Raw genomic sequence first — 230,686 nt, forward strand, 5'->3', positions numbered from 1 at the left:
CAGGAATGCAGTCGGTGGGAGCGCTGGCGGCGTTTTTCCCGGCGTTGCAATCCGGTACGGTGAGCGCGGAACAGTGGTTTGGCGTGCTGTGGGTAGTCGCGGGCATTGTGTGTTACGGCATTGCAATGCTGGTGTGGATTTATGTGCTTGGGCATTTTGAACTGAGCGTGGCGTACCCTTTACTGAGTGTGGGGTATATTTTGGTGTATTTAGGCGCGGTGCTGTGGCCCCGGATTGGCGAATCGTTCACGCTGGAAAAAACGGTGGGAATTGTGCTGATCATGCTGGGCGTGGCGCTGGTGGCAACTCCGACGAAGGCAAATAATCATGAATAACGAACGACCTTACCTTTCTATCATTATCCCGGCGTACAACGAGCAAAGCCGGATTGCCGATTCGTTGTACAAGGTGAAAGACTACCTGTCGCAACAGTCGTACCGCAGCGAAATCATTGTGGTGGACGATGGCAGCCGCGATTTGACGACCGAAGTGGTGAAGTTCATCGACATTTACGGCAAGGAAACCAAGGAGCAGGAGGAAGGCCAGTTGATGGAAAACATCAAAAACGTCGGCAAAGGCTTTTCGATTGCACGCGGCATGATCAAAGCATCCGGCGACATCGTGCTGTTTAGCGATGCGGATCTTTCCACGCCGATTGAGGAAGTCGAGAAGCTGTTGCCGTATTTTGAGCAAGGCTTCGATGTGGTGATCGGTTCACGCAAATTGGCGGATTCCGAGGTGGAAAAAAAGCCTTGGTATCGCGATGCGATGAGTTTGATCTTTAATATGGCAGTACGCACATTGTCAGTGCCGGGGATTAAAGATACCCAATGCGGGTTTAAGGCGTATCGGCGTGAAGCAGCGCAGCGGATTGCGTTATTGCAGCGTATTTACGGGTTTGGGTTTGACGTGGAGCATTTGTACATTGCCCGCAAGCAAGGCTTCAAAATCAAAGAAGTGGCAGTGAAGTGGGAACACATGGACGGCTCTAAAGTTGACCCGATTAAGGACTCGCTACGCATGTTTACGGATTTATTAAAGATTCGCTGGTTGCATCGGGCGATGTAATGAAGCTATCCGCAACGTAGCGCGAGAGCTGATAATAGGATAGGGATGCCATGCACCCCTATCGTTTTACAACAGCGTGAAACTGATGACTGCTAACTTAATGTGGAATCCAGCGGAACAAAAATTCCTTTTTCACCATGACCCACACCACCGCCAGCAAACCAATATGCAGCGCGGTATTGATCCAGAAATCCTTATACCCCGGCAATGGCGTATTCATAATCGCCAGCAGCAGGAACACGTGAATGAAAAACACATACAAGGATGCCTGTCCCAACGGAATAAAAAACCATCCCAAAGCACGGTTCAGCGGCTGCCAGCACAGCGTCAGCAGCGCGTAAATGCTGATAAACAGCACCACCACATTCAACAAACGCCCAATACCGATCTTACTTTTGGAAAAATACTCATTATTGAGATAATGGAAGGTTTCCGCCGGAATCATATTCAAGGTAATCCACTGCGGGATGTGCGGCAATGGATGGTTCCAAGTCAAAAACATGAACCCTAAGGACAACAATACACTCGCCACTATTAGCCACTTGCCCCACACGGTGCGGAAAAACGCTACCACCTCTTGCTTGTAATAGCCCACCACGATGCCGTGCACGTAAATCAACTGCCAAGCCATGATCGGAAACGCATATTCAAACTGTGCCCCGGTGGGGCGTAACGACTGAAACGGCGCACCATAATGGATGGCATACACCACCCAACTAATCCCCAACAGCAGCCAGACCCGTTGTTTGCTCAACATGAAAAACACCAGTGGCGTGATCAAGATGAACATCACCACATACATACCAATCACCTGAAACTGGTGCGGGCCAATTTGCAGCAGCAACGCTTTACTGATCAGTGTAGACAGGCTGCCATCCAGTGGTGGATAAAGTTGGTAGGTTTGATTATTGGGCGCATCGAAAAAAGTGGTAATGACAGTGCTATCGATCCACGGCACATAACGGATTGCCGCCACCAACAAAATCATCACCACACTGATGCGGTACAAATCCACCGAACGCTGAATCAGCCCCGGCATGGTCGCGGGCAGACCATCGCGCTTGACCTTCTTACCGTACACCATCCCGACCACTACCCCAGACAGGATGACGAAAATCTCAGCGGTTGACACGATACCAATGCGCTCCCAACCGACGAACATCAGCAGGGAAAAGAAATCAAAATGGGTGGCAAATAAGAGCGGGATAACAAAGCCACGCATATAATCAAAGCGTAAGTCACGGGTTGCACCCGTTTCGGGGTATGCCCAACTCGCCGGAATCCAATCAGAAAAAGTGCGCGAAGCACGGAGGGTGTCTGTCGTCATGTGTTACCGCCATTTATCGGTTTTTATATTGCGTTTATCCATGCTATGACTGAAGGCAATCGTGTGGCAAGCACTAGCCGCCATACGGTAAGCGGAGGATTGAGAAGTGCTATCGGTGGGTGTAGGCTACCCCATTAGATTGGAATCGGCGGGTGAACGTTGATAGAAAAGCAAACCATCTCCAACATTTTTCTATTGCCAGTGCTTGGCTTGATTGCAGGCGTTGGTAGCGGTTTTTTGCTGTTGCATGATGGCACATTGCCCGTCTGGGTAACGATAGTACTGGCAATCTTGCTGGCGCTGGTCGCTTGGTGGCAAACCGGCTGCATCAACACACACCTCGTAGGAGCCAGCCCTGCTGGCGATTCCCTCGTAACAACGACCACCACAGCCGCTAGGGAATCGCCTGCAAGGCAGGCTCCTACGCGGACACGGTGTTGGAAATATTGGTTGGTGCGGTTGGGGGTGTTTTTATTGGCGGTGATGGTGGGAATTACCGGGCAAGTGGCGTGGTGGTGGGCGCAGGATGATCAACCTTGGTGGCGGTTGGGGTTTGTGCCGTTGCCGACGATGGTGGAAATCCCGGCGGGTGAGTTTCAGATGGGCAGCGAAAACGGAGACAGTGATGAAAAACCTATCCATACCGTGACAATTAAGCAGCCGTTCCGCATGAGTCAGCATGAAATTACTTTTGCCGAATACGATTATTACGTTTGGCTGATGAAACAGAATGAGGTTGAATTCTCCGACGATAAGGTTGAATTCCCCGACGATGAAAAGTGGGGACGTGATACCCGTCCGGTGATCAATGTGTCATGGGATGATGCACAAGGTTATGTGAATTGGCTATCGAAGGAAACCGGGGAAAGCTGCCGTTTACCAACGGAAGCGGAATGGGAATATGCCGCACGGGCGGGGACGACTACAGACTATTTTTGGGGGGATGATGTTGGCAAAAACAACGCCAATTGCGCTGATTGTGGTAGTGAGTGGGATCGCAAACAGACTGCTCCAGTAGGGAGTTTCAAACCCAATCAATGGGGCTTACAGGATATGCACGGCAATGTGTGGGAATGGACGCAAGACTGTTGGCATGACAATTACACTGATGCCCCCAAGGATAGCACGGCATGGGAAAGTAACGGCGACTGTGGTCGGCGTGTGGTTCGCGGGGGGGCGTGGTATTACTATTCAAGCGACCTGTACTCTTCCGGGCGTTTCGACCTTGAACGAGATTACCGTGACAGCATCATAGGTTTTCGTGTTGTTTGCGGTCTCCCATTACCTGTCCGCTGAACCACGGATGCGGGAATCGCGAGCATGGCTCGCTCCTACGATTGTGTTAAGAATGCATCCCCGTAGGAGCCTGCCACGCAGGCGATTTCTTCCCGCCGATGCCTTCCCGCGACGCATCCTCCCCATCCATCACAAATGACCGCCACCACTCACCCGAAAAATCTTGCTCCGCCTTGCTACCCTTCCTATTCTCACGTTTCAAATCCTTCATAAAAATACTGTCATGCTAGAAGCCAGATACCATCAAGGTAACGCCCTGCGCAAAGGGCGTATCTCCATTCCCCAGCAAGTCTATTCGATTACGATTGTGACCCGTGAACGTGTCCCTGTGTTTGCGGAATGGCACGCCGCCCGTAGTCTGATTCAGGTATTGCGTGAACATGACATCAATGGGGATACGCAAACTTTATGTTTTGTAGTGATGCCGGATCATCTGCACTGGCTGATGCAGCTTGGCAACCGCAAAACCTTGTCGGCTACGGTACAAAGCGTGAAATCCCTCACCAGCAAATGTTGTGGCTGGTCGATTTGGCAACGCGGGTTTCATGATCGGGCAATTCGGCAAGGGGAAGACATAACTACGGTGGCGCGTTATATCATCAATAATCCGGTGCGGGCGGGATTGGTGGAGAGTGTGCGGGAATATTCGCATTGGGATGCGGTCTGGGTGAAGGGGGATAAATCGTGATGGTGGCGGATGGGATTGTTGGCGGGGATAATTTAGGATAATCGCCAGCGAGGAAAAGAGAGGGTGTCGAGGGAAGAAATCGTGGGAAGGCATCGCCTGCATGGCAGGCTCCTACGGGGATGCATTCTTAACACAATCGTAGGAGCGAGCCATGCTCGCGATTCCCCCTTTTCAGCGCACAGGTAATGGGAGACCGCAAACAACACGAAAACCGAGAACGTCGTAACGGTAGTCGCGCGCGTTGTCGTAACGGTAGGACGAGCGCAGGAGGTTAGGACTGAGGTTCCACGAACCCCCGCGAACCACACGCCGACCACAGTCGGCATTACTTTCCCATGCCGTGCCATCAGCAGGTGCATCAGCGTAATTGTCATGCCAACAGTCCTGCGTCCATTCCCACACATTGCCGTGCATATCCTGCAAGCCCCATTGGTTAGGCTTAAAACTCACCACCGGGGCAGTCTGTTTATTATCCCACTCACTGCCACAACCATCACAATTGGCGTTGTTCTTGCCAATGTCATCACCCCAGAAATAATCCGTCGTCGTTCCCGCTCGTGCCGCATATTCCCATTCCGCTTCGGTCGGCAAACGGCAACTCAAGCCCTGCCCGTTGCTCTCAGACAACCATTTCACATAGCCTTGCGCATCATCCCACGACACATTGATCACCGGGCGGGTATCACGCCCCCATCCCTGATCATCCGGCTTTTCCTTGCCTTTTACGGCTGCCACATAAGCATCGTATTGGGCAAACGTGACCTCGGTGGCGCTCATCCAGAAGTCATAACCGATATTGACCGTGTGAACTGGTTTTTCGTCATCAGCACCTGTAGCACTGCCCATCTGAAAACTGCCTTGCAGAACCGGCATCAGTTTCATACCCTGCGGCAATTCAAGGCTTTTCATGGCTGCGGCAAAGCCCATCAGGCGGGGTTCGCCTTTGATTTTAGCCTTGGCTTGCAAGCTATTAGGATCAAGCACCCCCGGCTTCGCCAACTTTTCCAATAATTCTTCCGGGCTCATGGCAAAGCGAGCAATGTGATCACCGTATTTCGGCGGCTGATGGTCATTTGGCATTACATACAACCATTGCACACCGGGCAGCTTACCCCAGCCCTGCATCATTTCAGCCTGATGTTTACGCCAGTCCTCGCCCAGCAGCACCTGATCAGCCGTGCCATTATCCAGCAGCTTCGCCGCCAAACGCCGCGCATCCGCATCCGTCGCCGGATACCCAATCACCGCCACCGACAGCACAGGCCAACCCGCCACCGTAGGGCGTTCCGGCTTGCCATTTTCACCCGCCAACCACAACTCCACCCCATCCGCTGTCCCCCCCTTTGCAAAAGGGGGGTTAGGGGGGATTTCCCGCGCCAAGCGAGTCTCTTGCTGCCACTTTACCCAGACAATTTCATCATCGTGGGTTTCCTGCGGCACAATCCACCCGCCTTTGGTAGTCCCCAGCAACAAATCATCACCCACCCACTGCTGGATTTTTTAGGACGGTTCGGCTGAATTCCATTGCGGTTTCACCTGCACAGCCACCGGCATCAACGCCCACACACTCCCCACGAATCCCGCCAAGGTCAGACCCGCCAGCACCCCCATCAAGATTCCAGTCGCCTTATCCAACCGCAACGGCAGATTCTGCGCCTTGCCCCCAAACCCCGCCGCCAACAACTGCTTACGGGTTGTTGCTGCCAAATCCCCCCAACGCAACGGCAAACGTATCCATTTATCCTTGACCGTTGACAATTCCGGCCAATCCAAACACCCATACGCCCCCAGCTTACGCTCCACTTCCTTACGCAAATCCGCATGGCTATGCAGGTCATAAAGCTGTTCGGCGGAAACCCTCACCCCAACCCCTCTCCCAGAGGTAGAGGGGCTTAAGAAAGAAACCACAGCATTATATTTTTCTTGCTCCCCCTCTACCTCTGGGAGAGGGGGCTGGGGGGTGAGGGTCTCCCACAACCCCAACAACGCCACATCCAACGCCAACAACCGCTGCCTTCTCGATTCCTTCCAGGGTCTTTCCGGTGTTTCCCGCGCCCCCAACTCCCGATCCATTTCCGCATAACGCCGCGACCAGAACGCCAATGCCCGTGCCACATCCGCATTTCCCGCCCGTGCCAATTGCGCCAATTCCTGCAACAAGCCGCGCCGCTCCTGGGTAAAGTCAAACCCCGTGCCACTTTCCCGCGCATAACGTTTCAAACTGTGGTATTGCCAGGCACAATCCAACCGCAACGCTTCATGCAAAGCACGAATTTCAGCCTCCATCAACGGGCGTTCCGGCAAAGCGCAAGCCAATGCCCAACGGTGCAATTCATCCAGCGGGCAGACATTCCCCGCCGTCTCACGCTGCCCACCCTGACGCGCCAACCAGCCGGACACCTCCTGCGGTAACAGACATTCCAGCGCATACGGCTTGAACTGGCGGCACAATTCCCCCGGCTGCGGGCTGCAATCCACCATGCACAAATTCGCCCAATGCCCCAACAAGTGCAAAGTAGCGTGCTTTTCATCGGCGTGCGCTGCTTCCATCTGCGCAAGGCTGGTTTGGTCACACAGCACCACCACCAGCGGCTGGTTTTCCGGGTATTCGTGCCGGGTTGACCACAGCACTTCCGCCTGCGGGCTAAGCACCCGTGCGGGCAAACCGTGGAAATAGCCACGCTGCACAAAAATATTCACTGCCTGCAACGTGCCAGAGATTTCATCCGCCAGCCGCGATAAGTCAGGGTTAGTGCTGCTTTGATCCTGCCACAACCACACCTCACGTTCACGGCTGGCAGTACGGAAATGGATGCTGGGCAAGCCACTACGCGCGGTTTCTGCCACGCTGCGCTCGATGTCGAGGCGGTTGAGTGGTTGCTCACTCAGGTAATGGCTGATCCCCCACCCCATCTCGCGGCGTGCTTCACTGCCAAGCAAGTGGTAATCCGGCAATCCTTGTAACGGTGGCAGGTGAAACTTCCCTCGGTGGCGGATAAGCGGCGGTTGCGGCTGACGCACACGGGTACGCAACAACGCCTGATGCAGCAGCCACACCAAGCCGAGTCCTGCACCGAGCAGCAATGCCAGTGGCGGCAACATCCGCTCAAATGGGGAAATGGATTCCACCTTGGTGATCGTCGGACTCCACAGTTCAATGCTATCGACCAGCTTCAGATCACTGTCGGGCTTTTTCTCCGCTTTGGGAATATCAGCAAAGGGTTGCACTGCTGCCGATCTGGACTGGCTGATAACGGGCGGGGTTTTCTTACCTTCTGCATAAACCCACCATAGCAAGAGCAGAACGATGATTGCCAAGATGCCCAAACCGATTGCCAGCACATTCAAGGGTTTACGGGGTTTCTTGGGGGCTGGGGTGTTAGAAGAATCGCCAGCGGGGCTGGCTCCTACCGGGGAATCGGTCTTTGTAGGAGCCAGCCCCGCTGGCGATTCCCCCACCATTACCTCCCCGTCAAACGGAACCAAGGTTTCAAACAACCGCTCAATGCTACGCCGCTGACTATCATCTTTCGCCAACACCGTTTGCAGCAAACCCAGCAATGCCTCTCGTGACAAATTGGGCGCACGGCTAAACACCGCTTGCAGACGCTGTAATTCCGCCGCACCCACCGCGATGCCACGCAAGCGCATATGTTCCAGCAGAATGTCGAGACTGGGGGAATGCTGCATTAGCCTAGATGCCCATAATCCGTATGATCTTTAATCAAGCACATCAACGCAGGCAAGTCCTTCAATGCCACACTATCCGCCAACGCTGCCTTGCTTACACCTTGCGCCGATAGCACACTCAACCACAGCAACAGTTCCGCCGCCCCCGGTTTTTTACTCAAACGTGGGATGTCGCGAATTTCATTGAAACGCTTCAAGGCAGCTTCACGGGTATCAGGATGCAAGTGCGGAAACTGGCTTTGCCATGCAGTCATGATCTCCAACAACAAATCTTTGTCCAGCGCAATGTGATGCACCATACAACGCCGCAAAAACGCATCCGGCAAACGCCGCTCCCCGTTACTGGTAATAATGATAATCGGCGGCGCACCCTTGCGACTGACATACTCACCCTTGTGGAACGGGTGCTCAAAGCGGCTCTGATCGAGTTCCTGCAACAAATCATTCGGAAAATCACGCGGTGCTTTGTCAATCTCATCAATCAGCAATACACATTCCGTCGTGCTGTCATACGCCTGCCACAACGCCCCCGGTTTCAAATACCGCTGCTGCGAACGCGGATCTATTTTTTCCGGTTCTCCCCCTGACAAGGGGGAGTTAGAGGGGGTTTCCCCCCCATGCCGCGCCACATACGCATCCCGCAAATACGCCACCGCATCAAAGTCATAACGCATATCCGCCGCCTGACTGTTGGAATGCACCTGATACGCAAACAGCGGAATCTTGAAAAACCGCTTAATAAACCACGCCACCTGTGTCTTGCCCGTCCCCGGTTCGCCAGTCAATAACAACGGCACTCGCGCCGCCAACGCCGCATTAATGGCAGTTAGCAACGCCGCCGAAGGTCGGAAACGTTCCGCCGACTTATCCAAATCGCGTTCATTGGCAATTGTTGCCGTCGCCGCCAACGCCTGCATTTTTCCCGGTAAATGTTCCGCATCGTGGCGTTGCCAGTCGCTGGGTTTATTGATGATGTGGAAAGCGTCATTCATGGCTTGAGGTATTCCTGATAATCGCGTTGATACTGTTTCCAGATCAGGTTAACGGTGGTTTCAAACAACCCGCCGGTTTGTTCAGCAACCCATTCGGCGAATACCCAAGGGTCGATCTTATGGGCTGGTAGCTTAAGTTCGTTGTACCAGTAACGTTGATTGGATTCGAGGAAATCGTTGATTTCATCGGCTTCCAGTTTGCTAAGCGCATCTTTGAGGATAATCGGCACCATCGGGCAGGCTGTAAACGTGCGCAGGTTACGTAACTCTTTGTTGACACTGGTCTGTACCGATTGGGCATGGCGTTCATCGTGGACTTCCAAGCAAAAGGCATTGATCAGGATGGCTTTTTCCAACTTAACTTGGGTCAAATACTCACGCATGGAAGTTCCCCATGTATCCAGCCAACCAGAGACTGCTGCTTCCTGACCTTCCTCAACCCGGAACAGCCAATTCAGGGCGATACAGCATTCTTGATGGCTCAGCCCGCGCCGTTTCAATTCCCTGTTGAAAATGACCTCCGGGTATTCACTGCCATGCAAAATGCCTTCACTGATCGCCACTTCCAGCACATCGAGTGCATCTTCATCCGCAGCAATGGTGATGTGGAAATAATACTGCACGACCGTCAGGCTATTTTTCGGGTCATCGTATTGCAAACGCTGCCTGATTTGTTCGGGTACATCGTGCGGGCAGGCTTTGGCATCACCCGTCACCGCATAAGTAGTCAACGGAATATGCTGGCTCGAATGCCGTTGGATACTGCCCGCCATTTGGTCTTTCAAGGCTACGCGCCCCAGCATGACTTTCAGCAGCGCGGCGCGAAACTGACGCGCCCGTTTTTGCTGACTTCCAGCAACCTGCAATTGCGGAGTTTTGCCGTTCATCCACACAAAGCTTTGCATTCTTTGGCGGGGATGCAATGCCTGTTGCGCAATCAAACCACTCAAATCACCGTTATTGGCTGTCCGTTCCATGACTTCGGACAGGTTTTTTTCCAGATCAGCCCAATTGCTGTCCTTTCTGCTGAAAGTGCATTGAATCCACACCAAGCGGGATTCCTGCACCAACAGATGCGGATAGTGTTCCAACCCTTTGCCCTGACCAATCACGTTGATAATCACCACAGGCTGTATCCCGGCATCTGCAATCCACTCACCCAGCGTTTGCAGGGAAAGCGACGCTTCACCATCTGACCCACTATCGAGTTGTAATTGTTCACCCTCAAAACGGGCGTAGATATAAAGCAAATCAGGTTGATGCAAACGCAGTTCGCGGCGTAGTGATTGCGGCGTTTTAATGCGCGGAATCAGCCCCTGAATATCCAGATAGGCTTCCAGATAATTTTCCACCAAGGAACAGTGCTTATCCACCACAATGCCCTGCTGGTTGGCAGGAATCACCAATAGCGGGGTATGCGGGGCAAGGGTGCTAAAACCGGGTAAACGGCTACGCCCTGCCCCGGTTTCCACCACCCACCCAGAATCCAGCAACGGTTTACCCGTTTGCGGATGCGGTAAGCGATGCCAAGGCAACATGGCAAGCTCAGGGGCATCGGTCAAAATGCGTACCCGACCTTTGATACCGTCTATTGCTTGCTCACCCAACAACCAAATTGCCAGTGGTAGCAACTGTTCCGGCGTCGCGTCGATACCCGGCAGCTCAGCACAAGACAACGTGCGAAGGTTGCGTCCATCATCCTCCGCTTGCAACTCATTACCCTTCCGCGTCAACACCCACGACAACCAAACATCATACCCCTCACGCTGCTCCCCCGTAGGAGCCTGCCTTGCAGGCGATTCCTTCCCCATTTCAATAAAATCAGCAGAATCGCCAGCAGAGCTGGCTCCTACGGGGGAAAGATTGCCGAGGGCATCGGTGATAATGGCATCCATCTGCTCGACATCATCGTAAACATATTCGCGGTAGTTGAAAGTGCGGATAGCTTCTGGCAATTCGATCCGCCCAGAACGCGCCCCCGGATAGACAGGCAAGATAGGGAAACGCTTATCATCGTTTTTATCCCCCAGATGGCGATCAAGTGCTATGCCAATTTCGTACTCCACATAGGCGCGTATTGGCTCACGCGGCATGAACAATAGGAAGGCACAAGTATCAGCATGGTTGATGTATTTGGCAAACTGGTTGGTATACTGAACACCGTGCTCAAGATTAGTTTTGTCTAACCACACTTGCAGGTTATGGGCTTGAGCCAATGGACGCTTTACCAATGCATCCGCAAAACGCAGCAACTCCGGCTTATCGGTGCTGTTGTGGCTTAGAAAAATGTAACGAGGTTTGGTCATGTCAGAATCCGGGACGAGGGGCAACCCCAAAAGATACTGACAGTATTTTTAGCATATAAAAGCCAATAAATAGAGCTTTTATTTCGTAAGAGTTCATCCCCCACGAATTGCTATTTATCAGAAGGTTGACTAGGCTCTCTGCAAACCATCAGTACAGGCATTCTCCATGACTGAAGCGCAAACCTTTCAGCTCCACACCACCTACCAGCCCGCGGGCGACCAACCCGAAGCGATTCGCTCGCTGGTCAACGGCTTAAACGATGGCTTGCTGCACCAAACCCTGCTGGGGGTAACAGGTTCCGGCAAAACCTTCACAATGGCGAATATCATCCAACAAACCCAGCGCCCCGCGATTATTCTGGTACACAATAAAACGCTGGCAGCCCAGCTTTACGGCGAAATGAAAGAGTTCTTCCCGAATAATGCGGTGGAATACTTCGTCTCCTACTTCGATTATTACCAGCCGGAAGCCTATGTGCCGTCCAAAGACGTGTACATCGAAAAAGATTCCGCCATTAATGATCACATCGAGCAAATGCGCCTTTCCGCCACCCGCAACCTGTTCGAGCGCAAAGATGTCATTATTATCGCCACGGTTTCATCCATTTACGGCTTAGGCGACCCCGAATCGTATTTGAAAATGTTGCTGATTCTGGTGCGCGGTGACCGCATTGACCAACGCACTATCTTGCGTCGCCTTGCGGAAATGCAATACAGCCGCAACGACCTAGACCTGCAACGCGGCACGTTTCGGGTACGCGGCGAAGTCATCGACATTCACCCTGCCGAATCTGACAAAGAAGCCATCCGCATCGAACTCTTCGACGACGAAATCGAAAATCTCAGCTATTTCGACCCACTGACGGGCGAAGTGCTGCGCCGCGTGCCACGCCTCACGGTTTACCCGAAAACGCACTATGTCACTCCGCGTGAAGTGCTATTAGCCGCCATCGACTACATCAAAGCCGAACTCAAAGAACGCCTAAAAGTATTACGTGAAAATGACCGCTTAGTGGAAGCGCAACGCCTCGAACAACGCACCCAGTACGACATCGAAATGATCGTCGAAACCGGCTACTGTTCCGGCATCGAAAACTATTCGCGCTACCTCTCGAAACGCCCTGCGGGTGAACCACCACCGTGCTTATTCGATTACCTGCCGCGCAATGCCATCGTGTTCATCGACGAAGCCCACGTCACCATCCCGCAATTCGGCGGCATGTACAAAGGTGATTATTCGCGCAAAAGCACACTGGTCGATTACGGCTTTCGCCTGCCCTCCGCGCTCGACAATCGCCCGCTGCGCTTTGACGAATTCGAGAAACTGATTCCGCAAGCCATCCACGTTTCCGCCACCCCCGGCACGTATGAGCTGGAACATTCCGACAATATCGCCGAACAAGTGGTACGCCCCACCGGACTGGTCGATCCCGAAGTCGAAGTTCGTCCCATCATTTCACAAGTCGATAACGTCATGTCCGAAATCAGCGAACGCGCCCGCCGCAACGAGCGCGTGCTGGTCACAACCCTGACCAAACGCATGGCGGAAGACCTCACCGATTACCTGATGGAACACGGCATCAAAGTACGCTACCTGCACTCTGACATTGACACCGTGGAGCGCGTCGAAATCATCCGCGACTTACGTAAAGGCGAGTTTGATGCACTGGTGGGAATTAACTTGCTGCGGGAAGGCTTGGATATACCGGAAGTATCACTGGTAGCGATTCTGGATGCGGATAAGGAAGGTTTCCTGCGCTCCGAACGCTCCCTCATCCAAACCATCGGACGCGCCGCCCGCAATTCCGAAGGCAAAGCGATTCTGTACGCCGACAAAATCACCGAGTCGATGCGCAAAGCGATGAGTGAGACCAGCCGCCGCCGCACTAAACAGCTTGCCCACAATGAAACGCAAGGCATTACCCCACAAACCATCCGCAAGCGCATTGCCGATGTGATGGAAGGCGCTTACGCCAATGCCACCAAGGGCAAAGGCAAAACACGCGGCGAAAAGAAAGTCGCCGAAGACGCGGCAGAATACCGCAGCTTAACACCCGATCAAGCCATCAAGCAGATAAAAAAGCTGGAAGAAAAGATGTTCCAGCACGCCAAAAATCTGGAGTTTGAACAAGCCGCATCAGTCCGGGATCAGGTTGCCCACATCCGGGCGCGAGTGTTCGGGCTAGAGTAGGTCGGACTTTAGTCCGACAATCAGCGTGAATGCTGGCTATTACGGAAATGTCGGGCTGAAGCCAGACCTACGCTTTTTGCTCGAATTCAGTCTTCAGCGTGGTGTAATGCTGTGCAAACATCACTTCCAACTCATCAATCACCACCGTCGCTGATTTGCCATGAATCACGTGCGCGGTCATCAGGCTGGACGTTTCATTCAATAAACGTTCACGTGGAACCATTGGATAGGTAGCCGTCAGGCGTTTAATCGCTTTGACTACGCTTTCCTGCTCTGGGCGCTCAATGCTTTCTGGTGAAGGGAATTCGGTCATGGGCTCAAGGTCAGGCGTAGGCGAGCCTGCGAGAAATTCGGCAAACCGCAGCAGGGTTGCCTGATCGTTTGAACTCATGTTGCGGTATAGCTTGCGAAGACGCTTTTCTTCGGCAGAGCCGGTTGATTGTGGCATACCGGGTAACATGGGGTTTCCTGTGTGATGCAAATAATCCGGGGTACAGCACGATACGCTGTACCCAACACGGACTTACTTCTGCTTTTTGAGGTTTTCGCAATAACTGCGGGCAAACTCCAACAGCTCTTCCATCGCACGGACTTTGAACTTCTGGCGCTGGCGCACGAAAGAAAAGTCGCGGGTCAATGGCGGGTCAAGCGGGATAGCAACCAACGAACCCAGACGCAATTCTTTGCCAATACTGGCGCTGGAAACAATGGAAACGCCCATACCGGCTTCCACAGCACCTTTCACGGCTTCTGGGCTACCCAGTTCCAAGCAAGCGTTCATCGCGTGCTTGTCCATGCCTAATGCATACAGATAGTCGAGTACCACTTCACGTGTACCGGAGCCTTCTTCACGGCAGATGAAGGGGTATTCCAACACGTCTTTCAGCTTCACCGCCGTTTTGCTCGCCAGTGCGTGTGTCGGCGGAACGATCAGCACCAAATCATCCTGACGGCAGACTTCCACCAGCAAGTTTTTGTTGTTGACCACGCCTTCGACAACGCCAAGATCAATCACGTTGTTTTCCACCATTGACACAATGCCTTCGGTGTTGGATACACGTAAACGCAATCTGACATCGGGGTTCTTGGAATTGAACTCGCCCAGCAATGAAGGCAGCATGTATTCGGAAATGGTCGTGCTCGCACCAATGGTCAACGAACCACTGATGTCATTCGTCATTTCACGAATAGCATTTTCCATTTCGCTGTATTGTTCGAAAATACGCTCGGAATACTCGAACGTGATCTTCCCGGCTTCTGTGAGGGAGACGCGGTTGTGCGTCCGGTCAAACAGACGGGTATCAAACTGATCTTCCAACTGACGGATCTGGAATGTGACCGCCGGTTGCGTCATGTGCAGCACTTCTGCTGCCTTGGTGAAGCTCAACAAGCGAGCCACCGCATGAAAGACCTGTAATCTTCTATCAGCCATATGATTACCTATTCTCCTATTACCAGTCCTAGCAAACCCCACAGGGAATCCATCCTTGCCATCCCTGTTCCGGTTATTCATTCCCGGATATTTACTACTGATCAATGTTTAAAAAAACCTATCGAAAATCCCAACCGTTATCACCAGAGGAATTTGTTATAGATAGCATAGAACAATTTTCGCATTATGGTTAATGATATGTTCAGCTTTATGAATAAAATGATATACCGGTGATAAGTAGCGATAAACGGCGCAGCCCTTTACCCTACTACGCTACACATTTTTCTCTTTTCCCTCTTCCACTGCTTTTGCGGGTGACTCTGGTTGCTTGCTCGGAATACGCGGGTCATCATCATCCATCAAAATGCGATGTGCAGGTCCTTCCAAGTCATCGTACTGCCCGCTTTTGACGGTGTAAATAAAGGCTATCACCACGACAATCATCACGCCGAGTGCTATCGGAATCAGCAAGTACAAGGCATCCATCGCGTTACATCCCAACCAAACCTGACATTATAGACTAGAATCACTCATTTTTCAGACGCAATGAATTAAGCACCACCACCAAAGAACTGGCGGACATGCCAATCGCTGCCATCCAAGGCGCGATCATGCCTGTCGCCGCCAACGGGATAGCCAACAGATTATAGGCAATCGTCCATAAAAAGTTCTGTTTAATAATGGTTTGCATCCGCCGCGAAGTACGCACCGCCAAGGGTAACTGCCGTAAATTTTCAGACAATAACACCATATCCGCACTGGCTTGCGCTAATTGTGAGCCGCTACCCATCGCAATCGACACTGGCGCACCCGCCAGCACCGGCGCATCATTCACCCCATCACCGACCATTGCCACTACCGCACCCTGAGCTTGCAGATGATGCATGTACGCCAACTTGTCAGCGGGCAATTGACCACCGTGCGCATGGGCAATACCCAATTGCTGCGCAACGGCTGCGACAACACTAGGGGAATCACCGCTGAGCAAGGTCACTGTGACCCCTTGAGCTTGCAGCTCTTCCACCATTTGTGCAGCTTCAGCACGTAACTGATCCGCGAGACTAAACACGGCTAACCAGCCATCCGTTGAACCCAGGAAAACTTGTGAGCGGTCGCCAGCGGCTGACACCTTGTCAGGTAATGGGCATCCGGTTAATTCTGCCACGAATGTGTGCGTACCAAGTCGGTAATGCTTACCCGCATACACACCTTTCACACCCCGCCCGGATTCTGCCATCAGGTCGCTAACAGTTGCCGGGGTGTCACTGAGACGTACAATCGCGTGGGCAACCGGGTGTTCCGACGCCATTTCCAGCCCTGCGGCGATTTGCTGGCAAACCTGTACAGGTTCAGCGCCCAAGGTTTGCACGTCAACCACTTCCAAATGACCGTGCGAGAGCGTGCCAGTTTTATCGAAAATAATGTGATTGACTCGTGCCAAGGTTTCCAACGCATGACCACGGGTCGTCAGCACACCTTTAGAGGTGAGCAAACCGGTAGCGGCTGTCAAGGCGGTGGGGGTCGCCAGAGAAAACGCGCACGGGCAGGTAATAACCAATACCGACAGTGCAATCCAGAACGCTTCCGAAGGTTGGTGTTGATACCACCAGGCAAACACTGCCGCTGCCGTCAGTAAAATCAACGGCACAAAGCGCGAAGCCACTTTTTCTGCCAAACGCGCCAATTCCGGCTTTTCGGCTTGCGCCCGTTCCAGCAAACGGATAATGGCAGCCAACACCGTACTATCGCCAACTTTGTCGACGCGCATTGTCAACGGGCTTTCCATATTGACCGTACCACCAACCAAGGCATCGCCCGGTTGTTTGTGGCAAGGCAGACTTTCGCCAGTCAATAGCGCCTCATTGGTGCTGCTTGTGCCATCGGTGACGACACCATCAGCCGGTACTACTTCGCCCGGCTTGATTAACACATGATCACCCAACTCAAGTTGACTGACCGGAATCACCTCCTGCGCACCATCGCGCAAGCGTGTCGCCGTCGCAGGCATTAAACGCACCAACTCCTCCGCCACCTGACCGGACTTATGCCGCGCCGCCATTTCCAAATAGCGCCCTGTCAGTAGGAAAAAGGTGAACATCGTGACTGAATCAAAATAGACTTCGCCGCCACCGGTGAACGTTGCCCAAACACTGGCAGTAAACGCAATCCCGATTCCCAATGATACCGGCACATCCATGCCAAAGCGCCCGCGCCGCAAATCCCGCCATGCCGAAGTGAAAAACACTCTTGCGGAATAAAACACCACGGGTATGGTCATCACCAGACTAATCCAGCGCAAAAAATCGCGCATTCCGGTATCCATATCCGACACCGCGCCGATGTACATGGCGATTGCAATCATCATCACTTGCATCATGCCCAAACCCGCGATGGCAATACGGCGCAATGCAGCGGATTTTTCCTTTTTTTGCAAAGACTCAAGTCGACGCGGGTCAAAGGGGTGGGCGTGATAGCCAATTTCGGAAATAGCCTGCAACACCTGGCTTAAATGCAGGCGTTCGTTATCCCATTTCAAGGTAGCGCGGTGGGTAGAATAGTTAATACGGAAATCCAGCACCCCGTCGAGTTGCCTGACGTGATGCTCATTGAGCCAAACGCACGCAGCACACACAATGCCTTCCAGAATCAGCGACGCTTCCCGGATATTTGCGCCGGTTTCGCGCACAAACGATTTCTGCAAATCCGGTGAATCGTAAACCTGTAATTGCCGCAATGCCTCTGGCACTAAATCATCGGGCTTATCGCTGATTTTGGTACGGAAACGGTAATAATCGGTGAGGTTATTATCGACAATTGCCGTCGCCACCGCGTGACAGCCCGTACAACACATTTCACGCGATTCTTCATCAATATCAACGCTATAATGCGTACCAGGCGGAATGGGCTGACCGCAATGAAAGCAATCGCTGGAAGCTAGGTGTAAAGAAGTGTCACTCATGATGGCTTAAGGTTTCTCTCCGACCCAGGTTTCGCCTTTCACTTCGTGGACTTCATCACCACGCTTAACCGTCATCACCATATCCCATGCCCCCGGTGCAGGCAAAGCAATAGGTTGACCATAGAAACCGGGGGCAGCTTCCGGCAACTCCAAAGTGACATCCATTGCTTTATTGGAAGGGCGTAAAAAAGAAACCTTCACATTCCCGCTCATGACGGCTTGACCCGCTTTATCGGTCACGTGGATACGGAACATGCTCGCCTTATTCGGTTGTGGCTTTTCCAGCCAACCATCGGCAACTTGCCAACCACGTTCCTGCTGGGTTTTCAACTGACCAATGTAGTTATTATACAGGTCATATTTTTTCTGGTAGTCATTGGAAACAGTACCGGGGAAAGCAGAGGTGACATTTTGTGCGCTTTCACGGCGTGGTTCTGGCAAGAAATTGCGGATAAAATCAGCACTCGCACCACTGTTTGCCAAAGTAATAATCGTGGAGTCCACAATCACGAGTATCATGAAAAAGCCGATAATAATCCCCGGTCCCCAATGCAACCTACCGCCATCGGTATCTGAGCCAGGTCGGTTGCCGACAATAATCCCCGGCAACACCGCTGCCATCGTGAAAAAGGCAAAGTGGATGGCGAATACATCCAGACCTCCCCAATACAACACTGCCAACGGCACATAAATCGCCAACACGACCAAAAATGTCAGCAATGACGCCAACTTACCGGGGCGTTTCAGGACTTTGTAAAACAAGACAAACAGGGCAAGCGAAACCAGTACGCCCACCCCTAATGTAAATGCTATATTTTGATTTTCCATGCAGCCTTACGGAGTCATAAAGTGTGAAGGAACGATAACAGGCTCTACCACTTTACCTTCCAACGGCGTAAGCCTGAACTGGAAGTCATGGTTTTTGCCTGCCTCACCGGGCTGCATAGTATAGCGGACTTTTGCCAAGACGCGCAGTGTTGAATCCGGTTTCACGCTCAAATCATTGATCTGCAAATCCATTTCAGCATTAGGCAAACCCTCGATTACTAGGGTATAACGCGCCGCCTCCATAGTTTTGTTATTGATTTTGACTTCGTAGCTGTTTTGAATACGCCCATCAGAAAGTGTAACGTACAAGGGGCTGCGAATCTGCACGGCAGTCACTTCCAGTTGCTTGCTGCTAGCAATGCTCCACACCAGATAAATCGTTGCAAACAAGGTAGCCAAGCCATAACCCACGGTGCGCAACTTGAGAATTTTGGTCTTCTTGCCTTCCAACGCATGTTCAGAGGTATAACGGATCAAACCGCGTTTCCAGCCTTGTTTATCCATAATGCCATCGCAGGCATCAATACACAGCGCACAGTGAATGCAGCTAATTTGCAAACCGTCGCGAATGTCGATTCCTGTTGGGCAAACTTGCACACACAAGCCACAATCCACGCAATCGCCGTGACCTTTTTCTTGACGGAAAGCTTGATCACGCAACTCTTTCACCGGCTTGACACGCCCGGTAGTGCCTTCACCGCGATTCATGTCATACGACACGATCATGGTATCCTGGTCAAACATAACGCTTTGGAAACGAGAGTAAGGGCACATGTGCAAACACACGTATTCCTTCGCCCAACCGGCTGTCAAATAGGTCGTGAGCGTTAAAATAATGACCGTGCCGTACAATGCGGTGGGAGCTGTTCCGGTGAAGAATCCGGCAGTCAATTCAAACGCATCCCCCCAGTACAGCCCAAAACTCAAGCCTGTCCACATCGCCAATAGCAACCACAAAGCATGGGTCAAACCCACTTTGCGAATCTTTTCGGTATTCCACGGCTGTTTATCCAAACGCAAGCGGGCGACACGATCGCCTTGCACCCAACGCTCAATCCAACGGAATGCATCCGTCCACAAAGTCTGGAAACAGAAATACCCGCAGAATACCCGCCCAAACAGCGTGGTCACAAAGAACAACAATACCGCCGCAAGGAATAGCAACGCCGTCAGCCAGAAAATATCCTGCGCGTGCATCACCAAGTCGAACATGTAGTAACGTCGCCCCGGAATATCAAACAAGATCGCCTGATCCGGCCCCACGGCACGTTCCCAGCGAATCCAAGGCAATAAAAAAAACACCGCATAGCCCAGCAACAAAATGCCGGTTTTAATGTTGCGAAAACGACCTTCTACCGAGCGAGGCTGGAGAGAGGCTTTGGGCTGGATGGCTTGTTCAATACTCATGTTGCAATATCCAATCGTTGGCTTTGCCAGACGGGGTGAAAAGCCTGCATCATACCCGACCCTGCGCGGTTTACATTGCGCAGAATCAAGTTGGTGCAGTATTTTCCTGATATATCACAGATACTCAGTGTTACCCATGTACCCACGTAAAGCAGTAGGAATACGGATGCGCCCGTCTGCTTCCTGATAATTTTCCAGCACCGCAACCAAAGTACGTCCCACCGCCAAACCAGAGCCGTTCAACGTATGTAGCAACTCCGGCTTGCCGGTTTCCGGGTTACGGTAACGCGCCATCATACGGCGTGCCTGAAAATCACCAAACGTAGAACACGATGAAATCTCGCGGTATTTTTGCTGCCCCGGCAACCAGACTTCCAAATCGTAGGTTTTCATCGAGGAAAAGCCGGTATCGCCTGCACACAATACAATCACCCGGTAAGGCAGACCCAACTTTTGCAGAATCGCTTCAGCATTACCCGTCAGACTTTCCAGCGCTTGCATGGAATCTTCCGGGCGCACCAACTGCACCATTTCCACTTTTTCAAACTGATGCTGGCGAATCAAGCCACGGGTATCTTTGCCATAAGAACCCGCTTCGGAACGGAAACACGGCGTATGGCAAGCGTATTTCACCGGCAAGTCAGCGGCATCAATAATGGTATCCCGCGCCAGATTCGTGACCGGGACTTCAGCGGTCGGGATTAGGTAATAACCTTGCTCACCGTCCAACTTAAACAAATCTTCGGCAAATTTCGGCAACTGCCCGGTGCCACGCAAACTGTCGGCATTCACCATGTACGGCACATACGCTTCGGTGTAACCGTGTTCCTGCGTGTGCGTATCGAGCATGAACTGGATCAGCGCCCGGTGCAGCCGTGCCATTGCGCCGCGCATTACTACGAAGCGAGAGCCGGTAAGCTTTGCGCCCGCATCAAAATCCATCCACCCATTCGGCAAACCGAGGTCAACGTGATCTTTCGGTTCAAAATCGAATGCGGGCGGCTCACCCCAGCGGCGAATTTCGACGTTGGCATTTTCATCTTTGCCGTCGGGTACAGAAACATCCAGCACATTGGGAATGCCCATCACAATGGCATCAAGCTCGGCTTGCAAACTGGCGAGTTGCTGCTCTTTTTCTTTGAGCGTATCGCCCATATCCGCGACTTCGGCGAGTAAGGGCTGAATGTCTGCACCCTTCGCTTTGGCTTGCCCAATGGCTTTGGAACGTGAGTTACGTTCATTTTGTAAGGTTTGGGTTTCTACCTGTAAAGTTTTACGCCGCTCTTCAACAGCGCGGATGGTATCCACATCCAGCTTAAAACTGCGTCGTGCCAATTGGGTGGCGACCTCATCCAGATCGGCTCTTAAACGTTTTGGGTCTAACATAACTCTTGTTCCATGCGTGTATTGCAGAAATGATAGGCACAAAAAAGCCCGCTATGTAGCGGGCTTTTTACTTTGTCGGCCATCACCGTACAAAAATATGGCGGAGAGCGAGGGATTCGAACCCCCGGAGGTTTAACCCTCAACGGTTTTCAAGACCGCCGCCTTCGACCACTCGACCAGCTCTCCGAAGGATGCACATAGTACGCAAAACGCTCTGCCATTTCCAGTGTTTTTTCAAACAAAGGTTAGGTTTTCTGTCTGTCAGCCGTGGGGTGGCTATGCTAGAATCCGTCCTTTATGACTGCCCTAACCGAGACAGGCTTAATGGATTCAAGCAAACCCTCCCTAACCTACCGTGACGCTGGCGTTGATATTGACGCAGGCAACACTCTGGTAGAACGCATCAAACCCCACGCCCAACGCACCAAACGCCCTGAAATGTTAGGCGGGTTGGGTGGCTTCGGCGCACTCATGTCGATTCCTTCGCATTATAAACACCCCGTGCTGGTATCCGGTACGGATGGCGTAGGCACCAAACTTCGCCTTGCTATCGACACTGGCATCTACGACACCATCGGCATTGATCTGGTCGCAATGTGCGTCAATGACATTATTGTCAGCGGCGCTGAACCATTATTTTTCCTCGACTACTTTGCTACCGGCAAACTTGACGTGGATATTGCCGAAAAGGTCATCGCCGGTATCGCCGAAGGCTGTTCCCAAGCCGGTGCTGCACTCGCTGGCGGCGAAACGGCAGAAATGCCCGGCATGTACCACGGTGACGATTTCGATCTCGCTGGTTTCTGCGTCGGCGTGGTGGAACGTGACAATATTCTCGACAATTCGCGCGTACACAGGAATGACGTGCTAATTGGGCTGGCTTCCAGTGGCCCGCATTCCAACGGCTATTCCCTGATCCGCAAAATTCTTGAAGTCAGTGGCGCATCGCTGGATGAACCGTTCGGTGACAGCACCTTAGGGCGGACGTTACTGGAACCCACCAAGATTTACGTCAAAGCGATTCTCGGTTTAATGCGCCGTTATAATTTGCACGCGGTCGCACACATCACCGGCGGTGGTTTAACCGAAAATTTACCGCGTGTATTGCCTGCCCGCACCAAAGCCAAAATCAGCCTGAGTAGCTGGCAACGCCCAGAAATCTTCAATTGGTTGCAGGAAAAAGGCGGCGTGGCGGATGATGAAATGCTGCGCACTTTCAACTGCGGCATCGGTATGATTCTGGTCGTTCCCGCCGACAAATCCGAAGAAATCATTAGCACTTGCCGCTTGGAAAACATCAAAGCTTGGCAAATTGGCACGATGGATACGTCTGACACTGATACCCCATTCGTCCAATATGTCGCTTAACAAGCAGACAGCACTGCCCACACTGGTAGTGCTGATTTCAGGCAGCGGCAGCAACTTGCAAGCCATTATCAACGCGATTAAAGCTGGTCGCCTGAATGCACGTATTGCGGCGGTGATCAGCAATCGCGCCGACGTATTGGGCTTGCAACGCGCTACCGATGCTGGAATTCCGACCGTCACGCTGGATCACACCAGGTTTGACAGCCGCGCTGCGTTCGACCAAGCCTTGCAAGCGCAGATTGACGGTTTCGAGCCGGATTTGGTGGTGTTGGCGGGGTTTATGCGCATCCTCACGCCCGACTTTGTGCGCCATTACGCGGGGCGAATGCTCAATATCCACCCTTCCCTATTGCCACTGTATAAAGGTATTCATACCCATCGGCGCGTATTGGAAGATGGCGGGCATGAACACGGCGTCAGCGTGCATTTCGTGACCCCAGAATTGGATGGTGGCCCGGTAATTATTCAAGCCAAAGTGCCAGTCTTACCCAGCGATACAGAACAGAGTCTGGCGCAACGGATACAAGAGCAGGAACACATCATTTACCCACGCGCTATCCAATGGTTTGTGGAAGGCAGATTAACCTTAGAAGGTAATCAAGCAATGCTGGACGGGAAAGCCTTAACCCGCCCCGCCCAGCACCTCAACTAATCAACCGAAATGGCACACGTAGTGCAAATCTTCCAACGTCTCAATGTCGAAGGAAGAATTTGCACCCACCTCAAACGATTGCCCGCCAGCATAATCAACCCAAGCATCGCTGCCCGCCAAGCGCACACGGCAGCGACCTTGCAGCAATTCCATAATCTCCGGCGCACCCGTATTAAACGTTAGGGTAGACGGTAAAATCACCCCCACGCTCTTGCGCGTACCATCCGCCAGCGTCACGGTGTGGCTGACGCACTTACCATCAAAATACACATTTGCCGTTTTAGTAACGCTGACATTCTCAAACTGACTCATACACTTCCTTTAAAGTTGACCCCCTCTCCCCTTGAGGGAGAGGGGCTAGGGGTGAGGGGTTATTGACCTGCAATGGTCATTTTATCAATCAAAATCGATCCGGTACGGATACTACCACGCTCATCCACATCATCCCCAATCGCGACGATGCCTTTGAACATATCCTTCAAGTTTCCGGCAATCGTCACCTCTTCCACCGGATGCACAATCATGCCGTTCTCGACCCAGTAACCCACTGCACCCCGCGAATAGTCGCCGGTAATGCCATTGACACCGTTACCGATCAATTCCGTTACCATCAAGCCGGTTCCCATTTGCGCCAATAAGTCAGGGAAACTGATACCGGTATCCGCCAGCAATAAATTGGTCACACCACTCGCACTGCCCGTGCTGGACATTCCCAACTTGCGAGCGCTGTAACTGCCGAGGAAATAGCCTTGGATAATGCCATCTTTGACAATATCCCGCGCTTGCGTTGCCACGCCTTCGGCATCATAGGAACGGCTACCCAAGGCTTGACGAATCAACGGGTCTTCACGCAACTGCACGAAATCAGGAAACGCTTGCTGCCCAATCGAATTCAGCAAAAAGCTGGCTTTGCGGTATTGCGCCCCCCCCATGATGGCTGACACCAATTGGCCAACCAAACCCCGCGCCATTTGCGGCACAAATAATACCGGCGCTTCGCGGGTAGACAAGGAACGCGCATTCAACCGCCGCACCGTGCGCTGCGCCGCTTCCGCCCCCACGCTATCTGCCGATTCCAGCAACCCAGGTACACGCGATACGCTGTACCAATAATCACGCTGCATGGACTCGCCATCTTGCGCCACCACCGAGCAGCTCAAGGAATGGCGCGTACTGTGACTAACCCCCATGAAACCGTGCGAATTCGCGTACAAGCTCATGCCCGCGTAGCTATCCACGCCCGCGCCTTCGCTATTGGTAATGCGGGCATCATGCTCACGTGCCACCGCTTCGGTTTGCAGCGCCATGTCAATGGCCATGTCCGCATTCAATTCCCACGGGTGGTACAAATCCAGCTTCGGAAATTCGGTCGCCATGCGTTCCGCATCCGCCAAACCGTTGAAATCGTCTTCCGAGGTATAACGCGCAATCCGGCACGCCGCCTCCAAGGTATCCGCCAAGGCTTGCGGCGAAAAATCACCCGTCGAGGCATAGCCTTTACGATGCCCGAAAAAAACGGTCAGGTTAATACCCTGATCACGGTGGTATTGCAGCTTATCCACCTGCCCCATGCGCACTTCGACCGAAAGCCCCATGCTTTTGTCAATGTCGAGTTCAGCCGCCGTTGCGCCTTTGGCTTTGGCTGCCGTCAGCACATGCTCCGCCATCGCTTGAAATTCAGTCGCAATGTCAAAACGGTTGTAGAGTTCAATCATGGTTATTGTCCTTATGCTGTCGCTGTGCCGCCAACGGTCAAACCGTCAACCCGAAGTGTTGGTTGCCCCACGCCTACCGGTACGCTTTGCCCATCTTTACCGCACACGCCGATGCCGGTATCCAATTGCAAATCATTGCCGACCATGCTGACACGGGTTAAAACATCCGGGCCATTGCCGATTAGCGTGGCATTTTTCAAGGGCTTACCGATTTTGCCGTTTTCAATTTGATACGCTTCCGAGGCAGAAAACACGAATTTGCCCGACGTAATGTCAACTTGCCCGCCAGAGAAATTCACCGCGTAAATGCCTTTCTCCACCGACGCAATGATTTCTGCCGGATCATAGTCACCCGCTCGCATGTACGTATTGGTCATGCGCGGCATCGGCAAATTGGCGTAAGACTGACGCCGACCATTGCCAGTGGATTGTGTACCCATCAATGCCGCATTCTGACGGTCGAACAAATAACCTTTGAGAATGCCGTCTTCGATCAGCGTGGTGCATTGCGTTTGCGTGCCTTCATCATCCACGCTTAACGAACCACGGCGTTGTTCCAGCGTGCCGTCATCCACCACGGTAATGCCTTTGGCAGCCACCTGTTCACCAATCCGCCCTGCAAACGCCGATGTGCCTTTGCGGTTAAAATCGCCTTCCAAACCGTGCCCAATCGCTTCGTGCAACAAGACACCCGGCCAACCATTGCCCAATACCACGGTCATATTGCCCGCTGGCGCGGCTTCCGCATCCAGATTAATCAAAGCTTTGCGCACCGCTTCTTCGGCGTATTCTTGTGCCTTATTGCCAGTCACGAAGAAATCGAGGCTGAAACGCCCGCCACCGCCTGCCGTCGCACTCTCGGTTTGCCCGTTACGTTCCACAATGACCGACACATTAGTGCGCACCAGCGGGCGAATATCAGCCGTCATGCGTCCGGTTTCATCCACCACCAAAATGATTTCATGCACCGCTACCATATTCGCCATGACTTGGCGCACGTAAGGGCTGGTTGCCCGCGCAATGCTGTCAATTTGGCGTAAGAAGCTGATTTTATCGTCTTCCGACAATGAGTTCAGCGGGTCATCCATCCCGTAAAGCGGGCGCTGTGGGGTACGTACTGTCCACGCATTCACCGCACCCGATTGCCCTGCGCGGCTGATCGCACGGGCAGCTTTGGCGGATTCCAGCAACGCAGGCAACGTGATTTCGCCGCTGTATGCAAAGCCGGTTTGCTCACCGCATACCGAGCGCACGCCTACGCCTTGCTCAATGCTGTAACTGCCGCTTTTGATAATGCCTTCTTCCAATCCCCAGGATTCATAGCGGGCAGACTGAAAATACAAATCTGCCAGCGTGGTATCTTTAGTTAAAAGCTGGCTGAAAACTTGTTCCAGATGCGCCTCACTCAAACCCATCGGGGCAAAAAATGCCTCTTGGGCAAAATCGTATGCCTGTTTCATGCTATTCCTTGATTAATATTTTGTGTTGGGCAACGGTGGGAAAGCACCGGAAAAGTCTTACGGGTTTGTTGCAATGCATCCAAATCAATGTCAGCCAAAACCACACCTGCGCCTTTTTCACGCACATCGCGTATCCGCCCCCAATAGTCCACAATCATGCTGTGACCGTAGGTCGTGCGTCCGCTGACGTGATAACCGCCTTGTCCGGGGGCAACCACGTAGCACAGGTTTTCAATCGCCCGCGCCCGCAATAACACCTCCCAATGCGCCTTTCCCGTCAACTCGGTAAATGCAGCAGGAACGACTAAAATTTGCGCCCCTTGCTCGGATAAGCGCCGGTACAACTCAGGAAAGCGCAAGTCATAACACACCGACATCCCAACCTTGCCAAACGGCGTGTCCACCACGACAGGCGCTTTGCCCGGCACGGTCGTATCGCTTTCGGTATACACTTCCTGATTTTCACTGAGCATGACATCAAAGAGGTGAATTTTGTCGTAACGCGCCACCACATTACCTTTGGCATCGTACATCAGCGAGGCAGCATAAGAACGCGCCGGATCGTCAGAACGGATCGGAATCGTACCTGCCACAATCCACACGCCGTACTTGCGAGCTTGCTGACTGATAAAGGCCTGAATCGGCCCCTCACCGAAGGTTTCTGCTACTTTCACTTTGTCGGTATCGTGCGCACCCATCATGGCAAAGGTTTCAGGAAGCACCACCATACCTGCGCCGCGTGCTGCTGCTTCCTTAATCAATCGCCCGGCTTCCATCAGATTCGCCTGAACCTGTGAGCCTGCTGCCATTTGTAGTGCTGCGATTAACGCCATGCTGATTTCCCCTTACTGTATGCGTGGTCTCATTGTCGGTTCAATGCGTCAAAACATCAACAGTCGTCTTTTTTAATGGTGGTTTTAATTCGACAATTTCCGGTGTTTCCCATGAGCCAGTCACGCGGTAACGTAATCCACCCCCGGTTTGCACTTGATGGGCAGCAGGTTTTTCCGTCAATGAATTCAACAGTAACATCGCCGCACCACCGCCGATACCGCCCACCGCTGCACCCACCACCGGCAAGGTTGAACGCAGGTTTGGCACGACGGTCACGGTATGATCCAAGGTTTCACGGCTAAGGTCGAGGCTGCCTTCAATGCCCGCCACCATTGCCGCCGCTTCGATGAGAGTATCGTGGGTTTTCAAAACGCCATGCTCCAAACGGAAACTGCCAGTGATCGCATCAAACGCCACGCCTTTCACCGTCATGTCACGAAAATCCAAGGCAAGCCGGTTCGGCAAGCGTTGCGCATCCAGCAAACCCAATAAACGCCCTAAACCGGGGTCAACATCCGTCAAACTGCCTTTGCCAAGCTTGGCTTGAAGCGTACCATTCAAATTCGCCAAGGCAACGCTAAACGGTGCGCCTTGCCAATGTAATTGCGCATTGGCGGTTAACTCCCCACCTTGCAAGGCGGCTGCCTTACCCGGCTTTACCAGCAGCTTGCCCGGTTCAGTTACCGTTGCCTTGGCAGTAAGTTCGGTGTGGGATGAACCATCCGCTGCCGTATACCAGCGCCCTTTAGACGCGGATAACACCATCAGGGGCTGACGAATTTCCAACTGCTCAATCAATAAATCATCGCGGGATTTATTCAAGCTGAGGCTAAGCGACTGAAGCGGGAACTCGCCCTTGCGGCAATCCGTGCAAGTGAAACGCATGGAGGGGAAATTTACCGGCGATAAGCCCTTACCCGTTGCCGCTGTGCCCGTCGATAGCTGTTCGCCAAGCTGATCAAGATCAAGGTGTTGCGCATCAATATTCACCCGCCCACTTGCCGGTGCTTTGACGGGTAAGTGTATATTGGCTTGCAAGTGATCTGCCTGTACATGCGCTTTGAGAATGTCGCCACCACGGACACTCAATGCTGCCTTACCAAACGATTGTTTGCCCAGCGTCAGCTTGCCAATCTCCAGATCGGCGTGCAACGCCGCATTAGGCATATCCGAGGGTGTCGACCCTGCGCCGCTAAGTTTCCCCAGCGCTTGCCATTCCAGCAAGTCGAATTCCGCCAATTCCCCGCCTAATTGGATGCCACTGGCAGGTAAATTAACCGGCTTGCCGCCCACACCAATACCAATGGCGGGCGCTTGCTCACCCTTATGCGGCAAACGTGCTTGTACCTGCAAGTGCTGACCTAACCCCACCAATGCTTGCCAGGGCTGCGCCGAATCAAACGGCAATTCAACCTCCACCTGTAACTCACGCGCCTCCGCTGCCGCCTTGCCAAACGGTGGCGGCAACGCAATTCCCACGCCCTGCAATTGGCTACGCGCCAACACTTTCAAACTTGTCGGTGCCTGACCTGTAGCGGCATTCGCATTAAAGGCAGGCAATTCCAGCCGGGTATTCACTAGCGCTGTGCCGCTCAGGTATTGCCGCAAGCTGGCAAGGCTTTCCGGTAAAAATACGGCGGGTTGCTGCTGTTGCTGCAAGTCAATGCTGATAATGCCCTTAGCTTTATCGGTACGTGCGGATAGTTTGAGAGGCTGTTGTCGGTATTGCCCGCTTGCCCCACTGACATCCACACCATGCTGATCAAAATGTACCTGCCCCTGCAATTCGGTAAAATCTTGGTCATACGCTGGAATCGCGAAACGGTTGCCCTGCAAACTCACCACGCCATCCACTGCCACACCTTGCTGTTCCAGCGTGGCATGTCGCAACGGCACATCCAGCTTCAGATGCAACGCCGACCCGCCAGAAAATCTAGCCACTGGCATGAAATCCCGCAAACTGCGCCCAATCGGTGCGTCACGCAAATAATTCATGTGCGCTTGCAAATCCCCTTGCGTGTTCAAATCGAGTAACAAGTGCGTATCGTAACCGTGCATACCGGGAATCGCCACCGTGCCGCCAGTCACTGCCAAATCCATGATCCGAGCGCTGTGCACGGTGGCATTCATATCCGCATTGTGAAAATGCAGCTCACCGTTCACCTCATGGGCGGCAGGCCATTCAGGTAGATATGCCAACACCCCGTTCTCAATATCGAAACGAATGTCGAATACACCTGGCTTGTGTGTAAACGGAAAATCTGCCGGGTTGCCGCGCAATACAAATTCACCCTTGGGCACGTAACCTTTCACAATCGCCGTTTTTAACCATTTTTCGGTGTTATCGGGAATAATGGCTGGGATGTAATCACGCACATTATCCACAGTACGGCGCGTGGCAAACGTCATATTGAGGTCAATAGTGGGGGGCTGTTGCGTCGGTAACGCCAGTGTTCCTGTGCCTTGCAGAGTAAGGTCAGGGTTTTCCGCTGTTAGATGACTGAGTTGCCAATGCCAACCATCGGCTTTGACTTGCCAATTCAAATCCGCAGCTAAGCTATCCACCCGCAAGGTTTTTTCAAACCACTGTGGGTAACTTAAGGGGCTATCGTTGAGCTTAACCTTGACGCTACCGCCTTCATTAGCCGCCGTAAACGAGGCATTGACACCTTGCAGCGCGGGGATCTGGGCATTACCTGTCCAGCCCAAATGCTGAATTTCACCCGTGCCACTGATGTGCAAAGGCTTGCCTGCCGCTGCTTTAATAGTGGCATCCAGCTTCAAACCACCCGCATTCACCCCGTAGTGTTTCAGCAAGGGTGACGGCAATGCCGCAAGATTAAAAATCTGGGTACGGGTGTGTAGCGTCCCGTCCCATTGCGTATTCCCCTCAGCATTAGTCACTTGATGCAATACTGCGTCCACACCCAAAGTTTCCCCAATCGCTGGGGGAAATAAGGCATCCGCTTGCAACGTGATTTCATTCGGCAAAATCTCGCCCATGAATTGCAAATCACTCAAGGTTAACGCACGGCGATTGGTAACATCCATCCAATGCACAAAGCCGCTATTGATACTGATGCGAATCGGCGACTGACGCTCAATATTCAGCGCGGTGTTTTTTTGCCCCGGCAATGGAAAGCGCAAACCTTGTACTTCTGGCAGCGCATTGGCTTCTTGGCGCAGGATAAACTCCACCCCTTCCAACACAATATCCGCTGGTTGCAAACGCAAGGTGCGCAAGCTTTCGCGCCAGTCTACCGAGAGGCTCAGTTGGCGGATTTGAATGGGAGATTGCCCGGAAGTATCGTCAGTGAGTTGCAAATTATCCAACACCCAGCGCAATTCCTCGCTGTCGTGGTCGACACGAATTTGCCCGATGCTGATCGAATTGCCGACAAAGCGCGATAATTCTTGTTCCAGTATGCCTTTATAGTCATCGACCATCGGCAACCACAGATGCGCCAGCCCCACCAACGCAACCAGAACAATAGCCCAATGAAACAAAAAAGTGAGTAGCAGGTAGGTGAGGCGTAATACAAAACCGCCCTGCCTCCTAGAGAAGTACAACGTCGAAATGCTCCTGCGTGTAAAGTGCTTCTACCTGTAAACGAATCGGAATCCCCACGAATTGCTGCAATTCCGCCAAACTGTCGGATTCTTCATCAAGCAGTAAATCTACCACTTCCTGTGAAGCCAACACCAGCAATTCACGTGCATCAAATTGGCGCACTGCCCGCAAAATTTCACGGAATATTTCGTAACACACCGTTTCCGCGCTTTTGATAAAACCATTGCCATTACAACATGGACAAGGCTGGCACAGCACATGTTCCAAACTTTCGCGGGTACGTTTGCGGGTCATTTCCACCAAGCCCAGCGGGGAAACATCGCACACATAGGTTTTGGCGTAATCGCGTTCCAGCGACTTCTCCAATAACTTCAATACCTGCTGGCGGTGGTCATGTTGCAGCATGTCGATGAAGTCGATAATGATAATGCCGCCCAGATTGCGCAGGCGTAGCTGGCGAGCAATGGTTTGCGCCGCTTCCAGATTGGTGCGGAAAATGGTTTCTTCCAGATTGCGGCTCCCGACAAATCCGCCGGTATTCACATCAATCGTGGTCATTGCTTCGGTTTGATCAATAATCAAGTAACCACCAGACTTGAGCGGCACTTTGCGTTGCAAGGCTTTCTGGATTTCTTCTTCCACACCGTGCAAATCAAAAATTGGGCGTTCGCCGGGGTAATGATCAATCACACCAGCTAAATCGGGGATGTATTTCTGGCTGAATTCAATGACCTTAGTGGCAGTTTCGCGGGAATCAATCTGCACTTTGCAGATTTTCTCCCCTACCATATCGCGCAAGACCCGCAACACCAAGGGTAAGTCAGAATACACCAAGGTTGGGGCTGGCGACTCGACTGACGATTTAGCAATACTGTCCCAGAGTTTGCACAGAAACTTCATATCACGGCGCAAATCATCTTCGTTGATACCTTCCGCAGCGGTACGCACGATATAACCGTGCTCACTGCCAAATTCAGCACGTAATTGCTCGATCGTTGCACGCAGGCGTTCACGTTCTGCACCTTCTTCAATTTTGCCGGAAACTCCCACGTTATTGTTATCCGGCATTAGCACCAAAAAGCGCGAGGGAATGGTGACGTGCGTGGTCAAACGCGCACCTTTGCTGCCTAACGGGTCTTTGATGACTTGCACCAACAGCTTTTTGCCTTCATAGAGCAATTCGCTGATTTGTAACGTCGGGCGCGGAATGGTACTACCCTGAAATTCTTCCAGCGAAGGATGCGTAAGGTCAGAAGCGTGTAAAAATGCCGATTTTTCCAAACCAATGTCGATAAAAGCCGCTTCCATCCCCGGTAGTACGCGGCTAACTTTGCCCTTGTAAATATTGCCGACAATGCCTTTGCGGGAGGTGCGTTCAATCAGCACTTCTTGCAAAGAGCCATTTTCGAGTAAGGCAACCCGTGATTCTTGCGGGGTAACATTGATTAACAATTCTGCGCTCATGAGCCTGCCTGTGGTGGTGATAGTTTTTTATAAGGTATTAATGCCTGCCGTTGCCAGCAGTTGCGCCGTTTCAAACAGCGGCAAACCCATGACCCCAGAGTAAGAGCCTTCAAGCTTTTCGATAAAAACTGCGCCAAGTCCTTGAATCGCATACGCACCAGCTTTGTCATGTGGCTCACCACTCACCCAGTATGCCAGAATTTCGGAATCAGTGATGGTACGGAACTTAACCACACTGCGGCTTAACCTCACCTGTGTGCCTGTTGCAGTGGTTAAAGCCACTGCGGTGAGAATTTCGTGCGCCTGACCCGACATTTGCCGCAGCATTTGTTGCGCGTGAGGGAAATCGCGGGGCTTTACCAACAATTCACCGTTGAGAATGCCTAGCGTGTCCGAACCCAAAACAGGTAGGAGCTTGCCATGCAAGCGATTTTCCACAGTATCGCCAGCAAGGCTGGCTCCTACAGCATTCCAAACGGTTTCTGCCTTGAGGATAGCCAAACGTTCCACCAACGCTTCGGGTGATTCCCCCAACAATGGCGTTTCATCCACATCAGCCGTTTGCACCACAAAATGCATACCAATTTGTGCCAGCAATTCGCGGCGACGGGGTGAAGCTGACGCGAGAATAAACTGTGGTGAGTGCATTTAATCCCCGCGATGGTAAGGGTGGTTAGTCAAAATACTCCAGGCACGAAACAGTTGTTCCGCCACCACAATCCGCACGAGCGGATGGGGGAACGTTAACGGCGACAGCGACCAACTTTGCTCCGCGCGTTGCAAGCACGCTGGCGACAAACCCTCAGGGCCGCCAACCAGTAAGCTGACATCGCGACCCGACATCATCCAGCTATCGAGTTGCTGGGCAAGCTGTTCGGTTGACCAAGGCTTGCCTTTTACATCGAGCGTAATCACGAGATTGCCGTCAGGAATCGCTGCCAGCAACTTTTCACCTTCACTCTGTCGAATGCGATTCAAATCGCTGTTTTTAGTGCGTTTCTCGGCAGCAATCTCGCGAATCAACAACTGACATTGCGGCGGCATTCGCCCCGCGTATTCTTCCGTGCCGGTGTTGACCCACCCCGGCATTTTCGTGCCGATGGCTAATAAGTGAATACGCACTTAGTCCGGCGCACCCAGCATACCGGGACGGGATTGCGGCAAACCTTCGCCGACTTCCCAGAGCTTTTCCAGATTGTAGTAGTCGCGGGTGCTGGCGAGCATGACGTGTAGGATAATGTCATTTAGGTCAAGCAATACCCAGTCGGATTGAGCGTCGCCTTCGATGCCCAGTGGTTGTACGCCTGCTTCTTTTACTGCCAGTTCAACCGCATCCGCTAGGGATTTAACGTGCCGGTTGGAGTTGCCTGTCACGATTACCATCATATCGGTGATGGACGATTTGCCACGAACATCAATCGTCTTGATGTCTTGACCTTTCATATCGTCCAGTGTGGTCACTACTAATTGCTTAAGTGTTTCGAGTTCCATTAATTATTCACAGTAAAGTTGATGTCGTTGAATATAGTCCAGAACGCTGTCTGGTAGTAAATATCGGGGGCTTTTACCCTGTTTCAATAGCATACGCAGATGGGTGGCAGAAATATCGAGAGCGGTAACGCTTAAGAGGTAAATCCTGCCTGCGGGTGTGGCGCGTAAATCATCGGGGTTTGTGCTGAGGAAAGGTTCATACCAACCGTTAGGGGGCAGACTATACCTTGGACGGTGCACCACGACCAGATGCGCGAGTGCTAAAATTTCATCCCAACGGTGCCAACGCTCAAAATGCAGGAAGGCATCGAAGCCCAGCGTGAACAGCAGCGGGCGTTCGTTACCGACTTCTGCACGGAAGGTTTGCAGCGTGTCGAAGCTGTAGGAATGCCCGTCACGGCGCAACTCACGGTCATCGGCTTGTAAACGCGGTTCGCTGGCAATCGCGGCTTGCAGCATTGCCAGCCGTTGCTCTGGCCTGGCAATGGGTTGCGGGCGGTGCGGCGGCTGCTTGCCCGGAATTAAGCGCATGTCGCTAATGCCGAAGTGTTCCGCAACTTCAAGCGCGGTGCGTAAATGCGCGTGGTGGATGGGGTCGAAGGTGCCGCCGAGGATGCCGATCATTTATACATACCCAAACGGAATATTGATTAACTTCTCGTCGATCAAACCGAGACGATCGTTGTTACTGATCACAATGCCGTAAGGACATTGGTATTCCTCCATGAAATTGCGGATACCTGTCAAATCACGCAAAGTCACGGTCTGTTTGTATTTGATTTCAATGGGTAACAACCCGAACTCACCTTCCAACACCAAATCGACCTCTGCACCAGCGGCGGTGCGGTAATGGTAATAATCGAAAATTACCCCTTGGGCATTGAGTCCTCTGATCACATTTTCGATCACCATCACCTCCCACGAATGCCCCATGTGCGGATGCGCCAACAAATCCGGCTGCGTATACAAATGCAAAAAATGGTGCAACAAACCCGAATCCCGCAAATAACCCTTGGGATGTTTGACAATGCGCTTGGCAGCATTCTTTTCATAGGGCGGAATATGCCGCCAGATGAATGTGCCGTGGGCAATCCTAAAATAGTCGCGCACGGTAGGCGCTGATAGACCCAACGTCCGCGCTACATCCGAGTAATTAATGATTGTCCCCGATAATTGCGCCAGCATTTGCAGGAATAGCTGGTATTTTTCGCGCTGCAAATTGGGGAACAGGCGCAAAATATCGCGTTCGAGGTAAGTTTTCACATAGTTTTGCATCCACAGCTTGTGAAAACGAGGATTATTTTTCAGCCATACTTCGGGATAACCGCCGCGTAACCAGTAATCATGATGCTGCTGCAAATCGGTCGCACTGGGTATCAAGCTCGCAAAATCGGTCAACAAACGCCGTGATTGTATCAGCTCATACAAGCCTGATAGCGGCTGGGCGAAAGCTTCGCTCATGCTGAAGGGGGCAACCTCCACCAGTGCGACACGCCCCGCCAGACTTTCAGAGATGGCTTGCATGAGGTTGGGTGAACTCGAACCTGTGATTAGGAAACGTCCGTTGGTGTTACGATCAGCATCAATCGCCACGCGTAAGGCGGGGAAGGCGGCGGGTAATAATTGTGCTTCATCCAAAGCAACTTGTTTGGGGTGCAGGCGGAAAAATAGATCGGGGTCACGCGCCACCACATCGTAATCACTGCCCATTTCTAGATCATAGCGTTGCCATTGTTGAGGTAAGTCACGCAGCGTGGTGGTTTTACCTGATTGACGCACACCGGTTAGTGCCACGCATGGAAACAGGGTGAGTAGCTCTTCGATAAAGGGAGTGAAGTGTCGTTTCATACCTTGTAATTTAAAAGACTGGATTTCAAATTACAAGGTATGAAATGGCTTATGTAACGAATTGATCTTGTTCACGGTTGCAAAAGGGTGCTAGGCTGAACTCTATTGTTCCTACAAAGAAGGAGAACATTATGCAAGTCGTTAATATTCGTCAACTAAAAACCAATCCTTCAGTGGCTTTGCGGGAAGCCAAGAACGGTCTAGTCATGGTCACAAACCGCGATAAGCCGGATGCTTTACTGGTCAGCATGGAACAGCTTGCGGGTATTCCCAACCTTGATCAGGTTAAGTTGGTGCTAGGTGTAGCATTGTTCCGCGATAAACTCCTGTCTGTCTCGGCAGCAGCAAAAGTAGCGGGTAAGTCACTAGCCGAAATGCTGACATTGCTCTCCAAAATGGGCATACCTGTTGTGGATTATTCGGCAGAAGAAGCTGAGGCCGAAGCTGTTATGGTTGAAACGCTCGTGCGGGAACATCAAGCAAAAACGGCACGGCAGGCTGCATGAAGGCTGTTGTTGTCATTGCTGACGCAGGCCCGTTGATCGCACTGGCGCGGATTGGGCATCTTCACCTGTTGCGTGAAATCTTTAGCGACGTGCTGATCACCGCAACCGTCCAGCAAGAGGTTTTGTTGGGCGGGGATTTTGCGGATTCGGCACTGATTGATCGTGCCCTTCATGAAGGATGGCTACAGGTCAGGGCTTCACCCAGTATGATGGCGAGTATCGAGCTGGAATGGCTTGATCCGGGGGAAAGAAGTTCCATTCTGTTAGCCTTGGATTTCCAGCACAATGGACAAACACCCCGTTTGGTCATGGATGAAGCAAAAGGTCGGGCGGCTGCCAGAAGCCTGTCACTGGAACTCATTGGTAGTGCAGGCATTATTGCAACCGCAACGCGCTTGGGAATGATCCCACAAGCACGTCCCTTATTGGAATCCCTACGCGCATCGGGTTATTACTTATCCCAAACTGTGATGGATGTGGCGTTAAAAGCGGCAGGCGAAAGTTGAGGATTGGGTAGCCTTAAACTTGCTCATGGCTTTCTGTAACTTCGCGTTTGGCGGCGCATCATCATCGAGAATCAGCGCAAACCGCTCCCAATCTCTCTGAGATAACAGGATTTGCTCCTGCTTTTTCAATGAGAGTACCAACATAATAGACTCCTCCTGTACTTACCTTGTGAGCGCAGCTTGACATATTGCACACGCATTGCCTAGCGCACGCTTGCTTAAGTCACATGAAAAAATCCTGCCGTTCATCTGAAAAATATTGCACACATAATGAACAAATGGCTTGCAGATGCTAGATGCTAGATGCTAGATGCTAGAATATTAAAAATATTGATCTTTAAATTAATCAATATAAATTCAGGGCAAAAAAATCAATGGGGAATTCATTATGCCATTACCACTTCTTCTATGGGGAGCTGCCGCTGCACTAGCTGCAACCGGTGTTGTAAAAGGTGCTGGCGCAATCAGCACATTCAATGAAGCAAAAGACATTGGTGAATCAGCAGATAGACGCTACAAACGAGCAGAACGAAAACTCGATGATTGTCGAGATGAAACGAATGACATGCTACAGGATCTTGGCAAACTCAAAGTAAGCATTTTCAATAATCAAATTAATCACTTGATTAAAGCTATCAGAAAATCAAAGTGTGCCAAATCCAAATTAGAAAGATTTGATGTTTCTATCAGCACTGAAGAATTAGCAGATATGGAACGCCTAGTTTTAAAATCGTTGGAAATCACTCGTGGTCTTGGCACAGGTGCAACGACGGGCGCGTTAGCGGCATGGGGAGCTTATGGCAGCGTAGGCATGTTAGCTACTGCTTCTACAGGTACAGCTATTTCAACTCTCAGCGGTGCAGCAGCTACTAATGCAACATTAGCATGGCTAGGTGGTGGCGCACTCAGTGCTGGTGGTTTTGGCATGGCAGGAGGAACACTCGCTCTCGGTGGTATCGTGCTGGGTCCAGCGTTGGCTGTCGGTGGTTTCATGTTAGCCAGCAAAGCCGAAGAAGCTTTAACACAAGCCCATAAACATAGCGCAAAAGTAGATATTGCCATTGCCAAACTTGAAGAAAGTCAAATAGTACTCACTGCGTTACAAAATAACGTGCTAGAACTCGATGATGCATTAACACAAATGGCAGAGCGCTTTGATAGAATCAAAGTAGATGATGATCGAAATCCACATGCTTTTGATCAAATGATGATTGTAGGTAAAGGTTTGAAACACTTACTTGATACAGCCATCATGGATCAAGATGGTGGAGCAGTAAAAAACATTAGCTCAAAAATTTCAGGCTATTTGGAAGTCTAACAAACAGGACATCATTATGACTATTAAAAAATTGCTTGGAAACATGCCGAAAATGCCAGTGCCTACGCCTGATCCCAACATGGCATTCAATACTCTGGTCAGTGCATGGAAAGAATGCTCCATTGTTACTGAGCAAGAAAAAACCAAGCGAGAAAATATTCGTAGTTACCGCGATGTAAATATCAAAGCCATTGAAGAAAACTCGGCTATTTTGAAACTTTACTTAGAAAAGACTTTTGCTGAACGCTCTACAGTTATTCACGGCATGTTTGACCGTTTAGATGCTGGTATTGCTTCCGGCAATCTTGATGTTATATCAGCAACCATTGCCGCCATTGTGGATGTTACTAAACAATCACCATTGGCAGCAGCACGCGAATTGATCGGCAACTATCGTGACCCTAATGTGGCAATGATTGAAATATGATTGAGACGTTTCCTTGCAATCAATGCGGCGCATGTTGCAAGTCCATTCGCCTATCAACACTGACGGATTGGCTGGATAGAGGTGATGGAGTGTGCAGGCATTTTGACGATGAACAAAATACCTGCACTATCTATGAGAGCCGTCCTGATGTGTGCAATGTCCGTATGATGTATGAACAACACTATCAGCGTAACCTTGATTGGTCTACATTCATCACCATCAATCAACAAGCCTGTGAAACATTACAACTTAATTCTAAAGGAAAAACGACATGAATCTTGTTAATGCAGACATTATCCAAATACCCACCAGCACATCCAATAAAGAGAGCAATATTGAGACTATAAAGCTTTCTTTAGACATTCTTGAGATAGCAGAATATCTACTGGCAGATAACGATCTGAATAAGAAAATTTCTTTTCAACTCAGAAAAATCAACTACTCTGATCTTTTCAATGCATTGATCAGCATGTCAACAAATGAAATAACAGAAGCAATAGAATCAGTAGAAAGACATTCTTCATTACTTCAAAAAAATAAATTCCTAGAATGCAAAAAGCGCATTTCAGACATCAACAATGAAATAGATACAGATGACGAAAACAAAGCGCAAGCAGCATTCATAATCACAGCCGGAGCTTTTAGCACCGTAGAAGAATATGCCAAAACCGGAGAAATAAAATATAGTTTTAAAAGAGAAATAAAGAACATAATAAGCGAAATATCCGGTAAAAATATTATTGCACTCCCATTATTTTTAACTGCATCTTTACCCAAAGATGAGAAAATAATGGCGTATGATGCTATATATTGGCTTGGAGAGGAAAATAATGACGATGATAAAGTTAGAATGCTATCCTACTTCCATGCCAATAAAGAAAATCAGTTTAATTAATCCTTCACATAAACGCCTTCATCACTAGCAACGAAGGCGTTTATCCACTCACACCCTCACATGCCCATCCCCCAACACCACATACTTCTTCGACGTTAAGCCTTCAGTAGCGAATCTCCAGAAAAATATGGCAAAATACACGCCTTAATACAAAGCCAACGAGCCACCACCCCATGCCAGCCAAAGACCTTTACCACGATGCTGTCAAACAAGCACCCATCAAAGACGGTTGGACAGTGACAAATGACCCGCTACACCTACGCTACGGTAGCTTTGATTTTCAAGAGGTTATCACCCAATGGCTGAAGTAAACGACGACAAAACAACCATTAAGCAATTACTGGAACACTTCGCCAGCATCCCCGCCGCCACGGGCGATGTGGAACTGGAAACCATTTTTGATGACACCCAAAACCGCTACCAAGTCATTGCGCAAGGTTGGCAGGGCAAACGCCGAATGCACGGCTGCTTAGTACACATCGACCTAAAAGGCAGCAAAGTATGGTTACAGCACGACAGCACCGACGCAGAAATTGCCGAAGAATTGGTTGAACGCGGCATTCCCAAAGAAAGGATTGTATTGGGATTTCTACCAGAATCCGTGCGCCCCCACACGGGCTACGCCGTCAACTAAGGAACGTGCACGAAACAATTTCCCTGATTCCCCTACGATTTGCCCTTCGACTACGCTCAGGGCGCGGACGGCGGCACAACCAAACCACTGGCTGAGCGTAGTCGAAGCCAGCATACCCGCTCACGCCCGAATATGCCCATCCCCCAACACCACATACTTCTGCGACGTCAACCCTTCCAACCCTACTGGCCCCCGCGCATGAATCTTATCGGTGCTAATCCCGATCTCCGCCCCCAGCCCATATTCAAAGCCATCGGCAAAGCGCGTTGACGCATTCACCATCACCGAACTCGAATCCACTTGCCGCAAGAACGCACGCGCCCGCGTGTAATTCTCAGTAATAATCGCATCGGTATGTTGCGACCCATAAGTATTAATATGCGTAATCGCCTCCGCCATATCCGCCACCACTTTAATGGACAAAATCGGTGCTAAGTATTCCGTCCCCCAATCCTCTTCCGTCGCCGTCACACACGCAGGCAATAGCGCACAGGTTTGCTCACAACCGCGCAATTCCACGCCCTTCGCCGCGTATTCTTCCGCCAAGATCGGCAACACTTGCGCCGCCACACCTTCCGCTACCAGCAAGGTTTCCATCGCATTGCACACGCCGTAACGGTGCGTCTTCGCATTCACTGCCACCTTCACCGCTTTCTCAAGATCGGCTTGATCATCAATGTACACATGACAAATCCCATCCAAGTGCTTGATAACCGGAATGCGCGATTCGGCACTCACCCGCTCGATCAAACCCTTACCACCACGCGGCACAATCACATCGACGTATTGCGCCATGCGCAGCAATTCGCCCACCGCCGCTCGATCCGTAGTTTCCACCACTTGCACACACGCCGCTGGCAAACCCACCGCTTCCAAGCCTGCCCGCACACACGCTGCAATCGCCTGATTGGAATGAATCGCCTCCGACCCACCGCGCAAAATCGTGGCATTGCCGGACTTCAGGCACAATGCTGCCGCATCCACGGTCACATTCGGGCGCGATTCGTAAATAATGCCCACCACACCCAAGGGTGCACGCATTTTGCCGACCTGAATCCCCGACGGGCGGTAGCTTAGATCGGTAATCGTACCAATCGGGTCAGCCAAGGTTGCCACTTGGCGCACACCTTCCGCCATACCCGCAATCGTTTTGTCGGTCAGCGTCAAGCGATCCAGCATCGCTGCATCCAAGCCTTTGTCGCGCCCTGCCGCCAAATCTTTGGCATTTTCAGCTTTCAGCCAATCCGCACGTTCCAACATCACTTCTGCAATACGCAGCAATGCATTGTTTTTAATGCTAGTCTCAGTGTTCGCAAGGATCTGAGCAGCCAGCTTTGCTTGCTGACCAACGCCCTGCATGTAGGTGGTAATCGTCGTGTTAGTATCCAAATCCAAGTCCTCACGGTATGCAATGTGTCGATATTATCACGAAAATAGCGCTACGATCTTTCTGACAATTATCATAGGCAGCCGCTTTGCTGTAGGTTATAACTCGCTAATATGGCAAAATGCGCCGCTCAGTTATTCACTGGAAACCATTCCCAAAGCCTGAATTTATGACAGATTACTTACTTATTATTGTTGGTACGGTGTGGGTCAATAACTTTGTCCTGTCACATTTTTTGGGCTTATGCCCGTTCATGGGCGTTTCCAGAAAGCTGGAAACGGCGATGGGCATGGGTTTGGCAACTACGTTTGTGCTGACGCTCTCGTCGATTGCCAGTTATCTGGTGAACAATTACCTGCTCGAACCGTTTCACTTGGAATATTTGCGCACCATCAGCTTTATTTTGGTGATTGCCGCGATTGTGGGCTTTACCGAAATGGTCATTCGCAAAAGCAGCCCAGTGTTGTACAACGTATTGGGTATCTATTTACCGTTGATTACCACCAATTGCGCCGTGCTGGGGGTGGCATTATTGAATGTGCAGGAAACCCACGATTTCATTGAATCCGCGCTGTACGGCATGGGTGCGGCACTCGGTTTTACCTTAGTCTTAGTGCTGTTTGCGGGTATTCGTGAACGCCTTGCTGTTGCGGATGTGCCGGAAACCTTCCAAGGCAACGCGATTGGTTTGATTACGGCTGGGCTAATGGCGCTGGCATTCATGGGCTTTTCTGGGTTGGTGAAACACTGATGTTGGCAGCCATTCTTATCATTAGCGGGCTGGCAGCCGTTTTCGGTTTGCTGCTGGGTTACGCCGCGATTCGTTACAAAGTCGAAGGCGACCCGATTGCGGACAAAGTGGATGCGATCCTGCCGCAAACCCAATGCGGGCAATGCGGTTTCCCCGGTTGCCGCCCTTACGCCGAAGCCATCGCCAAAGGTGAAGCCGACATCAACCATTGCCCGCCCGGTGGCGAAGCGACGATTAAAGCCCTCGCCGAATTGCTGGGTGTGGAAGCCAAACCGCTCAACGATGAAAACGGCGAACATTCCAGCGTGCCATTGGTCGCCGTCATCGACGAAAACACCTGCATCGGCTGCACCTTGTGCATTCAAGCCTGCCCGGTGGATGCAATTGTCGGCGCAGCAAAACACATGCACACCATTATTGAAAGCGAATGCACCGGCTGCAAACTGTGCCTGCCGCCCTGCCCTGTCGATTGCATCGCGATGGTTCCCCTCAAGGTCGAGCCTGCCACCTGGAAATGGCCGTATCCGGTTTACACGCTGACCCAACAATCTTCGCCTTCCAATGATGCCAACGCGCAAGCGCCAAAGGTGGCTTCATGATACAAATCTTACACAAACTCTGGCGCAATCACGGCGGGCTGCATCTGGACTACCACAAGGAAGATTCCAACGCTGCCCCCACTAAGCACCTGCCTATGGCTGAGGAATTAATCATTCCCCTCCAGCAACACAGTGGTTACAAACCCACGCTCACAGTCAACGCGGGTGATTACGTTTACAAAGGGCAAGAACTTGCCTCGCACACCGGCTTTATGAAAGTACCGGTACACGCCAGCACTTCCGGCACGATTACCGCGATTGAAGAACGCCCGATTGCCCACCCTTCCGGTTTGAGTGATGTGTGCATCATCCTCAAACCCGACGGCAAAGACGACTGGGGCAATGCCCGAATGCCCACCTACCCCGACCCCAGCCAAGTGGATGGTGAAGTCTTACGCCAACGCATTTGTGCAGCGGGTATTGTTGGCATGGGCGGCGCGGTATTCCCCGCTGCCATCAAACTCAATGTGCATGACAATATTCCCATCGAAGCTCTGGTGATCAACGGCGCAGAATGCGAACCGTACATTACCTGCGACGACCGGCTGATGCGCGAAAAACCCGTAGAAATCTTGCGCGGTGTGCAAATCATGATGCACATTATCGCCACCCAACGCTGCTTGATCGGAATTGAAGACAATAAACCGGAAGCGATTGCTGCCATGCAAGCCGCACGTGAGGAACTCGGTGATCAACGCATTGCGATTATCCCCATCCCCACGCTTTACCCCAGCGGCAGCGAAAAGCAGCTCATTAAAATTCTCACCGGCAAAGAAGTCCCCAGCGGCGGCAGACCGGCAACGATTGGGATTGTTTGCCACAACCCCGCCACTGCCCGTGCCATTTACCGTGCCGTGGTCTTGGGTGAACCGCTGATTGATCGCTACCTCACCATCACCGGCAAAGGTGTGGCACAACCTTGCAATGTGGAAGTCCCGCTAGGCACACCGATTCAACACCTGATTGCGCACAGCGGTGGTTACACCCAGAAGAAACCCCTCCCCAGCCCTCCCCTTATCAGGGAAGGGAGTCAAGAGGGATCTTATTCCTCCCCTGATAAGGGGAGGCTAGGAGGGGTTTCTTTAATCATGGGCGGCCCGATGATGGGCGTTTCCTTGCACACTGACCAAATCCCCGTCGTTAAAGCCACCAACTGCATTTTAGTCAGCGATATTCCTGAGAGCGAACAACAACCTGCCCTGCCCTGTATCCGCTGCGGACGCTGCGCCGAAGCCTGCCCCGTCACCTTGCTACCGCAACAGCTTTACTGGCACAGCCGCGCCCGTGACTTCGACAAAGCCGAGCAATACCATTTGTTTGATTGCATCGAATGTGGCTGCTGTTCCTACGTCTGCCCCAGCCACATCCGTTTGGTGGATTATTACCGCTTTGCCAAAGCCGAAATTCGCACCCAACGCGAAGCCAAAACCAAGGCAAACATTGCCCGCGAACGCCACGATTTCCATCAGGAACGCCTCGAACGCGCTAAACGTGAAAAAGCCGAAAAGCTGGCAAAGCACAAAGAACAAGCGCAAACCACGACCGATGACGGCAAAAAAGCCGCTATCCAAGCCGCACTGGAACGCGCTAAAGCCAAAAAAGCGGAAGCCGCCCAAACCACCACTGGGGAAACCACGGAATGATTTTCAGCAAACGCACGTCCCCTTACGTGAGCGGCAAACAAGATGTCAGCAGCATAATGCGCCAAGTGCTGTATGCCCTGATTCCCGGCACAGCCGTACTGATCTGGTATTTTGGTTGGGGGATACTCAGTAATTTGGTGCTGGCCATTGTCTTCGCGGAATTGCTGGAATGGGGCATGTTGAAATTGCGCCAACGTCCGATACGCCCGTTTCTGAGCGATTACAGTGCAGTGGTCACGGCGTGGTTGTTAGCGGTGGCAATGCCTGCGTTTTCGCCTTGGTGGTTGATTGTAATTGCGATGATTTTTGCGATTGTGATTGCTAAGCATTTGTATGGTGGCTTGGGGTACAACCCGTTTAACCCCGCGATGATTGGTTATGCTGCCGTGTTGGTGTCTTATCCGGTGCAAATGACGATTTGGCCTGCGCCTGTGGATTTCAGCTTTGCGCAGATTAGCTTGGGGCAAACCTTGCAACACGTGTTTGCCGGTAGCACCCAAGGCTGGGATGCGCTGAGTGCGGCTACTCCACTCGATGCGGTCAAAGTCAGCCTGAGTTTGAATAAACTTTTAAGCGAAATTTACGCCACGGGGCAATTTGGTCTATTGGCGGGGCAAGCGACGTGGGGGTGGGTCAATCTGGCATGGCTCCTCGGCGGCTTGTGGTTGCTGTGGCAACGCATTATCGGCTGGCAAATTCCGGTCGCATTGCTGGGAACCTTAGCGGTAATGGCGAGTGTGTTCTGGCTGATTGACCCGCAAGCGTATGCATCGCCGCTGTTTCATTTGTTTAGCGGAGCAGCGATGTTGGGGGCATTTTTCATTGCTACTGACCCCGTATCCGCCAGCACTACGCCCACCGGTAAACTGTTTTACGCTGGGGGAATTGGGCTATTTACCTACATTATTCGCACCTGGGGCGGATACCCCGATGCGATTGCGTTTTCCGTCATCATTATGAATATGGCAGTGCCATTGCTGGATTACTACACCCAACCGCGTGTGTATGGCACTAAACAGGGGCAACGGGGATGAGCGATAGTTTACTGAAAGAAATCCTGAAACCGGGGGCATTCCTAGCCGGGTTTGCCTTGCTGGGGACAGTAGCATTGGCCTTCGTCTACGGTTTAACCCTACCACAAGTCGAAGCCAACGAACGCGCTTCCACCCTGCAACAACTCAATGTGCTGGTGCATAGCCAAACCTATGACAACGATTTACTGGCAAGCAAACAAATACTGCCCGCTGCGGACTTCGGTAGCGCTGAAGATGTAACCGTGTACCGTGCCAGCAAACAAGGCTTGCCCGTTGCGGCGTTATTCATCGTCAGTGCGCCGGATGGCTACAGCGGAAAAATTCGTCTGGCGGTGGGTATCCATGCCGATCAAACGCTGGCAGGCGTGCGTGTCTTGGCTCACAAAGAAACCCCCGGCTTGGGCGACAAAATCGAAGCCGACCGCCACGACTGGATTTTAGGTTTTGCCGGAAAATCCTTACAAAACCCCACCAACACTGGCTGGGCAGTGCGCAAAGACGGCGGCGAATTTGACCAATTTACCGGCGCAACCATCACACCCCGTGCGGTCATTAACGCCACTAAGCGCACCCTGGATTGGTCAGCACAGCATTTTACCAGCCTGTTCACCCCCACAACGCCTGCTAAAGGAACACCGCCATGAATGCAACTTACCGTGAACTGACTGTCGCAGGCTTGTGGAAAAACAACCCCGGCTTGGTGCAATTACTGGGCTTATGCCCGCTGATGGCCGTCACTACCAACGTGGTCAACGGCTTGGGGCTTGGGTTGGCAACCTTGCTGGCATTGGTGGCATCGAATCTGGCAATTTCCTTGGTACGTGATTTCATCCGCGAAGAAATCCGTATCCCCGCGTTCGTCTTAATCATTGCAGGCAATGTCACCCTGATTGAAATGCTGATCCGGGCGTATTTCCACGACCTGTACAATATCCTCGGCATTTTCATTCCGTTAATTGTCACCAACTGCATCGTGATTGGGCGCTCGGAAGCTTATGCCTCTAAAAATCCCCCACTACACGCAGGCTACGACAGCCTGATGATGGGCATTGGTTTCATGCTAGTCCTGATGGTATTGGGTGGAATGCGTGAACTGGTCGGCAATGGAACATTATTTGCGCAAGCACACCTCATGTTTGGCGAAGCCGCACGCGGTTTAACCCTGACACTGGGTGACGATTTCAAAGGTTTATTACTGGCAGCCCTGCCCCCCGGCGCATTTATTGGTTTGGGTTTTTTAGTAGCGCTGAAAAATTACATCGACAAACGCATGGCACAAACGGCTAAAGCGGCTAAAGCGGCTAAAACCATTCCGGTTAATAATATCGGTGAAACGGCGTGAATAAAACCAAGCGGGAAGAAATCTTCCGTCGCCTGCGCGAGGCGAATCCAAACCCGACGACCGAATTGGTTTATAACAGCACCTTTGAATTGCTGATTGCGGTGATTCTTTCCGCACAAGCCACCGATAAAGGGGTGAATAAAGCCACTGCGCATTTATTCCCCGCCGCCAATACCCCAGAAGCCATTGTTGCGCTCGGCGTAGACGGTTTAAAGGATTACATTAAAACCATTGGCTTATTTAATAGCAAAGCCACCAATATTATTGAAACCTGCCGAATTCTTGTCGAAAAACACGCTTCAACCGTGCCGCAAGATCGCGCGGCTTTGGAAGCATTACCCGGTGTTGGGCGTAAAACCGCGAATGTGGTGTTGAATACCGCGTTTCATCAACCGACTATGGCAGTGGATACGCATATTTTCCGCGTCGCCAACCGCACCGGTATTGCCCCCGGTAAAAACGTGCTGGCCGTTGAAAAAGGCCTGCTCAAACACATTCCTAAAGACTATTTGCTGGATGCGCACCACTGGCTAATTCTGCACGGGCGCTATACCTGTGTAGCACGTACCCCTAAATGCGGGCAATGCCTGATTGCTGACTTGTGTGATTTCAAGGAGAAAACCGTCTAATGTTTGGCAATGACCGCGATGCCATGCGCCGCTATTACGCGCAATGCTGGCAGAAATTTCAACAACAACAGCCGCTGGATGCGTTAGAAACCCAAATAGCCAGCGTGATTGCGGAACACCCCGAATACCATCACGTCCTCGCCGCGCCCGATAGCGCGATACAACGCGACTACCTGCCCGACAATGGCGAAACCAACCCATTTTTGCACATGGGCTTACACCTTGGGATTCGCGAACAGGTTGCTACTGACCGCCCGACTGGAATTCGCGAACTTTACCGGCAATTGGTGATCAAATACGGCAATAACGAGGCGGAACACCGCATGATGGATTGTTTGGCAGAAAGCATCTGGCTGGCACAACGTCACCAAACCATCCCGGATGAAGTCGCCTATCTTGAGTGCTTAAAGAAACAATGAGGTAAAACACATGAAATCGGGCTTTTACGCGGGCATCTTACTGCTCCCGTTGGTATTGGGCGGCTGTTCCATTATGCCATCCAGCAACACTTACACCACGGCACAAGCGGGGACGTTGCAAGAGGTTAAATTTGGCACAGTCATCGGTTTGCGCAATGTCATGATCCGCGAAGACAATGCCGAAACCGGCAAGGTAGCCGGTGGAGTGATTGGTGGGGTCGCAGGCAATGACTTGGGGCAAGGCAAAGGTCAAATCATTGGCAGCGTAGCAGGCGCAGTGATTGGCGGGACGGTGGGCATTGCGCTCGACCGCAGCATTCAATCCAAACCGGGTATTGAAATTACCGTGCGCTTAGAAGATAACCGCACCGTAGCGATTGCACAATTAGCGGATGAACCTTTTTCAATCGGCGAATCGGTTAAATTATTAACCAGTCAAGACGGTAAAGCCAGAGTAACGCATTAAACGAAAGTGGGCGTATTAAGATTCTCGATACGCCCACTTAAAATGCCTGTTGCATGGTTATTCTCAGTCCATTGCCACGATAACATTACTGCTCCTGACATTACTCAAGTCGAAAACACGTGACCGAGTAACATTCGCTCCATTAAGTGCCACATCAGCACGGTAAAACCCAGGTTCCAATTCAATATTGGCGGAATGGAGATTCACTGATTGATTATAGATCGCCTGACCATTCTCCAGACGATAAACTGTCCAAGTCACGGGTTGCATCGCTGGCCCATTATTCAACGTAGCCATTAACAACACTTTAGATTTAGGCGCATCAGCACCTGCTGCTGCCTGTATTGGAGCGCTATTAACCTGCATCGCCATTAATGATAAAAAAACAAGCGATACCACCGATAATCCTTTACGAACTTTCATAGTTGCCATTTTATACACCTGCTTACTCTATTTATGATTAGATAATTTTTAATAAAGAACTCGCATTAAGATTAGTTTACTGAGAAAAAAACACAATTCGATTTTTTTTCTGACTTAAATAAAAAAATTGTTGGAACTTTCTTTCCTTTCCATAACACCGTGCAGAAACCCGCCTGTTTGTGCTATCCTGACGCCCCGTAATATCCCCTGTACCGGAGAGTTTGCTGATGCACCCAATGCTCAGAAAAGCAATAGAAGCCGCACGCGAAGCTGGCGAAGGCATTCGCCACTACGCCAACAAAGTGCATAAGCTGGATGTCGAAAACAAAGCACACAATGATTTTGTCAGCGAGGTTGACCGCCAAGCCGAGCAAGGCATCGTGCGTTTGCTGCAACGTGCCTACCCTGACCACGCTTTTTTCGGCGAAGAGAGCGGCAAACAAGGCGTTGACAGCGATTATGAATGGATCATTGACCCATTGGATGGCACTACTAACTTCCTTTACGGCATTCCGCACTACTCGGTTTCCATCGCGATGAAACACAAAGGGCGTTTAATGGTCGGCGTGGTGTATGACCCCTTGCGTGATGAAACCTTTGCCGCTGCCCGTGGCGAGGGCGCTACGTTGAACGGACGGCGTATCCGCGTGTCTGAACGCAGCACCATGCAAAATGCTTTACTTGGCACGGGTGTCCCCTTCCGTGCCAATCAGAATCTCGATTTATACCTGCAAACCATGAAAGCCTTGTTACCGGATACCGCTGGCGTCCGCCGCCCCGGTTCAGCGGCGCTGGATCTGGCCTATGTTGCCAGTGGTCGCTTTGATGGTTTCTGGGAATTCGGTCTGAATGAATGGGACATCGCGGCAGGTGTACTGCTGGTGCAAGAAGCCGGTGGTCTGATTGGTGACATGAAAGGTGACAACACTTTCCTGAAAACCGGCGATGTAGTCGCTGCTAACCCAAAAGTCTTCAAGGAAATGATCAAACGCCTACATCCGGTCATGGCGAGATGAACTAAAATCAGGGGATGAAACAAACTAACTTCATCCCCTCTGCTTACTGCCTGCTCTTGCTAACGTTGCTATCGTTGAATGGTTGCGAAAAACGTGAGCCAGCCCTGCCACCACCTGCTCCCCCCGTCGAATCAATGGCAGAACCCGTCATTATCCCCGACGCTGACAAACTGCAACCCGATGATTCCACCACCCTTGTGACACCGGAGCCGGAAACCATGCCTACGCCTCCCGAAAAACCCAATACCCTGAAAATCCCTAACCTTGCCCAGCAAACCCTGCCGAGCAGTGACTTTTCGCTGCGTTTCCGCGCAACCGGTGAAAGCTTCTACACCGAAATCACCCTGGCAAACGGCATCCTCAGCTACACCTATTTTGAAGATACTGATGGACGTTGCGCCCAATGGGTAAAAAGCACCCCTTGCTGGCAAGAAGAGGATCTCAAAACCATCAGCCTCGCCTTGCGCCCCGAAGATCTCGACAATCTGTATGCCGTGATCAAAGAGAGTGGCGCATTCACCCTCAAACGCGATACTTTTGGTGGTGCAAAAGCGGGGCAACGCCATTACCGCCAAACCCTTGACATCATGCTCGACGGCAAGGAAAAGCAACTGGTCTACCAAAGTTTTCCGGGATCTAGCCCCAAACCCGAAGCGTTTGCCCGCTTAGAAACGGTCTTGCTCGAATATGCCCGCGACTTACCGCACTAAACCTCACCGACCGGAACCCTTTTATGCTTGATGGGATGGATTATTTATTGGCGGCACTCGCTGCATTGGCAGCCGGGGCGATTAATGCGTTGGCAGGTGGTGGCACGTTGATCACCTTTCCCACCTTGATTGCGTTGGGTATTCCGCCAATAGTGGCGAATATCACCAGCACCGTCGCGCTTTGCCCCGGCTATTTCGGCGCAACCTTGGCACAGCTCAAGGACATCCGCACGCAAACGCAACGCTTGTGGCTGGTATTACCGGCAGCGGTGTTGGGCGGTGTGTTGGGTGGCGTTTTATTGCTGAATACTGAGGAAAAGGTGTTTCAGGCGCTGGTGCCATTCCTGATTTTGCTGGCATCGCTGTTGCTGGCCATCCAAACACCGTTGCGGGCTTGGCTCACCCGCCGCTTGCAGACCCATAGCGCCCAAGGCATTCCGCAAACCTGGGCAATTCCGTTGATTCTGTTAGCCGCAATATACGGCGGTTATTTCGGGGCGGGCTTGAGTGTGATTGTGCTGGCAGCTTTAGCGCTGATTCTGGACGATTCTCTAACCCGCCTGAATGCACTCAAACAAGCGGTGGCGTTTGGGGTCAATATTGCCGCCGCCGTCTTCTTCCTGTTTTCCGGCAAAGTGATCTGGATATTGGCACTGGTCATGGCCTGCGGCGCACTGCTCGGCGGGGTGCTAGGCGGCAAACTCGCCAGTAGCATCAACCCCAATGCCTTGCGCTGGTTAGTCGTCAGCATCGGGGTGATGATTGCGGTGATTTACTGGATTAAATGATCCAGCGCTTCAATCAAAGCAAGCGTTGGCTTGTGGAAGAATACGCCGGAGCCTGCCTGTTCCGGCATCATGCCACGCAAAAACAAATACAACGCCCCACCAACGTGCTGTTGCCAGTCATACCCCGGCAACCGCTGTTGCAAATAGCGGTGTAACGCCAAACAGTAGATGAGGTATTGCAGGTAATAATGGTGTTCCGCCATCGCTTCTTGCATCACCTCAAAACGGTAATCGGCGGGCATTGCGCCCAGATCATTCGACTTGTAATCCACCACAAAATACTGCCCATCGGCGGCAAATACCAAGTCGATATAGCCTTTCATATAACCGGTTAAGTCATTGAATTTCAGCTTGTCGATAGCGGCGTGAATGGCTTCCCATTCGGCGGGCAGGTGTTGATGCAACGCCATTTGCAGCGGTTTTAGACGCAAGCGTTCTACCGGAAAATAAAATTCGAGTTCATCAAGGCGTTGCGCTTTGGGCAAATCGCATAGACGCAGATTAACGGCTGGCAACGGTGTATTCAGGGTATTTTCCAGCAGTTGCACACCGGCGGGTAGCCAGCGTTCGGGCAAGCCGTGGCGCTTCAACGCGGGTAACAATACACTATCCTGCTGGGTAGCAAGCGCTTGGGTGAAATCGAGCTCTTCCAGCATTTTGTGCAAGCAGCTTCCGGCTTTTGCGCCACGTGGGAATGCCTCGCTTCGACTTCGCTCAGCGACCGGAACAACAACCAGCGTGTCGTAGTCCGGGCGTTCATCATCCTTGCCAGATGTCAAACCGCTGAAACTGCCGACTTTGGGAACCGGCACGTAACGTGGTTGGTAGCGGCGAATGCTGGGTTGCCATTCCCCGCTGTCGGCTTGATAACACACCCGCGTTTCCTCAACGGACAAGACCTCATGGCTGATGCCACCTGTGGATTGTTCCACCAACTGATTCAATTGCGTGTGCATCAAACGTTGGCGTTCGTCGGGTTGCATCCCGTCTTTGCGCAATTTGCCGAGAATTGCCTTGCCCTGCGGTAACTTGCCGAATAACAGCCAACCGAGTGCCGAATAATAGTCGAATTGGTTAATGCGCCCGCTGACCAGCGCAATGGTGCAATGGTATTTGGCGCGGGTGAGCGCGACGTACAGTAAACGCAAACTTTCGGCTTGTTCGGCTTCGCGGAAACACTTAAGCGCTGCGTCACTGGCAAAGGCTTCGGCTTGCAGGCGCGAAATGCCCGCGTCGGTGTCACGATCATACCAACTGAACCATGTGCTGGCTTTCGCGTCACGTTCCGCCCACAAATACGGGCAATACACAATGCCGTACTCCAACCCCTTGCTTTTGTGGATGGTGGTAATTTGCACCAAGTTTTCGTCGCTTTCCAAACGGAGTTCATGCGCTTCGTCTTGTTCACCCGCTTCGGCTTTTTGTTGTAACCAACGAATCAGCGCGTGCATCCCATGCCCTTGCAAACGGCTTTCGGTGTGGATGAGTTCCGCCAAATGCAACAAATTGGTGAGGCGACGTTCGCCATCTGCCAAAGCTAATAAGTGCGCATAGCGTTGGCGTTGCAACATCCACTGACGAAACATCGGCATGAAACCTTGCGAATGCCAAGTTTTATGCCAACGGTGGAAGGCTTCGAGTTCGGCTTCCAATAGCGTCGGATTCTCATCCAGCGCGAATAAATCTTCAGCGGTGAAACCGAACAGTTCGGTCACGAGGGCTTGTTTGAGAGCGGCTTCATTGCCCGGTTCGGCAATTGCTCGTAATACGGCTCGGAAATCGCTGGCTTCGCGGGTGCAGAAAATGCTGTCGCGTGATTTTTGTACGCTGGCAATCCCGCGTGCCAATAAAGCACGTTTGATTTGTTCACCCTGTTGGTTTTCGCGCACGAGTACCGCAATGTCGCGGCTTTCTACGGGGCGTTCACCGATTCGAGCAATACCTTCGTGACCGGCGTTTAATAGGCGGGCAATATCGTTGGCAACGGCTTCGGCGATACTTTCTTGTACCGCTGCACTATTAAAACCTTCGTCGAGTGCATTCCAATCCCAAAGACGGATGGGGGGAATACCCCTCACCCCCAGCCCCTCTCCCTCAAGGGGCGAGGGGAGGAAGATGTCGTGTTGCGGTTTACCGGCGCTGACGGCTTCGTAGCGGATGTCGCTGCGGAAGGGTTGGTCGGATTGCGCGAAGAGGTGATTGAGCGCTTGCAGCAAATCAGGATGCGAACGGAAATTGTGTTGTAGCGTGTAATGCGCCGACGTGCTGTGCGCGGCTTTGAGGTAGGTGTAAATATCCGCCCCCCGAAACCCGTAAATCGCCTGTTTAGGGTCGCCCACGTAAAACACGGGCTGTTCGGGTTTATCGCGGTAAATGCGCTCGAAAATCTCGTACTGAATGGGATCAGTGTCCTGAAATTCATCAATTAACGCCGCTTGGTATTTCAGCGCCAAACGCGGCGGAAAATCGGGGTGCTGTTCCAATGCATCGCGCAAGTGCAACAGCAAATCGTCAAAGGTGAGAATGCCGAGTTGTTGTTTACGCACGGGTAATTCGGTACGTAACTGATGCAGCAATTGCAGGCGCAAGTATTCCAGCGCGGCTTGTTCGCCGTCGGAGAGTGCGTCATGGGCGGCGAGCAAGGCATCGACTTGTGCAAAAAAAGCGTGTTGGGGCGTGACTTTGCCATCCTTGGTTTTTTCGGTCAGCGCGGGGGTGGCAAAGCGTTCGAGGGTTTCATACGGCAAGTCCAGCGGATTAGCGAAATACGCATCGAGTTTACTCGCCCAATTCGGCACATAGCGCTTGCTGTAGGTGCTGCCGTTGAGTGCGCCACTCAGCAATAAGCCAATGATCGCCTCACGTTCACTCGCCCAATGTTGCTGGCAGGCTTGCAAGGCAGACTCGAAAGCGCCTTGCCGTTGCGCAAATGCCTCGGCGGTGACGGGCTGAATATCAGTGTGCAAATACGGTTTGCCGATGAAATGGCGCACGGTTGCCAGCAAACCATCCGGGGTCAGCCCGCGTTTTTGCAACAAGCGCAAATGCAGTGCATCGGGTTTGAGGAAATGCTGATACCAGAATTTGTCGGTTAACTCGGTGAGCAGATTGTCTTCGTTTGTCACCAACTCCGTTTCAAACGGCATCCGCGCTTCAAAGGCGTTTTCGGATAACACGCGCTTGCAGAAACCGTGAATGGTGAAGACTGCCGCTTCGTCAAAACTCACCAATGCCAGTTGCAGGCGTTGGATGCAGTCGTGGAGCGGCGCTTCTAAGGGCAACGATTCGTAGGTTTCGGCGTGTGGACGCTGTTCCAGATAGGCGAGCGCGTCGGCGAGGCGTTTGCGGATGCGGTCACGTAATTCGGCAGTGGCAGCTTCGGTGTAGGTGACGACCAGAATTTTGTCGACTTTGAGACCGTAGACGGCGATTAGGCGCAGGTAAAGCCATGAAATCGTCCAAGTCTTGCCCGTGCCAGCGCTGGCTTCGATGAGGTTGGTTCCAACGAGGGGAACGCTTTGGGCGTGGAGTGTTTGCATGATTTAGGCTTCCCCGTGCTGTGCCAGCGTGTCGTAAATCTTGGCAGGCTCAAAAATCACAGCCGCACCCCATTCGCCAAAACCACCACGGCTGTTAATGGCAGCGACCCACGTATCCAATGCCGCCCGTTTCGCATCCGCCTGTTCGGAGTTTTTACCCTTGATTTCCAATACCAAGGTTTTGCCATTGCTCAACCGAATCAGAAAGTCCGGTACATAACGCCGTTTTGAACCGCGCCATAAATACAGCACTTGAAAACCCAAGTGATCATTTTTGGCGTAGCTATGCACCCGTTCCGAGTTTTCCAACACACCCGCGACATAATGCTCCCAAGTGCTGTCATCAACGACGTGGGAAATTTGCGATTTGCTGGTCTCAAAACAAGGCTTGGTGCTATACCACACGGGCATATCGGCAGTGGAGGATTGCGGTTTGTCGGTATCAAAAATCGGCTCTAAGCGTTCGCTATTTTGCTCGGTGACAAAGCGCAGCAAGTGTTGCACGATAATGTCGATATTCAGCCCAATCAAGATACGCTTGCGTAACGGTTCTTGGTGGTAGTCGGACGGGATATTCAACACTTCCGAATCAATAAACTGTTCAACCAAGCGAATCAGTTGCAGCAACAAATATTCCCGATTGCCTTTGAAAGCCGCTTGCAATTGATCGAAGGCTTTTTGAGCAGCACGGAATACCAAGCGTTGCAGGCGGAAACCTTCCGGGAGCAGTGCAAGGTCGATGCCATGTACCTGATCCAAAGCCGTTGCACCACCCAAGGCTGGAGCAAGATCAGCAGAAACCGGTGTCAGTGACGGATCAAGCGTCAGCGTTTCCACCTGTGACCAGTCAATGTGCAATTCGGGGCGAACGACGGTATCAATGCGCAGCACATTAGGCCAGCGGATTTCCAGCGCATGGCGTTCTGGCAGTGACTTGATCTGAGTGCTGGGTTTGGGTGGCGGCGGCGGTACGCCGTCATCCCCCACATCCTGAAAAATGGAAAGCGGCACACCAAACACGTTGACGTATTCGGGGATGAACAAGCCATTTTCATCCCGGTCATAGGACACGCGCCGCAAACCGCGCCCGATTACTTGTTCACACAGCAATTGGCTGGAGAAGGCGCGTAAGCCCATGATGTGGGTGACGTTCTTGGCATCCCAGCCTTCCGAGAGCATGGCAACGGAAATCACGTTCTGCAAATCTTGCCCAGCCGCACCGCGTTTGCCGACGTTATCAATGATCTCGCGCAGCAACGCCTCTTTTTTCAGGGCTTGCAATTCCTGCTTGCGGGTAAGGGGAATATTGGCAGCGTGGATAATGGCTTGAAGCTGAGCTTCGTAACCTTTGTCAGCGGTAGATGCTTCCCCGACCTCGGCTTTTTCCAACACTCTGGAATCCACGCGCAAAGTACGTTCGGGCGCTTGCAGTTCTGCCCAATGCGCATCGCCTGCCCGAAAATAATGTTCCACCCGTGCGGCGGTTTCGGTACGGTTGCAGACCGTCAACATCACAGGCGGTGAAGTGTGACCGGCGGCTTGCCAACTGTGTAATGCTGCTCGCCAATCTGCCCCCAACAGGGTGTAGGCGGTTTGCACCAATTCCGGCAAGGGTTCGGTGGCTTGTGCGCCTTTGCGGTTCAAATCTTCGGCAACATCAGCTTCAGCATACAAGTGATAGAGTTTGGAGCGGTAGGTTTTGGCATTCGGTAACGCATCGTCACGCACCACCACTCGCGGGGTTTTCACCAGCCCGGCCTCAATCGCATCGTACAAGCCGAAATCGGAAATGACCCACGGAAACAATGCCGATTCGGTATTGCGCTTACCAGTCGGGGCAAACGGGGTGGCGGAGAGATCGAAACAACGAGTAATGCGGCGCGTTTTGTGGATGCGGTCTAGCCCTTCAATCCAACGGGTCGCCTCATCCAGATCAATGCCTTGTTCAGCGGCTTGCGCTTTGCTGATTTTGAGTTCGGCGGGTTTGCGGTAAGCGTGGTGGGCTTCGTCGTTGATCACCAGCAGGCCGCGCTTGCCTGCTAGTTTACCCAATACCCGGCGGGTAAAGGCTTCATCGTTTTCTGCGCCTTTTTTCTGTACCGAACGCTCCGGTTCTTTCAAGGGCATCAGGCTGTGCCAGTTTTCAATCAGCACTTCCATCTGATTGAGTTTGTGGCGCAACGAGGTATTCGGGCAAAGACCGAAAGCATCGTAATAGTTGTCGGTTGCCCCCGGTTGCAACACTTGCAAACGTTCCTTGACGGTCAAGCCTGGTGCAATGATCAGGATGTTGCTGGAAAATTCCTTGTGGCGTTTCGGAAACGCAAGAGCATTGAGTACCTGCCATGTAATCAGCATCGCCATGACGGTGGTTTTGCCTGTACCTGTCGCCATTTTGCTGCACAAACGTTCCCACGCGCCGCCATCGCCTTCAATCGCAATGCCTTGCTTGTAATCGGGCAGAGCTTCTACCCACCAGATCAGGGTTTCGATGGCTTCCAGTTGGCAGAAATAGAAGGGGTAATCGCGGGCAGTGCTGTCGTGCCAATGTTCCAGCAGGCTGCGGGTAATCGTGGTGATACCGGGGTAGCCAGCAGTGCGCCATGCGTCCACCCGTTCACGGATTTGGTTGACCAGCGGCAATTCGACTTCGCGGCTGGTGTTGTTGCGGGTGTCGAAAATCTCGTAACTAGCGCGGCGGCGGCTGGCTGTCTGTTCCAACTTGGGGCTGGTGGAACTGCTCTGTGCCACCTTGCGCCAGTGCTGTTGTGGGCAGGCGTAGGGGCTATTGATGATCAGGGATTTAGGAGTGGTCATGGCAATTTATTCCCTCTGAGTGGGCCTTTAATGCCACTGGCTTGCAGGCGTTTTTCCTGCGGTGAACCTTCACGAATATCGACACCACTGTTAGTGTGTACCCAAATGAATGGTGCGATGTTGGCTTGCTGGGCTGCACGAGTCAGATTATACAAATCAGCTTGTTGTTCCTGTTTGAGCCAAGTTTTTAGCCATTCTAACTTATTGATGATGGCACCGACCTCACCTGTCGAGGCTGGATGAACTTCAACCCAGATAGCCAACTCCGTGGTATCAGGTTTACAACCGATACCGTAATCCCAACGGCTGCTGTTAGGCTCAACGGTTTTTTTGGCTGTGTCTAGGTCAATGCTGCCGGTTGGTTTGGTAACACCAAGGGTTTCTTTTACCGCGCGTAATCCCGGTTTACAGGGAGTTTCGACATCTGATTTTTCAACGGCTTCACAAAACGCGCTGGCATTGGGTGTAGTTTTCTTCTTCGCCATGTTATGCCCTTAAAAACCAGCACGATTAACGACTTGTGAAACCACATCACCCGCCCGCCCCGCAAATTCGGTAAGCCCGCCCCAATGTGCTTGTGCTGGATTATCCGAACCGGGGTCAAGTGCTGAAATGTCTTCAACGATGCCACTGCGTTGGAAGTAATACACCTTGTATTGTTGCTTTAAGGCAAGCTCAGCCGTTAGGGTATCTGCGTCCTGTTCCAAGTTGAATATGCCCAATACATCTTGGGGAGTTCCTTGTTTTTGTTGGCAAATACGCAAAGCCCACAACATATCCAGCACTTGAGGGGAATGGGTAGACAGCAGCACTTTATGCCCGCGAGCCAACAAGGTGAGGATCATGTAAAGCGTGATATTGATGGCTTGTGGGTGTAGCCCCATTTCCGGCTCTTCGATCACTACCCAGTTCCAGAACGGTAGTTTAGGCTCTTTTACAAGCCCTACTTCTTCAAATAACAAATACAAGCCTAATAGCAGTGGCGTAAATTCCCTTTGCCCTGCTGACCAAGCAAGAAAGGGTAAACCTTGCGGGCCATTCGGAATGTCCAGCATGAGTTTACGTACAAAATCTACTTCGTCATCGCGATAGGTCAGTTGCGCTCCAGCATAAATCTGCTCACTGATATGTTTGCCTATTGTTTCAGGCAGAATCTTGTGTGGAGATAAGTCCGACTCAATGGCAAATTTATTTTGCAGGATGCTATGCACCCTGTCGCTGAAGTGACGTAATGTGAATGGATCACCAAAATGGTATTTGCCAAAATCTTGGCTCATGCCACGGGGCAGGCTTATCACCCGTTGTGCTGGAATATAGAAGAGTTGCTCATAAGCGCCCAATTGACTTCGATTAATATCAACCGTTGATTCTTTTAAGTGCTCAATGAGATCAACATTTTGTCCATTGATGCTTATATCGGAATGCTTCGGCTTCCATAATGCAGACATATTCCGACCAAAGTAGCCATCAAGGAATGCATCACTTCTACCTTTAAAATTCATGCTGTTCTTTTTGAACGTGGCATCAATATAGTCGCGATCTATCAGCAGTTTCAATGTTTGCAGAAAAATGCTCTTGCCCGTCGCCTGCGGCCCGACCAGCACAGTCAAATTGCCAAGTTCAATGTTAGCCTGCTTGATCGGCCCTATATTGCGCATTGAAATGTCAAATTTGTTCTGTGAGGTATTTTTCATGTTCTGCATCAATCCAACTCCATCACTTTCAGCGATTCTATCCCACGGTCATCCACGATCTTAACGGCGATGCGCTTGTGGTCACCTGCCGCAAATGGCAAGGAAACCGTGCCGTGGAACGCATCCAACCGCGTTTCGTCGAGTTCAGCGCGGATGTCTTTCTTGAGTTTATACCAGCCGTCCTGTTTGCCTGCCATTGGGAAGAAAACTTGTGCAGGGAACAGCGAACGGTTGTCGTAGTCGGTGTCCAGCGACCAGACGGCGATGCGGTTTTTGCCGCCGGATTGCAACTCGCCCTTGGTGGTGTCGAAGTAGTCGAAACCGTGGACTTCGACTTCGTAGAGGGGGGAGATAGAGGGGAGCTTGCGCACTTCTACGTCGGGTTGTCCCATGAGCCAGAAACTTTGGTTGTTGGCGCGTTGTTTTTTGAGGTCTTCGGTGAGCAGGTCGGTGTTCATTTGCGCTTTCAGGGCGGTGATGCCTTTGGTTGCGTCGATGTCTTTGGCGGCTTCGGGGTCGAAAGTGAAGGCGCAAAACACGATCATTTTCGGCAGCGGGAACAGTTCCCCGGCTTCGCGCAGGGCATTTTCGACTTGGCGTTGTTCGAGGGCGGCGTGTTCGGGGCCGAAACTGACCACCACGCGCTCGCCGGTATCGAGTGTGCCGCTGCTGTGCAGATAGCGTGTACCGGGCAAGGTTTCGAGTTCGGCGAATTTGAGCATTTGCTTGTTTTTGCCACGGATGCCGGTTTTCATCAATTCGTCGCGCCATTGGGTCTGGCGGGACGTTTCACCGCTGCGGGCAACGCTGTTGTCGGCTTGGGTGGGTTGCACGGCATCGTTAAGTGACAGCACGGTGGGGAATGGCACGGCTTCGAGCGAAAACGGGCCGGTGATGCGCAGTTTGTCTTTGGCGATTTGCGGCTGGTCGTAGAGGGTTTCTTGTCCGGCGTTGGCTGCGATGCTGTCGTCCATGCGGCGTTGCAGGGTTTGACGCGCCGTGTGGAAAGCGTCGAATGGGGCGCGGGCGGATTCTGGCCAATCGGCGGGGAAATCGAACGGCACATCCCATTCTTGTAGGTCGGACTTTAGTCCGACACGTCGGGCTGAAGCCCGACCTACAGCCTTCTGCAACGCCGACAAAATACTCAACGGATCAATCCGTTCATGCACATGCAAACTCACCGTATCCACCGCAAAACTGGTACGTTCCGCCTTCCCCGCCCAATTCAAAAACGGCGACTGCATCCGCTTGAGTTCCGCCAACGCCTCGCGCATCACCGCTGCATCGCCACTCGCCAGCGCATCATCAATCAGTTGCTCCACCTTGAGACCTTGCTGCTTAGGTGGCGTAGGCGGTGCTACTGGCGCAGTCAGATCAAGGGATTCAGCAGGTCGAGTATCAGCAGTTTTGTTGGCAGGCATGAGGCAACATCAGGTTACACAATAATAATGGCGATTGTACCCGAAAAATTTTCATGATGTGTCAACCGAACCTGAGCTTAATCGTTATACATACTGACTAAGCCCAAGAGTCCCTAAAATAGTCATCATAAAAATTCACAGCCCTTAATGCTTTCAAACCCTCCTGCGCCGGAGGGTTTTATTTTTCAGGGACATTCGCCGGACTGAACTTCACCCGCACCCGCAACTGCCGCAAAACATCCGACGGCACACTGTCCGGCATTAAAATCAGCGAATACAATTTGCCATTCAGCGTCCGCCAATTCAGCACACACCCCCACGGATGCAAAAAGCTGCTGTCATCCAACCGCGCAAAAAATCCCGCAGAAGCAGTACGCACCAAGGCATTATCCACCTGATAAAAACGCACTTCCTGCACCGCATTCGGCGCAACCCGGCTAATATGCAGCCGCCAGTAATAACGCAACGACAGTGCAATCAATACCAGCAACAAGCCCTTGCCCCACCAGGGCAGCGCAGGCATCAAGCACACCACCACCGCCGCCAGCAAATGACTTGCCAGAATAAAAACCGCCAATCGCCGTGAAACCACTGGCTGCAAATACAAGGGCGGCTGATTATCCAACGCTGATCAGCACACTAAGGCACGCAATAATGCCCGCGCATTCGCCATGCCCACCACCAAATTCTGGTGAATATCGTCCATCGTGATCTCTTCGTTATCTTTACCCGCTGCCCAGTTAGCAACCACAGCACACGCGGCGTAACAAAGATCCAATTCGCGGGCAAGCGCCGCTTCTGGCATGGCAGTCATGCCCACCAAATCGCAGCCGTCGCGTTCCAAACGGGTAATTTCAGCAGCGGTTTCCAAACGCGGGCCTTGGGTAGCGGCATACGTGCCACGCGGAACCACATCCAATTTCGCGCATTCAGCCGCTGCCAGCAACGCATTGCGCACTTCCGCACAATACGGCCAAGAAAAATCAATGTGGGTCACATCGGTCAAGCCGTCTTCAAAAAAGGTATGCGCCCGCCCGTGCGTGTAATCAATAATCTGATCGGGAATCACCAAGCGCATCGGCTGCATTTCCGGCGTAATCCCGCCCACGGCGGCAATCGCCACGATTTTTTTCACCCCCAAACTCTTCAGCGCCCATAAATTCGCGCGGTAATTCACCCGATGCGGGGGGATATTGTGGGTGTAACCGTGCCGTGCCAGAAATACAATACGCTTACCAGCGATCATGCCATGCGTCACCGGGCCGGACGGCTCGCCGTAAGGCGTATGCACCACTTCACGGTGAATCACTTCCAAGCCTTCAATTTCGGTCAGCCCAGTGCCGCCGATTACTGCAAATTCAATAGCACTCATTTCATAACCCTTTTACTGCATAAATACCGTTGGCGTTACGCCAATATTCCTTGTAATCCATCCCGAAACCGAACACGTAGCGATCCGGCAATTCCAGCGCCGAAAAATCGCGGTGAACGCCTTCAACCCGACGCTCGTGTTGCTTATCCGCCAAAACCGCCACATGCACGCTTGCCGCACCCTGTTCCCAACACCAATGGGTAATTTCACGCAAGGTATAACCTTCATCGAGAATATCATCGAGTAACAAAACATTCCGCCCTGCTAACGATGTATCCGGCTTGTGCAACCAGGCAATCGTTTTACTGCCACTGGTTTTGCCACGGTAGCGCGTGGCGTGCAAATAATCCTGTTCCAAGGGGAACGCCAAGCGTGTCAGCAAATGTCCCGTCAAGATCACCCCGCCGGTCATAACACACAACACCAGCGGGTTTTTATCCGCCAGTTTTTCAGTAATTTCAGCCGCCATTTTATCCAACATGGCAGCAATATCCTCAGCGGAATACAATAAATCAGCGTCTGCCATCGCACGGGCAGCATCAGCGGCTGTGATAACCATTTGTTCACCTATTGTTCAAGCAATCTTGGTATTCTAACTTAAATCAACAAATCGTCATGAAAAAACAAAAATGTGATCGCCGGGTATTGCATTATAACAATCAGAATATTATGATTTGCTTATATTAAGTAAACCCTTTTAACGCGCACACAAGCGCATGACTCTCCGCTAGAGGTATATATTATGAAACATACAAAAATCGCTCTGATGGTTGCATTGCTGGCTGCTTCCGGTGCTGCATCTGCTGAATTCTTTGACGGCTTCGACAATGGCAGTGGCGTAGGTCAAGGTCAGGGTCAAGGTCAGGCTAACACTAGTGGTCAAGGTCAAGGTTACGGCACTGGCGCTGGCGACATGAGTGGCTGGGGTCGTGGCAAAGGCGACGCAGACGGCGAAGTTGATTTCACCATCACTTTCAAAGGCAAAGGCAAAACCGACATGGCTGCTGACACTTATGGTCAAGGTCGTGGCGATGGCTCTACCAATGTACAAGGCAGTGGCTACGGTTACGGCGATGGCAACAGCAATATGTACGGCTATAGCAACACTTCTGCTAACGGTGCTAACGGCGGCAACCCTTGGGGTGGCTACGGTATGCCTAACATGATGCAACAAGCACCAGCTATGCAGCAAATGCCTGCTCAAGGTCAAATGCCAACAGCAGCAGCAGCACCTGCTCAAGGTCAAATGATGCAGCAGGAAATGCCTGGCTACGGTTACAGCCCAATGATGATGGCACCTGGCTACGCGATGCAAGCGCCTAGCTTCGAGCAAATCCAAAAGCAAATGGAAATGCAACGTGCTCAAGCTGATGCTTTCTTCAAGAAAGTAGAAGAACAGCGTGCGGCAATGGCTGCTCAACAGCAAAAAATGGTTGAAGCCAACAAAGCGGCTGCTCCTGCTGCTACCGCTACAGCACCTGCTGCGCCAGCCGCTCCTGCTGCTGAAGTGAAAGTTGAAGCGGCTGCTCCTGCTGCTGCACCTGCTGCACCAGTCGCTCCTGCTGCTACAAACTAAGAAAGAAGAACCCCCTCCCCAACCCTCCCCTTATCAGGGAAGGGCGTAGGAGAGACAGACACCCCTCTTGTTCCTCCCTTGATAAGGGGAGGTTAGGAGGGGTTTCTTTTTGTGGCTTCCACACACTCGCGCACCAGCCCCGCCCCTCGGTAAATAAAGCCGCTGTAAACCTGCACTAAACTCGCCCCCGCCGCCAATTTCGCTTGCGCATCCGCCCCCGACAAAATCCCCCCTACCCCAATAATCGGAATCCGGCTATCCATATCCGCCCGGAACTGCCGAATCACTTCTGTCGAATGCTGCGTCAATGGCTTACCGCTCAATCCACCTTGTTCATTGGCATGAGGCAAACCTTGCACCGTTGATTTATCCAAAGTCGTATTGGTCGCAATCAAGCCATCAATCTGCACCTCGGAAAACACCTGCGCCATATCGCGGATTTCCACCTCGCTCAAATCCGGCGCAACCTTAATCGCCACCGGCACGTAACGCCCGTATTGCTGGACAAGTCGATTTTGCTCTTCCCGCAATGTCACCAACAAACGCTTCAATTCATCCCCGTATTGCAAAGTGCGCAATCCCGGCGTATTCGGCGAAGAAATATTGACCGTGATGTAATGCGCCACAGGGTAAGCTTTACGCAAACCGATTAGGTAATCATCCGCCGCTTTCTCAACCGGTGTATCGAAGTTTTTACCGATATTGATGCCAATAATGCCGGGGTAACGCGCTTTGGAGACATTCTCCAGCAAATAATCAATCCCGTGATTATTGAAGCCCATGCGGTTGATAATGGCTTGCGCTTTGGGTAAACGGAACAAACGCGGTTTAGGGTTGCCGGGTTGCGGACGTGGTGTCACTGTGCCAATTTCAATAAAGCCAAAGCCCAACGCTGCCAATGCGTCGATATATTCGCCGTTTTTGTCCAGCCCTGCTGCCAAACCGACGGGATTCGGGAACTCAATACCCATTACCGTGATGGTCTTGCCCGGCAACGCTGCCGGTTTGCCCAATACGCCGGTTTTGCCAGCCAGTTTCAAGGAATCCAGTGCCAGATGGTGTGAGGTTTCAGCGGGAAAGAGAAAAAGCAGATCGCGTAGGAGTGTGTACACAGAAAAATCCCCGGTTCAGGATGAAACCGGGGATTATAGAGGTTTAACGCATATTTTCCAGCGCAGCAATGCGGTCTTCCAACGGTGGGTGCGTCATGAAGATTTTCTTCAAGCCATCGCCCAAGCCACCGGCAATCCCGAATGCTGCCATGCCACCGGGTAAATCGTGTACCGCATGGGCACTTTGCAAGCGTTTCAGCGCATTGATCATTTTCTGACGACCAGCCAAATCCGCACCGGCAATATCCGCTTTGAATTCGCGGTAACGTGAAAACCACATCACAATCGCGGTTGCCAAGAATCCCAGCAGAATATCGGCAATGAACGAACCCACAAAATAACCAATGCCCGGCCCGCTGTTTTCGCTATTGTTACCACGGAAGAAATTATCGACCATCATGCCAATCAACCGCGCAAAAATAATCACGAAGGTGTTCAACACGCCTTGCAGCAAGGTTTGCGTCACCATGTCGCCATTGGCAACGTGACCGATTTCATGCCCCAATACCGCTTCGACTTCATCCGCCGTCATGCGATCCAACAAGCCTTGGCTGACTGCCACCAGCGCATTGTTACGGCTGGCACCTGTTGCAAATGCATTCGGGTCAGGTGAATGGAAAATCCCGACTTCGGGCATTCCAATGCCGGACTTTTCGGCTTGGCGGCGCACCGTTTCCACCAACCAACGTTCTTGCGCCGTGCGTGGGGTTTCAATGATTTGCACGCCCATGCTGCGCTTTGCCATCCATTTGGACATTAGCAAGCTGATAAACGAGCCGCCAAAGCCCATCACAACCGCCAGCATCATAATGCCGCTCATGCTGCCCGCACTCATATTAATGCCGAACAGCCTGCCAATAATATTCATCGAAACAAACAGCACGACCATCACCGCAAGGTTCGTCAGTGCCAATAAAGCAATCCGCATCATGTCTTTTAACCTCTGTATTGAATGTTATGTCATGGATATTAGGTCACGCGGGGCTGGATTCAAGTTTTCCTTACTAATTGACGCTTATCTCCAGACCAGTGACATTTTGGTAGCCCTTCGGTAACAATTTGCCGCGTTTCGCACGCTCGCTGCGATACTCGTCCAGTTCCACACCCTTGATGGTTTTGAACTGCTTACCGGCACGAATCAGCAACGCCGCATTCGCAGGCAAAATCGCCGCAAACTGCACGGTTTCATCGGCAATGCCCAACCCGCCTTTTTTCAGGCTGATCAACTTATTGCCTTTGCCTTTGGAAAGTTGCGGCACATCTTGCAAGCCTATCACCAGCACATAACCCGATGATGACACCAGCACCAGCGAGTCGGTGGCAATGTTCGTCACCAACAACGGCTGCAAAATCGCTACGCCGTCGCCCACCGTCAAGGTCACTTTGCCCGCTTTCACCCGGCTTTGCATCTCGCCAAAGGCACACAAGAAACCGTAACCTTCCGCCGAATGCAGCAAATACTGGTCGCTGTCTTTGCCCATTAGCGCGTATTGGAATTTCGCGCCTGCCGGTGGTGCCAGTTTGCCCGTCAACGGTTCACCTTGCCCGCGTGCCGAGGGCAAGGCATTCGCTGGCAATGTATAGGTGCGCCCGGTGTTATCCAGTAACACCACTTGCTGGCTGGAACGCCCGCGTACCGAAGTCAGGAATTCATCACCCTGCTTGTAGCTCAATGAAGTCGGGTCAATATCATGCCCTTTTGCCGAGCGAATCCAGCCCATTTTCGACACCACTACCGTCACTGGCTCGGATGGCGTTAACGCGGTTTCGTCCAACACTTGTGCTGCTGCGCGTTCTTGCAAGGGAGAACGCCGTGCATCACCGTACAACTTCGCATCTTCTTTCAGCTCTTTGCGGATCAAACTGGTCAATTTAGTATCCGAACCCAGCAATGCCAGCAAGGTTTCTTTTTCCTTTTCCAACTCGTCCAATTCGCCGCGAATCTTCATTTCCTCCAAACGCGCCAATTGGCGCAATTTGGTATCCAGAATGTAATCCGCCTGAATCTCGGTTAACTCGAAACGGCGCATCAGCACCACTTTCGGCTCGTCTTCGGTGCGGATAATGTGGATCACTTCATCAATATTGAGGAACGCCACCAACAAACCCGCCAATAAATGCAGGCGTTTTTCGACTTTATCCAGCCGCCATTGCAAGCGGCGCGTCACCGTTTGCCGCCGGAAGGTCAGCCATTCGGTCAAAATATGCAGCAAGTTTTTGACTTGCGGGCGACCATTCAGACCGATCATATTCATATTGACGCGGTAACTGCGCTCTAAATCGGTGCTGGCGAACAAATGCGACATCAGCATGTCCACGTCCACGCGGTTGGAACGCGGCACGATGACCAAACGTACCGGCTGTTCGTGGTCGGATTCATCACGTAAATCTTCCACCAACGGCAGTTTCTTCGCCTGCATTTGCGCGGCGATTTGCTCCAGAATCTTGCTGCCCGACACCTGATACGGCAAGGCGGTAATAATAATGTCGCCGTCTTCGATTTCGTAACGCGCCCGCATTCGGAATGTGCCGTTGCCTTTTTCATAAAGCGCGAGGAAATCTGCCGCCGGGGTAATGATTTCGGCTTCGGTAGGAAAATCCGGCGCGGGAATGTGCTGATGCAGATCCTGCAAAGTCGCATTGGGGTGATCCAGCAAATGCAGACAAGCATTCACCACTTCACGCAGGTTATGCGGCGGAATATCGGTCGCCATCCCCACCGCAATGCCGCTGCCACCGTTGAGCAAAATATTCGGCAAACGTGCGGGCAAAATGGTTGGCTCTTCCAACGAACCATCGAAATTCGGTTGCCATTGCGCCGTGCCCTGCCCCAATTCTTGCAGCAACACTTTGGCGTAAGCAGTCAAACGCGATTCGGTGTAACGCATTGCCGCAAACGATTTCGGGTCATCTTGCGAACCCCAGTTGCCCTGCCCGTCCACCAGCGTGTAGCGGTAGGAAAACGGTTGCGCCATTAACACCATTGCTTCGTAACACGCCGAGTCGCCGTGCGGGTGGAATTTACCCAATACGTCACCGACAGTACGTGCTGATTTTTTGTGTTTGGAAGCTGCCGTCAATCCTAATTCGGACATGGCGTAGACAATGCGGCGTTGCACGGGCTTTAAGCCGTCGCCAAGATGTGGCAAGGCGCGGTCAAGAATGACGTACATGGAATAGTCGAGATAGGCTTTCTCGGTGTATTCCTGTAGCGGGAGGGTTTCGATGCCTTCGTAGTTCATGGGTATCCTTTATGCTGGCGGCACTAATGGGGGCAAAGCATAGGGGGGTATACCGAAGGACGCAAGTAATGGATTACGAAGCCCCCTCGCCCCTTGAGGGAGAGGGGGTTGGGGGTGAGGGGTATTAAACGTTCATGATCTTAATGGTCGGGAACTTGGTGCTGTAGTCTTTGGCTTTTTGTGCCAAACGCGCCGAAGCTTTGCGGGAAATGTCTTTGTAGATTTGCGCAACTTTGCCATCCGGGTCAGCCACCACGGTCGGGTTGCCGTTGTCGACTTGTTCGCGGATTTTGATGTCGAGTGGCAGACCACCGAGGTAGTTCACGCCGTATTGTTCTGCCATACGTTGACCACCGCCTTCGCCGAAGATGTGTTCGACCGTGCCGCAGTTGCTGCAAATGTGCATACTCATGTTTTCGACGATACCCAAGATAGGCACTTCAACTTTTTCAAACATTTTCAGACCTTTACGCGCATCCAGCAAGGCAATGTCTTGTGGGGTGGTGACAATGATTGCGCCAGATACCGGGATTTTCTGGGAAAGCGTCAATTGAATGTCGCCCGTGCCGGGTGGCAGGTCGATGACCAGATAATCCAAATCGCCCCAGTTGGTATCACCTAGCAATTGTTCCAGTGCTTGTGTGACCATCGGGCCGCGCCAGATCATTGGGGTGTCTTCTTCGATCAGAAAACCAATCGACATGGCTTTAATGCCGTGGTTTTGCATTGGCTCTAGGCTTTTGCCATCGCTGGATTCGGGTTGACCGCTGATGCCCAACATGCGCGGCTGGCTGGGACCGTAAATGTCCGCGTCAAGCATACCGACCGTTGCGCCGTCGGCTTTCAGGGCTAGTGCTAGGTTGACGGCGGTGGTGGATTTGCCGACCCCACCCTTGCCGGAAGCAACCGCGATAATGTTTTTAATGCCGTCTTTACGCTTGACGCTTTTCTGCACGGCGTGTGCTGCCACTTGGGTGGTGACGCTGACGTCTGTGTTGGTTGCGCCAGCGGCGGCTAAGGCGGCTTTGATTTCTGCTGCCAATTCATCCCGATAGTTGCCCGCCGGATAGCCTTGCACCACGCTGACGGCTACGTTGCCGCCTTCCACACTAATATCTTTCACTTGGTGCAGGGAAACAATGTCCTGCTCCAGATAACGGTCCTTGATGCCTTTCAGTAGCGTTTCAACTTGGTCACGGGTCATATCTGCCATTCTGTTCTCCTCAGTAAGCTGGAATATCTGGGCGGGATTCTACACTATCCAAGACCATACCCGAAATAAGCACCCATTCAGGGATGGTATTACCTAGCGATTTAGTCGGGAATGGGATGGGCAGGCAAAAGCGAATGGGTACGGGTAATCGAGATGGTATCTAAATAACCAGAGAAATTGGTGGGCCCAGTAGGACTCGAACCTACGACCAAGGGATTATGAGTCCCCTGCTCTAACCAACTGAGCTATAGGCCCTGAAAACGCTACGATCAGTTTGTCGGTAAGACACCCGGCTCGTATTCCAAGAAGCTGCGAAGCATATCCGAACGGCTCGGATGACGCAACTTGCGCAACGCTTTGGCTTCAATCTGACGGATACGTTCACGGGTTACGTCAAACTGCTTGCCCACTTCTTCCAGCGTGTGGTCGGTATTCATGTCGATACCGAAACGCATCCGCAGGACTTTCGCTTCGCGGGAAGTCAAACTGGACAAGACATCTCGGGTCACTTCCGACAAGCTTGAAGTGGTCGCTGACTCAATCGGCGACAAAATATTGCCATCTTCGATGAAATCACCCAAGTGTGAATCTTCATCATCACCGATCGGTGTTTCCATCGAAATCGGCTCTTTGGCAATTTTCAGCACTTTGCGGATTTTATCTTCCGGCATATCCATCGCTTCAGCCAATTCTTCCGGCGTAGCTTCGCGACCTTTTTCCTGCAACAGCTTGCGCGAAATGCGGTTGAGCTTGTTGATGGTTTCGATCATGTGTACCGGAATACGGATAGTACGAGCCTGATCCGCAATCGAGCGTGTAATCGCCTGACGTATCCACCAAGTGGCATAAGTCGAGAACTTGTAACCACGGCGGTATTCAAACTTATCCACCGCTTTCATCAAACCGATATTGCCTTCCTGAATCAAATCAAGGAATTGCAAACCACGGTTAGTGTACTTCTTCGCAATGGAAATCACCAAACGCAGGTTGGCTTCGACCATTTCCTTTTTCGCACGACGCGCCTTGGCTTCGCCCACCGACATGCTGCGGTTAATGTCTTTGATTTGCGAAATGGATAAGTTGCATTCGCGTTCGACGCCTAATAATTCCTGCTGCGCTTCGTGAATCTTCGGCAGGAAATTCTGTAGACGGGTATGGTCGCCACGTTTATCAACACAGTAGCGGTCTAACCATTCCAGATCGGTTTCATTTTGCGGGAAACTGTCGATGAAATCCTGACGCGCCATACCGCCTTTTTGGACGCACAGTTTCATAATGTGGCGTTCATTCTGGCGAATCCGATCCACAATTTCATTCAACTGCACGGTCAACTGTTCGATGATCGGCTGTGCCAGACGGAATTCCATGAACTTGAGCGCCACCGCATCACGGGTTGCGGTATAGGCAGCCTGATCATTGCTGGCGCAAGCCGCTTTAGATGCCTCATACAACTCGCGCAGTTCTGCAAACTTAATCCGCGCTTCTTCAGGATCAGGTCCTGTATCAACTGGGTCAGCCGCGTCTTCGTCATCCTCTTCTTCAACGACTGCCACTGCGTCTTCTTCAGCCGCAATCGTCGCCTCTTCCAACTCTTCCGGCACAGTAACCTGAAACGCCGTCAGGTCTTCATCAGGGTTAACAAAGCCATTGATGATGTCGGTTAAACGGATTTCCTCGGAATCAATCAGGCTGGCTTTTTCCAGCAGAACTTCCGTCGAGGCTGGGTATTGCGCCAACGCCCGCAGAATTTCGTTCAAACCCTCTTCGATACGGATCGCAATCTGAATTTCGCCTTCACGAGTCAAGAGTTCCACAGTACCCATTTCGCGCATATACATACGCACTGGGTCAGTGGTTCGCCCAAAATCGCCATCCACATTCGCCAACGCAGCGGCTGCTTCTTCAGCGGCTTCATCGTCGGCTTGTACCGCTTCATCGTTTAGCAGTAAGGAATCGGCATCCGGGGCATGTTCATACACCGTTATGCCCATATCGTTGATCATCGCAACAATATCTTCAATCTGCTCCGGGTCAACGATGGTATCGGGAAGGTGGTCGTTGACCTCAGCATAGGTGAGGTAGCCCTGCTCCTTACCTTTGGCAATTAACTCTTTCAAGCTGGACTGCTGCTCTTCTTGACTCATGCCCTAAAACTCTCTGGAAAAAAGGTCGGTAACTATATCACATTTTTCTAAAATGCAACCACATGTGCTCGCTCACGCCCCCGGACTTTTATAGTCCTGGAGCAGTAAATAAGCTAAATCACTACGTTCTTGCTCGCTCAATGCTTGGGTTTGACCCCGATGCAACAAAGCTTCAAGTTGCTTTTGACGCGATTGCCGTCTGATTTGTTGCAGACAGTCGGCAAATTCACGCCGTATAACGGTTTCATCATCCGTCTCAGGTCGCCAGTTGGTGAGGCGCTGAATAATAGCCTCATGTTCCGTCTGGCGAAAACGCTCTAATAGACCCGCCAAATGTATATGGGGGTTCTCCTCGATATTTTCAATGATAGCCGCCAGCAATGCTGTACCGGGCAAGTCATAGCCAAGAATTTGCTCGGAACTGCCCGCCACCTCCACCAACGTCGGGTAGTGCAATAGCAAGGCGATCGCGTGCCTTATCGGCGTGCGGCGTACATCTTGGTCGCCCAAACGCGCCTGATTATAGGCGAGCGGCGCATCCCCCGTTGAATTTTTTTTCAGGTGGCGGCGCACAACTTCCAAAGGCGTGTCGGTAAGTGTAGACAATTCTCCGAGAATTTGCTCGCGCAACAAAATAACCGGCATGGTGGCAAGCAATTTCAAACCGTCACTTAACAGGCGTGCTTTGCCTTCCTTGGTGCTCAAATTGAAACGTTCTTTCAACACTGCCAATAAATAAGCACTGAGTGTGAGTGCCTTGGCCAAGCTTGCTTCAAACGCTTCTTTACCGATTTGGCGGATTTGCGTATCGGGGTCTTCACCTTGCGGCAAAAACAAAAAGCGGATCTCTTTATCATCACGCAACTCTGGCAAGGCATTGTCCAAGGCTCGCCATGCCGCATCCCGCCCCGCACGGTCGCCATCAAAACAAAACACCACCTCCGGCACCAGACGCAATAATTGGCGGATGTGTTCCGGCGTGGTCGCCGTTCCCAAGGTTGCGACCGCATAGGTAATGCCGTATTGCGCCAGCGCAATCACATCCATATAACCTTCGACCACCAACAAACGTTCCAGCTTGCGGGTATCGTTACGCGCTTCAAACAGACCGTAAAGCTCAGCGCCTTTGTGGAACACCTCGGTTTCGGGTGAGTTCAGGTACTTGGGTGAACCATCGCCAATCACCCGCCCGCCAAAACCAATGACCCGCCCGCGCCGATCCCGGATCGGGAACATAATGCGCTCCCGAAAACGGTCATACACCCGCCCGGCGTCATTGCGAATCGCCATACCGCTGGCGACCAATTTATCCTCCCCGTAACGGGCTAATTCGCGCCCCAGCGAACTATTCGGCGGGGAAAACCCCAAACCAAAGCGTTTTGCCACGTCACTGCTCAAACCACGGCGTTGCAAATACCCAAGCGCATCAGGGTTTTGCGGCAATTGTGCTTGAAACCATACCGCTGCCTCTTCCAGCAAGGTATACAGGTTTTTATCTTTACGCGGGCGTTTTGGGGCATCCTCTGCACCTTCACGGGGAACCTGCACCCCAATGGTGCGAGCTAACGCCTCAATTGCCTCCGGGTATTCAAGATGTTCGTATTCCATTAAAAAAGTAATGGCCGACCCGTGTACCCCGCAACCAAAACAATGGTAGAACTGTTTGGTCGGACTCACCGTGAAAGAAGGCGTTTTTTCATTATGAAACGGGCAACACGCGGTATATTCGCGCCCTGCCTTTTTTAATGGCACACGCCCACCGATCACGTCGATAATGTCGACGCGAGCTAACAGTTGGTCAATGAACTCTTTTGGGATGCGACCTGCTGTACTCATAAGCTGTGTGCGATCTTGCTCCGTTGTGCTGGTAGCGTAGTATACGCTAATTAAGACCATGCTTTCTGGGCATGTCGACAAAAACGCGCTAAGGTGTCTAGCCCTAAACTGGCATTTTAGTCCATAATACTCGCCCTTTTATCGCCTGAGACTACGATGAGATACACTGAACTACCCCCATCGCAAGGGCTTTACGACCCTGGCTTTGAACACGATGCATGTGGCATGGGCTTTGTGGCTCACCTGAAAGGTGTCAAGTCACATCAAATCGTCCAACAGGCATTAAAAGTATTAACCCACATGGAACACCGTGGCGCTTGCGGCTGTGAGGAAAATACCGGCGACGGCTCAGGCATCCTGCTCCAGCTTCCGCATGAATTCCTCGTATCAGAGTGCAAATCACTCAATATTAAACTGCCCGCGCCCGGTCATTATGCGACGGGCATGGTGTTCCTGCCACAAGATGCCGACGCACGCGCTGAGGTTGCCGCAATCTTCGCCCGCATCATCGAAGAAGAAGGTCAAACCCTGCTCGGCTGGCGTGATGTCCCCACGAACCCTACCCCGATCGGCAAAACGGCGCTCAAAGCCATGCCCTTCATTCGCATGGCGTTCATTGCCAAATCTGACGACATTGCGGAAGGCATCGACTTTGAACGCAAGCTGTATGTTATCCGCAAGCGCACGCAAAATAGCGTGGATACCCCAGACGTTGCCGGGCATATTTATTTCCCCAGCCTGTCTTCACGCACGCTGGTCTACAAAGGGATGCTGACCACCGAACAGGTCGGGCAGTTCTACAAGGATTTAAGCAACCCGCACATGAAAACCGCCATTGCGATGATCCACTCGCGGTTTTCCACCAACACCTTCCCAAGCTGGGAACGGGCGCACCCCAACCGTTACCTGATCCATAATGGTGAAATCAACACCATGCGCGGTAACGTTAACTGGATGAATGCGCGTCAGGGCGTTATCAAAACCGACGTATTCAATACCGAAGTCGGCAAGCTGTTCCCCATTGTGAACCCCAACGGCAGTGACTCCGCGATGTTTGATAACACGCTGGAATTCATGTACTTGTCGGGCTATTCCCTGCCCCATGCCATGATGATGATGGTTCCCGAACCTTGGTCTAACCATGAAAGCATGAGCGCGGAAAAGAAAGCCTTCTACGAGTACCACAGTTGCTTAATGGAACCGTGGGATGGCCCTGCGGCAATGGGTTTCACCGATGGCACATTGGTGGGTGCGACGCTAGATCGTAACGGTTTACGCCCATCCCGTTACTACATCACCAACGATGACATGATCATTCTCGCCTCAGAAGTCGGTGTATTGGATGATCTCGACCAAAGCACCATCGTATCCAAGCAACGCCTGCAACCTGGGCGTATGTTGCTGGTTGATACCGCACAAGGGCGCATCATTGCGGACGAAGAAATCAAGCAACAAATGGCAACTGCAAAGCCTTACCAAGATTGGTTGGCGAACAATTTAGTGGAGCTGGCTGACCTGCCAGAAGCACCGCATCATGTGCTGCCGGAACACGAAACGCTGGTACAGCGTCAGAAAATGTTCGGCTACACCTACGAAGATGTGCGCAAAGTGCTGGTGCCAATGGCGTTGACCGGTATCGACCCCTTAGGTGCAATGGGCATCGACTCACCGATTGCCGTACTCTCTAATCAGGCGCAGCCATTATTCAACTATTTCAAGCAGTTGTTTGCACAGGTAACGAACCCACCGATTGACTCTATCCGTGAAGAGATCGTTACCTCCTCGTACACCACACTGGGTTCAGAAGGTGACATTACTGCGCCGAATGCCGCCAGTTGCCAACAAATCTTGCTGAAGACCCCGATTTTGGGCAATGAAGAGTTAGCCAAACTCACTCACGTGCAGCGTGAAGGTTTCCAATGCGTCACATTGCCAATCACCTTCCGTGCACGTGAAGGCGAAGCGGGTCTGGAAACCGCCCTCGAACACTTGTTTGCCGCCGCTGATCATGCCATCGACAACGGTGCTAATTTGATCGTGCTGTCTGACCGCTTGGCAGATGCCGATAATGCGCCGATTCCGTCACTGTTGGCGGTTGCTGGCTTGCATCACCATTTGATTCGTGACGGCAAGCGTACCCGCGTGAGTTTGATTCTTGAATCCGGCGAACCGCGTGAAGTGCACCATTTCTGCACCTTATTGGGTTACGGTGCGCAAGCCATTAACCCGTACTTGGCGTTTGAATCACTGGAGGATTTGATCCGTGAAGGTTTGTTGCCTAACCTTAAGCACGATTATGCCGTTCAGAAATACATCAAGGCGGTCACGAAAGGGGTGATTAAGGTGATGTCGAAAATCGGCATTTCCACGATCCAGTCTTACCGTGGTGCACAAATTTTTGAAGCACTGGGTATCAACAAGACGGTTATCGACAAGTATTTCACCGCTACCGCTTCACGCATTGGCGGGATCGACTTGACTATCATCGCCAAAGAAGCCTTGATGCGTCACCAATTGGCGTATGACCATCACGATGCCGAACAGCGCTCCCTGAAAGCGGGTAACGTGTTCCAGTGGCGTAATGAGGAAGAAGAGCACCAATACAACCCAGCCACCATTTACGCCCTGCAAAAGGCAGTACGGCTGGGCGACTACGGTTTGTACAAGCAATACAGCCGCTTGATGCACGAAGATGCTGAAGTCAAATTCAACTTGCGCAACTTGTTGGAGTTCAACTTTGCCGCACAGCCTATTACACTGAGTGAAGTGGAGCCTGCCAGTACCATTGTAAAACGCTTCAAATCCGGCGCAATGTCTTTCGGCTCCATCAGCCAAGAAGCACACGAAGCCTTGGCGATTGCGATGAACCGTCTTGGCGGGCGTTCCAACTCCGGTGAAGGTGGCGAAGATCCGGCACGTTTCATTCCCGACGCCAACGGCGATTCGCGTAACAGTGCCATCAAGCAGGTGGCATCTGGGCGTTTCGGTGTCACCAGTCACTACCTGAATAATGCGCAGGAAATCCAGATCAAGCTGGCACAAGGCGCAAAACCGGGTGAAGGTGGTCAGTTGCCGGGCAAGAAAGTCTATCCGTGGGTAGCGCGAGTGCGTGGCACAACACCGGGCGTGGGCTTAATTTCGCCACCACCGCATCATGATATTTACTCGATTGAAGATTTGGCACAGCTCATTCATGACCTGAAAAACGCCAACAAACGTGCACGCATCAACGTCAAGTTGGTATCCGAAGTCGGGGTCGGCACGATTGCAGCAGGCGTTGCCAAAGGTAAGGCGGATGTCATCCTGATTTCCGGTTATGACGGCGGCACGGGTGCTTCCCCGAAAACCAGTGTCCAACACGCCGGTTTGCCGTGGGAATTGGGGCTGGCAGAAACCCACCAAACGTTATTGCTCAATAACCTGCGTAGCCGCGTGCGTCTGGAAACCGACGGCAAGTTGATGACCGGGCGTGACGTAGCGGTGGCAGCATTGCTGGGTGCGGAAGAATACGGCTTTGCGACCCTGCCACTGGTGGCGCTGGGTTGCGTGATGATGCGCGTTTGCCATCAGGACACTTGCCCGGTCGGGATTGCGACCCAGAACCCCGAATTGCGCAAGAAGTACGCTGGCGACCCGCAATACGTGGTCAATTTGCTGATGTTCATCGCCGAAGAATTGCGCGAATACATGGCGAAACTCGGCTTCCGCACCATTGATGAAATGGTCGGGCGCGTCGATAAGCTGCGCCAAGGCACGGCGGAAGGTCACTGGAAAGCCAGCATGGTTGATTTGAGCACCCTGCTGCACACGCCAGAACTGGAAGAATGTGACGGTATCCGTTGTTTGCGTGAACAGGATCACGGCATTGCACAATCCTTGGATGAGCAAAAGCTCCTGAAAGCGTGCCAACCAGCGATTGATCACGGCACGGCGGTGACGGCTGAGTTCGAGATTAAGAACATTGACCGCGTAGCAGGCACGATTACCGGCTCAGAAGTAACGCGCAAATACGGTGCAGCAGGCTTGCCCGAAGACACCATCCGCCTGAAATTCAACGGCTCAGCCGGGCAAAGTTTCGGTGCATTCCTGCCTAAAGGCATGACGCTGGAACTCGAAGGCGATTCCAACGACTACATCGGCAAAGGTTTGTCCGGCGGCAAGATCATCGTTTACCCACGTAAAGATGCGCAATTTGCCGCAGAAGATAATATCCTGATCGGCAACGTGGCATTCTTTGGCGCAAGCGACGGTGAAGCCTATGTACGCGGGGTCGCGGGCGAGCGTTTCTGTGTGCGTAACTCCGGGGTGCGCGTCGTCGTTGAAGGCACGGGCGACCACGGTTGCGAATACATGACTGGCGGGCGCGTGGTAGTGTTGGGCAAGGTCGGGCGTAACTTCGGCGCGGGCATGTCCGGCGGCGTGGCTTATGTGTATGACCCCAGCGGCATTCTGGCAATCAGCGGTAACACTGAAATGGTGGCTTACAGCCCACTGAGTGATGCTAACGAGAAAGCCGAAGTCAAAGCCATGATCGAAAAGCATGTACTGTATACTGGCAGCACACGCGGTAGCCTGATTTTGGCGGACTGGAATAAATATTCAGCCGATTTCGTGCGCGTCATGCCGAACGACTACCAACGGATGCTGGAAACGATTCGTGCCTTTGAGCAGCAAGGGCTTTCCGGTGATGAAGCCTTGATGGCGGCTTTCACCGCAAACAATAGCGACGCTTCGCGTGTCAGTGGCAACTAAGGATTAAAGGTAACAATCATGGGTAAACCTACTGGTTTCATGGAATACCAGCGCGAGCTGCCAGCCGACCGCGCCCCGTTGGAACGGATTAAAGACTGGCGTGAATTCCACCTGCACTTCGAGCGCGAAGCGGAAAACCGCGAACAGGGTGCGCGCTGCATGGAATGCGGCATCCCCTTCTGCCAAACCGGGCAAATGCTGCCGGGTGGTGCGAGCGGTTGTCCGGTTCACAATCTGATTCCTGAATGGAATGACATGATCTTTCGCGGCTTGTGGAAAGAAGCCTACGAACGCCTGCGCATGACCAACAACTTCCCGGAATTTACCGGGCGGGTTTGCCCAGCACCGTGCGAAGGCTCTTGCACCCTCGGCATCAATGAACCACCCGTCACCATCAAATTGAACGAAGTGTCGATCATCGACAAAGCCTTCGAGGAAGGTTGGGTTAAGGCTGAACCGCCAACAGAACGCACTGGCAAAAAGGTTGCAGTAGTCGGTTCCGGCCCAGCAGGGTTGGCGTGTGCTGATCAACTCAACAAAGCCGGTCATGCCGTCACCGTTTACGAACGTGCGGATCGCATTGGCGGCTTGTTGATGTACGGCATTCCCAATATGAAGCTGGATAAGCAGGACATCGTGCAACGTCGCGTTGACCTGATGGCTGCCGAAGGCGTGAACTTCGTCACGGGTGTGGACGTAGGCAAAGACGTTTCTGCTGAACAGTTGCGCAGCGATTTTGATGCGGTGGTCTTGTGTGCAGGTGCGACCCAGCCACGTGATTTGCCAGTGGAAGGGCGTAACCTCAAGGGTGTGCATTTCGCGATGGATTTCCTCACCGCGAATACCAAAAGCTTGCTGGATTCGGGCTTAGCAGATGGTCACTACATTTCAGCACAAGGCTTGGATGTGATCGTTATCGGTGGCGGTGATACGGGCACGGATTGCGTGGGTACGTCAGTACGCCACGGCTGCAAATCGGTTACGCAACTGGAAATTATGCCGCGTGCGCCGGATGCGCGTGCGCCGGATAACCCTTGGCCGGAATGGCCGCGTGTGCACAAAGTCGATTACGGTCAGGAAGAAGCAGCGGCGGTGTTTGGGCGCGATCCACGTGATTACCTGATTTCCACCAAGAAACTGGTTGGTGATGAAAACGGTCATGTGAAAGAAATTCATACCGTTGGGGTGCGCTGGGAACAAGGTGCTGGCGGACGTATGAATTTGATCGAAGTCGAAGGCACCGAAGAAGTATTGCCCGCGCAATTGGTGTTACTGGCAATGGGCTTTACGGGGCCGGAAAAAACATTGGTGGATGCGCTGACACTGGACACTGACCCTCGCGGCAATGTCAAAGCCGACTACGGTAAATACACGACCAATCTTCCGGGCGTGTTTGCTGCGGGCGATATGCGCCGTGGGCAAAGTCTGGTGGTGTGGGCGATTAATGAAGGCCGCGAAGCCGCACGGGAATGTGATCGGTTTTTGATGGGCAAGACTTACTTGCCGTAAGCTCACGACGAAGTTGGGGGACTTTTGTCCCCTATACTGTCACAGTGCACCCACACGCCAAGCTGATTTCTACCGGCGAAATATGTTGGGCAGCCCCCATCTGATGCACATGCAACACCGCCAAGGTGTACGGATTAAACACCACCACGTCTTTCACCCCTTGTGACAGATAAAATGGTGGAGCAATCTGCAAATCCTTGGCTTCGTAACCCTTGCTAATGATTTCAATAACCGCTTCGGGAACCAATCTGATTGCCTCTTCCTCTTCATCAGGTTCTCGGCAGAAAACGGAAATATCAGGGCGTTTGAGTGAACCATTGGGGAAACTGACATAAACATCAGCAATATGGACACACTGACAAGCGTTAGCCGTTGTGGGTGTAATAGTGCTGCGGATACGGTCAACCGCGCGTTGATGACGGTAAACAGGTTGTGCTTCCCAGATCGCCAAGCCGTTGACAATTTCCAGCTTGATACCCAGCTCTTCTGCCTGCAAAAAACGGGAATCCATTGCACTCATCTCCTGATTGTTACCAATAGCGGTATTCTAACACAGCTTTTCCAACGTCAATGGCTATACTCTGGCAACGAAGCATGACTAAACCGGGGCAAGATTCAAGCCCTTGCGTTTACTTTTCGCCGCTTTGGTTTCAGCCTTGCCTGACTTCAGGGTGGGGTAACGATCGTAATAACGCGAATCCATGGCTTCCTGTTGTGATTTCACCATTAAGAACCCCACCACATTCGGTCTCACGCGCCGCAACTGCTCAATGACTGTCAGCAAGCGTTTGCGGTTAATGCGCTCTTCATCGGCAACAATCACCGTCGCTTCCGCCAATGACGACAAATAGAGCGCATCCGCGAAACCTGCCGTTGGCGGGCCGTCAATAATTATGCTATCGAAATGTTTGGTCGCCAGATTCAGCAATTGCGCCATTGCCGGGCTGGACACCATGCGCACGGGGTCAGCCATCAAGGTTCCCGCCAAAATCAGGTACAAGCCTTTCATATCGCGGGAAGGATGCGTCACGCTGGCAATATCGACCTCACCATTCAAGTAATTGCTCAAGCCTCTGGCATGTGGCAAACCCAATTTGACATGCACCGACGGGCGGCGCAAATCCGCATCAATCAGTAACACCTTCAAACCCTGCTGCGCCTGACTCATGGCAATATTCACCGCCGAGGTTGACTTGCCCTCCGCCGGATTCACACTGGTGATCAAGGTAACACGCGGGGCAACGCCTCCGGGCAGTACAAAACGTAAATTTGCGGTCATGACCCGATACGATTCCGCCAGCAACGAACCTGCATCGCGCACCGTCGCCAATGCCAAATTACCCTCGGATAAATGCCGCACATGCGGAATCGTCCCCAATATCGGCAACCCACTCAAGGTTTGTAACTCACTCACCGAAGCAACACCCTGACTCATGGTTTCACGCAATAACGCCGCACCAACCCCTAACATCAACCCAACTAAGCTGCCGATAATCAGATTCAGTAGTTTTTTAGGGCGGAATACATCGCTATCGGGAGCTGCCGCGTCCACCACTCGAATATTACTGCTGGTCACATTAGCGGCAACATTGACCTCCTTCATGCGTTGCAACAAACCATCGTACAAATCCCGGCTGGTTTCGACTTCGCGTTTCAAAGCGTTGTATTCAATGCTGCGGTCACGTAAATTAACTAACTCCCCTTTATAAACAGCCAGTTGATTACGCAAATCATCTTCCAGTTTTTTTGCCGCCGCGTATTCCGCTTGCAGGGATTGTTTCAGCCCCCCCACTTCCTGTTGCAATTGGCTGCGCACTTCCTGAATTTGTTGTTGCAAACGCTGCATATCCGGGAACGCGGGTTTAAACAGTTTGAGCTTCTCCTGATATTCCGCTTCCAAGGTATTCAGGTTTTGCTTTATGCCTTCTACCACCGGATTATTGAGGACTTCACGCACATTACCGTGCCTACGCCCTTGAATCATCTGGCTTTCGGCTTGAATACGGGCGCGTTCGGCAGCCCCTAATGCGGAATAGAGTTCATCGAGTTTTCGCTCCTGACTCGACTGGCTGTTATTCACTTCCAGAATGTCATTTTGCTTGGCATATTCAATCAGTTTGCCTTCTTGTAAGTTCAAACGCTGCCGCGCTTTCTCTAACTCCTGCTCCAGAAATTCCTTGGCGTAAGTATCTGTTTCACTTTGAGAGCTGATATTTTCCTTGATGAAAGCGTTAATCAGGGCGTTCACAATATCCGCTGATAATACCGGGTCAGGGCTTTCGTAAAATACTTTGACTAAATGCGTCTTTTCAATCGGCTCCACGTAAAGCTTTTCAACAAATTGCTGGGCGTAATCAGACGTCTTACCACCACCAGTAGCGGCTTGTTTAGCGGGTAAAACGTTATCAATAACCCCCTTGATAATCACTTTAACCGAAGCCAATAGGCTGAATTTTTCAGGGCGCTCAAACAAGCGGGTACGCAAATCCAGATCAGCAATGACCCGCTCCGCCAGCTTGCGGCTTTTCAACTGTTCGTATTGGGTACGGAAAAAAGGATCCTGCTCCCCCATATCCGGTGAAGCACTGGTGAGCGTACCAAAGTTAACAATTTGTACGCCCTCTTTCTCAATCTGGATCGTTGCCCCCGCACGGTAAGATGGGGTTGCTGTCCAAGTAAAATAAACCGTCAGCAAGATAATGGATAAGGTTGTCAGTAAGAAAGTCCATTTTTGCCGCATTAAACGCCGCCAGACATCCTCAAGTGTCAACGTATGCGTAGCAATCCCGGCAGCAGGCACGGCAAGATACGGCACTGGTGCAGCGACTGAATGAGACGGACTAGGAACACGGTTAGCGTTGACAGTTAGCATGGTTCTCTGCTGGAGATAATTGTTAGTATGTCCAGTCATTGTCCGACAGCTTTACCCATACCGCAAAGTTTAGCCTGCATTCGCGGGCATTTTCTGGATAAGCGGGCATAGCACCAGACGAATAACCGCCTACCCGACAAAGTTGCCCCGTTAATCTGCCCGCACTGGCATGACTTTTCCCAACGTCATACAAATAGGTAATCATAAAAACAAAGCCGTTTGGAAGATGAGCATAACGATTACACCAGATCCGCCATACAAGCCATCACCGCTGGACGGAGAAATTTTTCTCAATCCCGCCTTTCGCGCAATTTTGGCACGTGAATTCCGTTTGCAGCCCGTGCAAGTACAACTGGCGACCACCGAACGCGGGTGGACTATTCCGGCTTTTTTACGCACTCAGTGGTTGGGCAAACAAACGCTGATTCTGGGTGCAGGTTTTGATAAAACCGGCATGATTCCTGACACAGGTGCTGATGATTACGGTTTGATGATTGCGACCTTGGCACAAGAACTGGCTGCCACCCGCATCAATACACTGGAAGTCCGCACCGCACAGCACATTCCTTACCTGAACGATACGGCGGATAAAGTCGAATTGAATCTCGACATCCAACCTTCTGTCGATGCTATTTGGCAGAAACTGTCCAGCAATACCCGCAAAAATATTCGTCGCCCCTTAAAGATGGGGTTTACCTCAGTGGTCGGTTTGAACCCGCAATTATTGGATGAATTTTACCAACTGTACCGCATGAGTTTGCATGATCTTGGCAGTTTGCCGCACCCCAAAGCATTTTTTACGGATTTAATGCAGCAATGCTCCCAATACATGCAAATTTTTGTCGGCTATATCGACGGCATTCCGGTGGTGTCATCCGTCAATTTTGTAAGCCAAACCGAAGTGTATGGTGCTTGGTCAGGGATTCATAGCGATTACAAAAAGCACAATGTGTTCCTAGCCATGCTCTGGCAGATGGTTGAATATTGCGGTGCAAGCGGGCGCAACACTTACAACCTAGGGCGTTCATCCGCCGGTAGCAACCCGCACCAATTCAAGCTCAAACTCGCCAACCGCAGCCACAAGATTTACTACTACAAAATACCCACGCCGCAACCGTCATCCGCACATTCCAAAGTACAAGGTGCTGCCTCTTGGCTAATCCGCAATACGCCGAAAATCGTGATGGATGGCTTATCCCGCGCCCTGCTCCACAAATTTTACTGAATACCCTATGAAAGCTAACCCGCTGAAAATTTTGGAAGTTTGCACCGTCAGCAGTTCCGCCTACGCGCTGGTGTTTCATCGCGCTCATGCCCTGAATAAACGTCATGCGGGCGAGATGCAAGTCGATGTGCTGTGCAGTGACGGTCCCGAAGTTGCCCTCATGCAAACCCAGGGTATGAAGGTAGTAATAGCAGACCAACACCGCAGCCTAAACCCGCTGCAATTGGCGCGTTCTGCATGGAATTTACGCCGTGCGATTCGCCAAGGCGGTTATCATGCCGTACACCTGCACTTCGGCATACCGGGCTTAGTCGGGCGTTTTCTCGCTTTGTTTGACCACAAAACGGTGTGGATTTACCAAAGTCACGGCTACAGCATTGCCGAAAATACCAGCCCGCTGGCTCGCAAAGCGTATCTGCTGATTGAAAAACTGCTCAAAAAAACCGTGCGTTATTCGCTATTCCAATTACGTGAAGACATGCAACTGGCGCGAGAACACCACTTGCTCGACGAATCACAAATGGTATTTCTCGGCAATGGCATCGACTTAAACAAATTTGAACCGCATTCTACTGCCCCTGACAACACCACGACGTTTGGCATGGTGGCACGCTTTGAACCCATCAAAAATCATGCCTTACTGCTGGATGCCGCCGAATTACTGGCAAAGCAAACCCGTGATTTCAAAATCAAACTCATCGGCCAAGGTCATCTACAAGCCGACGTGCAAACCAGCATCCAGCAAAAAGGGCTAAGTGACCTGATCGAAATCATGCCATACCGCAATGACATGCCTGCGTTTTACCAAAGCATTGATGTCGGGGTGCTGACCTCATTCGCCGAAGGCATTCCTCGCGCCCTCATCGAACCGATGGCATCCGGCAAACCCGTCATTTGCACCGATGTCAAAGGCAGTCGCGAAGCTATTATTGATCAGCAAACCGGTTTCAAAACGCCACTGAATTCCCCGCAAGCGCTTGCCGACCACATGCTGTGGTGCATCCAACACCCCGAACAACGCCAACAGATGGGACAAGCAGCACGGGAACACGCCTGCCAGCACTTTTCCGAAACCCGCATCCTCGACATTCTCGGTGACATCTACCTAAGCTGTCATCAGCAAAAACGGGAAAGCGTTTCTTTGGAGGCAAGCCCATGATATTCACTGCTGACATCGAAGACTGGCAACAATCCGTTTACGATTTTGACCGCGCTGTATCCAACCGTGTAGTACGCAATACCAGCCGCTTGCTGGATATTTTAGATACACACAAGGTCAAAGGCACGTTCTTCATCCAAGGCATGGTGGCAGAAAAGTTTCCGCAATTGATCCGCAGCATCGCGCAAGCCGGTCACGAACTCGCCAGCCATTCACATACTCACCGCATGATTTACAACCTGACCGAAGCGCAATTTCGCGCCGAAATGCAACGTTCAGTCGGCTTATTAGAAGACATTAGCGGCACCAAAGTCATCGGTTTTCGCGCCCCCACGTTTTCGGTACGCGACGACATTCTCGACTGGTATTGCGCTGCGCTGCGGGAACAGGGGATTATTTACGACTCATCCATTATGTTAGCCACCGTGCGCCGTTGTTACGGCTTTAGTGATGACGGCATTTTGCAACGTATTGCGGAACGTGGGCTGGATTGCTACCCGATGAGTGTCAGCCGCGTATTCGGCAAGAATTTGCCGGTGATGGGCGGTGGTTATTTCCGCATTTACCCCTACTGGCTATCACGCTGGCTGGCACGCGATTTGAACCCTAACACCAGTATCTTCTACATGCACCCTTACGAACTGGATACTCACGAACATCGTGAAGTAGGACAACACGTCAAGATTCCGTTGAAAATGGCAGTCCACCAATTTGCCCGACGCAGCAGCATTCCGGGGAAACTCAATAAATTATTGCAGGATTACCCCTTCAGCTCATTCCGGGATCATTACTACGCCGCCACACCTACGGTAGCAAACGCGCCCCAATAATCCGGTAAGTGTCCGCACTCAACAAGGTATCCCAAAACGCATGGGAATCCGGCACCAACGCCCACGCAATAATCGTGGCAACCACCAGTGCGGTGGATTTTTCGCGCTTTTTCCAGTCGAGTATTTTTAATGCCGTGCCGAACGAGCGTTTAATGCGATGATTCATGAAGTCGACGCTGTATAATTCATCCAGCACCAAATGCAGCACAAACCCTAGGAACACAAACAAGCCAAACAACCACGCCACAAATGGCGATTCCCCCATCACATGGTGGGCAAAAGCTGTCATCAAAAACATGAACAATAACGCCGCCACCAAAGAATGGATCGACCCACGGTGTGTAGTGTATTCATGGAATACCATCCAAATCGGAAAGCGAATTAACCCAAAGGTGAGCAATCCCACGCCCCACAATTCCACAATCGACAAATTATTTTCGCTGGAAAACACCACCATGAAGGCGGCGAGAATCGCAAACAAGGAAAACATAATCCGACTGGGGTAAGCGTGTTGCAAATCAATATCCGGCAAAATACCGCCAATCGTTCCCAATAGCGCCAGCATCAAGGCTTCACGCGGCTCGGCTAAACCCACCTGCAAGCAGAGGACAGACAATAAGCCTGCCCCCGCTGCTGCCACGCTAATATGCGTACTAAAATTTGCCATATTGTCAGCAAATTACGCGGTTTTCGTCACAATAAACTGCTTGATCGCGTCAACATCCGCGTCCATCACGTCAAAACGCTGCGGCAAGCTTTCCAAATCGTTCATACTCGCCGGACGCACAGGGTCACGCCCCAAGGCTTCGCGAATGGAATCTTCAAACTTGGCAGGCAACGCCGTTTCCAACACCAACATGGGCACACCGACTTCACGCTGTTCCAACGCCACTTTCAAACCGTCAGCGGTATGCGTGTCAATCATTACGCCATACGTTTCAAACGTCTGGCGAATGGTTTGCATCCGGTGCGTATGCGAACTTACCCCCGACTGAAAACCGAATGTTGACACTTGCGCAAATACGCCATCCGCATTCAAATCAAACGCGCCGCCGTTATCCACTTCATTCCACAAACCGCGCACTTTGTCGCCATCGCGCCCGACTAAATCGAACACGAAACGCTCAAAATTCGACGCTTTGGAAATATCCATCGACGGGCTGCTGGTATGGTAGGTATTCGCCGCACCACGCGGACGGTACACGCCTGTACGGAAAAACTCATCCAACACATCGTTTTCGTTGGTTGCCACCACCAAATGCTTGATCGGCAAGCCCATCATCCGCGCAATATGCCCCGCGCACACATTCCCGAAATTACCGGAAGGCACGGCAAAGCTCACTTGCTGATCGTTTGAATCCGTCGCTGCAAAGTAGCCTTTGAAGTAGTACACAATCTGTGCCGCTACCCGCCCCCAGTTGATCGAATTGACTGCGCCAATTTTGTTTGCAGCCTTAAACGCATGATCGTTAGACACCGCTTTCACAATATCCTGACAATCATCAAACACGCCATTGACCGCGATATTGAAGATATTCTCATCTTGCAAACTGAACATTTGCGCGGTCTGGAAACGGCTCATTTTGCCATGTGGCGACAGCATGAACACATTCACGCCATGCTTACCACGCATCGCATATTCCGCCGACGAACCGGTATCGCCGGACGTCGCCCCCAGAATATTGATACCCTGCCCCGCTTTTGCCAGCACGTATTCAAACAGGTTGCCGAGCAATTGCATCGCCATGTCTTTAAACGCAATCGTCGGACCATTTGACAAACACAGCAAGTGCAAATCCGGTTCGAGCGTGTGCAATGGCGTAATGTCTGCGGCATTTTCGCCGTCACGCACATTGCAATACACCTCAGCGGTGTAGGTTTTATCAATAATCGCCTTCAAATCAGTCGCTGGAATATCCGTCGCAAACCGCGACAGCACCGCAAACGCCAGTTCGCGGTAATTCATGCCGCGCATCTGCGTCAAATCGTCCGCGCTGAAATGCGGGTAGCTTTCCGGCAAATACAAACCGCCGTCAGGCGCAAGCCCACCCAGCAGGATTTCACTGAAAGATTGCGCAGGCGATTGCCCGCGAGTCGAAATGTATTTCATGTTATTAGCCCAAGGTCTCGACACGAATGCGCGTAACGCTGCTGCAAATGGTATCCAGTGCTTCAATCGCCGCAAGCGCCGCGTTCATATTGCCTTCGCGCACGCGCTGGGTCAGCATGATAATGTCGACTTTATCCACGCCGCTGGTCGGCTCTTTCTGAATGAAAGCTTCGATGCTGATTTGACGATCACCAAGAATGCGCGTCACATCCGCCAAGACACCGGGGCGATCCAAGGCACACATGCGCAAATAGAAGGCCGTTTCCACTTCCTCAATCGGCAAAATGGCAGTATCCGCAAGCTGTGACGGTTGAAACGCCAAATGCGGCACACGGTTTTCCGGGTCAGCCGTCAGCGCACGAGTAACATCCACCAAATCTGCGATCACAGCGGAAGCCGTTGGCTCTGCACCCGCACCTGCGCCGTAATACAAGGTCGCGCCGACCGCATCGCCTTTCACCAATACCGCATTCATCACACCATCGACATTGGCAATCAAGCGCCGCTCAGGAATCAGCGTGGGGTGAACCCGTTGCTCAATGCCCGCAGCAGTACGCCGTGCAATGCCTAAATGCTTGATGCGATAGCCCAGCTCAGTCGCATAGGTCACATCTTCAGCACTGATTTTGGTAATGCCTTCGGTGTACGTTTGCTTAAATTGCAAGGGAATCCCAAACGCAATCGACGACAAAATCGTCAGCTTGTGACCGGCATCAATGCCCTCCACATCAAAAGTTGGGTCAGCTTCAGCGTAACCGAGTGCTTGTGCTTCCGCCAACACATCCGCAAACGCCCGACCTTTGTCACGCATTTCGGTGAGAATAAAGTTACCCGTACCGTTGATGATGCCTGCCAGCCATTCAATGCGGTTAGCCGACAACCCTTCACGTATCGCTTTAATGACCGGAATACCGCCAGCGACGGCCGCTTCAAACGCGACCATTACGCCTTTTGCCTGTGCGGCTGCAAAAATTTCATTGCCATGCAGTGCAATCAACGCTTTGTTCGCGGTAACAACATGCTTGCCATTATTAATCGCCTGCAACACCAAATCACGCGCCACGGTATAACCACCGATCAGCTCAACCACAATCTGGATGTCTGGGTCATTGACGACATCGAAAGCGTCTTGCGTTAAGCGCACGTTCCCCAAGCCCAATTCTTCGGCACGACTGAGGTCGAGGTTGGCAGCGTAATCAATCACAATGCCACGCCCAGCACGACGCGCAATTTCTTCGGCGTTACGCTTCAACACGATGGCAGTACCGCCACCAACAGTCCCCAGCCCTAGCAGGCCAACCTTGACGGGATCCATGCTCACTCCTTTAAACCTTGATCTTTACGAAACATTTGTTTGATATTGCGGATTGCCTGACGGGTACGGTGTTCGTTTTCAATCAGGCTGAAACGCACGTGATCGTCACCGTATTCACCAAAACCAATCCCCGGCGACACCGCGACTTGCGCATCTTTTAACAACTTTTTGGCGAATTCCAACGAACCCATGGCGGCGTAATGTTCAGGGATTTTTGCCCACACGAACATACTGGCTTTGGGACGTTCGACTGCCCAACCCGCTGCATTTAAACCATCACACAACACATTGCGGCGGCTTTCATACATGGCGCTGATTTCTTTGACGCAATCTTGCGGGCCATCCAACGCAGCAATCGCGGCAATCTGAATCGGCGCAAACATACCGTAATCCAGATACGATTTAATCCGCTCCAACGCTTTCACCAACACAGGGTTGCCGCACATGAAACCCACGCGCCAGCCGGGCATATTGTAGGTTTTGGATAGCGAATAGAATTCCACCGCAATGTCTTTCGCCCCCGGCACTTGCAGGATGGAGGGTGCTTGATAACCATCGAAGCAAATTTCACCGTAAGCAATGTCGTGGATAACCCAAACATCATGCTCTTTGGCAACTTTGATCACGCGCTCGAAAAAATCGAGTTCCACGCACTGCCCTGTCGGGTTGCCGGGGAAGTTGATAATCAGCATCTTGGGCTTAGGCCAAGAGTTTTTGATCGCCGCTTCCAATTCGACAAAGAAATCCTTGCCTTCCACCAACGGTACATGGCGAATATCGGCATCGGCAATGATGCTGCCATATGGGTGAATCGGGTACGCAGGGTTCGGTACGAGTACGGTATCGCCACGGCTCAAGGTTGCCAGCGCCAAATGTGCCAAGCCTTCTTTTGAGCCAATGGTGACAATCGCTTCGGTTTCCGGGTCAATGTCCACGTCAAACTTGCGCTTGTACCAATTACTGATCGCTTTGCGCAGCCGTGGGATGCCCCGCGACATGGAGTAGCGGTGCGTGTCGCCACGTTGCGCTGCTTCTACCAGTTTGTCTACAATGTGTTTAGGCGTCGGCTGGTCGGGATTACCCATCCCGAAGTCGATAATGTCTTCGCCCTTGGCGCGTGCTTCCCGCTTCAGCGCATCGGTGATCTTGAAAACGTAAGTGGGAAGCCGGTTTATTCTTTGGAAATCGTCCTGCACGGTTCTGGGTATCCTGATTGCTAATGCCAGTCACATTACAATTCACCATGCAGGCTGTCAATTACAGATAAAGGCTAAGGTAAGCTAAATGAAGTTCAGCGAGGAATTGAATAGCGCTCATTACCGCATTACCGGCTACGGCGATACGTGGGTAGCCGTTAACCAGAACCCTTTGAGCAATAGTTTCTTGATCGGTTCGCAAACCTTAACCACTGATTGGCAACCGCAATCCATCCAAGCCTTGCAACCTGCCCATTTGGAACCGTTGTTTGCGATTGGTGCTGAAGTTATCTTGATTGGAACGGGGAAAAACCAGCAATTTCCATCCCCCGAAATATGGAAGGTTCTAGTGCAAAACGGGGTAGGTTTTGAAGTGATGACCACCGCTGCTGCTTGCCGCACTTATAATGTATTGTTGTCGGAGGCAAGGCGTGTAGCCGCAGCGTTTTTCTTAGCGTAGCAAAGGAGAGGATTCAACCAATACCCAGCAGGTTTTCGCCGGACAACCCTTTGTTTTCAAGGATACGGCGCAAACGCTTCAGCGCATCCATCTGAATCTGCCGGACGCGCTCGCGAGTCAAACCCAGTGCTTCGCCGACCTGCTCTAACGTGGCACGTTCATGACCATGCAGACCAAACCTACGCACAATCACTTCTTTTTGCTTGAACTCAAGCTGACCTAACCAATTATCGACGGACTGGGTAATATCTTCGTCCTCCAGCTTGCTGTCAGGTTCATCACTGGTTTCGGCACTCACGAAATCCACTAAGGGGCTGCCACTGTCCTTGCCAACCGTCACATCCAACGAAGTAATGCGCTCGTTAAAATCGAGCAACTTACGTAAAACTTCTACTGGCTTATCCAGTGCTTCCGCAACTTCAGGCAGCGAAGGCTCATACCCCAGCTTTTGGGTCATCTCGCGAACTTTGCGCAGATAAGCATTCAGCTCTTTATTCACATGAATGGGTAAGCGGATGGTGCGCGTTTGGTTCATCAACGCCCGTTCAATATTTTGGCGAATCCACCAAGTGGCGTAAGTTGAGAAGCGGAAACCACGTTCAGGATCGAATTTTTCAACCGCATGGATCAAACCCAGATTGCCCTCTTCAATCAAATCAGGCAAAGGCAAACCACGACCCATGTAACGGCGTGCAATTTTCACCACCAAACGCAAATTGCAAGTAATCATTTTATTACGACCGAACTCATCACCATCACGGGCGAGACGACCATAAAGCACTTCTTCTTCGGGAGTTAGTAGGGGCGAAAACTCAATTTCGCGCAGATACATCTGGGTAGCGTCAACATCAACCATCGACGAGGAAACGGTAACACTGGCACTGTCGGTCAAGCTTAAAACGTCATCATCATCCACAACGGCGCTTTCATCTTCAAGGTCATCCTCCAAATCCATGGTATCAATGGCTTCTGATGACACAAAAGCAACCACCTCTTTGCTATCAATATGGGTCTGTGGTCGTGACATTCCTGAGACTCCTTTTCTTAAATCTAAAGGCGCTATTGCCTTGTATATTTTCAGCAAAACACTGGTTGTGCCGCTGCATTTAGCACAATTCGATTAAATCCCAATAGAACGAGCACGCTTAAAGATTATTATATCGACACCTTAGCACAAATCGACATCAACGAGAAGACCTTAACGCAAACTTAACGGAGACCATAAAACCTTGTTTTTCTAGGAATTTATGCATGAATAAACAAAAATGATCAAAACTTATCCTGAATGAAGCCTGAACATTAGAAAAATAATACGGTATAAAACAAAAAAATCAATCGACTTTTTGGTTCTATCCTCTACTTTCCATACTGTTGCTGTAAATCTTTCATGTAGGCTCTACGCTCAGCATCCGTCATGTTTGGCCATTGCTCACGCAACTTCTTACGCTCGGCTTCCGGCAATTTTTTAACCCACTCATGCCACTGCTTAATCTTGGCTTTTTGGGCAGGCGACATGGCTTTATAACGTTTGAGCTGTTTAGCAATCTTTTTTTGTTGCGCATCCGATAATTGCTGCCAATCACCATAACGCTGCTTGATCCTGTTGCGCTCGCTTGCCGGTTTTGCCGCCCAACGCTTTAAATTGCCTTGGGTCTTATCTGACAAGGAAGACCACTCACTTTGAAAAGCTTTCAATACCGACTTTTCGCTATCACTGAGACTCTCCCACGTTACTGAACCCGCCATTGCGCTTCCACCTGCCAACAGTAGCGCCATCATTGTCAAGAGCGCCATGAGAAAACCGACAAAGCGACGTTTATTGCTGCTGTTGTTCATTTACCATCTCCACCGAGTTATCTGCTAACAGGTATTCTGGTTCATTACCCGCAAATTCGATGAAAGCTTCCGCTTGTTCCCACTCACTGCCGACGTCATCCCACCAGGTGAGCATGGTAGTAATTTCATCGGCTGTTTCGGCAGCGACGACAGCGCCAACATTAATCAACAACAGTAACAATATGTTGCATATCCACAGGATTCCTTTCCTTCGCATGGTGTTCTCCTTAACGACTTAGCTAATGTGGTTAGCCGTATTCAGCCTCCAACCACTCATACATGTCTAAATTTTCCAGCAAGTCCATATCCTCACTGGCCATCAGAATTTCCATCACATTGACATCCACCTCTGTTGCAGCGGTGGCAGCATCCGTGAAGCGATCACCGGAAACAGCCGCTACGCTATCAGGGGGCAACGCCGTATCGGGCAATACCCAAAGTGTCGCCGCCAATGTGACAGCCGTGGCAATCGCAAACCCCCGTGAAAGCGATGAAAGACCAAAGCCTTCCGACCAATGGCGCTTCTGTTCCAGCTCCAACGCTTGTAAACGCAAACGTGTCAGCCGCGCCTGTGTCTGCCAATCCAACGCCATGACGGCGTGATCCATCCCCTGTTTCACCGCAGTTACCAATAACTGCTCAGTAATTTCGTGTCTCATATTTGTCATTGATAATCTCCCAGTTTTTCCCGCAAACTGTGGACAGCCCTTGAATAATGTGTTTTTACGCTCCCTTCGGAACATTTCATGATTTTTGCGGTTTCCGCAATGTCATAGCCCTCCCAGCCCCGTAATAACAACGCCTGTTGCTGACGTAACGGTAATTGCCCAATGGCGACTTGCATCAGCACACTCATTTCATCCTGTAGTAGTTGACGTTCTGGCTCTAAAAATTGGGTCTGGGCAGTCTGCTCTTCTACATCGACATCCTCCTCATCATCCTTGCTTGAAAAAAACACCCGCCAACGATTGCGTACCTTCTGTCGCCGATGCCAATCATTGATTCTGCTGTGCAAAATCGTATGAAACAACGCACCCCACTCACCGTGCGGATGCCCAGAATACTTTTGCACCAGTTTGAACAAAGCATCCTGCACAATATCCAGCGCCTCTTCTTCGTCTTGAGTCGCCAGACGTGCCACCACAAAGGCACGCCGACTCACATCTTTGAGGAAGTGATCCAAACGCGCCGCGTCATCCAAACTATCGTTTTCGTGCGAATCGCTATCCAACCGCTCGTTATGCGCGGTTATCAATGCCGCCATTCTCATCATATTCCTTTGAGTGCCCCTCGTTCCCCTGGCAATAGCCGGTGACTCCAATAGATTAACGCTGCAATCATTTATAAGTTGACAGATTTCGGTTAATTGGCTTTAGTTCTGTGTAACACGAAATAATTCCCGCAAATATTTTTATGGAGCAACAACATGCGCTGGAGAACAGGACGACAAAGCAGCAACGTAGAAGACCGGCGTGGCGGTCGCAGCAGCGGAGGCAGAGGCGGGATGAAAATTGGTCTGCTCGGCACTGTTGCTGCCGTACTGATTGGCTGGTATATGGGTTTTAACCCGATTCAAATCCTCGGACTGGTTGGTGGTGCCAATACAATTTTAGGAGGCTTTGGGGGCGGCAGTTCCAGCGAAACCGTAACAACCGGTGTGCCGCAAGATGACGCAGGGAAATTTGTTTCCTCTGTACTGGCTTCCACTGAAGACGTGTGGAATCCAGTATTTCGTCAATTGGGCGGGCGCTATGTCGAGCCTAAATTGGTATTATTCACGGACAGCACCGATTCCGTGTGTGGCTACTCCACTGCCGCCACCGGACCGTTTTACTGCCCTGCCGACCAGAAGGTTTACATCGACTTAGGCTTTTTCCGCGAACTGCAAAACATGGGCGCATCCGGCGACTTTGCACAAGCCTATGTATTGGGTCATGAAATCGGGCATCACGTACAAAACCTGATGGGTACAACCACTGAAGTTACCCGCCTGCAAAATAGCATGAGCAAACGCGACGGCAACGCACTCTCAGTAGCACTCGAACTACAGGCAGACTGTTATGCGGGCGTTTGGGCACACCACGCTCACAAACAATTCAATATTCTCGAAGAAGGCGATATTGAAGAAGCCATTAATGCCGCAGGCTCCATTGGCGATGACCGTTTGCAACGCATGTCCGGGCGACGTATTAACCCCGACTCCTTCACGCACGGCTCATCGACACAACGCATGGAATGGTTTCAGCGTGGCTTAAAAACCGGCGACTTGAAATACTGCGATTCTTTCAAAAGTTAATGTCTGAACTGGGATTTCTAGGATAAACATGATTAATAGGATGAAGACGCGCCTCTCTTCTCTTCATCCTGCTAATCCTTTAATCCAAGCAATCCTAGTTCAAGACGTTCCACTGCTTGCTCTAACCGTGCCACATGCGTGGTATAAGCAAAACGCACATGAGTCGTCGCCTGATGGCTGCCGAAGTCGATCCCCGGCGTGAACACCACGCCGGTTTTGTCCAGCAAACGTGCGCACAACGCTTGCGCATCATCCCCAAAGCGTTCCGAACCCGCATAAATGTAAAATGCACCTTGCGGTTCGGCGCGTACCGAAAAACCCAGCGCTTGCAGTGCTGGCAGTAAAAAATCCCGGCGCTGCTGCAATTCCTGCCGCTGCGCTTCCATGATTGCCAACGCTTCCGGGGTAAAGGCTGCCAGTGCCGCGTATTGTGCGGGTGTTGATGCTGCCAAAAAGATGTTTTGTGCCAAACGATCCAACGTTGCGACCGCCCATTCGGGAGCAACCACCCAGCCCAAGCGCCAGCCAGTCATGCCGAAATACTTGGAAAAGCTATTGATGACCCAAATATTGTCAGCATCCACTGCTAGCGCCGTGGTATCGGGTACACCGTAAGTCAGCCCTTGATAAATTTCGTCGACAATCAACTCCCCACCGCGCTGCCGCACCGCTCGGTAAATGTCCGCCAATTGCGGCACACTGAGCAACGTTCCGGTAGGGTTCGCAGGGCTTGCCAACAGCACCGCACGGGTATTGGCATTCCAATGCGCCGGAATATGCGAGCTATTCAATTGATACGCGGTGTCTGCACCCACCGGAATTGCCACCGGCTTGCCTTCAAACAAGCGCACGAAATGGCGATTGCATGGGTAGCCGGGGTCAGTCATCAGCACCTCATCCCCCGGATTCAGCAATGCCCCCAGCACCAATTGCAATGCGCCGGATGCACCGGGCGTCACAATAATACGCTGCGGCGTAATCGTTACCCCAAAGCGGCTGGCATAATAATCAGCAATCGCTTCACGCAAAGCAGGCAAGCCGCAGGTGGGCGTGTATTTCGTCTGCCCGGATTGCAATGCCTGGATGCCTGCTGCCACAATGGGTGCAGGGGTTGGAAAGTCGGGTTCACCCACTTCCATGTGAATAATATCCTGACCGGCTGCTTCACGTTGGCGGGTTTCGGCCAACAACGCCATCACATGGAAGGGCTGGATCGCCCGCATTCGTTCCGCTGCTGTGCTATGCTTCATCGTAGCGCTTTACCGTTTGATTAGGTGAATAAAAATGAAAAAATGGTTGCTGTTGAGCATCGCATTGTATTCCAGCCATATACTGGCAATGCCACGCGAAAACCCTGTGCCGGGCGGCATTGCCCACCTCCCCATCGCACCACTGTCTGCTCAAGCACCGCTGGTACAGTATGAGGGCAAGCGGGTAACGGTTGTACCACAGGATGCTCACTGGGTTGCTCTGGTCGGCATTCCTCTCGATGCGGAAGGTGACACACAAACCGTGCAGCTACAAGGCGGTCAAGCGCTGTCATTTCCGATACAAGCCAAGGAATACAAAACCCAACGCCTGACGATTAAGGATAAGAACAAGGTTGAACCGGATGAGGAATCCAGCCAGCGAATTGTCCGGGAACTAGCCGTGCAGGAACAGGCTAAAACCCACTTTACAACGGGTGCAGCCCAACTGGGTTTCATTAAACCTGTACCGGGACATGACACCGGGCGGTTCGGTCTGAGGCGTGTCATCAATAACCAAGCACGCAACCCACACAGCGGCATGGATATTGCCGCCGCAACCGGTACACCGATCAAAGCCACTGCCGCTGGCACGGTGATTCACACCGATGATTTCTTTTTCAGCGGCAATACCGTTTACCTTGACCACGGCATGGGCGTGATTAGCATGTACGCACACCTAAGTGAAATTCAGGTGGAAACTGGGGATACCGTTCAGCAAGGCGACATTATTGGCGAGGTAGGCAGCACTGGTAGAGCCACTGGCCCACACCTGCATTGGTCGGTGTATTTGAATGGCGAAGCGGTCGATCCGGCATTATTTTTACCGAACAAAAAATAAGCCAAGGGTTCAGGTTATATTCATGGATTCGAGACTAGTATAGTCCCAACTTCAGCAGGAATCGCGAACTTGGGGTTTGTGGTAACGATTTCGTCGTCAGAAGTATCTGAAATAAAAAATAAGCTTGTTCCGCCGTTCTGACACTCAATGGCATAAGAGATTCGGGATGACGGCACGCTGAAGTTACAATCTCAACCCCCACCCTTACAACCGGCCATTTTATTGGGGAGCTGGTTGAATGGTGAGGATTGAGCATTGAATGCAAGCTAGTAAACAGGGGGTTTACCTGCATTCACTACCGCAGCAATTAGCTGCGGCGTTCTTGAGTTACCTTTCACAAAAAGCGAGTCTTTCATGGCTCGCTTTTTTTTGTTCTGACACAAGCATTTTTTGCCATTATACAGCTTTCATTCATAAATAAAATCTTTTTGTGTACCAAATACCGGAATAGAATAGGTTATCCCCCGTCAGACACGCTACACTTAGCAGAGATTATAAAAAGGAGGACAGATGTCATGGCTTATGCCTTACGTAAGACGGTTGGCTTTATTCTTTTAGCTGTCACCATTGGCGGTGTCAGCGTGCTATCCATTTTTAACCTATTTCCACCGCTGTTCTGATGGGAGACACCATGACCACGACCGTTAAATCGGCAGCCAAACGTTATGAGCCTACCATTCACAATGTCCGTTATGGCATCAAAGGCATTTTACTTTACTTGCTCCCGCTACCCGCACTGATTACTGCCATCGGTTCACTGATGCGCGGTGATGTAATGGATACCTTAGTCACCGGTGGGGTGTTCGCCGCTTTCATGGTGGGTGCTGGTGTGGCTCGTCACGGCTTCCGGCTGGAAGGTGAATACGAACGGCGTAAAATTGCCCGCGCACCATCGACTCCGTTCAAAACCGTTGCTGCAATTATTATCAGCACGGCGACCGGTGTTTTGGACTGGTGGAGTTCGGATTACGCCATGAGCGGTATTTTGCCAGCGGTATTGATTGGCGCGGCAACGTTCCTGGGGTTTGCCTTGTATTACGGTTTGGATCCGCGCAAAGACAAAGCGGGAAATATTTCCATCGGGGTCACAATTGAAGAAGTTTTAGACGCACTCGATGCTGCCAATGTTAAAATTGACGCTATCGAACAAGCACGCCGCAACATTCCCAACCCCGAATTCAATGCCCGCCTGCAACGCATTACCAGCAAAGCCCGTGAAGTTTTAGCCAGCATCGAAGATGACCCGACCCGCCTGTCCCGCGCCCGCAAATTCCTCAAAGTCTATTTAGACGGTACACAGCGTGTTACCGAAGGTTATGCACGCACTCATCAGGGAGAAAAGCCAGTTGCTCTGGAAACCAATTTCAGCCGGGTGCTGGATTCGATAGAACAGACCTTTGCCGAACAACAGGTGAAATTATTGGAAGACAAGCATTTTGATCTGGACGTGCAAATCGAAGTCCTCGAAACCCAACTCAAACGCGAAGGCGTTCTCTAATTAAGCGATAAACTCAAGGAGAAGACCACCATGAATGAAACACAAACAACAGCCACCGTAACCCAAACAGCTCCTGCCATCGTTCCGGGTACAGCACTGGCTCCCCTGCCAGAACTGACCACTGAACTGGTTGCCTACGCACAAGCCGATGATACCAATAAAAGTAAACTCGAAAATATCATCGCCGAAATCGACATGGACGACCGCAGCAGCATTATGTTTTTTGGCACCAAAACCCAAGAGCAAATGACCGCCATTTCGGAAAAAATGCTCACTGGTGTCAAAAACAAAGACATTGGCACTGCTGGCAAATCCCTGACCAATATGGTCACAGCCATCAAAGGTTTCGACATTGATTCCCTCAACCCCAATGACGAACCAAGCTGGTGGGAAAAACTCATCGGCAAAGCCAAACCTGTCGTCGAATTCCTGAATCAGTACGAAGAAGTCCGCAAACAAATCGACACCATTACCGATGAGATGGAAGGGCACAAAACCCAATTGCTGACGGATGTGGTCACGCTCGACAAGCTCTATGAAGCCAACCTCGACTTTTTCCACAACCTCGAAGCCTATATCGCCGCTGGTGAAGAAAAGCTGCGTCGCCTTGAGACCAATGAAATCCCGGCACTGGTTGCCAAAGTCGAAGCCAATACCACCGACATGATTCTGGCTCAAAACCTACGCGATTTACGCAGTTCGCGTGACGATCTGGAACGCCGCGTACACGATTTACGCCTGACCCGCCAAGTCGCGATGCAAAGCTTGCCCAGCATCCGTTTGGTGCAAGAAAACGACAAAACTTTGATCAACAAGATCAATTCCACGCTGATCAACACCGTGCCATTGTGGAAAAATCAGTTAGCGCAAGCTGTCACCATTTTCCGCATGAGCGATGCCGCTGAAGTCGTCAAAAAAGCCTCAGACCTCACCAATGAATTGCTGGAAAAGAATGCCGAAACCCTGCGCCTAGGCAATGCTGAGACCCGCAAACAAATGGAACGCGGCGTGTTCGATATTGAATCGGTGAAAAAAGCCAACCAAAGCCTGATCGACACCATCAACGACTCGCTGCGCATTGCCGACGAAGGCAAAGCCATGCGTGCCAAAGCCGAGGAAGAAATCAAGATCATGGAAAGCGAATTGCGCCATGCGCTGACTTCCGCCAAAGCCAAGGCAGACAGCCCCCGCCAAGGAGTATAAATCATGGGATTATGGGACAAATTGATGGGTGAGTTTGTTGATGTCATCGAATGGACTGACAACAGCAGCGACACCATGGTTTACCGCTTCGAACGTCACGGCAACGAAATCAAATACGGCGCGAAACTCACCGTGCGCGAGTCGCAAGTGGCGATTTTCGTCAACGAAGGTCAGGTAGCCGACGTACTCACCCCCGGCATGTACGTGTTGGAAACCCAAAACCTGCCGTTACTGTCCACCCTGCAACATTGGGATCACGGTTTCAGCAGCCCGTTCAAAGCCGAAGTCTATTTTTTCAACACCAAGCAGTTCACCAATCTGAAATGGGGGACGCGCAACCCGGTGATGATCCGTGACAGCGAATTCGGCGGGGTACGCATTCGCGCTTTCGGTACGTATGGAATGCGCGTTGACGATTCGCGCAAATTCATGCAAGAAATCATGGGGACAGATGGGAACTTCACCGTCGATGAAATCAGCGACCAATTACGCAATCTGATTGTGACACGCTTTAGCAGCATCGTTGCCAGCGCGAATATTCCGGTGCTGGATATGGCAGCCAACTACGAACAATTGGGGCAATTCGTCACCCAGAAAATTGTCCCGGAATTTGCGGCTTATGGTTTGAAGCTTACCAATATTCTGGTGGAAAACATTTCCCTGCCCACTGAAGTCGAAGAAGCGCTCGATAAACGTACCAGCATGGGCATGATCGGCAACCTCGACAAATACCTGCAATACCAAACCGCGCAAGGCATTGGTGAGGGTGGTTCCAACAGTGCGTTGGATATGGGCATGGGCTTTGCGGTTGCCAATAAAATGGCAGAAGTGTTGAACAAACCGGCAGCAGCAACGCCACCGCCATTACCGGATACCGGCTGGCATATTGCGATCGGGCAAGAATCCAGAGGGCCATTGGGTATGCCACAATTGCAACAAATGGCGCAAAATGGGCAACTAACAGCAGCCACGCTGGTGTGGCAAGCGGGCATGGCGAATTGGCAAGCGGTGGGGGAAACAGCAGCACTGCGTGGTTTGTTTGCAGGGCAAGCAACGCCACCGCCGATTCCACCTTCCGCGCCTCCTCAAAGTAGCGAATAACAGTGCAGGCTTAAATGGCGGATAATAACAACACCAAACAACAGCATTTTCCGTGCGAACAATGCGGTGCCGACCTGATCTACCAACCGGGGACAGAAGCGCTCAGTTGTAACTATTGCGGGCATCAAAACCTAATTCGCCCTAACCAGCAAGAAATTCGTGAATACAGTTTCGAGCAGGCGTTGCGAGCTATCCAACAGGGAAAATTACGCCCGCTGGATAACACTCAGGTCATCAAATGCCCCAATTGTGCCGCCACGTTTGAGTTAAAATCAAACACCCACGCAGGTGACTGCCCATTTTGTGGCACACCGGTGGTAACAGGGACAGAACAGGCACGGCTGTTCCAACCCAAATCCTTATTGCCGTTTTTAATCACCGAAAAAGATGCCCGTAGCGCGTTTGATAAGTGGATCGGTGGCTTATGGTTTGCGCCTTCTGCCCTGAAAAACAAAGCTAAACGCGATGAAAAATTGCTGGGCATTTACATCCCGTACTGGACGTATGACAGCCATACCGACAGCTATTACCGGGGTGAACGCGGCGTGATTTATTACGAACGCCAAATGGTCACGGTAATGGTGAATGGGCAACCACGCCAACAAGTGCAAAATGTACCCCGTATTCGCTGGACACCGGTCAGTGGGCGAGTACGTCTATTTTTTGACGATGTATTGGTCGGTGCTACGCACACCCTGCCCCGTGCGATTCTTGACCGCCTCGAACCGTGGGATTTACCCAATCTTGTGCCTTACAACGAAAGTTACCTGAGCGGTTTCCAGAGTGAAATTTATCAGGTGGATTTGGACGAAGGCTTTGAGCAAGCCCGTGGCATTATGGATAGCCGCATTTACAATGCCATTACCAGCGACATTGGCGGTGATCAACAGCGCGTTCACAGCCTGCAAACGCAACATTCAGCCACCACGTTTAAACACGTTTTGCTGCCGGTTTGGTCGGCTGCTTTCCGTTATAACAGTGAAACTTACCGCTTTGTCATTAACGGGCGCAACGGCAAAACCCAAGGCGAACGCCCTTACAGTGTGGTGAAAATTGTGTTTGCCGCGTTATTGGGGCTAACCTTGCTGGGCGGCTTGGGCTATGTCATGGAAAAAGCCGGAGTGTTCGAGCAAGCCTTGCAACAAGGCGGCAATTATAACCAATACCAACCGTATCAAGCACCCCGCCGCTTGCCTGATCCTTACCGTTACGACCCTTATCGTGCACCGAGGTATTAGCGCACTTATACCCCGTACAATTGCTGCATCAGACGTAATTGCTCTGACACTGCCCAAGGTGCATCCAAGAACAGCACAACATCACGGTGGGCGGTATGTTGTTGCAAATGCTCGAACAAAGCGCGTAAAGCTTTTGGTGAGAGCATTTCGCTAGTGTGTATCAAGCCGATTTGCGCCTCTGCACCTTGCGGCATTGCAGCAAACCACTCGCCTTCCGGCAAGATATGCACAGCAAAGCGCTCCAACCATGCTGCCGGTATCCAAGGGACTACCCCAGCATCGGCGACAATACCCAGCACTTGCGCCGCCAATTCTTGATCAATCGCAACACGCACAGCCTCCCAATGCGCTGCTTGCAACAATTTTGGCGTTAATTCCACATAGAAACCGAAATCTTGCCCGACTTCCGCCGACCACGCTTTAGCTTGCTCTACGGGTGCTACCCACTCACTCGCTGAAATCAGTAAGCGACTGAATTCATTAGCGTAATATGAAGCCTGCCAAGCGGCTGGCAAATCATCCGGGTAAAATACACTTGCCCAATTAGCAGGCGACCAGCCATAAGCAGCCAAGGTTAACGTTGTCAACGTAGGAGTAATAGGGTTCATGAACACTCGACCATTCCGTGAAATAATAGTCATCTAGAATACCACGCGACTCACGTTCAGACATAACTTGACTTATGCACTCGGAAATACTACTTTTGGGATATAAGCAAGGTATCAAACCACACCACTAGAGATAGTCGGGTTTGTCATCACCACAGAAAACACTCAGGAGGATTGAGTTATGATGTTTAGCGATGTTTCTTTGGATGAGATGTTCCCACGTGCCCATGCGGTCATGCGAGCACCGTTGCCCACACTTAAAACCGATAACGTTTACCAATTAATCCGCACCAACGCCGCTCAACGCGGCATGACATTGACCGCCGAACACATGGCAGTGATCAATTTCATACTCGATTTCTACGAACACTGCGATGACTGCCAGAATGCGCGAATGCTGGCGGATATGCTGCAAGACGAATTCTTACCCCAAGGTGGGCGTAAATACTTGTATCAGCTTTTCCCCGATGGTCCACTGAGCACCATCCACGACATTGCTGAATTGCCCAAATTAGGCAATGAAACCGACAAAAGTTTCGGCACTAACTGGTAATACCAAATCACGACGACTAAAACCCAACCCAATCGCCTGAAGTGATTGGGTTTTTTGTTTGTGTTCAGGATTGAACTTATAGAATGCCCTAACATTCTAAATGCATAACAAAAAACAGGGCAGATCATAATGGGCAATATTAAAGCAGCACTGCTAGTGGGTGCAGTCACTTCTGTACTCGGCGGATGCGCACCAATGGGTTCATACCCGCAAACCGCGCAATACCCGTATTGGAACCACACGGTTCCGGGTGTTTATCAACCTCAGGCTCGACCGTATTTCACCAGCTATAATCAACCCTCAATGTCGCAACCGGCATTTTCACAACAATACCAACCGTTTTCACAACAAACCGAACCTTATGATGCCCCCGCCAGACGCGCTTTATTAGCCCAAGCGCATCAGGCGCTGGGAGTGCGCTATACCTATGGTGGTGAAACCCCACGCGAAGGCTTTGATTGCAGCGGTCTGACTCAATACGTTTATAAAAATGCCCAAGGCATCACCCTACCCCGCACAGCGGCAGAACAAAGCGAGGCCAGCCGCACCATTAGCTTTGAACAAATGCGCCCCGGTGATTTGATTTTCTTCCGCACCAGTGGCAGCAAAGTCAATCACGTGGGTATTTATATCGGTCGCGGTGATTTCATCCATGCCGCATCCGGTGGCAGCAAAGTGAGTATTGACAACCTGAGCAAAACCTATTGGCAACAACGCCTTGTCAAATTTGGCGCTTTCCTCGCCTAAAATCAAAACAAACATGAACCTTTCAACAAGATTTGCCGACTGACCGTCAGGCCAATTGTTAATTTTGGTTGAATAGCGTCTATACTACGGGTGGAGACTAATCCATACGTAAACCATAGGAGAAAATAAGATGGGACTGTTTGATTTTGCCCGTAACATTGGTAAGAAAATCTTCGGTAAGGAAGAGGAAGCGCCTGCTGCACTGGCTCAACACATCAATGAAGACAACCCCGGCGTTGAAGGCTTGCAAGTTGAAGTAAAAGATGGCGTTGCAGTATTAACAGGTCAGGCACAATCGGCTGAAGCACTGGAAAAAGCCGTGCTGATGGCGGGTAACGCAATGGGTATCGAGTCCGTGAAAGCGGATGGCATGACCATTGCTGACGGCAGCCAAGTCGGTGGTGATGACGAATTCTACGTCATTGTTAAAGGCGATACCCTGTGGAAAATCGCTGAAAAAGCTTACGGCAATGGTTCAAAATATACCAAAATCGTCGAAGTTAACCGCGAAGTTATCAAAGACGCTGACAAGATCTTCCCTGGTCAGAAAATTCGTATTCCTAAAAACATCTAAATACAGGTATCGACACACATGGATTTAATGCAAATCGGTGTTCAATTGTTCAAAAGTCAATTGGATAAAAATGGTAATGGTCAGTTGGAAATGACTGAAATAGCGTCTGCACTCATGGGTCTCATGGGCAGTGGTCAAAACCAAGCGCAAGCAGGCGGTTTAGGTGGTCTGGCATCCATGATTTCAGGAATGCAGGGCAATCAACAATCCGGTCTTTCCTCGCTGGTGAACTCTTGGATAGGAACTGGTCAAAATATCCAACCCAGTGGTAGCCAATTGACCCAGATGTTCGGTCAAGACAAGATTGCAGCTTTTGCACAACAATTGGGCATTAGTCAAGAGCAAGCGCTCCAAGGTTTGCAAGCGGCTGTTCCAGAAGTCGTGGATAAGGCTTCCCCTAATGGCTCGTTAGATATGGGCAGCCTGTTGAATTCTGTCGGTGGCGTATCTGGTGCTATCGGTCTGGCAAGCAAGCTGTTTGGTCGCTAAGACGCACTGAAATCTTGCTTAGATTATGAAGCCGCCCCTTAGGGGGCGGCTTTTTGCTTTAAACCCTAATTTTCATGAGAATACTGTTTTGTTATTAGCATCTCACCTATAGTTAACTAATTACTGTACAAAGCTGCTACAAATCTTATGAATTCTGTGACTGATCCCAACGCCAACGACATTGCCGCCCTGTTCCCTATTGGCACAGTATCCGAACAGACCGGCGTGAATACGGTAACATTACGCGCATGGGAACGCCGTTACGGTTTACTTAAACCGCGCCGTACCCCGAAAGGGCATCGCCTTTACAGCCGTCAAGATGTTGAGCGTGTCAAACAAGTGCTGGTATTGCTGGACCAGGGTATTCCGGTAGGGCGCGTGCGTGACGTACTCGACAGCGGTGACACCCCGCCTATCCTGTTGCGCACGGCTCAAGACGTACAAACTGACGACCCTTGGCGATACTATTGCTCGCTGTTTCAGCACTGCATCCACAAACTGGATACCCGCTCACTGGAACACACGTTTAATGAAGCGGTATCGCTGTATTCGTTGGAATTAGTCGCCAAGAAATTGATTTTGCCCCTGTATCAACAATTGTGGCAACAACAGGCAATGTTACCGTCTACCCGCGCTGATTACGCTTTCTTGCATGAATTTTTGTGTGTGAAACTCGGTTCGCGCTACCTGCATTACAACAGCAGAGCTAATGGCAGGCGAGTATTGCTGGTGAATACGCAAACTCATGCTGTGCAATTGGAAACGCTACTACTCGCTAATATTATTAGCCAACACGGGTATCAGGTCAGTTTGCTCGGCACGGAAACCACGCTGGATCATTTGCCGCTGATTATCGGACGCACTGAATTTGATGCATTACTACTACCCAACACTGGCGTATCCAGCAGTTTGCAAGCCCTAAGCATTATGACCCAAATCACCGTATTTTTAAGTGGTGAAGCAAGCGCCGAAGCGCTGTCCGACCCCACACCGTTACGCAATATTCACTGGCTACCCGCCGAGTTAAGCGATATTTGTCTAACCCTTGATAAAGTACTCGCGAAAGAACCCGCCCCTATACCTATACTCACGCCTGTTGCAGCAGTATGACTACAGCGCTGGTTTGGTTACGGCAAGACTTACGTCTGGCGGATAACCCCGCGCTTTATCAAGCCTGCCGCGCTTGTAAACACGTTATTCCGGTGTTTATTGACGACCCACTCCCCGGTTCCGTTAGTCAATTAGGTGCGGCGAGTCGGGTATGGTTACACCACAGTTTGCAAGCGCTGGATGCTGGTTTACAAACGCTGGGAAATCGTTTGATATTGCGTCAAGGTGCTGCCTTACCCGTTTTACAACAATTAATAACCAGCACCGGCGCAACCCATGTGTATTGGAATCGGGTGTATGACCCCGCCAGCCTTGCCCGCGACAAACACATTAAAGAAACCCTCAAGCAAACCTGCGAAGTGCACAGCTTTAATGCCAGCCTGCTGAATGAACCGTGGGAAGTCTTGAAAGCCGATGGCACGCCTTACAAAGTGTTCACTCCGTTTTGGAAAGCGATGCTGAAACACGGGATTCAATACTTGCCGCTACCCCTACCGGAACGTATGGTTGCGCCCGCCAACTTGCCGGATAGTTTGCCTGTGGATGCGTTGGGCTTACTGCCGACAATCCGCTGGGATACCGACATGATGACCCATTGGCAAGTTGGTGAAACGGCTGCGATGCAAAAATTGCTGGCATTCTTGCCACAGGGTGCGGATTACAAGGAAGCGCGTAACCTGCCCGCCCAAACCGGCACTGCTCGCCTTTCGCCGCATTTGCACTTCGGGGAAATCAGCCCGCGTCAGGCGGTTTACCACACCGAACACTATTTGCAGCACCACCCTGAAGCGGATGGCGGTTTACGGCATTTTATGCAGGAAATCGGCTGGCGTGAATTTGCTTACCACCTGCTATATCACTTTCCGCATACACAGGAACGGGCTTTGAATGCACGCTTCGATGCTTTCCCTTGGGCAGAAGATTACGATGCCGTGCTAAGCCGTTGGCAACAGGGGCAAACCGGCTTTCCCATTATTGATGCGGGGATGCGTGAATTGTGGCAAACCGGTTGGATGCATAATCGGGTACGCATGATTGTGGCATCATTGCTCACCAAAAACTTGCTCGTGCCTTGGCAAGTGGGGGAACAATGGTTTCGGGATACCTTGGTGGACGCTGATTTAGCCAGCAATGTGTTCGGCTGGCAATGGACTGCGGGGTGTGGGGCTGATGCTGCGCCCTATTTCCGCATTTTCAACCCGATTTTGCAAAGCCAGAAGTTTGACCCGGAAGGGGAATACATTCGCCGTTGGGTTCCAGAATTGCACGCACGGGATAATAAGCAGGTACATTTGCCGCGTGAATTGGGCGATGGGTTGCGGGATTATCCTTTGCCAATAGTGGATTTGAAAGCCAGCCGCAAACGAGCGTTGATGCTGTTTAATTGTTCAGACACAGATGAAGAACCTCACCCCAACCCCTCTCTTTGACAGGAGAGCAACTAAGAAACACTGCTCTTTCTTTCTCCCCCTCGCCTGTCAAGGAGAGGGGGGCGGGGGGTGAGGTTCTTTTAGAGGAATGTGAACAGTTACAACCTCACTCCGTGAATTACAGGCTGTATTCAGCGACTAACCGGAATTCCGCACCTGCCGCCACTTCCACCACATCATCCGCCGCGTTAGTGGTTTCCACGCACACGAAGCGGGTGTAGTCGTCGTCCTGCAAATCCGCCATGCCCGCCGCAATCTTCGCCCAGGGATTCCACACCACCGCCGTTTTATTGCCGCTGGAAGTAATGCGGATCGTGCGCTTCAACGCGCCATCGACAATCGCCAGTTCTGCCGGAATGCCGAAGTAAACGCGGTCAACTTCGCTGTTAATGCTGATTGCACCGTCTTGCTGCTTGGTTCCGCCATTGCCGTCTGCCGCTTTGTCGAGGTATTGCGTACCTTCCAGCCCGGTCACAGTCGTTTGCGCAATATCACCCACCGCAAAATAGGTGTGCATCGCTTGGGTAATGGTGAATACTGCATCGCCGGTATTGCGTGTCACCAATGCCAGTTGCAAGGTTTTGCCGACGGTAATTTCCATCGCCAAACGGAACGCATGAGGCCAAATTGCCAAAGTTTCGGGGGACGATTCCAGGCCCAACACCACAGTCGTCGAACCGTCAGCATTTTCGCGGGTTTCCCACTCGCTCCACATGCGGTTGCGCATAAAACCGTGCGCGGGGCGACCTTTGCCTTCGGGGTCTGCGCCGAACCAAGGCCAGCAAATCGGTACGCCGCCTTTGATTGCTTTGCCTTCGGCGTAATAGGCGTTGTCGCTGACAAACAGCACATCCGCCGCGCCCTTGGGAGTAAAGGACAAAACTTGCCCTGCGTAAACCGAAATGACGGCATCGGCATGGTCGTTGCTAACGTTGATCATCGGCAAGCCACCGTTGCCTGTTACACGAGTGATTGTCATGGTGCATTCCTGTTTATGGTTAAAATCGCCGCCAGATTATAGGGCAAAATGTAAGAAGGGGATGCAGGAAAACACGCGGAATCCTATAATCAGCGCTTTCCCATACCGGATAGAAGATAACACCATGCGAGTTTCACGATTTCCCCTGACCACGCTGCGCGAAACACCCGCAGATGCCGAAGTCATCAGCCACCAATTAATGTTACGTGCTGGCATGATCCGCCGCCTCGCCTCCGGTTTGTATACCTGGATGCCGTATGGCTTGCGCGTGTTGCGCAAAGTCGAAGCCATTGTGCGTGAAGAAATGAACAACGCCGGTGCGATTGAAGTGCTGATGCCATCCATCCAACCCGCTGAACTGTGGCAAGAATCCGGGCGCTGGGAAAAATACGGCGCTGAATTGCTGCGCATCCGCGACCGCCACAGCCGTGATTTCTGCTACGGCCCGACGCACGAAGAAATCATTACCGATTACGCCCGTAAGGAATTGAGCAGCTACAAACAATTGCCGATCAATTTCTACCAGATTCAAACCAAATTCCGTGACGAAGTGCGTCCGCGTTTTGGGGTGATGCGTGCGCGTGAATTCTTGATGAAGGATGCGTATTCTTTCCACCTCACCCAAGAATCGCTGCAAGAAACCTATGACGCGATGTACGCGGCGTATTCGCGCATCTTCCAGCGTTTGGGTTTGAATTTCCGCCCGGTGCAAGCGGATACCGGCTCGATTGGGGGCAACGCTTCGCACGAATTCCACGTGTTGGCAGACTCCGGTGAAGACGCGATTGCGTTCGCCAGTGGCAGCAATTACGCCGCGAATATCGAATTGGCAGAAGCGGTGTGCCTGATTGCCGAACGCGCCGCGCCCACTGAAGCGATGCGCGAAGTCGACACGCCTAACGCCAAAACCATCGAGGAATTGGTGGCGCAATTCGGTTTACCGATTGAAAAAACGGTTAAGACCTTGATCGTCGCAGCGGCGGAAGGCTCCGAGCACGCCTTCATTGCCTTGCTGGTGCGGGGCGACCATACCCTCAATGAAATCAAAGCGGAAAAAATCCCCGGCGTTGCCGTGCCGTTGCAGTTTGCCCGCGAAGATGAAATTCGTGCCCTGATCGGTGCAGGCCCCGGCTCTTTAGGCCCGGTCGGTTTGACCATTCCAGTGGTAGCTGACCGCACCGTAGCGAATATGTCCGACTTCGGCGCGGGTGCGAATGTCGATGGCAAACACTTTTTCGGCATCAACTGGGAACGCGATGTCGCGCTTCCGCAAGTCGCTGATTTGCGTAACGTGATCGAAGGCGACCCTAGCCCCGATGGTTGCGGCACGCTCTCCATCGCACGCGGTATTGAAGTGGGTCACATCTTCCAATTAGGCAAAACCTATTCGTCAAAACTCAACGCCACGGTATTGGATGAAAACGGTAAGGCACAGGTGATGACGATGGGTTGTTACGGCATCGGCGTTTCCCGCGTGGTTGCCTCGGCGATTGAGCAAAATAACGACGAATTTGGTATCCGTTGGTCTGCGGCGATTGCGCCTTTCACCGTGGTGATTGCGCCGCTGAATATGCAGAAATCGCCGGATGTGGCAGCGCAAGCGGAAGCACTTTATGCGCAATTGCAAGCAGCAGGTGTGGATGTGTTATTGGATGATCGCGTATTACGCCCCGGTGCCATGTTTGCCGACCACGAATTGCTGGGCATTCCGCACCGCCTTATTATCTCCGAGCGCGGCTTGCAAGCCGGTGAAATTGAATACAAAGCACGTAGCGGTGGCGATGCCGTGAAAGTGCCAGTGGCGGATGTTTTTACCTTTATTCAGGGAAAATTGAGCAACTAATCCCCACATCAACACCGCAAGGGAGCAGCCGCAAGGGTTGCTCCCGCCTTGCATTCGATGCAATATTTTCACAACTTTAATCCAAACTTAACCACAATGTGATAGCCATCACGGCAACCCTACCATTATTTTACGATAATTCACTCATGGCTTTCGTCGGGCAAATTTCGGGGCTAATTATGGATATTCTTACAGTGTCGTTTTTATTGCTGTTGGGTGCGGCAGCAGGGTCATGGTTGGGCTATTCACAGGGGCTTGCACAGGGCAAACAAGTCGGCAAATTGGCGGGGATAAAAGAAGGCATTAAAGAGCAACTGCGTAAAGAACTGATTGAGTCCAAGATCATTGGGGGGGCTTATGAGGTTAAGGTTCACGCGGATGCTTGCAAAGAGCTGGAAGCCGCCTTATCTGGTAAGCCGAAGAAAAAAGCTCCCGCGTCATCACTACCGGGCTGGGTGATGGTGGCGGGGGTATTATTCGCGAGTTGGCTGCTGTTGACATAGCGAATCAGCGCCAATTCAGAAATTTATTGTACTTTCACCACATCCAGTTGTTCACTATTGGTCAATAACACCCATGCGCTGAGTTTGGGTAATGCGGCGATTTCGGGCAATTGCAAATAGCCTTGCACTTGCACAATGCCTTCTTCCCGCTTGGCTTCCCAACCTTTTACACCTTCGGATTTTTTGGCGTATTTCAGTTCGATCAGATGCTGATGCGGCACAGCATACGGGCTGCGTTCCAGCAGCAGGATGTCGGGGTAACGGTGATTCATCTCGCGCTCGCTCTGGATGAAATATACCGGCGAATGGTAGAGCAGCGTCAGCAGCAAGGTTTTGATGTGCTTTTCATCCATCTTCATAAAATCGCGGTTGGAAAGCACCTGTAGTACGCGCTGCATTTCATTTAGCAGCGGCTGGATGTCGTCTTGCAACGCCAACAGTTCAATGGCTTGCGTCAAGGATTGATTGGGGATGCTGATCTGGTTGCGGCGTTCCAGTTCCACCTTGAAGTAGTGGAAATAGAGTTCGCGGATCACATCGTTGGGGATGGCAAACACCGTTTGTGTCAGGGTGCTGCCGCTAATGGTCACAAACCCCATGTAAGCCAGCAAGCTGATAAAATCGTCACGGCTGAAATTTTTGTCCAGCTCAAACTTGCGTTGCTGTTGGGCTTTTACCGTGCCAGTCGTGACCAACTCATCCAGCACTTGGTAATTGGCTTCACTGTCGCCGATGCCAAACAGTGCCATGATTTTGCGGTAATCGGAGGCGATATTCTCGTCCAGCATTTGTTCGGGGTAAGCGCATTCTTCCAAGCGGAAATTATCAAGGAAATACAGCACCATATTGGCGTTGTATACCGTTTCGGTTGCTTTGGGGTGAAAACGGTAGCCGTTGTACCAGTGTGCCATGTCATCCAACAAAACGTTGGTATCCAACTGGCAGGTTTCAACCAATGGCTGAATCAAAGCCGCGACTTCTGTTTGAGTGAAGCCCATTGCAGCGTTGAAATCCCGGTGCAGCGACAGGTTTCTGGCGATATTGAACCCGCTGGTCATGCTGTCGAGCATCAACGGGGTAACACCTGTGATGAACAAACGATCTACTGTGCCGCGCTGAGTGGCTGCCTTGATCGTTTCGTAAAAACTGCGCACGAAACCGCCCTTCCCCATCACGCTTTGAAACAGCTTCGGGTCATCCGCCAGCATCGAATTGGCGAAATGGTCGTATTCGTCGATCAACAGGAATATTTTTTGCCCACGGGTCGCACTGAAAAAGGCTTCCATTTTTTCGTAGGAAGAATAGCTTTTATCAACACTGGTGATGGCTGCGGCTGGGTAAGCGTAGCGTTCCAGCGTGCTTTTCAAAGCCACACCGACTTTATGCGTAAATGAACGCTCGACCGATTCCGCGCTATCCGTAGCAATCCCGCTGAACTCCATGAACAGCACCTGATAGCTGCTGCGCGTCGGGGTGGGATGTTGCCCGATATGGAGTTGGGAAAAAATCGCCTCGAAATCTGCTTGGTGCTTTACGTCGTAGTAATACTCCAGTGCCGAGATGAACAGGCTTTTACCGAAACGGCGCGGGCGCAACAGAAAGTGGTACTGCCCATCGGCCTCTAACGCAGCGATGTAGGCGGTTTTGTCCACATAGACAAAACCTTCGGTGATGACTTTCTTGAAATTGCTCAAGCCGTAGGGGATTTTCATGGCACGTCCTGCACGGTGGTGATAGTCGCAGATGATAGCATATTGCAGTGAGTCGGACGGCGTTGCCACCAACGAAGACCATGCACATAAAAAATAATACTATTAACATTTTTAATGTGTAATAATAGTGATTGATTGATAAATAGGAAATATGTCATGGTGAATATGCGGACAAGATACTGCATAGCACAGGTAACTTCATAGACTAATTGGCATAGCTTTCACATAGTAAACTATAATTCCCATAAGAAGGAAGCAATGGAGTCAACATACAAAAAGGATATTTCAACAGCAATTCCCGCTATCCATCGGTAATCAGAGCTTCGCAGGCTTGCGAGGGCTTTGATTTTTACGGGCACAACCATACCCTCCAAGCCCTGAAAGCCTGCCCGAATACCGCCTGACTTTTGCATAACCCAACACCCTGTTGGAAAACCCCAGCGTACCCTCAAGCCTGATTTTCATCCGCTGCGAATGCCTTTGGGTGTCAGGTCAGCATGTTCATAACCCCAAATGATGGCAGCATAGAAGGACTCCCAATCGCTAATCAGATGCTCACGGAACATCCCACGCATCTTCTCCCACAATGCGGTACGGCTCTGTAAGCGGGTGCGGGCGGCTTGGAAGTACTGGCAGCAAGCTTCCTGAATCTGGTCGATCAGGAAGGCCAACATCATCAGGGTGGCGAACACAGTGGAAAGATGTTGCTTGCCATGACCGTAATTATGTTCGAGGTTGTAACCGAGGTTTTTAAGGGTGTTAAAGGTTTCGTTCTCCACCTTCCAGCGGGAACGGCCTGCGCGTACCACATCCGCCACGTTGTCGGCGGTGAGGGGGATGTCAGTCACGCAGTCATAGATAAAGGTTGTACCGTCGGGGCGTTCCTCCCAGTAGTCGATGTAGTTGACCCGCACGTCTTGGTTGGCATGATTGAGCGGGATGTCGTTGGCATAACGGTAGCCACACCGTAACTTTTTGCTTGTCGTGCCTGCCAATTCTTGGGTGCTGCCATTGGCTAACCCGTCCAATACCGTCTTCAGTAATAGGCTGCCACTACGGGCTTTGGCGGTAATGATAAAGCTGTAACCGTTTGACTTCAGAAGACGGATGTGCGGTGCATTGCAGGAAAGGGCATCTTGCAGCAGGATCATCTCCATGCGCGGGAAGTCTTGGCGCAACTGGGGGATGAGCCGTTTAGAGGCATTGTGTTCGCAATCATTTTTCTTGCTGCCATCCTGCTTGGTGATGGCCTCTGGGAAAAAGGGTAATACGGTATTCTTGTCAGGGTGAACCAGCACTGCCGCCAGCATCTGGTGGTAATACTCCTCACGTCCGTCCTTGTGTGTCTTAATGCAACAATCCGGGCAAGAGATAGCCCCAGAGCTAAAAATACCTGTTCCATCAATACTGACTAAATACTTTCCTAGAAAACGGTAGCCTTCCAGTATGCCTTGCCGTTGCAGTTCCTGATGGATGGCGCGGAATACCGGGCGCAGACGCTGCGGTTTTACCCCGTCCAATACCGTGCGCATTTGGCTGTCACAGGGAGCATCGGGGATGCCAAACAGGGTTTTCAGGTTGTGCCGTCGTGCCTTGTCCCCGCGCTGTTTGTCAAACTGCAACAGTGAGCCGTCTTTCAACGAAAATAGGGCAAGCCCTGACATCAACACGTCAACCAAGGGATAGTCGGGTTTGGTTTTGCGGTGGTCAGTGACTTCACTGAAACAGCCGCGCACACGTTCCAGCAATCCGGGGGCTGAGAGAGTCTTGCGTAGCTTCAGGCTACCGACAAGAGGCAGGGGAGGTGGTTTTGCAGGCATTTCGTTGCACAGTGACTCGTTTTACAAGACCATGATTATACAGTCATTTTAAGATCGGCGGGAATTGCTGATATTTCAAACTTGGTAACTAGTTTGATCGCATCTTTAAATAACATTGATGATTTATCATTGGATAATGTGATAGACAAACAAATTATAGAGTCGTTTGAAAATATTAGAAGTGTTATTTTTAAAGGCATTTCAAATATCAAGCATCATCTTGAAATATTATCTGAAATAACAGAGTGGGATAAATTGAATGTTTCCTTTTTTGGAGAAACTAACGCTGGCAAAAGCACAGTCATCGAATCCTTAATAAATGGCGACGGAAGAAGTATTGGTGAAGGATACAAAGACTTCACCAAAAACGTTAACGAAATAGCATACAAAAATATCAACTTAATAGATATGCCAGGTATCGAAGGCAGAGAGCATCAAGTAATAAACAACATTCATAAAGCCGTTAATAAATCCCACATTATTTTTTATGTTATTGGAACAAACAAAGAGCCAGAAGAGAATACTATATCGAAAATACGAATTTTCCTAAAAGATAATGTCAAAGTTTACTCGATAATTAATGTACGAGGAAAACCGACGGTCTATAAATTCAAAAAAGAACTGAAAGATACAAATATAGCTATTGTGGAAAGCCGAGTAGAAAGCAAATTCTCCGAGCTATTAGGCAAAAACTATTCTGGCAATATTGTCATCAATGGTCATCTTGCATTATTGAAAAATGACAGGATTGCAAAGAGCAGGTTTGCAAATGACCAAATTAAAGCATTAGAAATATTTGCCAATAAATCAGAAATAGAAAAATTTTCTAATATCCAAGAAATATATACGCTTCTTGATGCCTTTGAAAAGGACGTAGAAAATGAAATTATTATTTCCAACACCTATAAGTTTATAAAAAACCTTAGCTCTATTCTGTCTAATATTCTGAGAGAAAAAAAGAATTTTGACTCATTCTTAAAAGAAGCAAATGGGCTAACTGAAAAATACTTAGATGAAGTTGACAAGGTTATTTGCAAATACGAATCCGAGATATTATCTAGCCTAGATGTGAATATTAACTCTATGAGAGTTGAGCTTAAAAAGACAGTTAATAAGGGGATAGATAATAATGACAGCGAGATTTCAATAAAATCCAAACTCGACAACATAAGAGAAGAACAATCAAAAAAATTAAATAAAAATATTCAAAAACTTTTATCTTCTATGAAAGAGGAAATAGAAGCCAAGATAGAAGAGTTCAAAAACAGGATGTCACTCCAAATGCAGTTTTTAAATCTTAAAGGAGACTTTGATCTCGGAAGTATCTTGGAATCACTGGAGATCAATTTTAAATATGTCTTGGGGCAAGTATTGGATGTTGGTCTGTCTATATGGGGAGTTGTTTCGGCTTTTGGTATAAATCCTATTCTTGGTGTTATTACTGGAGTGCTAGTTTTAGCAAGAAAAATATGGGATTGGTTTTTTGGTGATCCTGACAAAAGAAAACGTGAAGCAAAAAGCGAAGCTGTTAGTAAAATTGACTCAATGATAAATGATGTTAAAAATAAGATTAGGCACGATATTGAAAGAGAGCTTATTAGTGTACAAAAAAATACGAAAAAGCCTGTTCTTCAATTGCATGAAAGTATGAAAGGTTTAAAAAAAATAAGTATCGCAATCGACGATAAAGTTTTACAGATCAAAAAGTCTCAGACAGCACTAAGCTTGTTGCTAATGAAAAGAATTCTTGGAGATAGTGTTACGTTTTCATATTTAGATTTACAGCTTTCACAAGCTATTGTAATAGGTTACGAAGTCAATGAAAATGTCAAAAACTATCTTCTAAAAATTTTTAGACTCAGAAAATTAGATTTATACTCATCATACCGTGACTGGCTGAATGAAGCTGGAATATATACTGGAGATGAATTTTTTCTTGCCAACGATGAATTTAATTTTCGCGCTGCAAACGCATTATTATCGAATGACAATAATAAATTTAAATTTAAAAGAGTAAAACGTAGGAGTAATTAATGAATATAAACTTGACTCAAGGAAAAGAAGATATTATTCAAAGTTTGGAGTCTTTATCCAAGAAACTATCTCGGATCGAATATGAGTTTTCTATTGACATATCAGTCCTGATATCTAAAGTTAATAAAGCGATAGAGAATATTAAATATGATATATTTTCTATCGCTTTTTTCGGTGCTTTTTCAGATGGGAAATCAACCATATTATCTACTATTATTGACAAGCTTGATATTGATATTTCTCCTGAGCCAACTACCGACAAGGTTCAAACATATTTATTCAAAGATTATAAGATAATTGATACTCCTGGACTTTTTTCAGAAAATTTAATCCATGATGAACGGACAAAAAAATACATATCTGAGGCTAATATTATTATATACACGGTTGATCCCGTGAATCCATTAAAAGAGTCTCAGTTGCAAACTGTAAAATGGCTGTTAGCAGATTTAAAAAAAATTGAATCAACAATATTTGTCATAAACAAGATGGATGAAGTATCAGACTTAGAGGACGACGAAGATTTTCATAAAAACTCAATCATTAAAAAAAAGGTTGTGTCTGATGCTATTCACGAGGTAATAGGAGTTAATAACAATCTTAAAATAATATGTATTTCGGCAGACCCATTTGGGCAAGGCTTAAAATTTTGGAAGGAAAATCATAACTATAAAAAACTCTCAAGAATTGAAAGTCTTGAACTATTAATTTCCGAGTTTAAAACAACATATAAAAATGACCTTATTGTAAAAGCAGGCGTTAGTGTAATTCGCGATACTAGTGTGCAAACACTTTCAGAACTAAACGAGATAAAAATATCTTTAATTTCTGAAGCCGATCTATTGGGCAGTCAAATAAATGAATACAATAATCGTATTCAAGTGTTAGAAAAAGATATTAGTAGAAGCTACATAAACATAAAAGAGGAATTCATATCATTAAGAGGAGATGTATTGGTTGATATAGATGCAGTAAGTAATATGCAGGAGTTGAGTGACGTTATACAAAAGAGATTGGGCAAAGATGGATATATCCTTCAGGAAAAAATTGATTTGATAATAAAGAAGCACACTGGAAATTTGTTGACTGAAAGTAAGGAGATATTTAAATCATTAGAGGAGTCGTTAATTTATCATTCAAAATTGCAAAATGAAATTCTTGGAAAATTATCAGATACGGGTAAATCGGTGATAAAAGGAATGTTAAGTTCTCCTACTAGAAAAATTGCTGATGCTGTTATCAAAGCAAGAGATTTCCTAAAACTGCCTTTTAAATTTAAGCCTTGGGATGCTCTTAAGTTTGCTAAATTCTTAAAAGCAATGCCGATAGTTATGGAAGTCATTCAATTTGCTGGAAGTATCTGGTCAAAAATAAAAATGGATAAGAAAAGGAATGAAATAAAAAATGAACTTGAAAATGCTTTCAAAGGATTAATTCAAAATATGACGCAAGAAAGTTATACTGAAAACTACTTTCCATTTACCGCAGAAACGAAGAAAGTACTTCTTTCACTTGAAGATAGTAAAAGAGGTATTGAGCAAACTATAGCAAGTATAGATGAGATCAGTAGCCAACTAAATGTAGATAATTTGGGCTAACAAAGCGCCGCACCGGACAGTAATTCCGCTTCATTGCTGCCGATGAGCTTGGGTTGTTGATGCTCTAGAATAGCCCTATGAAAATTTGTTACGCAGTTTATTTGACAGACTCCTAGATCACAGAATTAAGCGAATCCACCGAAAATTTGACCGGAAACCCTAAACCATGACCTACCCCTATTCCCGAATCTTCCTACTCAGCCACATGCGAGCCTACAGCAGTTTGTTGGGGCATATTATCGGTTCACACCCACGCATCAATGGCTATTACGAAATGCACCAAAGCTACCTCAGCGACGCTGATTTAGCCCAGCAAATCGCCGATTACAGCCAACACGATAGCTTAAAACCCGACAGTCACTATCAATTTGATAAACTGCTGCACAACGATTATCGGCTGAATTTAAGCCTGCCAGCGTTGCAAGATGCCGTCATTTTTATTGCGTTGCGCCAACCTGAGCCAACCATTAAAAGCATCATTAAGCTATTCCGGCAAAAATCCACCGATGATTTGTATGCGCAACCCGCTGGCGCAACCGACTATTACTTGGAACGGCTGCAAATCCTTACCGATTTCGCCCAACAACACCCACAACGTTATTACTATTTTGATACCGAAAAAGTCTGTACTGACACCGACGGCTTATTAAGCCAGTTACAGCAATGGATAGGCGTAGCTGAACCGTTAGCGCGTGAATACGGCAGCTTTGCCAAAACGGGCGTAGCCGGTGCGGGGGATACTTCACCGCTCATTCACACCGGCAAAATATTACCGGATTTTCAGGAAGCGGTGGATGATGTGGAACTGGATGCGACGTTATTGCAACAGGCAGAACAGGCTTATCAAAGCAGCCGTGCTTTATTGCTGCACTACGCCAAACAGCATTGCTAATAGTCGGCTTTTACGCCTGCACCCCAAACACATACCCCAAATCAATCCCCTGTTCAGCGAACGGGGGAATAAACACCCGCTGGCAATCTTCAACCCCGATACACTCCTTGGAAAACACCACGCGGTAATGCTCTCCCGCCAACTCATAAGCAATCAGAGTTTTATTCTCTGGTGAAAGCACCCAATAATAAGGCACTTGGCACACCTGCAAGCGCATCAGGTGCATCACCAAATCCTTGCTTTCATGCCCCGGCGAGGTAATTTCACACACCCAATCAGGCAAAATATCCACCACACCCTCCGGCGGATTAGGCACACGCGCCTTACGCCATCCCGCAAGGTCATGGGTTGGGCAATGATGTTCGCTGTAACGCACGCTGATTTCCGTCACGATCCACCAGCCATCTGCACCTTTACGGCGCTTGAAGGGGGAAACTTCATCAGAAAGACCCGATTGCACCTGCGCATGAGCGAACCGCGCCATCGGGCGTTTCACAATTTCACCGCTGATCAGTTCAATGCGCCCATCGACGGATGCAGCCATTAGCAAGTCATCGACTGTCGCAAATTTGCGTGCTTCCATCCCATACCTCGGCTTACATAATCCTAATAATCGACTTTTTTACGCCCCGATTTAATATCGCTGTGCTTTTTCTTGCTGTCAAGCCGCTTGAGCCGCGAGCTAAACGTCGGGCGCGTGGCTTTGCGTTTCTTTTGCACTTTGGTTGCATCCGCGATTAATTGTTGCAAGCGTTCGAGCGCGTCCGCACGATTTTTTTCCTGACTGTTGTGGGTTTGCGCTTTAATGACCACCACACCATCGCTGGAAATGCGCTGATCAGCGTAGCTCAACAGTTTTTCTTTCCAACTATCCGGCAAGGAAGAAGCGCGGATGTCGAAACGCAGGTGAATCGCAGTCGAGACTTTATTGACGTTTTGCCCGCCAGAACCTTGAGCGCGGATGGGTTGGAAGTCGAGTTCTTCGGGCGGGATATTCATAATGACCTTCAAAACGGCGTCTAGATTACTGTTTACTTTAACGTCCAATGACCGATTAGTGAAGGTATTTGACGGGAGTTTGGTATTCCAGCGCGGAATACTGACGCTCTACAGCGCTGCGGTATATCATGCACCTTTCAATCAACACCAAAACCACTTTTTATGGCTACCACCAACACACTTTCCGACCCCGCTATCCAGCTCCAGCTCCGCCAAGCCAAAATGGATGACATTCCCCAAATTGCCGCGCTATCCGAGCGCGTTTATGCAGGCACGGGGATGTACGGCTACCCAGAGCCGGTACTGATCGGGCAGCAAAATCACTTCCCAGAAGGGCAATTTGTGGTGGTCGCAGGCGAAAAAATCGTCGGTTACTGCGCCACCCTGCGCGTCAGCGAAAAACGCGCATTCAAGCAACACAACTGGGGTGAAATCACCGGCAACGGCTATATCGCGACCCACGACCCCCACGGCGAATGGCTCTATGGCATGGAAGTGTGCGTCGATCCCAACTACCGTGGCTACCGCATCGGGCAACGTCTGTACAATGCCCGCAAACAATTAGCGCAAGACCTCTCGCTGAAAGGCATCGTCTTCGCCGGACGTTTGCCCACGCTTGCCAGCCGCATCAAGCGTTACGGTACGGCGGAAGCGTATGTCGAAGCCGTGCGCAAAAAGGAACAGCGCGACCCAGTACTTTCCTTCCAGCTACGCAATGATTTCGAGTTCATCGGCTTAATTCCGCATTATTTGGATGCTGACCACCAATCAATGGGGTACGGTGTTCACATGATTTGGCGCAACCCCAAAGTCGCGCAAACGCCCACCAAAGGCAAACAGAAAAATTACGGCGGTCGCCAACCCGATAGCGTGCGTGTCGGCACGGTGCAATACCAGCAACGCAAAGTGCAATCGTTCGAGGAATTCATGGAAGCCGTCGCCTACTTCGTTGACGTGGTAGCCGATTACAAAGGCGATTTCGTGGTGTTCCCCGAACTCTTCACCCTGCAATTATTGTCGATGGAATCGCAGCAATTAAGCCCCGTGGAAGCCATTGAAGCGCTCACCAAATACACCCCGCAATTCCGCGAAGCCATGCGCGACCTGGCGTTGCGTTACAATATCAACATTATCGGCGGCTCTCACCCGACGCGGATGCCGAATGGGCGGGTGGAAAACATTTGCTATATTTTCCTGCGTGACGGCACGGTACACGAACAAGCCAAAATTCACCCCACGCCCAATGAAGCGTATTGGTGGAATATCGAAGGCGGCAGTGAATTGGATGTCATCCAAACCGATTGCGGCCCCATCGGGGTACTGATTTGCTACGACTCGGAATTTCCCGAACTGGCACGCCACCTCACCGATCAGGGCGCACAAATTTTGTTTGTGCCATTTTGCACCGATGAACGCCAAGGCTACTTGCGGGTGCGTTATTGCTGTCAGGCACGCGCCGTCGAAAATCAGATTTACGTGGTCATGTCCGGCAACTGTGGCAACCTGCCCAACGTCGCCAATATGGATATTCAATACGCACAAAGCTGCATTCTCACCCCATGCGACCTGCCGTTTGCGCGTGACGGTATCGCTGCCGACACCACCCCCAACACCGAAATGGTCGCCATGGCTGACCTGCGCCCTGATTTACTAATGACTGCCCGCAACAGTGGCTCGGTACAAAACTTGCGCGATCGCCGCCATGACTTGTACCACGTCCGCTGGAAAGGAAAATAGCCTCAAGGCAATGCCACGACTTCATCCCACACGGCGCGTTCTGCTTGATAACCAAGCAGAGCCGCCAACACCTGCTGCTTACGCTTTGCCCGATGCTCAAATGATTGGATTTGCTGCCAAGCCAGCGATTGATCACTGAAATTGCGGCGAATATTCCCCAAAAACTGCAACACCTGCGCCAATGCGGGCGTACCCTGCCAATCGTGCTGTGGCTGTTGCACCCACTGTTCCAAGGCTTGCACCTGCGCATTCACTGCCCCATGTTTCGCCTCATACAAGGCCAGCAATTCCTCCTCCACCGACTCCATCACCTGTTGCACCGCAACGGCATCGGCTAATTGCGCCAAATCGTACTGTTTCAGCCATGCCACCACCGAAAACAGCATTAAATCGCCAAAAAACTGGCGTTCAAACTCGTCCGAAATATCAATCGCGGCATCGTGTTGTTGCTCCACACCGGGGCGGAAACCGTCATCGGCATCCGTGGTACGCTTGTGCAACATCGGTAAATTCGCCGCCGCAAACCGCTCCCCAATTTCTGCCTGAATCAAACGCCCCGCCGTCGGCCCCGACATCCGCAGCCGCAAATGCCCAAACGGAATAATGTATTTCAACCCATCGAAATTCACGATGTAATTTCCGGGGTAAATGGTACGTGCCGGGGTCAGTGCCAACGGGTCAGCACCCGGTTGATACACCGTCTTGCGCGTCAAATGTTCGCCAAAGAAAAACGCCTGTAACCGCGCCGCAAAGGTTTCCAGACACGCCCGATGATCATGCGCCCCCGATAATGGGCAAGGGTAATCAAAATGGCTAGTCTGCTGTTCAAACCCAAATAATTTCGCCAAATCGTGATAAGCAGCATCGTGCGGTACGGGCGTATCCCGATGAAACTGGCACGCGCCATTGAGATCATAGTCAGCAATTTCGTGCAAAAACGCACTCACATCATCCAGAAAATTCGCTGCCATCACCGAGGGCGATACCGGCGGATCACCCACCAGTTTTCCGGTCAACATAGCGATGTCATTGGTTTGGAAAATCTGATTAATGTGATGGAAATAATCCAATTCCGGCAAAAACAACTGGTCACTATCCACCAGATAATACAAGGTGCGGTCTTTATTCCGCGTCAGTTGCAGCATTTTCAGGTAGCTGAGATTACGGTTTGCGGCCTGCCCTTTGCGGTAAAAACGTTCAGCGGGCTGCGTAGTCAGCAAGTTACCTAAATGCTGACGTTGCGCGGCGGGGATGCTTTGCAACACCTGATATTGTTCCGGCAGGTCGAAATGGATCACGTCCAGCCCTTTCGCGCTGTATTCCGTCACCAACGCCTGATGTGCCGCGATGCACTGCGGCTCACGGCTGTCTTCAGCAACCACAATCGTCATACCGCCGTCGTAGCCGTAGCGGGCGATTTGCTGGTGAATGCTTTCCAGACAATTGCGTAAATGCGCGGGGCGGTCAGCGACTGGAATACTCAAGATAAAATCAAAGGTTTGCATCATGCAGCCTTCCTTCTTTGATTTCTATCCACGTGAAAGTGTCCGACGGGCTACGTGCCAGAATATCAACGGCTTTAAAATCCAATGGGGCGCGTTGCATAACTGTGTCATAAAAACCGTTGGGTGCGTCATAGTTTATCGCCTGCCATTCCGTTGGAAAATGGAAGGTTAGTTGCCCTTCTGTGACTTCAGGCATGATGTGCATCCTGTTCACGGTCAAACTGGGCTAACTCTTCATCCAATGCCACGATGGTTTGCAAATCATCCAAGGAATCACCAGACTCCACCACTACGCCATCCTCCCCCTTGAGCAAGGAAAAATAGCGTGTCGGGATAGGCTGTTCCATTGTCAGAATATCCAATTCTTTCAGCAAAAAATAACTGTGCGTGGCGATGAAGATCTGAATACCTGCTTTTGCCAGTTGCAGAATGACACGCGCAACAACCTTGATCAAACGCGGGTTTAAATTCGCTTCCGGCTCATCCCAAAACAGATAACCGCCTTTTTGTAATGCGCCGACCGCAATCAGTTGCGCCAGCATTGCTAGTTTACGAATACCCTCCGCCACCAGCGGCATTTCCATTTTTTTATTATCTGATAATACCAAATAGAAACGTCCATTATCTAAGGAAATCTTACCGCCCATTGAATTTTCTAAAATAGAAAGCAAATCTACCATTGGTTTTTTTAGTGGTGGTTCACCCAACAATAAACACGTATCCCGATAAGTTTCCTCAAACTCAAGAAACCGCCCTTCATAAAGAGAAACAAAACCGGGATAAATTGTCAGTAACTCTCTTGTCGGTATAAAAACAGGACGAACATCCAACCATTGATTAGGTTTTTTGCGGATTTCACCTAACATGAAAGTATCGACGGTAAAAGCGCAATTCAAACCTGCTTCGTCAAACTCAAAAGAAACCGATAATTCAACTTCCGATCCCCTAATGAGTCCATCGACTCCTCTTGAGTGAAACACATTGTCCATCTTTCTTGCATAGTGCTGCTGCAATGTCGCTTCGTTGGGCACTGAATCGGGTTTTAACTTACCTTGATAATAATTTTCTGCCAGCACTGCATACGCCAGTTTCAACACATGCGTTTTACCCGTGCTGTTTTCACCGACGATGACGTTCAAGCCCGCTGCAAACTCAAAGTTGGCTTTGGAAAAAACAGTAAAATTTTCAATACTTAAGCGTTCCAGCATGGTTTTTCCTATCAGTCCAGATGAATCACAAGCTTGTTAGCAATCATAGCACAAGTCCTAACCTGCATCGTGCTACCGGCGCGAAGAATAATTGGGGTAAGCATCCTGATCCACCATTAATTCAATCAAATTAATACCCTGATGAAAATCGGCTAATTCAAACACACGTTGGCAATCAGCATCACTGGTGATTTTAAAATGGTTAATGCCAAACGATTGTGCCAATAGTGCGTAATCTGGGTTTTGAAAATCGCAATCGAGAAACCGCTGTTGATATTGCTGATGCTGGTTTTTGCGGATCAAACCCAAAGTCTGGTTATTGAACATAATGATAGTCAGCGGAATCTGGTAATTCACCGCCGTCATGATTTCCATGCAGCACATTTGAAAACCGCCATCGCCGAGAATCGCAAACATTGGCTTTTTCAAGGCAAAGCGTGCGCCAATTGCCGCAGGAATCGCATGACCTAATGACGACACGCCAGTATTCGGCACAAACAAATCATCCGCTTTCACCCGATAAAGGTTTTGCGCGAAAATAATATTGTCATCGACCAACACAATGCCTTCGTCAAAATGCTGTTCCAGCCGCGCAAACAGGGTTTTCACCAGTGCAAATTTTTCCCCGAAAATCACCGTATTATGCGCTATGTTTTGCTGGTCAATACGGCGTTTGAAGGCAGCAATATCCGGGCGTGGTTTCGGTTCAAGCCCTTGCGGAACACAACAGGCATTTATGGATTTGAGGAAATCACCAAGGTCGGACTGAATGGCTAAATCCGCTTTGAATACCTTTTCCAATTGCGCCACATTACGGTCAACCTGAATGATTTTACTGGGGTTTAATACGCCCTGTTTCCACACATAACTGGTACGTTCATTGAATCCCGCCCCCAACAAAATAATCAGGTCAGCTTCTTCCATGAAATAGTGCATGGCATGACCGCTGGACGTAACCCCCAAACTGCCCAAAGCGAGTTCGGAACGTTCGTCAATAGCACCCTTGCCCTTCAAGCTGGTGGCAACCGGAATATTGAGGTGGTCACTGAACCGACGCAATTCGGCACGCGCTTGCGCCGATTGCAGGCAACCGTAACCCGCGAGAATCACCGGACGTTGCGCTTGGCGGATCATTTCCGCGCATTGTTCCAACAGTTGTGGGGAAATTTGCAGCTTGGGTGGCGGCTTTAATGTGGGCAATTTTTCCAGAATCGCCGCATCAACCAGCTCCTTCTGCACATTCACCGGGATGCTCAATACCACAGGCCCCGGCACGTCAGAAACCAATTGCCGAGCGGCTTGGTTCAGCACGTTAGTGAGGTAATCGGTGCGTTCGATCAGCTTGTGGTAGCGGGTTACACCGGAAAATAGCGCAGTCTGATCAATGCTGCCGCCCTCCCCCGAACTTTCCTGCAAACCACCACGCCCGAAAATGTGGGTCGGTGCTTCGCCGGTAATCACGATCATCGGCAATTTATCGGCGTAAGCGTTGGCAATGCCAGTGATCAGATTGCTTGCACCGGGGCCTGCGGTGGTAATGCACGCGCCAATCCGCCCGCTGACACGTGCATAACCGCCCGCCATGAATGCCGCACCCTGCTCGTGCTTAACCAGTACAGTCTGAATGCTGGAGTCGTAGAGGTCGTCGTATACCGGCAAAATATGCGCCCCAGGCATCCCGAAAATCGTGTCCACCCCCAACTGTTGCAGGAATTTGACGATGAGTTGGCTGACCTGAATTTGCATGAAAGGCTACCTGTGCCGCTTAAACGTAGAATTGGCAAACGATAACCCAAACAGCGCCGCTTGTGGCACTGATTTTGTGCAAATTTCCAACACTAGGCGGCTAACAGCACCAATTGTGGCACGGCAGTTTCTGAATCTGCCCACAAAATTGCGTTCTGTGCGTATTGCTCACCCAATGATTTAGCATTCTCCAAATCCAAACCCGGCACTAGAAAACTCGCCTCGCCTTGCCACTCGCCCGCCGGATCTAAGCCAATCGCAGGAATGGTCATATAACCGTGCTCTGCTAACTCTGCCGCCAATTGCTGTTGCGCAAGGGCATTTTCAGCCTCACTCAATGGCCAGCTATGCGGATTGCAAGCGGTGATAAACGCCGCACACGTATGTCCCATTTCCCGCAATAACTGCGCCAATTCATCGGACGGGCTATCCGTCCGCAGCGTAAATGCGCCCTGTGGGTATTGCACTTGGTAATGGGCAGCGTGATACGCCGCCAGTAATTCTGTTGTCATCATTGAAAGTCCCCATTTATTGATACTGTTATTCGCCCAAAATCACGCCACCGAACAGCGCAGGATTTCGCCAAGCCTCGTCTTGTTTGGCTTTCCATGCCAATTTGCCGTCGCGGTCGCCGCCGTCGTCATCGTCGTTAACATGAATATCCAAGCCCATGCGTTGCCCTGCACGCGGATCAATGCCCAAGCCCGCCCAAGGTAGGGTGACATCCAGCACGTAACCATTACCGGAACGGGTCACGCTATGCTTCAATGGTACGCGGTCAATTTTCGGTGAGTTTTTGCCCAAGACAACTTTGCCAGCTTTCAGGTCAAAAATGAAGTGGAAATCGTTGCGTTGGTCATATTGCTGGCTCATGGAACCATCCGCATCCAGATACAATTCAACGGCATCGTCTTCCCAAGGCAACGTGGAATCGCTCACGCCGGGGCGGTCATCTTCCACCCCAATACGCAAATAGAGGTGTTGCTGATCCCAGCTTGCTTGCCACATTGCCGCCAAATCTGCCGTGCCGTCGATTTTGCCATTCAGCACATTACGCAATTGATAGGCAGAAGCCTCCGCCCAGACATCCGCCGGATTACGCGCTTGCCGGATCAAGGCATTGCCTCCAGCAACGTATTGTTCCTTAGGCATGGTGCGCATGGTCACTAAAGTGGTTTCCGCTGGCGGTAAGGGCGCATCTTCTGGTGGAATATTTCCCATTGGGAATGGCGGCGGTTCACCGTGGATAGGTTCGTACTGCGGCGCGGTCGCATCCAAGGGTTCAGATTGGGTTTTCATCGCCTCCAACGTCACCGCCGGTTTTGCCTGCCGCACCAACGTATCCCCAGAACAACCGTTCCACCAACAGCGATTGGCGCGGGTGAATTCCAGCAAAGCCTTATGTTTTGGCGCTTGTGCATCCGGCTGGGTAATGTATTCCTTGGTGCCAAAACTGCCGTATTTGCGGTAAATGCGCGGTGAGCTGAAATGCACAAATAATTTGCCTCCCGCTTGCTTCCAGCCCGTCAAGAGGTCTCGATAAATGGCTGCCATTTGTGGGTGACGATTGGCGGCATAAAACAGAGGGTTCGGGTGCTGAGCGTCGGATTTGGTGGTCATATCCACCAAATGTTGCCCACCTTCATACGCAATCAAATCCACCCCAAAGCTTTTTGCCACCTCGGCTTGTTTCTCAATCAATTTGATTTCATTCGGCAAGGAATGTGGGTACTTCGGATCAGTCATTACTCGGAAAATATCACTGACACTGCGTGCCTGACGTAAAGCATTGGCATCGCCATACACATAGGGTGCGACGGCATAAGCATCGGTAAAGCGGTAGGCACCGTTGTAAGACAAAATGGTTTTGCTCATGCGTGTGCTACCGATTAAGCCCGACATCACCCGCACTACCCGCTTATTGCCGCGAAAGACTTGTTCCCAAATCCCAAACACATCCACCGAACGCTTGGAATAGAATTTATACGCCGCCTGATTCGGGTCAGGGTCTAAGCCCATTTGCACCCCTTGCTGCTTGGCAAAAGCGTGTTGGGTAAATACGCCATTCCACACTTCGTTGGAATATTCCACGTACACTTTTAAGGTCGGCTCAAGATTGGCTTGCACATACTCGGCAAAGCGACGGATGAAGTCATTGCTGGCGGCATGAGGCATGGAAAACCACGGGTCGGCGTGCAAGCGATTCGCAAGTTCCACCATCACTTCCATCGGTGCGCCGCGAATCCCTTCTGCACCACCCCAAGTTTGTTGATCAATGCTGGCACGATCCTCCCACGCATACACCGGGTTACGGGTAATCCCGCTCATATTCATGAAACGGATCACGCGAAAATCACGCATATACGTCAAATAATCAGGGTTAAAAATGATTTTGCTGGAATGCTGTTCAAATGACAGGTAATTCCCCGAACACTGTCCCGCACCCGCCACGCGCTGAAACGGGTTATTCGCACAAATCCCCCCCAGCGGCAAAATACGGATATTGCGGATGGGATTCGCCGGATTCGTTGCCAAAATAAATAAGGTTGCGTTTAACTCATTGTCTTTACCCGGATCGAGATTGATGATGTCACGCCCCAACACGCCCTCGACTAAAGCGGCATCGTTACGGTAATCAAGCTTACCTTCGCCCTCATACAGCACAATGTACTTACCACTGGGAATCGTACCCGCCGGTAATTTGCTGACAAAGCGCGTACCCGCTTGCCCGCCCTGAGCAATCTTTTTGGGCCAACCGTTGCGATCGTACTCGATGTGACCCTTGTTTAACTGCCGCGCCTCGCGGAATGGCAAGGACATTTTCATCAAATCAATGAACGGCACACTGGAATCGTCATCCATGATTTCATTGGTATTCGTCCCCAATGCCGAATGACTGTTATAGAACGCCTCGGCAGGTGTCATGGCTGCTAAACCCAATAGCAACAGAACAACCAAAGCCCAGCGGCTTCCCTCTGAATGGCAAGCATTTATCATGATTAAGTAAACCCCATGTTATCGTAAGCAGCAGCACAAGCCTCGCGCCAACACTGCCTTTTCCCCAATTCGTTATGCTTGGAAAACCAATATGTTCTTTAAGTTCCCTTTTCGCTATTATTCCATCCTTTTGCTGACAAGCGACTGAACCGGATCTTAATACCATGCAAAAGCTGATTATCGAAGGTGGCGTAACCCTAGACGGAGACGTAGAAATCTCTGGGGCGAAAAACGCTGTCCTGCCCCTGCTCGCTGCCACCTTACTGGCAGAAACCCCCATGACCATCCGCAATGTGCCACGCCTGAAGGATGTGTCCACCCTCGCGGCAGTCATCGCGGGCATGGGTGTTACCGTGGAAACTGACGAACACAATAATGTCCACACCGACACTGCCACCATTCAGCATTTTGTTGCGCCGTATGACTTGGTACGCACCATGCGGGCTTCGATTCTGGTATTAGGGCCAATGGTAGCGCGTTACGGTGAAGCCGAAGTGTCCCTGCCCGGTGGGTGCGCGATTGGTTCACGCCCGGTCAATATTCACTTGAGTGGTTTGGAAGCAATGGGTGCGAAGATTGTGGTCGAAGAAGGCTACATCCGCGCTACTGCCAAGCGCCTCAAGGGTGCGAAAATCGTCATGGACATTGTGACGGTGACAGGTACCGAAAACTTGCTAATGGCGGCGGTATTAGCGGAAGGCACAACGGTTCTGGAAAATGCCGCGCGTGAACCAGAAGTGGTCGACCTTGCCAACTGCCTGATTGCGATGGGCGCAAAGATCAAAGGCGCGGGCACTGACAAAATCACCGTTGAAGGCGTCACCAGCCTCAAAGGCGTCGATTACAGCGTACTACCCGACCGTATTGAAACCGGCACTTTCCTCGCGGCAGCGGCGATTACCGGCGGGCGCGTGAGGACATTAAAAGCAGCACCTGATACACTTGATGCTGTACTGCACAAATTCACCGAAGCAGGCGCATTGGTTACAAGCGGCGCGGATTGGATCGAAGTCGATATGCGGGATCGCACCCTGAAAGCGGTCGATATTCGCACCGACCCCTACCCCGCGTTTCCCACCGATATGCAAGCGCAATTCATGGCAATGAATGCAGTGTCGCGGGGCATTGGGGTGATTGTCGAAACCATTTTCGAGAACCGCATGATGCACGTTGCCGAACTGATGCGCCTGGGGGCAAATATCCGCTTGGAAGGCAATACCGCCATCGTCGCCGGAATGCCATATCTCAAAGGTGCGCCAGTAATGGCAACCGATTTACGCGCTTCCGCCTCGCTAGTGCTGGCAGGCTTGGCAGCGCAAGGCAAAACCACGGTGGATAGGATTTACCACACCGACCGTGGTTATGAACGTATTGAAGAAAAACTCTCCCGACTGGGTGCGCGTATCCAACGGGTAAATGGATAAGATTGTGAAACAGACACTGACCATTGCGCTATCCAAAGGGCGCATCTTTAAAGATACCGCACCGCTGTTAAAAGCCGCCGGTATCGAACCTTTGGACGACCCCGAAACCAGCCGTAAACTGATCCTCGACACCAACCGCGACGATGTGAAAATTGTCATTATTCGTGCCACCGATGTGCCAACCTATGTGCAATACGGCGCGGCGGATTTGGGTGTGGCGGGCAAAGACGTGCTCATGGAACACGGCGGTCAAGACCTCTACGAACTGGTGGATTTGCAAATCGCACGTTGCAAACTGATGGTTGCAGGCTTCCCCGATCGCCCATTACCCACCACTGGGTTGAAAGTCGCCACCAAGTTTGTGAACTGCACACGGCGCTATTTTGCCGAACAAGGCCGTCAAGTCGACATCATCAAACTATACGGCTCGATGGAACTTGCCCCACTGGTTGGCTTGGCCGATTGCATTGTGGACGTGGTGGACACTGGCAACACCTTACGCGCCAATGGCTTAGCCCCACTGGAACACATGGCAGACATTACGTCGCGCCTGATCGTTAACAAAGCATCCATGAAACTTAAACACGCCCCGATTCGTGAGCTAATTGCCCAGATTCAGGCGGCTGTCGCACAGAGGAACGCCTAATGAAATATCCAACCGACGACTTACGCATCATCGGTATGCACGAACTCACGCCGCCGGTAGAACTGCACCGTGAATACCCACTGAGCGAAACCGCCACCGAAACCGTGCATGACGCCCGTGAAATTGCACACCGCATCCTGCACGGTGAAGACGACCGCTTGCTGGTAGTGGTTGGCCCATGCTCCATTCACGATGTGGATGCAGCAATGGAATACGCCACGCGCTTGCAGCCCTTACGCGATGAGTTAAAAGATCAGTTGCATATTATTATGCGGGTGTATTTCGAGAAGCCACGCACCACCATTGGCTGGAAAGGCTTGATCAATGACCCGGATATGGATAACAGCTTCCACATCAACAAAGGCTTGCGCATGGCGCGTAAGTTATTGCTGGATCTGAACAATATGGGAATGCCTGCTGCTACCGAATACCTCGATCTGATTAGCCCGCAATACCTGGCGGATTTGGTAAGCTGGGCAGCGATTGGCGCACGTACTACCGAAAGCCAAGCGCACCGCGAACTCGCTTCAGGGGTTTCTTGCCCGATTGGTTTCAAGAACGGCACGTATGGCAACCTGAACATTGCGATTGACGCCATTGGCGCATCCTCCCGCCCGCACCATTTCCTGTCTGTTACCAAGGAAGGGCATACCGCGATTTTTGCGACCAAAGGTAACGAAGATTGCCACGTGATTTTGCGCGGTGGGCAAGAGCCGAATTACGATGCGACCAGTGTTGCCGCTGCCGTCGCCGCATTGGAAAAGGCCAAACTGCCGCCGTATCTGATGGTCGATTTCAGCCATGCGAATAGCTACAAAGACTATCGCCGCCAACCGGAAGTCGCCGCGAATGTCGCCGCGCAAATTGCCGCAGGTAACAAAGCCATTAGCGGTGTGATGATTGAAAGCCACTTGGTCGAAGGCAACCAAAAAGCCGACGGCAAACAGCGCGAAGAATTGGTTTACGGACAAAGCATCACCGACGCTTGCATCAACTTCGACACCACCGAAGCAGTGCTGCGTCAGTTGGCGGAAGCTGTAGAAACACGGCGTAAGCAATAGGAGTTAACACATGCTCAACATGACCGAATTAACCACCACCGACAGCGCGTTCTGGAGCAAGTTGCAAGACCTGCTGGCGTGGGAAAGCGTCTCCGATGACGCGGTATTCAACACCGTCAACGGTATCCTCAAAGATGTGCGCAAACGCGGTGACGCGGCGGTAGTCGAATACACCAACCGCTTCGACCGCATGAGTGTGGGCAGCATGGCGGAACTGGAAATTCCTGCCGATCGTGTGCAAGCAGCACTGACCAAAATCACGCCAGAACAGCGTACCGCCTTGGAAGCAGCGGCAGCTCGCCTAAAGTCTTACGCCCAACACCAATTGCTGGATTCGTGGAGTTACACCGAAGCCGACGGCACGTTGCTGGGGCAACAAGTCACTGCGTTGGATCGGGTCGGTTTGTACGTCCCCGGTGGCAAAGCGGCTTACCCCTCTTCGGTGCTGATGAATGCCGTGCCTGCCAAAGTTGCCGGTGTGCCAGAATTAATCATGGTCGTACCCACCCCCGATGGTGAGGTCAACGAATTGGTACTGGCAGCCGCCGCGATTTCCAACGTTGACCGCGTGTTTGCCATCGGTGGCGCACAAGCGGTTGCGGCACTGGCTTACGGCACAGCAACCGTTCCGCAAGTGGATAAAATCGTCGGCCCCGGTAATATCTACGTCGCCACTGCCAAACGCATGGTGTATGGCACGGTCGGTATTGACATGATTGCAGGCCCTTCCGAAATCCTCGTGGTGTGCGATGGTAAAACCAACCCGGACTGGATTGCGATGGATCTATTTTCGCAAGCAGAGCACGACGAAGACGCGCAATCCATTCTGGTCTGCCCCGATGCGGATTTCATCGCACAGGTGAAAGCCAGCATCAACCGTTTAGTAGAAGAAATGCCGCGTAAGGCGATCATTTCTACCTCGCTGCAAAACCGTGGTGTGTTGATTCATGTGCAAGATATGGCAGAAGCGGTGAAAGTCGCCAACTATATTGCGCCGGAACATTTGGAGCTTTCCGTGGAGAATCCACGTGAAATGGCAACGCAAATCCGTCATGCAGGCGCGATTTTCATGGGACGTTACACAGCGGAAGCGGTGGGTGACTACTGTGCGGGGCCAAACCACGTATTGCCGACTTCACGTACTGCACGTTTCTCCAGTCCGCTGGGGGTGTATGACTTCCAGAAACGCTCTTCCTTGATTGATTGTTCAGCAGAAGGTGCTTCAGCACTGGGTAAGATTGCCTCCGTATTGGCACGCGGCGAAGGTTTAGTGGCACACGCCCGTTCAGCCGAATATCGCATCAAAGACTAAGCGCTTCTGTTCATCATTTCCCCTCCAAAAGCCCCGTTTGTCGGGGCTTTTTTGTTCACTGCAAAAAGTTCACCGTAATTGCAAAAAATTTGCAGAAAACCTCCAAAACCCTCTTTACATTAGTAAGTGCTAATATTATTATTATCCCATACTGAAACTTTCCAAAAACATTCGCTAGGAGATAAAATTATGAAACTGCAAACTATCGCTTTCGCTGCCCTGATCGCTTTCGCTGGTGCTGCTTCTGCTGAATTCACTGATGGCTTTGACAATGGTTCTGCTACTGGTCAAGGCGCTGGTCAAGGCACTGCTTCTACCAGCGGTCAAGGTACTGGTTACGGCACTGGTAACGGCGACGTAAACGGCTGGGGTCGTGGTAAAGGTGATGCTGACGGTGAAGTTGATTTCGCGATCACTTTCAAAGGCAAAGGTCGCACTAACATGGATACCGACATGGCTGCTAACGGCAAAGGCAATGGCGACTGGTACGGTGCTGGCAACGGTTATGGCTACGGCAACGGCACTGGCAACGGTTACGGCTACAACAACTTTGCTGCTAACGGCGCGAACAACGGTTTCGCTCCAGCCATGATGGCTCCACCAATGGCGATGCCTACTGCACAAGCACCAGGTGCTGCTGCTCCAGTTGCACCTGTTACTGCTCAATAAGACTAACGCAAGCACCACAGTTTGCTAAAAGGCATCCTTCGGGATGCCTTTTTTGGTTTATTCTCAGCGCTTTTACCGTATTATCCCGCTTTTAGCCGCTAACACACGAATTCTGCATGAATCTACCCGATATTCTAAAAGCTTGGCCACTGTACATTTTGCCGCACCACTTTATTTCCCGGCTGGTATTCCGCCTGACCCGCATCCAATGCCCAACCTTGGTTCCCCCCGCCATCCGTTTATTCAGCAAGGTGTTCAAGGTCAATTTAGCGGAAGCGCTCAACCCTGATCCCGCGAGTTATCTGACTTTTAATGCGTTTTTCACCCGCCCATTGCAACCTGCCCTGCGCCCAATGGCAGCAGGCGCTCAGGTAATGGTTAGCCCGGTGGATGGGCGCATTAGTCAAATGGGTAAAATTGAAGCGGGGCGCATTTTCCAAGCCAAAGGCCATGAATATTCTGCCGTGGAATTGCTCGGCGGGGATGATGTGCGGGCTGCCCCGTTTATGCAGGGTCAGTTCATGACGATTTACCTGTCCCCGCGTGATTATCACCGCATTCACATGCCACTCACCGGCACATTGACTGAACAAGTTTACGTACCGGGGCGACTTTTCAGCGTGGCGGGGCATACCGTGCGCACCATTCCGCGCTTATTTGCCCGCAATGAACGAGTCGTGACGCTGTTTGATACCGAATTCGGCAAGCTAGCAATGGTTTTAGTGGGCGCAATCAATGTTGCCGCCATTGAAACAGTATGGGATGGGCTGGTCACGCCTCCACAAGGTTGGGGCGTCAAGCGTCAAACATTCCCAGATGTTAATTTGGCAAAAGGTGCGGAAATGGGGCGTTTCAATATGGGTTCTACCGTGATCTTATTATTGGAAAACCCCAGTCTGGCATGGAATCAAGCACTAGGGGCTGACGTAGCGCTTCAGTTAGGACAAGCATTAGCAGAATTACCCGCAAAGGATTAAAGCGATGAAAACATATCAACAGGATTTTCTGGATTTTGCCATCGGGCAAGGCGTCTTGCGTTTCGGCGAATTCACCCTCAAATCAGGTCGGATTAGCCCGTATTTTTTCAATGCAGGCTTGTTCCAAACCGGCTCCGCTATCTCACGCCTTGGTAAATTTTACGCGCAAGCGATTGTCGACTCTGGTTTGGCATTCGACATGCTGTTTGGCCCTGCCTACAAAGGGATTCCGTTAGCAGCAGCGACAGCGATTGCGTTGTATGAATACCACGGCAAAGATTACCCTTACGCCTTCAACCGCAAAGAAGCCAAAGACCACGGCGAAGGCGGCACGATTGTTGGCGCTCCCCTGCAAGGGCGGGTATTGGTCATTGATGATGTCATGACCGCAGGCACTGCGATTCGTGAAGCAGCGGATATTGTCGCGGCTCAAGGGGCAAGCCTAGCGGGTGTCGCCATTTCACTCGACCGTCAGGAACGCGGCAAAGGGGAACAATCGGCTGTTCAGGAAGTGGAAGCCCTGTACGGTATCAAGGTCATTAGCATCGTGGGCTTGCAGGAAGTTATCAGCCACGTGGGCAGCAGCCTGCACGACGCAGCTTTGCTGGAAAAAGTACAAGCTTACCGCCGCGAATTCGGGGTTTAAAAGCACGCCTAAAAACGCGCCTGCAATACCGATTCCGGGGAATTTCCACCAGAAGGTATCCAACGCTGTAAGCAATCCGCGCTGGTTACACACGGGTCAGTCAGGGTGTGCAGAAAATCAACTAAGTACTGCACATCCTCTTCCTGATACGCTTGCCCCGCCATATCGGCATTGCCGCTCAACATTTCCCGCAAATTCACTGCCACCTGTTCGGTAGGAATATTAGGCTGCTTTAATTGCCCGCTGTCATAATGCAGCGCGGCTTGAAACGGGTTCAACATATGCCGCACCATCGCCTCAAGGCTGGTATACGCGCCATTATGCCCCCACGGCCCCGTCATGGCGACATTCAGCAAACTCGGCGTGCGAAACCGGAACTTATCATCCGGGTGTTGTGTTACTAACCAGCGTCCATAATCCTGTTGCACCGCCGTAACGGTATTGCTGCCCTTGCCCGGCCCTATCTGGGGCATTAATACATTGCGGAATTGTTCATCCGTAAAAAAATCACCTTTATGGCAGCTTGCACAAGCATAGCCGCCTGCCTCACGTTCCCGGAAAAACAATAAGGCACCGCGTTTCGCCGGTTCGCTGATGGCTGCCACATCACCTTGCACATAATGTTTCCAAGGATTATTCACAAATACTTGGGAACGTTGATATTCCCCCAATGCCGCAGCAATCGTTTGCTCAGTAATCAACTCGGTTGCCGGTGCGTGCGGTTGTTGGTAAGCCTGACGAAATGCATCAAGCCAATAATCCGTTTCCGCAGCAGGCAACCGCGCCTCACCACTGACCCCATAAGCTCCCAAACGCTCGGCTAAACGTTCACGGCATGATTGCGATGTACCACCGGCATCGAATAGTTCTCCGCGCATTTCATGATTGGATGTCACCGGAAAACGTGCCTGAGCATGAACTAAATTACCTCCGGCTAAGGGATCTGGCTGCAAATAAGCCACATCGGGGGTCGTAATCCCTACCTCAAGTTGCGCGATACGCCCATCATGAAACATAAACTGCCGCCACAAACCGATATTAAACGTCGTCGGCGCATTACGTGGCACACTAGGACGAAGCTTACCCTGTAACAAACGTTTGTGACCCAATACATTCGGGTCAGCAGCGTCCACCCCAATCGACAACGACAAACTATCACCACCACCCAATAAGGGATGATGACAACTCGCACAAGCCACATTCCGATTACCGGACAGTGCTTTACTAAAAAATAGTTGCATCCCTAATTGGGCTAACGGTGATTCAATCGCGGGCAAGATTCGCCCCTGTAGCACATCCCCCGTCAGTCCATGCTGTTGAATCAGCGTATTCAGCATGGCATCCCTTTCAGAGCGCAATACTTTGTCAGTACTATTGTCGGGCTTATGAATAGTGCTCGTCACCGCCTCATCCTGACAGCCTGCCAATAATAACAATACACACGTAACGGCAATAATATTTGACGACATAGTAAGAAAGACACTAATGGCAATGAAGCCATTCATTATTACATTGTCATAGATCAAGTCGGGAGGATGTTTGTCTGCCAAACCCTACCTTTTGGTGTATTCTGTCTGCGGTATTATGTGTTTAGAATCTGTTTTGTAATAAAAAGCATTAAATACACGCTAAATTAATGGAGTTCCACAATGTCTAAACTAGTAGGCGTATTTATTCTCGGGATACTGGTCGGTTGGTTAATCGAATGGATTTTTGTCCGGCTGTTTGTACCTAATCCCAAGAAAAAAGTTGAAGCCGCCCTGAAAGCCAGCCGCAAAGAAAATGACACACTGCAACAGCAAAACCGCGCCTTGCAAGCGGAGCTAACGGCAGTAAAAATGAAGCAAGAAACCGTCGTAACCACTGAACCTGTCGTTACACCTGCGCCAGAAACCGCAACTACCGACATCACAACACCAGCAGTGGAAACAACCGTTACTGAAGTAGCGACAGCGGTTACTGAGAGTGCAAATAACGATGATTTAACCAAGCTCAGTGGTATTGGCCCAAAACTAGCCGAAGCCATGCAAGCCAATGGCATCCAAAGTTACGCACAATTAGCCATATTGAGCACGGATGATTTGAATGAAAAACTGGCATCCAGCGGTATTCGCTATAGCAAAGCAATCGCAGAAAGCTGGGCTAAGCAAGCAACATTTGCAGCCGCCAGTGATTGGAGTGGATTAAAAACGTATCAACAAACGTTAAAAAGTTAACGATAATATCCGGGGCGGTTCATGCATAACCGCCCCTTCTAACCACGCTTACTGCCAAATTAGAGTAAGTTATGGCGCTTCAGCTTAGTACGCAGAGTAGCACGGTTAATACCCATGCACTGCGCTGCCTTAGACTGGTTGTTATGCGTATAACGCATCATGATTTCCAGCATAGGGCGCTCAACTTCATCCAACACCAAACGATAAATGTTTGACGCTTCATGATCACCCAGCGTATCCAGATAATCTTGTAAAGTACGAGCAACCGTTTCAGACAAAGAAGCGTCCAGACCGGCACGAGAAGATGTATTCGTCATATTGATGCAACCTTTTTAGTATTTGTCGGTACGATTCTACACAATGTTTCATTAACCGTAGCCAACTGCTTTTCAGAAGTCGTGATCGCCAAATTCCCTTTAATAACTTGTATCGGAGGTGATTCGATCCAGATACCACCCGAATGCTTCCGTGCAATACGGACATTTGTATCCGCTCCATATAAGTCGTGCATAGCCCCAATGTGATCCAAAACGACTCGACACCTTCCATAGACCTCTGGTTGTGCAAAAAGTTTTCTTAGATTTAGAAAAATTTTGCACTTCCCAGCACATCTTTGGTTAACCCCAAGTCACTCGACCAATTACCGGCTATCGGCATGTGTGCAACCTAGAATGGTTTTTTATACATAAACCATCTAAGTAAACGCATATCCTGAATAAAAGAGTACCACAGAGTGAAATCTATCCAATAGTTTGAGTAGATAAGCGGTAGTTTATCACAGAAAGACGGGAAAGATTTAGACTCAGAAAATGTACTGACACGTCAGTGCGCAGATTAAAACATAACCACATCAAACCGCCATTCCTCAAGCATCCGCTGGGGCAGGAATAGCCGTTTTTGCCAGCTTCCCCCCGGTACGCAAAATATTCTCCACCTCCCGGAAACACTCTGCCTTGCCCCCCTCAAGCACCAACACATCATCGGCTTGCAAAGAAATATCAGCGGAAGGCTCTTCACCACGAATATCACCACGCCGCAATGCCTTAATGCATACCGCAAAACGTTCCAACTCCAGCGCTGCAATCCGTTTACCCGTAGCATAATCCCCCTCCCGCAACCTAACGGTGTGCAAAAATGCCTCGGTTTTCTTGCCCACTTGCAAGGTGTTATCGCGCTCACCATGATAATAACTGTGCAAGGCACGGTAACTGTCACGGCGTATTTTTTCCGTCATCTGAAACACTTCATCGGGGCTGAAACCGAGTTGTTCCACAATACGTTGGGTAATCATCAGGGTGGCTTCCAAGGTTTCCGGTAACACACTGGTTGCGCCCAAACGTATCAAGGTTTGCAGGTGACGTTCATCACGGGTACGCACCAATACCGGAATATCAGCGTGCTTAAGACGTACTGCCTCAATAATGCGTTTGGCGACCTCGACCTCTATCACCGTAATCACCACCATACGGGCGCGTTCCAAACCCGCCGCCATCAAAATTTCTGGGCGGGTTGCATCAGCATAATGTACCGGATCGCCTGCCTCCCACGTCCTTCCCACAATGCCGGGGTCAAGATCAAGCGCAATATACGGCACACCTTGTTCCTGTAAAAAGCGTGCAATATTCTGCCCCATCCGTCGGTAGCCGCAGAGAATAACATGATTTTCCACTTCATTGACGGCGGTACTGACTTCTTCTGCCTCTTTAAAACGCTGGTGCGTATAAGTATCCGCCAACAGAACATTCGTAATTTTTTCGTTATAACGAATCAGAAACGGCGAAATCGCCATACTGATCACAATCGCAGCCAAGGTCGTTTGCGCTTCACTCGGCGACATCACCTCATTGCTTAACGCCAACGCCAGCAAGGCAAACCCAAACTCGCCCCCTTGCGCCAACACCAGCCCCGTGCGCAACGAAGTCGCATTATTTTTCACAAAAAACCGGGTTAGCACCGCAATCAGCAAGCCTTTGCCCACAATCAAGCCTAATACCAGCAGCAATACCGGCAACCACAATGAAGGCAGGATGGCGAGATCCAACTTCGTCCCCACCGTGATGAAAAAGATACCCATCAAAATATCGCGGAAAGGTCGTATTTCACTTTCGATCTGGTGCTTGTACTCGGTTTCACTCAGCAACATCCCGGCTAAAAACGCCCCCAGAGCCAATGACAAATTCATGGATTGCGTCAACCAAGCCGCAGTCAGTGCCACCAACAGTACAGTGATATTAAACAACTCGACCGATTCGGTGCGCGAAACATATTGAAACAATGGGCGCAAGGTATAACGCCCAATCAGTAACATGCCAAAAAACAATACCCCGCCCATGATCACGTAAAATAGTAATTGGAGCGTATTTATCTCCAACTCAGCACCACCAGCCACCAGTGGAATCATGACCAAAAAGGGAACGACTGCGATGTCTTGAAACAATAAAATCCCTAAGGCTGACTGCCCGTGCGGCGCTCGCATTTCCGCCTGATCCGTCAATTGCTTAACCACAATTGCTGTCGACGACATCGCCATCGCGCCACCAGCCACCAAAGCACTTTGCCAAGACACGCCAAAGTAGGACAAAATCATCACGCCTGACAAGGTAGAAATCAATACCTGTAAACCGCCCAAACCTATGATCGTGGTGCGCATCGCCATGAATTGTTTCAGTGAAAATTCCAGCCCAATCGCGAACAGCAGGAAAACCACTCCCACCTCGCCCATGAACTCAAGACTTTCATTTTCTGGAATAAATGCCAGACCATTCTCCCCCATTACAATGCCTACCAATAGGTAGCCAAGAATCGGCGGCAAATGTAAAGTACGGAATGCAGCCACTGCACCAACGGACACTACCAGCAATAATAAGATGCTTTCTAAGAGCCCTTTCCCGTGTTGTAATACTTCGTGCTCAGCCAAGGAATCCCCTACAATTTCATCATTAAAAGTTGTTAAATCGTTTTGTTAAGTATACGGGTTTCTGACCGTATACACACGGTATCGGTTCAGTTCTTATCCAAGTTCAAGTGCAATCATTCATGAAAAAAATCGCAAACAGGTCGTCATTAATAAGCTATTTATGGGTAGCCCCCATCACTGTTTGGTGTTTACCGTTAGCGTTATTAGCAAAATGGACTGGCGGTGGTTACGCCCTACACACGGGTGTCTTAGAAATTTGGGGCGGCTGGGTTGGGCGTTGGTTAGTGCGTGGTATTCCCTTTCTCGGTGCGGTAAATGCTATTACTGTCGGGCATTGCGTTGCTGGTGTTTCCCCCCGACACTTGCACAGCAGTCGGGTGCATGAACGGGTGCATGTAGAACAATTCGAGCGCTGGGGCTGCTTATTCCCCTTCGTGTATTTTATCGCCGGGGTACGGGCGCAACAACGCGGCGGCAGCTTCTATTGGGATAACCCTTACGAAATCGAAGCCCGCGCCAGAGCCGCAGCAACAAGGGACTGTTAGAACATGGATATTATTTTTCGTGAATATGGCGCAATCATCCGCCAGAAATGGGGCTGGTTTGTCGTCGTTATGATCGGCATTACCGGCGGCGCGGGGCTGGAGCTGTTAGTACCGCTGTATTACAAAGAAATTGCCAATGGCTTGTCCAAAACCTTCACGGCGGATACGCATCACATACTGCTGCAAAATCTGACCTACATTGCCATGACTTACGGCGTCATTTGGCTGAGTTGGCGGGCGCTGGAACTGGGCATGATCATGTTCCAAAGCTGGGGCTTAAACAAACTCGATAAACGCTGTTTTGACGTGCTGGTAAAACAACGCGCCCACTTTTTCGAGAACAATTTTGCGGGCAGCTTGGTCAAGCAAGCCAACCGTTTCATCAAAGCGTTTGAAACCATTATCGACTGGATGATTTTTCAGTTTTACGGCAATGTGCTGCAAATCACCCTCGCCTTCATTATTTTTTACCAGCAACAACCCACGTTTGCGCTGTATTTTCTGATATGGGTTGCCATCTTTTTGGGCTGGAGCGGTGGCTTTCTGGTGTGGAAATTGAAATTCGACCTGCGCGTCGCGGCGATGGATTCCAAACTCGGCGGAGCGTATGCCGATGGTATTAGCAATATTGCCATTGTCAAAAGCTTTGCACTGGAACAACACGAACGTGCCAATATCGGCGCACTGGCAGATGAATCTTACCGCGTCCGCAATGTCGCTTGGCTGTTAACATTCGTCTCGTTTGCCGTGCAAAGTATGCTGGTTTTCGGCATCGAATTGCTGCTGATTTATTGGATGATCGGCGAATGGCAAAACGGTGCATTCGAGATCGGTGAATTTGTGTTGTTCCAAACTGTACTGCTCATCCTGATCAAACACTTGTGGGATTTTGGGATGAATTTCCGGCGCTTTTTCAGCGTATTGGCGGATGCGCGTGAAATGGCAGACGTTTTTCGGCAAACAGATTTGGAAGATGATCACGCGGATATGCCAACCCACACCATTACGCAAGGTGACATTCGCTTTGAGCAACTGGGGTTTGCGTATGGCAAAGCGGATAAGCAAGTCGGCTTGTTTCATGATTTCAACCTGCACATCCAACCCGGTGAAAAAGTGGCATTGGTGGGGCATTCTGGCTCAGGCAAAACCTCGCTGACCAAATTGTTATTCCGCTTTGTCGACCCGCAGCAGGGCAGAATTTTGTTCGATGACCTGGATGCTACGGAGTTTTCATTGGCTTCATTACGCTCACAAATTTCGCTGGTTCCGCAGCAACCGGATCTGTTTCACCGCAGTATCCGCGACAATATTGCGCTGGGCAAAGACATCCCCGATGAGGCGTTGCGTGAAGTTGCCCGCAAAGCCCGTGCCTTGGATTTCATCGACAAACTGCCGCAAGGCTTTGACACGCTGGTGGGCGAACGTGGCGTGAAACTGTCCGGCGGTGAAAAGCAACGCATCGCGATTGCCCGCGCTTTTCTGGAAGATGCGCCGATTGTGGTGCTGGATGAAGCCACCAGTGCTTTGGATTCACTCACCGAACAGCAAATCCAAGTCGCTATTTTCGAGCTGATCGAGCGAAAAACCGCGATTGTGATTGCGCACAGACTAGCAACCATTCTGCGCATGGACAGAATCATTGTGTTGGAAAATGGCGAGATTATCGAACAAGGCACGCACAGTGAATTGCTGGCATTGCGCGGCAAATACCACGAAATGTGGCAACACCAAAGTGGAGAGTTCCTGTAACGCAAAAAGGCTGACGTTAAGTCAGCCTTTTTAAATGATATGGCGCATCCGGAAGGATTCGAACCTCCGACCACCTGGTTCGTAGCCAGGTACTCTATCCAACTGAGCTACGGATGCGCTGGAAGAGGTGCGCATTATGCTAACTTGTTCAGAGTCGGTCAAGCAAAATTTCAAAAAATTTTACTTGTCTGACATCTTTTATTGCCGGAAGCGTGAAGTTGCCCTGATATACTCATCAATGTCCGTAACACCAGAGGTTTGTCATGCACGCGATAAACAATATGCCAGCAACACCCGCGCACTTGCCCTTTTTACAGGCAATCTGCTGGCAAAGAGACGACGTGACCAGCCTCGATGCAGATGAAATGCTCGACCTGTATGAGCGCGGCTGGAATTACCGGGGTGTGCTGGCTGATTTGGAAGGTGAGGAATTGGCTTTTTTAAAAGCGTTGGCAAGCGCCAAACACTCATGGCTGCTTAACGATGTTTGAACTCGATCACCATCGCAAAATCCTGACCATACTCAACGCGCTGGATAGTGATTTCTTCCGCGCAATCAATGCCTGTTTCGGCGGCGGCACACTGCTTGCCCTGCTATACGGCGAATACCGGTGGAGTAAAGACATCGACTTCATCTGCCCCGTGGGGGAAGGCTACCGAAAACTACGTTCTGACCTTGCCGACCGTGGTTATGATGCGCTGTTCAAAGATACTTCCAGCATAAACCTGCCAAGAGAATTCAAAGCAGATCAGTACGGTGTACGTTTTGCCGTTCAAGTCCAAGCAACGTTAATCAAATTTGAGATTGTCGCTGAAGGTCGAATCAAGCTGGAAACACCTGCACACTATGACTGGTGTTCGGTTCCCTGTCTGAGTTTTGCTGACAGTTGCACTGAAAAATTGTTGTCCAACGCTGATCGTTGGCCTGATACCGCCGTGAAATCACGCGACCTGATTGACCTTGCCATGCTGCGTTTGCAGGCAACGATTCCTCTGGCAGCCATTGAAAAAGCGGAAGATGCTTACCCTGTCATCCTTCCGTTAATCAAGGCATTGACGCATTTTCAGGGTAGCGCCAACTACCGGCGGGAATGTTTTGCAGCCTTGCAGGTAAAGAACCAAGGGAAAATTATGGATGGGATAGATCTGCTGGCGGCTGATCAGGGAATGGCAAGGACAGAGAGAACCATTACAGAAAGCCTTTAAACATTTACCCACAAACTCACGCCCCCAGCCGATTACTGCTAAACTCTCCTGCTTAATCCAGCAGCCCCGACGAGCCATGAGCAAAGAACAGCAACACACTCCCATGATGCAACAATACTTCCGAATCAAAGCGGAGTACCCCGACATCCTCCTGTTTTACCGCATGGGGGATTTCTACGAACTGTTCATGGACGACGCCAAAAAAGCCTCCGCGTTGCTCGACATCACCCTCACCGCACGCGGCGCAACAGCGGGCGAACCGATTCCAATGGCAGGCGTTCCCTACCATGCCGTAGAACAATACCTCGCCAAACTCCTCAAAGTCGGCGAATCCGTCGCCATTTGCGAACAAATCGGCGACCCCGCCAAATCCAAAGGCCCAGTCGAACGCAAAATCACCCGCCTGCTCACCCCCGGCACTGTCACCGACGACTACCTCCTCGACGACCGCCGCGACAACCTCCTCGTCGCCATCCACCGCTCTTCACTCCCTGCCCCCCTTGCGGGGGAAGGGCCGGGGAAGGGGGGGTCTTACGGCATCGCCGCCATCGACCTAAGCACCGGACGCTTCACCGTCCAACAAGCCGATTCCGACACCACCCTGCACAACGAAATTGAACGCCTGCAACCCGCTGAAATCCTACACGACGAAGACTGGAAACCCGCCTTCGCCCGCAACCGCATTTCCACCCCGCGTCCGCAATGGCACTTCGACCTCGACACCGCCAAACGCCTGCTCCTACGCCAATTTGGGGTACACGATCTCGACGGCTTCGGCTGCAACCACTTGCCGCTCGCGATTGCCGCAGCGGGCGCATTGCTCAATTACGTGCAAGAAACCCAGCGCACCGCCCTGCCCCATATCAACAGCCTGACGGTGGAACTCAGCGACGAAGGCATCATTCTCGACGCTGCCAGCCGCCGCAATCTGGAACTCGAATACAGCATCAGCGGTGAACACAAAAACACCCTGATTTCCGTGATCGACAAAACCGCCACCAGCATGGGCAGCCGCCTACTCCGCCGCTGGCTCAACAAACCGCTGCGTGACCGTTTCATTCTGCGCAACCGTCACCAAGCCGTCGGCGCATTGCTCGACCAATACCGCTACGAAACTTTGCTGGAAACCTTGCGCGGCATCGGCGACATCGAACGCATTGCCAGCCGCATCGCCCTCGGCTCGGCGCGTCCGCGTGACCTGTCCACCCTGCGTAGCTCCTTGCACGTATTGCCGCGCATTCACGGTTTGATCGGCACCATCGACAACCCGCACATCCAGCAATTACACAACAACATCGACTTGCACGAATCACTGCGCCACCTGCTGGATTCCGCCATCATCGACAACCCGCCCGTGGTCATCCGCGACGGCGGCGTAGTCGCCCCCGGTTTCGATGCCGAACTCGACGAATTACGCAATTTGAGCGAAAACGCCGACCAATACCTACTGGATCTCGAAGCCCGCGAAAAAGTCCGCACCGGCATCAACAACCTCAAGGTCGCCTACAACCGCATTCACGGCTACTACGTCGAAATCCCGCAAAGCCAGTTGAGCCGGATTCCCGCCGACTATATCCGCCGCCAAACGCTTAAAGGCGTGGAACGCTTCATTCTACCCGAACTGAAAAAGTTTGAAGACAAGGTACTCTCCGCCCGCGAACGCGCCCTTGCCCGCGAGAAAGCCATTTACGAAAACCTGTTACGCGACTTACTGGAACACTTAAACCCCATCCGCAATACCGCACAAGCCATCGCCGAACTCGATGTATTGAGCAATTTCGCCGAACGCGCCAACACCCTAAATTACAACTGCCCCGCGCTGGTGGATGGTGCTGGCATTCAAATCGAAGGCGGACGGCATCCAGTCGTAGAACGCACCCTCGACAACCCCTTCGTGCCAAACGATCTATACATGGATTCACGCCGCCGCATGTTAATGGTCACAGGCCCCAATATGGGCGGAAAATCCACCTACATGCGCCAAGTCGCGCTGATCGTGTTGCTGGCACATATCGGCAGCTACGTCCCCGCGCAAACCGCCCGCCTCGGCAATATTGACCGTATTTTCACCCGCATCGGCGCACACGATGACTTAAGCACCGGGCGTTCCACCTTCATGGTGGAAATGACCGAAGCCGCCAATATTCTCAACAATGCCACCGCCCACAGTTTGGTATTAATGGACGAAATCGGGCGCGGAACCAGCACCTTCGACGGCTTATCACTGGCATGGGCAATCGCCGAATTCCTCGCCCGCGACCGCAAAGCATTCACCCTATTTGCCACCCACTATTTCGAGCTAACCTCCCTCGCCGAACAAATCAGCACCATTGCGAACGTGCATATCGACGCAGTAGAACATGGCGACAAAATCGTATTTTTACACGCGGTGAAAGAAGGCCCAGCCAACCAAAGCTATGGCTTGCAAGTCGCACAATTGGCAGGCGTACCCAAAGGTGTGATTGCACAAGCAAAAAAGAAATTGGTATCGTTGGAAAAGCACAGCCAGCAAGCCCCACAACCGGGACAAACCCTGCCCCTGATGTTTGACACACCCACTGAACCCAAAGATGAAATCGCCGAAAAAGTGAAAGCGGCACTCGCCGCCGTAGACCCGGATGAACTCACCCCACGCCAAGCGCTAGACGAGTTGTATCGGTTGAGGAAATTACTGAAATAACTCCCTTCACCCCTTGCGGGGGAAGGGTTGGGGATGGGGGAATTTTTCCCCCTTACTTCGCCGCTGCCGCTTTCGCGTCATCCAGCATTTTGGCTAACTGATCCGCCGGGCGATACCCTGGAATCATCGTGCCATCCAATGTCAGCAACGCGGGTGTGCCATTCACACCCAACTTTTGACCCAGTTCAAACTGCTCACCGACAGGGTTAGTGCATTCTTTATCGGGTAACACTTTGCCGTCATTTTTCACCTGATCCATCGCGGCTGGCTTATCATCCGCACACCAAATATTTGCCATCTTTTTGTAAGCCGGTGAACCCACGCCTGCACGCGGATACGCCAAATAGCGCACGGTCACGCCTTTTTCATTCAGTGCTGGAACTTCTTTATGCAATTTCACACAAAATGGGCAGTCAACGTCAGTGAACGCATACAACACGTGCTTTTCTTCGCCCTTGGCTTTGAACTCAATGCTTTTGCCCGCGTCGATAGTTTTAACAATAGCCACCCGATCAGCCGCACGCGAGGCTTCGGTCAGGCTGGATTTGTTTTGTGCATCAATCAAATCGCCAACAAATACGTAACGCGCATCGCCACTCACGTAAATAATTTCGCCGCCAAATTTGGCTTCAAACATGCCCGCTACGGGAGTCGCCTTTAACGAGTCAGGGGCGCTGCCACCAAACATCGGTTTCATTTTGTCGCCCAGATCCGCAGGCACATCGTCAGCCATTGCCCCGGTCGTTGCGAGCGCAACACTGATCAGTGCGCCCAGAATCATTTTTTTGTACATGGTTTCTCTATTCCTGAATGAAAATTTTACCGTAAAAATGCTTATTCTTTAATCATATAGTGGATAATACCTTATCATGGCTGACTGTAGCGTGTATACGATTCCCCACATTACAGTCCCTTAACCACGCGGGTGATGCTGGCGATGCAAATCCTGTAACCGCGCCTGTGCGACGTGCGTGTAAATTTGCGTGGTGGAAAGGTCGCTATGCCCCAGCAACATTTGTACCACGCGCAAATCCGCCCCATGATTCAACAAATGGGTCGCAAAGGCATGGCGCAAAGTATGCGGGGAAATACTACGCACAATGCCCGCTGCAAACGCATAACGCTGGATCAGCACCCAAAACATCTGCCGCGTCATGCCGCTGCCGCGTGTGGTCACAAACACTTGCTCAGCAATATCCTTGCCGTGCATCAATACCGGGCGAGCCTCGCTTAAATACGTTTGTATCCAATCGTGGGCTTCTTCCCCCATTGGCACGAGGCGTTCCTTATTGCCTTTGCCGGTAATGCGAATCACGCCATTAGGCAGGGAAATTTCATTCAAACGAATCCCCACCAATTCCGACACCCGTAACCCAGTGGCATACAACAACTCCAACATGGCACGATCCCGCAAACCCAGTGGGTTGGCAATATCCGGCGCTTGTAGTAAGGCATCCACCTCGGCTTCAGACAAGGTATGCGGTAAATTCCGACCTTGTTTAGGCGCTTCAATCTGCGCCGTTGGGTCATCTTTGCGCAAGTTTTCACGTACCTGCCAGCGGTAAAAACGCCGCAAACTCGACAGTAAGCGTGCGGTGGTCGCCGCCTTCGCCCCTTCGCGCACCCGAATCGCCAAATATTCCAGCAAATCTCCCCGATCAGCCTGATCCAGCACCACGCCACGCTCGTCCAACCAATGGCACAGCATCCGTAAGTCACGTTCGTAACTCGCCAAAGTATTACGGCTCACCCCGCGTTCCGACCAAAAAGCGTCTAAAAAACGGTCAATTAACGCCTGGTTCAGGCATTTTATTCGCATGATAGCGGGTAGGGATTTTTTTTCAGGTTTCATGGTCTTATTGCAAGAGAGTGAAAAACAAACAAACTCTACTAATATCCAAAGGGCTAAAATAATGACTAATAATGAATACCAGAGCATGGCGATGAGCCACTACATGCTGCGAGAATTTCAGGAACAATGCAAGCAGCAGGAAGCCGCCAAGCAAGCTGACGACCTCAAGCTTGAATACCAGCAATTCAACCAAGAAGTACTGACTTACCCGATTTTTTCCAATCATGCCTGTGGCAACCACGATGCCAAGGAATTGCTGAGCACGAGTTCGGAAGAAGCCTACTGTGAACGCTGGAGTTTTTTCTACGATGCTGATCCGTGGAAGTTGCCGCAGATTGCTTACCAGCAACAAATGGATACCCAGCTTGCCGCACTGAAACAACGTTTATTTACGCTCAACTCACCGCGTCTGGTTTTATTTTCCGCCACATTCATCATTATTATTTTGCTGGTAATGCGCGGGCATTTCCTCTTGCCAGCACTGCCTATTTTAGCATTGGCATGGTATTGGCGGGTGTCGGAACACAAGATACAGGCAACGCAACAAGCCCTACAACAACACCTCGAAAAGATGCAGGCTTTAGATGCGCAAGCAGCAGGGATCGCCCATCAGCTTGAAAGCCTGCCACCACCAACTGGCTGGGCGCAACTACACGCGGATTATCGCCAAGCGGTGAAAGAATTATTTCAAAACACCTTGCAACAAGTGCGGCCACCATCAGAGTGCCAAGATTTATCCAAAACCTTGCAACAACAACGCTGGGAAGGTTTTATCACCGAAAGTTGGGGGTATCTGCAACTGCCCTTAGCCGCGCAGCAACACAGTGTTATCAAACACACCTTGTTGGATGAGGCGCATATTCCGCTGATCGCCCTGCAAGATGACCCGCACGGGCGTAAAGGACACAGCTTATACCGCGTGCAATACCTGCATATCTGGATTTTAACGCAACAAGGTTTAGTGATGCGGCAAGGGTATTTTGACCGCGTAGCCAAGCAATTTCTGTTTGAGCAACAAGAATTCTACCCGTACAAGCAATTGCTGCACCTCGAACTCACGGAGCAAACCCTACCAGAAGAAGCGTTGCTCAAACAACGCTTACCTGCTCACCTCTATCAACGCTATTTCGAGCAGCCGGTCAGCATCTTGTCAGTAAAGACTGTGACCGGCAAAACGCATGAATGTGCTTCGTTGCCGGTCAGTGAACGCCCATTCAGGCAACGTGAATGGCAGGAACGTTACGGGCTGGATAGCGATATGCAACGCCTGACCCGTTGTTTGCACCAACGTTTGTCTTAGGAAGCCATTAACGCCGCAATTTTTGCCGCGTTGGGATTCAAAACAACGCCTTTTTCGGTGACAAGCGCATCGACTAAGGCTGCGGGGGTGACATCAAATGCCGGATTCCATGCTTGAGTATGATGTGCCGCAATCCGCTGATTACTCACATTCAAGACTTCATCCTGAGAACGCTCTTCAATGGGAATGCCATTACCGTTCGAGGTAGCTAGGTCAATGGTGCTGGTCGGCGCGACCACCATGAACTTCACCCCGTGATAACGGGCATTCACCGCGAGGCTGTAAGTGCCAATTTTATTCGCCACATCACCATTCGCGGCAATCCGGTCTGAACCGACAATAACCCACGAGACTTTTCCCAATTTCATTAAATGCGCAGCAGCGCCGTCACACAACAAATGCGCGGGGATTTTATCTTTGACTAACTCCCACGCGGTCAGGCGGGAACCTTGCCACCACGGACGGGTTTCATCGGCATACACGTGTTCGATTTTGCCGCTGCTGTAAGCGCTGCGAATCACGCCCAACGCAGTGCCGTAACCGCCAGTCGCCAGTGACCCGGTGTTGCAATGGGTTAAAACCCCGTGCGACGGTTGAATCAAAGCGCTGCCCAATTCACCCATGCGGTAATTAGCGTTAATGTCATCTTGATGAATCTGCTGTGCCAGTGCCAATAGCGGCTCTTCCGGGTCGCCATCCACGGCATCGGCTAAATCGCACATGCGCTTTAATGCCCACATGAGATTCACAGCGGTTGGGCGGGAATTTTGCAATAGGTCAATTTCAACGCTCAAACGCTTGCGCCAATCTTGCGGGTATTGCTTGTAACATTTGCGTGCTGCCATTGCGGCGGCATACGCTGCGGCAATGCCAATGGCGGGCGCACCGCGTACCACCATGTTGCGAATAGCATCGGCAGTGTCTTCGGCACTGTATAACTGCACAAACTGCTCGTTATGCGGCAGTTTACGCTGGTCAAGCAGCACCAGATGATTGTCTTTCCATTCTACGGCACGGATCGAATCGTGTTGACTCATGATGATTTTCAGCATAAATAGGTTGCTTTACCGTGGCAATCTTACAACACCCAATGGCACATAATGGCAATGGAAATTGATTTACTTATTACACCCGAATGGATTATTACCGTCGATTCGGGTAATCAGGTTTTGCGACACCACACTATAGTGGTAGATAATAGCAGGATTGTGGCGCTCATGCCCACTTCTGAAGCAGAAAAACACTATACCCCCCGACAAACTGTAGCGTTACCACAACAGGCTGTATTACCGGGGTTTGTGAATGCGCATACTCACGTCGCAATGTCGCTGCTGAAAGGTTTGGCGGACGATTTACCCTTAATGGACTGGTTGCAACACCACATCTGGCCTGCGGAAGCGCAATGGGCGGATGCGGAATTTGTGTATGACGGCAGTCAGTTAGCCATTGCCGAAATGCTACGTTCCGGCACAACCTGTTTCAATGACATGTACTTCTTCCCCGAAGCCACCGCACAAGCCGTCATGGAAAGTGGCATTCGGGCATGTATTGGCATGATCATGATCGACTTCCCGACCCGCTGGGGCAGTGGTGCAGCAGAATACATTCAAAAAGGCTTGGCATTGCATGAGCAATTGCAGGCAAATCCGTTGCTTACCACAGCATTCGCCCCGCACGCGCCGTACACCGTGTCTGATGACCCCTTGCAACAAGTGCGGCATCTGGCGGGCGAACATTCGCTCCCCATCCACATGCATGTGCATGAAACCGCGTTTGAAGTGCAGCAAGCCATCGAACAAAGCGGAATGCGCCCCCTCGCCCGACTCGCGCAACTTGGCTTACTCGACCAGCATTTTCTCGCCGTCCACATGACGCAATTGACGGATGACGAGATTGCCTTATTGGCACAAACCGGCACACACGTTATCCACTGCCCCGAATCGAATTTGAAACTTGCCAGCGGTTTCTGCCCCATCGCTAAACTCACTGCCGCTGGGATCAATGTCGCCCTCGGCACGGATGGCAATGCCAGCAATAACGATCTGGATATGTTCGGCGAAATGCGTACCGCTGCCTTGCTTGCCAAAGCCGTGGCGCAAGATGCCAGCGTGATTCCTGCGGCACAAGTGTTACGCATGGCAACCATCAATGGCGCACAAGCGTTAGGGCTGGATGCTGAAATCGGTTCACTGGAAATCGGTAAATCCGCTGACATGATTGCGGTTGATCTTGGTACACTGGAAGCCAGCCCCCTGTATGACCCCGTGTCACATTTGGTATATTGCACCAGCCGTGAACAAGTCACCCATGCATGGGTAGCAGGCAAAGCCCTGTTGGAAAACCGCCAACTGACCACGCTAGACAGCACTGCCATCATCGCCAAAGCGCGGCACTGGCAACAAAAAATTGGAGCAACCCCATGACCGACCCGACACCGAACGTCAATCCAAACGTTGACCCCAACGAAATCCGCAAGTTTGAAGACCTCGCCTGGCGCTGGTGGGATCGTGACAGCGAATTCAAACCCCTACACGACATTAACCCGCTGCGCCTCAACTACATTGACGATCACGCCCGTTTGCAAGGCAAGAACGTCATCGACATCGGCTGCGGCGGCGGCATTCTTGCCGAAAGCATGGCACGTCGTGGCGCGACTGTTACCGGCATCGACATGGGCGCAACCCCGCTGGAAGTCGCCGAATTGCACGCACTCGAATCCCAAGTCGAGGTCACTTACCGCCAAATCAGCGCCGAAGCCATCGCGACTGAAGCCCCTGAGCAATTCGATGTTGTAACCTGCATGGAAATGCTGGAACACGTCCCCGACCCCGCTTCCGTGATTGCTGCGTGTGCCGCACTGGTGAAACCCGGTGGCGATGTCTTCTTTTCCACCCTCAACCGTAACCCCAAAGCGTTTGCCTTAGCGATTCTGGGCGCAGAATACGTGCTGAATATGCTTCCCAAAGGCACACACGAATACGCCAAATTCATTAAGCCCTCTGAACTCGAACGCTGGGCGCGTTCTGTCGGCTTGGAACTGCGGAATATCGCAGGCATGACATACAATCCGCTGTTCCAGAGTTATCGTCTGGGCAATGATGTGGATGTCAATTATTTAATGTATTTCAAAAAGGAAATGTGATTAATGTTTGAGATGAAACGGCTGGTAGGTTTACTGCTGGTCATATTTGCGTTGAGCGGCTGCGCGGTACAATTTGACAATGTAGCCCTTGCCCCTGATGGCAGCCCGCGCTTGCAAACCCTTACCCCAAAAATGAAGCAGCGCATTGATGAACTTGCGCAAGCGCTGATTGCACTCGATCCCGCCATTATCGATCCGCGTGAAGCCAAGTCCGTCGCTCACGATGCGTTTGTATACCCGATGTATCTGGCGAATGACTGGGGTTTGACATGGCCGCCGGTATTACACAACACCTTGCGCAATTCCAAACAACGTAAAGCCGGACTGTGTGTGGACTGGGCACGAGCCATGCGGGCGCGGATGCGCACCAAAAACCTCCAGACTTTCGACCTTTATTGGGGGGTCGCGTACAAAGGCAACGCTTGGCGCGAACACAGTACCCTGATCGTCACGGCCAAAGGCAAACCTTTTGCGACCGGCATTTTGCTGGATCCTTGGCGCAATTCCGGTGATTTGTATTGGAGCACCATCAAAGACGACCTCCAATACCCTTGGAAATACTTTGAAGGCCCCGGCTAAGCCAGCGCTTTGTGAAACGTCAACACCAGCACATCCCGCCAAGCGGGTTGGGTTGGGTCGGCGGGGCTAATCGCGGTCACGCCGTGATAAACCGCATGATCATTCACCAACACCAAATCCCCCGCTTGCGCCAACGTGCCTTCCGCTAAGGGGCGCATGGTATTGTCGTAAATGCGGCTCTCGCCGCCGTCAACATTGTGGCGATCCATCATCATGATCAGGATATATTCTGCACCATCCTTGTGAATGCCTTCAGGTGTCGGTTTTCCCTGTTGATCAGGTCGGGCAATAATGCGGAACTGGTGGGCTTGAATGCGCCACAATTCGGCAGGGCTGCGCGAAAATTGTTGCGTTGCCCAGCCTATCACTTCCTTCAACACCGGATTCGCCAAGGTCGTGGGCAGCCAGCCGCGAAAATGGCGGTTAAATCCACCGTGAACCCGGTTGTAATGGCTGCTTTGATAATGCGGCTCGTGCGGCAATACCGTTAAGGCATTATGTTGCCAATGAAACACCGAATAACGCCGATAGCGATAATCCCCGCCATCACGCAGATACGGATCCAGCAGCAAGCCGCCCCAACTGTCGCGGAAGCGCTTGTATGCCTGCCCCATCCGGCGGGCAAGGCGTTGCTGCAAGCGATTGGTATCACCCATCGCGAACATAAACCCTGGTTTGTGCAATAACGTATCCACTTGGCTCACTTTATTTCAATGCTTAATCATATTGTAATTTAGTGATATTCCCTTGAACAGATCACGCGGGGGTATTAGCGATAAGCGTCGCTCTTACCGGCGCGGGGTATCCTTCTATAGTGCGGCTAATATCTTGGGAATCAAGGAAGTCCGCCAAAGATTCGCCTTTACTCCACGCCGTGCAACGTTGTTCTTGAGTGCTGGTTGTTGTCACATCTACCACACGAATATGAGTGAATCCCAACCGTTTCAACCACAATTCCAATAATGCCACCGAGGGAATGAACCACACATTGCGCATTTTAGCGTAACGGTCGTGCGGCATTAGCATCGTATGTTCATCACCTGCGACCACCAAAGTTTCCAGCACCAACTCGCCACCGGCTCGCAGAGCGCGGCGCAATTCCTGCAAATGCCCCAACGGATCGCGGCGGTGATACAACACGCCCATCGAAAACACCGTATCAAAGCCTTTTTGGCGCAAATCAGGCAAATCTTCGCTTTTCAGCGGCAACATCCAGACTGGCTGTTCCCCTGCATAACGCTTAATCAATTGAAACTGCGTCAGGAATAGCAAGGTGGGATCAATGCCAATCACCGCCTCCGCCCCCACCCCGCGCATCCGCCACAGGTGATAGCCACTCCCGCAACCCACATCCAACACCAAGCGCCCGCTCAATGGACTCAGATGCGGTAACACCCGCTCCCACTTCCAATCGGAACGCCATTCGGTATCCACCTCAACACCGAATAGACTGTAAGGGCCTTTGCGCCAAGGAATCAGGGCTTGCAAACACGCCAATAATTGCGCACGGGAATCTGCGTCAATGTCGGTAGCCGTGCCAAGCGTTACCGCACTGCTAGTAAAATCAAGCTGTTGTGGGTGCAAATCGGGCGCAGCAGCCAAAGCAGCTTGCCATTCTTCCCACTTACCGTGCGAACCTTGCAACGCGGTTTCAAGTTGCGCGGGCAAGCTATTCAACCAAGGTGCGAGACGCGAATCTTGCAAAAAACGGTACAATGACTGCATTTCGCTCACGCCTTCACCGCCAACAATGACACAAAGTTAAAGCCCTGAAACCAATTAACCACTTGAGAAAACCCCGCCGCTTCCAGTCGCTCAACGTGTTGCGCAAATGTATCAGGAATCAGCACATGCTCCAGCGCCGAACGTTTCTGGCTAATTTCAAGTTCGCTATAACCATTGGCACGCTTGAATTCCAAATGTATATCGGTCAGCAAAGCTTGTTCCGCCGCATCCGCAAACTGGAGTTTTTCAGACAAAATCAGCACGCCACCCGGCAATAAACCCTCGTAAATATGACGCAACATCGCCAAGCGTTCATCCGGCTTAAGAAATTGCAGCGTGAAATTCAGCACCACTACCGACGCATTACTCAAAGTAAGCGCCTGAATATCCGCGCACTCCACCTGAAACTGTCCGCTGGGTAAGTGCCGTTGCAAAATTTGCTCACAACGGCGCGTCATCGCGGCAGAATTATCCACGCACACAAAACTAAGATCTTCCGCCCGCACTTGCGCCGCCATCGACAAAGTTGACGCCCCTAAGGAACAACCCAAATCATAAATGCGGCTGTGCGGCTGCGCATAACGCCGCGCAATCACGCCCAACAACGCAATAATGGTTTCATAGCCCGGCACCGAACGGCGAATCATGTCAGGAAAGACATCCGCCACCGCTTCATTAAAAGCGAAATCGACGACCTGTCCTTGGGGAAGTGCGTAGATGGAATCACGTTGCATTAGGTCGCACTCGCCTCGCCGACCCAATGGGCATCGCCCGGTTGCCGTGCAAACACTAGGTGTTCGCCCGTGCGTTTGCCTGCATCTGCACCCAAAAAGTACAAATACGGCGCAACCAAGGCTTCGGGGCGAGCCACGCTATTGGGGTTTTCACCGGGGAAATTCAAGGTGCGCATACTGGTACGTGCTGGCCCGGTATCCACCGTATTCACGCGAATAAAGTGCGCGGGGTCATCATGTTCAGCCGCGAGAATATCGCAGAACGCTGCCATCCCCGCTTTTGCCACCCCAAATGCGCCGTAAAACGCCTTATTCGACGCATGGCTGGCAAACACAATCGCAGGGTCAGCAGCCTCCTGCAATAATGGCAAACACGCATGAGTCAGCAAGAAATTGGCGTGCAAATTCACCATAATCATTTTCGACCACAATTCGGTGTCGTAATGCGAGATTGGGGTAAACGAACCTAACCATGCCGCATTCAGCATCAAACCGTCCAAACGCCCTAATTGTGCGCGGATATTTTCGGTGAGATCGAAGTAATCCTTGGCGGTTGCGCCCTGCATATCCAGCGGGTAAATGGCGGGTTCGGGGTAGCCAGCGTTGACGATGGCGTCATAAGTGTCTTCGGTGCGGCGCATTTCTTTGTCGAGCAGCACCACGGTTGCCCCGTATTGCGCACACGCAGTGGCAATCGCTTTGCCCATGCCTGCCGCAGCGCCCGTGACCAAAATCACCCGCCCTTGTAAGGCACTCGCTGATGGCACATACGCCAATAAATCTTGCACATCTTGCTGCATTCCTGTCTCCGCTTGGGGTCAGCCTGAAAAGAAACAGAGTTTAGCGCTTATCGAGGCGGGGGTGTAGGCGCTTGGGGTTATTTCATTGCCTCACGCATGACTTGGGTCAATATCGCCAACCCTTCCGTCAACTCCAAAATGGTTATGGCTCAACAAGCATTAATAAAAAAGTTCCAGACAAAAATTTAATAATTATTGCTTTGTGCATTTTTTGAATGATGTGATAAAATTCGCCACTCATTTCACTGTGGAATTTGCTGATGTTAGCAGCCTTTTTAGAACGCCCTCCATTTCCTTGGCAACAACGTCTGTTTGAGCAATTTATTACTGGGAAAACACCTTCAGCACTGGATTTACCCACGGGAACCGGCAAAACCTCGGTCATTGCCATTTGGTTAGCCGCTTTAGCAACGCAAGCACTACAAGGCAAACTAACCCTGCCCCGCCGCCTTGTTTATATCGTCAATCGCCGCACCATTGTTGATCAAGCCACCACCGAAACGGAACGCTTGCTAAAACGTTTACAAACCCCAGAATTGGCAAAAGCATGTAGCGCATTGCAAAAACTTGCTGCCATTCCCAGCGAGAATCCTGTCACTGCCAGCACTTTACGGGGCGAACTTGCCGATAACGGTGAATGGAAAGCCGACCCTGCACGCCCTGCCATTGTATTGGGCACAGTTGATATGGTGCTGAGCAAGCTGCTATTTCGGGGTTATGGCGATGGCAAACGTAAGCGGGTTATCCACGCCGGTTTATTGGGGCATGACACATTGCTGGTGCATGATGAATCGCATCTTGTTCCTGCGGCTTGTCAAACATTACAACACTTGGTTGACTTGAATCCCGCGCTACGCTTGATCAACTTATCCGCCACACAACGGGATGAGTCCGCCACCCCATTCCGTTTGGATTGGGCGGATTTGACTCACCCTGTCCTGATCCAGCGTACCCAAGCACATAAGCACTTGAAGATTCTGCCACCTGCCAAAGATGAAAAATCGCGATTGCAAACGGTCGTGGATTGCGCCTTGCAGCATCGAGACAAAGCCACAACGGTGGTCATTTTTCTGCACGATATTCGCAGCGTCCAACTGGTTTATGCGCAACTGGAAAAGCAGGTCGGCAAAGAGCAAATTCTTGTACTGACAGGCCGATTACGCGGCTACGAGCGCGACCAGTTGGTAACAACGGCATTGTGGCAACGTTTCTCACCCGAAACTAAAGCTGTCGAAACGCCCACGCAAACGGCATATCTGATTACCACCTCGGCGGGTGAAGTCGGGGTTGATCTGGATGCAGAATATGCCGTAGCAGATTTAGCGGTATTGGATTCGATGATTCAGCGTTTCGGGCGGGTCAATCGGCGCGGTGATTCTAAAACCAGCCAAATTGATGTGGTTTACAGCGAAAAACAATTCGGCGACAAATACCGGGGAACACAATTACAGGCAACCTTGGGGTATTTGAAAGCACTCCATCACGATGCCTCACCCGCACAACTTAACCACACGCCCAAACCTGACAATGCTTTTATGCCAGCCCCCGCCAGCCCAGAACTGGATGCGTGGATAGTGGATGAACTCAGTTCCACATCGTTGCCGTGCCGTTATCCGGTGCGGGATTTCATCCACGGGTTGGAAGCGGAACAACCAAACCTTAACGTGTTATGGCGTAAAGACCTCGACCGCATGAAAGGCTGGCAAGCAGGCGATTGGTTAGACGATTACCTTGATTTACTGCCGATTCAGACAGCGGAACAAGTGCATTTCCCCTTAAAAGCTGCCACCGATTGGCTGACGGAATTGCTGAAAAAGTCCCAACTCCACACTCTGAAAATCGTTGGATTGACCGACGACGAAGCTGTTTGGGTAACAGCAGAAGATGCCGTGACAACCTTGAGCCGTTTCCACACGCTGATATTGCCCACAGCACTCGGCGGCTTGAATGCGAAAGGCATACCCGATGAAAACTGCATTACCCCTGCCAGTGATGTATTAGAAAACGTCACCGAAGTACGGCGTTACTGGTCAGATGCTCAACCACCAGCGGACGTGAAGAACTTCCCACGCCAAGGTCGTATCACGCCACCATTGGATGATGACAGCGATACAGAACGCCCAACATTGGTGGTTTGCAGCCAGTTAGGGGTGAAGCAAGACAGTGACTTGAGCTATCTCGCGGTCACAATGGGTTTGCAGGAACATCTGAATCAAGCCGAACAGTTTGCCCGCCAGATTGTGCAAGCGTTGGCATTACCGGAGAGCTTGGCAGAAGCGGTGATTATCGCGGCACGCTGGCACGACAAAGGCAAAAATCGGAGTTGCTGGCAGCAAGCCATTGGCAATACCGACCTGCAAGCACCGCTGGCAAAAACCAGCCACGGGCGTTATGACCATACCCGCGCCAATGGCTATCGGCATGAATTCGGCTCATTGCTGGATGCGCTGGACGATGAAATCATCCAACAACACCCGCAGCGTGAACTGATTCTGCATTTGATCGTGTCGCACCACGGCTGGGGCAGACCGCATGTACCGGAACGCGGTTGGGATAGACCCAAAGGCTACCGCATCAATCAACAAGCCGCGTTGGAGGTGATGAACCGCTTTGACTGTTGCCAACAAGATTACGGCTGGTGGCAACTGGCATGGTTGGAGGCATTGCTGGGTGCGGCAGATGTCTTGGCTTCCATCGGGGAGAAAAAGTCATGATTACGTTGGAAAACCTAACCTTGAGTAATCCCGGTGAAGTATTAGCCGTCTGTGGCTTGTTTGTGCTGGCAACCCGCCAAGACCGCAAGGCAACGCTGGCATGGACGGATAACGGCGCGGTGATTGATACCGAACAGACATTGGAGGAACTGTTGCAATCCGTTATTGATACGCCCCCTACCTGTGACTCCAGTGGTGTAGGACAAGAACCAGCCCAAATCACACTCGGCAATGTCACCTTGGATTGGTGGACAACCAAAGCACCACGCAGCAAGTTTTGGGCGGGGCGTGTTACCGCTGCCTCGTTGATTCCCAAACTGCATAACGCCTGCCAAACCTTAGGCATTGCGGACTGGCGTGCATCAACTGCTTGTGATCAAACCTGTGGCATTGACCCTTTTGCCGTCTGGACAGCACTTGACCTTGGCTGGTCGCCTAACAATCAGGATGCCAACATTGCCGCCCGCCCGTGGATCGAACTACTCGCTATCATCGGAGTGCAAGGCTTTTCCCCTGTGATTGCTGCGCGTCAATTGCATTATCACCTGTGGCAAACCCCACTGACCTTGTTACCTGCTCGATTGGTATTCCGGGGTGCTAGTAAACAAGGTATTTCCATCGACAACCAACACTGGCGGGCTACTGTCCTGAAAAAGGGCAAGTTCAGTGTTACCCAATTCGCTAATAAGGAGTAATCCCGCATGTCTCAATACGCTTCCAACCTTTCCACACTGCTTGATGGTTCTGTCGCTGCTTTGGTCGTGCAGGAAGGCTTGCGCCCGATCAGTGGCAATGTGATTTTTCCGCCGACCTATGCGGGTGAGAAATCCGGCGATAAGTCCCGTTACAATTTGAATGCAACCCGTCACGGCACGCTGACCACGCTAGACAGCATCCCGTCACAGGCAAACCGGATTGAACCGTTATTCATGCGTGACCCCTACGCCAAACTCGTACCACAAGTCACCGTCAAAGCAGGTACGCATACCGCCAACCTGTTGGAAATGGGGCATCGTTTGGCAGATGCTGCCATCCGTTTCACCCCGCTTGGGGCGGTGATCAATCAAGCATTTGAGGATTATCGGTTACGCGGCAATGCCAGCACCTTGGCAAAACTGGGGCCGACTTCGCTGATTTTTGGGGTATGGGATTCGCGTAACACCCATACCAAAGTGCCACGCCTTTTGAATGCTGAAATCACCGCAACCGATGTTGAACCGCTGCAAAAACTCAGTCAGTTCACGCCGACGTTTGAATACACCGACATTGGTATCGACGAAAAAGAGCAAAAGAAAGCGGCTGAAGTCGGCTTGGCGCATGTGCCGAATGCCGGTTTGGGTGGCGTGGTGGTGCATGGCACGATCCAACGCACGGTCACGTTGAATTTGGCAGGTTTGCGGGCATTCCGGGGTGAAACGGATGCGCAAACCCAAGCCTTGCAGAACTACTTGTTAGGGCTGGCATTGCTGGCAACTTACGCCCCCGTTGATTACAACTTGCGCCAAGGCTGCCACTTGGTACGCAACGCTGAACAAGGGTGCAGCACACGCCTGATTCGCCAAGACGGTACGGAGGAAACGCTAACATTGGACATCAACAGTATTATGGCGTTTGCCAACCAAGCGGCTACTGCGTTTGGGGTGGGTGAAAACCGTGAGCTGGCTTTTGATACCAAACAAGTGAAAGATGCCATCAAAAAGGCCAGCGGCAAAGGTAATGAGTGATGGCATGGCTTAACCTGTACATCCGCTACCCAAGCCAAAGTTATCACGGGGCGGAATGGCCGCCGTCACCGTTCAAGTTGATGCAAGCATTGATTGCTGGCTTCAATCAGGGGCGCAATCGTTCCCAACCCGCAGCGGATTTTGAATCCGCCCTGCGTTGGTTGGAACAACAAAATCCACCGTGGATTGATGCGCCCGACAGTGAACAGGGTACAACATTGACCGTTGCAGTCCCCAATAACGAAGACAACTTAACAATGGCGGCATGGGCGAACGGTAAACCCGAATCCGCCAATGACAAAGCCAAACGCAATGCGCTCAAAGATGTGCCGCAGCGGTTTTTAGCAGACGACAAGCCGCTGTCTTACCATTGGCAAATCGCTGAGGAAGATGCCGTTATTGCCCGTCAAATTGTCGCTTACGCCCAACGCATCACGGTTTTTGGGCGCGGGATTGATTTGGTGGTGGCATGGGGTGAAGTGAGTAACGACACGCCGCCCGTATCGGCGCAATGTTACTTGCCACAACAAGCGGGCGTGGCGTTGCGCGTGCCTGTTCCGGGTAGTTTTGCGGCGTTGGAAGCACGCTATCAGGCGCAATTTATGCCGCGTGTGGGCAATGTTTGGGTGGTGGGTTTGCCGCCGTTACATTACGGCACTGCCCGCTACCAACGCGCTGACCAGCCCACGGGCAAACCTTACATTGCGTTTCAGTTGCTGGAACTGCACGGTAAAGGCTTTTGGGTGCGGGATGCGCGGCAAACTAATGAAGTCGCGGCGATGATGCGCCACTTGCTGGACAAGGCACTCAAGGGCGAGTTGCCAGACCCGGCGGCTGTTTCGCAATGGATGGGGCATGGCGATGTCAACGGCGAACGCCTGCACATTTTGCCGTTGCCGAGTATCGGGCATGAGCATGTGGATGGCTTGATCCGCCGCGTGTTGGTAACGGGTGCAGATGCGGAATTGCTGGAACGGTTGGCGTGGACATTGGAAGGCAGCGAACTGTTGAAAGATGGACAACCGACAGCGCGGCTAGTGCGCATCTTTGGTGACGATACGGTGGTGGGGATGTACACGGGTGAATGGCATTCGCGCCGCAAACTGCCGACTTGCGAATGGGTGAGCGTCACGCCAGTGGTAATGCCGGGGTTTGATCATCACGGCAAACGCACCGCTAAATTGATGCGCGAAGCCTTAAAACAAGCGGGGTTGCCTGAGCCATTGGCAATGGAGGTTTCCGCTGCGCCGTATCAGCGGCATGGGCATCGGGCGGGTAGTTATGCTGTGCCGAATTACCTAAAATACCCGCAGTATCATGTGCGTATTCGCTGGGAAAAACCGCAGTATGGCGCGTTAGCCATTGGTGCAGGGCGTTTTCGAGGGCTTGGACTGCTCTACCCTGTTCTTTAACAATGAATATTCTTATCCCGGAGCGGTTTGTTCCGGTTTCGTTGAAGCTGTGGCTTGAACCACGACAGAATGCTTTTTGGTTCGTTATCCCAGAGCGGTTTGTTCCGGTTTCGTTGAAGCATGGATTTGTTTGAAGATCATTTACGTGCTGGTGAGTTATCCCGGAGCGGTTTGTTCCGGTTTCGTTGAAGCACCGAAACAAACAAGCACGCGCCGTCTGCAATGGGCGTTATCCCGGAGCGGTTTGTTCCGGTTTCGTTGAAGCTACGGCGAAATAGAGTACGCAAAGGCTGGAAAAGAGTTATCCCGGAGCGGTTTGTTCCGGTTTCGTTGAAGCTATCACCACATCATTGATATTCATTGCTTGCAGAAGTTATCCCGGAGCGGTTTGTTCCGGTTTCGTTGAAGCAGGTAGCGATAAACCACAACAGCAGCCAGCAGCATGTTATCCCGGAGCGGTTTGTTCCGGTTTCGTTGAAGCATGTTCCGCGCAAGTGCATGGTACGCAATGGCTGGTTATCCCGGAGCGGTTTGTTCCGGTTTCGTTGAAGCGGCGGTCTTGAAAACCGTCGATCACTCCAGTAGAAGCCAGCCCTGCTGGCGATTCGCTTGCAGGGGAAGCTCCTACAGAAGATGTTTCGTGCCTGTTAATGGAGATTTTTACGATGCTTTCCGCACACACTCCCGCATGACTTGGGTCAATATCGCTAAGCCTTCCGCCAACACTTCTTGCTGAATCGTCAGCGGTGTCAGGATACGGATCACATTTCCCCGCACTCCGCACGATAACAAAATCAGCCCCTTTTTCGCTGCTTTCGCCACCAACGCCTTGGTCAAATCCGCATCCGGCTGATTCGCATCGCCCTGCTTTACCAATTCCAGCGCAATCATTGCCCCGGTATGGCGCAAATGCCCCACCTGTTGCGGGAATTCCGCCTGCAACACCTGCAATTGCGCCATGACGACTTCGCCAATCTGCACCGCCTTGGCACACAAGTTTTCCTCGTCAATCACCTGCAATACCGCCAGTGCCGCCGCACACCCCAAGGGCGAACCACCGTATGTGCCACCCAAACCACCGGGATTCGGCGCATCCATAATCGCCGCCTTCCCCACCACCGCTGCCAGCGGAAAACCGCCCGCCAAGCCTTTTGCCAGCGTCATCAAATCCGGCTCAACCCCGTGATATTCCGTCGCAAACAACTTGCCAGTACGTGCAAACCCCGTCTGGATTTCATCGCAAATCAACACAATGCCATGCTGATCACAGATGCCCCGCAATTGCGCCAAAAATCCCTGCGGCACAGCATAAAACCCACCTTCACCCTGTACCGGCTCAATAATCATTGCCGCTACTCGACTCGCTTCAATGCTGGATTTGAACAACATATCCAACATCCGTAACGAATCCTCAGGCGTAATGCCGTGATACGCCACCGGAAACGGCACATGGTAAATATCATTCGGAAACGGCCCGAACCCCGCCTTGTACGGCGCAACCTTGCCGGTCAACCCCATGCACAAATTGGTACGCCCATGAAACCCGCCCGCAAACGCAATCACCCCGGGTCGCCCGGTATAAGCACGCGCAATTTTAATGGCATTTTCCACTGCTTCCGCACCCGTGCTAACAAACATGCTTTTGGCATTCTGGATCGGCACCCGCGTATTCAACTGTTCCGCCAATTCCACCGCCACCGCATAAGGGCTAACCATCAAACAGGTATGGCTAAAGCTATCCAGTTGCGCATGAAGCGCCGCCTTGACTTTGGGATGCCCATGCCCGGTATTGACCACCGCAATCCCCGCACCAAAATCAATGTAACGTTTGCCCTCCACGTCCCACAATTCCGCATTGTCCGCACGGCTGACATAAATCGGCGCAAGTGTGCCCTGCCCACGGGCAATGGCTTGTTCTTTACGGTGTTGTAATGCTGCGTTATTTGTCATACCCAACTTCCTTAGCGTAAGCGTAACCAAGTGGTTTTTAATTCGGTGTATTTGTCGAAAGCATGTAAGGACTTGTCGCGCCCCATTCCCGACTGTTTGTAGCCGCCAAACGGCGTGGTAATGTCATCGGCATCGTAGCAATTGGCGTATACCACACCCGCTTTCAAGGCGCGGGTTGCTTTGAACAGGGTATTCACATTATCACTCCACACCCCAGCCGCCAAGCCGTAGATGGAATCGTTAGCAACCCGAATCGCCTCATCCACGCCATTGACCGTGATCACTGCCAATACCGGGCCAAAGATTTCTTCCTGCGCAATCCGCATCCGGTTATCCACCTGATGGAAAATCGTTGGTTCAATGTAACAACCACCGCCCACCACTTCGCATTGCTTGCCACCAATCAACAGCTCGGCTTCCTCGTTGCCCAGACGGATATATTCCATCACCCGTTGGGTGTGTTCATGATTCACCATTGCCCCCAAGCGGGTTTCCGGGTCAAGTGGATTACCCGGTTGCATGGTGGCAGCAAACGCCGTGAGCTTTTCCAATACCGCATCCTTGATTGGCGCATCCAGAATCAAGCGTGACCCAGCGGTACACATTTCCCCTTGATTGAAAAAGATGCCGTAAGCCGCTGCTTCCGCTGCCGCATCCAGATCGCCGCAATCCGCCAGAATGATATGCCCGGTTTTGCCACCGCATTCCAGCCCGACTTTCTTGAGGTTGGACTGCCCCGAATATTGCATAAACAGCTTGCCAACGGCAGTTGACCCGGTGAAGAACACCCCATCAATATCCATGTGCAAACCAATCGCACGCCCAGCGGTTTCCCCAAATCCTGGCACGACATTGAACACGCCAGCCGGAATCCCCGCTTCCAACGCCAAACCTGCCAAGCGGATGGCAGTCAACGGTGATTGTTCTGCCGGTTTGAGGATGATGGAATTGCCCGCAGCCAGCGCCGGAGCCAGTTTCCAAGCCGCCATAATCAGTGGAAAATTCCACGGCACAACAATTCCGCATACGCCCAACGGTTCGCGGGTAATCGTTGCCAGTACATTGGATGCCGTCGGCGCAACTTCGCCGTACACCTTGTCAATCGCCTCTGCATACCAGCGGAAACAGTTCACGGTCGCAGGCACATCGACCGCACGGCTATCGCGGATGGGCTTGCCCATATCCAGCGTTTCCAGCAAAGCCAGCTCTTCCGCGTGTTGTTCGATCAGCTCGGCAAAACGCAATAGCGTGCGCTTGCGTACCGCTGGGGCAAGATTGCACCAACGTCCGTCATCCATCGCCTCGCGGGCAACGCGCACCGCAAGATCGACATCGGCGACATCGCACGCTGCCACCTGCGTCAATACCCGCCCATCCACCGGGCTGATGCAGTCGAAGGTTTTTCCCGATACGGCAGCCGTATAAGCACCGGCAATAAAAGCTTGCCCATTCATTTCGGGCGATGTAGTGATAATCATGGACATTGACTCGCTGTTTGGACTATATGACTATAGAACAGAATGCACTGATTCCACCATTGGAGATGCTCATGCAGAGACTAGCCGAAGTTGACATATTCCTCACCGACCTCAACGGCATCCTGCGTGGCAAACGTTTACCCCTAGTTTTATTGGAAAAAGTCCTCAAAGAAGGCTACAAAATGCCGCGCTCGGTATTGGGTGTGGATATTTGGGGGGACGATGTAGCCGCCAACGGCTTGGTGTTTGAAACCGGCGATAGCGATGGCATTTGCCAACCTCTACCGCAAACCCTCAGCCCGATTCCCTGGCTGGATGGCAAGCACCAACAAATGCTTGTCACCATGTTTAACCCCGACGGCTCACCGTTCGGTGCTGACCCGCGTCAAATCTTGCAAGCCGTTCTCCAGCGTTATGCCAAACATGGCTTGACCCCTGTGGTCGCGGTAGAACTGGAATTTTACCTGTTTGATGCCAATTCCACCCACCAAGAATACCCCACGCTTTCCCCACTCATGCCGCGCAGTCACGCCAGCCAACCGCCCGACAGTTATGCCATGCACGATCTGGATAACTTCCGCGCATTGTTAGGCGACATTCGCAGTGCTTGTGAGCAGCAAGGCATTGTTACGGGGCCGGTGATTGCCGAGTTCGGCGAAGGTCAATTTGAAATGAACCTCGCCCATGAAGCCGATGCGTTGGCTGCGGCTGATCATGCCATTCTCTTCAAACGCACCGTCAAAGCCATCGCGCAACAACACCAGCACCTCGCCAGTTTCATGCCCAAACCGTTTGGCGACAAAAGTGGCAGCGGTTTCCACCTGCATTTCAGCCTACTGGATGCAGCGGGTAACAATATTTTTGACAATGGCACACCCCAAGGCAGCGAAAAACTAACGCAAGCGGTGGCAGGCGTGTTGAACGCCATGCAAGATTCCATGCTGATTTTCGCCCCCAGCCTCAACGCTTACCGCCGCTTGCTACCGGATAGCCTTGCCCCCGTGGCGTTGAACTGGGGCTACGAAAACCGCACCGTGGCAGTGCGCATTCCCGACAGCCCCAATGAAGCGCGGCGCATTGAACACCGGGTTGCAGGGGCGGATGCCAACCCTTATTTGGTACTCGCCGCGATACTCGCCGCCGCCCTGCACGGCATCGAACAGCAACTCACCCCGCCCCCTGCCTACCAGGGCGATACAGCCCAAGACACCACTACCCAACGCCTGCCTAGCCAATGGTTGGAAGCGATTCAGACATTTGAAACCAGCAGCTTAATGCGGGAATTGCTAGGAGATGAGTTTGTAAGGGTCTTCACCGCCATCAAACGCCAAGAATTCGCCAAACTCGCCCGCCGGGTAAGCGATGCCGAATACCAAACCTACCTTGGGGTGCTGTAATGACGTGCCATGTGAACTCCTATTACGCTGCCAGTGCCAACGCTGCACCGCTTCGTCCTGCTTTGCAAGGCACGGTTGAAGCGGATGCTTGCGTGATTGGTGCAGGCTTTACCGGGCTATCCAGCGCCCTGCATCTGGCACAACATGGCTATCAAGTGGTGCTGTTGGAAGGCGATTGCGTCGGTTTTGGTGCATCCGGGCGTAATGGCGGGCAAATCGTCAACGGTTACAGCCGGGATTTAGAGGTCATTGAACAGCGTTTCGGCAAGATTGCCGCGCAAGCCTTGGGAGCCATGTCGCTGGAAGGTGGGGACATCATTCGTGGACTGGTTAAGGATTACAACATTGCCTGTGATTTGCGCCCTGACAATGTGATTGCAGCCTTCAACGCCAAGCAAATGCAGGAACTGGAACACACCAAGCACAATTGGGAACAGCACGGACATCCTGGGTTGGAAATGCTCGACCAAGCGCAATTGCAACAACACGTTACCACGGATGCTTATGTCGGCGGCTTGATCGACAAACGCGGCGGACACTTGCATCCCTTGAACCTGTGCCTCGGCGAAGCGGCTGCGATTGAATCACTCGGCGGGCGTATCTTTGAACAATCGCGTGTCACCAAGGTCGATCGCAGCAGCGCCAATCCAGTCGTGCATACCGCACAAGGTAAGGTCAACGCCCGCTACGTCGTGGTGTGTGGCAATGCTTATCTTGGCGAGGCCGTGCCTGAATTGACCGACAAAATCATGCCGGTCAGCACCCAGATCATTACCACCGAAGTATTGGGTGAAGCCGTATGTAAACGCCTGATGCCCAGCCAGACTTGCGTGGAAGATGCCAATTACATGCTGGATTATTACCGCATGACCGCCGACCACCGCCTATTGTACGGGGGTGGTAGCACGTATGGCGGCGCAGAACCCGGCGATATTATTGCCAAACTTCGCCCGCATCTGGAGCGCACTTTCCCTTCCCTGAAAGAGGTCAAGGTCGAGTTTGCGTGGAGCGGGAATTTTGCCCTGACCTTAACGCGGATACCGCACTTCGGGCGTTTGGGCAGCAATATTTATTTTGCGCATGGCTACAGCGGGCATGGCGTCACCTGTACTCATTTGGCTGGCAAGCTTATTGCAGAGAGTTTGCACGGTGATGCCAGCCGCTTCGACAGTTTTGCCACCTTACCGTATTACCCCTTCCCCGGCGGACGAACGTTACGTGTACCCCTCACGGTATTGGGGTCATGGTGGTACATCATGAGGGATCGACTGGGTATTTGAGCGATAACATTTAAATAGGAGGAGATTTACATGCAATTCAAACAACTGGCATTAGCCATTGCCTTAGCTGTTACGGCAGTCACCCCTACCTTGAGCAATGCTGAAGAAAAAGTGCTGAACATCTATAACTGGTCTGATTATTTCGACCCCGCTTATTTGAAGAAATTTGAGGAAAAGACCGGCATCAAGGTCAACTACGACGTGTACGATTCCAACGATGTACTCGAAGCCAAGTTAATGGCAGGTGGCAGCGGTTATGATTTGGTAGTTCCCTCCAACGCGAATCTGGAACGCCAAATCAAGGCGGGCATCCACGCCCCCGTGGATAAAACTAAACTCAGCAATTACGCCAATCTGGACGAACAATTGAAAACAGCGGTGGCTAAATTCGATACCGACAATGCCCATGCCGTGCCGTATACGTGGGGAACCGTAGGCATTGCCTATAACACCCAAATGATTGCCAAACGTCTGGGGGATGCACCCTTAGACAGTTGGGATGCCTTATTCAAACCGGAAACCGCTGCCAAACTCGCTGATTGCGGGATTGCCGTGATGGATTCCGCCTCGGACATGATGCCACTGGCGCTGCATTACCTTGGCTTAAACCCCAACAGCGAAGAAACGGCTGATTTGGAAAAAGCCACCGACTTAATGAAATCCGTGCGCAGCTCCATCAAATATTTCCACTCATCCAAATCCATTGCCGACTTGGCGAATGGCGAAATCTGCATGGCGGTCGGTTTTAACGGCGATATGTTGCAAGCCAAAGACCGTGCTGTAGAAGCCAAAAACGGTAACGAAATAAAATACATCATTCCCAAAGAAGGCGCGATCCTGTGGTATGACTCGATGGTGATTCCGGCGGATGCCAAGCATAAAGAAGCAGCCCACCAATTCATGGACTTTGTATTGGAACCGGAAACTGCCGCTTCGATTTCCAACTTTGTATTTTATGCCGTTGCCAACAATAAAGCGGAAGCTCTGATTGACGATGAGGTAAAAAACGACCCCGGTATTTATCCGCCTGCCGAGATAAAAGCCAAACTGTTTGTGCAACAGGCTCACGGTGCTGCTTATGACCGTAAACTGTCCCGTGCGTGGTCTAGCATTAAAACAGGGCGTTAACCATGCCCCAAGCCTTTATCCAGCTTCAACAAGTCAGCAAACGCTTTGGTGAGTTTACCGCCGTCGATGGGGTAAGTCTTGATATTGCCGCCGGGGAGCTTTTCTGTCTGCTGGGTGGTTCGGGTTGCGGCAAAAGCACGTTGTTGCGGATGCTGGCAGGCTTTGAAGAACCCAGCAGCGGGCATATTCTGATCGACGGGGTAGATATGGCAGGCATTCCGCCCTGGAAACGCCCAGTCAATATGATGTTCCAGTCCTACGCGCTGTTTCCGCATTTGACGGTGGAAGCCAATATCGCCTTTGGCCTGAAGCGCGAAGGCTTACCCCAACGCGACATCACCCAGCGGGTCACGGACATGCTGGAACTGGTGCAATTGCGACCCTATGCCAAACGCAAACCCGACCAACTTTCCGGAGGACAATGCCAGCGGGTGGCGCTAGCGCGTGCCTTAATCAAACGCCCCAAAGTGCTGTTGCTGGATGAACCATTGGGCGCACTGGATAAAAAATTGCGCGAAGAAACCCAGTTTGAGTTGAGCAAGCTGCAAGAAAATCTGGGGATCACCTTCGTCATGGTCACGCACGATCAGGAAGAAGCCATGACGCTGGCCACGCGCATTGGCATTATGCATCAGGGCAAGATTGCCCAAGTCGGCGCACCCCATGACATTTACGAGTTCCCCAATAGCCGTTTGGTGGCGGAATTCATTGGGGCTGTCAACCTGTTTACCGGGCGCGTCACGCTGGATGAACCGAATGCCGCTGAAATCACCTCCGAGGAGGCAGACGGCATTATCCGCATTGAACACGGGATTAGTTGCGCCCCCGAACAACAGGTTTGGGTTGCTATCCGCCCCGAAAAAATCCAACTTTCCCATGCGCCCCCCGCGCAAACCACCAATGTTGCCGTGGGCATTATCGAAGAAATTGCTTACCGGGGGAGTAATTCCACCTTCAAAATCAGGCTCGATTCCGGCAAATCCATCCGTATTATCCGCACCAACCGCATTCGCCACGATGAAGATAATTTTGCATGGGATGACCGGATCTATGTGTATTGGAACTCGGCTAATTGCGTGGTACTCAATGTATGAAATGGGGTAGAGCTGCGGTCATTGCGATTCCCACCACTTGGTTGGTGCTGTTTTTCCTGATTCCGTTTGTGGTGGTGTTCCAGATTTCTTTTAGCGAACCGGCGCTGACTCAACCGCCTTACACGCCCTTATTGGAATGGGATGCTGAAAACAGTACCGCTAACTTCGCCATTCATTTCAGCAATTACCGTTTTTTGCTGGAAGATTCCCTGTATTGGGACGCTTATTTAAGCTCACTCAAAATTGCGACCATTTCGACCTTAGTTATTTTGATAGTTGCCTATCCGATTGCTTACCTGATTGCGCGTAGCCGCCGTTATCGCCTTGTCTTGCTGGCACTGGTGATTTTACCGTTTTGGTCGTCATTCTTGCTGCGGGTGTATGCGTGGATGGGTTTTTTAGGAAAAAACGGGGTAATCAATAATTTCCTGATGTCCATCGGCATTATCGACCAGCCCTTAACCCTGTTGAATACTGATTTTGCGGTGTATATCGGGATTGTGTATACCTATTTGCCGTTTATGATTTTACCCTTGTATGCCACGCTGGAAAAACTCGACGAAAATCTGCTGGAAGCGTCGGCGGATTTAGGTTCGCGCCCGTATCAAACCTTTTGGCATGTCATTTTTCCCTTGTCGCTACCCGGTATTATTGCGGGGAGTTTATTGGTGTTTATTCCTGTGATGGGGGAATTTGTGATTCCTGAATTGCTGGGCAGTGCCAATACGTTAATGATTGGGCGGGTATTGTGGGATGAATTTTTCCTGAATCGGGATTGGCCGATGGCGTCTGCCGTGGCTATTGTGATGCTGGCGGTATTGGTGTTGCCAATTATGCTGTTCCGCCGCACGCAGGGCGATGCTAAACGAGGTGGCGCATGAAACGCTATTCCACTTTCTTACTGATCGCTGCCACCTTGGGGTTTTTATTCTTGTACACACCGATTATTGCGTTGGTGATTTACAGTTTTAATGCCTCTAAGCTGGTCACGGTATGGAGCGGGTTTTCTACCCAATGGTATGGCGCGTTATTGCAGAATCAGCAGGTCATGGATGCTGCCGCTACCAGTTTGAAAATCGCGGTGATCAGTGCAACCTTGGCGGTGATTTTAGGCACGATAGCGGGTTTCAGCCTGTCACGCTTGCGCAAGTTTCGAGGGAAAATGCTGCTGGTGGGCATGGTGACAGCCCCGCTGGTAATGCCGGAAGTGATTACCGGCTTATCCTTGCTGCTGCTGTTTGTCGGCATGGAAAGCCTGTTTGGTTGGCCTGCCGAACGTGGCACTCTCACGGTAATTATTGCCCACACCACGTTCTGCATGGCATATGTGGCAGTGATTGTGCAAGCACGCCTGTCGGATATGGATGAGTCGTTGGAAGAAGCCGCGTTGGACTTGGGCGCACGCCCTGCATCGCTGTTTTTCCTGATTACCCTGCCCTTGATTACCCCCGCGCTCTTGTCAGGTTGGCTCTTGGCCTTTACGCTATCGTTTGACGATCTGGTTATCGCGAGCTTCACCTCTGGCCCCGGCAATAGCACCTTGCCGATGGTGATTTTTTCCAAAGTAAGGCTCGGTGTTAGCCCCGAAATGAATGCGCTGGCAACCATTATGATGGCAGTCGTTGCCATTGGCGTTTTAATCGCTGTGTGGCAGTTGTCGCGCAGCAAACCAGTAAAAAGGTAATCAAGCCATGCTGATTGGCATTCTGGAAACCGGACGTGCGCCGGATGAATTAATCCCCGAACACGGGACGTATACCACCATGTTTGCCGCCTTGTTGGGGCAAACCGACGCTGATTTACGCTTTCAGGTATTTGCGGTGATGGATGGCGAATTCCCGGATTCGCCACAAGCCTGTGACGGCTGGTTAATCACCGGCTCGCGGCATGGCGTGTACGATGATTTGCCCTGGTTAGAACCGTTAAAGGTATTGATCCGCCAGATTCAACAGGCACAAGTGCCGTTAATTGGCATTTGTTTTGGGCATCAAATAATGGCGGAAGCCTTGGGTGGCAAAGTGACCAAAGCACCGCAAGGCTGGGGCGTCGGGCGGCATCACTATCAGGTAGAGCAATCTTTGCCGTGGATGGGTTCAGCACCCGCCAACATCACCCTCAATGCCATGCATCAGGATCAGGTGATGGAATGTCCGCCGCAAGCGCGAGTGTTTCTGCAATCGGACTTTTGCCCGTATGCTGGGTTGGTTTATGGGACTTCAGCGTTCAGCGTGCAAGCTCACCCGGAATTTACGCTGGCGTTTGAACGTGCCTTGATTGAGCTGCGGGATGATGCGCCCTTGCCCCATGAGATTGCTGCACCAGCGTTGGCGGATCTGAATCAAGCCAATGCGGTTACGGACAGTGCTGAGGTTGCCCGTTGGATGGCGAATTTCTACATAATGGCAACCGGATAAGACCCCAGCACCCGCACCACTTCCGCCTCATCACGCAACGCCGCCAATGCGCCGCTGATGTCCGCGTCCTGCTCATGCCCACGCACATCCAAAAAGAAAAAGTATTCCCAATTGGTGGTGCGAGCCGGACGCGATTCAATCCGCGTCATATCCACACCATTTTCCGCCAAGGGTTTCAGCAAGTGATACAGCGAACCGGGGCGGTTACGGGTGGAAACCAACAACGACGTGCGATCATTGCCGCTGGGTGCAACCACCTGATCCCCAATCACCAAAAAGCGCGTGGTGTTATTGGGATTGTCTTCGATACTGTCCTGCACGATCTGCAAACCGTAAATCGGTGCAGCTTGACGGCTACCCAGTGCCGCCGCAGTATCATCGCTAGCAACCAAACGCGCCGCTTCCGCGTTGCTGCTGACCGGAATGCGTTCGGCATGAGGCAAATGCTTATCCAGCCAATAACGGCATTGCGCCAACGATTGCGCGTGTGCATACACTTTTTGCACGCCTTGCCAGTTTTCATGCCGACACATTAGGTTTTGATGAATGCGCTGGGAAATTTCTCCGCAAATCCGCAAACCCGACTGCATGAACATATCCAGCGTGTGCGTCACCACACCTTCGGTAGAATTTTCAATCGGCACAACCCCGTAACGCACCCGCCCTGCTTCCACTTCGCGAAATACTTGCGCAATCGAATCCACCGGCAACGTGCCGACATTCATCCCAAAATGTTTGAAGGTCGCTTCTTGGGTAAACGTCCCCGCTGGCCCCAAATACGCAATGCGCATCGACTCTTCCAATGCCAAACACGACGCAATCACTTCGCGGAACAAGTGCGTAATTTGCTCATTGCGCAACGGGCCAGCATTCAACGACTGCATCCGCGTGAGGATTTGCGCCTCGCGTTCGGGGCGGTAAAATTTCGCATTCGGGTCTTCCGCCAGCTTGGTGTGCGCGACTTCTTCGGCACAGCGGGCGCGTTCGTTCAACAACGCCAGCAACTGGGTGTCGAGCGCATCAATACGTTCACGCAAGGCAGCGAGTGCCGTATTCGTGGCGGAAACAGTCGTGTTACTCAAAGCAATCTTACCTTCAAAACGCCGGGAATCGCGGCTAAGGCTACCCGTGTATCTTCATTCACCACCGAATCCACGTCCATCAGCGTGTAAGCCATATTGCCTTTGGAATCGTTCAGCATGTGGGCGATATTCACGCCAGTCTGCCCCAGAACATGAGAAATTTTACCCAGCATATCCGGGTTATTCTGGTTTACCACCGCGATACGCGCCAGCCCAGTGCGGCGCAATTTCACATTCGGCAGATTGACGGAATTGCAGATATTACCGTTTTCGAGGTAATCGCGCACCTGATCAGCCACCATGATGGCGCAATTTTCTTCCGCCTCGCGAGTCGTTGCCCCCAAATGCGGTAAGGTCACGACACGCGGGTTGGCACGCAACGCATTGCTGGGAAAATCGCAGACGTAGGCGTATACCTTGCCGCTTTCCAAACCTGCCAATACCGCGCTATCGTCCAGAATACCGTCACGGGCAAAATTGAGCAGCACCACACCGTCTTTGAGCTTTTGCAGGCTTGCAGTATTGATCAGGTTACGTGTGCTATCAATCAGCGGGACATGGAAAGTGATGAAATCGGATTGTGCCAACAAAGCATCCAAATTGGGAGCAGCTTCCACGTCGGAATCGAGTTGCCAAGCGCGTTCGATGGTAATGGTCGGGTCGTAACCGATGACATTCATGCCAAGACTACGCGCTGCATTGGCGATTTTCACACCGATTGCGCCCAAACCGATCACACCTAGCGTTCGACCTGGCAATTCAAAGCCGGTAAATTGCTTTTTGCTTGCTTCAACCACGACGCTCATTTCAGCGTCTGTACCTTGCAAACCACGCACGAAATCCATTGCGGGGCCGATATTTCGGCAACCGATCAGCATTCCAGCCAACACCAACTCTTTCACGGCATTGGCGTTTGCACCGGGAGCATTAAATACCACCACCCCACGCTCAGAAAGCGTTTCAATGGGTACATTATTCGTCCCCGAACCCGCCCGTGCGACGGCTAACAAGTTGTCACTAAACGGATAATCGTGGAGTTTGAAGGAACGGAGCAAGATAGCATCGGCATCAATGGCATGATCAGAAACCGTGTAGCGGTCAGCGGGGAGGCGGTTCAATCCTTTGGGGGAAATGGCGTTGAGGGTTTGAATGTTGTACATGGGGGTATCCTTTCCTGTGGTGTTACCCCTCACCCCAACCCCTCTCCCTCAAGGGGAGAGGGGCTAAAGAGAGGAGAATATCTTTATCTTGTCCCCCCTCGCCCCTTGAGGGAGAGGGGGTTAGGGGGTGAGGGGTTCTTTACCCGTTCTTCTTCGCAAAGTCTTGCATAAAGCTGACCAACGTATCGACGCCTGCTTCTGGCATGGCGTTGTAGATGCTGGCACGCATCCCGCCGACGGAACGATGGCCTTTCAAGGTGGTTAAACCCTGTTGCGCCGCTTCACTGAGGAACGCTTTGTCGAGATCAGCATTTGCCAACGTGAACGGGACATTCATCCACGAACGGCAATCCGCAGCGACGGGGCTGTTGTAGAAACCGCCGGATGCCTCAATCGCGGTGTAGAGCTTTTGTGCTTTGCGTTCGTTGAGGGTTGCCATGCCTGCCAAGCCGCCTTGCTGCTTGATCCACTTGAACACCAAACCCGCCAAATACCAGCCATAGGTGGCTGGGGTGTTGTACATGGATTCGTTATCTGAGTGGATTTTGTAATCAAACATGGTCGGCGTACCGGGCAAGGTTTCACCAATCAAGTCATCCCGCACAATCACGATGGTCAGACCCGCCGGGCCAATGTTTTTCTGCGCACCGGCATAAATCAAGCCGAATTTGCTGACATCCAGTGGGCGTGACAGGATGGTAGACGACATATCCGCCACCAACGGCACATCACCTGTTTCAGGAACCCACGCAAACTCCACCCCACGGATAGTTTCGTTCGGGGTGTAGTGCAAATAAGCAGCATTGGCATCGCACGTCCAAGTATCAAACGCCGGAACGCTGGTGTAATTGCTCGCTTTGGTAGTAGCAACCACATTAACATTGCCGTAACGCTTGGCTTCTTTGATCGCTTTGGCTGACCAATCGCCGGTATCCACGTAATCCGCCGTGCCTTTGCCGCGCAATAGGTTTTGCGGAATCATCGCGAATTGGCTGCTTGCGCCACCTTGCAAAAACAGCACTTTGTAGTTAGCCGGAATACCCATGATTTCGCGCAAATCCGCCTCGGCTTCAGCAGCGATGGACATGTATTCCTTGCCACGGTGGCTCATTTCCATCACCGACATGCCACTCCCGTTCCAGTCCAGCATTTCGGCTTGGGCTTGTTCAAGGACAGATTGCGGCAACATGGCAGGGCCTGCGCTGAAATTGAATACTCTTTTCATGGGTGCTTATTCCTGATCGTCGGTTAAGTCTGTAGTGTCATCGTCAGCAGCATCGCTGGTATCGGTCAAAATCGGCGCAATCTGCACCAACTTTTCCCCATCATTGAGGCGGATCAGGGTCACACCCTGTGTATTGCGCCCCACGATGGAAACGTCAGCAACGGGGGTGCGCACTAGCGTACCACCGTCGGTGATGAGCATGATTTGGCAATCATCGCGTACCTGCACCGCACCGACCGCGTTACCGTTGCGGTCAGAGGTTTGGATCGCAATCACGCCTTGCCCGCCACGCCCTTGCTGCGAGAATTCTTCGGCACGGGTACGTTTACCGTAACCGTTTTCGGTGGCAATCAACAATTCGCCTTCGCCCAGAATGATCAGCGCGTTGACTTCTTGCCCATCATCCATGCGGATACCGCGCACGCCAGCCGCAGTACGCCCCATTGCCCGCACGTCGGATTCGTGGAAACGAATGGCTTTGCCGGAATTGCTGAACAGCATGACTTCGTTATCGCCATTGGTCACGGCAACATCAACCAATTGGTCGCCATCACGCAAATCAACCGCAATGATCCCAGCAGTACGCGGGCGTGAGAATTCCGTCAACGGGGTTTTCTTGACCGTGCCTTCCGAGGTTGCCATGAAGATGTATTTGTCTTCGGCGTATTCGCGAATCGGCAATACTGCGTTAATGCGTTCGCCTTCTTCCAGTGGCAGTAAGTTGACCATTGGCTTGCCGCGAGCACCGCGTCCGCCCATTGGCAACTGGTAAACTTTCAGCCAATACATGCGTCCACGGCTGGAGAAGCACAGCAAGGTGTCGTGCATACTCGCCACGAACAGTTTTTCGATGAAATCTTCGTCTTTCATCGCCGTCGCCGCTTTGCCACGTCCGCCACGTTTTTGCGCGCGGTAAGTGTCCAGCGTTTGCGCTTTGGCGTAACCGGCGTGCGAGAACGTGACCATGACTTCTTCGTCAGCAATCAGGTCTTCCATGCACAGGTCTTCGCCGACCACGTTGATTTCGGTGCGCCGTGCATCGCCGTAAGTATCACGTACCAGCAGCAATTCATCACGGATCACTTGCAGCAAACGGTCAGGGTTAGCGAGGATTTCCAGCAAATCGGCAATCTTTTCCAGCAATTCACGGTATTCGGCAAGGATTTTGTCTTTTTCCAAACCGGTTAAACGGTGCAAGCGTAAATCCAAAATCGCCTGTGCCTGCACTTCAGACAGCCAATAGCCATCGGGGCGCAAACCGTATTGTTCGGGCAAATCGTCGGGGCGACAGGTATCCGCACCGGCACGGCTGAGCATGTCGCTGACAATGCCTGCGTTCCATGCCCGTGACACCAAACCGAGTTTCGCATCGGTCGGGCTAGGTGCGGATTTGATCAGCGTAATAATGTCGTCGATGTTGGAGAGCGCAACCGCCAAGCCTTCGAGGATATGGGCGCGTTCGCGGGCTTTACGCACTTCAAAAATCGTGCGGCGCGTAACGATCTCACGGCGGTGACGTAAGAAGGCTGCCAGTATATCCTTCAAATTCAACAAGCGTGGTTGACCGTCGATCAACGCCACCATATTGATGCCGAACACGCTCTGCATCTGGGTTTGCTTGTAGAGATTATTGATGATGACTTCGCCGGATTCGCCGCGCTTGAGTTCAATCACCATGCGCATCCCATCTTTGTCGGATTCGTCGCGCAATTCGGAGATGCCTTCAAGCTTTTTCTCTTTAACCAGTTCGGCGATTTTTTCCAGCAAACGCGCTTTGTTTACCTGATACGGTAACTCGGTGACGATGATGGTTTCGCGGTGGGTGCGTTCATCGACTTCGACATTGGCACGGGCGCGAACGTAAATGCGACCTTTGCCAGTGCGGTAGGCTTCGCGGATGCCGCGTGCGCCATTGATAATACCGGCAGTGGGGAAATCAGGCCCCGGCAGGTATTCCATCAAATCGCTGATGTCCATATCGGGATCAGCCAGCAACGCGAGGCACGCATTCACGGTTTCGGTGATGTTGTGCGGGGGAATATTCGTCGCCATCCCGACCGCGATACCGGATGAACCGTTGATCAGCAGGTTAGGCAAGCGCGTGGGGAAAACGCTGGGTTCTTTCTCATTGCCATCGTAGTTGGGGACGAAATCGACGGTTTCTTTGTCGATGTCCATTTGCAATTCGTGGGCAATTTTGGACATGCGCACTTCGGTGTAACGCATCGCAGCGGGTGAATCGCCATCGACTGAACCGAAGTTACCTTGCCCATCCACCAGCATGTAACGCAGCGAGAACGGTTGCGCCATGCGCACCATTGTATCGTACACAGCGGTATCACCGTGCGGGTGGTATTTACCGATCACGTCACCGACGATACGTGCGGATTTTTTGTAGGGCTTGTTCCATTCGTTGCCGAGTTCGCTCATGGCAAACAACACACGGCGGTGGACGGGTTTCAAACCGTCGCGCACGTCTGGTAAAGCACGCCCGACGATGACACTCATCGCGTAGTCCAGATAGGACTGACGCATTTCATCTTCGAGATTAACCGGGATAATTTCCTTGGCAAATGTGGCCATATTATTGTTCGATCACCTAAATCATGAAGTGCGCGATTATACCAGAAAAAGTAAGGATGTGCGCATTTGCGTTAAGCGCTTTGATTGGCTAAGGCGCGTTCCACATCGGCTTCGGCAATCGGAAATGCCAACGTCACCAGCGGGAACCGCTCCGTCAGCCGTGCCAACTGGTGGGCATATTCACGGTCGTAAAACACCACCACACGCGTATCTGCAAAACGCTGCACCACCGCCATCATGGATTCCAAACTGCTGGTGCGATCACGAAAATCCGACTGGAAGTTGAATTCCGCCACAATCACCGCTGGCGTGTTTTTCTTCAGGAATTGCAGCACTTTGCGCATACTGGTTTCTCGCGCCACGGTGTAACCCATGCGCTGGTACAGCGGGGTAAAATCCGGGTAGCCGCCCAATTCGACAATACTCAGTAACAATTTTGCGGAGTCTGGCATTCGGTGTTTTCCTATTGAACAGTAGGGGTTAGTCGAGATACCAATAATAAAGATCTTTGAGAAGGAAATGGAGGCTGAACTCCCTACTGAAAAACCATTGTAACATTATGTTATTTCGGGTTTTTCCTTCTTTCACTTTCTTCACGTACCAACAAAAATACCAACACTAAAGAATCTACCCCATGTTTTACCACACTACTGTTTAGGTTGCTACGCCCTGCCCTTTGGTTGTGCCAGCCGTAGCGCCAGTTATCGCCCGCCCTGCCCTTGGATCCGGTTTTGCCTTTTTAGGTCGCCCGTGGGAAATAAAAAAAAGGTCATGGGGCTGGCACAGGTGTGAGAAATGTGAGGTTTTAAGAAAATAACGGGAAAGATGTTTTTATTCAATGGTTTACCTACTGTGAGAATCTCACACTTTTCTCACACCATAACTGTGAGAGGTGTGAGACTGTTTTTTATCATTATCTTTATAAACAATTACTTACCGTTATTTTTCACTATGTAAAATCTCACACCTTCTCACTGTGAGAACCTCACACTAATCTCACACTTTTCTCACAGTTGAAAACCGCTATAACACTATGAATATAAATGAGTTTTAGAAAACCTCACACTTCTCACATCTTCCCCACGGTATAGACCGCAATTTTTGTCTACCATGAATCAATAACTTACAAGCACTAAAATGCCCGATTTGTTGCTATGCAGCATGGATACCCTACCCGCCTTCCAAACGTACAGGCACAAAAAAACCGGGTCATTGCCCGGTTGTTTCTGTATTGCCCTGTTAGCCGGTCATGCTGCCAGTGCGTTAGCCTTCCCTTCTTTGTCGGAAAAGATAAAGCATTGCACTGACTTTTGTGTGATCGCTGAGTAAATGGATTTCTGTTCAATGAAGGGGTAACGCTTGCTTAGGCGCAATTCGCGCCGCAATTGCATCAAGTCCAGCGGCTTTTGTTTCATTTCCATCATGGCTTCATGGAACTGGTTGATGCTGATCGCAATGCGTGTGGGGTCTTTGCTGTGGTTCACCCTGATCTTGCCGCCCGCCTCCTCTTCCAAGTAGTGGTACATATCCCAGAATTCAGCCATTGCCGGGGTATCGGCTTCAAGGCATTGGTGGCGGTCGTTACAGCAGCCTTTCAGGTAGCTATCCAGTGCTTCCATATCAGAGGGCAGTAAGCCGCTTAAAATGCCGGTGGCTTTCAGTGCGTGGGCAATGCCCATGATTTGCGCGTGATTCTGGTTGATACGCTGGTTATTGAGCTTGTCATCTTTGCCCAAGTGCTGCATGGCAATCTGATAGCCTTCAAGGTACTTTTCCATGAAACGCTTCTCTTGGGTAATGCAGGCGGTCATGAAGCCGTTGATGTGTTCCATGTCCAGACTACGCAATTTTTCAGAGGCGTAACGCCCGTTGGTGCTGAAGTGCGATTTGTCCCAGTGGATCCGTACAATCCGTTCCATTACCGCCCGTTCGGATTCTACCGCCGCATTTTGCGCAATGATCAACGCACCTCTGAATGGTGGGTCACGGGTTTCATTGCCGCCGTTGCGCACACCTACCGCCCGCATCCCGCTTCCGTTGTATAAGCCCTTGGCTTCGTTCAAGTCGAATGCCTTTTTCTGGTGGCTGGCTTCGCTGCGGTCGCCTTCCATCAGGACTAAGGGCAAGTTGGCTAATTGTTCCAGTGAGCGCCAGCGTCCGGCATGGCTGGCTTTTGAAAGCTCTATACCTTCGTACCCTTCCCGCCCGCTTAACTTCCAAAGAAATTGCAGCAAGGTTGTTTTGCCCGTGCCGGGTTCGCCGGAAAGCTCCAAGAATGGGTAAGACGCTTGTTTCTTGCGTATCTGTTCGGCAAAAAACGAACCCGCCCAAAATGCCAACGCTGCCACGCCTTTCACACCAAACGCGGTTTTAAAGTCCTCTAGCCATAGTTGCGGCTGGTGAGAATCCTCTGCTTTGCCGATGGTAACGGTATCTTGCCGGAATGAGGTTTTTACCTGTCTACCGTCTGGCAGGTCGATAAAATCATCTTCATTCACCTGATGTAACACGCCATTGAATACCGCCTGTTTGGGGAATATCCAGCCGCCCAATTCACGCGCATAGCCCAAAAAGTTGATGGTCTGCACTTCGGGCAGATTGGCAGTATTGAACCAGTATTCTTGCTGGTGATATTCCAGTTGCTTGGTGTTGCCGGTGAACATGACACCCGCCGCCACGTTCAGCAGCCGATTCTTGAATTCATTGGCAGAGGCTAAGGCAGACGGTGAAAACACATCCTTGTAGGGTTTGGGCAAGCCGGGACGGGTTACGCGCATGTAATAAGCACTATCACCCGTTACCGTGTCTTTCTGGAAGTACAGGAATTCAGGCTTACAGTTGGCGATTTTCTCCACCTGTACCGGGTTGTCTTCCTGCTTCTCGCTGTACTTGGCGGCATACAGTTGATCTTCGTATTCAAAGGTAAAGCGGGTTCTGCCGGTACGCCCGGCAATTTGCAGCGCCTTGGCTTGTGGGTTGGCTGCGGTTAACAGTTTGCCGGTGTAGAACCATTCATCGAGTGCATCAAGCTGGATTTTGCCGCCTGAGGCTTTCAGCAGGTCGTTCCAGTCGCGTTTGTCTTTGTCGGGTGCGGTACATACGTCAACCTTTTCGCCCATGCGGGTAAGTTCACGGTAGAACTTGAGGTTATAGCGCTGCCCTGCTTTGTCGTTGTCCAGTGCCAACACCCACTTGATACCCTTACCCAAGTACGGCTTCAGGGAATGTTCGGGCCAGTTCGAGGAAGACATTAACGAAACGGCACTGTAACCCGATTGGATAAGCGAAAGTGCATCAAGGATACCTTCCACCAAAAACACGCGGTCGCCCTGCTTGGGGCTGAAGCCTGCCGGTTGCCACCACAAGCCCTTATAGCTGCCTTGGAAGTGTGCCTTTTTTGGCTTGTCGGGCATGTCGATAACGGTAATGAACCGTTCCCACCATACCGACCTGTCGGCATTCAAAAAGAACCGCACGGTTTCGGTTCCCTTGGGTTCGCGGATAGCATCACGCTCATAGCGTTGCGCTTGCATAAATTGCCCGACAAACAACTCAGGGTTCAAACCCCGTAAACGCAAGTAAGCCCGTGCGGTGGCGTTCGGGTCTTTCGGGGTGGCGGGGTATTGTTCATGCAGCGGCTTCCACAAATCGGGGTAGAGTTCGCGGGTATTCTTACCCCACCCGCATTTGTTTTCACGCCCACATTTAAGGTGGTGCGGTTCATTGGCACTGATGAATAGTTCTTTCTTGCTGCACTCAGGGCAAACACCTTCACGCAAAAACGCGCCTTTGTGTTTCATTCCATAATCAGCTTGTAAGCGTTTGACGATTTCAGCAACTTGCATGATTCACCCCACCGTTATTAAATTCTTTGAAAATGGCTGTAAAAACATCAAGGTCAAGCTGAAAAATCAAACGGACTGTTCTATAATTGAGTTTCGATGTTTTAACTATTGCGCCTTGGTTGTTAGCAGCAGCCAAGGCTTTTTTATTGGTGCTTTCCATAAATTACCCTCTTGCCTGATAAATCCATTCGTCAATTTCTGATTCTAACCATCTGCGCGTACTTGTGCCGTATAACGTGCCATAAGGGAAGGTTCCGGCTTTACGCCAGCGGTTTATGGTGCTTCTGCTGTATCCGGTTTTCATCACGATTTCATGCATATCAATCAGGCGGACACCGATAGGCATTTCAGGCTTTTGGTGCTGTAGTTTTTGCTTCCATTCTTGGAAATCAAAAGTGTTAATTTTTGCTAGGGTTTGCATGGTAAATACTCCAATGAGTGTTAAAAATGGGCAGAGGGTTATTAATCCCCTGCCCTGTTGGGTTAATTAAGCCTCTTCAGGTTGCAAATCATTTGGCAGTTGATCGGGGTTAATTTGCCGCAGTTCTGCCCATTCAATTGCTTCATCACGGGTGAGCGCTGTCAGCTTTTCACCGCCGGTACGTTCGCCACCGTCAAAGCTCTGAGAATATTGGCTCATTGCGCCGCCTTCACAGTGCAGGAAATAAGCGCCCTTAGTGGTCTGGTAAAGCGTTTCGCCCCACCACTGAAACTCAGTGTGTGCGCAATTGGCTGATACTGAGCAAAGTTCTGTAGCGGTTGCGGTGTTGTATGTCTTGCCGTTAATAATCTGTTTCATTTTGGGTTCACCTTCATGTTTTAAATAATGGGCAGAGGGTTATTAATCCCCTGCCCTGTTGGGTTCAGGCAAGTAAGTATTTAGCTTGACGGTTGCCGGGTTGATATTTCGGGTTTGCGACTAATACGCCGTCACACAATGCCCTTGATTGCCATTCAATCCAGATACGCTGTGTTTCATTGGCAGATAGTACTGTTAAGCCTTCGCCTCTTTGGTCATGCTTCCAGATAAATTTCTGTGTAGGCTCTTTTGCGTTGGTAATTTCCTTCGCTTTAATCACCTGAATCCATGCAGGATACAATTCATCAGAAACACGCTTTAGACGGTCATCTAGGCTAGATTCACCGTTCGTTCTAGTGGCTTCATCTAGGCTAGGTTGACTAGGTATACCTAGCCGTCTAGTCGCTTGTCCTAGTGGCTTGTGAGTGCCTAGATTCGCGTCCTTGCGCGGTACTGCACCATAGTCGTGAGGGGTAGGGCGGTCGGTCATTGGCATAACGATTTCTTGCGGGTATTTCCTGCGGTTTTCCGCTGCCAGCGACTCACTAGAACGCGATGGAATAAACCCGAACGTTCTTTCTGGTTTCGCTGGCAATTCGATTTCTGAATCTTGCCATTTGAAACGACTTGCAGTAGCAGGATTGCCAAACCCGATTTTAGAATCAGAATAAGGCTTGCCCTTAGTGCGAATTTCATAACCATCATCATTGAACGTTTCAGGATTATTCGGGGTAGGGCGGTTTAATTCATCCTTCGATAAATCAATAACGCGGTCATCTGTAAAATCATCTGGTGAAAATGTTTTACCCGTCATTTTGAAATATGAACCGTTCAAATCCTTCAGCATATCGGTGTAATGGCGAATGTTTTTCAATGTTCTGGACTCATTGAAAATAGTCGTGACGTGTATCAGTTCCAGTAGCAATGCCGCTATTAGGGTGATAATCATCACGCCACCATCAATAGATGTATTGAAAATCTGACTAGCGAATTTAGCAGGCGGGATAGCCTGTTCTGTTCGTTCGGCTTTCATTAATTCATGGTTAACCGCTTGCGCCTTAGAGGTTGCTTCAGCATTGCTTGCACGTTCAGCATTAGCCTGTTCCTTTAAAGAATCAACCATGCCTTTGTCACCATTACAATGAAACTTTGTTTCAGGATTGGTCTTTTTAGCTTGTTCGAGTTTAACCAAACAAGCGTTATACGACTTTTGAGCCTTAGCAATAGATTCGGCCATTCCAGACGCGCCACTATTAACAATGGTTGCACTGGTGAGTGATTTACCCATTGCGCTATTATCCGCTGCATGAAAACTCTTTACCTGCAAATTGGTACTTGCAGAAATGCTTTCGTAGTAAATGCCGCTAATAATCGCTAGTGCAATAATGAAATAGATAATGGTTTGAATCTTCCGGCGGTCATTAAAGCCATCTTTCGCTATCGCCTTGTAATTGAAGTGCTTCGCCAGACTTAACGCCGCTGGTACGCTTAGAGTGACGATAATCACCCATAGCATCCCCACAACATTGGTCTTATTAGCAAATAGGTAATCTTGCAGGGCGAATACCGACACGCCAGCAAATAATACGCTGGTAAACGATAGGTATATGAAAAACGTCGCAATACTCCATATTGACTGAGAAGTTTTAATGCCGTGCAAATCAGCTTTGTGCTGTTCCAATTGCGCGGTTGAACTGGTGATCTCTTGGAAAAGAGGGTAAGCGTTATTCAGATTCATGATTAAACCCCCATCCATGAAATTGTGTAAAGACCGACGATGTATAAAACACGTAGCAGGCTATTTGCCGGTGTTGTCCATAACGTTGTCACAATTGCCAGTGCTGCGAATACTGGGAACAGTTGATAAACCGCGTAAATGTAGTTATCGCCTGCCACCACGTCTGAGAAGTTCACGGCATAGAAAAGAACCGCCAGTGAGCCGATTCCATTGGTAACGTGCTTAAACAGTTCCGCACGTGCCGCAAAATCAGCGACGTGACGGAATAGATTGCCAGCCGTGCCTACATGCCCGTGGGTTTTTTCGATCTTGGAAGGGGATACGGTTAGGTGGTTGGGTTGGTTCATAATGAAGCCCTCCGATAACCACGTTTCAACATATCCGCCTCAATAGCAGCAAACGCCGCTTCACGGTTGCGCTTGTGTTGATCGTGCTGATAGCAGTCGATTACCCACGGCATACGCCCGCGACCTGACCACACCACGCCCTGATATTCGTATCGTGCGGGGTAGAGCTTGCCCGTGTGAATGCTGCGTATGGTTAGCGGTGAACCGTCGGGTTTGTACCAGTGCAAACCGCTGATGGTTGGCTCTGGCGTTACTGGTGCGACTGTTGACAGTGCAAACAGGTCTAGTTGATTGAGTGGCTTAGCCATGATTCACCCCCGCTGCATCAGTCAAGCCAGCACGGATACTTTCCGCTTTGACTTCATGCGCGTTGTCAGCGTAGACCGCGCTGTATGCGCCTAATCCCCAATGAGTAGCGGCATATTCGCGGTCTGTGGTGCATCCTGTGATTAGACGCAAGCCGTTGATAAGCTCAACTTTGATATAGAATTTCATGGTTGCACCTCCATTGCCTGCTTCAGGTTGGCATGGAGTTGTTCCAGTTCGCGCAACATCATCAGCACGTCATCAAGGCGACGTTGGGTATAGGCGGTAGCGTTCTCAGTGCCATACGCGCCCAAAAGCGTGCCGTTCATTGCCGAAAGGGCAGAATATGAGTAAATCTCTAGGCTGTTTGCTGCGCGGTTGATGTCTTGCAGGGTTCGCTTCAGGTCGTTCATAGCTTGCCTCCTTGCATCAGTTGCAGGGTGGGCTTGTGGTTGAGGACGTTGTGATTTATCCAACGTGCCCACAAGCCATTCAGCAGGCTTTGACGGTTGGCGGGTTTGGCGCGTTGAAGTTGCGCGTCAATGGTGGCTTGTGCCACTTTCAGGCGTTGCTCAAATGGCAGGGTAGAGGAGATAGTCATACAGATTTCTCCTCTGATTGGATGCCATACGCTGCATTGACCGCTGCAAAGGCTTCAGCCGCTTCAGGGGGAAGGTTGGCTTTCCATTGCGCGTGTTCTTCGGCTTGTTGCTGTTCCTTTTGGTGTTGGCAGTCAGTGAGCCATTGTTCATACAGGGTGGTTTCAAGTTCCTTTGCCGGTGTAACCGCTTCAAATGCACGATCAGCCGCCATTTGCAGTACTTCCACGGTGGAAAGCAGTTCGAGCGCGTTCACCAGTCGCATGGAATCAAGGCACACGTTCAACAGGTTGCCGATAGCTTCCAGTTCTTCGCGTAAATGTTCCACGTCACGATGGTGAGCGGGGGGATAGGTCTTGTTTGTGCCGTTAGGCGTTGTGATAACATTAGCTTTCATTTGCTGAGTTCTCTTAACTTCGATCAGTAAATGGGCTGTTTGGGTGTTGGAACCACCTTGCAGCCCGGATAAGCCCCGCTTCGTGCGGGGTTTGTTCGTTATGGCTTACGCCGCTTGTTTCTGTTCTTCCGCCTCCTTTGCCTGTCTCACAATGCGGACAAGTTCCGCGTTCATTGATCTATCCCCCGCCTTTGCCCGTTCCTTCACCCATTGGCTTAGTTCTGGTTCAAGGCGTACTGGGTACGGCTTTACTTGCTTGTCATTCATCCTTTCATTTCCTATCTATTAGATACAGACATAAGCATAAGGCAATCAGAAAATAGATACAAGTGCTATCTATAGCTATCTTTGATACAAATAGAGACATAACGGAAAATGGGAGGCATGAGCAAAGAACCACAACAGGTAAACCCGTATCCCATCAGGCTTACCAAAGAACTCAGGGAAAAACTTGATACCGCCGCGAAAGCCGCCGGTAGGTCACTGAATGCTGAAATGCTGCTAAGGCTTGAGGCTTCGTTCTCACAACTCCCAATGGATGACCAGCCACTTACCGCCGCGCAAGTGCGGGAACTGATACGGGAAGAACTCACCAAAGCGGGTAAGTAGGGAGTTCTGTTTTTAGTAGGCAAAGCGTTGCTGTAGCCCATACAATTGACTCCTATTGATGATAAAAATTAAGCAATGAAGCCCGGATGGTTGCCCCTTCCGGGTTTTTTGTCTGAGGGATTTGTAACAGAGATTTCTGCTATTTCGTCAAAACGTGTCGGAATGTGTCGCTATGTGTCGCTGTGGTTTTTTTGGTGTCGCCTGAATGCTTCCTTGAATGCTCTCCACTTCAACGGTCTACCAAGCTTCATGATAGCTTGTGAAGCTTCTCCTTCACCTTGAATGCTTAGCACCAGTGCTGGGCATAGTTCCGGGAGATTTGCCCATAATGATTTTGCTGTAACTTCTTTGTCTTTGAACTTTTCGTTTTGGTGGAATTCATGAATTGCATCATTAAGAAAATCATAGTGCTTTCCAATAGTCTGTTTTGCTGCCTTTTCTTGCTTTAATGGGTTCCTCAGTTCAACGTAGCGTTTCCATATATCTAAACAAGCTGCTACCCCATGAAAACAATAACCAGATTCACAGATTGAAAAAGTCTCATCAAAACAAACTGTAATATTCAGTGAAAGTCTTTCAATTTGAGCATCAATTTCTACATCTTCCAGCATCTTGCATGAATCAGCAGCCGTTCCGTAAGCTGGAAGATTGTAATCTCTTATCAATATGGCTAACGCAAATCTAAAGCCTTTTCTGACACCTTGTTTAATGGGTAATGGAAAAACAATGTCTCCAATTTCTTTAAGGCTCATTCTGAGCCGTGCATCATTGCGTATCGTTAAACCTGAATACCATTGCTGCAATGCAGCCCTATCCTTTTTATCTATTTGTTCAAGTGCAATGGGTATTAATAATGGTGAATATGCAGTTTTTACATAAAATTCTTTATGCCATTCTGGGAGCATATCCCACTTTTGACGGTGGCGAAAAGTAATGTTTTCCTCAATATAGTTGCGCCTAAGCTCAACTTCACGGGGTGTCCAATCACCTCCACTATCACGCCCCATAATAACGGGTTCCATAACATGGCTAAGAGTTGTTTCAGGCGCATTGAATATACTATCTGGCGTTTGGATTATTGGAGAATTGTTTGTATAACCAATGACCGAAAAGCCATCCTTGTCCAAAATCTTAGGATACTGTTTACTATTATCATTACCTTGTGTCATGCTTATCACTACCTGTCTCAGATCGTCGAAAAATCCATACAGGGAAACGCAAAAGGGAAGCCCGCCAGCTTCCCTTTTTTATTGTCCCCGACTTGGTGAAGGTAGAACCAAGGGGGAACGATTGCAACAGGTTGTTAAGGTTCACGCCCGCCCGTTGCGGGTGGTGGTGGTCACATCAGGTAGATTTTTCAAACCCTACGGCATAACCAAACACTAACCCATTCCTGCATGAAGCCTTGTAACGCTGCTTGAGCGTACCCGCTGCATCTTCAAACACATCGTAGATGCCCACTTGGTCTTTTTCGGCTTGTATCCGTGCCTGCCGACAAGCATCCTCATAGCTGGAATGGTGGGAATGTTGAACGCCTTCTCTGAATACTTTGAACATTGGATAAACCCCGGTCATAGGCTTAACAAGTTAGTCAGTGCCAAACGCCACTGGTGGGCAAGATTGACGCCATAAACACCGTTGGCATTATGCGCCCTTGCTTCAATGGTTGGTCTAAGCCGCTGCATACTGGCAAACGTGCGTTGCCATTGTTGTTGAAATGTCGCTGTCATATGTTTTCCTACGTCATCACGACGTTGGCAGAATCTCTAAAAGCAGGCTGGAACGTGCCAGCCTGCCAAGAGAATGAATTAAAACCGTGCTGGGATTCTTTGAACGTTTGCCTTTTTATCCGTTGCCGCAAAACGTTGAGCACCATTATCACCTTGTGTTTTTTTAGCCGCTGCTAATGCCAACAAATCACCCATTAGAACAACAGCTTTAGACTGTTTGCAGCCTGTATGCCGCTTGATAAGCTCTAAAGCATCATTATCAATTACATTTAAATTGGTTAGTTTTTCCATGACAGTTCCTTATTAACAATCTGTTTTATTTTCTGGGTTATTGGTGAAATTAAAGTAATTCAGATTACTGTTATTTCCTGTTGTTTTACTTAGCATGAGTGTTCTCATATCAGCAAATAGTGCTACTGCTGTTTTGTCCGTGCAGCCCGTATGCCGCTTAATCAGTGCTAAAGCATCATCATCCATTGCAAATGAAAGGCTTTCTTTACCGCTCATGCTGCTACCTCCATATTGTGTTGGCTTGAACGCTTCACTTTCTCTAGGTCTGATTGACGGTAAAGCACACGCCCGCGTTTGCGTATCTGCTGGTAGGGCAAGCCCAACGTTTCCACCGTTCGCGGGCTAACACTCAGATACCGCGCCGCCTCTGCCCTTGTTATGCTGAAACTGTCTTCGATCATGTCATGTTTCCTGTATTTCTATCACACCTAACACCATGCAATCTTTTTTGATGCTTTGCTAGCTTGTGGCTTTGTAAAGCCTACGCCTTACAAAGCCTCATGATTGCCTCATCACTCAATATCAGCTCATCATGCTTATTTAACATGTATGAGAAAAGGACGTTAGCATGAGAGACACGCAACAAATAGCGGATGAAATCAATTCAGTAATCGTTGAAATGGCAAGCCTTCCAGACTTACCACTGGATGTTATCAAGCAAATACCGAAAGCCAGCATTGCCGAAAAAAGCAGACTGGTTTTTCACACATCAATAAAAGAACATAGCGGAAGATTATCCTATTTGTCGCATGAGCTTAGAGAAGGGTTACAAGGCAATCCAAGCGAATACAGCTTTTTCAAAACCTTAGCTGATGGAATTGCAGAGAGAGTTAAAAACACACAAGAAATAGTCAATCAGCTTAACAGCGAAATTAACGATATAACCATTAACAGTGAAGAAAAAAGCAAGGCTTACACCCTATCACTCTTATCAGGTGTTAAAAGCTCAGATGATGCAATTGATATAAATCAAGCAATGATTGCCACTGAAACAAACCGTAAAAAGCATGGTCATGCTTCCACGGCCTTGACCTTGCTTGAACTGCAATATTCGGTTTACTTGGGCATCCTAAACGAAATCAGCAAAAAAGCCCGCCGTGCTGCTTACCATGCAATGCTTCCAGTGTTTGAGCAAAAACTTAATGACTTCGTTGTCGAGTTTTCAAACCTGCAAGGTGCTGCTTATGCTGCCTATGGGTGCGATTCCTCTGATTATGCTGTGCTTTGGAACGTCAACTTCAACAGATCGCAGTTGCACCAAAGCATCAGAGACATTAAGCAAAAATTAGAGCACATCCCGATTAGTGAAGAATACTTCAATAGTTTTACCGCCGAAACAGATGAACAATTGGCAAATTCTGGCTAAATTGTTCTTTTTTCTAGCAGTGCGTAAGAGTGCGTAATTCTGCGTACTTTTATGCAGTGGGTCGAACGACTGCGAGCCTGCGTCCTGCCTTGCTTGTGACGATTCTCAACCATGCATAATTTGCATAAAATCTAATGAATTTAATCCACACGGATCGAAGGTGGGGTTTTTTTTCATTGCAGAAGGCAGAAGTTCACAAGAAAACCGGAACGTATCCGGCTGACGCTTTGAATTCTATTAAAAAATCAAAAAACAGAACGTGTTCGGCTCTTTGGTGGTGGCGGCATCGCTACCCACTTAGATAACTTCATTACCTACGGGTGGCATGTTCTCCCATTCGCGGGCTTCTTCCGACATAGCGTATTCTGGATTACATCCATCCAACAATTCCGCCAGTGTGTAACGTTTGCGGGTAGGTTTAGCCGGTGCTGGTGGAACATCACCGCAAGGCTTAGCGCCGGGGTTGCCCGGTTCTGTGGTGGTGCTGTTCATGCGTATATTTCCAAACACGATAATTCAGGGTTACAGGCAAAGGCTTGCACCTCTTCGGTGATGGATAGCAATATATCCACAATCCGCCGCCGTGGTTGGTTGCCACATTTCAACCAAATGACTTTGGGCGGGTGTCCGTACAGTACCGACATTTCGTGAAAGTCGCTGTCTTGCGTTACCAGTATGTAACCGTTCTGCTGTGCATACGCCCACACCTGCCTATCATTTGCCGCATCCATGCCCAATAAGGCGATTTGTGAGGATTCCGGGTAAGCGTCCAGAATCGCGGGAATAACCCGCCGTGACAGGTTTTCATCAAGCAATAACTTCATGCCGCTATCAACACCTGCAAAGTGTGTTCACGGTTCGCCGCGAATTGTAGAGAGGCGATAATGTCCGCCGCTTCCAGTTCCGGGAAGTCTTCAATAATTTCTTGTGTATCCATGCCAGCCGCAAGCCAGCCCAACACATCATAAACCGTAATCCGCAAGCCACGAATGCACGGTTTACCGCCGCGCTTGCCCGCTTCAATGGTGATTCTGTTGTTTGTCGGTGCGCTCATTGCACAACCTCCCAATGCTGAAGTTTGATTGTTGTAACAGATTTCAAGCCGCCGCTTTGTTCTCACCCTTCAAGGTGAATTCTGTCCTGATTTCCGCAAAGGGGGAAAATACCCGCCCTGCTTCGTCACGTTCCAACAAGCCAATTTCCAAAAGCCTGCTTACATCCGTGTGAACGTTCTTCACATCCCGCCCCAATTGCTTAGCAAGTTCGCGGATACTCACCGCCGCTTTGCCTTGCAGTCTGTCCAGCAGTTCCCAGCGCTTGGGGGTAATCGCCTGAAACAATGCCATAGGCGTTTCAAAGGTGAATACCTCACCCTGATAACTGCCGGTTTCCAGTGCATCCACGAAAGCCGCGCCCATTTCCAGTAAATCGGCTTCAAGGTTGGGTTCAATGCGAATAATTGCGTATCTCATGGCTTGCCCCTCTCTGTGAGGATGTCAGTTACAAAATCCCGCCATACCTGTTCCGGTGTGGTAAAGGTGTAAGGCGTTTCGGTGTCGTAATAGTGCTTATGGTCGCCCTTGCCGCGTTCGTTGTCGTAACCGATAACACGTTGCCCCGGATAACCATAAAACAAGCGGTATTTGTACAGGTGGCTAGAACCCATAACGGCTTGGGGCAATGACCACGCCACGCCTTCAATAATTGCGCCGTCCGCAAATTCACGCCGCCGCCTGTAAATCAATATTGCTTTTTCCATGTTGGCAAGTATACCAACGCTTTGGGGTGGGTGCTTTGAATTCTGTAACAACAAACCAATGGTGAATGCTGGCACTTTTCAAAGTGTAGCAAGTGTAGCAACTGTAGCAGTAGCAACTTCCACAGAGAGAACGGCACGGGGTTCTAGGTAGGTTAGAGAGTAGTAATAATATATAAATAATAATAAAAACAATAACTTATATATTATTATAATAATACTATTATGGTTATATTTTAATCATAAAGAGGCGGGGTATAAGCCATGAGTAGCAAAGTGTAGCAACTGTAGCAACTGTAGCAGCGTTTTCTGTTTGGTTTCTTCAGGCACAAAAAAGCCGGGAACTTGCCCGGCTTTCAGGTTGGAATTTATGCAGCAACCTACCCCGCTTTGGTTCGGAATGGGACAACATCCCCGCCCGTGGTTTCCCTCAGTTCGTCAAGGTAATCAGCCCAACGTTGCATCATGGTTGCCCGTTTCTGCAAATGTTTGGTCCGGTTGTATGCCCTGCCGTTGGGGTCTTTCACGGCATGGGCTAACTGGTGCTCTATGATGTGTTGCGGAAAGTCCAACACCTCTTCAAGCACGGTTCTAGCCATTGCCCTGAACCCGTGCGCCGTCATCTCAGTGTTGCTATACCCCAAACGCCGTAAAGCTTGCCTTATGGTGTTCTCGCTCATGGGTTCCTTACGTTGGCGGATACCGGGGAAAACATACTTATCACTACCCGTTAAGGGTTGGATGTCTTGCAGGATAGCCAGTGCTTGACGGGAAAGCGGGACAATATGCGGCATACGCATTTTCATTTTGTCGGCTGGCAGTTCCCATACTTCATTGGCTAAGTCGATTTCTGCCCATTCCATTTGCCGTAATTCGCCAGGTCTGACAAATACCAAAGCGGATAACTTCAAAGCGCACTGCACCACATAACTACCCTTGTATTCCTCAATACCGCGCAATAACGCGCCTATTTCTGCGGGGTTGGTGATGGCTGCAAAGTGTTGCTTTCTGGCAGTGGGTAACGCGCCTTTCAGATCGGGGGTTGGGTCACGGCTTGCCCTACCCGTCGAAACGGCATAACGGAATATCTGCCCGCAATCTTGCTTTGCCCGGTGTGCGGTATCCAATGCGCCGCGCTTCTCGATACGGTACAGGCAAGCGAGGATTTCAGGGGGTTCTATCTCTGCTATCGGTCGATTGCCTAGCCACGGAAAAATATCGTGCTCTAACCTGCTGACAATGCGTTTCTTGCCCTCCTCTATCCATTTGTCCGAGAACTTCACCAGCCATTCACGCGCCACGGCTTCAAAGCTGTTTTCTGTGAGTTTCACCCTTGCCGCCCGTTGCGCCTTTTTATTGGCGGTTGGGTCAACACCCCGCGCTAGTACCGCCTTGGCTTCGTCATGCAGATCACGCGCTTGTTTTAAGGTGGTTTCCGAGTACACGCCCAAAGCGAGGGTTTTTTGTTTGCCGTCGATACGGTAGTTATACCGCCAGTATTTACCGGTGGTAGTGACGTAAAGGTGTAAGCCATCACCATCTGATAATTTTAGGGGCTTGCCGTCTGGTTTGGTCTTGGCGTTCTTAACCATTGAATCTGTTAGTTTTCTCTTCACTTTGTTGGTATCTCAGTTAGGGGTTAGTCGAGATACCAACAATAATACCAACAATTGAATGCGCTTCAGTGCACCATGCTGATACAACCTGATACAAGGTTATGGGCTAAGAATGGCTTGGGATAAGGGTTTGTGAGCCGTGATGATACAGGCTGATACAAGGAAATGGAGGCTGAACTCAGAATCGAACTGAGGTACTTGGATTTGCAATCCAGTGCATTACCACTATGCTATTCAGCCTTAGTTGTGGGTGGAACCACTGTGCAGAAAAATTGGAGCGGGAAACGAGGCTCGAACTCGCGACCCCGACCTTGGCAAGGTCGTGCTCTACCACTGAGCTATTCCCGCGTATTGACTTGTTACAAAAAGCACGGATGGTATGCGTACTTTTTTTGAATTTGGAGCGGGAAACGAGGCTCGAACTCGCGACCCCAACCTTGGCAAGGTTGTGCTCTACCACTGAGCTATTCCCGCTGAACAGGTTGCGAATAATAAAGATCAGCGCTTATCCTGTCAACCTGTGAAGCTGTTTTTTTTACAGCGACATTATGAGCGGTTCAACAAAGCCGATAAAGCGTCTTCATCAAGGACTTCCACCCCAAGGCTCTGCGCTTTATCCAGTTTTGAACCCGCATTCTCACCCGCAATCAATGCCGTGGTTTTTTTGGAAACGCTACCGGACACTTTCGCCCCTAATGCTTCCAGATCGGCTTTGATGTCTTCACGCGCACGACTGAGCGTGCCGGTAATCACGTAAATCTTGCCCGCCAATGGCAAGGCTTCGGCAGGTTTGGCTTCGTAGTTTGACCAATGCACACCCAAATCGCGTAAGTGCTGGATGGTATCGCGGTTGTGGGCTTCTGCGAAAAATTGGGCAACATTCGCTGCCACGATCACACCGATGTCAGGCACGAGTTTCAGGGTTTCTTCGTTGGCAGCTTGAATCGCATCCAGTGAGCCGAAATAGCGAGCCAAGCCTTTGGCAGTGCCTTCGCCCGCATTGCGGATGCCTAGCGCGTAAATAAAGCGTTCCAACGTGGTGGATTTGCTGCTTTCGAGTGCGGCAATGAGGTTTTCGGCGGATTTCTTGCCCATGCGCTCCAACGCGGCAACCGCTTCAACATCCAAACTGTAGAGGTCGTCAACGTGGCGGATTAAACCGGCATCAAACAACTGCTCTACCATTTTGTCGCCTAAGCCGTCGATGTTCAGGGCTTTGCGCGAGGCGAAGTGTTTGATGGCTTCTTTGACTTGTGCGGGGCAATACAAACCACCGCTACAGCGGGCGACGGCTTCACCTTCGGGGCGTTGCACCTCTGAACCGCACACGGGGCAATGCGTGGGCATGACTATCGGTGCAGCACCAGCAGGACGGCGTTCGAGAATCACGCTAGCGACTTCGGGAATCACGTCCCCTGCCCTGCGCACGATCACGAAATCGCCGATACGCACGTCCTTACGCTCGATTTCATCCATATTGTGCAAGGTTGCATTGCTGACGGTCACGCCACCGACGAATACCGGTTTGAGGCGTGCCACGGGTGTGAGTGCGCCCGTGCGCCCGACTTGGAAATCAACGCCTTCGAGTTCCGTGATTTCCTCTTGCGCAGGAAATTTGTGTGCCACTGCCCAACGCGGCGCACGGCTGATAAAACCGAGTTCCTGCTGGGTGGCAATGCTGTTGACTTTGTAGACCACGCCGTCGATGTCGTAGGGCAAGCTATTACGCCGTGCGCCAATTTCGCGGAAATAGTCGAGGCAACCTTGCGCACCTTGCACAATGCGGATGTCTTGGCACACCCGTAAACCCCACGCACGGAATTGTTGCAGAATTGCGTAATGCGTATCCGGCACTGTGCCGCCTTCCACCAAACCTACCGCGTAGCAAAAAATATCCAGTGGACGTTGCGCCGTCAAACGCGGATCCAATTGGCGCAAACTGCCCGCCGCCGCATTACGCGGGTTAACGAAGGTTTTTTCGCCCAAGGCACGCATTTTGGCGTTGAAGGCCTCAAACCCCGCTTTGGGCATGTAGATTTCGCCACGCACTTCCAACACCGTCGGGTAGCCTTCGCCCAGCAAGCGCAAGGGTACGGAGGCAATCGTGCGTACATTGTGGGTCACATCTTCGCCAGTTTCGCCATCGCCACGGGTCGCGGCGCGGGTGAACACGCCGTTTTCGTAGAGGATGCTGATTGCCAAACCGTCGAGCTTGGGTTCGGCGACGAATTCGGTTTCCGCGTCGGACTTGAGGCGGTCGTGAATGCGTTTATCGAATGCCAGCAATTCTTCATCGCTGAACACGTTACCCAAGGACAGCATCGGGATAGCGTGTTTAATTTCACCAAATTCGGTGAGCGGTGCTGCCCCGACACGCTGGCTGGGCGAATCGGGGGTGATCAGATCGGGATGCGCAGCCTCAAGCGCCTGTAACTCGCGGAACAGGCGGTCGTATTCCACATCGGGAACTTCCGGGTCGTCCAGCACGTAGTAACGGTGGTTGTGATAACGCAGTTGTTCGCGCAGGGTTTCGATTTGTTGTTGTAATTCTTGCATGGGTTTTCCCTTGTTATTTCTCTTATTTTTCAAATACTGCAATGGATTCAACGTGCGAGGTATGCGGGAACATATCCATCACGCCAGCCCCCACCAAACGGTAGCCGTGTTCATGCACCAGCTCATACGTATCCCGTGCCAGCGTTGCCGGGTCACACGACACGTACACAATCCGCCCCGCGTTGAGCTTGCCCATGTAGGCAATAATTTCTTTCGCACCCGCACGCGGTGGGTCGAGCAAAATCTTGTCGTAGCGGTTTTTCTTCAACCACGGTTCGTGCTGCAATTTGTCGCCCATCAGGTTACACACGTGGTAATCGGTATTCATAATGCCATTGGCATGAGCCGCCGCACGCGCACGTTCTACCATTGTTTGTTCGCCTTCCACGCCGATCACTTGCGCCGCCATTCGCGCCAATGGCAGGGTGAAGTTGCCTAAACCGCAGAACAAATCCAGCACGGTATCGGTCGGTTCGGGCGCAAGCAATTCGAGCGCACGCGCCACCATTGCACGGTTCAGCGGCTGGTTGACCTGGATAAAGTCCAGCGGCATGAAATTAACCCGTGTGTTGAATTGCGGGTGTTCGTAATACAGCTCCGGCGATTGTAGGGGCGGTTGTAAGGGCGATTCATGAATCGCCCCTACGGAGATCGGGTAAATGCAATGAACCGTTTCAGGGCCTTTGGGCTGCAAATATATCTGGTAGTTGAACTGCTTGCCAAATGCCAGCAGCTTGGCGGTATCGCCCTCGGAAAGATCTTCCATGTGGCGAAAAATCAGCGCGGTAGCGTTGTCGCCATCACCGACAGCGGTTTCGATTTGTGGGATGGATTCACGAGCGTCGAGGCTGGCAATCAGTGCTTGGAAGTCGAGTAAGTGTTCGCCGATGCTGGGGTGCAGGATTTCACAGCGGTTAAGTTCGGCAAGGAAACCGCCTTCTTTTTCGCGGAAACCGACCAAGGCTTTGTCTTTTTTGCGCACCCATTTTGCACCGAGACGGGCTTTGCGGCGGTATGCCCAGCCGTCAGCGGTAAGTGGCGCAAACACCGTTTCAGGCTCGGCTTTGCCAATGTGTTTGAGGTTGCTGAGCATGGCGCGTTGTTTGTGCTTAATTTGCGCCTCCAGTGACAGGTGTTGCCAGCTACAAGCACCGCATACGCCGAAGTGTGCGCACTTAGGTTCAACGCGATCCGGCGATGGCGTAAGGATGGTTTCGACCTTGCCGATGTCGTGCTTTTGCTTGTGCGAGGTGTAGCGGAAGGTGACGGTTTCACCCGGCAATGCACCGTCGATGAAGACGGTTTTGCCACCAATGTGCGTGACACCCTGCCCTTCGAGCGTGAGGGATTCGATGGTGGTTTCAACTAAGGGGCTGTTTTGTACGCTTTTCGGTTTTCTGTGTCGGCTCATGCGCCCGCCTCCCATGCGGCTTCAAATGCTTGTAAATGTTCCTTGCCGGAATGCTGTAAATGTTTGCGCACTAATTCGCACTCGCTGTTGTATTTGTCAATGAGAATATGCCCGCGCATCAATTGGAAACGCAAGTAAACCAACCAGGTATTCAACACATCGGTTTCGCAGTAGTTGCGGATGTCGACGAGTTTACCTTCTTGGTACGCATCCCACACTTTCGAGCCATCCATGCCCATCTTGCCGGGGAAACCGAACAGCGAAGCGAGTTCGTCCAATGGCGCATTGGCGCGTCCGCTGTAAAGTGCCAGCAAATCCATCAGATCGGTGTGGCGGGTGTGGTAGCGGCTGATGTAATTATTCCACTTAAAGCTGCTATCGTCTTCGCCCATGTCCCAGTAGCGCGGGGCGGAAATCTTGTGTTTCATGGCGCGGTAGTGGATCACGGGCAGGTCGAAACCGCTGCCGTTCCAGGACACGATGGTGGGGGTATAGCGGTCGATGCCATCGAAAAAGCGTTGCAGGATTTCTTTTTCATCGGCGGATTCGTCGCCCAATGTCCAGACTTTGAAGTCGTCGCCTTTGCCACGGAAAGTGACGGAAATCGCGACAATCTGATGCAGGTGGTGCGCGAGAAACTCTGAGCCAGTTTTCTGGAACCGCAAGTGGTACATGGCTTTGGCAATGCCGTCAGCGTCGAGGTCGCCGAGCTTGTAGAGTTTGCGCCCGCCTTCAATGTCGGGGATAGTTTCGATGTCGAAGACTAAAGTGTTCATGTCTGGAAATTCCTTGTTGTTAATTGCTCCCTGATAGTCGCCATCGGGATGCGTTCCTGTTCCAACCGCTGGTGGGTTTGTTGCAAGTGCTGGTAAACGGCGGCTTCTTCCGGCTGCAAGTGCTGGAGTATATCAGTACAGCGGGCATTTTCCGGCTCTTCGACGCATAAATGCGCGTATTGCTGCAAGGTTTCCGCATCCATCAACAGGGATTGGGTGTGCGGAAAATAGCGACGCATCCGTGACAGGATCGAGAAGCCGTGGGTGTCGAGGTCGCCCCAATAAATCAGCGGACGATTATGCAGCCAGGGGATTTCTGCCAAAGCATCCACGCCGTAGCCAAGACCGAAAATCACGATGGCTTGTGGCGTGGCGGGAAAGCTCAAGCCGTTGGTTTTGTTTTCGGTGACAAACACGCGCTGGCAGGGGATTTCCCATTGCGCCAATTGCGATAGCGGCAGGCTGACATCGGTTATGCCTGCCACGGGGCTGAGGGCTGTATCCAGCAAGCGCAGGCGCAGCAGCGGCTCGTCGTATTTCAATCCATAGCGACGCTCGAAACCGTATTGGCGCAAGCCGGTGCTATCGGTATCGATGGCTGATTGCGGCAACACGGCATCCAGCAATTCGCTCAAAATCGCTTTATGTTGCCCGATAAATTTGCTGTCCACACCGGGAATATCGAGTTCGCGCAGGTAACGTTCGGGACGCGGCTGGTGCAGGAAATAGCGGCATACTGACAGCAAGGCAGGCCAGACTGAGGCGTGTTCCATCAGTTTGGTGGGGTATTTCAGCAACCATGCGCGTAGCACTGGGAATTCGGCGGCGGTTTCTAATCCGATTTGGTACAGGGTTGGAAATGCCTGTTTTTTCTGGATGAAGCGTAGCAAGTCATCGCGGGTGTCGAAGCTGATTGTGTCCGGCAGCAGTTGTGTGCCGAGTTGGCGGTGCTGCACTTCGCGGTAGCCGATGCGGTAGCCGTAGCCTTTTACCTCAACGCTGGCTTGTTTGAGAGTGGTGATCCAGCCGCGCACTTGGGCGAACTGTTCTATCTGTGCGCTGGCGTTTGGCTTGCGGAAGGGGATTTCCCATGGGAACAGCTCGCCTGCTGCCCATGCGTCTTGCAGGATGCGCCCGCTGTCCCAGAGTTTTTGGGCTTTGGTGCGGATGTCGGCGGGGGTGATCATGCACTTTTCTTCGGGGAAAACTCCACGGTCACATTGACTGAGCCTTCGGCTTTGCCACTGGTGATGAAGGGAATGCCAGCTTCACCGCCGAGGGTAATGCCGAACTCCAGCGTTACCTTGTCCACATTGCCGAAGGCGGAGTCTTGCAGGGCTTTGGCGGCAGTATCGGACATGGCGCGGATGACATCACCGAGTTTGCCCACGGCTTTATGGGCTTGGGTTGCCAAGCCTCTGGTGGTGTCGCCTTTGCGTTCAAAACCACCGCCGCGTGTGACGGGTTGTGTATCTGACGGAGTATCGGCAAAGGTGATGTTTTCATTCACTTGCACGTATACCCATTGCCCGTTTTCTAATTCCATTGCTTTTAGCGTTGCCATTCGATTTACCTTTTGTCGTGTGGAGTTTTCATACTACCATAGGGGCGTTTGCTGCTACAGAGAGTCCCCTGCCTATGTCGCGCCGTATCGCCTTGATTGTTGGTGTCAGCCAGTATGACAAATCCCGTACCGGGTTGGATAGCCTCGCCGCGCCTGTTAATGATGCGCAGCGGGTTTATGAGGTGTTGGCGGAATACGGTGGTTTTGATGAGCTTTATCCGTTACCACTGGCAAAGGGTGAAGTAGACCGTTCAGGTTGGGTAACGGCGCAAGAATTGCGTGCCAAGCTGCATGAGGTGTTGAACCCGCAGTTGGCGGATGAGGTGGAGCTGGCGGTGTTCTACTTTTCCGGGCATGGCGTGAATCCCGACGGGCAAGTGGCGTATTTGTCCGCCAGTGACAAGCCGTTGGCGGTTGCCATTTCCCATATCGCCAAGCTGGCGAAGCACAGCGCGGTCAAGAATATTTGCATCTGGCTGGACTGCTGCCACAGCGGGGAAATGCTGGAATTTTCCGATTTGACTGACAAAGGGTTTTGCGTGGTGGCGGCATCCCATGCGGATGGGGAAGCCCTTGCCGCTGATGGCAACAGTCTGCTGACCAACCTGCTGTGTGAGGCGTTGACACCACTGAATGGCAACCCTCCAGAAATCAGGGTGATGGATTTCATCCAGACGATTGCCGCCAATGGTAAAAACTTGCCGCAACAGGTCGTCTGTCTGGCACGGGGCAACACGGCGTTTACCCTGACCCAGTTTCACGGCGAAACAACGGTCACGTCAGCGTATCCGCCGGATTACCCACCGTACAAAGGTTTGTTGACCTTCACCAAGGACGACAGCCCATTCTTCTTCGGGCGTGACGGCATGATCCAGCAATTGCTCGACAAGCTCAGTGCCAGCCGTTTTGTACCGCTGCTGGGAGCTTCGGGCAGTGGTAAGTCGTCGCTGGTGCTGGCGGGCTTGTTGCCGAAATTGCCGGAAAGCGATTGGCAGGTGTTAGTGATGCGCCCGACTGCCCAGCCGTTGCAGAACTTGCGGGATACACTGGTGCGCGGTTTTCCTGATGCGCAGGTCGGCACGCTGGCGAGTGGTGCGGATTTGCAGCGTGAGGTGTTACGGCTGGTCACAGCAGGCAAACGGCTGCTGCTGGTGATTGACCAGTTTGAGGAAGTGTTCACCGAATGCCGCGATGATACGGTGCGGGCGGCGTTTTTCGCCTGCCTGCTGGAAGCCTTGGATGACGACAATCCGCTGCATCTGGTGCTGACCTTGCGGGCGGATTTTCTGGGGCATTGCACCGAACAGGCATACTCCGGGCTGGGGCAACGCCTGCAACACCACGCGCTGCTGCTGGTTGCGCCCACGGCGGGCGAGTTGCGCGAAGCCATCACCCATCCGCTGGCACTGGTGGGGATGCGCTGCGAACAGGTGCTGGAAGACGAACTGGTTGACCAGACCCTGCACGCCAAGGGCAGCTTGCCGCTGTTGCAATACGTGCTGGAAAAACTCTGGCAGTCCGCAAGGCAGGAACGCAGCCGCGAACTGACGCTGGCGATGTACCAGCAATTGGGCGGGCAACACGGCGGCGGTTTGCGTGGTGTGCTGAACGAAAAAGCCGATGCGTTTTACCAGCAACTCGAACCCCAACAGCAACGCCTGATGGAATGGCTGATGGTCGAACTCACCCAAGTCGGCGACGGGCAGGACGACATGCGCCGCACCGTCACCCTGCAAGAACTCCACAACCGCCAACCGCAATACACCGAAGCCCTCGATGCACTGCTGGTGCAACTGGTCACGCACGAACGGCTGCTGACTCAAGACCACGACGACCACGGGCAAGCTACCGTCACCGTGGCGCACGAAGCCCTGATCCGTGATTGGCAACGGCTACGTGGCTGGCTGGAAAGCAACCGCGAAATCAAAAGCTGGCGTACAAGGCTAGAGGCTGATATTGCCGACTGGGAAAAAACTGGCGGCAGCTTGTTGCGGGATGGACGGCTGATAAAAGCAGACGAAATGCTTACTCGTTACCCTGATTCTTTACTAATTGGGCAACAAGAAAGAAAGTTTATTAACGCCAGTCAACAACAACAATATCGAGAAAAAGAAGAAGCTCAACGACGACAACAAGTTGTAGAAACAGCATTGCAAGAAGCTCAAAGGCACTCCAAAATCGCACTAATAGGAAAACTTATTAATCAGGCAACTTCAATCATACATTCACCATCATTGGCCAGCAATTCCCGCCGATCTTAAAATGACTGTATAATCATGGTCTTGTAAAACGAGTCACTGTGCAACGAAATGCCTGCAAAACCACCTCCCCTGCCTCTTGTTGGTAGCCTGAAGCTACGCAAGACCCTCTCAGTCCCCGGATTGCTGGAACGTGTGCGCGGCTGTTTCAGTGAAGTCACTGACCACCGCAAAACCAAACCCGACTATCCCTTGGTTGACGTGCTGATGTCAGGGCTTGCCCTATTTTCGTTGAAAGACGGCTCACTGTTGCAGTTTGACAAACAGCGCGGGGACAAGGCACGACGGCACAACCTGAAAACCCTGTTTGGCATCCCCGATGCTCCCTGTGACAGCCAAATGCGCACGGTATTGGACGGGGTAAAACCGCAGCGTCTGCGCCCGGTGTTCCGCGCCATCCATCAGGAACTGCAACGGCAAGGCATACTGGAAGGCTACCGTTTTCTCAGGAAAGTATTTAGTCAGTATTGATGGAACAGGTATTTTTAGCTCTGGGGCTATCTCTTGCCCGGATTGTTGCATTAAGACACACAAGGACGGACGTGAGGAGTATTACCACCAGATGCTGGCGGCAGTGCTGGTTCACCCTGACAAGAATACCGTATTACCCTTTTTCCAGAGGCCATCACCAAGCAGGATGGCAGCAAGAAAAATGATTGCGAACACAATGCCTCTAAACGGCTCATCCCCCAGTTGCGCCAAGACTTCCCGCGCATGGAGATGATCCTGCTGCAAGATGCCCTTTCCTGCAATGCACCGCACATCCGTCTTCTGAAGTCAAACGGTTACAGCTTTATCATTACCGCCAAAGCCCGTAGTGGCAGCCTATTACTGAAGACGGTATTGGACGGGTTAGCCAATGGCAGTACCCAAGAATTGGCAGGCACGACGAGCAAAAAGTTACGGTGTGGCTACCGTTATGCCAACGACATCCCGCTCAACCATGCCAACCAAGACGTGCGGGTCAACTACATCGACTATTGGGAGGAACGCCCCGACGGTACAACCTTTATCTATGACTGCGTGACTGACATCCCCCTCACCGCCGACAACGTGGCGGATGTGGTACGCGCAGGCCGTTCCCGCTGGAAGGTGGAGAACGAAACCTTTAACACCCTTAAAAACCTCGGTTACAACCTCGAACATAATTACGGTCATGGCAAGCAACATCTTTCCACTGTGTTCGCCACCCTGATGATGTTGGCCTTCCTGATCGACCAGATTCAGGAAGCTTGCTGCCAGTACTTCCAAGCCGCCCGCACCCGCTTACAGAGCCGTACCGCATTGTGGGAGAAGATGCGTGGGATGTTCCGTGAGCATCTGATTAGCGATTGGGAGTCCTTCTATGCTGCCATCATTTGGGGTTATGAACATGCTGACCTGACACCCAAAGGCATTCGCAGCGGATGAAAATCAGGCTTGAGGGTACGCTGGGGTTTTCCAACAGGGTGTTGGGTTATGCAAAAGTCAGGCGGTATTCGGGCAGGCTTTCAGGGCTTGGAGGGTATGGTTGTGCCCGTAAAAATCAAAGCCCTCGCAGGTCTGCGAAGCTCTGATTACCGATGGATAGCGGGAATTGCTGATCATTGGCAAATGGTTATATTGAACATGCTTTATTGCTGACTGTACAAGCTTTCCGTTTGACGCAAGTCTTCCGTTTGAATGAACAATTCACTGCCATACATGCAGCATTAAGTGATGAACTACAAAAAGTCGGGCATTTACGCCAAATATGTTACGGATATCAACACTCAGTTGCTACTGTTGCCTTCAATTCTTGCTTTAATCCCTATGGACATAGTGCTCTAAAGAGACACTCGAATTCTGAGTTATTCAATGCTGTAACAGGCAAATCTATTGGGACGTTGCATGGGTCATTCAATGCTATAGCACTTAGTCCAGAAGGCAGACGTGTAATTAGTGGAGGAGAATACGGTGTTGTAAGTTTATGGGATATAGAAACCGGTCAGATTATTGGTAAGTCATGGCATGGCAACGGTGACATTAATGCAGTGGCATTTAGCCCGAATGGTCATCATGTGATTACTGGAGGAGATAATAGAAATGTATATCTTTGGGATGCCTCTACAGGAAGACGTATTGGAGAATGGCAGGGACATAACGCTCCAATTACCTCCTTGGCATTTAGTCCCAACGGACAGTATGTCATCAGTGGTAGTAAAGATAATACCGTGCGACTATGGGACGCTGCGTCGGGACAATCTATTGGAGAGCCGTGGTGTGGGCATGAGAACATGGTCGAGGATGTTGCGTTCAGCCTAGATGGTAAATGTGTGGTTAGCGTGGGCAAAGATAAGACTTTGCGGCTGTGGAGTATGATTGCTGGGCAAATTCTTAATCAATCATGGGAAGGACATGAAGAGGATGTTACTGCTGTGGCTTTCAGCCCAGATGGTCAATACATAATTAGCGGCAGCATGGATAAAACGTTGCAATTAAAAGATGCAGCAACAGGAGAATTGATCGGTCAACCATGGGTAGGACATAGAAGTTGGATTAGAACTGTGGCTTTCAGCCCGGATGGGAGGTATGTAATTAGTTGCAGTAGGGACGGCACATTGCGACTGTGGGATGTTGTAACTGGACAGACTATCGGTCAACCGTGGCAAGGTCATGAAAATCGAGAATATAGAAGCTCTATTGAATCAGTAGCATTTAGCCCAGATGGTAGCCGCATAGTTAGTGGAAGTGCGGATGATACTTTGCAGTTGTGGAATACTGCAACGGGAAAACCTGTAGGCAATTTGTGGCTGGGACATCAAAAAGCAGTTAAATCCGTAGCTTTTAGTCCTGATGGACTAAGAGTTGTCAGTGGCAGTGATGATATGACGATTCGAGTATGGGATGTAGCGAGTGGAAAAACAATTGGTGAACCATGGGTTGGGCATCAAAATCAAATTAATACAGTAGCTTTTAGTCCTGATGGTCAGTATGTGGTCAGCGGGAGCAATGATAGGACTTTGCGTCTGTGGAATGGAGTAACAGGACAGCCCATCGGTAAGCCATGGCGTGGACATAGCAGCTGGGTTAATGCAGTAGCTTTCAGTCCTGATGGTCAACGAGTAGTCAGCATGGGTAATACGACTTTGCGATTATGGCATGTTCCTACTGGAAAATCACTCGGTCAGCCATACCTAGCGCATGGAAAAAATCAACTTGAGATTGGATTCGGTGAAATACTGGCTGCTGTGGCATTTAGCCCGAATGGTAAGTTCGTAGTCAGTGGAAGTAGGGATGAAATCGTGCGGCTATGGGATGTTGACCCCGAAAGCTGGGTAAAAAAAGCATGTTCTACAGCTAATCGTAATTTCAGCCTCGCCGAATGGCAACGCTTCATCGGCAATGCCTTGCCATACGAAAAAACCTGCCCGGATTTGCCTGCCCCAGGCGAACCCGGCTGGATAGAGCCGTATGCGCATCGCGGATATTGAGCTTGTTGACCAGCACCGAACTGTTCGGGTAACAATCCGGGGCTTGGCTGACACCGTACTTATCCGACATACCTTGCCTTGATTTGGGCAATGCGGCTTTCAATGTCTTGCGGGGAAAGCAGAGGGGCTTGTTCGTCCAAATGCGTTTGGCTTGAAGGCGCAAACCCTTCCAGCCGCAAACTGGCACGGTAGTTACGGCGGCGAATTTGCCGGAAACGGGCGAGTTTTTTAGCCTGTGTCAGCATGGATACGTTCCTTTGATATGATGAGCACATTGTAGCAAATTGCGGAATATTACCCTACCGGAAACATCCGAACTGAGGACACCACGCTTTCCATGCTAGAATCCAACCATCACGCACCGAGAGGAAAGTGTCATGCAAGCTAATAACATCCTCCCAACATCGCCCAAACTGAAAACACTGCTGGAACGCCTACGCACTGTCGAAAAGATCAACGCATCCCCCGACTTATCCGAAAACCACTCTGCCTATCTGGAATCCCATTCAGAAGAACTTGCCAAAAAACTCATACGGGAAGATGTCCAATGGGGATTGCATGGCAAGCACTGAGCCAATCATCTTGCTGATTGTCTGTGATACTAGATTGCTCGTACATCAAGTGTCATGCCGAAGTGCAAACTCAATAACATCTACGCCCAACCGGATACCCCTTGCCTGCATCCTCTGGATAGCCTGAGCCAGTGAGAATTCAGGATGTTCCTGCTTATAGCGCACTAATACGCCGGTTGAACCAGTTAACGTCAAACCATTGAGGCGGGCAACTCGCCTGCCAATAGCTTCATCAATACAAACGGTTTCAATGCCTTTGTCCAATGCCAGTTGAATAACGGCTGCCTCACCTCTATCCAGCGAATTTGCCAAAAACGGCGAAATCTGAACAGGCTGCTGGGCTTTTTGCAGGAAATCAGCCACCATGAACTCTGGTATGGCGAAATTAGTGTCACCACCTCGGCAAATTTCTTCAGCCACCTCAGCCGGAACATGCACCGCAGCATACAGGCTACGCAACGGCTCAAGCGTACCCCACGCTGCCACTAACGCAATCAGTGGGCTGGTATTGATAACGATGGTTTTCTGTTCAAGCATTGGCGAGGTCCGCTTCCAGTTCATCCAGCGGCAAATCCAGCATCGGCACGCCGTAATGGTGAAGGTTCAGCAAGAATGTTACCCGTTCTATGCCCGCCAGTTGAGCTGCCATGCCCGATGACAGGCGTTTCATTTCAAACAACTTGACCGCCATCGCCATACGCGCCTCCTGTGCAAATGCCGCAGGTGTTGTTTGCAAAGCATCAGGGAAGTGCGCGGGATATTCGACGTGTATAGAATTTGACAGCATCGGTGTTGCCTCCTGTTTCTTCCAATATTGCATCATTCTAGCAAAACTCCCTAACTCCTGAGTAAATTCTCGGTGGCTTTCTTCTCCCGCCGATACTCCTCAATACTCAAATTCCGTACCAGCGACTTTTGCCCCGCTTCGTTATGCACGAAATGCACCGAATTAATGTAATCCTCAATCACATGAATTTTCTGCAACGGCGTAACAATCAGCAGTTGCAGATTGAGCTTGCGGAACAGTTCCAGCCCGTAGCGGGTGGATTCGTCCGAGCCGCGCCCGAAGGCTTCGTCAATCACCACAAAGCGGAACGAGCGCGAACGCACCTGCCCCCATTCCAGCCCGAACTGGTAAGCCAGCGCCGAAGCCAGCACCGTATACGCCAGCTTTTCCTTTTGCCCGCCCGATTTTCCGGCGGAATCGCTGTAAAATTCGCGTTCGGTGTCGTCTTCGCGCCAACGTTCACTCGCCGAAAACAGATACCAGTTGCGCACATCGCTGACTTTGCGCATCCACTTGCGGTCAATCTCGCTGAAGCCTTCGCGCCCGTTGAGGCGGTCAATGACGTGTTTGACTTGCAGGAAACGGGTTTCGGTGTACATCTCGTCATCGTCAAGGCTGTGGCTCAGGCATTGGCGCAAATCCGCCCGGAAATCGCGCACTTCCGCGTCCTGTGTCGGGGTCGGCAACAACAAGATGTACGTCCCCGCGTTGTATTCGATGCCCTGCAAGGAACGGTTGATCGCATCGAGTTTGTCGTCGATGGCGCGGCGTTCCTTTTCCAACTGGTTTTGCAACATCACAATGCCCTGAATGGTTTGCTCATTCAGCATCGACTTGAATTTCTGTTCGTGGCGCGGCAGGTCTTCGCTTTGCAGCACCGCCAACATGCGCTGGAATTCGCCCGCTGATTCAAGACTGGCATCCACTTCGCTGGTGTCTGCGGGGTAATCGCGCTTGTAATCCTGCATTTGCTGGACGATTTTCTGCGATAACCGCCGGTTTTTGCCTTCATCGCTATCGAGTTGCGCCTGCATCGCGCTGCGGATGTCGCTTTGCTGCTTGCCCAGACTGCGCAAGTTGAACGCTGTATCACCCAACACCTGTTGCCGCCAGTGTTCCAGCAAGCCGTGGTGTTGTGCCAACGCGGTGGCGGGCAACAAAGCAGCTTGTTCGGTAGCGCGAGCCTGTTCATCTTCCGCATTGATGATTTTATTGTTCAGTGTGCCTTGTTCCAGCAACACCTCGCTGTGCTTGCGGTCGGCATCTTCGCGTTGCTGGCGGCTGGTTTGCAATTGCGCTTGCAGGCTTTGCAGAATGTCGGAACTGTTCTCGATGCGCTGCTGTTCTTCGCGCACACACTGAATGGCGCGTGCCGGGGTATGCCAGTCAATCTCGCTGAAATCGCGTACCTTTTGCACATCACGTAGCGCGTTTTGCTGTTGGCGCAAACCTTGGCGTTGACGTTCGACCTGTGACAATACATCGGCTGTCTGGTGAATTTGCTGAATCAGGGCTTCGGCCTGCGCTTCCAGTGCCTGCAATTTGTCGCGGTTGCTCCAGCCCAGCACGTAGCGGGAACGGTCGTGCAAATTGTGGCGGTCGTCTTTTTCGTGGCGTTGCCCACCGCCTTTGACCTGTCCGTTTTGGCTCAGGGCTTGGTGGTGACGACGAAAATCGGGCATGTCGGTGGCGCAATGGTAGTCAAAGCGTTCGTGCAGCGCGTGTTCCAGCCAAGGGTAAAATTCGCTGTCGGCTTTGATGCGCAGCTTGCGTACCAGCGATTGCGGGTCGAGTTCGCCACGGCGCGAGGTGCTGGAGGTTTGCACACGGTAATACACCAGCCGCCCGTGCAAATGGGTCTGTTCGACGTAGTGGCTGACGCGCTCGCAATGGCGTTCCGGCACTAACAGGCTCAAGCCGAAATTGTGCAAGACACGCTCGGCAGCCCCTTCCCAAACCCGTTCGGTTTCGTCCACTTGCAGCAATTCGCCCGCAAATGGCAGGTCTTCTTCGGGCAGGTTCAGCACTTCCAGCATGGTCTGACGCATGGCGAGGTTTTGGCGCGGGATATTGCTTTTGCGTTGGCGCAGCGAGTCAATGTCCGCTTGTAACTGTTGCTGCTGATCATTTTGCTGGCGGAAACGGATGGCGTGATCATCGCGTTCGGTCTGTAACTGCTGTTCCTGTTGCTGGATGTCAGCCTCCAGCACTTCGACGCGCTGGCGGTTGTGGTAGAAATTGTCTTCACTCAAGTCAGCCGTCAAGCCGAGTTGGGTGATATTGGTCTGCCAGTTATCGTACTGGCGTTGGCAGCGAATGCGGTCTTTTTCCAGCGTCGCCATTTCTTTTTCGAGTTCACGCAAACGCCGCCCGCCTTGGTCTTCGATGCTGCGGTGCAAATCGTCTTCTTGGGTGCGCAAGGTCTGGATGCTGGTTTCAAGCTGGGTGCGCCGATGGCTGAGGCGTTCAGCATCGTGGCGCAGGTTTTGCAGGCGTTCGGTGAGCAAGCCCACTTCCTGCACCGCAAACCAGCAGCCCAAGGCTTCGCGGGCGGCACGCAGGGCGTGGATACTGCTGCTGAGCTGGGTGTAATCGGCAAGGTTGCTGTCCAGCGGTTGCAACAGGCTGATTTGCCGCCGCGCTTTCAATACCGCTTCGTGCAAGCGGTTGAGGTTGTCGAAATCGCGGCACAGGCTGTGAATTTGTTGCTCCACCCCCGTGTCTTCGAGCATGTGGGTACGCACAAAATCGGTCAGATTGCCGACTGATTTCATTGACACGGTTTGGTAAAACAGGTCGAGTGCCTGTTCGGACTGGATGCCGAAATAACGCCGAAAGCGGGCAGCGTATTCCTTGAAGGTGTCGATGACCGCCACGCCGGGCAGTTTCGCCAAGCGTTTGCGCAATTGGCTGATGTCGTTGCCGAAGTTGGCGAAGTGTTCGCGGATGGTCAGTAGGTTTTCGGCGGTGACGTAAAAGCGTTCCGGCTGGCGGCTGCCTTCCTTGAGCCAGAACACTTGTGCCAGCGTCATGCCTTGCGCAAAGCCAGGGTTGTAGAACCAGCCGAGTAACACGCTGTAGTGTTTTTCATCGCGCAGGGCAACGGCTTTTGCACCCTGCCCCAGTTCGTTTTTTTCGCTTTTGTATTCGCCGCGCACGTAAGAGCCGAGGGAACGTTCCTTGCCTTCCGCGCCCGCTGCCTTGTTGTAGGTGATGCGCTGGGTGGGGACGAGCAGGGTGGTGATCGCATCCACCAAGGTCGATTTGCCGGAACCGATGTCGCCGGTCAGCAGCGCGTTGTGGCCTTGCGGGGCAATTTTCCACACATGTTGGTCGAAGGTTCCCCAGTTGTAGACTTCGAGGTGATGCAGGCGGAAGCCGGTTTGGGTATCGTAGCTGGCGAAATCGAGGGAAAGGGCTTGCATCATTTATCCACCTAACCGGTAAAGCGTTGTCTTGAGAAAATCTTCGGTGTGTTCAAAAACCGGGTCAGAATGGTTAATCTGCCGCATGAGCGGTATGACTTTGGTTCTCACCCCCATGCCCCGTGAATCGACGTAAGCATAATCCCGTAAAATTTCCATCATCAGCGGATTACGCGGCGAACGCTGCCCTGCAATCATTTTTGTGACCGTCATGGAGTTTTGCATTTTGCCGGGACTGATGACCTCCAAACGGTCTGCGTAACAGGTCACTTCTATATCCACTGCCCGTGTCCAATCACGATGCGCCAGCGCGTTGATAACTGTCTCACGCACCGCTTCCCAAGGGTATAGCCACGTTTTTTCGCGGCGCATGTACTGGTCAATTTCTGCCGATTCCTCGGTGATAAAGGGTTCGATAGCAGCGGCAAACTTCTCGATCAAACCATCATCGACCAACTGTTTTTTACCACGGTCATCCATTTTCCAACGGCCAACCAGCGGCGCATCCAACACAATATCCAGCCGTGCCTGATACTCCTTGTCTGTCCCGGCAAATGCCATCACGCGCAAACCGGATTGCCGGAGGAAACGGCGGGGTTTAATACCAAAACACAGCAAACCTGCAATGGAACAAACCGTATTCCCCAAACCATCAGAGGCCATCAGACCAAGCCCCAATAAGCGTTCTATCCATTCAGCATTGGTGATGGGAATTTCGGGATCCCTGATAATACCCGCCAGATAATAATTCAAGCGTTCCAGATCAAGATCGGTCAATGACGTTCCCGCCACCGGAAGCACCTCAACATGTAGCAAACCGCCACTTTCAAACAAGCGCAATTGCTGTTCACGGGAAGCCAGTTCCGAACGGTCTCCCATACGGATATACACTTCCTCGCGGTTGTTATGCTTCAACATGTAAGGCTTGGAAATACCGGGGGCAATGGTGATAACGGCAACCCGTTCCGGTATTTTCAATTCCTCATAGAACGGGATGATTTGCGGAAAAACCTTGTCGCGGAATACGTTCAGCACCCATTCCTGAGTATTGGGTTGTTGCAGACCAGAGACAGTCCCATCGTCCTCGACACCAAGAAGTATCCTGCCACCCTGAAAGTTAGCCAGCGCAACAATTTCCTTGGCTAATTGCTCAGGGCGAATATCGTCCCGTTTGAACTCAATCCCGGAGTTCTCACCGTTAGTAATCATTTCTAACAACTCTGATTTAAGCATCATTAACCTCAGTTAAAACCGTATAGGTTTTGAGTTTGGTGTCGAGTTCGCCCAGCCATTGCGCATCGACGAAGGCTTTGAGGATACGGCGGATTTCAAGCATGTCGTCCTGCTGTTTGAGGGTGCGCAAAAAGCCGTATTCGATCACTTTGTTGATGGCGATGTTGATCTGGTCGATGGTTTTGGCTTCGTTGCTATGTTCGGGCATGAACACGCGCATCATTTCGACAACTTGGGCGCGTTCCAGCACCACGCGGCTGTCACCACCCGTGGCATCCTGTTCGGCAAGACGTTTGCGCAGCAGAGCCAGCAGCAGGCTGACGGGGTACGTGAGGGTGCGTTTGGCGACCAGACGCGGGGTATCGGGGCTGTCTTCATCGTCGGTTTCGGTGTCTTGCTGGCGCAGGAAAGCGTAGCCTTCGGTTTCATCGAAATACAGGGTTAAGCCGAGAATGCGGATGTAATCGCGCACGGCGGCTTGCAATTCCAGCAATGCTTGCCACAGACGCGGGTGCTGGTCGGCGTAGACCACGCCTTTGAAAAGCTGAATCAGGACGGGGGCTAGGTTGGGGGTTTGGGTTTCAGTCATAGTTTCACTCTAACGGGTAAACAGGATACGCGGCAAGCGCACCGTGCGCCCTGCATCACCTAACGGCAGCACCTCTTCGACGGACTCATCCACCGCCGCTTTGGCATCCTTGCTGGCAAGGTTCAAATAGGCAACCAGTTCCGCCAAGCCCTGTTGCAGCGGATACTGTTGCAACACTTCCGCCAAACTGACCTGCGAATACTCGTGCAACAGGCGGCGGATATTGCCGCGCAAACGGGCTTCGTCCACCCAATGCTGATTGTAAAGTGCTTGTACATCGACGGATTCATCGGCTTCCTCCAGCTTCACTGCTGCCAGTGCTACTTTGGTTTTTGGCTCGAACAGGCTGCGTTCCATCACCAAATCAATCGCTAAACGCGGCTGATCCAGTGTGGCAAACTGGCGAAAAATATCCGTCTCCGGCGGGGAGTTGCGCATTGCCACTGCGGACTTTTCAATACCCCGAATCAATTGCAGGATGCGCTTATCTTCCATCCACGCCTGATCCGCCAAATACTTGCGTAATTGTTCAGCCAGTTGCGCATTGGTGCGGAACACTTTTTCGCCCGCTTCCAGCAGGAAATAGCCGATACGCGGCAAAAACTGGCGGTCATCGACTTCACGCAAAGCCTCTTGCTGCAAGGCTGCGGTCGTCATGTTTTCGAGTGCCTGCTGGCGTTGCGGTGACATCAGAAACTCCCAGAAGGCATTGAAGCTGCGCCCCTGTTCGGAATCACGGATGTAATCCTGCTGCTCGAAAATCTCGTCCAGCAACTCGCCTTTGCGCTTGTCGCTGGTGGCAATCAGTTCACGCACTTCCTGATCGAGGGTGCGGAAGTTGTATTCGACTTGGCGGAAATCTGCCAGCAATTTACGCGCCGTGTCTTCGGCTTCAAACCAGCGTTCCTTGATCCGCGTCGGGTCAGCCGCGTCCACCAGGCCGGAACGGATGCGGGTAATCTGGCGTTCCAGCTCCGTTTTTTGTCTTTCCAACTCGGCGATTTTAACGGCGGGGTCTTGCTCGGCTTCCTGCACGATTTCCTGCAACAGGCGGTAGAGCGTCATCAGGCGCGATTCGGTGCCGACGAACTGGCGTGGTTGCAAGCCTTGCAGCCATTCCACTGCTTTTTCAGCCCCCGGTGTCAAATCCAGTTGCGGGATGTCGCGGCCTTGCACGTAATATTTGCGTAAGTAAGGGCTGGTTCCGTTTGCCCAATCGTCGAGGTATTGGCGAGCGGTTTTGGGGAACGCGCCCTCCCCTTCCCTGTCGCGCAGGTGGAACAGGTAGTCATCCAATTGGGTGCTTACCTGATCAAACGGCAGCGAACGTTCGTTGGGTTTGATGAAGGTGGCGTACAAGAAACTAACGATCAGCGGAGCATGAGTTGCCGTCAGCAAACGCCAAGTGGTGTCGTGCTTGCGCAGGTAATCAAGGGTTGAATAATCCATCAGTGCCTATGCCGGAAATACGCCTGTAGAAATATAGCGGTCGCCCCGATCACAAATAATCGCCACGATGGTGGCATTCTCGACTTCTTTAGAAAGCCTCAACGCCGCTGCCACTGCCCCGCCCGATGAGACCCCGCAGAAAATCCCTTCCTCAGACGCAAGGCGACGCATGGTGTCTTCCGCCTCCGGCTGGCTCATATCCATTTCGCGGTCAACTTCATCACGGTGGAAAATTTCCGGCAAATACTCCGGTGTCCAGCGACGGATACCGGGAATCTGATCCGTTTGCGTCGCTGGTTGCACGCCCACGATTTGCACATCAGGATTCTTGGACTTGAGGAAACGCCCCGTTCCCATAATCGTGCCCGTCGTACCCATGCTACTCACAAAATGCGTCACCTGTCCGTGGGTATCGCGCCAGATTTCGGGCCCGGTGGAATGGAAATGTGCCAGCGGATTGTCTTCGTTGGCAAACTGGTTCAGCACCTTGCCCTTGCCATCGCGTTCCATTTGCAAGGCAAGGTCACGTGCGCCTTCCATGCTGGCTGCCTTGCTGACAATGATCAGTTCCGCACCGTAAGCTTTCATGGAAGCACGGCGTTCGGCGCTCATGGTTTCGGGCATGATCAGCACCATTTTGTAGCCTTTGATCGCGGCAGCCATTGCCAAAGCAATGCCGGTGTTGCCGCTGGTAGCTTCAATCAAGGTGTCACCGGGCTTGATGTCGCCGCGTTCTTCAGCACGCTGAATCATGCTCAAGGCAGGGCGGTCTTTAACCGAACCTGCTGGGTTGTTGCCTTCCAGCTTAACGAGAAGGGTATTGGTGGTTGCGCCGGGCAAACGTTGCAGGCGTACCAACGGGGTATTGCCGATGAAGGCTTCAATGGTGGGGTAATGCATGTCCGTCACTCTTTATTGTCTGAAGGCAAACAGCTTACCTGCCACGCTTTAGCAGCACAATCCTTCCGGCGGATTTGGCTTGACCTGATCTATTAATAGGGTAATGTCATGAACTTGCAGATAATCATAATAAACAGGAAGTCATGTGAAGAGCGCAACCGAGACATCTGCCCCTATTGACCTATTGACGCTACAAGAATCCTCTGCCAAAACAGACCGTCATGCGGTGTCAGCCACCATGCTTGCCCAGCGTGACCGTGATTTGGCTCATCGCTCCGTTTCGGGAACGCTTGCCTATCTGGTCAGTTGGCTGGTGCTGGTGCAGGGGACACACCTGACCCAGTACAGCCCCGTGTTGGTTTATGCAACGGGTTTATCCCTGTTTTTGCTAACCCTGTGGCGACTGTTTCTCATCCGGCGGCAAACAGCCCTTTGTGCGCAAAATGCTGACCGCTGGCGGCTCCTATTCCGCAGCAATGTGTTGTTATCCAGCGGCATTTGGGGGGGATTCACCGCTTGGGCGTTATCTCAGGTGGGATTAGGTATTCATGGTACGCTTATCTTATTGCCATTACTGATGATCAGTGCTGGTTCCGTTTCCCATTTATCACCCGACAAGCTCTTGCTCACACTATTCAACAATTTCATTCTGTGGCCCACTGTCCTCGTCATGCTGTACACGGGAACGAGCGAAGCCTACATTATCGCACTGGGTTTGTTCCTGCTGGGGATTTTTACCGTCGCGATGGGTGGAACCATCCATAAGGATTACTTCCAGCTTTTGTATAAAAACGATTTACTGGAGCAACAGACCGCCAAACTGGCCGCCGCCAAGGAGTCTGCCGAAATAGCCAACCAAGCCAAAAGCCATTTTCTCGCGAACATGAGCCACGAACTGCGCACCCCAATGAACGGTATTCTGGGCGCAAGTGAATTGCTGACCCCGCTGGTAAAAACCGCAGAACAACAGCAATACGTTTCCCTGATTCAGCGCAGTGGTAAAACGTTGCTGGCACTGCTGAATGATTTGCTGGATTTTTCCAAGATTGAAGCGGGCAAAATGGAATTGGAACTCACTAATTACCCACTGTGCGATATGGTGGCGCACCTACAGCATTTACTGGAAATTCGTGCTAAAGAAAAAGGTTTGGCGTTTAGCGTTGGGGTGGATGCAAGCATTGCCCCTAATCTCAAAGGCGATGAAATCCGCACCCAACAGGTATTACTCAACTTACTCGGCAACGCTATCAAATTTACCGACACCGGCACGGTCACGTTAACCATCAAACCAACGCCCGATCGCGCACGGCTACGCTTTGAAATTCGGGATACTGGCATTGGCATCCCTGCTGAAAAACAGCCGTTACTATTCGGCAGTTTCCAACAAATGGAATCATCAACCGCGCGTAAATACGGCGGCACCGGGCTGGGGCTGGCGATTTCCAAGCAATTGGTCAAACTGATGCAAGGCACCATCGGGATGCAAAGCCAACCGGGGCAAGGCTCATGCTTCTGGTTCGAGATTCCTTATCAAGTGGCAACCCTAACATCGCCCGCCCCCGTATCCAAACCACAATCAACGGAACTTCCCCCACTTGACCCCAGTTGCCGCATCTTATTAGCAGAAGACAATCCGATTAATCAGATCATTGCCCAAGCGATGCTGGAAAGTTTAGGCCTAAGCCATATTGATACCGTAGAAAATGGTAAGCAGGCTATCCAGCACCTGATTGATGCCGACTACGATCTGGTACTGATGGATGTGCAAATGCCAGAGTGCGATGGGCTGGAAGCTTGCCGCCATATACGCCAGCACAGTGTTCACGCAGACATGGCAGCGGTGCGCAACCCAACGATTCCGGTCATTGCCCTAACCGCAAACACCATGCCAACCGATATTGCCGAATGCCTGCAAGCCGGGATGAACAGCCATCTGGGTAAACCGTTGGATACACCGACATTGGCTGCGGAATTGCAACAATGGTTGAGCGCGTCAGCTCCCCTCCAGAATCACGAAAGCGAGCGCGTGGCTGCGCTCATCAGCGACCGAGAGCTGGCAAGCAATCACGCCTAATGCAGTGGCAGTTTCCAAGGTTACGCCGTGCAATTGCAGTAGCGGTTTGCCGCGTACATCGTGGGTGGTTTCGATTTCTTGCAGGCGCACTTCTTTGCCAATTCCAGTACCGAGGGCTTTGGCAAGTGCTTCTTTGGTGGCAAAGCGTTTCGCCAACCATGCTGCCGGATTGGCTTGGCTGGTGAAGCGTTCCAGCTCGTTGGGGTGCAAAATGCGTTCGGGAAAACGTTGCGGGTGGCGTTGCAGGGTAGCTGCAAGTCGGGCGATTTCCACGATGTCTGTGCCGATGCCAATGATCGTCATGCACCCGCTCTTGCAACTTGCATCAACGCCAGCATTTCCACGGTTGCTTGGCGGATACCGACAAACACCGCCCGCGCTACCATCGAATGCCCGATATTGAGTTCACGGATATTGGCAATCGCGGCAATCGCTTGGGTATTGTGGTAATCCAAGCCATGCCCCGCGTTCACTTGAATGCCAAGGCTGTGTGCAAATTCAGTGGCTTCCCGAATACGGTTCAGTTCACGCTGTCTGGCTTCGCCCGTGGCATTCGCATACGTGCCGGTATGCAATTCGATCACGGGTGCACCAATGTCCGGTACACGGCGAATGTGTTCAATATCCGGCTCAATAAACAACGATACGCGGATATTCGCCGCATTCAAGCGTTGGGTCACGCTGCGCACGCGCTCGAATTGCCCGATAATATCCAAGCCGCCTTCAGTCGTCAGCTCTTCACGCTTTTCGGGGACGACGCACGCATCATTCGGCAATACGTCGCAGGCAATGCCCACCATTTCATCGGTCGCTGCCAGCTCCAGATTCAAGCGGCGCGTACACATTTGGCGAATCGCATAGACATCCGCATCCTGAATGTGGCGGCGGTCTTCGCGCAAATGGATAGTAATGGCATGTGCGCCAGCGTCTTCCACCAGCCGTACTGCTTCCAGCAAATCGGGGTAAACCGTGCCGCGTGCTTGGCGTAAAGTGGCGATGTGGTCAATATTGACACCGAGTTCGATCTTATTCATGGAACAATTTTCTCGCATTCAAGGTTTTGCCTTTCAGCAACATCTGGATCAGGTAATCAAGGGTATGGCGCAATTCCAACCGCTGTTCGGGGTGCATCGCCGCTGGTTCGCGCAAGGCAATCAGTAAGTTGCCGGAAATCGGCACGCCCTTGCCCTCCCCTGCATCCGCATACAAACCCTGGTCGGGGCGGAAACGGTAACGCATCGCGGGTTCAATGTCATGCCCCTCCGCGTCATCGTGCCATAGGTTGAGAACATAGCCCGCCATTGCCAGCACGTCCAGTTCAAACAGCGGCAGTGCGAGTAGGTCAGCGGGGTTTTCGAGACGGAACAGGGTTTGCTGGTAGTGGGCGAATAATTCTGGCTGCGGCTGGTGTTGCCACAAGGCACGCAACAGCAATTCATTGGCGTATACCGCACGAATTAATCCAACAGCCTTGAGCGGGAAACGGCGTTTTTCTTCGGCATTAAACAGGGTGAAGACTTCGCCCTTGCCCGTCCAACTGGCATCGAGTTGGCGGAAGGGTTCGAGCATTCCTTTGGAGCGTGAGTTTTTGCCCTGCCCGAATTTGGCGACGCAAGTGATCTTGCCAGCATCGCGGGTAAACATATCCAGCAATAGGCTGGTGTCGCGGTAGGGGTTACGGCGTAAGATGAAGACTGGGGAAAGCTCCGGCAACACTCAGGTTGAAATCCCCAAACTCTGCAAATGCCGTGGGCTATTCTCCCAATTCTCTTCCACCCGCACCCACAATTTCAGCATCACCTTGCGCTCCAGAAATGCTTCCAGCGCAATCCGTGCTGAGCTACCAATGCGCTTGAGGGTGTCGCCACGATTGCCAATCACAATGCCTTTCTGGTTTTCACGGCTCACCCAAATCACCGCGTTAATTTCAGTGAGTTTCGGCTTTTCCTCAAACGTTTCGATTTCAATGGCGGTGGAATACGGCATTTCCTGATGCAAATACGTCATCAACTGTTCGCGAATCAACTCACCACAAATAAAACGGGTGGATTGGTCGGTTACGTCATCTTCAGCGTAAACCCAATCTTGCTGCGGCATGACTTTCGCTAATGCGGCTTTCAGTTGTTGAGTATTCGTGCCTTTGGTGGCGGAAAGCGGGAAAATTTCCTTGAACGGGTATTTCTTCAATACGTCCGGCAACCAAGTCAATAGGCGTTCTTTTTTCTCGATGCGATCCACTTTGTTGGCAACCAGAAACACAGGACAAGTCACATGCCCCAAGCGTTGCAATACCAAATCGTCTTCATCTTGCCATTTCAGCGCTTCCACGATCATCACCACCGCATCCACGCCTTCCAGCGCGGCAACAGCTTCGAGGTTGATGGTTTTATTCAGCAAGCTCTTGGAAGTGCGGTGAATCCCCGGCGTATCCACGAAAATCATCTGGTAATCGTCTTCGGTCAAAATGCCGCGAATGCTATGGCGCGTGGTTTGCGGTTTATTCGCCGTGGCGGATACTTTGAAGCCAATCAACAAGTTCATCAGCGTGGATTTGCCCACGTTCGGGCGACCCACAATGGCGACATAGCCGCAACGTTGGGTAGAAGGGGTCGTGTCTGTCATTTGGCTGTTACCTGTTGAAATGCGAGTCCGGCGGCTTCCTGCTCTGCCTTGCGGCGGCTACCAGACGTGCCAGTGGTACGGATATTGAGTTTGGGGATAACGCATTCTGCCGTAAAGGTTTGGCGATGCGCTTCGCCCTGCGTATCAATCAGGTTGTAATCAGGCAAGTCATGCCCGCGTGATTGCAGGAATTCTTGCAAGCGGCTTTTAGGGTCTTTGAGCGAGTCTTCCGCAGGCAAATTATCCAGCCGCTCACCGTAAGCAGTCAGCACAAACTGTTTCGCCGCCTCCATGCCTTGTTCCAGATAAATGCAGCCAATCAAGGCTTCAAACGCATCCGCAATAATCGACTTACGCCGGAAACCACCGCTTTTGAGTTCACCTGCCCCTAAGCGCAGGAAATCACCAATCGCCAGTTCCGCTGCAATCCCCGCCAAGGCGTTTTCATTCACCAGTGACGCACGCAAACGACTCAAGTAACCTTCGCTTGCCCGTGGAATCCGCTGATAAAGCTCCGTGGTGATAATTAGCCCAAGCACGCTATCACCAAGAAACTCCATGCGCTCATTATGCTTCCCTTCCGCACTGCGGTGGGTGATGGCGCGAACAAACGTGTCCGTCGCCATCAATTCGCTACCCAGTAGCTTGGTCAATTTGTTCAAGTATCGTCAGCCGCTCCCAGCTCTTTGGAATATTCAAATGTCAGCAAAAAATCAATGTTAGCCACCCACGGCTTACGTACTTCGTAGTATATCTCAAGTGCTTTGGTATTGTTCTTGCCTTCCACAGGTTCCACTTTGAAATCGCTGGACGATAAGGAGTTCAAACTGTTCACATTCATATAATCATCGACTTTACGGCGGATCTGTTGAAGCGAACTCTTGCTGGAAGACTCCTGCGCCACCCGATCCACTAACGAACGCACTGTGTAAAACTCCATATACAACGGTGCAATTTTCACGCCCGTAATAAATGCAAAAATCACCAAGCCTGCACCCGCGACCCATGTCAAAAATGTTGCACCTTTTTGTTTGCGCATACTGCTTACCTTTATTGTTATTGATTAAATTTCACTGGCTGAGCGCAGCCGAAGCCTAATTCATACCATTGCCAATCCGCGAGAAGTTAAAGCCATTACCACCCCAGTTCATGTGCATCCACACCAACGTCGCTTTCCCCACAACGTTAGCCTCAGGGACAAAACCCCACATGCGACCATCATTGCTGTTATCACGGTTGTCACCCATCATCAAATAATGACCAGGGGGAATGGTCTGTGAACCCGTGGGGCCAACACGACCGGGCGTTACCAATATATCATGCTCCACACCCAGCAAATCTTCTTTCAGATGAATTGACGGTGGGGTTCTTTGATCCGGGCGCAAATACTCACCCTGTAAGGAACGGTTTAACTCTACCCCGTTCACAATCAAGGTCTTATCCTTCCAACTGACCACATCACCCGGCACACCCACCAAACGCTTAATGTAATCAATCGAAGGATCATCAGGATAGCGAAACACCACCACGTCACCGCGTTGTGGTTCGCCCACGTCCAAAATTTTGGTATGCAATACCGGCAAACGCAAACCATACGCAAACTTATTCACCAGAATAAAGTCGCCAATCTCCAAGGTCGGTAACATTGATCCCGAAGGAATCCGAAACGGTTCCGCCACAAACGAGCGCAACAACAAAACTGCCAGCAATACCGGAAAAAACGAACGCGCGTATTCCAACAACACCGGCTCATGCTCAGCGGTTGTTTTCTTGGCGAACAGCGCATACAGCAACCAAATGATGCCAGTCACAGTGGTCGCAGTGACTAACCAAAACTCCAGATCAAAATCCATGTCTTGTCCTTATCAATGTTTATTTATCGCTGACTCTCAAGACGGCGAGAAACGCTTCTTGCGGAATTTCCACACTACCCACCTGTTTCATGCGCTTTTTGCCTTCTTTTTGCTTTTCCAGCAATTTGCGCTTGCGGCTCACGTCACCGCCGTAGCATTTCGCGGTAACGTCTTTACGCATCGCTTTGACGGTGCTGCGGGCAATAATATTGCTGCCAATCGCCGCCTGAATCGCCACTTCGTACATCTGGCGCGGAATCAGGTCTTTCATCTTTTCCACCAACATGCGCCCGCGTGACTGGGCAAAATCACGGTGAATCATCAGTGCCAAAGCATCGACTTTTTCACCATTTACCAGCACATCAACGCGCACCATCGGTGCTGGCTCGAAACGATCCATCGCGTAATCGAATGACGCATAACCACGACTGCACGATTTCAGGCGGTCAAAAAAGTCCATGACCACTTCGGCTAACGGCAATTCAAAGGTCAGCGATACTTGTGCGCCCATGTATTGCATGTTTTTCTGCATCCCGCGCTTTTCCATGCACAGGGTAATCACGTTGCCCACGTACTCTTGCGGCACGAGAATCGTCCCCACAATGATAGGCTCACGGATTTCCGCCAACTTATTAATCGGAGGCAATTCAGACGGGCTGTGGATGAATTTTTTCTCACCACTAGTCAGCACGACTTCGTAAATAACCGTCGGCGCGGTGGAAATCAGATCGAGGTTGTATTCACGCTCTAAACGCTCTTGCACAATTTCCATGTGCAACATGCCCAAGAAGCCGCAACGGAAACCAAAGCCCAAGGCTTGCGAAGTTTCTGGCTCATAGAATAGCGCGGAATCGTTTAATTTCAGCTTGGAAAGTGCGTCACGTAAGTTTTCGTACTGGTCCGATTCAATCGGGAACAAACCGGCGAAAACACGCGGCTGAATTTCCTTAAAACCTTGTAACGGAACAGTGGCGGGACGTTGCGCATCGGTCAGCGTATCGCCCACTTTTGCGACAGCGATTTCCTTGATGCCGGAAATCATGAAACCCACTTCACCCGCCCGCAATACGTCCAAATCTTTCATTTTCGGGGTATACACGCCGACACGTTCGACTTGGAAATCGCGTCCGCTGGACATAAAACGGATTTTCATTTTTTTGCGGATTTCGCCATCAATCACCCGCACCAACACCACTACGCCGAGGTAGTTGTCGAACCACGAGTCAATGATCAAGGCTTTTAGCGGCGCATCGGGGTCGCCTACGGGTGGCGGAATGCGTTGCACCAACTGTTCGAGCAGGTCTTCAATGCCGATGCCGCTCTTGGCACTGACGTGAATCGCTTCCGATGCATCAATGCCAATAATATCTTCGATTTCTTGGCACACACGGTCAGGGTCAGCCGCAGGCAAGTCAATTTTATTGAGGACGGGAACGACTTCCAGATTCAGGTCAATCGCGGTGTAGCAGTTGGCAACACTTTGCGCTTCCACGCCCTGCGAGGCATCCACCACCAGCAACGCGCCATCGCAAGCGGACAACGAGCGTGAAACTTCATAAGAAAAGTCCACGTGCCCCGGTGTGTCGATAAAGTTTAAATGGTAGGTTTCACCATTACGCGCTTTGTAATCCAGCGAGACGCTTTGCGCCTTGATGGTAATGCCGCGCTCACGCTCCAGATCCATTGAATCCAGTACTTGCGCTTCCATTTCCCGCTGTTCCAAACCGCCGCAATATTGGATAAAACGGTCAGATAATGTCGATTTACCGTGGTCAATATGCGCAATGATCGAAAAGTTGCGGATATTCTTGTTCGCCTCACCCATGCTGTAATGCTTGCCTCAAAATCGCTTCATCGAAGAAATGCCGGAATAAAATCCGCTCTCCCCATGCCACTACTGGGACATCCGCATTAAAACGCACTGTTAATTCTGCATCCGCGTCGATGTCTACCAGCCCGAAGGTGAATTCCAGTTCATCCTGAAACTCACACAAAAGGGCTGTCATCTCGTCACAGAGATGACAGCCCACGCGATAATACACGGTCAGATGGGTTTTTGCTTCACTCTCTTGCATTTGCCTCGATCTTCATTGCCAGAAAACGTGCCGAATTATCACGTTGTACCAGCACAGCGACCGTTTTGCCAGCCTCCAATGCAGCAGCAATGGTTTTGAATTCAGCAGCAGACGTAATCGGTTTGCCATCGAGTTGCGCAATAATATCGCCTTCAGCAATACCGGTGCGGCGGGCGGGTTCACCCATCACAGCCTCGACCATAACGCCCGCTTCCGTGTCAATCACCTGCATTCCCAAGGTACCTGCCATCGGGGCTGGCTGTTGTTCCAAGGCGGTTTCAAGCGGTTTATGGGCTTCCTGAGGTTGTTCACTCACTGTCAGGGTCACGGTTTCACGTTTGCCTTGGCGCAAAATTTCCACGGCAACAACCTCACCGATGGGAATATTTCCCACCAGCGGCGGCAATGCACCTGCATTAGCAACCGGCTTACCCGCAAATGCGAGGATGACATCCCCCTGATTCAATACCCGTGCGGCAGGTCCGGTCATCATGACTTGTGCCACCAACGCCCCTTCGGGTTTAACCATATCGAAGGATTCTGCCAAATCGGCACTGATATCCTGCACATAAACACCGATCCAACCACGCGACACCACACCGTTGCTCTTCAACTGCTCAATGACCCCCTGAGCAACATCCATTGGAATCGCAAAGGAAACCCCCATAAAACCACCGGATTGGCTGTAAATCTGCGAGTTGATTCCCACCACTTCGCCCGCCAGATTGAATAAAGGCCCACCAGAGTTACCGGGGTTAATCGCCACATCGGTTTGGATAAACGGCACGTAATTATCGTTAGGCAAACTTCGCCCCTTCGCACTCACAATCCCCGCCGTGGCACTGTGATCAAAACCAAACGGGGAACCAATCGCCAACACCCATTCACCGACTTCCAGTGTTTCTGACTTGCCCATCCGTAACACCGGCAAATCGGTTGCTGCGACTTTCAGCAAGGCAATATCGGTACGCTCATCACTGCCGACTAATTGTGCGGCTAACTCACGCCCGTCACTGAGCTTGATCGTGATAGCATCCGCGTCTTTGACCACGTGATGATTGGTGACAATGTAACCGTCTTGCGAATAAATAAACCCAGAACCGCGCGAGTTACTGTCAAAATCAAAAGGATGCCCGCCACTGCCATCACGCTCAAGAAAGCGCTTCATTAGCTCATCAAACAGCTCGTCTGTTTCCGGCGAACGTAATTCATCCGGCAACATTTTTTGCGGGGAAATGCTTTGTTTGGTACTGATATTAACAACGGCGGGGCTATTTTGCTTCACCAGCCCGGTGAATTGTGGCAAATCACGGGCAAGCGCCATTCCGGCTGCCGCCAACACACAGGCGAGCAGCGCCCCCCGTAACCAGGGCATCAACATGGAATGACACTCCCAAAACAGTCAGGTTTACGCAAGCGGCGTAACACCGTTAAACAGCGGCTGCCCGACAACGCGCAGAATCACCGGCTGGAAATCAGCAGACTGGAAAGAACGCGCTGCCACCCGATTGGCAAGCCGTAACCCACCCAATAAACCCGCCAGACCGCTAAAAATAGTCGCCCATTCACTGGTGATCCCAATGAAAGCCAACAATTCACGCCCCAGCAATGCCATAAGAATTAAGCCGACTAGGGGTAACATATAAGTTAATAGCGAATAAGCCACCAAAGCTTCACCTTGCACCCCAACCACGACAGTATCACCCGGTCGTGCATAAGAAGGGTTCAATACCCGCATTTTCTGCGGTTCCTTATTCAGAAACCCGAAGGGAGAACTTGTCGAACACGTGGATTTTGTGGCACAACCACCGCACCCCCCCGCTTTTTGTTGCGGAAGAATCCATGCATAACCCGAATCGACACTGACCACTACTGCTGTTTGCTCAATCATACGCTGCGCCCTCTGTTCTAATGCTTTTTCGCCATTATACGCAGTAGAACTTGACACAAACTTAATCACGATAGCTTTTTGTTCAGCGGGCATATTGCAAGTTTTCACTGATGCGTTGCAGGGTCAGCGCCGGAACTTCTCCCACCAGCGTCACTTGATGCTGCGCCACTTCAGTTGCATAAATATTCATCGCACCAGAGGAAATACCAATACTATCCAACATACTGGGAGCACCCGGCGGGGCAATGAAAACCGACACAGAAGTCATTCCATCGGACAAAATGATTTGCCGGATCGGTGGCTGACCATTAATGCCCTCCTGCCGTAAATCCTGCACCTGCTGGAAGCCTGCCGGTAATGATGCAAACACCCAATCCGTGGCGGGAGGCAGCGCAGCGGGCATTGCCGGGTTCGGTTGTACTGGCGGTGGCAACGCCGTAGCCTGAGCAGGCACAGCAATATCCAAGGTGGTAAACATCAATTGCTCAACAGTACGGTGCGAACGATCCACCAATGAATATTTCAACAACATGCCAGTTTCTGGCTCAATGCAATAACGCTGCAAGTAACGCATTTTGTCACGTGGACGCGCCACAATGATCTGGCAACTGCGGTTGGCAACAAATTCCTGCCCACCTAAATCCAACGCATAAACGGCCTCCATCTGTGGCTGGACTTGCTGGAACTTTGCCAATGAAAAACTTTCCGCATCCGCATCACTGGCACTTGCGCCTTGGGCTAAACGCACCACACTTTCCTTTTCCGCACCATTTTCCACCGTATGGCTAATCTGGTAATTGGAAAGCTCATTGCCCTGTGAATACACCAAGGTTCCGGTGTAATCCAAGGTATGGACGGCGTTGCGCATTTTTGCCAGCAAATCCCCCGCCTCATTCGCCAAGCTGGGGGTAGACCACGCCAATACCCCCGCCAAAACTGCGATGGAAACCGTGTGCTTAATCGTTAGCATAAGAAGCCGCCCGAATAGATGGTGCAATCACCGTGGTTGACGCATATTTCACATGCTTCTCCACGTACTGTTTCAAAATGTCACGGGTTTGTGGGTCAACCCGCCCGACTTGCTGAATGCGCGTATCCGCATCCGCCACCATCGTGGGTGTTGTTGCCGCCACACTCACGGGTGCACTAGCGGGTAACGCTGCTGCCATTGAGGCATCCGGGGTCGTGGGCTGGTTGAAAAACAACAAGCCCCCCACCGCAACGGCTGCCACAGTTGCCGCCATCCCCATGCCAAACCAACGATATGCCTGTACGCGACTAGTCGTTACCGTGGCATTAGCGCGAGCTGGCATTGGCACGACGTTATCCTGCTCATAGGCTGGCTCATCCGCCAATTCCTCTTGAATGCGGGATAACAAGGAAACACCCTGCCCCATCGGTTGCCCTTTGCTGGCACGCATGGTCTCGCCGATAAAGGCGTAGCGTGACAAGGTTTGCCCTAATGCGTCGTCTTTTTTCAGCTCATCAAGCAAACGACGCCGCTCAAATTCACCGCTCTCGTCGTCAATAAACGCCGACAAGAATTCTTCTTTACTGGTATTCATAATTTCACCTGCACCTGAGACACTACTCTCGGAGGTTTTAGCCAAGTAAGGGTCTCAATACTTTATCAATCGACTCACGCGCCCGGAAAATCCGTGAGCGTACAGTACCTATTGGACAGTCCATTGTCTCTGCAATTTCTTCATAGCTCATGCCTTCCAGCTCCCGCAGCATGATCGCAGTACGCAAATCTTCCGGCAAATCATCAATGGCTTTTGACACGGTGGCCTGAATCTCTGCGGTCAGCAACTCGCGTTCGGGAGTAGCATATTCCTTTAGAGCCGAGTCACCCTCAAATTGTTCCGCTTCATGTGCATCAATATCGTTATCCGGCAAACGGCGGTTTTGGGAGACCAAATAATTTTTGGCACTATTGATCGCAATGCGGTACAACCATGTATAAAAAGCGCTCTCACCCCGAAAATTCTTCAGTCCTTTATAGGCTTTAATGAAAGCTTCTTGCGCGACATCCTGAGCGGTATCGTGGTCATGAACATAGCGCAACACAAGGCTGATAACCTTGTGCTGATATTTCAACACCAACACGTCAAATGATCTTTTATCCCCCGACTGGACGCGTTGTACCAGTTCGAGATCGGTTAGGCTCATGCCCATAAGGGCCTTACTCCTTGGTTATTATCTCACTAAGACTATATGCTACATGCCATACAGCAAGATTAGAATAGTTAAACCTGATCAATTCCGCACAGGAATAAGCGAGATAAATATGTATGATGTTTTAATCATCGGTAGTGGTGCGGCTGGTCTGACCCTAGCACTTAGCCTACCCGACGACTGCAAGATCGCGGTATTGAGCAAAGACGTGCTCACCGAAGGTAGCACCGTCTACGCCCAAGGCGGCATTTCAGCGGTTTTGGATGCCACGGATAGCGTCGATTCGCACATTGAAGACACCCTCAACGCAGGTGCAGGCTTATGCGATGAATCTGCTGTGCGTTTTACCGTGGAAAATGGTGCCAGCTCGATCAAATGGCTGCTGGAGGCTGGTGTACCGTTCACTCGCGAAGAAAATGATGAAAACCGTTTGCACCTGACTCGCGAAGGCGGGCATAGCCACCGCCGCATTGCCCACGCCGCCGATGCCAGTGGCGCTGCGATCGAACACACCTTGGTTGGCAAAGTGCGTCAGTGCAGCAACATTACCTTATTAGAGCATCACATTGCGGTTGATTTAATCACTTCTCGCAAACTAGGGCATCGTAGTAACCGCTGTATTGGCGCGTATGTGCTCAATCGCAAAGCCAAGCGCATTCAAACCTTGCAAGCGCGTTTCACCGTGTTGGCAACAGGTGGCGCAAGCAAAGTTTACCTGTACACCAGCAACCCCGACGGCACAAGTGGCGACGGTATCGCGATGGCGTGGCGTGCCGGTTGCCGCGTTGCCAATATGGAATTCATGCAATTTCACCCCACATGCTTGTATCACCCACAAGCCAAATCCAGCTTGATCACCGAAGCGGTGCGCGGCGAAGGTGGGCGTTTATTACTGCCCGATGGCAGTCGTTTCATGCCGCGTTTCGACCCGCGTGCGGAACTCGCCCCGCGTGACATCGTGGCTCGCGCCATTGACCATGAAATGAAACGGCTGGGGCTGGATTGCGTTTACCTTGATATTAGCCATAAACCGCGTGAATTCATCCTCAGCCATTTTCCGAATGTGTATGCGACGTGTGAACAGTTTGGCTATGACATGAGCAAACAACCCGTGCCGGTGGTGCCAGCGGCGCATTACACCTGTGGCGGGGTGATGGTTGATCACAACGGGCACACGGATGTGGATGCGCTGTATTGCATCGGCGAAGCCTCCTACACCGGGTTACATGGCGCAAATCGACTTGCCAGCAATTCCTTATTGGAATGTTTGGTGTATGGCAAATCAGCAGCGCAAGACATTATGCAACACCTGCAAGAACCGGCGCTCGATTTACCGATCCCCAACTGGGATGAAAGCCGCGTCACGGATTCGGACGAGCGCGTGGTCATTACGCATAACTGGGATGAAATTCGCCGCTTTATGTGGGACTACGTGGGCATTGTACGCACCACCAAACGCTTGCAACGGGCGCAACATCGGATTGAATTATTGCTACGTGAGATTGACGAATACTATGCGAATTTCCGTGTCACCAGCGATTTAATCGAATTGCGCAATCTGGCACTAGTGGCTTGGCTAATTATTCGCTCAGCG

General features: G+C 51.3%; 223 protein-coding genes, 6 tRNA genes, 1 pseudogene and 1 CRISPR repeat array (2 of these 231 cut by a window edge). Of the genes and pseudogenes, 89 read left to right on the top strand and 141 right to left on the bottom strand.

From position 1 onward, the window contains the following. On the top strand, positions 1-335 hold the 3' portion of the coding sequence (locus L2Y54_RS17550) for a DMT family transporter (protein ID WP_236497925.1). Its footprint begins 64 nt before the window's first position; the window shows 335 of its 399 coding nt (coding positions 65-399); the start codon falls outside the window, past its left edge; its stop codon occupies positions 333-335. After that, a complete protein-coding gene (locus L2Y54_RS17555) occupies positions 328-1,068 on the top strand; it encodes a dolichyl-phosphate beta-glucosyltransferase (RefSeq protein WP_236497926.1) in 741 nt (246 codons plus the stop codon). Before L2Y54_RS17550 ends, L2Y54_RS17555 begins: the two co-directional genes overlap by 8 nt. A 97-nt stretch (positions 1,069-1,165) precedes the next feature. Here L2Y54_RS17555 and opgC read toward each other — a convergent pair whose 3' ends face one another. Beyond that, the gene (opgC, locus tag L2Y54_RS17560; RefSeq protein ID WP_236497927.1) at positions 1,166-2,395 is read right to left on the bottom strand and encodes an OpgC domain-containing protein; all 1,230 of its coding nucleotides are present in this window, start codon (positions 2,393-2,395) and stop codon (positions 1,166-1,168) included. Between the two features lie 159 nt (positions 2,396-2,554). On the opposite strand from opgC, the gene L2Y54_RS17565 reads away from it, so the two are divergent. Beyond that, positions 2,555-3,691: a formylglycine-generating enzyme family protein gene (locus L2Y54_RS17565; protein WP_236497928.1), complete on the top strand. Its 1,137-nt coding sequence runs from the start codon at positions 2,555-2,557 to the stop codon at positions 3,689-3,691. A 46-nt stretch (positions 3,692-3,737) separates the two neighbouring features. Here L2Y54_RS17565 and L2Y54_RS17570 read toward each other — a convergent pair whose 3' ends face one another. Next, positions 3,738-3,902, bottom strand: coding sequence for a hypothetical protein (locus tag L2Y54_RS17570; RefSeq protein WP_236497929.1), 165 nt, complete (start codon positions 3,900-3,902; stop codon positions 3,738-3,740). Between the two features lie 12 nt (positions 3,903-3,914). Between L2Y54_RS17570 and L2Y54_RS17575 the strand changes: the two genes are divergently transcribed. Then, positions 3,915-4,379 (top strand): REP-associated tyrosine transposase, encoded by a 465-nt coding sequence (locus L2Y54_RS17575; RefSeq protein ID WP_236497930.1) that lies wholly within the window; start codon positions 3,915-3,917, stop codon positions 4,377-4,379. A gap of 171 nt (positions 4,380-4,550) precedes the next feature. Here L2Y54_RS17575 and L2Y54_RS17580 read toward each other — a convergent pair whose 3' ends face one another. From L2Y54_RS17580 to L2Y54_RS17595, 4 genes are read right to left on the bottom strand one after another with little or no spacing between them, the layout of a single operon-like run. Continuing rightward, a complete protein-coding gene (locus L2Y54_RS17580) occupies positions 4,551-5,864 on the bottom strand; it encodes a formylglycine-generating enzyme family protein (RefSeq protein WP_236497932.1) in 1,314 nt (437 codons plus the stop codon). A gap of 15 nt (positions 5,865-5,879) precedes the next feature. Next, the gene (locus tag L2Y54_RS17585) at positions 5,880-8,069 is read right to left on the bottom strand and encodes a hypothetical protein (protein ID WP_236497933.1); all 2,190 of its coding nucleotides are present in this window, start codon (positions 8,067-8,069) and stop codon (positions 5,880-5,882) included. After that, the gene (locus L2Y54_RS17590) at positions 8,069-9,061 is read right to left on the bottom strand and encodes an AAA family ATPase (protein ID WP_236497934.1); all 993 of its coding nucleotides are present in this window, start codon (positions 9,059-9,061) and stop codon (positions 8,069-8,071) included. The genes L2Y54_RS17585 and L2Y54_RS17590 overlap by 1 nt, the downstream gene beginning before the upstream one ends. Continuing rightward, a complete protein-coding gene (locus L2Y54_RS17595) occupies positions 9,058-11,367 on the bottom strand; it encodes a toll/interleukin-1 receptor domain-containing protein (RefSeq protein ID WP_236497935.1) in 2,310 nt (769 codons plus the stop codon). The genes L2Y54_RS17590 and L2Y54_RS17595 overlap by 4 nt, the downstream gene beginning before the upstream one ends. Positions 11,368-11,533: 166 nt before the next feature. Here L2Y54_RS17595 and uvrB point away from each other — a divergent pair, with 166 nt between their 5' ends. Continuing rightward, positions 11,534-13,558, top strand: coding sequence for an excinuclease ABC subunit UvrB (gene uvrB, locus L2Y54_RS17600; RefSeq protein WP_236497937.1), 2,025 nt, complete (start codon positions 11,534-11,536; stop codon positions 13,556-13,558). Positions 13,559-13,625: 67 nt separating this feature from the next. Here the strand turns inward: uvrB and L2Y54_RS17605 are convergent, their stop codons facing one another. From L2Y54_RS17605 to L2Y54_RS17640, 8 genes are all read right to left on the bottom strand, one after another. Beyond that, positions 13,626-14,018 carry a hypothetical protein gene (locus L2Y54_RS17605; RefSeq protein ID WP_236497938.1) on the bottom strand — a complete coding sequence of 131 codons (393 nt, stop codon included), beginning with the start codon at positions 14,016-14,018 and terminating at the stop codon, positions 13,626-13,628. 63 nt (positions 14,019-14,081) lie between these two features. Next, the gene (locus L2Y54_RS17610) at positions 14,082-14,990 is read right to left on the bottom strand and encodes a selenium metabolism-associated LysR family transcriptional regulator (RefSeq protein ID WP_236497939.1); all 909 of its coding nucleotides are present in this window, start codon (positions 14,988-14,990) and stop codon (positions 14,082-14,084) included. 273 nt (positions 14,991-15,263) lie between these two features. Further along, entirely contained in the window at positions 15,264-15,476 is a 213-nt protein-coding gene (gene ccoS / locus L2Y54_RS17615; RefSeq protein WP_236497940.1) for a cbb3-type cytochrome oxidase assembly protein CcoS, read from the bottom strand. Between the two features lie 40 nt (positions 15,477-15,516). Beyond that, positions 15,517-17,949: a heavy metal translocating P-type ATPase gene (locus tag L2Y54_RS17620; protein ID WP_236497941.1), complete on the bottom strand. Its 2,433-nt coding sequence runs from the start codon at positions 17,947-17,949 to the stop codon at positions 15,517-15,519. A gap of 6 nt (positions 17,950-17,955) precedes the next feature. Next, on the bottom strand, positions 17,956-18,777 hold the full coding sequence (locus L2Y54_RS17625; protein ID WP_236497942.1) for a FixH family protein: 822 nt from the start codon (positions 18,775-18,777) through the stop codon (positions 17,956-17,958). Between the two features lie 6 nt (positions 18,778-18,783). Beyond that, positions 18,784-20,184, bottom strand: coding sequence for a cytochrome c oxidase accessory protein CcoG (gene ccoG, locus L2Y54_RS17630; RefSeq protein WP_236497943.1), 1,401 nt, complete (start codon positions 20,182-20,184; stop codon positions 18,784-18,786). Positions 20,185-20,298: 114 nt separating this feature from the next. Further along, a complete protein-coding gene (serS, locus tag L2Y54_RS17635; protein ID WP_236497944.1) occupies positions 20,299-21,570 on the bottom strand; it encodes a serine--tRNA ligase in 1,272 nt (423 codons plus the stop codon). A gap of 98 nt (positions 21,571-21,668) precedes the next feature. Next, positions 21,669-21,756 (bottom strand) — tRNA-Ser (locus L2Y54_RS17640). A gap of 138 nt (positions 21,757-21,894) precedes the next feature. On the opposite strand from L2Y54_RS17640, the gene purM reads away from it, so the two are divergent. Beyond that, positions 21,895-22,938, top strand: a complete 1,044-nt coding sequence (gene purM / locus L2Y54_RS17645; protein ID WP_414718480.1) for a phosphoribosylformylglycinamidine cyclo-ligase — start codon at positions 21,895-21,897, stop codon at positions 22,936-22,938. Further along, a complete protein-coding gene (purN, locus tag L2Y54_RS17650; protein ID WP_236497946.1) occupies positions 22,928-23,590 on the top strand; it encodes a phosphoribosylglycinamide formyltransferase in 663 nt (220 codons plus the stop codon). Before purM ends, purN begins: the two co-directional genes overlap by 11 nt. Here the strand turns inward: purN and ppnP are convergent, their stop codons facing one another. The 11 genes from ppnP to L2Y54_RS17705 are packed head-to-tail and all read right to left on the bottom strand — an operon-like array spanning position 23,591 to position 35,973. Further along, complete coding sequence (gene ppnP, locus L2Y54_RS17655; protein ID WP_236497947.1) at positions 23,591-23,902, bottom strand: pyrimidine/purine nucleoside phosphorylase; 312 nt, start codon at positions 23,900-23,902, stop codon at positions 23,591-23,593. A 59-nt stretch (positions 23,903-23,961) separates the two neighbouring features. Then, positions 23,962-25,305, bottom strand: a complete 1,344-nt coding sequence (pmbA, locus tag L2Y54_RS17660; RefSeq protein WP_236497948.1) for a metalloprotease PmbA — start codon at positions 25,303-25,305, stop codon at positions 23,962-23,964. A gap of 11 nt (positions 25,306-25,316) precedes the next feature. After that, positions 25,317-26,765, bottom strand: coding sequence for a metalloprotease TldD (tldD, locus tag L2Y54_RS17665; RefSeq protein ID WP_236497949.1), 1,449 nt, complete (start codon positions 26,763-26,765; stop codon positions 25,317-25,319). Next, the gene (locus tag L2Y54_RS17670) at positions 26,762-27,598 is read right to left on the bottom strand and encodes a carbon-nitrogen hydrolase family protein (RefSeq protein WP_236497950.1); all 837 of its coding nucleotides are present in this window, start codon (positions 27,596-27,598) and stop codon (positions 26,762-26,764) included. Before L2Y54_RS17670 ends, tldD begins: the two co-directional genes overlap by 4 nt. A 40-nt stretch (positions 27,599-27,638) precedes the next feature. Next, positions 27,639-31,169: a YhdP family phospholipid transporter gene (locus L2Y54_RS17675; protein WP_236497951.1), complete on the bottom strand. Its 3,531-nt coding sequence runs from the start codon at positions 31,167-31,169 to the stop codon at positions 27,639-27,641. Continuing rightward, positions 31,156-32,634: a ribonuclease G gene (rng, locus tag L2Y54_RS17680; protein ID WP_236497952.1), complete on the bottom strand. Its 1,479-nt coding sequence runs from the start codon at positions 32,632-32,634 to the stop codon at positions 31,156-31,158. Before rng ends, L2Y54_RS17675 begins: the two co-directional genes overlap by 14 nt. Positions 32,635-32,661: 27 nt before the next feature. Beyond that, positions 32,662-33,282: a Maf family protein gene (locus L2Y54_RS17685; protein ID WP_236497953.1), complete on the bottom strand. Its 621-nt coding sequence runs from the start codon at positions 33,280-33,282 to the stop codon at positions 32,662-32,664. Beyond that, positions 33,283-33,756: a 23S rRNA (pseudouridine(1915)-N(3))-methyltransferase RlmH gene (rlmH, locus tag L2Y54_RS17690; RefSeq protein ID WP_202716730.1), complete on the bottom strand. Its 474-nt coding sequence runs from the start codon at positions 33,754-33,756 to the stop codon at positions 33,283-33,285. Next, positions 33,757-34,125: a ribosome silencing factor gene (gene rsfS / locus L2Y54_RS17695; protein WP_236497954.1), complete on the bottom strand. Its 369-nt coding sequence runs from the start codon at positions 34,123-34,125 to the stop codon at positions 33,757-33,759. Between the two features lie 3 nt (positions 34,126-34,128). Then, positions 34,129-34,749: a nicotinate-nucleotide adenylyltransferase gene (gene nadD / locus L2Y54_RS17700; RefSeq protein WP_236497955.1), complete on the bottom strand. Its 621-nt coding sequence runs from the start codon at positions 34,747-34,749 to the stop codon at positions 34,129-34,131. Further along, positions 34,750-35,973, bottom strand: coding sequence for an ATP-binding protein (locus tag L2Y54_RS17705; RefSeq protein ID WP_236497956.1), 1,224 nt, complete (start codon positions 35,971-35,973; stop codon positions 34,750-34,752). Between the two features lie 131 nt (positions 35,974-36,104). Here L2Y54_RS17705 and L2Y54_RS17710 point away from each other — a divergent pair, with 131 nt between their 5' ends. Next, the gene (locus L2Y54_RS17710; protein WP_236497957.1) at positions 36,105-36,479 is read left to right on the top strand and encodes a UPF0175 family protein; all 375 of its coding nucleotides are present in this window, start codon (positions 36,105-36,107) and stop codon (positions 36,477-36,479) included. Next, on the top strand, positions 36,476-36,985 hold the full coding sequence (locus L2Y54_RS17715) for a PIN domain-containing protein (RefSeq protein ID WP_236497958.1): 510 nt from the start codon (positions 36,476-36,478) through the stop codon (positions 36,983-36,985). The genes L2Y54_RS17710 and L2Y54_RS17715 overlap by 4 nt, the downstream gene beginning before the upstream one ends. Here L2Y54_RS17715 and L2Y54_RS17720 read toward each other — a convergent pair. Further along, positions 36,962-37,129: a type II toxin -antitoxin system TacA 1-like antitoxin gene (locus L2Y54_RS17720; RefSeq protein WP_236497959.1), complete on the bottom strand. Its 168-nt coding sequence runs from the start codon at positions 37,127-37,129 to the stop codon at positions 36,962-36,964. The two genes, L2Y54_RS17715 and L2Y54_RS17720, sit on opposite strands and share 24 nt — an antisense overlap. Positions 37,130-37,373: 244 nt before the next feature. Here L2Y54_RS17720 and L2Y54_RS17725 point away from each other — a divergent pair, with 244 nt between their 5' ends. From L2Y54_RS17725 to L2Y54_RS17745, 6 genes are all read left to right on the top strand, one after another. Beyond that, a complete protein-coding gene (locus L2Y54_RS17725; RefSeq protein WP_236497960.1) occupies positions 37,374-38,303 on the top strand; it encodes a hypothetical protein in 930 nt (309 codons plus the stop codon). Between the two features lie 16 nt (positions 38,304-38,319). Continuing rightward, complete coding sequence (locus L2Y54_RS17730) at positions 38,320-38,730, top strand: hypothetical protein (protein ID WP_236497961.1); 411 nt, start codon at positions 38,320-38,322, stop codon at positions 38,728-38,730. Then, entirely contained in the window at positions 38,727-39,005 is a 279-nt protein-coding gene (locus tag L2Y54_RS21930; RefSeq protein ID WP_414718435.1) for a YkgJ family cysteine cluster protein, read from the top strand. Before L2Y54_RS17730 ends, L2Y54_RS21930 begins: the two co-directional genes overlap by 4 nt. Continuing rightward, positions 39,002-39,625 carry a hypothetical protein gene (locus tag L2Y54_RS17735; RefSeq protein WP_236497962.1) on the top strand — a complete coding sequence of 208 codons (624 nt, stop codon included), beginning with the start codon at positions 39,002-39,004 and terminating at the stop codon, positions 39,623-39,625. The genes L2Y54_RS21930 and L2Y54_RS17735 overlap by 4 nt, the downstream gene beginning before the upstream one ends. A gap of 173 nt (positions 39,626-39,798) precedes the next feature. Then, on the top strand, positions 39,799-39,936 hold the full coding sequence (locus tag L2Y54_RS17740; RefSeq protein ID WP_236497963.1) for a XisH family protein: 138 nt from the start codon (positions 39,799-39,801) through the stop codon (positions 39,934-39,936). Next, complete coding sequence (locus tag L2Y54_RS17745; RefSeq protein WP_236497964.1) at positions 39,924-40,259, top strand: XisI protein; 336 nt, start codon at positions 39,924-39,926, stop codon at positions 40,257-40,259. The genes L2Y54_RS17740 and L2Y54_RS17745 overlap by 13 nt, the downstream gene beginning before the upstream one ends. Positions 40,260-40,379: 120 nt before the next feature. Here the strand turns inward: L2Y54_RS17745 and L2Y54_RS17750 are convergent, their stop codons facing one another. Further along, positions 40,380-41,618, bottom strand: a complete 1,239-nt coding sequence (locus tag L2Y54_RS17750; RefSeq protein ID WP_236502061.1) for a glutamate-5-semialdehyde dehydrogenase — start codon at positions 41,616-41,618, stop codon at positions 40,380-40,382. A 197-nt stretch (positions 41,619-41,815) separates the two neighbouring features. Between L2Y54_RS17750 and rsxA the strand changes: the two genes are divergently transcribed. The 9 genes from rsxA to L2Y54_RS17795 are packed head-to-tail and all read left to right on the top strand — an operon-like array spanning position 41,816 to position 48,529. After that, positions 41,816-42,397 (top strand): electron transport complex subunit RsxA, encoded by a 582-nt coding sequence (rsxA, locus tag L2Y54_RS17755; RefSeq protein WP_093067792.1) that lies wholly within the window; start codon positions 41,816-41,818, stop codon positions 42,395-42,397. Next, a complete protein-coding gene (rsxB, locus tag L2Y54_RS17760; protein WP_236497965.1) occupies positions 42,397-42,996 on the top strand; it encodes an electron transport complex subunit RsxB in 600 nt (199 codons plus the stop codon). Before rsxA ends, rsxB begins: the two co-directional genes overlap by 1 nt. Further along, entirely contained in the window at positions 42,993-44,639 is a 1,647-nt protein-coding gene (gene rsxC, locus L2Y54_RS17765) for an electron transport complex subunit RsxC (RefSeq protein ID WP_236497966.1), read from the top strand. Before rsxB ends, rsxC begins: the two co-directional genes overlap by 4 nt. After that, the gene (rsxD, locus tag L2Y54_RS17770; protein ID WP_236497967.1) at positions 44,636-45,673 is read left to right on the top strand and encodes an electron transport complex subunit RsxD; all 1,038 of its coding nucleotides are present in this window, start codon (positions 44,636-44,638) and stop codon (positions 45,671-45,673) included. Before rsxC ends, rsxD begins: the two co-directional genes overlap by 4 nt. Then, positions 45,670-46,317, top strand: coding sequence for an electron transport complex subunit RsxG (rsxG, locus tag L2Y54_RS17775; protein WP_236497968.1), 648 nt, complete (start codon positions 45,670-45,672; stop codon positions 46,315-46,317). Before rsxD ends, rsxG begins: the two co-directional genes overlap by 4 nt. Then, a complete protein-coding gene (locus L2Y54_RS17780; protein ID WP_236497969.1) occupies positions 46,314-47,015 on the top strand; it encodes an electron transport complex subunit E in 702 nt (233 codons plus the stop codon). The genes rsxG and L2Y54_RS17780 overlap by 4 nt, the downstream gene beginning before the upstream one ends. Continuing rightward, complete coding sequence (nth, locus tag L2Y54_RS17785) at positions 47,012-47,644, top strand: endonuclease III (protein WP_236497970.1); 633 nt, start codon at positions 47,012-47,014, stop codon at positions 47,642-47,644. Before L2Y54_RS17780 ends, nth begins: the two co-directional genes overlap by 4 nt. Then, positions 47,644-48,063: a DUF1841 family protein gene (locus L2Y54_RS17790; protein WP_236497971.1), complete on the top strand. Its 420-nt coding sequence runs from the start codon at positions 47,644-47,646 to the stop codon at positions 48,061-48,063. The genes nth and L2Y54_RS17790 overlap by 1 nt, the downstream gene beginning before the upstream one ends. Before the next feature lie 10 nt (positions 48,064-48,073). Beyond that, a complete protein-coding gene (locus tag L2Y54_RS17795) occupies positions 48,074-48,529 on the top strand; it encodes an outer membrane lipoprotein (RefSeq protein ID WP_236497972.1) in 456 nt (151 codons plus the stop codon). Positions 48,530-48,592: 63 nt separating this feature from the next. Here the strand turns inward: L2Y54_RS17795 and L2Y54_RS17800 are convergent, their stop codons facing one another. Then, positions 48,593-48,961, bottom strand: coding sequence for a hypothetical protein (locus L2Y54_RS17800; RefSeq protein ID WP_236497973.1), 369 nt, complete (start codon positions 48,959-48,961; stop codon positions 48,593-48,595). 218 nt (positions 48,962-49,179) lie between these two features. On the opposite strand from L2Y54_RS17800, the gene L2Y54_RS17805 reads away from it, so the two are divergent. Genes L2Y54_RS17805 through L2Y54_RS17815 form a run of 3 tightly spaced genes read left to right on the top strand, consistent with a single transcriptional unit; the run spans position 49,180 to position 51,466 of the window. Then, positions 49,180-49,968: an inositol monophosphatase family protein gene (locus tag L2Y54_RS17805; protein ID WP_236497974.1), complete on the top strand. Its 789-nt coding sequence runs from the start codon at positions 49,180-49,182 to the stop codon at positions 49,966-49,968. A 14-nt stretch (positions 49,969-49,982) separates the two neighbouring features. Further along, entirely contained in the window at positions 49,983-50,678 is a 696-nt protein-coding gene (locus tag L2Y54_RS17810) for a hypothetical protein (RefSeq protein ID WP_236497975.1), read from the top strand. Positions 50,679-50,701: 23 nt separating this feature from the next. Beyond that, on the top strand, positions 50,702-51,466 hold the full coding sequence (locus L2Y54_RS17815) for a sulfite exporter TauE/SafE family protein (protein WP_236497976.1): 765 nt from the start codon (positions 50,702-50,704) through the stop codon (positions 51,464-51,466). Here L2Y54_RS17815 and recB read toward each other — a convergent pair. The 8 genes from recB to L2Y54_RS17855 all read right to left on the bottom strand — a co-directional run bounded on the left by recB (position 51,451) and on the right by L2Y54_RS17855 (position 62,871). Beyond that, positions 51,451-55,005, bottom strand: coding sequence for an exodeoxyribonuclease V subunit beta (recB, locus tag L2Y54_RS17820; RefSeq protein WP_236497977.1), 3,555 nt, complete (start codon positions 55,003-55,005; stop codon positions 51,451-51,453). The two genes, L2Y54_RS17815 and recB, sit on opposite strands and share 16 nt — an antisense overlap. Before the next feature lie 3 nt (positions 55,006-55,008). Then, positions 55,009-57,822 carry a BPTD_3080 family restriction endonuclease gene (locus tag L2Y54_RS17825; protein WP_236497978.1) on the bottom strand — a complete coding sequence of 938 codons (2,814 nt, stop codon included), beginning with the start codon at positions 57,820-57,822 and terminating at the stop codon, positions 55,009-55,011. Then, entirely contained in the window at positions 57,819-58,307 is a 489-nt protein-coding gene (locus L2Y54_RS17830; RefSeq protein WP_236497979.1) for a hypothetical protein, read from the bottom strand. Before L2Y54_RS17830 ends, L2Y54_RS17825 begins: the two co-directional genes overlap by 4 nt. 9 nt (positions 58,308-58,316) lie before the next feature. Beyond that, complete coding sequence (locus tag L2Y54_RS17835) at positions 58,317-59,525, bottom strand: AAA family ATPase (protein WP_236497981.1); 1,209 nt, start codon at positions 59,523-59,525, stop codon at positions 58,317-58,319. Continuing rightward, positions 59,525-60,940 carry a hypothetical protein gene (locus tag L2Y54_RS17840; RefSeq protein ID WP_236497982.1) on the bottom strand — a complete coding sequence of 472 codons (1,416 nt, stop codon included), beginning with the start codon at positions 60,938-60,940 and terminating at the stop codon, positions 59,525-59,527. The genes L2Y54_RS17835 and L2Y54_RS17840 overlap by 1 nt, the downstream gene beginning before the upstream one ends. 178 nt (positions 60,941-61,118) lie before the next feature. Then, entirely contained in the window at positions 61,119-61,565 is a 447-nt protein-coding gene (locus L2Y54_RS17845; RefSeq protein WP_236497984.1) for a protein YgfX, read from the bottom strand. Positions 61,566-61,571: 6 nt separating this feature from the next. Further along, complete coding sequence (locus tag L2Y54_RS17850) at positions 61,572-62,312, bottom strand: S-methyl-5'-thioinosine phosphorylase (RefSeq protein WP_236497986.1); 741 nt, start codon at positions 62,310-62,312, stop codon at positions 61,572-61,574. A gap of 1 nt (position 62,313) precedes the next feature. Beyond that, complete coding sequence (locus L2Y54_RS17855; RefSeq protein ID WP_236497988.1) at positions 62,314-62,871, bottom strand: hypoxanthine-guanine phosphoribosyltransferase; 558 nt, start codon at positions 62,869-62,871, stop codon at positions 62,314-62,316. Between the two features lie 183 nt (positions 62,872-63,054). Here L2Y54_RS17855 and L2Y54_RS17860 point away from each other — a divergent pair, with 183 nt between their 5' ends. Then, positions 63,055-63,888: a hypothetical protein gene (locus L2Y54_RS17860; protein ID WP_236497989.1), complete on the top strand. Its 834-nt coding sequence runs from the start codon at positions 63,055-63,057 to the stop codon at positions 63,886-63,888. 92 nt (positions 63,889-63,980) lie between these two features. Here the strand turns inward: L2Y54_RS17860 and L2Y54_RS17865 are convergent, their stop codons facing one another. The 7 genes from L2Y54_RS17865 to dnaG form a co-directional block, all read right to left on the bottom strand. Beyond that, positions 63,981-65,000: a quinone-dependent dihydroorotate dehydrogenase gene (locus L2Y54_RS17865; protein WP_236497990.1), complete on the bottom strand. Its 1,020-nt coding sequence runs from the start codon at positions 64,998-65,000 to the stop codon at positions 63,981-63,983. Between the two features lie 43 nt (positions 65,001-65,043). Next, positions 65,044-65,931 carry a protease HtpX gene (gene htpX, locus L2Y54_RS17870; RefSeq protein ID WP_236497991.1) on the bottom strand — a complete coding sequence of 296 codons (888 nt, stop codon included), beginning with the start codon at positions 65,929-65,931 and terminating at the stop codon, positions 65,044-65,046. 73 nt (positions 65,932-66,004) lie between these two features. Continuing rightward, complete coding sequence (parC, locus tag L2Y54_RS17875; RefSeq protein WP_236497992.1) at positions 66,005-68,242, bottom strand: DNA topoisomerase IV subunit A; 2,238 nt, start codon at positions 68,240-68,242, stop codon at positions 66,005-66,007. A gap of 124 nt (positions 68,243-68,366) precedes the next feature. Further along, the gene (gene apbC / locus L2Y54_RS17880; protein WP_236497994.1) at positions 68,367-69,455 is read right to left on the bottom strand and encodes an iron-sulfur cluster carrier protein ApbC; all 1,089 of its coding nucleotides are present in this window, start codon (positions 69,453-69,455) and stop codon (positions 68,367-68,369) included. A gap of 178 nt (positions 69,456-69,633) precedes the next feature. Further along, positions 69,634-69,710: transfer RNA gene (locus L2Y54_RS17885), tRNA-Ile, on the bottom strand. Between the two features lie 14 nt (positions 69,711-69,724). Beyond that, positions 69,725-71,599, bottom strand: a complete 1,875-nt coding sequence (gene rpoD, locus L2Y54_RS17890; protein WP_236497995.1) for an RNA polymerase sigma factor RpoD — start codon at positions 71,597-71,599, stop codon at positions 69,725-69,727. A gap of 72 nt (positions 71,600-71,671) precedes the next feature. Further along, complete coding sequence (gene dnaG, locus L2Y54_RS17895) at positions 71,672-73,435, bottom strand: DNA primase (RefSeq protein WP_236497996.1); 1,764 nt, start codon at positions 73,433-73,435, stop codon at positions 71,672-71,674. Between the two features lie 156 nt (positions 73,436-73,591). Between dnaG and gltB the strand changes: the two genes are divergently transcribed. Continuing rightward, on the top strand, positions 73,592-78,187 hold the full coding sequence (gene gltB / locus L2Y54_RS17900; RefSeq protein ID WP_236497997.1) for a glutamate synthase large subunit: 4,596 nt from the start codon (positions 73,592-73,594) through the stop codon (positions 78,185-78,187). A gap of 18 nt (positions 78,188-78,205) precedes the next feature. Beyond that, a complete protein-coding gene (locus tag L2Y54_RS17905; protein WP_236497998.1) occupies positions 78,206-79,696 on the top strand; it encodes a glutamate synthase subunit beta in 1,491 nt (496 codons plus the stop codon). A 31-nt stretch (positions 79,697-79,727) separates the two neighbouring features. Here L2Y54_RS17905 and L2Y54_RS17910 read toward each other — a convergent pair whose 3' ends face one another. From L2Y54_RS17910 to L2Y54_RS17920, 3 genes are all read right to left on the bottom strand, one after another. After that, complete coding sequence (locus L2Y54_RS17910) at positions 79,728-80,207, bottom strand: Uma2 family endonuclease (RefSeq protein WP_236497999.1); 480 nt, start codon at positions 80,205-80,207, stop codon at positions 79,728-79,730. A gap of 87 nt (positions 80,208-80,294) precedes the next feature. Beyond that, on the bottom strand, positions 80,295-82,568 hold the full coding sequence (locus L2Y54_RS17915) for a GumC family protein (protein ID WP_236498000.1): 2,274 nt from the start codon (positions 82,566-82,568) through the stop codon (positions 80,295-80,297). A 22-nt stretch (positions 82,569-82,590) separates the two neighbouring features. Further along, on the bottom strand, positions 82,591-82,773 hold the full coding sequence (locus L2Y54_RS17920; protein WP_236498002.1) for a hypothetical protein: 183 nt from the start codon (positions 82,771-82,773) through the stop codon (positions 82,591-82,593). A gap of 21 nt (positions 82,774-82,794) precedes the next feature. Here L2Y54_RS17920 and L2Y54_RS17925 point away from each other — a divergent pair, with 21 nt between their 5' ends. The 3 genes from L2Y54_RS17925 to L2Y54_RS17935 are packed head-to-tail and all read left to right on the top strand — an operon-like array spanning position 82,795 to position 85,782. Then, complete coding sequence (locus L2Y54_RS17925; protein ID WP_236498003.1) at positions 82,795-83,793, top strand: GNAT family N-acetyltransferase; 999 nt, start codon at positions 82,795-82,797, stop codon at positions 83,791-83,793. A 7-nt stretch (positions 83,794-83,800) separates the two neighbouring features. After that, positions 83,801-84,952 (top strand): glycosyltransferase, encoded by a 1,152-nt coding sequence (locus L2Y54_RS17930; RefSeq protein ID WP_236498005.1) that lies wholly within the window; start codon positions 83,801-83,803, stop codon positions 84,950-84,952. Next, positions 84,949-85,782, top strand: a complete 834-nt coding sequence (locus tag L2Y54_RS17935; RefSeq protein WP_236498007.1) for a polysaccharide deacetylase family protein — start codon at positions 84,949-84,951, stop codon at positions 85,780-85,782. The genes L2Y54_RS17930 and L2Y54_RS17935 overlap by 4 nt, the downstream gene beginning before the upstream one ends. Here the strand turns inward: L2Y54_RS17935 and L2Y54_RS17940 are convergent. Genes L2Y54_RS17940 through alaC form a run of 4 tightly spaced genes read right to left on the bottom strand, consistent with a single transcriptional unit; the run spans position 85,757 to position 90,403 of the window. Next, a complete protein-coding gene (locus L2Y54_RS17940) occupies positions 85,757-86,449 on the bottom strand; it encodes a metal-dependent hydrolase (protein WP_236498009.1) in 693 nt (230 codons plus the stop codon). The genes L2Y54_RS17935 and L2Y54_RS17940 overlap by 26 nt on opposite strands. Before the next feature lie 12 nt (positions 86,450-86,461). Next, positions 86,462-87,892: a threonine synthase gene (thrC, locus tag L2Y54_RS17945; RefSeq protein WP_236498011.1), complete on the bottom strand. Its 1,431-nt coding sequence runs from the start codon at positions 87,890-87,892 to the stop codon at positions 86,462-86,464. A 4-nt stretch (positions 87,893-87,896) separates the two neighbouring features. Then, positions 87,897-89,207 (bottom strand): homoserine dehydrogenase, encoded by a 1,311-nt coding sequence (locus L2Y54_RS17950; RefSeq protein WP_202716608.1) that lies wholly within the window; start codon positions 89,205-89,207, stop codon positions 87,897-87,899. A 2-nt stretch (positions 89,208-89,209) separates the two neighbouring features. After that, positions 89,210-90,403: an alanine transaminase gene (alaC, locus tag L2Y54_RS17955; RefSeq protein ID WP_236498013.1), complete on the bottom strand. Its 1,194-nt coding sequence runs from the start codon at positions 90,401-90,403 to the stop codon at positions 89,210-89,212. An 88-nt stretch (positions 90,404-90,491) separates the two neighbouring features. Here alaC and L2Y54_RS17960 point away from each other — a divergent pair, with 88 nt between their 5' ends. Then, the gene (locus L2Y54_RS17960) at positions 90,492-90,863 is read left to right on the top strand and encodes an Mth938-like domain-containing protein (RefSeq protein ID WP_236498014.1); all 372 of its coding nucleotides are present in this window, start codon (positions 90,492-90,494) and stop codon (positions 90,861-90,863) included. A gap of 13 nt (positions 90,864-90,876) precedes the next feature. Here L2Y54_RS17960 and rpoS read toward each other — a convergent pair whose 3' ends face one another. The 5 genes from rpoS to L2Y54_RS17985 all read right to left on the bottom strand — a co-directional run bounded on the left by rpoS (position 90,877) and on the right by L2Y54_RS17985 (position 93,963). Further along, entirely contained in the window at positions 90,877-91,890 is a 1,014-nt protein-coding gene (gene rpoS, locus L2Y54_RS17965) for an RNA polymerase sigma factor RpoS (protein ID WP_236498016.1), read from the bottom strand. Positions 91,891-92,219: 329 nt separating this feature from the next. Further along, complete coding sequence (locus L2Y54_RS17970; protein ID WP_236498018.1) at positions 92,220-92,699, bottom strand: DUF3106 domain-containing protein; 480 nt, start codon at positions 92,697-92,699, stop codon at positions 92,220-92,222. Beyond that, a complete protein-coding gene (locus tag L2Y54_RS17975) occupies positions 92,680-92,880 on the bottom strand; it encodes a hypothetical protein (protein ID WP_236498020.1) in 201 nt (66 codons plus the stop codon). The genes L2Y54_RS17970 and L2Y54_RS17975 overlap by 20 nt, the downstream gene beginning before the upstream one ends. A gap of 67 nt (positions 92,881-92,947) precedes the next feature. After that, entirely contained in the window at positions 92,948-93,367 is a 420-nt protein-coding gene (locus L2Y54_RS17980) for a hypothetical protein (protein ID WP_236498021.1), read from the bottom strand. Next, complete coding sequence (locus L2Y54_RS17985) at positions 93,364-93,963, bottom strand: RNA polymerase sigma factor (protein WP_236498023.1); 600 nt, start codon at positions 93,961-93,963, stop codon at positions 93,364-93,366. The genes L2Y54_RS17980 and L2Y54_RS17985 overlap by 4 nt, the downstream gene beginning before the upstream one ends. Positions 93,964-94,125: 162 nt before the next feature. On the opposite strand from L2Y54_RS17985, the gene ypfJ reads away from it, so the two are divergent. After that, a complete protein-coding gene (gene ypfJ, locus L2Y54_RS17990; protein ID WP_236498024.1) occupies positions 94,126-94,995 on the top strand; it encodes a KPN_02809 family neutral zinc metallopeptidase in 870 nt (289 codons plus the stop codon). 71 nt (positions 94,996-95,066) lie between these two features. Here ypfJ and L2Y54_RS17995 read toward each other — a convergent pair whose 3' ends face one another. Next, positions 95,067-96,245, bottom strand: a complete 1,179-nt coding sequence (locus L2Y54_RS17995) for a pyridoxal phosphate-dependent aminotransferase (RefSeq protein WP_236498025.1) — start codon at positions 96,243-96,245, stop codon at positions 95,067-95,069. Positions 96,246-96,279: 34 nt separating this feature from the next. Between L2Y54_RS17995 and L2Y54_RS18000 the strand changes: the two genes are divergently transcribed. The 5 genes from L2Y54_RS18000 (at position 96,280) to L2Y54_RS18020 (ending at position 102,123) form a co-directional block, all read left to right on the top strand. Beyond that, entirely contained in the window at positions 96,280-97,083 is an 804-nt protein-coding gene (locus tag L2Y54_RS18000) for a peptidoglycan DD-metalloendopeptidase family protein (protein ID WP_236498026.1), read from the top strand. A 631-nt stretch (positions 97,084-97,714) separates the two neighbouring features. Beyond that, entirely contained in the window at positions 97,715-98,581 is an 867-nt protein-coding gene (locus L2Y54_RS18005; protein WP_236498027.1) for a 5-bromo-4-chloroindolyl phosphate hydrolysis family protein, read from the top strand. Positions 98,582-98,611: 30 nt separating this feature from the next. After that, positions 98,612-99,784: a toxic anion resistance protein gene (locus L2Y54_RS18010; protein WP_236498028.1), complete on the top strand. Its 1,173-nt coding sequence runs from the start codon at positions 98,612-98,614 to the stop codon at positions 99,782-99,784. 3 nt (positions 99,785-99,787) lie between these two features. Further along, a complete protein-coding gene (locus L2Y54_RS18015) occupies positions 99,788-100,885 on the top strand; it encodes an SPFH domain-containing protein (protein WP_236498029.1) in 1,098 nt (365 codons plus the stop codon). 14 nt (positions 100,886-100,899) lie between these two features. Next, a complete protein-coding gene (locus L2Y54_RS18020; RefSeq protein ID WP_236498030.1) occupies positions 100,900-102,123 on the top strand; it encodes a TFIIB-type zinc ribbon-containing protein in 1,224 nt (407 codons plus the stop codon). Between the two features lie 5 nt (positions 102,124-102,128). On the opposite strand, the gene L2Y54_RS18025 is transcribed toward L2Y54_RS18020, so the two are convergent. Then, positions 102,129-102,731 carry a hypothetical protein gene (locus tag L2Y54_RS18025; RefSeq protein ID WP_236498031.1) on the bottom strand — a complete coding sequence of 201 codons (603 nt, stop codon included), beginning with the start codon at positions 102,729-102,731 and terminating at the stop codon, positions 102,129-102,131. Positions 102,732-102,912: 181 nt separating this feature from the next. On the opposite strand from L2Y54_RS18025, the gene L2Y54_RS18030 reads away from it, so the two are divergent. From L2Y54_RS18030 to L2Y54_RS18055, 6 genes are all read left to right on the top strand, one after another. Then, a complete protein-coding gene (locus L2Y54_RS18030; RefSeq protein ID WP_236498032.1) occupies positions 102,913-103,284 on the top strand; it encodes a TusE/DsrC/DsvC family sulfur relay protein in 372 nt (123 codons plus the stop codon). A 129-nt stretch (positions 103,285-103,413) separates the two neighbouring features. Beyond that, positions 103,414-104,031: a C40 family peptidase gene (locus tag L2Y54_RS18035; RefSeq protein ID WP_236498033.1), complete on the top strand. Its 618-nt coding sequence runs from the start codon at positions 103,414-103,416 to the stop codon at positions 104,029-104,031. A gap of 130 nt (positions 104,032-104,161) precedes the next feature. Continuing rightward, positions 104,162-104,605 (top strand): peptidoglycan-binding protein LysM, encoded by a 444-nt coding sequence (gene lysM / locus L2Y54_RS18040; protein ID WP_236498034.1) that lies wholly within the window; start codon positions 104,162-104,164, stop codon positions 104,603-104,605. 18 nt (positions 104,606-104,623) lie between these two features. Beyond that, positions 104,624-105,094, top strand: coding sequence for a YidB family protein (locus L2Y54_RS18045; RefSeq protein ID WP_236498035.1), 471 nt, complete (start codon positions 104,624-104,626; stop codon positions 105,092-105,094). Positions 105,095-105,250: 156 nt separating this feature from the next. Beyond that, positions 105,251-106,204 (top strand): MerR family transcriptional regulator, encoded by a 954-nt coding sequence (locus L2Y54_RS18050; RefSeq protein WP_236498036.1) that lies wholly within the window; start codon positions 105,251-105,253, stop codon positions 106,202-106,204. Further along, a complete protein-coding gene (locus tag L2Y54_RS18055) occupies positions 106,201-107,634 on the top strand; it encodes a cryptochrome/photolyase family protein (protein ID WP_236498037.1) in 1,434 nt (477 codons plus the stop codon). The genes L2Y54_RS18050 and L2Y54_RS18055 overlap by 4 nt, the downstream gene beginning before the upstream one ends. A 118-nt stretch (positions 107,635-107,752) precedes the next feature. On the opposite strand, the gene L2Y54_RS18060 is transcribed toward L2Y54_RS18055, so the two are convergent. Then, the gene (locus tag L2Y54_RS18060; RefSeq protein WP_236498038.1) at positions 107,753-108,613 is read right to left on the bottom strand and encodes a D-hexose-6-phosphate mutarotase; all 861 of its coding nucleotides are present in this window, start codon (positions 108,611-108,613) and stop codon (positions 107,753-107,755) included. Positions 108,614-108,737: 124 nt separating this feature from the next. Between L2Y54_RS18060 and L2Y54_RS18065 the strand changes: the two genes are divergently transcribed. Together L2Y54_RS18065 and L2Y54_RS18070 are read left to right on the top strand one after the other, a co-directional pair. Further along, positions 108,738-110,456 carry a proline--tRNA ligase gene (locus tag L2Y54_RS18065; RefSeq protein ID WP_236498039.1) on the top strand — a complete coding sequence of 573 codons (1,719 nt, stop codon included), beginning with the start codon at positions 108,738-108,740 and terminating at the stop codon, positions 110,454-110,456. Positions 110,457-110,635: 179 nt separating this feature from the next. Next, complete coding sequence (locus tag L2Y54_RS18070) at positions 110,636-110,959, top strand: hypothetical protein (protein WP_236498040.1); 324 nt, start codon at positions 110,636-110,638, stop codon at positions 110,957-110,959. 23 nt (positions 110,960-110,982) lie between these two features. Here L2Y54_RS18070 and L2Y54_RS18075 read toward each other — a convergent pair whose 3' ends face one another. Together L2Y54_RS18075 and L2Y54_RS18080 are read right to left on the bottom strand one after the other, a co-directional pair. Continuing rightward, positions 110,983-112,671 carry an AAA family ATPase gene (locus L2Y54_RS18075; RefSeq protein ID WP_236498041.1) on the bottom strand — a complete coding sequence of 563 codons (1,689 nt, stop codon included), beginning with the start codon at positions 112,669-112,671 and terminating at the stop codon, positions 110,983-110,985. A gap of 461 nt (positions 112,672-113,132) precedes the next feature. Continuing rightward, the gene (locus tag L2Y54_RS18080; RefSeq protein ID WP_236498042.1) at positions 113,133-114,491 is read right to left on the bottom strand and encodes a transposase; all 1,359 of its coding nucleotides are present in this window, start codon (positions 114,489-114,491) and stop codon (positions 113,133-113,135) included. A 93-nt stretch (positions 114,492-114,584) separates the two neighbouring features. Here L2Y54_RS18080 and L2Y54_RS18085 point away from each other — a divergent pair, with 93 nt between their 5' ends. The 3 genes from L2Y54_RS18085 to L2Y54_RS18095 all read left to right on the top strand — a co-directional run bounded on the left by L2Y54_RS18085 (position 114,585) and on the right by L2Y54_RS18095 (position 119,015). Further along, on the top strand, positions 114,585-116,525 hold the full coding sequence (locus L2Y54_RS18085; RefSeq protein ID WP_236498043.1) for a GTPase domain-containing protein: 1,941 nt from the start codon (positions 114,585-114,587) through the stop codon (positions 116,523-116,525). Then, complete coding sequence (locus tag L2Y54_RS18090) at positions 116,525-118,123, top strand: LeoA/HP0731 family dynamin-like GTPase (protein ID WP_236498044.1); 1,599 nt, start codon at positions 116,525-116,527, stop codon at positions 118,121-118,123. Before L2Y54_RS18085 ends, L2Y54_RS18090 begins: the two co-directional genes overlap by 1 nt. Before the next feature lie 166 nt (positions 118,124-118,289). Further along, a complete protein-coding gene (locus L2Y54_RS18095) occupies positions 118,290-119,015 on the top strand; it encodes a sulfotransferase family protein (RefSeq protein ID WP_236498045.1) in 726 nt (241 codons plus the stop codon). A 10-nt stretch (positions 119,016-119,025) separates the two neighbouring features. On the opposite strand, the gene L2Y54_RS18100 is transcribed toward L2Y54_RS18095, so the two are convergent. Both L2Y54_RS18100 and arfB read right to left on the bottom strand, forming a co-directional pair. Next, positions 119,026-119,598, bottom strand: a complete 573-nt coding sequence (locus tag L2Y54_RS18100; RefSeq protein ID WP_236498046.1) for a Uma2 family endonuclease — start codon at positions 119,596-119,598, stop codon at positions 119,026-119,028. 23 nt (positions 119,599-119,621) lie between these two features. After that, the gene (arfB, locus tag L2Y54_RS18105) at positions 119,622-120,014 is read right to left on the bottom strand and encodes an alternative ribosome rescue aminoacyl-tRNA hydrolase ArfB (RefSeq protein ID WP_236498047.1); all 393 of its coding nucleotides are present in this window, start codon (positions 120,012-120,014) and stop codon (positions 119,622-119,624) included. Positions 120,015-120,176: 162 nt separating this feature from the next. Here arfB and L2Y54_RS18110 point away from each other — a divergent pair, with 162 nt between their 5' ends. After that, positions 120,177-121,751 (top strand): bifunctional GNAT family N-acetyltransferase/carbon-nitrogen hydrolase family protein, encoded by a 1,575-nt coding sequence (locus L2Y54_RS18110; RefSeq protein ID WP_236498048.1) that lies wholly within the window; start codon positions 120,177-120,179, stop codon positions 121,749-121,751. A gap of 2 nt (positions 121,752-121,753) precedes the next feature. Here the strand turns inward: L2Y54_RS18110 and L2Y54_RS18115 are convergent, their stop codons facing one another. From L2Y54_RS18115 to L2Y54_RS18140, 6 genes are all read right to left on the bottom strand, one after another. Further along, positions 121,754-123,259, bottom strand: coding sequence for a hypothetical protein (locus tag L2Y54_RS18115; protein ID WP_236498049.1), 1,506 nt, complete (start codon positions 123,257-123,259; stop codon positions 121,754-121,756). Continuing rightward, positions 123,243-123,452: a hypothetical protein gene (locus L2Y54_RS18120; protein WP_236498050.1), complete on the bottom strand. Its 210-nt coding sequence runs from the start codon at positions 123,450-123,452 to the stop codon at positions 123,243-123,245. Before L2Y54_RS18120 ends, L2Y54_RS18115 begins: the two co-directional genes overlap by 17 nt. After that, complete coding sequence (locus tag L2Y54_RS18125) at positions 123,445-124,464, bottom strand: AAA family ATPase (protein WP_236498051.1); 1,020 nt, start codon at positions 124,462-124,464, stop codon at positions 123,445-123,447. Before L2Y54_RS18125 ends, L2Y54_RS18120 begins: the two co-directional genes overlap by 8 nt. A 72-nt stretch (positions 124,465-124,536) precedes the next feature. After that, entirely contained in the window at positions 124,537-126,210 is a 1,674-nt protein-coding gene (locus tag L2Y54_RS18130) for a thiamine pyrophosphate-binding protein (RefSeq protein ID WP_236498052.1), read from the bottom strand. Positions 126,211-126,302: 92 nt separating this feature from the next. Further along, positions 126,303-126,725, bottom strand: a complete 423-nt coding sequence (locus L2Y54_RS18135) for a DUF3293 domain-containing protein (protein WP_236498053.1) — start codon at positions 126,723-126,725, stop codon at positions 126,303-126,305. A 25-nt stretch (positions 126,726-126,750) separates the two neighbouring features. Continuing rightward, positions 126,751-129,207 carry a CBM9 family sugar-binding protein gene (locus L2Y54_RS18140; RefSeq protein ID WP_236498054.1) on the bottom strand — a complete coding sequence of 819 codons (2,457 nt, stop codon included), beginning with the start codon at positions 129,205-129,207 and terminating at the stop codon, positions 126,751-126,753. A gap of 164 nt (positions 129,208-129,371) precedes the next feature. On the opposite strand from L2Y54_RS18140, the gene murA reads away from it, so the two are divergent. The 7 genes from murA to pyrE all read left to right on the top strand — a co-directional run bounded on the left by murA (position 129,372) and on the right by pyrE (position 135,942). Then, positions 129,372-130,631 (top strand): UDP-N-acetylglucosamine 1-carboxyvinyltransferase, encoded by a 1,260-nt coding sequence (gene murA, locus L2Y54_RS18145; protein WP_236498055.1) that lies wholly within the window; start codon positions 129,372-129,374, stop codon positions 130,629-130,631. A 4-nt stretch (positions 130,632-130,635) separates the two neighbouring features. After that, positions 130,636-131,277, top strand: a complete 642-nt coding sequence (gene hisG / locus L2Y54_RS18150; protein ID WP_236498057.1) for an ATP phosphoribosyltransferase — start codon at positions 130,636-130,638, stop codon at positions 131,275-131,277. After that, positions 131,277-132,338, top strand: coding sequence for a 3-deoxy-7-phosphoheptulonate synthase AroG (aroG, locus tag L2Y54_RS18155; protein WP_236498059.1), 1,062 nt, complete (start codon positions 131,277-131,279; stop codon positions 132,336-132,338). The genes hisG and aroG overlap by 1 nt, the downstream gene beginning before the upstream one ends. Positions 132,339-132,348: 10 nt before the next feature. Continuing rightward, positions 132,349-133,650, top strand: coding sequence for a histidinol dehydrogenase (gene hisD, locus L2Y54_RS18160; RefSeq protein WP_236498060.1), 1,302 nt, complete (start codon positions 132,349-132,351; stop codon positions 133,648-133,650). Between the two features lie 189 nt (positions 133,651-133,839). Continuing rightward, on the top strand, positions 133,840-134,319 hold the full coding sequence (locus tag L2Y54_RS18165) for a hypothetical protein (protein ID WP_236498061.1): 480 nt from the start codon (positions 133,840-133,842) through the stop codon (positions 134,317-134,319). A gap of 116 nt (positions 134,320-134,435) precedes the next feature. Further along, positions 134,436-135,296, top strand: coding sequence for an archaetidylserine decarboxylase (gene asd, locus L2Y54_RS18170; RefSeq protein WP_236498062.1), 861 nt, complete (start codon positions 134,436-134,438; stop codon positions 135,294-135,296). A 4-nt stretch (positions 135,297-135,300) separates the two neighbouring features. Further along, on the top strand, positions 135,301-135,942 hold the full coding sequence (pyrE, locus tag L2Y54_RS18175; RefSeq protein WP_236498064.1) for an orotate phosphoribosyltransferase: 642 nt from the start codon (positions 135,301-135,303) through the stop codon (positions 135,940-135,942). An 8-nt stretch (positions 135,943-135,950) separates the two neighbouring features. Here the strand turns inward: pyrE and L2Y54_RS18180 are convergent, their stop codons facing one another. Then, positions 135,951-137,411, bottom strand: coding sequence for a cytochrome-c peroxidase (locus tag L2Y54_RS18180; RefSeq protein ID WP_236498066.1), 1,461 nt, complete (start codon positions 137,409-137,411; stop codon positions 135,951-135,953). Between the two features lie 180 nt (positions 137,412-137,591). Here L2Y54_RS18180 and L2Y54_RS18185 point away from each other — a divergent pair, with 180 nt between their 5' ends. After that, positions 137,592-138,158, top strand: coding sequence for a helix-hairpin-helix domain-containing protein (locus L2Y54_RS18185; RefSeq protein WP_236498067.1), 567 nt, complete (start codon positions 137,592-137,594; stop codon positions 138,156-138,158). 59 nt (positions 138,159-138,217) lie between these two features. On the opposite strand, the gene L2Y54_RS18190 is transcribed toward L2Y54_RS18185, so the two are convergent. Both L2Y54_RS18190 and L2Y54_RS18195 read right to left on the bottom strand, forming a co-directional pair. Further along, positions 138,218-138,475 carry a helix-turn-helix domain-containing protein gene (locus tag L2Y54_RS18190; protein WP_202716555.1) on the bottom strand — a complete coding sequence of 86 codons (258 nt, stop codon included), beginning with the start codon at positions 138,473-138,475 and terminating at the stop codon, positions 138,218-138,220. A gap of 548 nt (positions 138,476-139,023) precedes the next feature. Further along, on the bottom strand, positions 139,024-141,009 hold the full coding sequence (locus L2Y54_RS18195) for a monovalent cation:proton antiporter family protein (RefSeq protein WP_236502062.1): 1,986 nt from the start codon (positions 141,007-141,009) through the stop codon (positions 139,024-139,026). A gap of 185 nt (positions 141,010-141,194) precedes the next feature. Between L2Y54_RS18195 and L2Y54_RS18200 the strand changes: the two genes are divergently transcribed. Both L2Y54_RS18200 and L2Y54_RS18205 read left to right on the top strand, forming a co-directional pair. Next, positions 141,195-141,620 (top strand): hypothetical protein, encoded by a 426-nt coding sequence (locus L2Y54_RS18200; protein WP_236498069.1) that lies wholly within the window; start codon positions 141,195-141,197, stop codon positions 141,618-141,620. Positions 141,621-141,623: 3 nt separating this feature from the next. Further along, a complete protein-coding gene (locus L2Y54_RS18205; RefSeq protein WP_236498071.1) occupies positions 141,624-143,369 on the top strand; it encodes an ABC transporter ATP-binding protein in 1,746 nt (581 codons plus the stop codon). Positions 143,370-143,409: 40 nt separating this feature from the next. Here L2Y54_RS18205 and L2Y54_RS18210 read toward each other — a convergent pair. Beyond that, positions 143,410-143,486: transfer RNA gene (locus L2Y54_RS18210), tRNA-Arg, on the bottom strand. A 146-nt stretch (positions 143,487-143,632) separates the two neighbouring features. Between L2Y54_RS18210 and L2Y54_RS18215 the strand changes: the two genes are divergently transcribed. The 3 genes from L2Y54_RS18215 to mutS all read left to right on the top strand — a co-directional run bounded on the left by L2Y54_RS18215 (position 143,633) and on the right by mutS (position 147,255). Next, positions 143,633-143,860, top strand: coding sequence for a hypothetical protein (locus L2Y54_RS18215; RefSeq protein WP_236498073.1), 228 nt, complete (start codon positions 143,633-143,635; stop codon positions 143,858-143,860). Further along, positions 143,853-144,575: a nucleotidyl transferase AbiEii/AbiGii toxin family protein gene (locus L2Y54_RS18220; protein WP_236498075.1), complete on the top strand. Its 723-nt coding sequence runs from the start codon at positions 143,853-143,855 to the stop codon at positions 144,573-144,575. Before L2Y54_RS18215 ends, L2Y54_RS18220 begins: the two co-directional genes overlap by 8 nt. 76 nt (positions 144,576-144,651) lie before the next feature. Beyond that, entirely contained in the window at positions 144,652-147,255 is a 2,604-nt protein-coding gene (mutS, locus tag L2Y54_RS18225) for a DNA mismatch repair protein MutS (protein WP_236498076.1), read from the top strand. Between the two features lie 52 nt (positions 147,256-147,307). Here the strand turns inward: mutS and L2Y54_RS18230 are convergent, their stop codons facing one another. Together L2Y54_RS18230 and xerD are read right to left on the bottom strand one after the other, a co-directional pair. After that, positions 147,308-148,048: a DsbC family protein gene (locus tag L2Y54_RS18230; protein WP_236498078.1), complete on the bottom strand. Its 741-nt coding sequence runs from the start codon at positions 148,046-148,048 to the stop codon at positions 147,308-147,310. A gap of 120 nt (positions 148,049-148,168) precedes the next feature. Further along, a complete protein-coding gene (xerD, locus tag L2Y54_RS18235) occupies positions 148,169-149,107 on the bottom strand; it encodes a site-specific tyrosine recombinase XerD (RefSeq protein WP_236498079.1) in 939 nt (312 codons plus the stop codon). A gap of 61 nt (positions 149,108-149,168) precedes the next feature. On the opposite strand from xerD, the gene L2Y54_RS18240 reads away from it, so the two are divergent. After that, a complete protein-coding gene (locus tag L2Y54_RS18240; protein WP_236498080.1) occupies positions 149,169-150,407 on the top strand; it encodes a hypothetical protein in 1,239 nt (412 codons plus the stop codon). Here L2Y54_RS18240 and mtnA read toward each other — a convergent pair. Beyond that, a complete protein-coding gene (gene mtnA, locus L2Y54_RS18245) occupies positions 150,404-151,459 on the bottom strand; it encodes an S-methyl-5-thioribose-1-phosphate isomerase (protein WP_236498081.1) in 1,056 nt (351 codons plus the stop codon). The genes L2Y54_RS18240 and mtnA overlap by 4 nt on opposite strands. A 54-nt stretch (positions 151,460-151,513) precedes the next feature. Here mtnA and L2Y54_RS18250 point away from each other — a divergent pair, with 54 nt between their 5' ends. Genes L2Y54_RS18250 through L2Y54_RS18260 form a run of 3 tightly spaced genes read left to right on the top strand, consistent with a single transcriptional unit; the run spans position 151,514 to position 154,128 of the window. Next, entirely contained in the window at positions 151,514-152,830 is a 1,317-nt protein-coding gene (locus L2Y54_RS18250) for a TRZ/ATZ family hydrolase (protein WP_236502063.1), read from the top strand. After that, a complete protein-coding gene (gene ubiG, locus L2Y54_RS18255; protein WP_236498082.1) occupies positions 152,827-153,549 on the top strand; it encodes a bifunctional 2-polyprenyl-6-hydroxyphenol methylase/3-demethylubiquinol 3-O-methyltransferase UbiG in 723 nt (240 codons plus the stop codon). The genes L2Y54_RS18250 and ubiG overlap by 4 nt, the downstream gene beginning before the upstream one ends. A 3-nt stretch (positions 153,550-153,552) precedes the next feature. Beyond that, complete coding sequence (locus L2Y54_RS18260) at positions 153,553-154,128, top strand: hypothetical protein (protein ID WP_236498083.1); 576 nt, start codon at positions 153,553-153,555, stop codon at positions 154,126-154,128. On the opposite strand, the gene L2Y54_RS18265 is transcribed toward L2Y54_RS18260, so the two are convergent. The 4 genes from L2Y54_RS18265 to L2Y54_RS18280 are packed head-to-tail and all read right to left on the bottom strand — an operon-like array spanning position 154,125 to position 157,387. Then, positions 154,125-154,832: a 2OG-Fe dioxygenase family protein gene (locus L2Y54_RS18265; protein ID WP_236498084.1), complete on the bottom strand. Its 708-nt coding sequence runs from the start codon at positions 154,830-154,832 to the stop codon at positions 154,125-154,127. The two genes, L2Y54_RS18260 and L2Y54_RS18265, sit on opposite strands and share 4 nt — an antisense overlap. A 52-nt stretch (positions 154,833-154,884) precedes the next feature. Next, complete coding sequence (gene cmoB / locus L2Y54_RS18270; RefSeq protein ID WP_236498085.1) at positions 154,885-155,853, bottom strand: tRNA 5-methoxyuridine(34)/uridine 5-oxyacetic acid(34) synthase CmoB; 969 nt, start codon at positions 155,851-155,853, stop codon at positions 154,885-154,887. A gap of 5 nt (positions 155,854-155,858) precedes the next feature. Further along, complete coding sequence (cmoA, locus tag L2Y54_RS18275; RefSeq protein WP_236498086.1) at positions 155,859-156,587, bottom strand: carboxy-S-adenosyl-L-methionine synthase CmoA; 729 nt, start codon at positions 156,585-156,587, stop codon at positions 155,859-155,861. Beyond that, positions 156,587-157,387: an SDR family NAD(P)-dependent oxidoreductase gene (locus L2Y54_RS18280; RefSeq protein WP_236498088.1), complete on the bottom strand. Its 801-nt coding sequence runs from the start codon at positions 157,385-157,387 to the stop codon at positions 156,587-156,589. Before L2Y54_RS18280 ends, cmoA begins: the two co-directional genes overlap by 1 nt. A gap of 260 nt (positions 157,388-157,647) precedes the next feature. Between L2Y54_RS18280 and cas3g the strand changes: the two genes are divergently transcribed. From cas3g to csb2, 4 genes are read left to right on the top strand one after another with little or no spacing between them, the layout of a single operon-like run. Then, positions 157,648-160,101, top strand: coding sequence for a type I-G CRISPR-associated helicase/endonuclease Cas3g (gene cas3g, locus L2Y54_RS18285; protein WP_236498090.1), 2,454 nt, complete (start codon positions 157,648-157,650; stop codon positions 160,099-160,101). Beyond that, the gene (locus tag L2Y54_RS18290) at positions 160,098-160,796 is read left to right on the top strand and encodes a hypothetical protein (RefSeq protein WP_236498092.1); all 699 of its coding nucleotides are present in this window, start codon (positions 160,098-160,100) and stop codon (positions 160,794-160,796) included. Before cas3g ends, L2Y54_RS18290 begins: the two co-directional genes overlap by 4 nt. Positions 160,797-160,802: 6 nt before the next feature. Next, complete coding sequence (gene cas7g, locus L2Y54_RS18295) at positions 160,803-161,825, top strand: type I-G CRISPR-associated RAMP protein Csb1/Cas7g (RefSeq protein WP_236498093.1); 1,023 nt, start codon at positions 160,803-160,805, stop codon at positions 161,823-161,825. Further along, positions 161,825-163,237, top strand: a complete 1,413-nt coding sequence (csb2, locus tag L2Y54_RS18300) for a type I-G CRISPR-associated protein Csb2 (RefSeq protein ID WP_236498094.1) — start codon at positions 161,825-161,827, stop codon at positions 163,235-163,237. The genes cas7g and csb2 overlap by 1 nt, the downstream gene beginning before the upstream one ends. A gap of 11 nt (positions 163,238-163,248) precedes the next feature. Beyond that, positions 163,249-163,789: direct repeats of the CRISPR family, unit length 37 nt; unit sequence GTTATCCCGGAGCGGTTTGTTCCGGTTTCGTTGAAGC. A 108-nt stretch (positions 163,790-163,897) separates the two neighbouring features. On the opposite strand, the gene gabT is transcribed toward csb2, so the two are convergent. Both gabT and L2Y54_RS18310 read right to left on the bottom strand, forming a co-directional pair. Beyond that, the gene (gabT, locus tag L2Y54_RS18305; protein WP_236498095.1) at positions 163,898-165,187 is read right to left on the bottom strand and encodes a 4-aminobutyrate--2-oxoglutarate transaminase; all 1,290 of its coding nucleotides are present in this window, start codon (positions 165,185-165,187) and stop codon (positions 163,898-163,900) included. 11 nt (positions 165,188-165,198) lie between these two features. Beyond that, positions 165,199-166,665 (bottom strand): aldehyde dehydrogenase, encoded by a 1,467-nt coding sequence (locus L2Y54_RS18310; protein WP_236498096.1) that lies wholly within the window; start codon positions 166,663-166,665, stop codon positions 165,199-165,201. A 71-nt stretch (positions 166,666-166,736) separates the two neighbouring features. On the opposite strand from L2Y54_RS18310, the gene L2Y54_RS18315 reads away from it, so the two are divergent. Genes L2Y54_RS18315 through L2Y54_RS18345 form a run of 7 tightly spaced genes read left to right on the top strand, consistent with a single transcriptional unit; the run spans position 166,737 to position 173,978 of the window. After that, the gene (locus L2Y54_RS18315; RefSeq protein WP_236498097.1) at positions 166,737-168,062 is read left to right on the top strand and encodes a glutamine synthetase family protein; all 1,326 of its coding nucleotides are present in this window, start codon (positions 166,737-166,739) and stop codon (positions 168,060-168,062) included. Continuing rightward, a complete protein-coding gene (locus L2Y54_RS18320; RefSeq protein WP_236498098.1) occupies positions 168,062-169,342 on the top strand; it encodes an NAD(P)/FAD-dependent oxidoreductase in 1,281 nt (426 codons plus the stop codon). Before L2Y54_RS18315 ends, L2Y54_RS18320 begins: the two co-directional genes overlap by 1 nt. A 30-nt stretch (positions 169,343-169,372) precedes the next feature. After that, on the top strand, positions 169,373-170,470 hold the full coding sequence (locus tag L2Y54_RS18325) for a polyamine ABC transporter substrate-binding protein (protein WP_236498099.1): 1,098 nt from the start codon (positions 169,373-169,375) through the stop codon (positions 170,468-170,470). A gap of 2 nt (positions 170,471-170,472) precedes the next feature. Beyond that, the gene (locus L2Y54_RS18330; protein WP_236498100.1) at positions 170,473-171,564 is read left to right on the top strand and encodes an ABC transporter ATP-binding protein; all 1,092 of its coding nucleotides are present in this window, start codon (positions 170,473-170,475) and stop codon (positions 171,562-171,564) included. Beyond that, complete coding sequence (locus L2Y54_RS18335) at positions 171,561-172,445, top strand: ABC transporter permease subunit (protein ID WP_236498101.1); 885 nt, start codon at positions 171,561-171,563, stop codon at positions 172,443-172,445. Before L2Y54_RS18330 ends, L2Y54_RS18335 begins: the two co-directional genes overlap by 4 nt. Next, entirely contained in the window at positions 172,442-173,248 is an 807-nt protein-coding gene (locus L2Y54_RS18340) for an ABC transporter permease subunit (RefSeq protein WP_236498102.1), read from the top strand. The genes L2Y54_RS18335 and L2Y54_RS18340 overlap by 4 nt, the downstream gene beginning before the upstream one ends. A gap of 7 nt (positions 173,249-173,255) precedes the next feature. After that, the gene (locus L2Y54_RS18345; RefSeq protein WP_236498103.1) at positions 173,256-173,978 is read left to right on the top strand and encodes a glutamine amidotransferase-related protein; all 723 of its coding nucleotides are present in this window, start codon (positions 173,256-173,258) and stop codon (positions 173,976-173,978) included. Here the strand turns inward: L2Y54_RS18345 and pheA are convergent. From pheA to L2Y54_RS18430, 17 genes are all read right to left on the bottom strand, one after another. Continuing rightward, complete coding sequence (gene pheA, locus L2Y54_RS18350; RefSeq protein WP_236498104.1) at positions 173,957-175,060, bottom strand: prephenate dehydratase; 1,104 nt, start codon at positions 175,058-175,060, stop codon at positions 173,957-173,959. The two genes, L2Y54_RS18345 and pheA, sit on opposite strands and share 22 nt — an antisense overlap. Next, positions 175,057-176,220: a phosphoglycerate dehydrogenase gene (locus tag L2Y54_RS18355; RefSeq protein ID WP_236498105.1), complete on the bottom strand. Its 1,164-nt coding sequence runs from the start codon at positions 176,218-176,220 to the stop codon at positions 175,057-175,059. Before L2Y54_RS18355 ends, pheA begins: the two co-directional genes overlap by 4 nt. A 139-nt stretch (positions 176,221-176,359) precedes the next feature. Next, positions 176,360-177,445, bottom strand: coding sequence for a 3-phosphoserine/phosphohydroxythreonine transaminase (serC, locus tag L2Y54_RS18360; protein ID WP_236498106.1), 1,086 nt, complete (start codon positions 177,443-177,445; stop codon positions 176,360-176,362). A gap of 6 nt (positions 177,446-177,451) precedes the next feature. Further along, complete coding sequence (gyrA, locus tag L2Y54_RS18365; RefSeq protein WP_236498107.1) at positions 177,452-180,028, bottom strand: DNA gyrase subunit A; 2,577 nt, start codon at positions 180,026-180,028, stop codon at positions 177,452-177,454. 71 nt (positions 180,029-180,099) lie between these two features. Then, complete coding sequence (locus L2Y54_RS18370) at positions 180,100-180,480, bottom strand: hypothetical protein (RefSeq protein WP_236498108.1); 381 nt, start codon at positions 180,478-180,480, stop codon at positions 180,100-180,102. Between the two features lie 795 nt (positions 180,481-181,275). Next, a complete protein-coding gene (locus tag L2Y54_RS18375) occupies positions 181,276-183,873 on the bottom strand; it encodes a toprim domain-containing protein (RefSeq protein ID WP_236498109.1) in 2,598 nt (865 codons plus the stop codon). Further along, positions 183,860-184,033: a hypothetical protein gene (locus tag L2Y54_RS18380; protein WP_236498110.1), complete on the bottom strand. Its 174-nt coding sequence runs from the start codon at positions 184,031-184,033 to the stop codon at positions 183,860-183,862. Before L2Y54_RS18380 ends, L2Y54_RS18375 begins: the two co-directional genes overlap by 14 nt. Before the next feature lie 3 nt (positions 184,034-184,036). Then, complete coding sequence (locus L2Y54_RS18385; RefSeq protein WP_236498111.1) at positions 184,037-184,294, bottom strand: helix-turn-helix transcriptional regulator; 258 nt, start codon at positions 184,292-184,294, stop codon at positions 184,037-184,039. 66 nt (positions 184,295-184,360) lie between these two features. Then, positions 184,361-184,672 carry a hypothetical protein gene (locus L2Y54_RS18390; protein ID WP_236498112.1) on the bottom strand — a complete coding sequence of 104 codons (312 nt, stop codon included), beginning with the start codon at positions 184,670-184,672 and terminating at the stop codon, positions 184,361-184,363. Between the two features lie 64 nt (positions 184,673-184,736). Beyond that, positions 184,737-186,410: a hypothetical protein gene (locus tag L2Y54_RS18395; protein ID WP_236498113.1), complete on the bottom strand. Its 1,674-nt coding sequence runs from the start codon at positions 186,408-186,410 to the stop codon at positions 184,737-184,739. A 2-nt stretch (positions 186,411-186,412) separates the two neighbouring features. Continuing rightward, positions 186,413-186,757, bottom strand: a complete 345-nt coding sequence (locus L2Y54_RS18400; protein WP_236498114.1) for a hypothetical protein — start codon at positions 186,755-186,757, stop codon at positions 186,413-186,415. Next, on the bottom strand, positions 186,754-187,065 hold the full coding sequence (locus L2Y54_RS18405; protein WP_236498115.1) for a hypothetical protein: 312 nt from the start codon (positions 187,063-187,065) through the stop codon (positions 186,754-186,756). Before L2Y54_RS18405 ends, L2Y54_RS18400 begins: the two co-directional genes overlap by 4 nt. Then, positions 187,058-187,252, bottom strand: a complete 195-nt coding sequence (locus L2Y54_RS18410; RefSeq protein WP_236498116.1) for a hypothetical protein — start codon at positions 187,250-187,252, stop codon at positions 187,058-187,060. Before L2Y54_RS18410 ends, L2Y54_RS18405 begins: the two co-directional genes overlap by 8 nt. Then, a complete protein-coding gene (locus L2Y54_RS18415; RefSeq protein ID WP_236498117.1) occupies positions 187,249-187,476 on the bottom strand; it encodes a hypothetical protein in 228 nt (75 codons plus the stop codon). The genes L2Y54_RS18410 and L2Y54_RS18415 overlap by 4 nt, the downstream gene beginning before the upstream one ends. After that, on the bottom strand, positions 187,473-187,664 hold the full coding sequence (locus tag L2Y54_RS18420; RefSeq protein ID WP_236498118.1) for a hypothetical protein: 192 nt from the start codon (positions 187,662-187,664) through the stop codon (positions 187,473-187,475). Before L2Y54_RS18420 ends, L2Y54_RS18415 begins: the two co-directional genes overlap by 4 nt. Then, a complete protein-coding gene (locus L2Y54_RS18425; RefSeq protein ID WP_236498119.1) occupies positions 187,661-188,059 on the bottom strand; it encodes a hypothetical protein in 399 nt (132 codons plus the stop codon). The genes L2Y54_RS18420 and L2Y54_RS18425 overlap by 4 nt, the downstream gene beginning before the upstream one ends. 105 nt (positions 188,060-188,164) lie before the next feature. Next, a complete protein-coding gene (locus tag L2Y54_RS18430; protein WP_236498120.1) occupies positions 188,165-188,326 on the bottom strand; it encodes an Arc family DNA-binding protein in 162 nt (53 codons plus the stop codon). Positions 188,327-188,443: 117 nt separating this feature from the next. Here L2Y54_RS18430 and L2Y54_RS18435 point away from each other — a divergent pair, with 117 nt between their 5' ends. Further along, positions 188,444-188,668 (top strand): Arc family DNA-binding protein, encoded by a 225-nt coding sequence (locus L2Y54_RS18435; RefSeq protein WP_236498121.1) that lies wholly within the window; start codon positions 188,444-188,446, stop codon positions 188,666-188,668. A gap of 170 nt (positions 188,669-188,838) precedes the next feature. Here L2Y54_RS18435 and L2Y54_RS18440 read toward each other — a convergent pair whose 3' ends face one another. The 6 genes from L2Y54_RS18440 to L2Y54_RS18465 form a co-directional block, all read right to left on the bottom strand. Beyond that, positions 188,839-189,837 (bottom strand): hypothetical protein, encoded by a 999-nt coding sequence (locus L2Y54_RS18440; protein ID WP_236498122.1) that lies wholly within the window; start codon positions 189,835-189,837, stop codon positions 188,839-188,841. A 175-nt stretch (positions 189,838-190,012) separates the two neighbouring features. Continuing rightward, positions 190,013-190,225, bottom strand: a complete 213-nt coding sequence (locus L2Y54_RS18445; RefSeq protein ID WP_236498123.1) for a hypothetical protein — start codon at positions 190,223-190,225, stop codon at positions 190,013-190,015. A gap of 14 nt (positions 190,226-190,239) precedes the next feature. Continuing rightward, complete coding sequence (locus L2Y54_RS18450; protein WP_236498124.1) at positions 190,240-190,398, bottom strand: hypothetical protein; 159 nt, start codon at positions 190,396-190,398, stop codon at positions 190,240-190,242. Positions 190,399-190,476: 78 nt separating this feature from the next. After that, positions 190,477-190,689 (bottom strand): hypothetical protein, encoded by a 213-nt coding sequence (locus L2Y54_RS18455; RefSeq protein WP_236498125.1) that lies wholly within the window; start codon positions 190,687-190,689, stop codon positions 190,477-190,479. A 12-nt stretch (positions 190,690-190,701) separates the two neighbouring features. Next, on the bottom strand, positions 190,702-190,905 hold the full coding sequence (locus L2Y54_RS18460; protein WP_236498126.1) for a hypothetical protein: 204 nt from the start codon (positions 190,903-190,905) through the stop codon (positions 190,702-190,704). Beyond that, complete coding sequence (locus L2Y54_RS18465) at positions 190,902-191,090, bottom strand: helix-turn-helix domain-containing protein (RefSeq protein WP_236498127.1); 189 nt, start codon at positions 191,088-191,090, stop codon at positions 190,902-190,904. Before L2Y54_RS18465 ends, L2Y54_RS18460 begins: the two co-directional genes overlap by 4 nt. 167 nt (positions 191,091-191,257) lie before the next feature. Here L2Y54_RS18465 and L2Y54_RS18470 point away from each other — a divergent pair, with 167 nt between their 5' ends. Beyond that, positions 191,258-192,055: a hypothetical protein gene (locus L2Y54_RS18470; RefSeq protein WP_236498128.1), complete on the top strand. Its 798-nt coding sequence runs from the start codon at positions 191,258-191,260 to the stop codon at positions 192,053-192,055. 297 nt (positions 192,056-192,352) lie between these two features. Here the strand turns inward: L2Y54_RS18470 and L2Y54_RS18475 are convergent, their stop codons facing one another. The 14 genes from L2Y54_RS18475 to L2Y54_RS18540 form a co-directional block, all read right to left on the bottom strand. Then, a complete protein-coding gene (locus L2Y54_RS18475; protein WP_236498129.1) occupies positions 192,353-192,547 on the bottom strand; it encodes an AbrB/MazE/SpoVT family DNA-binding domain-containing protein in 195 nt (64 codons plus the stop codon). After that, a complete protein-coding gene (locus L2Y54_RS18480) occupies positions 192,544-192,879 on the bottom strand; it encodes a DUF5615 family PIN-like protein (protein WP_236498130.1) in 336 nt (111 codons plus the stop codon). Before L2Y54_RS18480 ends, L2Y54_RS18475 begins: the two co-directional genes overlap by 4 nt. Then, entirely contained in the window at positions 192,876-193,109 is a 234-nt protein-coding gene (locus L2Y54_RS18485; RefSeq protein ID WP_236498131.1) for a DUF433 domain-containing protein, read from the bottom strand. The genes L2Y54_RS18480 and L2Y54_RS18485 overlap by 4 nt, the downstream gene beginning before the upstream one ends. Positions 193,110-193,152: 43 nt before the next feature. Beyond that, positions 193,153-193,527 carry an HVO_A0114 family putative DNA-binding protein gene (locus L2Y54_RS18490; protein WP_236498132.1) on the bottom strand — a complete coding sequence of 125 codons (375 nt, stop codon included), beginning with the start codon at positions 193,525-193,527 and terminating at the stop codon, positions 193,153-193,155. Further along, on the bottom strand, positions 193,524-193,814 hold the full coding sequence (locus tag L2Y54_RS18495; protein WP_236498133.1) for a toxin-antitoxin system TumE family protein: 291 nt from the start codon (positions 193,812-193,814) through the stop codon (positions 193,524-193,526). The genes L2Y54_RS18490 and L2Y54_RS18495 overlap by 4 nt, the downstream gene beginning before the upstream one ends. Positions 193,815-194,191: 377 nt before the next feature. After that, on the bottom strand, positions 194,192-195,403 hold the full coding sequence (locus L2Y54_RS18500) for a tyrosine-type recombinase/integrase (protein ID WP_236498134.1): 1,212 nt from the start codon (positions 195,401-195,403) through the stop codon (positions 194,192-194,194). Positions 195,404-195,593: 190 nt separating this feature from the next. Continuing rightward, positions 195,594-195,667, bottom strand: a tRNA-Cys gene (locus tag L2Y54_RS18505). A 33-nt stretch (positions 195,668-195,700) separates the two neighbouring features. Next, positions 195,701-195,775: transfer RNA gene (locus L2Y54_RS18510), tRNA-Gly, on the bottom strand. 51 nt (positions 195,776-195,826) lie between these two features. Beyond that, positions 195,827-195,901 (bottom strand) — tRNA-Gly (locus tag L2Y54_RS18515). A gap of 72 nt (positions 195,902-195,973) precedes the next feature. Beyond that, positions 195,974-197,983, bottom strand: coding sequence for an NAD-dependent DNA ligase LigA (gene ligA / locus L2Y54_RS18520; RefSeq protein ID WP_236498135.1), 2,010 nt, complete (start codon positions 197,981-197,983; stop codon positions 195,974-195,976). Positions 197,984-198,005: 22 nt separating this feature from the next. Next, positions 198,006-199,394, bottom strand: coding sequence for a 23S rRNA (uracil(1939)-C(5))-methyltransferase RlmD (gene rlmD, locus L2Y54_RS18525; protein WP_236498136.1), 1,389 nt, complete (start codon positions 199,392-199,394; stop codon positions 198,006-198,008). Further along, a complete protein-coding gene (locus L2Y54_RS18530; RefSeq protein ID WP_236498137.1) occupies positions 199,391-200,170 on the bottom strand; it encodes a 3'-5' exonuclease in 780 nt (259 codons plus the stop codon). The genes rlmD and L2Y54_RS18530 overlap by 4 nt, the downstream gene beginning before the upstream one ends. After that, positions 200,167-201,357 (bottom strand): Wadjet anti-phage system protein JetD domain-containing protein, encoded by a 1,191-nt coding sequence (locus L2Y54_RS18535; RefSeq protein ID WP_236498138.1) that lies wholly within the window; start codon positions 201,355-201,357, stop codon positions 200,167-200,169. The genes L2Y54_RS18530 and L2Y54_RS18535 overlap by 4 nt, the downstream gene beginning before the upstream one ends. Then, positions 201,354-201,734, bottom strand: a complete 381-nt coding sequence (locus L2Y54_RS18540; RefSeq protein WP_236498139.1) for a CU044_2847 family protein — start codon at positions 201,732-201,734, stop codon at positions 201,354-201,356. Before L2Y54_RS18540 ends, L2Y54_RS18535 begins: the two co-directional genes overlap by 4 nt. 74 nt (positions 201,735-201,808) lie before the next feature. Between L2Y54_RS18540 and L2Y54_RS18545 the strand changes: the two genes are divergently transcribed. Both L2Y54_RS18545 and L2Y54_RS18550 read left to right on the top strand, forming a co-directional pair. After that, positions 201,809-203,995, top strand: coding sequence for an nSTAND1 domain-containing NTPase (locus tag L2Y54_RS18545; RefSeq protein ID WP_236498140.1), 2,187 nt, complete (start codon positions 201,809-201,811; stop codon positions 203,993-203,995). A gap of 48 nt (positions 203,996-204,043) precedes the next feature. Then, positions 204,044-204,463 carry a transposase family protein gene (locus tag L2Y54_RS18550; protein ID WP_236498141.1) on the top strand — a complete coding sequence of 140 codons (420 nt, stop codon included), beginning with the start codon at positions 204,044-204,046 and terminating at the stop codon, positions 204,461-204,463. Positions 204,464-204,574: 111 nt separating this feature from the next. Here the strand turns inward: L2Y54_RS18550 and L2Y54_RS18555 are convergent, their stop codons facing one another. Then, positions 204,575-204,727 carry a hypothetical protein gene (locus tag L2Y54_RS18555; RefSeq protein ID WP_236496347.1) on the bottom strand — a complete coding sequence of 51 codons (153 nt, stop codon included), beginning with the start codon at positions 204,725-204,727 and terminating at the stop codon, positions 204,575-204,577. Here L2Y54_RS18555 and L2Y54_RS18560 point away from each other — a divergent pair. Together L2Y54_RS18560 and L2Y54_RS18565 are read left to right on the top strand one after the other, a co-directional pair. Next, a pseudogene (locus L2Y54_RS18560) lies at positions 204,713-205,196 on the top strand (ISNCY-like element ISAtsp9 family transposase); the annotation flags it as partial. The gene L2Y54_RS18555 and the pseudogene L2Y54_RS18560 overlap by 15 nt on opposite strands. Before the next feature lie 382 nt (positions 205,197-205,578). After that, the gene (locus L2Y54_RS18565) at positions 205,579-207,444 is read left to right on the top strand and encodes a WD40 repeat domain-containing protein (protein WP_236498143.1); all 1,866 of its coding nucleotides are present in this window, start codon (positions 205,579-205,581) and stop codon (positions 207,442-207,444) included. A 59-nt stretch (positions 207,445-207,503) separates the two neighbouring features. Here L2Y54_RS18565 and L2Y54_RS18570 read toward each other — a convergent pair whose 3' ends face one another. Beyond that, positions 207,504-207,689 (bottom strand): YhfG family protein, encoded by a 186-nt coding sequence (locus L2Y54_RS18570; protein ID WP_236498144.1) that lies wholly within the window; start codon positions 207,687-207,689, stop codon positions 207,504-207,506. A 132-nt stretch (positions 207,690-207,821) separates the two neighbouring features. Between L2Y54_RS18570 and L2Y54_RS18575 the strand changes: the two genes are divergently transcribed. Then, a complete protein-coding gene (locus L2Y54_RS18575; RefSeq protein WP_236498145.1) occupies positions 207,822-208,016 on the top strand; it encodes a CopG family transcriptional regulator in 195 nt (64 codons plus the stop codon). 45 nt (positions 208,017-208,061) lie between these two features. On the opposite strand, the gene L2Y54_RS18580 is transcribed toward L2Y54_RS18575, so the two are convergent. The 7 genes from L2Y54_RS18580 to cysM are packed head-to-tail and all read right to left on the bottom strand — an operon-like array spanning position 208,062 to position 216,399. Next, a complete protein-coding gene (locus L2Y54_RS18580; protein ID WP_236498146.1) occupies positions 208,062-208,553 on the bottom strand; it encodes a PIN domain-containing protein in 492 nt (163 codons plus the stop codon). Further along, complete coding sequence (locus L2Y54_RS18585; RefSeq protein ID WP_236498147.1) at positions 208,546-208,803, bottom strand: UPF0175 family protein; 258 nt, start codon at positions 208,801-208,803, stop codon at positions 208,546-208,548. Before L2Y54_RS18585 ends, L2Y54_RS18580 begins: the two co-directional genes overlap by 8 nt. 50 nt (positions 208,804-208,853) lie before the next feature. Then, a complete protein-coding gene (locus L2Y54_RS18590) occupies positions 208,854-212,231 on the bottom strand; it encodes an ATP-binding protein (RefSeq protein WP_236498148.1) in 3,378 nt (1,125 codons plus the stop codon). Beyond that, positions 212,232-213,464 carry an RNA-binding domain-containing protein gene (locus L2Y54_RS18595; protein ID WP_236498149.1) on the bottom strand — a complete coding sequence of 411 codons (1,233 nt, stop codon included), beginning with the start codon at positions 213,462-213,464 and terminating at the stop codon, positions 212,232-212,234. It abuts the gene before it with no gap. Then, complete coding sequence (locus L2Y54_RS18600) at positions 213,454-214,050, bottom strand: DUF4194 domain-containing protein (RefSeq protein WP_236498150.1); 597 nt, start codon at positions 214,048-214,050, stop codon at positions 213,454-213,456. The genes L2Y54_RS18595 and L2Y54_RS18600 overlap by 11 nt, the downstream gene beginning before the upstream one ends. A gap of 9 nt (positions 214,051-214,059) precedes the next feature. After that, positions 214,060-215,499: a DUF3375 domain-containing protein gene (locus L2Y54_RS18605; protein ID WP_236498151.1), complete on the bottom strand. Its 1,440-nt coding sequence runs from the start codon at positions 215,497-215,499 to the stop codon at positions 214,060-214,062. Between the two features lie 6 nt (positions 215,500-215,505). Further along, a complete protein-coding gene (cysM, locus tag L2Y54_RS18610) occupies positions 215,506-216,399 on the bottom strand; it encodes a cysteine synthase CysM (protein WP_236498152.1) in 894 nt (297 codons plus the stop codon). A gap of 145 nt (positions 216,400-216,544) precedes the next feature. Between cysM and L2Y54_RS18615 the strand changes: the two genes are divergently transcribed. Beyond that, complete coding sequence (locus L2Y54_RS18615) at positions 216,545-218,473, top strand: ATP-binding protein (RefSeq protein ID WP_236498154.1); 1,929 nt, start codon at positions 216,545-216,547, stop codon at positions 218,471-218,473. On the opposite strand, the gene acpS is transcribed toward L2Y54_RS18615, so the two are convergent. The 14 genes from acpS to rpoE all read right to left on the bottom strand — a co-directional run bounded on the left by acpS (position 218,393) and on the right by rpoE (position 229,092). Next, entirely contained in the window at positions 218,393-218,776 is a 384-nt protein-coding gene (gene acpS, locus L2Y54_RS18620) for a holo-ACP synthase (RefSeq protein WP_236498155.1), read from the bottom strand. The genes L2Y54_RS18615 and acpS overlap by 81 nt on opposite strands. Next, the gene (gene pdxJ / locus L2Y54_RS18625) at positions 218,773-219,507 is read right to left on the bottom strand and encodes a pyridoxine 5'-phosphate synthase (protein WP_236498156.1); all 735 of its coding nucleotides are present in this window, start codon (positions 219,505-219,507) and stop codon (positions 218,773-218,775) included. The genes acpS and pdxJ overlap by 4 nt, the downstream gene beginning before the upstream one ends. Then, a complete protein-coding gene (gene recO / locus L2Y54_RS18630) occupies positions 219,500-220,186 on the bottom strand; it encodes a DNA repair protein RecO (protein ID WP_236498157.1) in 687 nt (228 codons plus the stop codon). Before recO ends, pdxJ begins: the two co-directional genes overlap by 8 nt. A gap of 3 nt (positions 220,187-220,189) precedes the next feature. Then, positions 220,190-221,095, bottom strand: a complete 906-nt coding sequence (gene era, locus L2Y54_RS18635) for a GTPase Era (RefSeq protein ID WP_236498158.1) — start codon at positions 221,093-221,095, stop codon at positions 220,190-220,192. After that, positions 221,092-221,757: a ribonuclease III gene (rnc, locus tag L2Y54_RS18640; protein ID WP_236498159.1), complete on the bottom strand. Its 666-nt coding sequence runs from the start codon at positions 221,755-221,757 to the stop codon at positions 221,092-221,094. Before rnc ends, era begins: the two co-directional genes overlap by 4 nt. Then, positions 221,754-222,134, bottom strand: a complete 381-nt coding sequence (locus tag L2Y54_RS18645) for a DUF4845 domain-containing protein (protein WP_236498161.1) — start codon at positions 222,132-222,134, stop codon at positions 221,754-221,756. The genes rnc and L2Y54_RS18645 overlap by 4 nt, the downstream gene beginning before the upstream one ends. A gap of 55 nt (positions 222,135-222,189) precedes the next feature. Beyond that, positions 222,190-222,948, bottom strand: coding sequence for a signal peptidase I (gene lepB, locus L2Y54_RS18650; RefSeq protein WP_236498163.1), 759 nt, complete (start codon positions 222,946-222,948; stop codon positions 222,190-222,192). 19 nt (positions 222,949-222,967) lie between these two features. Beyond that, positions 222,968-224,773: a translation elongation factor 4 gene (lepA, locus tag L2Y54_RS18655; protein WP_236498165.1), complete on the bottom strand. Its 1,806-nt coding sequence runs from the start codon at positions 224,771-224,773 to the stop codon at positions 222,968-222,970. After that, positions 224,766-225,023, bottom strand: a complete 258-nt coding sequence (locus L2Y54_RS18660) for a glutaredoxin family protein (protein WP_236498167.1) — start codon at positions 225,021-225,023, stop codon at positions 224,766-224,768. The genes lepA and L2Y54_RS18660 overlap by 8 nt, the downstream gene beginning before the upstream one ends. Further along, positions 225,010-226,404, bottom strand: coding sequence for a Do family serine endopeptidase (locus L2Y54_RS18665; RefSeq protein ID WP_236498168.1), 1,395 nt, complete (start codon positions 226,402-226,404; stop codon positions 225,010-225,012). Before L2Y54_RS18665 ends, L2Y54_RS18660 begins: the two co-directional genes overlap by 14 nt. 27 nt (positions 226,405-226,431) lie before the next feature. Further along, positions 226,432-226,914, bottom strand: coding sequence for a SoxR reducing system RseC family protein (locus L2Y54_RS18670; protein ID WP_236498175.1), 483 nt, complete (start codon positions 226,912-226,914; stop codon positions 226,432-226,434). 82 nt (positions 226,915-226,996) lie between these two features. Further along, complete coding sequence (locus tag L2Y54_RS18675) at positions 226,997-227,884, bottom strand: MucB/RseB C-terminal domain-containing protein (protein ID WP_236498176.1); 888 nt, start codon at positions 227,882-227,884, stop codon at positions 226,997-226,999. After that, on the bottom strand, positions 227,871-228,479 hold the full coding sequence (locus L2Y54_RS18680; RefSeq protein ID WP_236498177.1) for a sigma-E factor negative regulatory protein: 609 nt from the start codon (positions 228,477-228,479) through the stop codon (positions 227,871-227,873). Before L2Y54_RS18680 ends, L2Y54_RS18675 begins: the two co-directional genes overlap by 14 nt. Positions 228,480-228,516: 37 nt before the next feature. Continuing rightward, positions 228,517-229,092: an RNA polymerase sigma factor RpoE gene (rpoE, locus tag L2Y54_RS18685; RefSeq protein WP_236498178.1), complete on the bottom strand. Its 576-nt coding sequence runs from the start codon at positions 229,090-229,092 to the stop codon at positions 228,517-228,519. A gap of 112 nt (positions 229,093-229,204) precedes the next feature. On the opposite strand from rpoE, the gene nadB reads away from it, so the two are divergent. Continuing rightward, positions 229,205-230,686, top strand: partial view of an L-aspartate oxidase gene (gene nadB, locus L2Y54_RS18690; RefSeq protein ID WP_236498179.1) — the 5' portion only. It continues 117 nt past the right edge of the window; only the first 1,482 of its 1,599 coding nucleotides appear in the window; it begins with the start codon at positions 229,205-229,207; the stop codon falls past the right edge of the window.

The organism is Thiothrix winogradskyi (genome assembly GCF_021650935.1).
Classification (GTDB): Bacteria; Pseudomonadota; Gammaproteobacteria; order Thiotrichales; family Thiotrichaceae; genus Thiothrix; species Thiothrix winogradskyi.

What these genes read in the sequence shown, in the direction of transcription:
- L2Y54_RS17555 (WP_236497926.1), top strand. Translation starts at nt 328, where the DNA reads ATGAATAACGAACGACCTTACCTTTCTATCATTATCCCGGCGTACAAC.
- opgC (WP_236497927.1), bottom strand. Translation starts at nt 2,395, where the DNA reads ATGACGACAGACACCCTCCGTGCTTCGCGCACTTTTTCTGATTGGATT.
- L2Y54_RS17570 (WP_236497929.1), bottom strand. Translation starts at nt 3,902, where the DNA reads ATGAAGGATTTGAAACGTGAGAATAGGAAGGGTAGCAAGGCGGAGCAA.
- L2Y54_RS17575 (WP_236497930.1), top strand. Translation starts at nt 3,915, where the DNA reads ATGCTAGAAGCCAGATACCATCAAGGTAACGCCCTGCGCAAAGGGCGT.
- L2Y54_RS17585 (WP_236497933.1), bottom strand. Translation starts at nt 8,069, where the DNA reads ATGCAGCATTCCCCCAGTCTCGACATTCTGCTGGAACATATGCGCTTG.
- L2Y54_RS17590 (WP_236497934.1), bottom strand. Translation starts at nt 9,061, where the DNA reads ATGAATGACGCTTTCCACATCATCAATAAACCCAGCGACTGGCAACGC.
- L2Y54_RS17595 (WP_236497935.1), bottom strand. Translation starts at nt 11,367, where the DNA reads ATGACCAAACCTCGTTACATTTTTCTAAGCCACAACAGCACCGATAAG.
- uvrB (WP_236497937.1), top strand. Translation starts at nt 11,534, where the DNA reads ATGACTGAAGCGCAAACCTTTCAGCTCCACACCACCTACCAGCCCGCG.
- L2Y54_RS17605 (WP_236497938.1), bottom strand. Translation starts at nt 14,018, where the DNA reads ATGTTACCCGGTATGCCACAATCAACCGGCTCTGCCGAAGAAAAGCGT.
- L2Y54_RS17610 (WP_236497939.1), bottom strand. Translation starts at nt 14,990, where the DNA reads ATGGCTGATAGAAGATTACAGGTCTTTCATGCGGTGGCTCGCTTGTTG.
- ccoS (WP_236497940.1), bottom strand. Translation starts at nt 15,476, where the DNA reads ATGGATGCCTTGTACTTGCTGATTCCGATAGCACTCGGCGTGATGATT.
- L2Y54_RS17620 (WP_236497941.1), bottom strand. Translation starts at nt 17,949, where the DNA reads ATGAGTGACACTTCTTTACACCTAGCTTCCAGCGATTGCTTTCATTGC.
- L2Y54_RS17625 (WP_236497942.1), bottom strand. Translation starts at nt 18,777, where the DNA reads ATGGAAAATCAAAATATAGCATTTACATTAGGGGTGGGCGTACTGGTT.
- ccoG (WP_236497943.1), bottom strand. Translation starts at nt 20,184, where the DNA reads ATGAGTATTGAACAAGCCATCCAGCCCAAAGCCTCTCTCCAGCCTCGC.
- serS (WP_236497944.1), bottom strand. Translation starts at nt 21,570, where the DNA reads ATGTTAGACCCAAAACGTTTAAGAGCCGATCTGGATGAGGTCGCCACC.
- purM (WP_414718480.1), top strand. Translation starts at nt 21,895, where the DNA reads ATGGATTCAAGCAAACCCTCCCTAACCTACCGTGACGCTGGCGTTGAT.
- purN (WP_236497946.1), top strand. Translation starts at nt 22,928, where the DNA reads ATGTCGCTTAACAAGCAGACAGCACTGCCCACACTGGTAGTGCTGATT.
- ppnP (WP_236497947.1), bottom strand. Translation starts at nt 23,902, where the DNA reads ATGAGTCAGTTTGAGAATGTCAGCGTTACTAAAACGGCAAATGTGTAT.
- pmbA (WP_236497948.1), bottom strand. Translation starts at nt 25,305, where the DNA reads ATGATTGAACTCTACAACCGTTTTGACATTGCGACTGAATTTCAAGCG.
- tldD (WP_236497949.1), bottom strand. Translation starts at nt 26,765, where the DNA reads ATGAAACAGGCATACGATTTTGCCCAAGAGGCATTTTTTGCCCCGATG.
- L2Y54_RS17670 (WP_236497950.1), bottom strand. Translation starts at nt 27,598, where the DNA reads ATGGCGTTAATCGCAGCACTACAAATGGCAGCAGGCTCACAGGTTCAG.
- rng (WP_236497952.1), bottom strand. Translation starts at nt 32,634, where the DNA reads ATGAGCGCAGAATTGTTAATCAATGTTACCCCGCAAGAATCACGGGTT.
- L2Y54_RS17685 (WP_236497953.1), bottom strand. Translation starts at nt 33,282, where the DNA reads ATGCACTCACCACAGTTTATTCTCGCGTCAGCTTCACCCCGTCGCCGC.
- rsfS (WP_236497954.1), bottom strand. Translation starts at nt 34,125, where the DNA reads ATGGAACTCGAAACACTTAAGCAATTAGTAGTGACCACACTGGACGAT.
- nadD (WP_236497955.1), bottom strand. Translation starts at nt 34,749, where the DNA reads ATGATCGGCATCCTCGGCGGCACCTTCGACCCCATCCACCACGCGCAT.
- L2Y54_RS17705 (WP_236497956.1), bottom strand. Translation starts at nt 35,973, where the DNA reads ATGAAACGACACTTCACTCCCTTTATCGAAGAGCTACTCACCCTGTTT.
- L2Y54_RS17710 (WP_236497957.1), top strand. Translation starts at nt 36,105, where the DNA reads ATGCAAGTCGTTAATATTCGTCAACTAAAAACCAATCCTTCAGTGGCT.
- L2Y54_RS17715 (WP_236497958.1), top strand. Translation starts at nt 36,476, where the DNA reads ATGAAGGCTGTTGTTGTCATTGCTGACGCAGGCCCGTTGATCGCACTG.
- L2Y54_RS17720 (WP_236497959.1), bottom strand. Translation starts at nt 37,129, where the DNA reads ATGTTGGTACTCTCATTGAAAAAGCAGGAGCAAATCCTGTTATCTCAG.
- L2Y54_RS17725 (WP_236497960.1), top strand. Translation starts at nt 37,374, where the DNA reads ATGCCATTACCACTTCTTCTATGGGGAGCTGCCGCTGCACTAGCTGCA.
- L2Y54_RS17730 (WP_236497961.1), top strand. Translation starts at nt 38,320, where the DNA reads ATGACTATTAAAAAATTGCTTGGAAACATGCCGAAAATGCCAGTGCCT.
- L2Y54_RS21930 (WP_414718435.1), top strand. Translation starts at nt 38,727, where the DNA reads ATGATTGAGACGTTTCCTTGCAATCAATGCGGCGCATGTTGCAAGTCC.
- L2Y54_RS17735 (WP_236497962.1), top strand. Translation starts at nt 39,002, where the DNA reads ATGAATCTTGTTAATGCAGACATTATCCAAATACCCACCAGCACATCC.
- L2Y54_RS17740 (WP_236497963.1), top strand. Translation starts at nt 39,799, where the DNA reads ATGCCAGCCAAAGACCTTTACCACGATGCTGTCAAACAAGCACCCATC.
- L2Y54_RS17745 (WP_236497964.1), top strand. Translation starts at nt 39,924, where the DNA reads ATGGCTGAAGTAAACGACGACAAAACAACCATTAAGCAATTACTGGAA.
- L2Y54_RS17750 (WP_236502061.1), bottom strand. Translation starts at nt 41,618, where the DNA reads ATGCAGGGCGTTGGTCAGCAAGCAAAGCTGGCTGCTCAGATCCTTGCG.
- rsxA (WP_093067792.1), top strand. Translation starts at nt 41,816, where the DNA reads ATGACAGATTACTTACTTATTATTGTTGGTACGGTGTGGGTCAATAAC.
- rsxB (WP_236497965.1), top strand. Translation starts at nt 42,397, where the DNA reads ATGTTGGCAGCCATTCTTATCATTAGCGGGCTGGCAGCCGTTTTCGGT.
- rsxC (WP_236497966.1), top strand. Translation starts at nt 42,993, where the DNA reads ATGATACAAATCTTACACAAACTCTGGCGCAATCACGGCGGGCTGCAT.
- rsxD (WP_236497967.1), top strand. Translation starts at nt 44,636, where the DNA reads ATGATTTTCAGCAAACGCACGTCCCCTTACGTGAGCGGCAAACAAGAT.
- rsxG (WP_236497968.1), top strand. Translation starts at nt 45,670, where the DNA reads ATGAGCGATAGTTTACTGAAAGAAATCCTGAAACCGGGGGCATTCCTA.
- L2Y54_RS17780 (WP_236497969.1), top strand. Translation starts at nt 46,314, where the DNA reads ATGAATGCAACTTACCGTGAACTGACTGTCGCAGGCTTGTGGAAAAAC.
- L2Y54_RS17790 (WP_236497971.1), top strand. Translation starts at nt 47,644, where the DNA reads ATGTTTGGCAATGACCGCGATGCCATGCGCCGCTATTACGCGCAATGC.
- L2Y54_RS17795 (WP_236497972.1), top strand. Translation starts at nt 48,074, where the DNA reads ATGAAATCGGGCTTTTACGCGGGCATCTTACTGCTCCCGTTGGTATTG.
- L2Y54_RS17800 (WP_236497973.1), bottom strand. Translation starts at nt 48,961, where the DNA reads ATGGCAACTATGAAAGTTCGTAAAGGATTATCGGTGGTATCGCTTGTT.
- L2Y54_RS17805 (WP_236497974.1), top strand. Translation starts at nt 49,180, where the DNA reads ATGCACCCAATGCTCAGAAAAGCAATAGAAGCCGCACGCGAAGCTGGC.
- L2Y54_RS17810 (WP_236497975.1), top strand. Translation starts at nt 49,983, where the DNA reads ATGAAACAAACTAACTTCATCCCCTCTGCTTACTGCCTGCTCTTGCTA.
- L2Y54_RS17815 (WP_236497976.1), top strand. Translation starts at nt 50,702, where the DNA reads ATGCTTGATGGGATGGATTATTTATTGGCGGCACTCGCTGCATTGGCA.
- recB (WP_236497977.1), bottom strand. Translation starts at nt 55,005, where the DNA reads ATGCAAACACTCCACGCCCAAAGCGTTCCCCTCGTTGGAACCAACCTC.
- L2Y54_RS17825 (WP_236497978.1), bottom strand. Translation starts at nt 57,822, where the DNA reads ATGACCACTCCTAAATCCCTGATCATCAATAGCCCCTACGCCTGCCCA.
- L2Y54_RS17830 (WP_236497979.1), bottom strand. Translation starts at nt 58,307, where the DNA reads ATGGCGAAGAAGAAAACTACACCCAATGCCAGCGCGTTTTGTGAAGCC.
- L2Y54_RS17835 (WP_236497981.1), bottom strand. Translation starts at nt 59,525, where the DNA reads ATGCAGAACATGAAAAATACCTCACAGAACAAATTTGACATTTCAATG.
- L2Y54_RS17840 (WP_236497982.1), bottom strand. Translation starts at nt 60,940, where the DNA reads ATGCCTGCCAACAAAACTGCTGATACTCGACCTGCTGAATCCCTTGAT.
- L2Y54_RS17850 (WP_236497986.1), bottom strand. Translation starts at nt 62,312, where the DNA reads ATGAGTGCTATTGAATTTGCAGTAATCGGCGGCACTGGGCTGACCGAA.
- L2Y54_RS17855 (WP_236497988.1), bottom strand. Translation starts at nt 62,871, where the DNA reads ATGGTTATCACAGCCGCTGATGCTGCCCGTGCGATGGCAGACGCTGAT.
- L2Y54_RS17860 (WP_236497989.1), top strand. Translation starts at nt 63,055, where the DNA reads ATGAAACATACAAAAATCGCTCTGATGGTTGCATTGCTGGCTGCTTCC.
- htpX (WP_236497991.1), bottom strand. Translation starts at nt 65,931, where the DNA reads ATGATGCGGATTGCTTTATTGGCACTGACGAACCTTGCGGTGATGGTC.
- parC (WP_236497992.1), bottom strand. Translation starts at nt 68,242, where the DNA reads ATGAACTACGAAGGCATCGAAACCCTCCCGCTACAGGAATACACCGAG.
- apbC (WP_236497994.1), bottom strand. Translation starts at nt 69,455, where the DNA reads ATGGCAGATATGACCCGTGACCAAGTTGAAACGCTACTGAAAGGCATC.
- rpoD (WP_236497995.1), bottom strand. Translation starts at nt 71,599, where the DNA reads ATGAGTCAAGAAGAGCAGCAGTCCAGCTTGAAAGAGTTAATTGCCAAA.
- dnaG (WP_236497996.1), bottom strand. Translation starts at nt 73,435, where the DNA reads ATGAGTACAGCAGGTCGCATCCCAAAAGAGTTCATTGACCAACTGTTA.
- gltB (WP_236497997.1), top strand. Translation starts at nt 73,592, where the DNA reads ATGAGATACACTGAACTACCCCCATCGCAAGGGCTTTACGACCCTGGC.
- L2Y54_RS17905 (WP_236497998.1), top strand. Translation starts at nt 78,206, where the DNA reads ATGGGTAAACCTACTGGTTTCATGGAATACCAGCGCGAGCTGCCAGCC.
- L2Y54_RS17910 (WP_236497999.1), bottom strand. Translation starts at nt 80,207, where the DNA reads ATGGATTCCCGTTTTTTGCAGGCAGAAGAGCTGGGTATCAAGCTGGAA.
- L2Y54_RS17915 (WP_236498000.1), bottom strand. Translation starts at nt 82,568, where the DNA reads ATGCTAACTGTCAACGCTAACCGTGTTCCTAGTCCGTCTCATTCAGTC.
- L2Y54_RS17920 (WP_236498002.1), bottom strand. Translation starts at nt 82,773, where the DNA reads ATGATTACCTATTTGTATGACGTTGGGAAAAGTCATGCCAGTGCGGGC.
- L2Y54_RS17925 (WP_236498003.1), top strand. Translation starts at nt 82,795, where the DNA reads ATGAGCATAACGATTACACCAGATCCGCCATACAAGCCATCACCGCTG.
- L2Y54_RS17930 (WP_236498005.1), top strand. Translation starts at nt 83,801, where the DNA reads ATGAAAGCTAACCCGCTGAAAATTTTGGAAGTTTGCACCGTCAGCAGT.
- L2Y54_RS17935 (WP_236498007.1), top strand. Translation starts at nt 84,949, where the DNA reads ATGATATTCACTGCTGACATCGAAGACTGGCAACAATCCGTTTACGAT.
- L2Y54_RS17940 (WP_236498009.1), bottom strand. Translation starts at nt 86,449, where the DNA reads ATGGCAAATTTTAGTACGCATATTAGCGTGGCAGCAGCGGGGGCAGGC.
- thrC (WP_236498011.1), bottom strand. Translation starts at nt 87,892, where the DNA reads ATGAAATACATTTCGACTCGCGGGCAATCGCCTGCGCAATCTTTCAGT.
- L2Y54_RS17950 (WP_202716608.1), bottom strand. Translation starts at nt 89,207, where the DNA reads ATGGATCCCGTCAAGGTTGGCCTGCTAGGGCTGGGGACTGTTGGTGGC.
- L2Y54_RS17960 (WP_236498014.1), top strand. Translation starts at nt 90,492, where the DNA reads ATGAAGTTCAGCGAGGAATTGAATAGCGCTCATTACCGCATTACCGGC.
- rpoS (WP_236498016.1), bottom strand. Translation starts at nt 91,890, where the DNA reads ATGTCACGACCACAGACCCATATTGATAGCAAAGAGGTGGTTGCTTTT.
- L2Y54_RS17970 (WP_236498018.1), bottom strand. Translation starts at nt 92,699, where the DNA reads ATGAACAACAGCAGCAATAAACGTCGCTTTGTCGGTTTTCTCATGGCG.
- L2Y54_RS17980 (WP_236498021.1), bottom strand. Translation starts at nt 93,367, where the DNA reads ATGACAAATATGAGACACGAAATTACTGAGCAGTTATTGGTAACTGCG.
- L2Y54_RS17985 (WP_236498023.1), bottom strand. Translation starts at nt 93,963, where the DNA reads ATGGCGGCATTGATAACCGCGCATAACGAGCGGTTGGATAGCGATTCG.
- ypfJ (WP_236498024.1), top strand. Translation starts at nt 94,126, where the DNA reads ATGCGCTGGAGAACAGGACGACAAAGCAGCAACGTAGAAGACCGGCGT.
- L2Y54_RS17995 (WP_236498025.1), bottom strand. Translation starts at nt 96,245, where the DNA reads ATGAAGCATAGCACAGCAGCGGAACGAATGCGGGCGATCCAGCCCTTC.
- L2Y54_RS18000 (WP_236498026.1), top strand. Translation starts at nt 96,280, where the DNA reads ATGAAAAAATGGTTGCTGTTGAGCATCGCATTGTATTCCAGCCATATA.
- L2Y54_RS18005 (WP_236498027.1), top strand. Translation starts at nt 97,715, where the DNA reads ATGACCACGACCGTTAAATCGGCAGCCAAACGTTATGAGCCTACCATT.
- L2Y54_RS18010 (WP_236498028.1), top strand. Translation starts at nt 98,612, where the DNA reads ATGAATGAAACACAAACAACAGCCACCGTAACCCAAACAGCTCCTGCC.
- L2Y54_RS18015 (WP_236498029.1), top strand. Translation starts at nt 99,788, where the DNA reads ATGGGATTATGGGACAAATTGATGGGTGAGTTTGTTGATGTCATCGAA.
- L2Y54_RS18020 (WP_236498030.1), top strand. Translation starts at nt 100,900, where the DNA reads ATGGCGGATAATAACAACACCAAACAACAGCATTTTCCGTGCGAACAA.
- L2Y54_RS18025 (WP_236498031.1), bottom strand. Translation starts at nt 102,731, where the DNA reads ATGAACCCTATTACTCCTACGTTGACAACGTTAACCTTGGCTGCTTAT.
- L2Y54_RS18030 (WP_236498032.1), top strand. Translation starts at nt 102,913, where the DNA reads ATGATGTTTAGCGATGTTTCTTTGGATGAGATGTTCCCACGTGCCCAT.
- L2Y54_RS18035 (WP_236498033.1), top strand. Translation starts at nt 103,414, where the DNA reads ATGGGCAATATTAAAGCAGCACTGCTAGTGGGTGCAGTCACTTCTGTA.
- lysM (WP_236498034.1), top strand. Translation starts at nt 104,162, where the DNA reads ATGGGACTGTTTGATTTTGCCCGTAACATTGGTAAGAAAATCTTCGGT.
- L2Y54_RS18045 (WP_236498035.1), top strand. Translation starts at nt 104,624, where the DNA reads ATGGATTTAATGCAAATCGGTGTTCAATTGTTCAAAAGTCAATTGGAT.
- L2Y54_RS18055 (WP_236498037.1), top strand. Translation starts at nt 106,201, where the DNA reads ATGACTACAGCGCTGGTTTGGTTACGGCAAGACTTACGTCTGGCGGAT.
- L2Y54_RS18060 (WP_236498038.1), bottom strand. Translation starts at nt 108,613, where the DNA reads ATGACAATCACTCGTGTAACAGGCAACGGTGGCTTGCCGATGATCAAC.
- L2Y54_RS18065 (WP_236498039.1), top strand. Translation starts at nt 108,738, where the DNA reads ATGCGAGTTTCACGATTTCCCCTGACCACGCTGCGCGAAACACCCGCA.
- L2Y54_RS18070 (WP_236498040.1), top strand. Translation starts at nt 110,636, where the DNA reads ATGGATATTCTTACAGTGTCGTTTTTATTGCTGTTGGGTGCGGCAGCA.
- L2Y54_RS18075 (WP_236498041.1), bottom strand. Translation starts at nt 112,671, where the DNA reads ATGAAAATCCCCTACGGCTTGAGCAATTTCAAGAAAGTCATCACCGAA.
- L2Y54_RS18080 (WP_236498042.1), bottom strand. Translation starts at nt 114,491, where the DNA reads ATGCCTGCAAAACCACCTCCCCTGCCTCTTGTCGGTAGCCTGAAGCTA.
- L2Y54_RS18090 (WP_236498044.1), top strand. Translation starts at nt 116,525, where the DNA reads ATGAATATAAACTTGACTCAAGGAAAAGAAGATATTATTCAAAGTTTG.
- L2Y54_RS18095 (WP_236498045.1), top strand. Translation starts at nt 118,290, where the DNA reads ATGACCTACCCCTATTCCCGAATCTTCCTACTCAGCCACATGCGAGCC.
- L2Y54_RS18100 (WP_236498046.1), bottom strand. Translation starts at nt 119,598, where the DNA reads ATGGAAGCACGCAAATTTGCGACAGTCGATGACTTGCTAATGGCTGCA.
- arfB (WP_236498047.1), bottom strand. Translation starts at nt 120,014, where the DNA reads ATGAATATCCCGCCCGAAGAACTCGACTTCCAACCCATCCGCGCTCAA.
- L2Y54_RS18110 (WP_236498048.1), top strand. Translation starts at nt 120,177, where the DNA reads ATGGCTACCACCAACACACTTTCCGACCCCGCTATCCAGCTCCAGCTC.
- L2Y54_RS18115 (WP_236498049.1), bottom strand. Translation starts at nt 123,259, where the DNA reads ATGATGCAAACCTTTGATTTTATCTTGAGTATTCCAGTCGCTGACCGC.
- L2Y54_RS18120 (WP_236498050.1), bottom strand. Translation starts at nt 123,452, where the DNA reads ATGCCTGAAGTCACAGAAGGGCAACTAACCTTCCATTTTCCAACGGAA.
- L2Y54_RS18125 (WP_236498051.1), bottom strand. Translation starts at nt 124,464, where the DNA reads ATGCTGGAACGCTTAAGTATTGAAAATTTTACTGTTTTTTCCAAAGCC.
- L2Y54_RS18130 (WP_236498052.1), bottom strand. Translation starts at nt 126,210, where the DNA reads ATGCAAATTCAGGTCAGCCAACTCATCGTCAAATTCCTGCAACAGTTG.
- L2Y54_RS18135 (WP_236498053.1), bottom strand. Translation starts at nt 126,725, where the DNA reads ATGATGACAACAGAATTACTGGCGGCGTATCACGCTGCCCATTACCAA.
- L2Y54_RS18140 (WP_236498054.1), bottom strand. Translation starts at nt 129,207, where the DNA reads ATGATAAATGCTTGCCATTCAGAGGGAAGCCGCTGGGCTTTGGTTGTT.
- murA (WP_236498055.1), top strand. Translation starts at nt 129,372, where the DNA reads ATGCAAAAGCTGATTATCGAAGGTGGCGTAACCCTAGACGGAGACGTA.
- aroG (WP_236498059.1), top strand. Translation starts at nt 131,277, where the DNA reads ATGAAATATCCAACCGACGACTTACGCATCATCGGTATGCACGAACTC.
- hisD (WP_236498060.1), top strand. Translation starts at nt 132,349, where the DNA reads ATGCTCAACATGACCGAATTAACCACCACCGACAGCGCGTTCTGGAGC.
- L2Y54_RS18165 (WP_236498061.1), top strand. Translation starts at nt 133,840, where the DNA reads ATGAAACTGCAAACTATCGCTTTCGCTGCCCTGATCGCTTTCGCTGGT.
- asd (WP_236498062.1), top strand. Translation starts at nt 134,436, where the DNA reads ATGAATCTACCCGATATTCTAAAAGCTTGGCCACTGTACATTTTGCCG.
- pyrE (WP_236498064.1), top strand. Translation starts at nt 135,301, where the DNA reads ATGAAAACATATCAACAGGATTTTCTGGATTTTGCCATCGGGCAAGGC.
- L2Y54_RS18180 (WP_236498066.1), bottom strand. Translation starts at nt 137,411, where the DNA reads ATGTCGTCAAATATTATTGCCGTTACGTGTGTATTGTTATTATTGGCA.
- L2Y54_RS18185 (WP_236498067.1), top strand. Translation starts at nt 137,592, where the DNA reads ATGTCTAAACTAGTAGGCGTATTTATTCTCGGGATACTGGTCGGTTGG.
- L2Y54_RS18190 (WP_202716555.1), bottom strand. Translation starts at nt 138,475, where the DNA reads ATGACGAATACATCTTCTCGTGCCGGTCTGGACGCTTCTTTGTCTGAA.
- L2Y54_RS18200 (WP_236498069.1), top strand. Translation starts at nt 141,195, where the DNA reads ATGAAAAAAATCGCAAACAGGTCGTCATTAATAAGCTATTTATGGGTA.
- L2Y54_RS18205 (WP_236498071.1), top strand. Translation starts at nt 141,624, where the DNA reads ATGGATATTATTTTTCGTGAATATGGCGCAATCATCCGCCAGAAATGG.
- L2Y54_RS18215 (WP_236498073.1), top strand. Translation starts at nt 143,633, where the DNA reads ATGCACGCGATAAACAATATGCCAGCAACACCCGCGCACTTGCCCTTT.
- L2Y54_RS18220 (WP_236498075.1), top strand. Translation starts at nt 143,853, where the DNA reads ATGTTTGAACTCGATCACCATCGCAAAATCCTGACCATACTCAACGCG.
- mutS (WP_236498076.1), top strand. Translation starts at nt 144,652, where the DNA reads ATGAGCAAAGAACAGCAACACACTCCCATGATGCAACAATACTTCCGA.
- L2Y54_RS18230 (WP_236498078.1), bottom strand. Translation starts at nt 148,048, where the DNA reads ATGTACAAAAAAATGATTCTGGGCGCACTGATCAGTGTTGCGCTCGCA.
- xerD (WP_236498079.1), bottom strand. Translation starts at nt 149,107, where the DNA reads ATGAAACCTGAAAAAAAATCCCTACCCGCTATCATGCGAATAAAATGC.
- L2Y54_RS18240 (WP_236498080.1), top strand. Translation starts at nt 149,169, where the DNA reads ATGACTAATAATGAATACCAGAGCATGGCGATGAGCCACTACATGCTG.
- mtnA (WP_236498081.1), bottom strand. Translation starts at nt 151,459, where the DNA reads ATGCTGAAAATCATCATGAGTCAACACGATTCGATCCGTGCCGTAGAA.
- L2Y54_RS18250 (WP_236502063.1), top strand. Translation starts at nt 151,514, where the DNA reads ATGGAAATTGATTTACTTATTACACCCGAATGGATTATTACCGTCGAT.
- ubiG (WP_236498082.1), top strand. Translation starts at nt 152,827, where the DNA reads ATGACCGACCCGACACCGAACGTCAATCCAAACGTTGACCCCAACGAA.
- L2Y54_RS18260 (WP_236498083.1), top strand. Translation starts at nt 153,553, where the DNA reads ATGTTTGAGATGAAACGGCTGGTAGGTTTACTGCTGGTCATATTTGCG.
- cmoB (WP_236498085.1), bottom strand. Translation starts at nt 155,853, where the DNA reads ATGCAGTCATTGTACCGTTTTTTGCAAGATTCGCGTCTCGCACCTTGG.
- cmoA (WP_236498086.1), bottom strand. Translation starts at nt 156,587, where the DNA reads ATGCAACGTGATTCCATCTACGCACTTCCCCAAGGACAGGTCGTCGAT.
- L2Y54_RS18280 (WP_236498088.1), bottom strand. Translation starts at nt 157,387, where the DNA reads ATGCAGCAAGATGTGCAAGATTTATTGGCGTATGTGCCATCAGCGAGT.
- cas3g (WP_236498090.1), top strand. Translation starts at nt 157,648, where the DNA reads ATGTTAGCAGCCTTTTTAGAACGCCCTCCATTTCCTTGGCAACAACGT.
- L2Y54_RS18290 (WP_236498092.1), top strand. Translation starts at nt 160,098, where the DNA reads ATGATTACGTTGGAAAACCTAACCTTGAGTAATCCCGGTGAAGTATTA.
- cas7g (WP_236498093.1), top strand. Translation starts at nt 160,803, where the DNA reads ATGTCTCAATACGCTTCCAACCTTTCCACACTGCTTGATGGTTCTGTC.
- csb2 (WP_236498094.1), top strand. Translation starts at nt 161,825, where the DNA reads ATGGCATGGCTTAACCTGTACATCCGCTACCCAAGCCAAAGTTATCAC.
- gabT (WP_236498095.1), bottom strand. Translation starts at nt 165,187, where the DNA reads ATGACAAATAACGCAGCATTACAACACCGTAAAGAACAAGCCATTGCC.
- L2Y54_RS18310 (WP_236498096.1), bottom strand. Translation starts at nt 166,665, where the DNA reads ATGATTATCACTACATCGCCCGAAATGAATGGGCAAGCTTTTATTGCC.
- L2Y54_RS18315 (WP_236498097.1), top strand. Translation starts at nt 166,737, where the DNA reads ATGCAGAGACTAGCCGAAGTTGACATATTCCTCACCGACCTCAACGGC.
- L2Y54_RS18320 (WP_236498098.1), top strand. Translation starts at nt 168,062, where the DNA reads ATGACGTGCCATGTGAACTCCTATTACGCTGCCAGTGCCAACGCTGCA.
- L2Y54_RS18325 (WP_236498099.1), top strand. Translation starts at nt 169,373, where the DNA reads ATGCAATTCAAACAACTGGCATTAGCCATTGCCTTAGCTGTTACGGCA.
- L2Y54_RS18330 (WP_236498100.1), top strand. Translation starts at nt 170,473, where the DNA reads ATGCCCCAAGCCTTTATCCAGCTTCAACAAGTCAGCAAACGCTTTGGT.
- L2Y54_RS18335 (WP_236498101.1), top strand. Translation starts at nt 171,561, where the DNA reads ATGAAATGGGGTAGAGCTGCGGTCATTGCGATTCCCACCACTTGGTTG.
- L2Y54_RS18340 (WP_236498102.1), top strand. Translation starts at nt 172,442, where the DNA reads ATGAAACGCTATTCCACTTTCTTACTGATCGCTGCCACCTTGGGGTTT.
- L2Y54_RS18345 (WP_236498103.1), top strand. Translation starts at nt 173,256, where the DNA reads ATGCTGATTGGCATTCTGGAAACCGGACGTGCGCCGGATGAATTAATC.
- L2Y54_RS18355 (WP_236498105.1), bottom strand. Translation starts at nt 176,220, where the DNA reads ATGTACAACATTCAAACCCTCAACGCCATTTCCCCCAAAGGATTGAAC.
- serC (WP_236498106.1), bottom strand. Translation starts at nt 177,445, where the DNA reads ATGAAAAGAGTATTCAATTTCAGCGCAGGCCCTGCCATGTTGCCGCAA.
- gyrA (WP_236498107.1), bottom strand. Translation starts at nt 180,028, where the DNA reads ATGGCCACATTTGCCAAGGAAATTATCCCGGTTAATCTCGAAGATGAA.
- L2Y54_RS18370 (WP_236498108.1), bottom strand. Translation starts at nt 180,480, where the DNA reads ATGCCAGACTCCGCAAAATTGTTACTGAGTATTGTCGAATTGGGCGGC.
- L2Y54_RS18375 (WP_236498109.1), bottom strand. Translation starts at nt 183,873, where the DNA reads ATGCAAGTTGCTGAAATCGTCAAACGCTTACAAGCTGATTATGGAATG.
- L2Y54_RS18380 (WP_236498110.1), bottom strand. Translation starts at nt 184,033, where the DNA reads ATGGAAAGCACCAATAAAAAAGCCTTGGCTGCTGCTAACAACCAAGGC.
- L2Y54_RS18385 (WP_236498111.1), bottom strand. Translation starts at nt 184,294, where the DNA reads ATGCAAACCCTAGCAAAAATTAACACTTTTGATTTCCAAGAATGGAAG.
- L2Y54_RS18390 (WP_236498112.1), bottom strand. Translation starts at nt 184,672, where the DNA reads ATGAAACAGATTATTAACGGCAAGACATACAACACCGCAACCGCTACA.
- L2Y54_RS18395 (WP_236498113.1), bottom strand. Translation starts at nt 186,410, where the DNA reads ATGAATCTGAATAACGCTTACCCTCTTTTCCAAGAGATCACCAGTTCA.
- L2Y54_RS18400 (WP_236498114.1), bottom strand. Translation starts at nt 186,757, where the DNA reads ATGAACCAACCCAACCACCTAACCGTATCCCCTTCCAAGATCGAAAAA.
- L2Y54_RS18405 (WP_236498115.1), bottom strand. Translation starts at nt 187,065, where the DNA reads ATGGCTAAGCCACTCAATCAACTAGACCTGTTTGCACTGTCAACAGTC.
- L2Y54_RS18410 (WP_236498116.1), bottom strand. Translation starts at nt 187,252, where the DNA reads ATGAAATTCTATATCAAAGTTGAGCTTATCAACGGCTTGCGTCTAATC.
- L2Y54_RS18415 (WP_236498117.1), bottom strand. Translation starts at nt 187,476, where the DNA reads ATGAACGACCTGAAGCGAACCCTGCAAGACATCAACCGCGCAGCAAAC.
- L2Y54_RS18420 (WP_236498118.1), bottom strand. Translation starts at nt 187,664, where the DNA reads ATGACTATCTCCTCTACCCTGCCATTTGAGCAACGCCTGAAAGTGGCA.
- L2Y54_RS18425 (WP_236498119.1), bottom strand. Translation starts at nt 188,059, where the DNA reads ATGAAAGCTAATGTTATCACAACGCCTAACGGCACAAACAAGACCTAT.
- L2Y54_RS18430 (WP_236498120.1), bottom strand. Translation starts at nt 188,326, where the DNA reads ATGAATGACAAGCAAGTAAAGCCGTACCCAGTACGCCTTGAACCAGAA.
- L2Y54_RS18435 (WP_236498121.1), top strand. Translation starts at nt 188,444, where the DNA reads ATGAGCAAAGAACCACAACAGGTAAACCCGTATCCCATCAGGCTTACC.
- L2Y54_RS18440 (WP_236498122.1), bottom strand. Translation starts at nt 189,837, where the DNA reads ATGACACAAGGTAATGATAATAGTAAACAGTATCCTAAGATTTTGGAC.
- L2Y54_RS18445 (WP_236498123.1), bottom strand. Translation starts at nt 190,225, where the DNA reads ATGTTCAAAGTATTCAGAGAAGGCGTTCAACATTCCCACCATTCCAGC.
- L2Y54_RS18450 (WP_236498124.1), bottom strand. Translation starts at nt 190,398, where the DNA reads ATGACAGCGACATTTCAACAACAATGGCAACGCACGTTTGCCAGTATG.
- L2Y54_RS18455 (WP_236498125.1), bottom strand. Translation starts at nt 190,689, where the DNA reads ATGGAAAAACTAACCAATTTAAATGTAATTGATAATGATGCTTTAGAG.
- L2Y54_RS18460 (WP_236498126.1), bottom strand. Translation starts at nt 190,905, where the DNA reads ATGAGCGGTAAAGAAAGCCTTTCATTTGCAATGGATGATGATGCTTTA.
- L2Y54_RS18465 (WP_236498127.1), bottom strand. Translation starts at nt 191,090, where the DNA reads ATGATCGAAGACAGTTTCAGCATAACAAGGGCAGAGGCGGCGCGGTAT.
- L2Y54_RS18470 (WP_236498128.1), top strand. Translation starts at nt 191,258, where the DNA reads ATGAGAGACACGCAACAAATAGCGGATGAAATCAATTCAGTAATCGTT.
- L2Y54_RS18475 (WP_236498129.1), bottom strand. Translation starts at nt 192,547, where the DNA reads ATGAACAGCACCACCACAGAACCGGGCAACCCCGGCGCTAAGCCTTGC.
- L2Y54_RS18480 (WP_236498130.1), bottom strand. Translation starts at nt 192,879, where the DNA reads ATGAAGTTATTGCTTGATGAAAACCTGTCACGGCGGGTTATTCCCGCG.
- L2Y54_RS18485 (WP_236498131.1), bottom strand. Translation starts at nt 193,109, where the DNA reads ATGAGCGCACCGACAAACAACAGAATCACCATTGAAGCGGGCAAGCGC.
- L2Y54_RS18490 (WP_236498132.1), bottom strand. Translation starts at nt 193,527, where the DNA reads ATGAGATACGCAATTATTCGCATTGAACCCAACCTTGAAGCCGATTTA.
- L2Y54_RS18495 (WP_236498133.1), bottom strand. Translation starts at nt 193,814, where the DNA reads ATGGAAAAAGCAATATTGATTTACAGGCGGCGGCGTGAATTTGCGGAC.
- L2Y54_RS18500 (WP_236498134.1), bottom strand. Translation starts at nt 195,403, where the DNA reads ATGGTTAAGAACGCCAAGACCAAACCAGACGGCAAGCCCCTAAAATTA.
- ligA (WP_236498135.1), bottom strand. Translation starts at nt 197,983, where the DNA reads ATGCAAGAATTACAACAACAAATCGAAACCCTGCGCGAACAACTGCGT.
- rlmD (WP_236498136.1), bottom strand. Translation starts at nt 199,394, where the DNA reads ATGAGCCGACACAGAAAACCGAAAAGCGTACAAAACAGCCCCTTAGTT.
- L2Y54_RS18530 (WP_236498137.1), bottom strand. Translation starts at nt 200,170, where the DNA reads ATGAACACTTTAGTCTTCGACATCGAAACTATCCCCGACATTGAAGGC.
- L2Y54_RS18535 (WP_236498138.1), bottom strand. Translation starts at nt 201,357, where the DNA reads ATGATCACCCCCGCCGACATCCGCACCAAAGCCCAAAAACTCTGGGAC.
- L2Y54_RS18540 (WP_236498139.1), bottom strand. Translation starts at nt 201,734, where the DNA reads ATGGCAACGCTAAAAGCAATGGAATTAGAAAACGGGCAATGGGTATAC.
- L2Y54_RS18545 (WP_236498140.1), top strand. Translation starts at nt 201,809, where the DNA reads ATGTCGCGCCGTATCGCCTTGATTGTTGGTGTCAGCCAGTATGACAAA.
- L2Y54_RS18550 (WP_236498141.1), top strand. Translation starts at nt 204,044, where the DNA reads ATGCCTGCAAAACCACCTCCCCTGCCTCTTGTTGGTAGCCTGAAGCTA.
- L2Y54_RS18570 (WP_236498144.1), bottom strand. Translation starts at nt 207,689, where the DNA reads ATGCTGACACAGGCTAAAAAACTCGCCCGTTTCCGGCAAATTCGCCGC.
- L2Y54_RS18575 (WP_236498145.1), top strand. Translation starts at nt 207,822, where the DNA reads ATGCAAGCTAATAACATCCTCCCAACATCGCCCAAACTGAAAACACTG.
- L2Y54_RS18580 (WP_236498146.1), bottom strand. Translation starts at nt 208,553, where the DNA reads ATGCTTGAACAGAAAACCATCGTTATCAATACCAGCCCACTGATTGCG.
- L2Y54_RS18585 (WP_236498147.1), bottom strand. Translation starts at nt 208,803, where the DNA reads ATGCTGTCAAATTCTATACACGTCGAATATCCCGCGCACTTCCCTGAT.
- L2Y54_RS18590 (WP_236498148.1), bottom strand. Translation starts at nt 212,231, where the DNA reads ATGATGCAAGCCCTTTCCCTCGATTTCGCCAGCTACGATACCCAAACC.
- L2Y54_RS18595 (WP_236498149.1), bottom strand. Translation starts at nt 213,464, where the DNA reads ATGATGCTTAAATCAGAGTTGTTAGAAATGATTACTAACGGTGAGAAC.
- L2Y54_RS18600 (WP_236498150.1), bottom strand. Translation starts at nt 214,050, where the DNA reads ATGACTGAAACCCAAACCCCCAACCTAGCCCCCGTCCTGATTCAGCTT.
- L2Y54_RS18605 (WP_236498151.1), bottom strand. Translation starts at nt 215,499, where the DNA reads ATGGATTATTCAACCCTTGATTACCTGCGCAAGCACGACACCACTTGG.
- cysM (WP_236498152.1), bottom strand. Translation starts at nt 216,399, where the DNA reads ATGCATTACCCCACCATTGAAGCCTTCATCGGCAATACCCCGTTGGTA.
- acpS (WP_236498155.1), bottom strand. Translation starts at nt 218,776, where the DNA reads ATGACGATCATTGGCATCGGCACAGACATCGTGGAAATCGCCCGACTT.
- pdxJ (WP_236498156.1), bottom strand. Translation starts at nt 219,507, where the DNA reads ATGAATAAGATCGAACTCGGTGTCAATATTGACCACATCGCCACTTTA.
- era (WP_236498158.1), bottom strand. Translation starts at nt 221,095, where the DNA reads ATGACAGACACGACCCCTTCTACCCAACGTTGCGGCTATGTCGCCATT.
- L2Y54_RS18645 (WP_236498161.1), bottom strand. Translation starts at nt 222,134, where the DNA reads ATGCGCAAACAAAAAGGTGCAACATTTTTGACATGGGTCGCGGGTGCA.
- lepB (WP_236498163.1), bottom strand. Translation starts at nt 222,948, where the DNA reads ATGGATTTTGATCTGGAGTTTTGGTTAGTCACTGCGACCACTGTGACT.
- lepA (WP_236498165.1), bottom strand. Translation starts at nt 224,773, where the DNA reads ATGGGTGAGGCGAACAAGAATATCCGCAACTTTTCGATCATTGCGCAT.
- L2Y54_RS18660 (WP_236498167.1), bottom strand. Translation starts at nt 225,023, where the DNA reads ATGCAAGAGAGTGAAGCAAAAACCCATCTGACCGTGTATTATCGCGTG.
- L2Y54_RS18665 (WP_236498168.1), bottom strand. Translation starts at nt 226,404, where the DNA reads ATGTTGATGCCCTGGTTACGGGGGGCGCTGCTCGCCTGTGTGTTGGCG.
- L2Y54_RS18670 (WP_236498175.1), bottom strand. Translation starts at nt 226,914, where the DNA reads ATGATTGAGCAAACAGCAGTAGTGGTCAGTGTCGATTCGGGTTATGCA.
- L2Y54_RS18675 (WP_236498176.1), bottom strand. Translation starts at nt 227,884, where the DNA reads ATGCTAACGATTAAGCACACGGTTTCCATCGCAGTTTTGGCGGGGGTA.
- L2Y54_RS18680 (WP_236498177.1), bottom strand. Translation starts at nt 228,479, where the DNA reads ATGAATACCAGTAAAGAAGAATTCTTGTCGGCGTTTATTGACGACGAG.
- rpoE (WP_236498178.1), bottom strand. Translation starts at nt 229,092, where the DNA reads ATGGGCATGAGCCTAACCGATCTCGAACTGGTACAACGCGTCCAGTCG.